The sequence below is a fragment of the Veillonella sp. 20925_1_51 genome (genome assembly GCF_041431445.1).
Taxonomy (GTDB): domain Bacteria; phylum Bacillota; class Negativicutes; order Veillonellales; family Veillonellaceae; genus Veillonella; species Veillonella nakazawae.
Map to the genome: position 1 here is coordinate 230686 of NZ_JAPVXT010000001.1, position 230686 is coordinate 461371.

The window sequence follows — 230686 nt, forward strand, 5'->3', positions numbered from 1 at the left end:
GCTTACCAACAATGCATTTAGAGGCCGTGTTATTCTCATCGGCAAAACCTATATCAATAGAAATGCTTGAAGAAGTATTTGAACTTTCAAAAGAGGAAGTACAAGATTATATAGATACATTACAACGGGAACTAGAAGAGAAAAATCGCGGCATCCGTTTGAGAGTATCTGGAGCAGGTATTGAGTTAGTTAGTGCCATGGAAAGTGCTGACTATGTAGGGCATATCCGTAAGAGAGAAGATAAATTATCTAATGCAGCGATGGAAACATTAGCTGTCATAGCCTATAAACAACCTATAACTAAAGCTGAAATTGAAGAAATCCGCGGTGTAAATAGTGATAAGATTATTAAACAATTACTCACTCGATCTCTTATTGCGGAACTAGGTCATAAAGATACTGTAGGAAGACCTATTCTTTACGGAACAACTGACGAGTTTTTAAGAAGTGCTGGCGTAGAATCTATTGAGGCTTTACATCAAGAAGTTTCAGAAACAGAAGGATAATATGGAACGATTACAAAAATTTATTGCTAGTTGTGGTGTAGCATCACGACGCAAGGCAGAAGAATTGATTACAGAAGGAAAAGTTCAGGTTAATGGTCGTAGAATCACTGAATTAGGTGTGAAAATTGATCCTCAAAAGGATAAAGTTAAGGTTAATGGTCAATTATTAGCCCAAGAGAAACCAGTTTATTACTTGTTAAATAAACCAAAGGGGGTTATTACATCTGTGTCTGACCCTCAAGGTCGTGAAACTGTTATAGATTATATTAAAAATGAATCAAAACGAATCTATCCAATAGGTCGCCTTGACTTATATACAGAAGGGTTATTGTTGTTGACTAATGATGGTGAGTTGGCTCAAAACTTAACTCATCCGTCTAAGGGCGTAGAAAAAACATATGAGGTGCGTATTAAGGGCCGTGTTCGTGATGAAGATTTACAGGTTATTGCCAATGGTGTAGCACTGGAAGATGGTATAACAGCTCCTGCAACAATTGTAGATCTCGGTTTTGATGATCATAATGGTGTTCATGAAGTAGAAATTACAATCCATGAAGGTCGTAATCGCCAAGTTCGTCGTATGTTTGAACACTTTGGGTACCGTATTCATAACTTAAAACGAATTGCCTATGCTGGGCTTACCTTAGGTGGTGTTAAACGTGGTGGTTCTCGTCAGCTTACAATTCGTGAAGTAAAAGCTCTAAAAGCGTTAGGAGCAGGTAAGGAATGAAACAAATTGTAGTCATTGGCGGTGGTGCAGCAGGTCTTATGGCAGCTGTTATAGCTGGTCGTGAAGGGGCACGTGTCATCTTACTAGAAAAAATGAATATGGTTGGTAAGAAGATGGGCATTACAGGTAAAGGTCGCTGTAATATTACAAATAGTGCAGATATGACCGAGTTCATTAAAAATACGCCTGGTAATGGTAAGTTCCTATATGGCGCTTATGAACGCTTTAGTAATGAAGACTTGCTTGAATTATTACATAGTTGGGGCTTAAAAACTAAGGTTGAACGAGGGGGACGTGTATTCCCAGAATCTGATTCTGCTTTAGAAGTACGCAATATATTCATGAAAATCCTTAAAAAGTATAAAGTACAAGTTCATTTAAATGAACCTGTTACATCAATTACTGTTGAGGATGGTCGTGTTGTAGGAGTTACAACAGATAAGGAACAATATGCTTGTGATGCCGCTATCATTTGTACCGGTGGTGCCTCTTATCCGTTAACTGGTTCTACTGGTGATGGATATGCTTTAGCTAAAAAAATTGGTCATACCGTTACAGATATAAGACCATCATTGGTACCAATTGTAACAGGGGAATCTTGGGTAAAAGATATTATGGGGCTTAGTCTTCGTAATGTTGAGGTATCCGTTATTTCGAAAAATAAGTTACAAGCAAAACAATTTGGGGAAATGATGTTCACTCATTTTGGCCTTACGGGTCCTACAATCTTGTCTTTAAGTCATACAGTAGGCAAATTGTTGCGTAAGAAAAATCCACAAATCACTATTGAAATAAATCTGAAGCCTGCATTAACTGCAGAAGTTTTAGACAAACGCTTACAGAAGGATTTTGATTTATATTCAAAAAAACAATTAGCTAATGGGATGAAAGATTTGTTACCTGTCAATCTGATTCCGATTGTGATAAACCTTGCTGAATTAGATCCAAGTAAACCCATTAATCAAATTACAAAAGAAGAACGTATGCGTTTATGTCATGTATTACAACATATGACATTAACTGTAAAGGAGTTACGCCCTGTAGCAGAAGCAATTGTTACAGCCGGTGGTATTTCGTTAAAAGAGTTTAGTCCCAAAACCATGGAATCTAAATTGGTGAAAGGCTTATATGGTGCTGGTGAGGTTCTAGATATTGATGCCTTTACGGGCGGCTATAATTTACAAGCTGCTTTTTCCACTGGTTATGTGGCGGCAATGCATGCTGTACATGGTGATGAAGAATAGAGGTTATTATGAATACTAAAAAAATTGCCATTGCTATTGATGGTCCTGCAGGGGCTGGTAAAAGTAGTATTTCAAAAGTAGTGGCCAATGAATTGGGTTATTTATATATTGATACAGGCGCTATGTATCGAGGTGTAACATGGGCGGTTCTCGATAGCCATGTTAATGTGAACAATCAAAAAGATGTAGAATCATTGCTCCCTTCATTAGATTTAACATTAGAGCCTACTGCAAATGCTTGTAAAGTATTTGTAAAAGGTCAAGACGTGACAGATCTAATTCGACAACAACAAATCAATGAGAATGTATCGACTATTGCTTCTTATAAAGGTGTTCGTGAATACTTAGTTGAACGCCAACAAGCTATGGCTGCTGTTGGTGGTGTTATTTTAGATGGTCGCGATATAGGTTCTGTTGTACTACCAAAGGCTGAGTTGAAGATATATTTAACAGCATCTGTAGATGCACGAGCAAAACGTAGATGGCTTGAAGTTCAAGGTACTTCTAATGAACAATCATTAGAAGACATTAAAAAGAATGTTGAAAGTCGCGATGAAATGGATAAAAATCGCGATGAATCTCCACTGGTGTGCGTTGAGGATGCTATTGTTGTGGATTCTAGTAACATGACGTTTGATGAAACAGTGGAACATATATTACATCTAGTACAGGAGCGAATCTAAGATGAATAAATTTTCTACATGGCTTTGGCGTACTGCCTTTTGGTTGCGCTATAAAGTCGGTTATGGACTAAAGGTATATGGGCGTGATAATTTTCCTATGGAAGGTCCCGTTATTGTTGTACCAAATCATTTGAGTAACAATGATCCGCCTATTTGTGGTTATGCATTACCTAGACATGTACATTTCATGGCGAAACAGGAATTATTTGTGAATCCCATTTCTCGATTTTTCTGTACATGGCTTGGTGCATTTCCACTAAATCGCGGTGCTATCGACAAGGTAGCTATACGTCATGCCTTAGGGTTATTGAAAGACAATAAGGTACTGGGGATATTTGCTGAAGGAAATCGTCAAAAGAGCGGTAAGCTTGGAAGATTTCATGATGGCGCAGCATCAATTGCATTGCGTACAGGCATTGGTATAACACCAGTTGCTATTATTGGATCTCATAATATGAAGAAAAATCAAGTAGCTTGTATTATTGGTAAACAAGTTCCTGTAAATAAAGCTAAACCAACACCTGAAGCAATCAAAGAGGTTAATGAGCGCGTTAAAGGTGAAATTCAACGCATGATAGATTCGTATCATGAAAATCGTATAGAGGAGACTTTATGGAAATAATTTTGGCTGAAAACCATGGCTTTTGTTATGGTGTTAAGCGAGCCGTTGAAATGGCTAATGAAGCTGCCGAGGGTAAGGGTAAAAGTTATACATTAGGTCCTATCATTCATAATCCTCAAGTTGTAGGTCGCCTTGAAAGTAAAGGTGTAAGTCCTATTCAAGAGGTAGCAGATATTGACGAAGGGACAATGATTATTCGATCTCATGGTGTAGGCCCTGCTATTTATGCAGAAGCTGAAGAAAAGGGATTACATATTTTAGATGCTACATGTCCTCATGTAAAAAAAGCGCAACAAGATGCTAAGTCTGTCATAGAAGATGGAATGACTTTGGTGATTTTGGGCGAAAAAAACCATCCTGAGGTAAAAAGTATCAATTTATGGGCAAATAACAAAGGAATAATCATCGAAGATGAAGAATCCGCAAAAAAACTACAAATTGTGGAAAAAATGGGTGTTGTTGTACAAACAACCTTTTCACAATTCAAATTTAACAGTATAATAGAGATATTAGAGAAAAAATCTAAGAATCTTAAGGTTTTCAAAACGATATGCAATGCAACGCAAGAACGACAGAACTCTGCCGTTGACTTAGCACGTAATGTAGATCTTATGATAGTGATAGGCGGTAAGAATAGCGGCAATACAAACCGATTGGCAGAGGTTTGTCGTGACGTTGGATGTACAACTTATCACATTGAAACTTCTACTGAATTACAACTGGAATGGTTTAACCGAGTACAGACGGTAGGAGTTACAGCAGGAGCATCGACTCCCGACTGGATTATTAAGGAGGTCATTGAGACAATGAAAGATTTTGCAGAATTATTAGCAGCAGAAGGTCAAGAAGAATTTAAGAAAGGGAACGTTGTAGAAGGTACAGTAGTTCAAGTTGAAGATGAACGCGCTTATGTATCTTTTGGCTACAAAACTGAAGCCATTTTGAACAGAACTGAAATTTCTTATCCAGCACCAGAATCTGCCAAAGATGTGTTGAAAAATGGTGATGAAATTAAAGCAGTTATCATGAACCACATCAAAGAAGATAATCCTATTTATCTTTCCATGACTCGCTTGGCTAAAGATGAAGATTGGCAATATGTTATCGAAGCACAAGAAAAAGATGAAGCTATCGTATGTAAAGGTATTGATGCTATCCCAGCAGGTTTGGTAGTAACAGTTAAATCCCTTCGTGGTTTCATTCCATTGTCCCAAGGTGATGTTCATTTCGTAAAATCCTTGGACAACTTGGTTGGTACAGAATTCGAAGCTAAAGTACTTGAAATCGACGAAAAGAAAAACCGTTTGGTTCTTTCCCGTCGTGCAGTATTGGAAGTAGAACGTCAAGCTAAATTAGCTGAAGCATTGAAAAACATCAACGTTGGCGACAACTATAAAGGTATTGTTCGTAAAATCATGCCTTATGGTGCTTTCGTAGATATCGGTGGTATTGAAGGTTTACTTCACATTTCCGACATTTCTTGGCAAAAAATCAAAAAAGTGGAAGATGTTCTTTCCGTTGGTCAAGAAATCGAAGTTAAATTACAATCCTTCGACGCTGAAAGCAACAAATTATCCTTGTCCTTAAAAGCTTTGACTAAGAGCCCATGGGACGTAGCTGAAGAAACATTGCATGTTGGCGATGTTATTAACGGCAAAGTTGTTCGTTTGGTAGCTTATGGTGCATTCGTAGCTGTTAACGACGACATTCAAGGTTTACTTCACATTTCTCAAATTACAAAACAACGTAATGCGAAAGTTGAAGACTACTTAAACCGCGGTCAAGAAGTAGAAGTTAAAATCATTTCTCTTAACAAAGACGAAAAGAAATTGGGTTTGGCTTTAACTGAATTGATGGAAGCAAAAGAAACTGCAGAAGACGCTGAATAATTCATTGTCTAATATAAGGCTAACCAAGGTTTCCTTGGTTAGCCTTTTTGCGTACTTTACGTAGAATATGATAAAATATAGTAATGTATTAGATTAGATAATGAGGTGAAACCATGGCAAAACCATTAGTGGCTGTTGTAGGTCGTCCAAATGTAGGGAAATCTACACTTTTTAATGCCATTGTTAATAAACGAATCTCTATTGTTGAAGATATTCCTGGTGTAACACGGGATCGTATTTACTTTGACGCAGAGTGGTTAAATCGTGAATTTACAATGATAGATACAGGTGGTATCGAATTCATAACAGATAATAGTCATGTTATTCCTAAGATGATGCGTTTACAAGCTGAATTAGCAATTGAAGAAGCGGATGTAATATTATTTGTTGTTGATGGTAAACAAGGGATTGTTCCTGCCGATGAAGAAGTTGCAAATATATTACGTGCTAGCGGCAAACCTGTAGTTTTAGTTGTTAATAAAATTGACAGTGTTAATCAAGAACCTAATATTTATGAATTCTATAATCTTGGCTTAGGTGATCCAATTGGTATTTCTGCTAAGAATTTAATGAACTTAGGTGACTTGCTTGACGATACGGTTAAACATTTCCCTCCAGTTGGTACAAATGTTGATGATGAAGATACTATTCACGTAGCAGTTATTGGCCGTCCTAATGTAGGTAAATCTTCTTTGACTAATGCATTATTAGGGCAAGACCGCGTAATCGTATCTGATGTAGCAGGGACAACACGTGATTCTATCGATACATATTGGACTCATGGAGATCAAAAATTTGTCCTTATCGATACTGCAGGCATGCGACGTAAATCTAAAATCGAAGAAGCTGTTGAACGATATAGTATTGTGCGTTCTTTACGCTCTGTAGACCGTTCGGATATTGTTGTTCTTGTGCTTGATGCTCAAGATGGTGTTACAGAACAAGATAAGAAAATTGCTGGTTATGCCTATGAAGCAGGCAAGGGTGTAATTATTGTTGTAAACAAATGGGATCTTGTTGAAAAAGATGATAAAACAACACTGCGCTTTACTGAAGATATTTATGATGAATTAGGGTTCTTACAATTTGCGCCGATTCTATTTGCATCTGCATTGACTAAGCAACGTATTCATCGCTTAGCTGATATGTTGAAATTCGTTTCTGAACAACAGTATCGCCGTGTATCTACAGGTACATTAAATCAATTATTGCAAGATGCTCAAACAGTAAATCCTGTACCATCTCGTAATGGCAGAATTCCAAAGATTTACTATATGACACAAGCAAGTGTTAAACCACCTACATTTATTTTGTTTGTAAATGAACCAGAGTTAATTCACTTCTCGTATATGCGTTTCTTGGAAAATAGATTACGTGAGTCCTTTGGCTTTGAAGGAACACCAATTCGTTTAGTGTTGCGTGGTAAGAAACGGGATGATGAAGACTAATGGATATTATGGTTATCGTATATGCTATATTGGCATATCTTATTGGTTCAATTCCTAGTGGTTTAATTATCGGTAAGACCTTCTTTAATACAGATGTCCGCCAATATGGTTCTAAAAATATAGGTGCCACTAACACATATCGCGTTATAGGTCTCAAAGCTGCATTACCTGTATTTCTCTGTGATGCCTTAAAAGGCGCGGCTGGGGTAGTATTATTATCCTCTTATGGACCTATGTATATGATCTTAGGTGGTATCCTTGCTATGATGGGCCATAACTGGTCTATATTCTTAGGCTTTAAAGGTGGTCGTGGCGTAGCTACAGGACTAGGTGTATTAATTGCTTTGTCACCATTAGTTGCTTTGATTGCCTTCTTGGTATGGGGCGTTATTGTCTATTTCACTAAGCTCGTATCACTAGGATCAATTATAGCTGCCGCTTTGGTACCAATCTTAATGTATTTTACAGGCGAATCTTATTGGTTCGTTGGCTTTGGCGCTTTGGCTGCTTTATTTGTCATTGTTCGCCATTGGGATAATATCAAACGTTTACTTGCAGGTAATGAGTTAAAAGTAGAACGTATCAAAAAGGATTAATATATGAATGTTGTTGTTGTCGGCTCTGGTAGCTGGGGAACTGCTCTTGCTATTAAATCCGTATTAGCTGGAAATACTACAACTTTATATTGTCGTCGCCCAGAATTTGCAGATCAATTAGCTAAAGATCTAGAGAATAAAGAGTATTTACCTGGCGTAACATTACCAAATGAATTAGTATATAGTTCAGATCTTGCTACCTGTATTAAAGGGGCCGATATCATTCTCATGGTTACGCCATCTGTACATGTACGTACTAGTTTAGAGTCTATTAGACCTTATGCTCATAAAGAACAATCGTATATACTTTGTTCAAAAGGTGTAGAGCGTACTACTGGCAAATTGCTGACTACAGTTATGAGAGAGGTTCTAGGAACAGTTGGATGTAATCTCGCTGTTTTATCTGGTCCAAACCATGCGGAAGAAATTGGACGAGATTTACCGGCTGCATCTGTTTTAAGTACAGAAGATCTTGATGTGGCCACGATGTTACAGAAAGCATTATGTAGTCAAAACTTTAGAATTTATGCAAATACCGATATTACTGGTGTTGAGTTAGCGGGGGCTACAAAGAATATTATTGCTCTCGCGGCTGGTATTGTAGACGGTCTAAAGTTAGGGGATAACTGTAAAGCATTACTCTTAACACGTGGGTTGCATGAGATGACCCGCTTTGGTGTAGCCTTAGGAGCACAAAAAGAAACCTATGCTGGCCTTGCTGGTATGGGAGATTTGATTGCCACATGTATGAGTCCCCATGGTCGCAACCGGGCTGCTGGACAACAATTAGCAGATGGAAAGACGATGGACTATATTATTAATCATACGAATATGGTTGTAGAAGGTTTCTTTGCTACTGACATTATTTATAAAATGGCTTGTGAACATCATATTGAAATGCCTATAACAAAGGCTTTATATGAAGTTTTATATGAAGAAAAATCTCCTGCTTTGGCATTAGCAGAATTGATGGGACGAGATATTAAAATTGAAGTATCATAAATAAAAGATACTTTTAATTTGGTTATTTATATACTATAATTAATGAGTATAATCTTGTGAGGGTTGTATGCGAATTATTGGCGGAACTGCAAAGGGACATACTATAAAAGCACCTAAAGGGGTAGATACTAGACCTACACTTGATCGTGTTCGTGAAAGTGTGTTTAATGTATTATCTAATAGAGGTATATTTGGTACTCATGTATTAGATATATTTTCAGGTACAGGTGCAGTAGCTATTGAAGCCTTAAGTCGTGGTGCAGCACATGCAGTAGCGGTAGACTTTAAAACAGGAAAATTGATTTTGGAGAATGCCAAACATTGTCATGTGGAAGATCGGTTAGAAATCATTCCGAGGAAACTTTCACAATTAAAAAATTATATAATGGGACGACAGTTCGATTATATTTTTTCTGATCCACCATATGAAAATGGATTTATACAAGAGACCATAGATATGGTTGTAGACTGTGATTTATTAAAGCCCGAAGGTGTTTTACTACTAGAGCACCATAAGGACGAGGCATTTACCTTGCCTGAATCATGGAAATGTATAAAAGAACAGAAATTTGGTTATACGATGGTTTCCTATTTTGTAAACACTGCTGAAAGGAGCTAAACCTGTGCGTATAGGTGTGTGTCCGGGTAGTTTTGACCCAGTAACAAATGGACATGTTGATATTTTTGAACGAGGCAGTCGATTAGTTGATAAATTAATCATTGCTGTCAGCTCTAACCCAAATAAAAATTCCTTATTTACCATGGAAGAACGGGTTGAGATGATTCAAAATTCTGTCAAACATATTCCTAATGTTGAAATTGATTGTACAGGTGGTCTACTTAACCAGTATGTTAAATCTAAGAATGCCACTATAATCATTCGAGGATTGCGAGCTTTAAGTGACTTTGAATATGAATTTCAACGTGCGTTGTTTGCAAAATATTTGGATGATGATATTGAAACTGTATTTATTATGACAAATAATAAATACTCTTTCGTCAGCTCCACAGGTATTCGTGAACTTGCAAAATTTGGCGGTAAGCTAGATGGTTTAGTTCCGGATGATGTTAAGGAAAAACTTGAAGAACGCTTTAATACGGTCCATAATAAATAGGGGTGAAATGTATGAAAACAGAAAAATTATTAGAAGATTTAGAGGTTCTTATTGAATCTAGCAGCCGTATTCCTATGACTACAAAACGTATGGTTGAGGAAGACGAAATTATGCGTATTATTGATTCTATTCAAGAGTCTTTACCATTGGAACTTGAAGAGTCTCGTCGTATTGTAGCAGATAAAGATAAAGTACTAGCTGATGCTCAACGTCAAGCTGAAACTTTGATTGATCAAGCTAAAGACTACATTGCTAAATTAACTGCTGAAAGTGAACTAGTTAAACAAGCTCAAGAACAAGCTAATCAAATTATCAATGCAGCTAACCAATCCTCTGAGGAATTGAAATCCAGCTCCATTCAATATGCTGGTGATGTTCTTAAATATGTGGAAAATAATTTAGAAAAAACATTGGAAAGCTTACGTCAAAATCGTGAAAGTTTGAAACAAACTGAACAACGTACAGAAGAAAACCAATAATATTATAAGAAAAGAAGCGAAGGATTTCCTTCGCTTCTTTTTTATTCATTATAATTATCAGGCTTTTTAGGCTCAACGATCATTGTTTGATGAGTGCTAAAAATAACAAAACCAAGTGGAGACCCAGGTGGCTTTTTGATATTTTTAATGTATGTATAATCTACAGGTACTTTGCTAGTTTCACGTGCCTTACTAAAGTAGGCTGCGTATTGAGCGACTTTAGATAGAATCATATCATCAGGCTCTACATTAAGTCTTAATATGAGATGGGAACCTTGAATATCTTGTGTATGGAACCAAATATCTGTTGGTTTGGCAAATCGATGAGTCAAATATTCATTTTGTTGATTGTTACGGCCAATAAATATTTCACCTTCATCGATGGTTAAATGAATGTAATTTGATTTACCTAATTTATATGATAATGGCTTCTTCGATTTTTTGATTATGCCTGCATCCATACATTCTTTACGAATTTCTTCTAAGCTTTCACGGGTAGTGGCTAATGAAATACTATATAAAATTGATTTGAGATATTCAAGTTTTGTAGTACTAGCATTAAGTTGATATTCACCACTGACCATACGATTTTTTAATTTAGTATAGAGCTTATAATACCATTGACCGTTTTCTACAATTGTAAGATTTGGCTTTAGAGGAATTGTTAATAATTCTCCATCTTCAGAAAGAAGATTTGGTAATTGGATAGAAGGTTCATATTGAACTTGTAAGTGAGCATTAATCATTAAGATATCACCATATAGTTTATATGTATCCATTTTATTGGTGTCATCTAATTCATCTTTAATCTTTTGATGACGAACTTCTTCTTTTTTTATGGCTGCTGTTAAGATCTTTTCTAGTTCTTTATCTGCAGTGTGAATGGATTTTGTATTATGAATTGATTCTTCTAAGGGTTCTGAAATCGTACTATATTCTTTAAGTACTTTATAATTTTGTAGGATAAAAGTAGCATGTGCTTTTTTATTATTATCATTAATTAAAGTAAGCAAACCATTACTTTCATTGAGCTTAATTTTTAACTCATATAACGCCTTAGCTAAGGCATCAACTTGCGTGGGAATTAAGTCGCTTATGATCTCATTACCGCTAAGATTTGAAGCCAATAATACTTCATCCAACAAAGGTTTACCAAAACCGTTAAAGATGGCACGTATAGATTGTTGTACAGTGCTATCACCGAAGGAGGTAAGTAAATTTTTGATTTCATCATAATCAAAATCCATTAAACTTACACGATTAGCATTAGGTGGTAATTCATAGTGTAGTTTAGGACTTATAGAACGTTCACGATTCATTAAAGGTGATACATGAATTAATGATTCTAGAATAACTCCATCTTGAACAAAGATACAGTTTGAATATTTGCCCATTAGTTCCACATATATAAATGTACTCGTAATAGAACCATCCATTTCAAGCTTATCCGTTTGGATACACATGATTCGGTCACCATTGATTTGTTCAACCTTTACAATACGGCTACCCTCAATATGTTTACGTAAGAACATACATAGTGAACTAGGTTCCTTTGGTAAATCTTGAAGAGGTTTGCTGAGATACATCGCAGGGGTTGCACCAACAGTGATGACTAGGCTTTGATCTTCGTTAAGTGCACGAATTTTAAATAGTAATGTAGTTTTATCTATTTGATATAATTTTTGTATTTGACCTGTTTGTAATCGCTCATTTAATTCTTTAGCGAGAACAGACATGGTAAGTCCGTCTAAATTCATGGTACTCCTTTCAATTCTATTTAGAAGTATAGTTTAGTATAACATAATGTACATATAATTCTTAGTATTTAAACACGGAATGTATAATTCGTGGTACAATAATAAAAACTGCTAAGGAGGATATCATATGAAAAGTATGACCGGTTTTGGTTCTGGTACGGCAACCAAAGATGGCATTACCTGTACGGTAGAAATTAAGACTGTAAATGCACGATTTTTGGATTTATTTATACGTAGTCCAAAGCAAATAAACCCTTTTGAAAGTATTATTCGCGGGTTAGTACAAGATCGGATTACTCGTGGTAAAGTTGAAGTATCTGTTTCTATTCAAGATGCAGGGGAAAGACCTAAAACTTTTACAATAAATAGTGTATTGAGGAAGCAGATACAAGAATTGCTTGTTCGAGAAGAGTTTTATGATGACCCTAAAAAGGTGCCTTTACAAGCGGTCAATTCCATTTCTAATGAATGGATACAACAACAAGATACTCCGATTGCAGAAGATGTGCTTTCAGAAATAGTACAAGAATCTACAAACCAAGCACTGGATGCCTTAATAACAATGCGTACAGTAGAAGGTAAACATATTGAACAAGATTTATTGTCTCGTATCACTACTTTAGAAAATATAATCAAGATTATTGATGAGAATAAAGCCGGCGCTGTAGATGCGTATCGTGAGCATATAAAGGGAAAAATTCAAGAATATTTAGTGTCTTTAGAGGCGAGTATAAGTGAAGATCGTTTTTTGCAGGAAATTGCTTTATTAGCTGATAAGACTGATATTACGGAAGAGATTGTCCGATTTACCTCACATGTGGTACAATTAAAAAACACACTTGCAGATGAGAATTCCATCGGTCGTAAGGTGGATTTTATTTTGCAAGAAATGAATCGTGAAGTGAATACAATTGGTTCCAAAGCTATGGATTCAAGTATTACAGAGTTTGTGGTTCAGCTAAAATGTGAGTTAGAGAAAATTAGAGAACAAGTACAGAATGTAGAGTAATAGGAGGTCCATAAATGAGTATTCAGTTATTGAATATAGGCTTTGGTAATATGGTATCTGCTAACCGTGTTATGGCTATTATTAGTCCCGAATCTGCACCGATAAAACGTATGGTTCAAGATGCGCGTGACAAGGGCCTACTCATTGATGCTACATATGGTCGTAAGACTCGTGCTGTATTAGTTATGGATAGTGGTCAAATTGTATTATCTGCAATTCAACCAGAAACCGTAGCACATCGACTTGTGCAATATGATGTAGACGAAGATACAGTAGAATCATAGGAGTACATATGTCAGACAGAGGATTATTAATCGTTATATCCGGGCCATCTGGCGCAGGTAAAGGTACGATTTGTGCGAATATTCGAAAAGAAATGCCTAATTTAGTATATTCCGTTTCAATGACCACACGGGCACCACGTGTTGGTGAAGTGGAAGGGGTTAATTACTTCTTTCGCTCGAAAGAAGAGTTTGAAACTCTATTAAGTGAAGATGCATTTTTAGAATATGCAAAGGTATATGATAATTACTACGGTACACCGAAGCAACATGTAATGGATTTATTGGATGATGGTAAAAGTGTACTGTTAGAAATTGATATTCAAGGTGCTATGCAAGTTAAAGAACGTTTTAGTGATGCTGTATTTATCTATATAGTACCACCGTCATTAACTGAGTTATCTGAGCGCTTACATAATCGCGGTACAGATGCGAAAGAAGTTATTGATAAACGGTTGTCATTAGCTTGTTCTGAATTGGCATTAGCCCATCGATATGACTATATAGTTGTAAATGATGATCTCGGAGAAGCATCTGAGAAGGTTGCATCTATCTTACGAGCTGAATCCTGTAAGATTAGTCGCAATAAAGAGCAAATTCAATTTATTTATAAACAGTATCAAGAGTCTAAGGAGAAGTGATAGTATGATGGTAAAACCTCCATTGAAAAAATTGGAAAATCAAGTAGATAGTAAATATACTTTGGTAACATTAGCAGCTAAACGTGCTCGTGAACTAACAGATGGCGAACCATGCTTAGCTGAATCTACACATGCAACTGACAAGCCTGTTTCCTTGGCATTTTATGAAATTGCCGAAGGTGAAGTGACTTATAAACGCACTAAAGAAGGCATTAAATAAGAACAACAATTCCTTGTATCGTTGATACAAGGAATTTTTAAAAGGAGAAGAAAATGCGAGGAAAACATATCATTGTCGCTGTATCTGCAGGTATTGCTGCGTATAAGGCAATTGAAGTAGTGAGCAGGCTTCGTAAAAAAGGTGCTGAAGTAAAGGTTGTTATGACTCAAAATTCCACTCATATAGCTTCACCTCTTACATTTGGTGAAATTAGTGGACATCCTGTAGCTATCGACATGTTTGAACAAGTACATCAATGGGATGTGGAGCATATTGCATTAGCTAAATGGGCAGATGCATATGTGGTTGTTCCAGCTACGGCAAATGTAATTGGTAAAATATATGCCGGTATTGCAGATGATATGCTAACAACAACAATAATGGCTACTAAGGCTCCAAAATATCTTTGTCCTGCTATGAATACAGAAATGTATAACAATCCGATTACTCAACGTAATTTGGAAGGTTTACGTTCTCTTGGCTACCATATTATGGAACCTGCGGAAGGATGGCTTGCTTGTGGGGTTACCGGTGTTGGGCGTTTACCAGAGCCTGAAGCTATTGTAGATTGGCTTGAATCACAGATGTGCAAATCTAATGAACTTGAAGGTATTACAGTGCTTGTTACAGCCGGTGGTACACAAGAGAATATCGATCCTGTTCGTTATATTGGTAATCGGTCTAGTGGAAAGATGGGGTATGCTATTGCTGAGCAAGCAGCCCGGATGGGGGCTAACGTTATTTTGATCAGTGCACCCACATCTTTAGCCGTACCTAGTGGAGTAGATTTTGTTCCTGTTGACTCTGCTTTATCTATGCAAAATGCTGTTGAATCTCGATATGGCGAGGTAGATGTGGTTATCATGGCGGCAGCAGTATCTGATTTTAGAGTCCTTCACAAGGCAGAACAAAAAATAAAGAAAATGGAGTCCATGACATTAGAACTTGTTAAAAATCCAGATATACTACAAGGTTTAGGTGCTAAAAAGAAACATCAAATTCTTGTAGGTTTTGCAGCGGAAACTGAGCATGTTATTAAATACGGTCAAGATAAAGTAATTAGAAAAAACTTAGATATGCTTGTAGCAAATGATGTTAGTAAATCTAATGCAGGTTTTAATGTAGATACGAATGAAGGATACTTCTTATATCCTCATAAAGATCCTAAAGAAATGCCGAATATGAAAAAATCTGAATTGGCCCATAATATTATGAAAGAAGTTGTGGAATTGGTAAAAAATAAATAACACGATACATGAGAGAATCTTATGTTTGTAGTTTGTAATTGATAGAAAGATATGTAATAATGACTTGCTTTATCAATGTAAATACACTATAATATTTCTGTAACTCATCAAGAGTAGTGGAGGGATAGGCCCTATGAAGCTACAGCAACCATTCCAAGAGGAAAAGGTGCTAATTCCTATGACAAATGTCGTTAGATGGGAGGGTCTCTCATGAGTACATGAGAGGCTTTTTTTCGTATTAGGAGGATAAAATGGCTGAAAAACATATGTTTTTTACTTCTGAATCTGTTACTGAAGGCCATCCAGATAAAATAGCTGACCAAATTTCTGACGCTGTTTTGGATGCGATTATTGAAAAGGATCCAACTGCTCGTGTAGCTTGTGAAACTTTAGTTACTACTGGTTTAGTTCATGTAGTAGGTGAAATTTCTACTAATACATATGTAGATATTCCTCGCATCGTACGTGATACAGTTCGTGAAATTGGTTATACACGTGCAAAATTTGGCTTTGACTGCGACACTTGCGGTGTACTTGTTTCTATTGATGAACAATCTGCTGATATTGCGATGGGCGTAGATGAAGCTCTTGAATCTAAAGATGGTAATGGTGAAGCACTAGATAAAATCGGTGCTGGTGACCAAGGTATGATGTTTGGTTATGCATCTAATGAAACACCTGAACTTATGCCTATGCCTATTTCTTTGGCTCATCGTTTATCTCGTCGTCTTACAGAAGTTCGTAAAGATGGCACTTTAACATATCTTCGTCCAGATGGTAAAACTCAAGTTACTGTTGAATATGTTGATGGTAAACCAAAACGTATTGATACAATTGTTATCTCTACACAACATAGCCCTGAAGTTACGCAAGAACAAATTAAAGCAGACTTGAAACGCTTTGTTATCGATGCAGCATTGCCTGCTGAATTTGTTGATGAAAATACAAAATATTTCATTAACCCAACTGGCCGTTTCGTAATCGGTGGTCCTCATGGTGATGCTGGCTTGACTGGCCGCAAAATTATCGTAGATACTTACGGCGGTATGGCTCGTCATGGTGGCGGTGCTTTCTCTGGTAAGGATCCATCTAAGGTTGACCGCTCTGCAGCATATGCAGCTCGTTATGTAGCTAAAAATGTTGTAGCAGCAGGCCTTGCTGATAAGTGTGAAGTACAAGTTGCTTACGCTATTGGTGTTGCACATCCTGTATCCGTTTTAGTTGATACTTTTGGTACAGGTCGCATTGAGGAAACTAAAATTCAAGAACTTATTAAGAAACATTTCGACCTTCGTCCAGCAGGTATTATTGAAATGCTTGATTTGTTAAAACCTCATTATCGCAAAACTGCAGCATATGGTCACTTTGGTAGAACTGATGTTGATTTACCTTGGGAGCGTACTGACAAAGCAGCAATTTTAAAAGCTGAAGCTGGCTTATAATACAAAAGGTCTTAGTAGAATTTCTACTGAGACCTTTTATAGTAAATGAAAGGATATAATGTATGCGTGTCGCACAAGTTATCATTAATAGACCGGCCAAACAACTTCATAAACCATTGAGCTATTTAATGCCTGAAAAGTTTGGTAATGTCTTACCTGGTACACGCGTACTCATTCCTTTAGGCAATAGTCGTGAAGAGGGAATTCTGATTGGTTATGAAGAATTATTAGAACCTCCTGAATTTAAATTGCGAAATATTGTTCAAGTATTAGACAATGAACCTTGGTTTACACCTGAAATGATGGATACGGCCCGTCGTTTAAATGAATATTATTTATTCTCTTATGGCGATGCATTGCGTTTATTTACAGTTAATAAAACTCTAAAATCTTATGAGGCGCCTAAGGAAGAATGGCTTGTGGTTACACCTGCTTTCACGGTAGAACAATTTAGTGAACGAAAAAAGAAACAACGGGAATTGGCCAAATATTTACTTGAAGTGGGTGGCGCATCAAAAGCTTTATTATTGGCTAAAGGTTTTTCTCGAATGGTCATTAAACAAGTGAGTGAAGCTAAGGGGATTACTATTGAATCTAGATTTAAAGCTACAAAAACCTCTTTTGATGAACTATTTACAGAAGAAGTAAATATTCCATTAACTGATGCACAACAAGCGGTATATGAGCCTATTCAAGAGGCGATGAATTCACATCAGCATAAAACCTTTTTGTTGCATGGCGTAACAGGCAGTGGAAAAACCCAATTGTATTTAAAAGCTACAGCAAAATGTATTAGCCAAGATAAAACTGCTATTATTTTAGTTCCAGAAATTATTTTGACAGATCAGATAGTGCGTCGTTTTGTAGAAACCTTTGGTGATGAAGTTGTAGTATTTCATAGTAAGTTAACAGTTCAACAACGCAATAATAACTGGGAGCGTTTACGTCGCAAGGATAGTCATATTATCATTGGTGCACGATCAGCAGTATTTGCTCCAGCTGAGGACATTGGACTTATCGTAGTAGATGAAGAGCATGATACTTCTTATAAGCAAGAGGATATGGTTCGTTACCATGCTAGAAATGTTGCATTATGGCGTGGGGAAGCACATAGTTGTCCTGTAATACTTGGTTCTGCAACACCATCTGTAACCTCCTATTACAAAGCTAAACAAGGGGAATATCAGTTGCTTGAGTTACCACATCGTATTTTTGAACAACCAATGCCAAAAGTAACTATTGTGGACATGAAGGAAGAAATTCTTCATGGCAACTATTCTGTTTTTTCTGATGCTATGAGTAGCTTGATTCAAAAAACATTGAATGAACATAACCAAATGATTATTCTTTTGAACAGACGTGGTTATAGTACCTTTGTAATGTGTCGCGATTGCGGAGAAACAATTATGTGTCCTCATTGTGATGTAGCTATGGTGTATCACCAAGCAGGTGAAGAATTACGGTGCCATTACTGTGAACATCATGAACCGATTCCTACGGTCTGTCCAAAGTGTAATAGTCAACGTATTAAATTCTTTGGATCAGGTACACAAAAGGTGGAGGAAGAGTTGCGACGTCATTTTAAGTCGGCTCGTATTGCCCGCCTTGATCAAGACGTAACTAAAAACAAACAATTAGCAGAAGATATTTTACATGATTTTGGGACTCATAAATATGACATCTTACTGGGAACACAAATGGTGTCAAAAGGTCATGACTTTAAAGATGTAACCGCTGTTGGTATTTTAACGGCTGATTCAGTTTTAAATATTCCTGTATATTCCGCATCTGAAAGAACTTTTGATTTACTTACACAGACATCTGGCAGGGCTGGTCGTGGTGATAAACCGGGCAGTGTAGTAATACAAACATATAATCCGTTAAATTATGCTATAATAAAGAGTAAGGCTCATGATTATGTAGGCTTTTACAATGAAGAAATTCAAAATCGTAAAGCATTAGGATATCCTCCGTTTAGAGAGATGATTCACATGGTAGTGCGTCATCAAAATATGGAGACCTTAGAGGCCATAGCTAATCGTATTGTAAGCGATTTAGAGGTCCATAAAGGTGATACCGATATTCTCATTAATGGACCTTATGAAGCAAGTATCAAAAAAGTACGGGATATGTATCGTTTAGCGATTATGATTCGAGGTACTGACTTATCAAATTTAAAAGAATATATATATAATTCATGGATCTTCACACAAGAAGGACTTTTGATTGATGTAGATCCTGTTTAGCATAGGAGTATAAATGGCAGTATTAGATGTTGTGAAAGCAGGTCACCCCGTTTTAAAACAAATTGCGGAACCTGTAGAACATGTTAATAAAAAACTTAGAGCCCTTATCGATGATATGTCGGAAACAATGTATGAGACTGATGGCGTTGGACTCGCTGCACCTCAAGTAGCGGTGTCAAAACGAATTATCGTCGTAGATGATCATGCCGGTAGTGGTCTCATTGCATTGATTAATCCTGAAATTACGCATGCTGAGGGATCTCAAGTGGGTCCAGAGGGTTGTTTAAGTGTACCAGGATATTTTGGCGATGTGGAAAGATTCGACAAAATTACCGTTAAAGGTATAGACCCTCATAATAAAAAGGTAACAATTAAAGCTGAAGGATTTTTAGCGCGTATTTTTCAACATGAGATTGATCATTTAGAAGGTCATTTGTTTATTGAAAAAGCAACTAACTTACGATTGATTACTGATCACCCAGAGGAGAAAGAAATTGTCTAATCAAAAACAATTGCGCGTCGTATTTATGGGGACGCCTGATTTTTCTGTTCCTACTTTGGAAGCATTAATAAAGGCTGGTCACTCTATTGTTGGTGTATACTGTCAGCCAGATAAACAAAAAGGTCGCGGTAAACAAGTTCAAATGCCACCTGTAAAAGTGGCAGCTTTAAATCATAATTTACCTGTATTCCAACCGGTAACATTACGTGATGAACGAGTACAAGCAGAACTAGAAGCTCTAAATCCCGACGTAGTAGTGGTTATTGCATACGGTAAAATTTTACCGCCATGGCTTATTCGTTTACCACAATATGGATGTATTAACGTACATGCATCTATTTTACCTAACTATAGAGGGGCTGCGCCGATTCACTATGCTATTTTAAATGGGGATACTAAAACAGGTGTTACCATTATGCATATGGATGATGGCCTTGATACTGGTGATATCATCGATATCGTAGAGACCGATATTTTACCTAGTGAAACGACAGGTCAATTATTTGAACGTATGGCGGTGCTTGGTGGCGAAACTATTGTTCCCGTATTAACTCGTTGGGTTAATGGGGAAATTAAGGCTACGCCACAAGATGATACAATGGCTACACATACTGCTAAGATTACAAAGGAAATGGGTCAGATTGACTGGTCTAAGCCTGCTAATGAAATTGTAAATCTTATTAGAGGTCTTAATCCAGCTCCTGGATGTTATACGTATCTCAATGGAAAACGTTTAAAAGTATGGTCAGCAGAAGTAGTTCCAAGTGATACGACTCACGGTTTGATAGATGTCCATGGTAAACATGTACCAATTGCAATATCAGCCACAACTGTGCCTGGTACAATCGTATCTAAAATAGCCGGTTTAGGTGTATTTTGTGGTGATGGAAATATAATTCTATTAACAGAAGTCCAACCAGAAAATAAAAAACGCATTTCTGCAATTGATTTTATTAATGGACATCAGATTAAGGAAGGTATCGTTTTTGGAGACTCAATATAAGCAGTACGAAACGTATCCGTTATACCTGATATTATCATCAATTACATGTACTTTAATTACAGCAATAATCGGATTTCTAATGTATGTGTTAGAACCGGGGCTTTCACAATTACATCCTATTGCACCCATAATAAGTACAGTCGTTTTTTCTGTATGCATTTGTGTTATATGGTTATTGTGCGCATCTTTGATTATTGCTAGTTTTGGTATATTACGGTTACATCCTATTATTTTAAGGATAGCTAATCGGTTTATATATGGATTATTTCCATTATCTTTATTGATTGGCAAAGTGAGAGGGGTTACTAAGGATCAATTGCGTCAGTCTATGATTGATTTGATTAATCATCTAGTGATGCTTGATATGTATACAGTTGATCCAGAACGTATATTGTTATTAACACCTCATTGTTTACAGGAAAGTTCATGTGTTCATAAGGTTACACATGATGTATACAATTGTAAACAATGTGGTAGATGCCAAGTTGGAAGTTTATTGCAAATTGCTAAAGAGTATGGCTGTCAATTTATAGTGGTAACAGGTGGTACATTAGCGCGAATGAAGGTAAAAGAAGCACGACCAAAGGCTATTGTAGCTATTGCTTGTGAACGTGATTTAGCAAGTGGTATGGCTGATGTATTTCCGATACCTGTCATTGGCGTTTTAAATGAAAGACCTAATGGACCTTGTTGCAATACTACAGTAGATCCTAAACGTGTTCAAGCCGCAGTTGAACAATTAATTGGTAGGAAAAACGATGACTGAAGTTAAAACGAATCAACAACTAAATATTCGATTGCTCGCCGTGAAAGCTTTGAGTGATATTAATCGTAATGGTGCTTATGCCAATATCAAGTTACAAGAGTATTTACAAAAATATCATTTATCCGATTTAGATCGAAGATTTTTCACGGAGTTGGTCTATGGTGTCATCCGTAGAAAAAATTATTTAGATGCCATTATTGTTCATTTTGCCAAAAGACCATTAAAGAAATTATCATCCATGGTTGTAGAAATTCTTAGACTTGGCATTTATCAAATTATCTATATGGATAAAGTCCCTGAAAGCGCAGCGGTCAATGAATCTGTAAAACTGGCAAAAAAGTTAACTAGAGGATTATCTGGCTTTGTAAATGCTGTATTACGTTCAGTATTACGTGAAAGTGATAGTATTTCTATTGGTGAACTTGCTAAGTCTGAGGCTGAAGAAATTTCTTTCATTTATAATCAACCTTTATGGTTAGTTAATTTATGGATAAATGAAATGGGGAAGGATAAGACTATAGATCTTTGTGCTTGGTTTAATGAACAACCTCGTTTGACAGCACGTATAAATACTGTAAAAGTATCTATTGAGGATTGTTTAAAAGAACTACGAGATTTAGGTTGGACTGTTGAACAGGACAATGAGATTCCAGAAGTAGTTTATATTGATGCACATCAAGGGCACTTGGAAAAAGCAAAACCTGTTATGGAAGGTCATATTACCTTTATGGATAAAGCCTCTATGTTAGTTGCTCATGTAGTTGATCCTCAGCCAGGAGAGCGCATATTAGATTGTTGTGCTGCACCAGGGGGTAAGTCTATGCATATGGCAAGTCTCATGAATAATACGGGTGCTATTATGAGTTGTGATATATACGATCACAAATTAGAGCTTATGAATCAAAATGCTGAACGACTTGGAGTATCCATAGTTTCAACTAAGCTACAAGACGGTCGTTATTTACCCGATAATTGGAAGGAACAATTCGATCGCGTCTTAGTAGATGCACCGTGTTCTGGACTTGGCATATTACAAAAGAAATTGGATATGCGTTGGCGTAAAACACAATCTTTACTTACTGACTTGCCTCCACTACAGCTTGAAATATTAGAAAAAGCTGCTGAAATGGTTAAAGTTGATGGATATTTAGTATACTCTACTTGTACTATCAATAGTGGAGAAAATGAGGATGTACTAGAAAAATTCCTAGCAACTCATAAGAACTTTATCATTGATCCTGTATCATTTGATGGGTTGCCACAAGCTGTAGAGGGTATGATTACAACATATCCTCCACGAGATCAGATGGATGGATTCTTTATGGCTCGTGTAAAACGCATATCATAATAATAGAAATGGAGTACCATGATAGAATTATTGGGTAAGTCTTTAGAAGAGTTACAATCTATCTTTAAGACCCATAATATACAAAAGTTTCGAGCGAAACAGTTAATAGACTATATTTATCATAGATATATATTTGATTTTGAAGAAATGACGCAGTTTCCTAAAGAGTTGCGTCAATGGTTAAGTGATAATTGTATTATCTCTTTGCCTACATTAATTACGGAGTCTGTATCTCCAGATGGGAAGACTCGTAAAATTCTTGTTGAAATGACAGATCAAAGCCGGGTAGAAGCCGTTTTAATGGAGCAACATTATGGATACTCTGTATGTGTTTCTTCTCAAGTTGGCTGTGCCATGGGCTGTGTGTTCTGCGCCTCTACGCAGGGTGGTTTATATCGTGATTTAACAGTGTCTGAAATCATTGGACAAGTCGTTATTTTCGGAGCTCTTACAAAAGAGCAAATCCACTCTGTTGTAGTTATGGGGGCAGGGGAACCATTACAAAACTATGATAATGTGTTACAAGCTTTGCAATTGTTACACGATCCGGTAATTTGTAATATTAGTTATCGTAAGATGACTATTTCCACTTGTGGTTGGGTTCCTAATATTTATAAATTAGCTGATGAAGGTTTGCCTATAACTTTGGCTCTTTCATTACATGCTACAAATAATGAAGTGCGTCGTAGTATTATGCCAGTTGGGGCTCGTTATGAATTGACGGAAGTCTTAGATGCGGTAAAATATTATTATGATACGACTCAACGTCGTATCACCTTTGAGTATATTCTTATAGATTCAGTAAATGCATCTATGGAGGAGGCTCATGCATTGGGGAAAATCTGTAAAGATTTCCCAAATTGCCATGTTAACTTAATACCTGTTAATGGCAATGAACATATAGAATTATATAAACCATCTATTACAAATATGAATACATTTAAAGACATCGTTGCTTCCTATGGCGTATCTGTAACGGTACGAAAAGAGATGGGCGATGCTATCCAAGCCGCATGTGGGCAATTAAAAGCAGCTCATGGTCGGGAAAAGGAGAATTATGAATAATTTTGTTGGTTTAAGTAAAATTGGACTTGTGCGTCAGCGCAATGAAGATCGATTTTTTATAGACGGTCCTATTTGTGCTGTCACTGATGGCATGGGTGGATATAGTGGCGGTGAAATCGCTAGTACCTATGCTGTTGATGAAATTAAAGAGTATTTGGCCTCCCTTAAAACAGTGGGGCAACAAGATTTATGTGATGCTATTATTCATGCCAATGAACGTATAGCCAATCGCGTAGCTCATGAAGAACGTCTTGCTGGTATGGGCACTACTGCTGTTGTTACGGCTGTTAATGGTGACCAATTATACTGGGCAAGTGTTGGTGATAGTCGTTTGTATGTATATAGAGATGGTCTTTTACGACAAATTACTACAGATCATTCTATGGTACAAGAATTATTAACTGCTGGAGAGATTACAAAGGATGAAATGCTAAATCACCCTCAACGAAACTTATTGACCCGTGCAGTTGGGGTTGATGATACTTTAGAGGTTGATAGTGGTGTAGAATCTATTCTTCCAGGTGATCGTATTTTACTTTGCACTGATGGACTATGTGGTTATGTATCAGATGATGTTATTGCTAGTGCATTACAATCTAATAATGATGATATGAAGGTTGTAGAATCATTGATGGAAGCCGTATATGATGTCGGAGCAGGAGATAATGTGACCATTGTGGTGGGAACAATCTAATCTAGAAATGGAGAAATAATGAGTACTATGAATATAAAAGGTATACTTCTAGATAACCGCTACCGAATTGTTGATAAAATTGGCGTTGGCGGAATGGCTGACGTATACCTTGGAGAAGATACCTTATTAGGTAGACAAGTAGCAATTAAAGTATTGCATGCTAACTTTGCTAATGATGATGAGTTTGTTACGCGTTTTAAACGAGAAGCACAAGCGGCGGGCAAACTAAATCATCCTAATATTGTAAATATGTATGATGTAGGGTTTGATCAAGATTTACACTATATCATTATGGAATATGTAGATGGTGAAACATTAAAAGAGTATATAACGCGACATGGAAGACTATCCATAGACGAGGCTGTAAAATTCACTATTGCTATCGCAGAGGGGTTAGAACATGCGCATACGATGGGAATAGTGCATTGTGATATTAAACCTCATAATGTCATAATTACTCGTACGGGGCGTGTAAAAGTAACTGACTTTGGTATTGCTCGAGCTATGAATGCTACTAATACAGTTATGTACACGAATTCGATTTTAGGCTCTGCTCACTATTTATCACCTGAACAAGCCAGTGGAAAACCAGTAGATGGTAATACTGATATCTACTCTTTAGGCGTAGTTTTATATGAAATGCTTACAGGTAAAGTTCCTTTTGAAGGGGAAACTCCAATTGCAGTAGCATTAAAACATGTACGTGAAAAAGTAGCTCCTCCAACTCGATATAATCCTTCAATCCCACCGCTTTTAGAAGCTGTCGTAATGAAGGCATTATCTAAAAACCCTGCAGATCGTTTTGATTCTATTTCTGACATGATAAGTGATTTACGATTGTCTCAAGGCTTTACAATGGGTAAAACTCAACGTCATGAACCATATGATTTTGCAACCCAAATGATACCAGCTGTTGATCCTGAAGCCCTTGAGGATTTCAGTGATATTCAAGAAGAGCAAAAAGATGAGGGTAAAAAGAAGAGTATGTTAAGTAAAATAGCATCTATCCCACAAAAATATATCGTCCTAGGGGCTGCCGTAATTTTTTTAGTAGCCTTCTTAGGTGCCTTCTTGAGTTATGGTAATTTCTGGAGTAACACAACTGTAGATGTACCTAATGTTGTGGGTAAACAAGTTTCTGTAGCTAAAAATATTTTAGAAGATAAACATTTGCGTGTTTCTACAAGCGAGGTTACTAATCCTGATGTACCAGCTGGTCAAGTTATTTCTCAAACACCAGGTGCAGGAGAGAAGGTTAAAGAACAACGTACAATTCACCTTGTTGTATCTAAAGGTGTTGGTGATATTACAGTACCGGATTTGTCTGGTTTAACAGTAGACCAAGCTCGACAACGACTTAAAGATGTTGGTTTAGTTGTTGGTAAAGTAACACAACAGTCTGTAGATAATAAACCTGATGGTGTTATCATAGCTCAAAGTCCATCTGGTGATTCTAAAGTTTCTAAAGGCACAACAATTGATCTCGTTGTTAATAAAGCAAAAGCTAAAAAGATTCAAATGCCAAATGTCATTGGTATGACTTTAAAAGATGCACGAGATACATTGAGTAATGCTCATCTTGGTGTTAATCAAGTCGCTGGTTCTGTAGAGGAAAAATCTATTGTAACAGAACAAAGCATAAAAGCTGGCGATGAAATTGATGAAGGTACTGCAGTAAATCTAACTACTGAATATAAAAATGACAAAAAGAAAGATGATAAAAAATCTGACAGTAGTAGTAATAAAACTACTGGTACGGTAGATATTACAGTTCCGGCAGGCTCTAAAAACCAAGAGCTAAAAATTGTCGTAAAAGATGATGACGGTTCTGCTGTTATCTACGATGATACAAATAAACCTGGTGATCGTATTGTTAAAAAAGTGTCTGGTGTAGGTAATGTTCGCATTGAGGTTTATCTCAATGGTGCATTAGTACAAGAAACAGCATTATAGGGGAATTATGATTACAGGTATTGTTGTCAAAAATATGAATGGTTACTTCTATGTACAAGACGATGCAAGTACTGTTCATGAATGTAAAGTTCGAGGTAGATTAAAGAAAGGTCGCTACAGTTTACTTGTCGGTGATCGTGTTACGATTTCTGAGGATGGATTCGTTGAGTCCATCCTCGATCGTCATAATTCCATGGTTAGACCTGCGGTAGCTAATATTGATCAAGTTGTATTGGTTGTAGCTGCTCATGAACCAGATATTAATGAGCTTTTACTAAATAAAATGCTTGTCATGATTGAACATGCAGATATCCCGATTGTATTATGTATTAACAAATGTGATTTGATGGATCCAGATACAGAAGTCATGGTAAAGCTTTATAAATCTATTGGTTATGAAGTATTGATGACATCTACATATAATATGACAGGTATTGATGAGTTACGTCATGTGTTAGAGCATAAGGTAACTGCCTTTGCAGGCCCTTCTGGTGTTGGTAAAAGTAGTCTATTAAATGCTGTTGATCCTAAGTTTGCATTCCAAACGGGTGAGGTTAGTGACAAAATAAAGCGCGGTAAACATACGACCCGTCATGCTTCTTTATATAGTTTGGATTCAGATTCTTTTATTATGGATACACCTGGATTTAGTGCGATTGAGTTTAACGATGTTTCATTAGAACGGTTACCTACGTTATTCCCTGAATTTAGTAATTATGTTGATACATGTAAATTTAATCCTTGTTATCATGAACATGAACCTATTTGTGGCATAAAAGATGCTTTAGATGCAGGCCATATTCATCAAGGACGATATGATGCATATATGTCTATACGTAATGACATAGAAAGTCAACGAAAGAGGTTTTAAAATGATTAAAATTGCACCATCTATGCTCTCTGCAAATTTTGCAACATTAAGCGAAGAAATAAAATCTATTGAATTAGCTGGAGCTGATTTATTGCATATTGATATTATGGATGGTCATTTTGTACCAAACCTAACATTTGGTGCACCTATCGTGAAAGCCATCCGTCCTTATACACAATTACCATTTGATGTTCACTTAATGGTTACAAATCCTGGTGACTATGTGGAAGAATTTGCAAAGATTGGTGTAGAGTATTTTACATTTCATCAAGAAACTGTGCCACATATGCATCGTTTAATCCAACATATTAAACAATGTGGCATGAAAGCAGGGGTTGCACTTAATCCAGGTACACCAGTGTCCTTGTTAGAGGATGTGGCTGCTGATCTAGACATGATTTTAATTATGTCTGTAAATCCTGGTTTTGGTGGGCAATCTTTTATTCCAAATGCTATTAAAAAAGTTAAGCAAGCTAAAATGCTACTAGAGGAAGTAGATAATACAACTGCAGTTATTGAAGTAGATGGTGGCATTAATGATATTACATGTGTCCCAATTAAAAGAGCAGGTGCTACTGTTTTAGTAGCAGGATCTGCTGTATTCGGCGCTGATGAGCGAGCACATATGATTGAATCTATTCGCAATAATTAATATTTATATCGTATCGGCGATATAGAATACAAGCTTTAATATAGTCTATTGACAATTAATTCATTAAATTAAAATAAGGAGTGATGGATTCTTAAAGAAATCCTCACTCCTTGCTTGCTTTTACAATAATTATTTGTTAAAATTATCAGGTATGAAAAATATGCACGTCGGTGGACTTCGGTACTGTGCCTAATTTTGGGTGACCCGAAGGATGAAGCGGCGGAGGTTAATTAACAGGAGGTGCCACAATGGCAGTAGTATCAATGAAACAATTATTAGAGGCTGGTGTACACTTTGGTCATCAGACTAGAAGATGGAACCCTAAAATGGCGAAATTCATCTTCACTGAACGCAATGGTATTTATATCATTGACTTGTCTAAAACAGTTAAAAAAGTAGAAGAAGCTTACTCTTTCTTACGCGAAGTTGCTTCCCAAGGCGAAGTAATCTTGTTCGTAGGTACTAAAAAACAAGCTCAAGAAGCTATTAAAGAAGAAGCTATCCGCGCTAACATGTTCTTCGTTAACGAACGTTGGTTGGGCGGTATGTTGACTAACTTCAAAACAATTGAAACTCGTATTAAACGTTTAAAACAATTGGAAGCTATGGCAGAAGATGGTACTTTCGAAGTATTGCCTAAAAAAGAAGTTATCGGTCTTCGTCATGAAATGGAAAAATTGGAAAAATACCTTGGCGGTATCAAAGATATGCCTAAAATGCCAGGTGCTCTTTTCGTAGTTGATCCTAAAAAAGAAAAAATCGCTATTGCAGAAGCTAAAAAATTGGGTATTCCAGTTGTTGCAACAGTTGACACTAACTGTGACCCTGATGAAGTAGAATTCCCAATCCCAGCAAATGATGACGCTATCCGCGCTGTAAAATTATTGGCTGGTAAAATGGCTGACGCTGTTCTTGAAGGTCGTCAAGGCGAATCCTTGGACGGTGCTGAAGCTGCGGAATAATTCTGCAAAGCTACTAAATCATTTCTGATTAGCATTTGAAAGATAAATCTATAACATATATAATTAGGGTAAGGACTATATCCTTACCTTAATTAATACTAGGAGGAACAAAATAATGGCAATTACTGCTGCTTTGGTAAAAGAATTGCGCGACATGACTGGCGCAGGTATGATGGACGCTAAAAAAGCATTGGTTGAAACTGATGGTAATATCGATAAAGCGGTTGACCTTCTTCGTGAAAAAGGTTTGGCTGCTGCTGCTAAAAAAGCAGGTCGTATCGCAGCTGAAGGTGTAGTACAATCCTACATCCATGCTGGTGGTCGTATTGGCGTATTGGTAGAAGTTAACTGCGAAACTGACTTCGTTGCTAAAACTGATGATTTCCAAAGCTTGGCACGCGATATCGCTATGCAAATTGCAGCTGTAAACCCTACATACTTGAACCGTGAAGAAGTTCCTGCTGAAGTAATCGAACACGAAAAACAAGTATTGTTGGAACAAGCTAAAGTAGAAGCTGAAGAAGACGTAAAAGCTGGCCGTAAACCAAAACCTGAAGCTGTTTTGGAAAAAATGGTTGCTGGTCGTATTGAAAAATTCTATAAAGAAAACTGCCTATTAGAACAAGTATTCATTAAAGATAGCGACAAAACAGTTACAGACATCATTAATGAGAATATTGCAAAAATCGGTGAAAACATCAACGTACGTCGTTTTGTTCGCTACGGTTTGGGCGAAGGCATTGAAAAACGCCAAGATGACTTCGTAGCTGAAGTAATGGCATCTGTTGGTAAATAATTAAGAAATAATAAGAGAACACCGTACAGTGTTCTCTTATTTTGCAATAGAGGAGTAAACACATGGCAAAGAGAAACTTTAGACGTATTGTTTTGAAGTTGAGTGGTGAAGCATTAGCGGGTGAACAAGGTTTTGGTATTAACCCTGATGTTGTTGAAGAATTTGCAAAAGAAATTGCTGCTTTAGCAAAATCCACTGATTTAGAAATCGCAATTGTTGTTGGTGGCGGTAACTTGTGGAGAGGGTTAGCTGGTAGTAACCAAGGTATGGATCGTGCTACAGCTGACTATATGGGTATGCTAGCAACAGTAATGAACTCCTTAGCATTGCAAGATGCATTAGAACAAGCAGGCGTAGATACTCGTGTTCAAACTGCTATTGAAATGCAAGAAATTGCAGAACCTTATATTCGTCGTCGTGCCATTCGTCACTTAGAGAAAAAACGTATCGTAATCTTCGGTGCTGGTCTTGGTAAACCATATTTCTCTACAGATACGACTGCTGCATTACGGGCTGCTGAAATTGAAGCAGATGCAATTCTGATGGCGAAGAAATTTGCTGACGGTGTATATGATTCCGATCCTAAAACGAATCCTAATGCCGTTAAATTTGATGAATTAACATATAATGATATCATTACAAAAGAATTAAAGGTTATGGATGCAACATCCACAACTTTATGTAAAGATAACAATATTCCTATTATCGTATTTAGCATGGACATTCCGGGTAACATTACAAAAGCCGCTAAAGGTGAAGAGATTGGTACCATTGTTCGAGGAGAATAATTCAAATGGAAATTAAAGAATTGTTACAACAAGCAGAAGAACGCATGAATAAGTCTATTGAGGCTTTAAAACATGAATTCGCATCTATTCGTACAGGCCGTGCTAGTGTAGCATTGCTTGATAAAGTAATGGTTGATTATTATGGTAGCCCTACTCCAATTAACCAAGTTGCGAATATCTCTGTACCTGAGCCTCGCATGATTGTAATTGCACCTTGGGATAAAACTATGATTGGTGCCATTGAAAAGGCAATTTTACAATCCGATCTTGGTTTAAACCCAGGTAATGATGGTGCTCAAATTCGTTTAACTATTCCTCAATTAACTGAGGAGCGCCGTAAAGAAATCGTTAAGGTTGTTCATAAAAAAGCTGAAGATGCTAAAGTTGCAGTACGTAACATTCGTCGTGATGTAAATGATGCATTGAAAAAAGAAGAAAAAGCTAAAACAATTACTGAAGATGATGCTAAAGACGGTTTAGATCAAATCCAAAAACTTACAGATGCTAAAATTAAGCAGATTGATGAGTTAAAAGCAGTAAAAGAAAAGGACGTATTAGAAGTATAATGTTAGATTCTAATAGCCTTATTGGAATGCCATGGCAGCTTGCAAAGTCTCGTTTGCAGGCTGCCCATATTCCTTTTAAGGTAATGATTGGGGGATCCTTTAATCGCTTTTTTGATATTGCCGATAAAGGACTTTATGTAGCACGTATTACCAAGGTTGATGAGTGCTTACATATACTAGTGTATAGACCAATGATTGCCAGCGACTTCGGAAATTCTATCGAGGTAGACTATGCTAAAGAAATTATTTAACCGTAAACCATCTGATACGCCTGCTATTGATAGTAATGCGATACCAAAACATGTTGCTATTATTATGGATGGCAATGGTCGTTGGGCTAAACGAAGAGGGATGCCACGATCTATGGGGCACCGTGCAGGAGCCGACGTATTAAAGCAGATTGTTATTGCTGCAGATGAGATTGGAATTAGAGCTCTTACGGTATATGGTTTCTCCACAGAGAACTGGAAGCGTCCTGAACAGGAAGTTTCTTTACTTATGGCTCTCATAAAAGAATACTTAAACAATAATGTTAAGTATATGCATGAACATAATGTACGCATTCGCTTTATTGGATATATTGGTGCTCTTTCAGAGGAGCTTCAAAAGATTATTCGCGATGCAGAATTATTAACTCAGAATAATACAGGCCTTACTTTACAGTTAGCTCTTAACTATGGTGGGCGTGATGAAATAGTTAGGACTATCCGCAACATCACCAATTCTGTTGTAGATGGATCTATTACTACAGACGATATTACAGAAGACTATGTTAGTTCTCAACTTTTCACTAAAGAGTTTAGTGACGTAGACTTATTAATTCGTCCAAGTAGTGATTTTAGAATTAGTAACTTTTTATTGTGGCAGCTAGCTTATGCTGAATTCTGGTTTACTGATTTACATTGGCCTGATTTCACTAAAGAAACTTTATTAGAGGCTGTTGCAGCATATCAAAAACGAGAACGCCGATTTGGTGGCTTACGTGATGAGGAATAAAAATGTTAAAAACACGTGTTATAACCGCTGTTATAGGTTTTATTATTGCTTTAGGGGCCATTACATTAGGCGGATTTGTGTATGATGTTCTTATTACATTATTAGCTCTATTGGGATGGCGTGAGTTTGTTTTACTAGGTAAAGCTAAACATGTGCGAATGTCCATTTTATGGGGTTATATTAGTATTTTATTATTGATGATTGCCTTTGCATGTCATCAGTATATTTTAGCAATTGCTATATTAGTATTGAGTTTATCAGCCAATTATATGTTATGTACATTTGGTGAAAATAAATACTCTTTAGCTAGCGTTTCTTTTAGTGTATTTGGTTTATTATATGTTGGTATTGGTATGATTTCTTTGCTCATGATTCGTCATGACTCTATTTACATGTCTTTATCAATGCCATTTGAACTACATAACTGGGGAACAATTACACTTTGGTTATTATTGTTTACTACGTGGGCTAGTGATACTTTTGCATATTTTGCAGGTCGTGCCTTTGGTAAACGTAAGATTGTACCATCCATTAGTCCTAATAAAACATTAGAAGGTTTTATTGGTGGCTTTATTGGCTGTATCATTACAGGCACAGTATTTTCGTATATCGTGGGTATTCCATGGTGGATGGGTATTCATGTTGGTATGATCAGTGGTATATTAGCACCATTAGGTGATTTATTTGAATCAAAGATTAAACGATTATGTAATGTGAAAGATTCTGGTACCTTATTACCAGGTCATGGCGGTGTATTGGATCGGTTTGATAGCTTATTATTTACTGCACCTATTACATTGATTTATATATTACTATTCTCGTTCTAATCTAATAGAGGTAAGCTTATGAAATACCTAAGTATTATTGGCAGTACTGGCTCAATCGGTACACAGACACTAGATGTGGTGTCTCAACATCCAGATCAATTCAAGGTGGTTGCCTTAGTGGCACATCATAATATTGACCTCTTAGAAAAACAAATTAAAGAATATGAGCCATTAATAGCCGGTCTAGTTGATGAAAGTGCTTTTAAAGAACTACAGGGACGCTATGCCGGTCCTACAAAACTTGTGGGCGGTAAGGAAGCACTCATAGCTGCTGCTACGATTCAAGAAGCAACTATGGTTGTAACTGCTATTGTTGGTGCTGCAGGTATTGAACCTACTGTAGAGGCTATAAAGAAACGTAAGACTATAGGTCTAGCTAATAAGGAAACATTGGTTGCTGGTGGACCATTGATTACATCTTTGGCTAAGGAGTATGGCGTACAAATTCTACCTATTGATAGTGAACATAGCGCAATATTCCAGTGTTTAGAAGGGCAAAATCGCGAGAATGTTGATTCCTTAATTGTTACCGCTTCTGGTGGCCCTTTACGCACTTGGGACTCTGATAAAATTCAAACTGCTACAGCTGCTGATTGCCTACGTCATCCAACTTGGAATATGGGCAACAAAATTACGATTGACTCTGCATCTCTATTTAATAAAGGGTTAGAAGTAATCGAAGCTCATTGGCTATTTGGTTTTGATTTTGATCATATTGATGTAGTGGTACATCCACAAAGCATTGTTCATTCAATGATACGAATGAAAGATGGGGCTATCTTAGCACAAATGGGTAATCCCGATATGAGGGAGCCTATTCAGTATGCTTTGACATATCCTAAACGTGAAACTTTACATATGAATCATCTTGATTTTTCCAAGGTTTTACAATTAGAATTCTTGCCACCTCGATATGATGATTTCCCGGCTCTTCGTCTTGCTTATGAAGTAGGCCGATCAAGCGGTTTTAAACCAGCTGTGTTTAATGCTGCAAATGAAACTGCAGTTTATGCATTTTTAGATGATAAAATCGCCTTTGGTGATATTTATAAAGTCGTCACATCAGTCCTTGAATCTATGGGACCTGAAGATGACTTTACATTAGACAATTTATTGGCCATTGATAGATGGGCTCGAGAAAAGGCCACATCATTGATGGTATAGGAGTATATATGACAACGGCATTAGCCACAATATTTGTATTTGGTTTAATCGTGTTTATTCATGAATTAGGCCATTTCATTACAGCAAAAATGTCAGGTATGCAAGTAGACGAATTTGCCATTGGTTTTGGACCTGCCATATTCAAGGTTCAAAGAGGGGAAACTTTATACTCGATTCGTATCATTCCTCTTGGTGGATTTAATCGTATTGCAGGTATGACACCTGACGAGCCTCTTAATGAGCGTTCATTTTATACTAAACCTGCATGGAAGAAATTTATTGTTATTTCTGCAGGTGCTGTATTTAACTTTTTATTGGCCATAGTTTTATTCTTTGGTCTCAATGCAACAGTAGGTAATCTCACGTATACAAATGATCCTGTTATTGGTAATATCATCCCAGGTAGCGCTGCTGAACAGGCACATTTACAATCTAACGATAGAATTCTTACCATCGATGGTAAAAAAATCTCTACATGGGATGAAATCCGTCCTAGCCTACAAGGTACTGCCAATCATGGTGTTACTGTTGTAGTAGATAGAGAAGGGGAAACTGTAGAAACTACAGTGATTCCAAAAATGGAACAGGATAGTCCTAAAATTGGTATTTATCCTAGTTATACTCGAGAAACTTATAGAATTGGAGAATCTTTTAGTTTAGCCGTTACTCGCACAGGTCAAACAATTGTTGCTATGTTAAGTGGCTTATATGATATGATTCGAGGCACACAGGCAGCAGAGCTATCTGGCCCTGTAGGGATTTCACAAATGGCTGGTACTATTGCACAATCTGGCTTTGCGCCACTATTAAGTTTTGCTGCATTTTTAAGTATTAACTTAGGGGTTATTAATCTTTTGCCATTACCTGTATTAGATGGTGGTCATTTAATTATTATTTTGGCTGAAGCCATCACAGGTCGTAAGTTACCTGCTAAGGCACTTATGTATATTCAAATGGTTGGTGTTGCTTTGATGGTAGCATTGTTCTTATATGTAACGACTCAGGATATTTTCCGATTACTATAAGACAGATGGGAGATTATAATGATTGTACGTAAACCAACAAATGGTATCTATGTAGGTACAGTTAAAATTGGTGATTATGCACCGGTAAGTATTCAATCAATGATTACTACAGATCCGGTACATACGGAAAAGGCGATTGCTGAAATTAACCATTTAGCAGAGGCTGGGTGTGAACTAGTTCGTGTCGCTGTTCCAACAATGGAGTCTGCAAAGGCTTTAAAAGCCGTTAGAGCTGGTATTTCTATTCCATTGATTGCGGACATACATTTTGATTATAGATTAGCGTTAGAGGCTATTGAAAATAATGTAGATGGCTTGCGCATTAATCCTGGTAATATTGGGGGCGAAGATAAGGTATTAGCTGTTATTGAAAAAGCTAAACCTAAACAAATTCCAATTCGTATAGGTGTCAATGCTGGTTCTTTACCAAAGCATATCCTCGATGCTCATGGTGGTCATCCTACAGCAGATGGTATGGTAGAGACTGCATTAGAACATGTGCGAATTCTTGAAAAGCTTGACTATCGCCAAATGAAATTATCCATTAAAGCAACGGAAGTTCCTTTAATGGTAGAAGCCTATCGTAAGTTATCCGATAAAATTCCTTATCCTTTGCATTTAGGTGTTACTGAGGCGGGGACGATAAAACAAGGTACCATTAAGTCTGCTATGGGTATTGGTGCTTTATTATTAGACGGCATTGGTGATACATTACGGGTATCTTTAACCGGTGACCCAATACATGAAATAGAAGTAGGCCGAAGTATTTTAAGTAACTTGGGATTACGCAACTTTGGTGCTACAATGATTTCCTGCCCTACATGTGGCCGATGCCAAGTCAATCTGTTTGACATGGCGGGAATTGTAGAGGAGCGCTTAGCATCTATTAAAGCACCGATTAAAGTTGCTGTTATGGGATGTGTTGTAAATGGGCCCGGTGAGGCTCGTGAAGCTGATTTTGGTATTGCTGGTGGTAATGGTCAAGGTATTGTTTTCCGAAAGGGTGAAGTTATCAAGACTGTACCAGAAGCTGAATTAGTAGATACATTATTTAGAGAAATTGATCAATATTTAGAAAGCTTAAATGAGGAGTCTTTATGTTAGCCACTAAATTATATGCACCTACATTGCGTGAGGTTCCATCTGATGCTGATGTAGTTAGCCAACAGCTTATGCTTCGCGCAGGTTTTATGCGCAAAACTGCAAATGGTTTATATAGCTTTTTGCCATTGGGGTGGAGAAGTATCAAAAAAATTGAAGCCATTGTACGTGAAGAAATGGATCGTGCTAGTGCTCAAGAAATCATGATGCCTATCTTACAACCTGCAGAAATTTGGAAAGAGTCTGGCCGTTGGAACGCATATGGCGCAGAAATGATGCGTATTAATGATCGTCATGATAATGAATTCTGCTTGGGGCCAACTCATGAAGAGATGATTACAACTCTTGTAAAAAATGAGATTAACTCCTATCGTCAATTACCAGTAAATTTATATCAAATCCAAAGTAAATTCCGTGATGAACGTCGTCCACGTTATGGTTTGATGCGTAGTCGCGAATTTATTATGAAAGATGCATATTCTTTTGATGTAGATGAAGCTGGTTTAGACGAATCTTATAAATCTATGTATGATGCATATACACGTATTTTTACGCGTTGTGGTCTTACATTCCGTCCTGTAGAAGCTGATAGTGGTGCCATCGGTGGTAGTGGAACACATGAATTTATGGCAATTGCTGAAGCTGGTGAAGCTGATATTGTATATTGCACTAAATGTGACTATGCTGCAAACATTGAAATTGGTAAACCTGGTATTATGAAACAGGAAGAAGAAGCACTGCAAGAGTTATCCGTTGTAGATACTCCTAATGCTAGTACTATCGAAGCTGTTGCGGAAATGTTAAACTTACCACTACATAAAACTATCAAAGCTGTAGTATTCTCCATTGATGGTAAAGTGGTATTAGCAATTGTTCGTGGTGATCATGAAGTTAATGAAGTGGCAGTACAACATGCAGTTTTGGGTTCTGTAGAACCTGAAATGGCTACACCTGAAGAATTAGAAAAAGTGGGCTTAACAGCTGGCTTCATCAGTCCAGTAGGATTAAAACAAACAGAGGAGTTTGCTATTGTTGTGGATGAATCTGTTATGGAATCTTACAATGTTTGTGGCGGTGCCAATAAAAAAGATGCGCACTATGTTAATATCAACCCTAAACGTGACTTTAATGTAGAAGATATTATTGTTGCACCAATTCGTTTAATTACAGATGACGATGTTTGCCCAACTTGTGGTGGTGCATTAGAACATGCCAAAGGTATTGAAGTTGGACAAGTATTTAAATTAGGCACAAAATATTCTGAAGCATTACAAGCTACATTCTTAGACCAAAATGGTCGTCCTAATCCAATGATTATGGGCTGTTATGGCATTGGTGTATCTCGTACATTAGCTGCAGCTATTGAACAATACCACGATGAAAATGGTATTATTTGGCCTCGTTCTATTGCACCATTTGAAGCTGTTATCGTACCGATTAATGCTAAAGACGAAGCGTTGATGTCTACAAGTCAAACCATTTATACTGCATTACAAACTGCAGGTGTAGATGTGTTACTTGATGACCGCAAAGATCGAGCTGGTGTAAAATTTAAGGATGCTGATTTAATTGGTTATCCACTTCGTATTACAGTAAGTAAAAATACACTTGAAAATAATGAAGTAGAAATTCAAATTCGTAAGTCTGGAGAGGCCATTACATGTGCCATTGATTCTGTAGCAACTAAGGTTACTGAATTGCTTCAAGATTTATAATTAAATTGCGATTCTAGTGAATACTCATTAGGGTCGCAATTTTTCTTTCTAAACTTGAATTAATAGACTAAATCAGTCATAATTAAAAGATAGGATATTTGTAATGGGAGGTGCTCTATGCTTGTAGATTTTCACATGCACTCTATCTATTCTGATGGAGTCAAAAGTCCAGAGGAATTATTACGTCATGCATTAGATTGTAATCTATCTATGATGGCTTTGACTGATCATGATGAAATCGATGGTATTAAAGCATTGCGTACCGCTCAGGAACAATTAGATCCAGAGAAAACCATTAAAATTATTAATGGTTGTGAGTTTAGTTCCGATTATAAAGATAAATCGATTCATATTTTGGGCTATCGTTTTGATGAAACTAATAAGGAATTAAGAGATTTTATTAAGTATTTTAAATCAAAACGAGAAGAACGAATCGATGAAATTATTAAACGTTGTAATAATGTTGGATATTTAATATCAAAAGATGACCTACTCAAAAAATTTCCTAAAACACAAGCTTATGGGCGTCCACATATTGGACAATTATTAATTGATGGTGGCTACGCCAAGGATATCAATGATGTATTTAAAGGTATTCTCCGAAAAGATAGTCCTTGCTATGTGCCTAAGGTTAAGGTTGAGGTTCCATATATTATTGATATTATTCATAAAGCTGGAGGCCTTGCCGTTATGGCTCATCCTAAATTAGTATCTAGTGATGAGTATGTAGTAGAAATGTTAGCTTATGATTTTGATGGTATGGAAGTTTACCATACTAAACATAACGCGGATGATGTGAAACGATATAAAGCATTAGCAACAAAACATAACTTGTTTATTACAGGTGGTTCTGATTATCATGGTATTCCAGGAAAAGCACCAGATAAATTTGGAGACTACTTGGTATCATCTGAGAATGTATCAGAATTTATTAGTTTGTTATAAATAATGAGGTTGACTATGGAAGTCATTGCATTTGTAGGTAGTAGTGGCACTGGTAAAAGCCATCGTGCGCTCGTAGTTGCTCATGAAAACAATATTGAATGTATTATCGATGATGGCATTTTAATTCACGATAATAAGATTGTAGCTGGTTTTTCTGCTAAGAAGGAATCTAGCCGATTAAAAGCTGTTCGTCGTGCCATTTTCCAAGATGAAGTGCAAGTAAAATCAGTACGTGAGCAATTAGATAAAATCAATCCTAATAAACTTATGATTATTGGTACATCCGATAATATGGTTAAGAAAATTACTAAAGCATTAGGCTTGCAAGATCCCGATCGGTATATTCGCATTGAGGACGTTGCTACACCTAAAGAAATTGAAAAGGCACAACATGCTCGTCTAAAAGAAGGTAAACATATTATTCCAGTTCCAACGATGGAATTGAAACCTCACTTTAGAGGGTACTTAATTGATCCAATCAAAACTATGTGGCGTCGACGTACATTAAAAAAACAAGACCAAGATACATTGGGGCAAATTGGGTCAGAAGGCTTTGAACGTTCTGTAGTACGCCCTGCTTTCAGCTATTATGGACGACTCACCTTTGATGATGATGTAATTATTAAATTGATTCGCAATGGCCTTAAAAAAGTAGCTGGTGTTGACGAGTCTAGTGTTATTTCTTTCAAAAAAGGTGATAAAGGCCAAAATGGTCTCGTTGTTGATATGGCTGTTGTTATTGAACATGGTTATCCTGTAAAAACATTGATGCAGCAAGTACAAAAATCTGTACGCAATGAGATTGAATACATTACAGGCATGTCTATTGAACGGATGTCCATAAAAGTTAAAAATATTATAGAAACAAAACGTAAGATTGTTAAAGTATAGGAGTTAGAATGAAGTCTTATTATATTTACACCTATGGTTGTCAAATGAATACTGCTGATTCTGAGCGCTTATCGCATCAGTTAGAATCTGTTGGCTATACACCTACAGAGGACGTAGAAACTGCAGATTTAATATTATTAAATACTTGTGCAGTACGTGAGAATGCAGAAACAAAAGTCTATGGCCGCATAGGTGAGCTAATGAGACTGAAGAGAAAAAATAAAAACTTAATTCTTGCTGTTACAGGATGCATGGCACAGAAGAATCAAGCAGAAATGTTTAAGCGCGCTCCACATATTGATATTGTCTTAGGTACTCATAATATTCAACATATTAATGAAATGATTGAAGAGGTACAACGAGGTCATACACACCAAATCAATGTAGATATGGATAATTCCGTGTTACCTGAATTGGAAGCAAAACCTAATGGTACTTTTTATGCATGGGTACCTATTATGAATGGGTGCAATAAGTTTTGTACGTACTGCATCGTTCCTCACGTTCGTGGTAGAGAAATTAGTCGTCCTGTAGAGGCCATCGTAAAAGAGGTAACCGAACTAGGGGCAAAAGGGTTTAAAGAGATTACTTTGTTGGGGCAAAATGTAAACTCTTATGGCTTAGATTTTAAAGATGGTACTGATTTTGGTACATTAGTGGACGCTCTTGATGGTATTCCAGGTATTGAACGTATTCGTTATATGACAAGTCATCCTCAAGATATGACTAAATCTATGATAGATGCCCTTGGTCGTTCTTCTAATATTGTTACTCATTTACATTTACCGATTCAATCTGGTTCGGACCGTATCTTGAAGAAGATGAACCGTCATTATACGGTGGAGCATTATAAAGAATTACTCTCTTACTGTCGTGAGAAAATTAAAGATGTAGTAGTTACTACAGATATTATCGTAGGTTTCCCGGGTGAAACAGAGGAAGATTTCCAAGCTACTTTACAACTCTTAAAAGATGTTCGTTATGATATGGCATATACGTTTATCTATTCTAAACGTTCTGGTACGCCAGCGGCAACTATGGATGATCAAGTTCCAGAAGAGGTTAAACGCGTGCGTTTACAAACATTGATGGATGTACAAAATGAAATCTCTTATGAACTAAATAAACCTATGGAAGGGCAAGTGTTCGATATTATTGTAGAGGGGCCAAGTCCTCGCGATGAAGATATGTGGTTTGGTCGTACATCGGGCAATAAAATGGTGTTATTCCCGAAAGACGATTCTTTATCAATTGGCGAAACTGTACCTGCCTATATTGATAAAGCACAAACTTGGGTTTGCTACGGTACAATACAAAAGGGGTAAGTATGGCAAAAAAGCAAACACCTATGATGGAGCAGTATTTAGATATTAAATCTAGATATTCTGAAGAATTACTGTTCTTTCGGTTAGGTGACTTTTATGAATTATTTAATGATGATGCATTAATTGCATCTCGTGAACTTAATATAACCTTAACCGGTCGCCCAACAGGAGATGAGGAACGCACACCAATGTGTGGCGTTCCTTTTCATGCTGCTGAAAGTTATATAGAAACATTGGTAAAAAAAGGTTATAAGGTTGCTATTTGTGAACAATTAGAAGATCCTAAAGCAGTTAAGGGTATCGTTAAGCGTGACGTTATTAAAGTTATTACACCGGGGACTGTAATGACTGAAAATGGTAATGATGCACGGTCAAATAATTTTTTATCATTATTTTATATGGTAAAAGATGCATGGATACTCGTATTTTCAGATGTATCTACTGGGGAAGTTATTTGGCATCGTATTACTGATTGTGAAAAACGAAGTGATATGTTTGATGCACTCAGTATGTATCGTCCAAGTGAAATTATATTGCCTGAAGGAACTGTATTACCGCAAGATATAAAAGACTTTATGGATAATCAATTCAGCAATATTGTATTATCCCCATTTAGTACATATCATACACAACGAGAGGTAGCGGAAAAAGCAGTTACTCACTTTGGCGATTTAGGTCTTATGGAAGAGGATGTATGGGAAGCATTAGGGTATATGCTTTTATATTTAGAGGATATTATTAAGTCTGAAATTTCCCATATTAACTATGTACATCAATTGAGTGTAGGTAATCGCCTAATCTTAGATACATCTTCCTTACGTCATCTTGAAATTACCCATAATTTACGTGATGGTGGTCAAAAAGGTACATTACTCGATGTACTTGATCGAACATTGACACCAATGGGGGCGCGCCTATTAAAACAATGGCTTGAAAGTCCGTTGACTGATGTAAATCAAATTCAGCGTAGACAAGCTGCCGTAGCAGAACTTATTACACGCGGTGCTGAACGGTCTCATATCCGTAGCTTATTAGATTGTATTTATGATTTTGAGCGCATCGTAGGTCGTGTAGAAACAGGTTCTGTGTCACCTAGAGATTTAACGGCTCTTCGTGAATCTTTAGCAGTATTGCCAGATATTAAAAATGTATTAGGTACATGCTCAAGTTTAGCATTAACATCCATTAATGACCGCATCCAAGATCATAAAGACATTTATGATTTATTATGTCGTGCTATTGCTGACCAACCAGCATTGACATTAAAAGAAGGCCGAGTTATTAAAGATGGTTTCAATCCAGATTTAGATGAACTACGTTCTTTAGCTACTAATAGTGAGCAATGGCTGGCTAAGATGGAAGCCGACATTAAAGAGGCTACTGGTTTATCTAAAATTAAAACTGGTTATAATAAGGTATTTGGATATTACTTTGAAGTATCTCATAGTAAATCTGAACAAGTACCTGATTACTTTATTCGAAAACAAACTTTAGCTAATGCAGAGCGTTATATTACGCCTGAGTTAAAGGAGTTTGAAATCAAAATTCTTAGCGCTAAAGACAAGATTATCGCTTTAGAGCATGAATTATATCAACAATTACGAAATGATATAAAACTTGTTATTAAAGATGTACAAGAAACAGCTCGTGCTCTTGCTGAGCTTGATGTATTGTGTTCTTTGGCACTAGTAGGTTACGAAGAGAATTATATTTGCCCTACCATTGTAATGAATGGCCAAATCAATATTCGAGATGGTCGTCATCCTGTTATTGAAAAATTCTTGAAACGTGAAGTTTTTGTACCAAATGATATCGTTCTAAATCATGATGATGAGGAATTCTTGCTCATTACAGGCCCTAATATGGCCGGTAAATCAACATATATGCGTCAAGCTGCTATTTTGATGATTATGGCTCAAATAGGCTCCTTTATTCCTGCCCGTGAAGCATCTATTTCTCCAGTGGATCGCATCTTTACACGTGTAGGTGCTAGTGATGATATTTCTACTGGTCAAAGTACGTTCATGGTAGAAATGAAAGAGGTAGCCTATATTTTAGAGAATGCTACACATAACAGCTTAATTATCTTAGATGAAATTGGTCGCGGTACGAGTACATTTGATGGTTTAAGTATCGCTCAAGCTGTAGTTGAGCATATTTGTAAGCATATTCACGGCAAGACATTATTTGCTACCCATTACCATGAGTTAATTAGTTTAGAAGAAAGCTATAGTAAATTAAAGAATTACACTGTAGCTGTAAAAGAAAAAGGTAAGGATGTTGCATTCTTGCGCCGCATCATCAGAGGTGGCGCAGACCGTAGCTATGGTATTCATGTAGCGAGATTGGCAGGATTACCAAATTCTGTATTAAAACGTGCAGAGGTAATTTTAGAATCATTGGAAGATCAAAGTCATGATGCTAGTGATTTAAATAACCGCGTAATTGGTGGACAATCTACTAATGTGGTTAAAACGACTACAAAACAAGTGAGTGATTCACCACTAGGCAATTTATTTACTCATTCTGTAGTCGATAGCTTGCTGGAAGTGGATGTAATGAGTATGACACCGATTGAAGCATTAAATAAATTATATGAACTACAAGAGGAGGCTCGTAAAGGAGGCGGGAAATAATGGCAACCATTCATGTATTGGATGAAACCACAATCAATAAAATAGCTGCTGGCGAAGTTGTGGAACGTCCCGCATCTGTTATTAAAGAACTCATTGAGAACTCCATTGACGCTTCTTCGACCAATATTGAGATAGAAATTGGAGATGGTGGTGTGGCATATATGCGCATTACCGATAATGGTATTGGCATGACTGAAGAGGATGCACGGTTAGCAATTCTACGTCATGCTACCTCTAAAATACAACAGGTAGAGGATTTATTTGATATAGCTTCTCTAGGCTTCCGTGGCGAGGCTTTGGCTAGTATTGCCTCAGTGTCTCATTTTTCTTTGACTACACGTAAAGCTGACTCTGATTTGGGTACTCGTATTACCGTAGATGGTGGTACGTTCACCGATTGTATTCCTTATGGTGCTGCACCGGGTACGACTATTGAAATAAGAGATTTGTTCTATAATACGCCAGCCCGTCGCAAATTCTTGAAATCAGAGCGTACAGAATCTTCTAAAATTCAAGATATTGTAGGCAAATTAGCTCTTAGTAACCCACATATTTCTTTTAAACTCATCGTAGATGATCGTGTGGCTATTATTACTCCTGGAAACGGCAATATTGGTGATACGGTAGCCGCATTATATGGCTATAAAACGAAAGATGATATTTTCACTGTTGCTTATGAAAGTGACTCTATTTATATCGATGGTGTAGTGAGTAAACCTACCCTTCTTAAAAGTACAAGAATTTGGCAAACTATTATCGTTAATAACCGTGTTATTTCCGATAAAACAATAATGAAGGCTATCGATAATGCTTACCATGCATTGTTACCTAAAAACGGTCATCCTTTAGTGGTACTTAATATTACTGTACCTGCTGGTATGGTTGATATTAACGTTCATCCACGAAAGAGTGAAGTAAAATTCTCAGATGATAAGATTATATTTAAAGCTGTTTATCATGGTATTTTAAACGCCTTAAATAATCCTCTACATGAGCGATACGAACGAGAATCATCTTCTTATATAAATGGCACAATTAATAATGGAGCTGATTTCCGTAATAATGAAACCAATTGTAATGACGTAAATACTAACAGTAATGATACAGTTACTAATTCTAGTTCTTATAGTAGTTTATCTCATCATGGCAATAGTACATATGATTCGTATAAAATACCTTCTGTTGTACAAGATGAGATGCAGTCTGCTGAGCATATAGCTACTGCGGTAGATTATGACAAAGTATTTGGTAGTCGCCGTACTAAAGGATACGAAGTCATGCGCGGTGAGACTACACAGTTTGTAGAGAGTCTTAAAACTAAGGGTTTTACACCACCTCCGCCAAAGGCTACTTATGAACAGTCGTCCTTTACAGACGAAAGCTTCGATGCTGTTCCTACTGAATATACTAGTTATACGAAGGAAGACGTTGATAAATTTAAGTCTTTAGCTCAGGATATTCGTAAAGAAAATACAGAGGAGCGTACTATTCAAAATTCTGGATTCTTACCTATGGGGCAAGTCGCTTCTTGTTATATTTTGGCTAAAAAGGGTGATGATCTCTACATAATAGACCAACACGCAGCTCATGAACGTGTACGATATGATAAGCTTTGTAAGTCTTCTGAATCCATTCCTATGCAATCTATCCTTGTGCCTCAATATAGTGAGGCTACAGATGATGAAATGAATTTGGTAGAGGAAGAGCGAGAAACCTTACTAGATCTTGGCTTTGATGTAGAGTTAGGTGGTCCTACGAAAATAAAATTAGTAGGGGCGCCTGTAGATTTAGTAGAGTCAAAGGCTTTTGAAATTCTCCAATATGTATTCTCTTACTTACACGAACATCAACAGCCTACTAAGGCTCAGTTACGTCATGAAATGCTAGCGTATGCATCTTGTAGAGGGGCCATTAAGGCAGGTCATAATTTAAATATGTATCAAATGACTACCTTAATTGAGGATCTCTTTAGTACTGAGAAACCGTACGTATGTCCTCATGGCCGTCCAACGATAATCAAGTTTACACCTGATGAATTAGGTAAATTATTCTTACGGTCTTAATATGAATATACTAACCACATCTCAAAAATCTAATGAGGTCATTCAGGAGGAAGCCAAAGCACTGGCTTCCTCTATGCATATGACATATATTAAACGAGGTAAAACATCGATACCAGCCTTATTCGGTAAGTATCAATGCGAATATATTGCGGTTCTTGCTGGTTCTGGATTAACTATTCATTTCCCAGAAAATCAACAACATACCTTTCATTTGTCTATGGCTCAATTACGTATATTACGTTTACAACGCGGTGAAGGCGATCATCTCGTTAATGCGGTACATGTCATATTAGATAAAAAAGGATTATCTAATAGAGATAAATTTACGTTTTTAGACTGTACAATTGGCCTTGGTAGTGACAGTATTGTAGTGAGTTATGGTTACCCACAGGCTCAAATAACTGGCCTAGAAGGGTCTTTACCTATATGGCTTGCCACTAGTCATGGTTTAGCTCATTATATTCATAGTGACGATAGTGTAACAAATGCATTGAGACGTATTAAAGTAAATTATGATACCTTTGAACACTATTTACCAAACTTACCTGACAATAGTATTGATATTATTTATTTTGATCCTATGTTTGAAGTTCCTGTAGAGGAAAGTCCTCAATTCAAACCTCTTCGGGGACATACTGTGGAAAGTCATATAGAGGATAAAATCATGGCACAGGCTATGCGTGTTGCCACGTATGGTGTTATTATTAAAGAACGACCATTTAGTTCGGTCTTTCAAAACTATCCACCGCATCAATGGGTGGGCGGAAAATATAGTCGTATAGGCTATGGAGTATATATGAAGGAGTTAATGTGAATCCCTTAATTACCATTGTTGGACCAACGGCGGTAGGAAAAACAGATCTTACCTTGGACTTAGCAGAACAGCTACATGCTGAGGTTATTTCTGGTGATGCTTACCAAGTATATAAACAACTCAATATTGGTACCGCCAAACCATCGGTGGATGAACTTAACCGGGTAAAACATCATCTTATCGATATATTAGAACCAAATGATTCATATTCAGTATCTATTTTCCAAAATCAAGCAAAAGAGATAATTGGTAGATTAAATGATAGGAATATTCTACCTATTCTGTCTGGTGGTACAGGGTTATATGTTCAATCATTATTAGAGAGCTATAACTTTAATGACGTTAAACCTGATGAAAGTTTACGATCAGAGCTAGATGGGCTATTTAATGCCAAAGGTATTGATGGTTTACGAGAATATGCTTTCACATTAGGAAAAGAACATAATATAGAAATTCAATATAGTGATAAGCATCGTTTGTATCGAGCTATTGAAATATTGCATCATGGTGATGTAGATTCGTTACGTAATCAGACTAAAGATGGTATATCTTATAAAGGGCCTGTTATTGGTCTTATGAGAGATCGTGATCAGTTATATGAGCGCATTAATTTACGCGTTGATATGATGTTTGATGCAGGTTTAATTGAAGAGGTTGAACAACTCATTAAGTCTGGAGTAAATCCAGATTGCCAAGCCTTTAAGGGGATTGGTTATAAAGAGGTTGTAGAATATATGAATGGTAGTATTAGCCTCGATGAATGCCGCGATTTAATTAAGAAAAATACTCGTCATTTTGCCAAGCGACAAATCACTTGGTATAAGCGCATGCCATATATTGAATGGATTCATATTGATAATAATACATCTAAAGATTTTATATTTAATAAAGCTATGGAATTAATTCGTAGAGAAGGATTAGCATGACATTAGAAGAAATACGTAGTAAAGCCCTTGAGATGGCTGAACCTGAATTTAAAAAGTTTGAACCTATTGCATTAGCCAATACAAAAAAGGTATTAGAAGCCTTTAAAGAGTGTCAAGTATCTGATTATCATTTTACAGGTACTACTGGTTATGGTTATAACGATGTGGGCCGTGAGAAGTTAGATGAAGTATTCGCCTATGTATTTAAAGGTGAAAAAGCCATTGTTCGTCCCCATTTTGTTTCTGGTACTCATGCACTAGCAACAACTTTGATTTCTTTAATGGGGAATGGTTCAAAAGGGACTGAATTTATCTATGCAGTTGGGGCTCCTTACGATACGATGCAATCTGTTATCGGTGCATCTCGTGAAGTGCGTGGATCTCTCGTAGAAAAGGGGTTTACCTATACTGAGGTACCGTTAAAGGACAATACCTATGATGTAGAAGCCATTGCTAATGCTGTTAATGATAATACGCGAGTAGTAGTGATTCAACGCTCTCGTGGTTATAGTACGCGTGAACCATTATCTATTGCAGATATTAAGATTATTGTAGATGCCGTAAAAGCTAAAAATTCGAATACTATTTGTTTTGTAGATAATTGTTATGGTGAGTTTACAGAACTGCAAGAACCTTTAGAAGCTGGTGTAGATATTATGGCTGGTTCGCTCATTAAAAATGCAGGGGGCGGCTTAGCACCAACAGGTGGCTACATCGTAGGTCGTGAAGACTTAGTTGAAGATGCAGCGTACCAACTGACTGCTCCAGGACTTGGTGATCATATGGGCTCTTATGCGCCGGGTTACCGTTTATTCTTCCAAGGGTTGTTTATGGCTCCTCATGTAGTATTACAAGCTCTTAAAGGGGCTGTATATACAGCTGCAGTAGGTGAATTATTAGGATATGATGTCTTCCCTAAGGTAAATGCTGATCGCTATGATTTAATCCAAGCTATCAATTTAAAAAATGGAGAAGAAATGGAGCACTTCTGTGTAGGTATGCAAGCATATTCCCCTGTAGATGCTCACGTACATCCTATTCCTGGTGATATGCCTGGGTACGAAGATAAAATCATCATGGCCGGTGGTACTTTTGTACAAGGCTCATCTATTGAATTAAGTGCAGATGGTCCTGTTCGTCCTCCATATACGATTTTCATGCAAGGTGGCTTAGTATTTGAGCATTCTATGCTCGGTATTCTAGGAGCCGCTGAAGAGCTTTTAAAACATAGATAATAATTAGAATCTCTTTCTTTTGATGAAGGGGATTCTTTTTATTTCAAATCTTTTCAATGTACCTAATTCTAGGCTATAATATAAGTTGCTATAATTTCATAGCAATACTACTCGGACTTTTACACCGAACTAGTGTTTTACACGTCAGGCTTTCACCCTGATTAGTTTTATGATCAAGAGATCATTAAAAGGAGAAAGTATGGAAAAAGTTATCGCTGTAGCTATGAGTGGCGGCGTAGATAGTTCTTTAACTGCTGCAATGCTACTAAAACAAGGCTATAAAGTATTTGGTATTACCCTATGGCTGTGGGTGAGTGGTACACCTTATGATTCAGTGCCTCTCGCTGTAACAGATGCTAAGAAGATGTGTGATTTTCTTGGTATTGAGCATCATGTTATTGATGCTCGTGATGTATTCTACGATAATGTAGTAGATTACTTCGTAAAAGAATATGCCTATGGTCGTACACCAAATCCTTGTGTATTCTGTAATAAAAATATCAAATTTGATTTGATGCTCAATCGAGCCCTTGAACTTGGTGCCACACATATGGTTACTGGCCATTATGCACAGGTTAATTATAATGAAGAAACTGGTTTATATGAATTACATAAAGGCGTTGATCCTACCAAAGATCAAAGCTATGTTATGTACAATATGAACCAACGCATTTTGAGTCACCTCATGTTCCCACTAGGTGGACAATGTAAGACTGAAACACGTAAATTAGCTGCTGAATATGATTTGCCAGTAGCTAAAAAACCAGATAGTGTAGATATTTGCTTCTTGCCTCATGGGAACTATCAAAAGCTTGTAGTAGAAGAAATGAAAGATAAACCAAAGTCTGGTAATATCGTTACTGAAGATGGTGAGGTATTAGGTAAGCATAATGGTTTATTTAACTACACTATAGGCCAACGTAAGGGCCTAGGGATTGCATATAAACATCCATTATATGTAATTGGCTTTAATGGTGAACGCAATGAAGTTATTGTAGGTCCTAATGATCGACTTTTTACGAATCGTATGATTTGTAAGTTCTATAATTTCTTGGATGATACAATTCATAAAGAATTAAAAGCAGAAGGTAAAATTCGCTATGCAGCAAATCCTTCACCTTGTACTGCACGTATCTTAGATGATGATACGATGGAAGTTATCTTCGAAGAACCACAACGGGCTATTACACCAGGTCAGTCCGTAGCCTTTTATAATGGCACTCAACTATTAGGAGGTGCTGTTATCGATCGCGTATGTTAGAAAGGAGAATACAAGTTCCTTGAACTTGTTTACATAGTATGTCAACGAAAAAGATTAGAAACTTCTGTATTATAGCTCATATTGACCATGGTAAATCTACCATCGCCGACAGATTAATTGAATATACTGGCACATTACAAAAACGAGAAATGGAGGCTCAAGTTCTAGATTCTATGGATTTAGAACGGGAGCGAGGTATTACTATTAAAGCGCAATCTGTTCGCATTTTGTATAAAGCACAAGATGGAGAAGAGTATACTTTGAACCTTATCGATACTCCTGGCCATGTGGATTTCAGCTATGAAGTATCTCGTTCTCTTGCTGCTTGTGAAGGTGCATTACTAGTAGTAGATGCTGCACAAGGTGTAGAGGCTCAAACGTTGGCTAATGTGTATCTCGCTTTAGAACATGATCTTGAAATTATTCCTGTTATCAACAAAATAGATTTGCCTTCTGCCGATCCTGAACGGGTTAAACATGAAATCGAAGATATCATTGGTTTAGATGCATCAGAAGCAGTATTATGTTCTGCTAAATCTGGCATTGGCATTCCAGATATTTTAGAAGCCATTGTAAATAAGGTGCCTGCACCACCAGATAAATCTGATGAACCAACAAGAGCATTGATTTTTGATAGCCGCTTTGATGCCTATAAAGGTGCTATTGCTTATGTGCGCGTAAAAGAAGGTACTATTAAAGCAAAAGATACGATTCGCATGATGCATGATAATAAGGATTTTGATGTAACTGAGCTCGGTATCTTTACTCCAAATCTTGTGCCTGTCCAGGAATTACCATGTGGTTCTGTAGGTTGTATTGCGGCAAGTATTAAGAATGTAGCAGACTGTCACGTAGGTGATACGGTAACATTAGCTGATAATCCTGCACCAGAACCATTACCAGGCTATCGTAAAGCCGTATCTATGGTATATTGTGGCTTGTATCCAACAGATTCTAAGGACTATGAAAATCTTCGTGATGCATTAGAAAAGTTACAGCTTAATGATGCTGCTTTAGAATATGAAGCTGAAACATCTTTAGCATTGGGTTTTGGTTTCCGCTGTGGCTTCCTTGGTCTGCTACATATGGATGTTATTCAAGAACGGTTAGAGCGTGAATATAACTTATCCCTTATTACAACAGCTCCATCTGTAAACTACAAGGTTTATAAGACGAATGGAGAAATGCTTGAAGTGGATAACCCTGCTAAATTACCACCTCCTACAGAAATCGACTACATTGAAGAACCATATGTAAAAGCTACTACAATTGTGCCTAAAGACTTTGTTGGTACTATTATGGAGTTATCTCAAGATAAACGTGGTGAATATCAATCCATGGAATATTTGGATGAAACACGTGTATCTGTTGTGTATCACTTGCCTTTGAGTGAAATTATTTACGACTACTTTGATAAATTGAAATCTGCTACCAAGGGTTATGCATCTCTTGACTATGAGTTGATTGGGTATAAACAATCTCCAATGGTTAAGATGGATATTCTGTTAAATGGTGATCCAGTAGATGCATTGTCTATTATCGTACATAAAGACCGTGCTGCTACACGTGGTCGTGCGTTAGCTGAAAAATTAAAAGAATTGATTCCTCGTCAAATGTTTGAAATTCCAATTCAAGCAGCGGTAGGCACGAAAATTGTGGCTCGTGAAACCGTAAAGGCTTGGCGTAAAGACGTTTTAGCAAAATGTTATGGTGGCGATATTTCTCGTAAACGTAAACTCTTAGAAAAACAAAAAGCCGGTAAGAAACGTATGAAGTCAGTGGGCTCTGTAGAGATTCCACAAGAAGCATTCATGGCTATTCTCAAGGTTGAGGACTAATATAATGAAAACAGATTCTAATACCCTGAATCTGTCTACACTTGGGGATATGGGCTTGTATGTCCATATCCCTTTTTGTAAACAGAAATGTATGTATTGTGATTTTCCTGCCTATCAAAATCTACAAGATTATTACGAAACCTATGTATATGCATTAGTACAAGAAATAGATCTATGGGTTACAGAACACCCAGAATCGAAATCTAGACCTATTGATACCATTTACTTTGGTGGTGGTACGCCTACTGAATTATCAATTCAACAACTAAAGATGATTCTTGATAAAATTAAAAGCACTTTTACAATTACTGATGATTGTCATATGACTATCGAATCTAATCCTGGGGAAGTAGATCTACAGTATCTAACTAAGTTAGTTAAACTAGGTTTTAATCGTATTAGTTTTGGCGTTCAAACCTTTGATGATAAGGCACTTACCATGTTGCATCGCAGTCATGATGGAGAAAAGGCAAAACAAGCCATATATGATGCTAAAGAGGCTGGCTTTACAGATATCAATATTGATTTGATCTATGGATTACCTAGACAGTCTTTAGAAGACATAAAGCGTAATTTAGAGATTGTAAAAGATTTGCCTATAAATCATATTTCTACTTATGGATTACAGGTGGAGGTAGGAACCTATTTATACCATCTAGTACAAAAGAATCTCATTTCTATTCCTAGTGAAAGTATTGATGAATCCATGTATGATACGATGATGGAAGGCTTAAAAGAACTAGGTTTTGAACGATATGAAATTTCCAATTTCGCTAAGGGTAATTCCTATAGTCGTCATAATTTAAAATATTGGCACTATGTAGACTACTTAGGATTTGGTGCTGGAGCTCATTCCTTCTATGATGGTATTCGCCGCAGTAACAATCGAAATGTAATGCCTTATATACAATCTGTTGATCGATACACTATGCCTACTATCGATACGGAGATGATTACTGTAGAGCGAGCGCAAGAGGACTTTTGCTTCTTAGCGCTTCGCACTAAGTGGGGCCTTGATGAGCAAAAATTTGAGGATAGATTTGGTGTATCTGTTCATAATTTATTTGGTAATATATTAGAAGATTTGGTTACTAAAGGCTTATTAGAGTATCAAAATGGTAGTTATCATTTGAGTTCTGAAGGGGCTAAGCATGGTAACTATGTATTTAGTCAATTTATTCGAGAGTAATTTCTCACAGTATCTCAAAATCTAATATGTTAGTATAAATAGGATGATGATGAATAAGCATGCTAGATTTGAGGAGGAACGATGAAGACATCTGTCATATTACACGGTTTACATAACGAATTTACTTTAGATCAAATGAAGGCATGCATAAAATTAGCTGAAAAATATGGAGGATCCTTCCGTCATGTTGTAACAGGTATACAAATTACAGGTATTGAAAAAGACGATAAGGAAAAACTTATCTCTGAATTACCAGAAGGTGTAACCACTGTTATTCATAGAGGTGTTAATTCCTTAATTGCTTGCGTAGGTAAAGGATACTGTAAAAATGGCCAAATGGAAACTAAAGAATTGGCTGATTATGTAGAGAGAAAACATTACGGCCGAAAAACATCTCACAAGTGCAAAATTGGAATTAGTGGCTGTGGTCGTAACTGCCCAGATGCAATGGTAAAAGATATTGCTTTTATTGGAACATCCCAAGGTTTCATGTTAGCTGTTGGTGGCAATACGGGAATGCGACCAGAGGCTGGTAAAATTTTGGCTAGAAAGCTTACTGTTGAGCAATCCAAAAAAGCTGTAGATATCTTAGTAGATTGGTATGCAGAACATGGCGAGCCCCGTGAGCGTATGGGAAAACTATTAGAACGCCTAGGTAATCCCTTAGAAGGTGTAGAACTATAAGTTGCTATATTTTTAGTGCAAATGGTTTTATAGTTCTTAATCTGTACGTTTATCTAGAGAGTGATTAGTTTTTCTCCGAATTTTAGTAACAATAAAATTATTACATATAAACACTTATACTATTTTATGGTTTTAATAATAAAAATTTTATTAGACCATCATATTCTACTTTTTAGATTTTAGAATATGACATAAATGTAGATAGTATAAGTGTTTTCTTATTATTACACTTTGATTTTTTGACTAATTAATTTAAAATATTCAATTGTCTTTTTGACTAAATAGATATTATTTGACTTTTTAAGGATTTTTTTGCTTGACAATTTTTTCCTATGTGATAATATTATACATGCGATTAGCACTCAAAGTTTATGAGTGCTAACAAGAGGTGTCATTATGGATGAAAGAAAACAGCGCATCTTGCGAGCCATAATTGAAGACTACGTTAAATCTGCTGAACCTGTAGGTTCCAGGACGATTGCAAAGAATTATAATCTTGGTATTAGTCCTGCAACAGTACGAAATGAAATGTCCGATTTAGAGGAGTTAGGCTATTTGGAGCAACCTCATACATCGGCGGGACGTATTCCTTCAGCTAAAGGCTATCGCTTATATGTTGATTCTATGTTGAGTCAACAACCTGTTCCATTACAGGATGCTGAGAAAATTGAAATGTTATGGAAACATTCTAATGGATCTACCAGTGAGCTCTTCTTAAATATGGCTAAATTATTATCACAAGTGAGCCATAGTATGAGTTTGTTCTTAGCTCCAGCCCATGATAGAGCATTAATCAAATACATTCATGTATTGCCCCTTGATTCACATCAAGCTGTCATGGTTGTTATTACAGAGACTGGTGCTCTTGATAATGAATTAATGTACTTTACTGAAGGCGTTTCGCCTGATGTATTACAAAGTTTAGCTATGCAATTTAGCAATGCTTTACAGAATATAAGTATTGGTCATGTAACGGCTGAAGCGTTAGGAACACTTTTGATTCATATGGAAGGTCCACAAGGGATTTTGATGATCCTTTCAGAAACATTATTACGAGCAATTAATAAACGTAAGTTGTTCTATTCTGTAGGTACCACAGAGTTATTAAATCAACCAGAGTTTAAGTCTGTTGAAAAGGTACAACCCTTACTTTCATTAGTGGAAGAACAAAATCAATTGGGGCAACTATTAAAGGATGATTCACCTACACCTGTAAAGGTAAAGATTGGCAATGAAAATGATACCGAAGCACTTCAATCGATGAGTGTAGTACAAGCTGATTTTACAAATCAAGATCAACCTATCGGTACTCTTGCTATTCTAGGACCGACACGAATGGAATATGGTCGTATCATTGGCATGTTGTCTCATATGAAACATATAATGGAATCTATGGTAAAAGAACAAAAATAGAAAGGGCATATAATGGCTGAAGAACAAGACATTAAACAAGAAACAGTTGACGAAACAGTGGAAACTACAAATGTAGAGACGCCAGCTGTTGAGGAAGCTGAAGAAGTTGTGGCGGACGCAGCTCAAGTATTAGAGGAGCTCAAAGCAGACTTTGATAATCGCTATAAGCGTTTACAAGCGGACTTCGACAACTTCAAACGTCGTACTAATCAAGAAAAAGAGCAACTTGCAGGATATGTTAAAGGGGATGTACTTACAGATCTACTTCCTGTATTAGATAACTTTGAACGAGCTGTTCAAAGCCCAGTGGAAGGTGATGCAAAGGTATTCCTTGATGGATTTATCATGATCCATCAAAATTTGATGGCTATGTTATCTAAACATGGTTTAGCCGTTATCGATGCGGTAGGTAAACCATTTGATCCAAATTTCCATCAAGCGATTATGCGAGTGCCGTCAGATGAATATGAATCTGATACGGTATGTGAAGTATTACAAACTGGCTATACTGTTGATGGTCGTTGTATTCGTCCAGCAATGGTAAAAGTTGTTGAATAGATTATAAAGGTTTTAGGAGGCATATATTATGGCAAAGGTAATTGGTATTGATTTAGGTACTACAAACTCTTGTGTTGCGGTTATGGAAGGCGGCGAACCTACGGTTATCACTAACCAAGAAGGCGCTCGTACTACTCCTTCCGTTGTTGGTTTTGCAAAAAATGGCGAACGTTTAGTAGGTCAATTGGCTAAACGTCAAGCAGTATCCAATCCAGAAAACACAATCATTTCTATTAAACGTCACATGGGTACTGACTACAAAGTAACTGTAGAAGGTAAATCTTATACTCCTCAAGAAATTTCTGCAATGATTCTTCAAAAAATCAAAGCTGATGCAGAAGCTTACTTGGGCGAGCCTGTTAAACAAGCTGTTATTACAGTTCCTGCTTACTTTACAGATGCTCAACGTCAAGCTACAAAAGACGCTGGTGCGATTGCAGGTCTTGAAGTACTTCGTATCATCAACGAACCTACAGCAGCTGCTCTTGCATATGGCGTAGATAAAGATGAAGATGGTAAAGTTCTTGTATTTGACCTTGGTGGTGGTACATTCGACGTATCTATCCTTGAACTTGGCGATGGCGTATTCGAAGTATTGGCAACATCTGGTAATAACCATCTTGGTGGCGATGACTTCGACCAACGCATTATGAACTACCTTATTGAAGAATTCAAAAAAGAAACTGGTATCGATTTATCCAATGATAAATTAGCTGATCAACGTTTAAAAGAAGCTGCTGAAAAAGCTAAAATTGAATTGTCTGGCGTAGCTAGCACAAATATCAATTTGCCATTCATCACAGCTGATGCTACAGGTCCTAAACACTTGGATGTAACATTGACTCGTGCTAAATTCGAAGAATTGACTGCTGATTTGGTACAAGCTACTATCGAACCTACTCGTAAAGCTATGAACGATGCTGGTTTATCTGCATCCGATATCGATAAAGTATTGTTAGTTGGTGGTTCTAGCCGTATTCCAGCTGTACAAGATGCTATTAAAAAAGTATTGGGTAAAGAACCAACTAAAAACGTTAACCCTGATGAATGTGTAGCTATTGGTGCTGCTATTCAAGGTGGTGTATTAGTAGGTGAAGTAAAAGACGTATTGTTGCTTGATGTAACTCCATTGTCTCTTGGTATTGAAACAATGGGTGGTGTATTCACACGTATTATCGATCGTAACACTACAATTCCTACATCTAAATCTCAAGTCTTCTCCACTGCAGCAGATAATCAACCATCTGTAGATATCCATGTATTACAAGGTGAACGTGAGTTCGCAGCAGATAATAAAACATTGGGTCGCTTTAACTTGGATGGTATTCCAGCAGCTCCTCGTGGGGTTCCTCAAATCGAAGTAACATTCGACATCGATGCTAATGGTATCGTACATGTAAAAGCAAAAGACTTGGGTACTCAAAAAGAACAAAAAATTACAATCACTTCTTCTAGCGGTTTAAAAGAAGACGAAATCGATCGCATGGTTAAAGAGGCTGAAGCACATGCAGCAGAAGATAAAGCTAGAAAAGAAGAATTAGATGTTAAAAACAATGCAGATTCCTTGGTATACCAAGCTGAAAAAGCATTGAAAGAACTTGATGGTAAAGGCGACACAGCTTTGTTGAAAGAAGTTGAAGAAGCAAAAGATAAATTGAAAAAATCTATCGAAGCAGGCAACATCGAAGATATCAAAAAAGACAGTGAAGCTTTGGAACAACCATTACATAAATTAGCTGAGCAAATGTATGCAGCAGCACAACAAGCTCAACAAGCAGCTGGTGGTGCAGAGCAAGGTCAACAACAAACAAAATCTGATGACAATGTAGTTGATGCTGATTACACAGTAGTGGATGACGATAAGAAATAAGAAGGGTTGGTAACTAATGGCACGTGATTATTATGACATCTTAGGGGTCAGTAAAAATGCCTCTCAAGATGAAATCAAAAAGGCCTTCCGTAAAAAGGCACGCCAATACCATCCAGATGTAAATAAAGATAATCCTAAGGAAGCGGAAGCAAAGTTTAAAGAAGCGAACGAAGCTTACGAAGTATTGTCTGACGAAACTAAAAAAGCTCAATATGACCAATTCGGCCACGACGCCTTCAAACAAGGAGGCGGCGCTGGCGCCGGTGGTTTCCAAGGAGGCTTTGGCGGTTTCGGTGGTCAAGCTGGCGGCTTTGGTGATATCTTTGGCGACATTTTTGGTGGCATGTTTGGCGGTGGTCGCCAACAACAAGGCCCTCAAAAAGGCAATGACTTGCGCGAAGATATTGATATTTCCTTTGAAGATGCAGCCTTTGGTAAATCTATGGAAATAGAAGTGCATCGTCATGAAGAATGTGATCACTGTCATGGTACTGGTGGTGAACCAGGATCTCGTGTCGATACTTGTCCAAACTGTCATGGTTCTGGTCAAGAAGCGGTTATTCAAAATACTCCATTTGGACGTATGCAATCCGTTCGCACTTGTTCTCGTTGTCATGGTACTGGTAAAAGCATTGAAAAACCTTGTTCTAAATGCCGTGGTACTGGTGAAATGCTTGCTAAGCGCAAGATTTCTATCAAGATTCCAGCTGGCGTAGACAGCGGTTCTCGCTTACGTGTAGCTAATGAAGGGGAACCAGGTATTTTGGGCGGTCCTAAGGGTGACCTTTACGTATATATCTTTGTTCGTCCTCATAAGGAATTTGAACGAAATGGTAATGACGTTATTAGCCGTGTAAATATTAGTTTTGCTCAAGCTGCATTAGGTGCTACTATACAAGTTAACACCTTAGATGGTAAAGTAGAGTTAAAGATCCCAGAAGGTACTCAAACGGGAACGGCATTCCGCGTAAAGGGCAAAGGTATTCCATATTTGCGTAACCCTAAGCAACGAGGGGACCAACATATTGTGGTAACTGTTCAAACGCCTAAGAAGTTGACAGATACTCAACGTGAGTTGTTATTACGCTTTGCAAACGAAAGTAACGAAGATGTAAATAATTTACAAGTGAGCAAAAGTCTTTTTGAAAAAATTAAGGACGTTTTGACTAAATGAACAGCTCATGTGAAGGAATGGTTTGTTCCGTCACATTCCCTATAAAGGAGCATATATGCAGTGGATAGAAGTATCCATTGTCTGTGAAAGAGTAGCCACCGATGAGGTGACTACTCTTTTTGACGATTATGCAGACAATGGAATTATAGAAGAAGATGTAGAAAATCAACCAAATTTGATTCAATTAACTATGTATGCAGATCCATCATTGGACTCTAATACAATTAAGTCAGACTTAGAAAAACGTCTTACAGAAGCAAATATTAGTGTCACATCCGTTGATACAAATATATTAGATGAATCTACATGGCTCAATTCTTGGCAGCAATATATTGAACCTACAGAAATTCTACCTAATTTAATTATTAAACCTGCTTGGCAAGAATATGATAACGTCCACAATAAAACAATTATAGAAATCGATTCCGATATTTCCTTTGGTACTGGCTCTCATGAGACAACACGTACATGTGCCGAACTATTGAAATCTTATTGTGAATCCATGGATCTTAATCAAGTTACTTGTTTAGATATTGGTACAGGAACGGGTATTCTCTTATTGGTAGCAGCACATTTAGGGATCAAGCATTTGGTTGGGATTGATATTGAGGAATATGCTGCCAATCAAGCTCGTATTAACTGTGAGAATAATCATGTATCTGCAGAGATTATTTGTGGTAATTTGGATAGTGATTTCAATGATACTGCCCAATTAATTTTAGCTAACTTAACAGTGGATCCACTTAAAATACTATTACCTCAAATTGGTAAAAAACTAGAGGATAAGGGTATCTTAATTATTAGTGGCATTATAGATGATCGGTATGATGAGATTATGCCATATATTAAGGCTGATTGGCATATTATTGAGGAGCGCATTGCAGGGCCTTGGCATACATTTGCGCTAGAAAAGCGATGAAAAAGATTTTTATTCCTACACCATTAGATGAAAGAATAGAATTACCGAAAGATGTGACACATCATGTGTTACATGTATTTCGTCATAATATTGAGAAACCTATCATTGTAACGGGTAGTGATAATCGTTGTGGTACATACCAAATTACAGAAGAAGTGGATGGCAAGGCTCAAGCAAAACTTATTGAATATGTAGCGTCTGATGTATCGTCGTATCGAACTATTCTAGTTCAATCCTTATTGAAAGGCGAAAAGTTAGAATGGGTATTACAAAAGGCGACGGAGTTAAATGTAGATACCATTTATCTTGTATCTACGGGAAACTGTGTAGCTAAATATGATGATAAGAAACTACAATCAAAAGTCAGTCGTTGGGAAAAAATTATGCTAGAAGCAGCCCAACAGTGTGGACGCAATCAACTGCCCACACTTGTAGTAGGTGAAACGCTTTTACAAGTATTAACAATCGAAGCTGACGCATTAAAATTAGTAGCTTATGAAAATGAAGATGGTCATACTATTAAGACTGCACTACAATCAGTACACACTAATCAAACTATAACTGATATTCTAATCTGTGTTGGTCCAGAGGGGGGCTATCAAGAGAAGGAAATCAATGCTATTATAGAGAGTGGTGGCAAATCAGTATCGCTGGGCAATACTATTTTACGAGCTGAAACAGCTGCCATTGGATCATTAGCAATGATTCAATATGAATTAGAACTATAAATTAAATAAGAATAGAGAGGTGCAATGAAAACCGTTGCTTTTACAACCTTGGGCTGTCGTGTCAATCAGTATGACACAGATGCTATGAAAGGTTTATTTTTACAAAATAATTACGAAGCAGTAGACTTCGATGAAAAAGCTGATATATATGTAATTAATACATGTTCTGTAACCAATATGGGGGAAAAGAAATCCCGTCAATTGATTCGGAAAGCAAAGCGTCAAAATGAAGATGCTTATGTAATCGTTACTGGTTGTTATGCTCAGCTTGATCCAGATGCGATTGCTGCTATTGACGGTGTTAACCTTGTTATTGGTACCAATAATAGATCTAAAATCGTTGAGCTAGTAGAGCAATTAGAATCTACAGAACGTCAAATCAATGCTGTTAGAGATATTATGAACGAGTCTAACTTTGAAGAAATGCCATTATATGGTAATGAATCTGATAAAGCTCGTGCTTTCATGAAAATTCAAGAAGGTTGTAATAACTACTGTGCCTTTTGTATCATTCCGTATACTCGAGGAAAATTAAAATCTCGTAAAGTAGATGATATTGTACAAGAAGCAAAACGTTTAGTAGACCATGGATTCCATGAAATTGTATTAACAGGTATACATTTGGGGAATTATGGTGTAGAATTGCCAGGTCGCCCTACATTAGCCGATGTAGTAAAAGCTTTATTAGAGATTCCTAATTTATATCGTATTCGTTTCGGGTCTATTGAGTCTGTAGAGGTTTCTGATGAGTTAGTAGAATTAATGGCTACTAATAAACGTGTTTGTCCACATTTACATTTACCACTACAAGCTGGTTCTGATCATGTATTAAAGTTGATGAAACGCCATTATACATTGCAAGAATATAAAGACTTGATTGCAAGTTTGCGTTCTCGTATTAAAGATTTATCTATTACGACTGATATAATTGCAGGTTTCCCGCAAGAAACAGATGAAGACTTTGAAGAAACATTAAATACAGTACGGGAAATTGGGTTTACCCATATTCATGCATTCCCATACTCTATTCGTGAGGGCACACCTGCAGCTACTATGCCGGATCAAGTACCTGAAGCTGTAAAGAAAACTCGTGTAGCGCTTTTAAATGGTCTTAGCCAATCTGGCTATGAAGCATACGCAAAATCTCGCATTGGTAAGCCTGGTGAGATTCTCATCGAAAAAGAAGAGAATGGATATTATATGGGCTTAACAAATGAGTATGTAAATGGTAAAGTAAAGTCTGATGGATTACATAAGATTGGTGATCTAATCGGAGGTACTGTTGTAGGTTTAGAAGATAATTATTTAATTATTGAATAAGGAGTTATCGTATGAGTGACTGCATTTTCTGTAAAATTATCAATGGTGAAATTCCATCTAAAAAAGTATTAGAAAACGATAAATTTTATGCATTCCATGATATTGAGCCAGTAAAAAAAGTACATGTTCTTATTGTGCCAAAAAATCACGTAGCTAACATTGCTCATCTTACTGAAAAAAATGAAGACTATGTAGAAGGTTTATTGCCATTTGTACGTGATGTAGCAAAAGAACTAGGTATTTCTAAAGATGGTTATCGTTTGATCTTTAATACTGGCGCAAAAGCAGGTCAAACTGTATTCCATATGCATGCACATCTATTAGGTGGCGAAGAAATGGGCTGGCCTGAAGCTTAAAATTGAGTATAATGTATTCTTTTTATAATACTTATTAAAATTCCTATAAAATATACCGGAAAATATTGACAACATCTATACCTATACATATAATATTATATGTGCGTATGTAAATTATCAGCACTTCCCGAGATTATTTTGGAGGGAGGGATATAGATGTCTGAAATCAAAGTCGGTAAAAACGAAACGCTTGAAAGTGCTCTTCGTCGATTCAAACGCTCCTGCCAAAAAGCGGGTGTTTTGTCTGAAGTAAGAAAACGCGAACACTACGAAAAACCAAGCGTAAAAAGAAAGAAAAAATCTGAAGCAGCAAGAAAACGCAAATTCAGAGCATAAGATGATTACCCTAATTCTGCCTTTTCATGGCTTCATGAAATCCAGAATTAGGGTTTCTTTATATATAAAATAGGAGGAACTATGAGCTTAAAAGATCAATTAAAAGAAGATATGAAAGCGGCTATGAAAGCGCGTGAAGAAGGTAAAACGGCTCTTTCTGTAATTCGAATGGTTAATAGTGCTATTAAAAATACAGAAATCAATGATAAAGTTGAGCTTGATGATAATGGTATTCTTGGTATTTTGGCAAAAGAAATGAAAACTCGCCAAGACTCTTTAACTGAGTTTGAAAAAGCTGGCCGTGAAGATTTGATCTCTCATGTAAAAGAAGAGATGGCTGTGCTTCAAAAATATTTACCAGCTCAAATGAGTGAAGATGAAATCCGCACTGTTGTAAAAGAAGCGATTGCAGCATGTGGCGATGCTGTAAATATGGGTAATGTTATGAAACATGTAATGCCTAAAACTAAAGGCCGTGCAGATGGTAAAGTAGTTAATAATATCGTTAAAGAGTTACTTGGATAATATATTGTAAAATAGCTAATTAAACAGTTGATATAGTTAGTATATTTAATTCATTAACATAGAACTCTTAAAACTATAGTTAAGAGAATTATGAAATTCTATAGAAAGTTATTGACATATATTTTCACTATATGATATTATGAGTTCAACAAAATAATTGGTCAACGAAGACTCCACTTTAGATATATGGAATATATATCTATTTGTTGGAGTCTTTTTATTTTTAGGAGGAACCATTATGACAAGTACTAAAGATTTATTGTATTACATTCCAGCAGGTCAATATGGTAAAGAAGGTGTTCTTGCTCTATTAGAACAACATCCAGAAATTAAATTTGTATCTCTTGTTGGTATTGATTTAGCTGGTAATGATACAGATGAAAAAATTCCTATGGCAGCATTCTTTGATGATTATGAAGCATTCTTCGAAGGTCGTGCCGTTCAAACAGATGGTTCTTCTGTAGTACTTACAAATATCGCCACATTGAATAATGCACGTGTAGATATGTGGGGCGACCCAAGTGTAAACTGGTTCGTTGATTATAACTATGAAAATATCGATGAAGCAACAGGTTTACCAACTGGTACACTTCGTATTCCTGCATTCTTGATGCATAACTACCGTTATGTTGACTCTCGTTCTATCTTAAAAAACAGCTGTGATTATGTTCGTGCAGAACTATTATCCTTGATCAAAGAACATGGTCTACCTGGTATGCCTCATGTGAAAGCTGATGACGTTGTAGACATTATCTTTACATCTGCTACAGAATTGGAATTCTGGGTAAAAACTCCATCTAGAACAGTTACCAAAAAAGAATTATCTGTATCTCAAAAATTACAAGAACAATACTGGCAACGTACACATGGTACAGTTCGTACTGCATTAGAACAAGCAGTTGAACGCTTAGACCAATACGGTATGGTTGCAGAAATGGGTCATAAAGAAGTAGGTGGCGTTAAAGCTAAACTTGATGAAGATGGTCATGAAGCAGTTGTACTAGAACAATTAGAAATCGACTGGAAATTCTCTAATAACCCATTACAAACAGCAGATAATGAATTACAAGCTCGTATTATTGTTCGTGAAGTGTTCCGTGAAAATGGTCTTGATGTAACATTCAATGCAAAACCTATTATTGGCGTAGCTGGTTCTGGTGAACATACACACTTTGGTGTTATGGCTAAATTAAAATCTGGTAAACTTGTAAACTTGTTTAGCCCAGAAGATATGCGTAAAGAATCTGCTAGCTCCTTGGGTATTGGTGCTATCATGGGATTATTGAAACACTATGAAGCAATCAATCCATTTATCAGTTCTACAACAGACTCCTTAAATCGTTTAAAACCTGGTTTCGAAGCTCCAGTATGTATCGTTACATCTTTAGGTACTGATCCTTCCGAACCAAGCCGTAACCGTACAATCCTTTGTGGTTTGATTCGTGATATCGATAATCCTATGGCTACACGTTATGAATTACGTTCTCCAAACCCTTACACAAATACATATACTGCATTAGCATTGATCTTCATCTCTGCATTTGATGGTATGAAATATGCTATTACATCTGGTAAAACACAAGCACAATTAGAAGCAGAGCTTTCCAAAGAAGTGGGTGAATCTGCTGATTATCTTGCTACAAATCGTGCATATCGTACAGAAAAAGACGTATTCGATGATTTCACTCAAGAAGAACGTAATCAAATGTTTGGTGTTGCACCAGCCACTGTATGGGAAAACATTAAAGGTTACCATAACAATCCTGAATTAGTTGAAACATTAGCTCAAGGCAATGCATTCGCAAAAGATTTGATGGATTCCTTTATCGCATCTATTTTGAAACGTTGGAAACTTGTATTGGCTCACCGCTTAATTCCGGATAATCTTGATACAGTTCGTAAGATGGTAGCTATTCATACTGATAGCCGTAATAGTGTAGATGATAAACGTTTTGCAGAAGTTAACGACTTACGTTTCTATCTTGCTAAAGATAGCGATGATCGTAAATCTTTATTCACTCGTTTAATCGATGCACTTAACTCTGGTGAATATGACTTAGCATCTCAATTGCAAATTGAAATGAACGATAAAATGGAAGAATTAGAAGCTAAATATGCTAACTATGCAAAAAACATCTTCTAATATCGGTTGATTCTATTACTCAAAAAGGGCTCCTACATTTGTAGGAGCCCTTTTATTCATATTAACTTTTTATAATTTAGTCGTTAAAGCTATTACTCGTTATGTCCTATAAACTTTTCTACTAGTACTAAGCTACATACAAGTACAAAAATTGCAACAGACCAGATTAAATTATCATATGACGATTCATGATCGATGATTAGCAGTCTAACAATTGCAGTTATGCCAATATATAAAAAGAAATTAAGCGGGAAGTGGAAGTTATTTTTAAAGTATTTTACGATGAGTGCAATAAACTCAAAGTATAAGAAGAAGGTAATTAATTCTTCAATTAATAAATAGTAAGTGCTATAACCTTGGATATTTGCCCACGTAATAAATCCTAGGCTAATTAAGGTATTAATGAGGGCAATACAAAGTGCAATACCTACACCAACAAGAGCTATATTTTTTATAGTTAATAATAATTTAGAAATACGTATCCACATATATAATTCACCTACAATAAATATCTAAATACTATACCACATAAAAAAGACCGTACACCTGAACTGCACCCCAAAAATTGGACACAATTTTTGGAGGTGCAGTTTTTTTATGTCAAAATATTCAAAAGAAGTAAAAGAAAAGGCTATTTATCTTTCTGAAAAAGGATGGAGTCGCTTTAGAATTGCTAAAGAACTTGAGGTTCCAGAAAGTACTGTAAGAAATTGGCTACACAAGTTTAAACTTAGTCATAATTTGACCCATAAAATTGGTAAACAAGTATTTTCAGCAGATTTTAAACGTAAAGTTCTTGAAACTAGGTGGAAGAATAAGTTATCCTTTAATGAAACAGCAGAATTATTTAATTTAGATAACCCTAGTCTAATTGCAGCATGGCAAAAGCGGTATTTAGACGAAGGAATTTTTGGGTTGTACCCCAAACCTAAAGGTAGATCATCTATGAAATCGAAAGAACTAATACCTCCCACAAAAGATCAAAGTATTAAATCAGACAAAGAACGGATTAAAGAACTAGAAGCTGAAATTGCTCGGTTGAAATATGAAATGTCTTTTTACGATGACTTTATGAAAGAAATGCGTGAAATTGCTAAACCTAATAGAGCTGTAAAAAAAAAGCACAAACAATTGCCATCGAAAGATTAAGAAAAATATACCCCCTTCATTTTATGCTCGAGTACTTTGGCATTAGTCGTAGTACATATTATGCACGTTTAGCTAGCATAAAAAAGGGAGAGAAATATGCAGAGGAACGAGAGGCTATTCGCACACTTGTGGCGATGAATAAAGGTCGTTATGGGTATCGTCGAATTACAATAGCATTGCATAAATTAGGCATTCATATAAACCATAAAGTTGTAATGCGAATTATGAAGGAAGAAAACTTAACATGTAAAGTTCGACTAAAGAAATACCGCTCATATAGAGGTACTGAAGGAAAAATCGCTCCTAATATTATTAACCGAAACTTTACTGCAACAAAGCCAGATCAAAAATGGACCACAGATATTACAGAATTCCACTTGTTTGGGCGTAAGGTTTACTTATCACCAATCTTAGATATGTATAATGGTGAAATTGTATCCTATGAAATATCAGAACGACCTGTATTAACACAGGTGTTATCTATGCTAGATAAAGCCTTCAAAAACAGGCCAGATAGCAAAGGTTGTATCTTACATTCAGATCAAGGCTGGCAGTACCAGCATAGTAGTTATCAAGAGACATTAAAAAATCACGCTATCATCCAAAGTATGTCTCGAAAAGGAAACTGTTTGGATAATAGCGTGATGGAAAATTTTTTTGGTTTATTAAAATCAGAGTTGTTATATTTGGAGAAATTTACTTCCTATGAAGATTTTATCAACAAATTAAGAGATTATATTGATTATTACAATACAAAACGCATTAAGCTCAAATTAAAAGGAATGAGTCCGGTAGAATACCGAACTCATTCCCAAAAAGTAGCTTAATTATATCTGTCCAAGAAAATGGGTGCAGATCAACCGTACGGTCTTTTTACGATTACACCACAGTATAATCAAGAGAATATCAAAGGATTAGATATCAGCTTTAATTGCTTCTAATGCAGCATCGAAGTTAACTGCTTGAGTTACTTCAGGAACGTATTCAACATAAGTTACTTTATTTTCTTTGTTGATTACTACTACGCCACGAGTTAAAAGACGAAGTTCTTCAATCAAGAAGCCATAGTTTTCACCGAAGGAAGCGTCTTTGTGGTCAGACAAAGTAATAACTTTATCTACGCCAGCAGCGCCACACCAACGTTTTTGAGCGAAAGGTAAGTCCATAGAGATTGTCAATACTACAACATCATCAGAAAGTGCTGTAGCATCTTGGTTGAACCAACGAGTTTGAGCGTCACAAACGCCTGTATCAAGGGAAGGAACAACGGAGATAACTTTTACTTTACCTTCGAAATCTTTTAATGTTTTAGGTTGTAAGTCGTTGCTTAAAACTGTGAAGTCAGGAGCTTGTTGACCTACTTTAACTTCTGGACCAACCAATGTGATAGGGCCACCTGCAAATGTTACTACGCCAGTACGTTTTTCCATGTTGTATTCCTCCTAAGAGTTTTAATTCTAATTTATGTAAGGATACGTTTTGTATCTATGCATAGTATAACACTTACATTACCATAAGTAAACTAAAAAATTCGATATAGTATTTTTTAGGGAATAAATAGTATATCATTGGCTTCACAATCAAGAAAATATCTTATAACTACATTATATACGTATAGGTGTATTAAGATATATGAAAAAATTGTGTATACTATAAGGAGTATATTTAAATAATGATAATCCTGTAATATAGAAATTTAACTGAGAGGTCCTATGAAACCTATAGAGCTATTTATGCAGTTTTTCCGCCGAGAAGGTTGGGTGTATGCCATCGGATTAACTATGCTAATTGCTATTGATATAGCATTTTTATTTGTTCCACAATTCATTGGTAATGCCATCGATACTCTAAGTCACAATAAAGAGGGCTTAGTCAATTATATTATTTACTTTATTTTATTATTTATTATTATAACGATTCTAAAAGTTATTTCGCGACGCACCTTACTTGGTTCCATCCGTCGTATGGAGTACCTTTTTCGTGAAATCTTGTGTAGAAAAGCATTACAAATAAAAACAACATATTATGAGGCAAATGGACCTGGTAAAGTTATGGCGTTGATGACAAATGATGTTACATCTCTTCGTGTAGCGTTAGGTTTAGGTGTAATGATCGTGGTGGATATTATATTTTATTCCATTGTAGGATCTATTATTTTAATACAAAAAATAGATGGTCTATTAGCTTTTAAAATCATGACACCTGTATTCTTCATCATTGTTGCAATATTTGTGTTGGGCAGAAAATTACGTGCTAAACAGCGTAGTGCTCAAGCTACTTATAGTGATATGACAGAGTTTGGGCAAGAATTATTCCAAGGTATAGATGTAATTAGAGCCTTTAATCGAGAACGTATTATTTCTGACTCGTTTGAAAAAATAAATAAATTGAACTATAAGAAAAATATGGAGGTTGCCTTATTAGATTCTGTACTAACACCGTTAACAAGAATTGCACCGTTTATTTGTATTAGTATCAGTATTTTCATATGTGGTCACCTAGCTGTAAATGGTCAAATGTCCATAGGTGAATTTGTAACTATCAATTCATTCATTATGCTAATCGTAGGACCTTTAATTGGCTTTGGGGGACTCATTTCGATTGTACAAAAAGGCTTGGCATCTTTAGATCGTATTACCGATTTCTTACGACTACCAATAGAGTCAATTGATGACTCAACTGAAGTATTACCACTTGAGGATATTAATATACGATATTTAGATTTTAATTATGAAAATTCTAAAGGTCATGCATTGTCTCAAGTATCTACAACTATTCGTAAAGGCTCTTTTATAGGCATTGTTGGTAAACCTGGATCTGGTAAAAGTACTCTCTTTAAATTACTCATTGGTTTGCAAGAGTGTCCGCCTAAGTCTATATATTTTGGAAATCAAGATATATCAGATATACCATTATCTAAGCTTAGAAACTCAATTGCTTATGTGCCAACTCAATCTTATTTATTGAGTACTACTATTGAAGATAATATTAAATTTGGTAAAGAATTACCTATGCATGAATCCGTAGAGGTGGCTGCAAAAAAAGCCGACCTATATAGAGATTTAGGTAATCTATTAGATAATGACTTACATACTCTTGCAGAAGAAGGACATGATTTATCTGGTGGTCAAAAGCAACGTATTAATATGGCTAGAGGTTTTTATAAAAATGCACCATATTTATTATTAGATGATTGTTTCTCAGCTTTAGATGCAGTAACAGTAAATACTATTTTAGAGACATTACATACGGTAAATGCACAAACTATATTGTGCATTTCACAGCGTTTAGAGGTTATAGAAAAAGCAGATAAAATCCTTGTATTTGATGAGGGCCGTATTGTAGAAGAAGGTACTCATGAAGAATTATTAGCTAAAAAAGGCTTATATCACACCTTATATGAAGCGCAGAAAGGAGGGGCTAGTAATGAAAAAGCGTAATTTTAAAAATGATTGGGCTTTGTTCTCCTATATAACTGCGTATATTAAGCCTTATTTGGGGATTTTATTATTAGCTACCATTGCGCTAGCTGGCAATTTAGTACTTTTACTTTTAAGACCTTATATAACTAAGCAAGTTATTGATCTCGGCTTTGCTACTAATGATATTAATGTTATCGAATATTATGCTGTAATATATGGTCTTACTATTATTGGTAGTGTGTTATGTATATTTGTAGAAAATTATTTTTTGAAAAGCTTTGGACAAAAAATTATTTATAATATACGTGCCATTGTATTTCAAAAGATACTTCATAAGTCCCATGATGAGTTTTATAAATTACCCATTGGTAATTGGGTAACTCGTATTACTAATGATGTAGAATCACTTCGTACCTTATATACAGACGTACTATTGAATTTAGCGAGTAGCGGCTTAATGATTATCGGTATTTTAGGATTCATGTATGCTATTAATGTACCGTTAGCAATTATCATGACGATTTTATTACCAATCATGGGCGTAATCATATGGGTATTCCAAAAGTTTTCTCGTAAAGCATTCCGTCAAGTTCGCCGTTCTGTAGCTGCCTCTAATGCGAGTATTAAAGAGCTATTAAACTACATAGTCATTGTCAAATCTTATAGCGGTGAAAAAGAAATTGAGGAGCGTTACAATACGGTTAATAAAGGTTTTTTAGAAGCCGGTCTTTTTGAAGTAACAACATTTTCTATTTTCAGACCTCTCGTTGATGGCTTGTTTTTTGTAGCTTTAATCGTCATATTTACTACTACTAATTTGGTAGATTCTGTAGCCGATGCAGGTACTGTATTTGCTTTCATTCAATATATGGATCGATTCTTTCAACCATTAAAGGACATTGCAGACAAATATAATTCCCTGCAAAGTTCATTAGCTGGTGCAGAACGGTTAGTTCCATTATTAGAGGAAAAAGAGCGAAATATGGTAGATGAAGTTCCAAAGGAACTGATTCCAGTAGAATCAATTGAATTTGATCATGTTTGGTTTTCCTATGAGAATAACGATGTCTATGCATTACAAGATTTCACCTTACATATTAAAGCTGGTGATTTTACTGGTATTGTAGGACCATCCGGTAGTGGTAAGTCCACATTATTGTCCTTACTAATGGGTATCTATAAACCTACAAAGGGTTCCATCTACATTAATGGTATTGATATTTCAAAATATGATAGTTCTGTACTTCGTCATTTAATGGGCTATGTATTCCAACAAGCTTACTTATTTAAAGGTTCTATTAAAGATAATCTTACACTTTTTGATAACTCTATATCTCATGATGAAATGGTAAAAGCTGCAAAACAAGTAAATTTAGATTCTATGATTGAACAATTACCTGAAGGCTATAATACACCTGTTGGGTACTTAGGTTCTTTATTATCAGATGGACAAAAGCAATTACTAGCCTTTGGTCGTACATTAATAAGAAATATACCTATTTTATTATTAGATGAAGCAACTGCTAATATTGATAGTCATACGGAAAAACAAATACAAGCAAGTATCGAAAATATCCGTGGCAGTAAAACAATCGTAAGTATTGCTCATCGGCTATCCACCGTACAAGACGCCAATGAAATTGTTTATATTGAATATGGTAAAATAAAAGAAAAAGGTTCTTTCAACGAATTGATTGAGTTAAAGGGCGCCTTTTATAATCTATGGATTCGTCAAAAAAGTGGGAGTTAGCATGGAATTTATCCAATCTAAAGATAATAAAACTATAAAGCATATAGTTTCTCTAGGGCAACGCAAAAATCGTAGTAAATATGGTGAATACATTGTAGAAGGGATTCGTTCCATTCGTGATATTTCAACTATGGGAGTAATAAAAGCAATTGTTATACGCGAATCTAAATGTAAAGATAAAAATATAGAGGCATTATTATCCTTAGAGTCGATGCAATCGATACCTACTTATATTGCTCAAGATCCAGTATTTGATAAAATTGATAACACCGTAAATGGACAAGGTATCGTTGCAATAGTATCTAAACCTAAACATAGTATGGAATCAATTTCTATTGAAGATGGTGTATATATTACATTAGATGGCGTACAAGACCCGGGTAATCTAGGTACGATTTTACGTACCGCTGTAGCGGCAGGTGTGAAGGGGATATTTTTAATGAAAGGTACTGTTGATCCATATAATGATAAGACTGTACGTAGTACAATGAGTGCATTACATAAAATACCAGTTTATGAAGATGTTACATTATCTATGCTTAATGATCTTATTGCAGAATCTAATATGTCTACCTATGTAACTGCCCTAGATAATTCAAAACCATACCATATGGTGGCCTATGATAAACGATGTATGTTGATTTTAGGCAATGAAGGGAATGGTGTAACACCAGAGGTTATGAATCTATGTAAACACCGTATTATGATTCCTATGTATGGAGATATAGAATCCTTAAATGTGAGTGTGGCAGCAGCTCTATGTATGTATAAAGCACAAGAACAATTGATGTGCTAATTAAAATATATTAGGGTTGAATTATGTATTTATGATAAAAATTTATAAGTATATCGAAAGTCCTCTACTAGTATACAAGTAGAGGGCTTTTGTATTGATTTTATAGCTCTGTATTTGGTACAATAACATATATCCTTTGTGGGAGAACAAAGTTCTCCCTTTTTTTTATGAAAAGGAAGTAAACTATGTCCAAATTAATAGTAAATGCAGATGACTTTGGTCTTCATAGTGCAGTTAATGCTGCCGTCATTGATGGTCATCGTACAGGTATCATTACGAGCACCTCTCTATTAGCGGGAGGCGAAGCTTTTTCAGAAGCCATAAGTATGGCAAAAAATAACCCTAAGTTGGGCATTGGTGTTCATATCGCCTTAGTAGGTGGACTTAAACCGGTATGTGATCCATCTGAAGTATCATCTCTGCTTACATCTGAAGGCGTATTTCCAGAAACATATATCGATTTTATGAAGCGAATTTATACTGGAAAGATTAATTATAGTGAATTGCGCAAAGAAATTCACGCTCAAATGGAACGTATTATGGAATCTGGTTTACATGTAACGCATATTGATGGTCATCAACATATGCATGTATTACCGACGGTACTACCAATCGTAATAGAGCAAGCTAAACAGTATGGTATTAATGCTATACGCATTCCAGATGAATCTTCTTTATTTGTCAATTATATGTACTCTCCGGTGCGATTGTTAGGTAAGGTGGGGTTATCTACTGTGGCTGCAAAAGCACGTCCTACAATACGTGATAACGGCATGTATTCCACACAATATTTTTGGGGTATGGTAAATGGGGGACACATTAATCAGAAAACGTTAATGGGTATATTAAAATCCGTATCTAAAAAATCGGGTACTCATGAATTGATGATTCATCCAGGTTTAAATAATACGCTTCTTGGAAATCAATATAAATGGGGCTATCATTGGGAAGATGAATTACAAGCTGTATGTTCCAACCATACGCATTTATATATTAGACAACATAATATTGAGCTAATTAATTATGGAGATTTGATATGAGTAAAATGATGAAGAGAGGCATTTTTATGTTTCTCTTACTATTGGCTGTGTCAATTGGTATCATTTACTACACTATTGATCTAGATGCATTAAAAACAATTTCATCATTTAATAGTATTTCTTTATTATTGGCTTTAGTGGCCTTAATAGTAGGCATGTATTTTGATGGTTTACGTTTACAAAGACTCGTAAAAATCGGAGGATATAAGTTATCTATAAAGGCTGTACTTCGTGTAATCTTTAGTAATTATTTCATGGCTATGTTAACCCCAGGTGCTAGTGGGGGTGCTGTTGCTCAAGTATTAGTATTACGGAGTTATGGTGTGCCAATATCTAAAGGGACTCCTATTGTGTTAATACGTACCGTATTTTCTATTATGTTCCTTGTTATTATGTTACCCTTCGTATTCTTAAGAGATGCTATTGAAATTCCATATATTTCAAGAGATATGCTATTGATTTTTGCAGTAGTATCTGTCATTGCAATGCTGGTAGGTACTTATATCTTACAAACTAAATATATGCGTCAATTCGTATATAACTTAGCGCAACGGTTTAAAGCACATAAAACGAAAGATTGGCTTTCTAAATTAGAAACATTGAATCAAGGTTTAGGATTACTATATAAACAACCAATTCAATCGTTTATTGTATTTATTGAATCTGGGTTGAGTCTATTATGCTTATACTGTATTGCGCCAGCATTAATGTATGCTTTTACACCAGATATTCCTATCATTGATATATTAGATCGAATGATTCTATTGAATCTTATTTTATATTTTGCACCAACACCAGGGGGAACAGGGATTGCAGAAGGACTATTTGTAGTATTGTTTAGTACCTTTGTCCCTAATGGAACGGTTGGTATTGTTGCTGTAGCATGGCGCGTTATGGCAGAGTATTTGCCATTTTTTGTCGGCATGTATGCGGTGTTAACATTATATGGGCGTCAATTTGTAGCCCAAGAAACTTCAACAGAACAATAAGGGAGTGTGTGTTCTATGACTAAACCAAAAAAAGATAAGTTTTATCTGGTGCAAGAAGATATTTTACCAGAAGCGATAAAAAAGACGATTAAGGTAAAAGAAATTTTGAAACTAGGTGAGGTTAAAACTATTAACGAAGCAGTGGAAAAGATGGATTTAAGTCGTTCTGCATACTATAAGTATAAAGACTATGTATTCCCATTTTTTGAAATTGCTCAAGGTAAAATTGTAAGCATTTATGTTTCAATGTCTAATGAATCAGGTATGTTATCTAGTGTGTTAAAAGCTATTGCAGAACGCAATGGTAGTATATTGACTATCAATCAAGACATTCCACTACAAGGTATAGCTAATAGCAGCATTTCCTTTGAAACTAAAGACTTACAAGGTTCATTAGAAGATTTATTATTAGATATTCGCTCTATGAAGGGCATTATTAAAGTAGAAATTTTAGGCCAAGCATAGGCTAATTAAGAGAGTAGGACAATTATGACCACTATAAAAATTGCGTTATTAGGTTTTGGTACTGTTGCACAAGGTACATTTAATTTATTGCAAGATAATGCTGAGTTAATTAGAAATCGTACAGATGTTAATGTTGAAATTTCTAAAATCTTTGTACGTAATCCTGATAAATATAGCCATATTACATTGCCTGAAACAGCTCAATATGTAACAGATATTGAGGAAGTACTAAAAGATGATTCCATTCAAATGGTTGTGGAATTAATGGGTGGTACAACCTTTGCTAAAGATTGTGTAGAAGGTGCTTTAAAGACTAAAAAAAATGTAGTAACTGCAAATAAAGATTTGTTAGCAGAATCTGGACCATATCTATTAGACTTAGCTAGCAAAAACGGCGTAGATTTACGCTTTGAAGCATCTGTATTAGGTGGGATTCCAATTATCCGTACATTATATGAGTCCTTAGCTGGCAACCGTATTACAGAGCTAATCGGTATTATGAATGGTACTACAAACTTTATTTTAACTAAAATGTCTGAAGAAGGTTTAAGCTATCAAGACGTACTAAAGGAAGCTCAAGACCTTGGTTATGCTGAGGCCGATCCTACAGCGGACGTTGAAGGTCTAGATGCGGCACGTAAACTTGCTATCCTTGCATCTATTAGTTTCAATCGTCGCATTTTCTTTGAAGATGTATCCGTAGAAGGTATTACTTGCATTGATACGGAAGATATTAAATTCGGTAAAGAATTTGGTTATAACATCAAGCTATTAGGTATTGCAAAAGAAACTAGTCAAGGTTTATCTCTAAATGTATACCCAGCATTTATTCCTACCACACATCCTTTAGCATCTGTTCGCGGTTCTTATAATGCGATTTATGTAAAAGGTAATGGTATTGATGATGTAATGCTATACGGTCGTGGTGCTGGTAGCTTACCTACAGGTAGCTCTGTAGTATCCGATATTATGGAAGTGGCTAAAAATGTTTCATACAACGAAACAGGTCGTTTGAAGCCATTCTATTATGATCAAAAAAATATTTACTCACCTGGTAAGATTCAATCTAGCTATTACTTACGTTTGGAAGTAGATAATAAAACAGGTGTATTAGCAAAAATTTCTGCCAAATTAGCAGAACAAAAGATTTCTGTTTTATCCATCGTTCAAAGAAATATGGATCCAGAAACTGCTGTATTAGCGATTGTAACATCTAAATGTCCTAGATCTTATATTTTAAATCTTATCGATTCCTTTAACAGCTTGCGTTCCGTTAAGTCTGTTAATAGTGTAATTCGTATTATGGAAGATTAAGCTATGAACACTGTTCGCGTACAAGTACCAGCCACTAGTGCTAACTGTGGACCTGGTTTTGATTGCTTAGGTTTGGCACTCAAATTATACAATATTTTTAGCTTTACACCTGATGTAAAAGCTACAGAATACACCTATACTTTTGAAGGTTTTGGCGCAGACATTTTACGTGCTGAAGATCCTAAAAACAATCTTATTGGCTTTGCAATGGATCAAGTTTTTGCTACTGTGCAAGAACCAATCCAATATGGACATATTATGTCTGAAACTTTAATTCCTCCATCTCGTGGGCTCGGTAGTAGTAGTACAGCAATTGTAGGCGGCTTATTATTGGCTAACGCGTTAGTTAATCATCCACTTTCAAAAGAGGAATTGTTAGTCATTGCAAACCGTATGGAAGGTCATCCAGATAATGTGGCACCTGCTATTTTCGGTAATTTATGCTGTGCTACAGGCTTAAAAACAAAGGTATTAAATACAGTTATCTCTATTCCATCTGAATTGCATTTTGCCGTAGTCGTACCTGAGGTCATGGTTTCTACAGAATACGCTCGTTCTGTGTTACCTAATCATGTACCATTTAAAGAGGCTGTACAAAATGTGAGCCATGCATCTTTATTTGTAACTAGTTTGATTACACATCAATTAAGCAATTTATCTGTTGCATTAGATGATAATTTGCATGTACCATATCGTAAAACATTAATACCACATTGTGATGTAGCCTTTGAAGCAGCTAAAGCTGCTGGCGCATATGGTGCAACTATTAGTGGATCTGGATCCACTCTAATTGCCTATGTAGATAAAGCCCACGTACAAGCTGTGGCAGATGCTATGGGTGCTGTATTTACATCTAATGGAATTGAAAATAGAACATATTGCTTAGAAGCCGATAGTAAAGGAGCATCAATTATTTAGTTTGTGGTATAATTATAGTGTTAGGCATAGTCCATAACTATAATTGGAGGAAACTATGAACAATATGAAAACAACGCTTTTATTAGCGACTTTGACGGCCATTTTAGTGGTCTTAGGTGATATGATTGGTGGTAGAAGTGGTATGATGATTATGTTCGTTATATCCATGGGCATGAATTTTATGTCCTATTGGTTTAGCGATAAAATTGTTTTAGCACAATATAACGCACAACAAGTTACTGCACAATCTAACCCTAAATTATATGGTATGGTAGAACGATTGGCTAAAAATGGTAAATTACCAATGCCAAAGGTATATATCATCCCTAGTGATGTACCTAATGCATTTGCTACAGGTAGAAATCCGAGTCATGCAGCAGTTGCTGTTACAGAAGGTATCCAGCGACTATTAACAGACGACGAGCTAGAAGGTGTTTTAGGACATGAATTAACCCATGTTAAGCATCGTGATACATTGATCAGTACTATTGCTGCTATGATGGCAGGCGCAATTTCCATGATTGCAAATGTACTTCAATTCTCAGCGATTTTTGGCCGTTCTGATGACCGAGAAGGCTCTAATCCTTTAGCATTAATAGGTGCCATAATTATTGCTCCTATCGCAGCAGGACTTATTCAGATGAGCATTTCTCGTGCCAGAGAATTCTTAGCTGATGAGGGGGGCGGAGAGATGTGCCGCAACCCTTTAGCTTTGGCATCTGCCCTTGCAAAAATTGACTACTATTCAAAACATGGTGCATTGCCAAATGCAAGTAATGCAACAGCCCATATGTTTATCATCAACCCTATGGTTGGTATTGGTGAAAGCTTGAGCAATCTTTTTAGTACACATCCTCGTACAGAGGAACGTATTGCAAAATTGAAACAACAAGCAATGAATCCTAAATATAAAGAGAAAGCATTATTTTAATTAATATCTACAGGAGGATATCATGCAAGAAACATTAGTTTTAATAAAACCAGATGCAGTTAAGCGTCAATTAAGTGGTGAAATTATTAGCCGTTATGAACGTAAAGGTCTTGTCATTAAAGCGTTAAAACTTATACAAGTGCCTCGTGAATTAGCGGAAGAGCATTATGCTGAACACAAAGAAAAACCATTCTTCAGTGAATTAGTTGACTTTATTACATCTGGTCCAGTTCTTGCTTTCGTATTGGCCGGAGACAATGCCATCGTATCTGTACGTGCTTTAAACGGTGCCACAAATCCTGTAGATGCTGCCCCTGGTAGTATTCGTGGTGACTATGCCTTAACAATGGACGCTAATGTAGTACATGCTTCTGATTCTCCAGAAGCTGCTGCTCGTGAAGTTAGCCTTTGGTTCCCAGAATACAAATAATCTCTAGGTTGAGATCATTTAGCTTTTATTTCTACATCCATGTATATCTATAGGAGGTAATAATATGGCAAGTAGTGTTTATACAAAAACAGGTGATGCTGGTACAACTGGTTTATACACAGGTGAACGTGTACAGAAGTCATCTTTACGCGTAGAAGCTTATGGTACAATCGATGAATTACAAGCTTTCTTAGGTTTGGCTCGCTCCTATGCTGAAAATCCTCGTGTTGCAGCGGAATTATATGATATTGAGCGCAATTTATGGACATTAATGGCCGATATTGCTAGTCTAAATGCGGCTCCCGTAATTACTGAGCAACATGTAAAACATTTGGAAAAAGTCATCGATCGCTTCGATGAAAAGCTAGAACCATTATCTAGTTTTGTGATTCCTGGTGAAAAACAATCTTCAGCTTATTTACACGTAGCGAGAACGATTACTCGACGTGCTGAACGTGATTTATGGCGTGTATTAGATGCTGGTGAAAGCATTCACGAATCTAATTTAAAATATTTAAACCGTCTATCCGACCTTTGCTTTATTATGTGTCGTGTAGAAGAGGAACTTGGAGCTGAATAAATAAAAAAAGCTATGTATTTTACATAGCTTTTTGCTCGTTATAGACCTTATTGTGAAATCGTTTGATTTAAAACATCGTGAGGACTTGGATAGTAGAAGAAAATATGAGGAATTTCATAACGGAATTTTTCTCTCAATAGATCAGAAAGTGTTGTTTCGAAGTTTATAATCTTATCAGCTTCGAAATCAAAATCTTCTACTAAAACCAATAACTGTGGTTCTACTTGAGGTGCATTTTCTGGTAACATTTCTGGTGGTAGTGGAACATTTACAACTACACGTGCAGTGCCAATATATTTACCTTGTCCATCGTCGATGGCAACACGATAGGTATTATCCCATAAAGTAGCCATCATTTTTAGTTTCATATTAATAATTTCCATAGTATCGCTCCTTTGTTATACTTATAATGATACTGAAATTATAAATTCTTGTATAGGTGCATTATGAAATCACAAATTATATTGTGTTCCGGTGGGGCACGAAGTGGAAAAAGTGAATTTGCAGAACGTTTAGCCCTTGCCACAGAAGGTCGAAAAGCTTATGTGGCAACAGGACAAGCTTTTGATGATGAAATGGTTGATCGTATAAAGAAACATCAAGAGCGACGTGGTAATATATGGACGAATTTTGAAATACCATTATATTTGGCCGAAGAGTGGCAACATATTAGTAGTGTAGCGGATGTAATACTCATAGACTGCTTAACCATGTTTACAACAAATCATATGATGGCTCATGGGTCAATACAAGGCCAACAAGATGCAAATCGGTTAGAAGATACTGTACTTTCAGAATTAGAAGCATTATTAAATCTAATTAAAGTAAGTGATGATAAAATAGTTATATTTGTAACTAATGAAATTGGTCTTGGTATTGTACCAGATAATAAGCTAGCAAGATATTTTAGAGATATTGCAGGCCGCGTCAATCGAACAGTAGCAACTGAGGCTGACAAATTATACTTAACGATTAGTGGCGTTACCATTGAATTAAAATCCCAGGAGGTTCATATAAATGGCTAAGAAAATTATGTTCCAAGGAACAAGTTCCAATGTAGGCAAAAGTATTTTATGTACTGCATTATGCCGTATCTTTTATAGAAGAGGTTTTAAAACTGTTCCCTTTAAAGCTCAAAATATGGCCCTCAATTCTTATGTGACAAAATGGGGCGATGAAATTGGCCGTGCTCAAGTAGCGCAAGCTGAGGCTGCTGGCATAGATCCAATTGTACAAATGAACCCTGTGTTATTAAAACCTACAGGTAATCAATCTTCTCAAGTTGTATTGATGGGTAAACCTGTGGGCGTTTATAGTGCTAAAGAATACCATACAAAATATTCCTTAACCGCTCTTGATAAGGTAAAAGAATCTATCGATTTCTTAGATTCCAATTTCGATATGATGGTTATTGAAGGTGCAGGTAGCCCTGCAGAAGTGAATCTCAAGGCTAATGATATCGTAAATATGCGCATTGCTAAGATGACGAAAGCACCTGTATATCTCATCGCTGATATCGATCGTGGTGGTGCTATTGCATCTATTGTGGGTACATTAGAATTGCTCGAACCAGAAGAACGAGATCTTATTAAAGGTATTGTTATCAATAAATTCCGTGGTGATATTAAACTATTAGAACCTGCCCTTACCTTCATTGAAGAAAAAACAGGAAAAAAGGTAGTTGGTGTCATTCCTGCCATTGAAAACCTTGATATTGATGAAGAAGACTCTGTTGCACTGGAAAACAAACGCAATAGTGGTGCTAAAGAAATTCAAGTAGTGGTTATGCAAACACCTAAAATTTCTAACTTTACTGACTTTGATGCATTAAATTATGAACCAGATGTATCTGTTCGATTCGTCGGCCCTGGCGATGTTATTGGCAATCCTGACTTAATCATTTTACCGGGCTCCAAAAATACACTAGCAGATCTTACATATCTTCGTAACTCTGGTTTTGCCGATGAAATAAAAAAACTTGCTGACCAAGGTACACCTGTTATTGGTGTATGTGGGGGCAATCAAATGTTGGGTAAAACGATTTATGATCCGCATCATATGGAAGGAGATATTGAAGAAATTGAAGGTCTTGGTTTAGTCGATTCTTCTACGACTATGAAGGATCAAAAAACAACACATCAAGTAGAATTCAATGTTTCAAATCTTCAATTTTTAAATGGTACATTTACAGGTGAAAAACTAGTAGGCTATGAAATCCATATGGGTGATACTACACCATTAGTAGATAGTGTGCGCCGTTGTTTCACCATTACAAGTCGCAGTGAAGAAGCCGTTAATGTAGTCGATGGTTTTATCGATGGTAATCACCAAGTAATGGGGACATATATTCATGGTGTGTTTGATAATGATGAATTTAGACGCTTTATTATCAATCAGTTGCGTGAACGTAAGGAGTTAGAACCATTAGATGTAGTATTCCATTATTTCGAACACAAGAATGCAGCTTATAATCGATTAGCTGATATTGTAGAGGAACACTTAGATATGGATTATATTATGTCTACCTTGGGGTAATAGGGGAGATATATGGAACATTTAACAATCTTGCATTGGTTTACAAAGTATAGCTTTGTATGTATACCAGTCTTAGCATTTTTATTAGATTTACTCATTGGAGATCCTAATAGTAAATACCATCCTGTAGCTATTATTGGTCGCATCATATCCTTTTTTGAGGCTGTTCTCTATAAAGATACTGATAACGATACTAAAAAATTATGGTACGGTGGTATTGCAGTTGGCTTAATCCTCGTTTCTGTATACATTATAGTGTCTTTAATACTATGGCTTGGTGGCGTAGTTGATGAATGGGTAGAATATGCTCTTGAAGTAATTATTTTATATATTGCTATATCTCCACGTTCACTAGCTGGTGCAGGCTTTACTATTAGCCAATTAATTAAACAAGATAATATTGTAGAGGCACGCAAACGATTATCTTGGATTGTAGGTCGCGATACAGAAGAATTAGATGAAAGTGAAATTACACGAGCTACAGTAGAAACCATTGCTGAAAACACAGTGGATGGAATTATTGCTCCGTTATTCTTCTTTATCCTTGGCGGTCCAATGGGTGCAATTCTATATAGAACTGCCAATACTATGGACTCTATGCTTGGGTATAAGAACCAAAAATATTTATACTTTGGACGAGTAGCAGCTCGCTTTGATGATCTGCTCAATTGGATTCCTGCACGCATTACCTTTATATTATTAATAATTTCTGCATTCTTTTTACGCTTTGATGCTAAAAAAGCCCTACAAATAGGCTTGCGTGATGCCCATAAGCATCCAAGTCCTAATGGCGGTTATGCAGAAGCACCAGTCGCAGGAGCCTTACATATCCGATTAGGTGGATACAACCAATATTTCAAAAAAATGACCTTCCGTGAATACATGGGAGATCCCATTGAAAAATTAAATCGTAACCACATTACACGTACAATTTATATGATGTATTTTACGACTATACTAATGATCATAATTAGTACAGCCATTACTTATGGGATGAATGTATAATGACACCTTTTTTCATAGCATTACAGTTTCTAACACGTTTAAAAATCGTTAATCAAACAGAATGGTCTGTAGAAGATTTTGGTAAATCCGTTGTAGCCTTTCCCTATGTAGGCTTAATTATTGGCCTTATTTTAGCATTATTGTATGGTATATTATCACCATTTATACCGTTAGTACCATTGATGTTAATCCTTGTTATAGCGGAATTCTTAATTACAGGTGGTCTCCATGCTGATGGCCTAATGGACACCAGTGACGGTTTATTTTCTGGACGTGAAAGGGACCGTAAGTTAGAAATTATGAAAGATAGCCGTATAGGTTCTTTTGGTGTTGTTGCTTTTGTATTTGTTACACTTTTAAAATGGCAATTATTAACAGCGATTCCAACAGCGGAATTTATTCCAATGGCACTGATTATGATGCCATTAATGAGTCGTTGGTCCCTTGTGTTGAGTATTCGATCCTATCCCTATGCACGAGAGCAGGGAATGGGGGCTGCATTCGCTAATTTAGCACCCAAACATGTTATTACATACAATACACTATCAACCTTCTTTATGCCTATTGTAATATTACTAATTGGTGTAATTTTATATACCCTTTTATATGGCGTATATTCCATTTTTTCTATAGCTGATGTAGGCTATGTTGTTGGATTAGGCGTATTGGTTTACGCTACATTAGGTATTTTTCAAATTAATATTGTAAGTATGATTATTACCTATATTATTAATCGTATACTCAACCATTATATTGTTAAGCAACTTGGTGGTACTACAGGTGATACTTACGGATTTGTTGTTGAAGTTACAGAGGTTTTACTACTTTTAATTTATATTATTATATTATCTGTATTATCTGCTTCTGTGGCTTCTAATACTACGATGTTTTAATAATTATTTATCCATTATTTTGTAAAAACAATTACTGTTTTTGTTTAATGCGAAAGGAGTTTAATGTGACCTATTATGTAAGAGCCCCAGGTACATGTGGGGAATTTCTACAAGGTTCTATTAATGGCCAGTCATTTTTAGTGACTTGTCCTATTAATCGTTACTCCTACGCATTAAGTAATGTAAAACATCCATTTTCACAACATTATTGTGCATTACAACCTAAGTCAGCTCTGGCAAGACAATTAGTACAACGATTATTAGAGATAAAAAATAAAGATCAAACTTGTCCACCTGTATATGTACGTTCTGACATTATACAAGGTAAAGGGATGGCTTCAAGTTCTGCGGATATTTCTGTAACGGCTATGGCTACTGCTTTAGCTATGGATTATAATTTATCACTAAAAGAACTAGAACAAATCTGTTTATCCGTAGAACCTACAGATGCTTCATTTTATCAAGGTGTTACGCAGTTTGATTATATTAAGGGTACCATTTCTCAACCACTAGGAATGTGTCCGCCATTGAAAATTCTTGTATTTGATGAAGGCGGTAGTATAGATACCATTACCTTTAATCAACAAGTAGATTTACAAGCTAAAATTTTAGAAAAAGAGTCTATTATACGTGAGTCATTAGATTTATTTAAACGAGGCTTACATACACATGATATCAATTTAATTGGTCAAGCTGCTACATTGAGTGCTTTTGGTAATCAACGCATTCTATATAAAGCAAATTTATATGATTTTCACGATATAGGTAATTACTATAACAGTGTTGGTACAATCATAGCTCATAGTGGTACTATTATGGGACTGCTATTTCCAGTAGATTACAGTCGCATTGATGATTGTAAGCAAGAAATCATACGTAAGTTACCTCACTTATCCTATGTGGATACAGTAGAAACCACAAATGAAGGATTAACCTATATTAAACGATAATATATTTAATAGAAAGAGAATTAAATGTCTAAGATACATGGGGGCAATATATTTCAGTTTGCCCATGAACAACGAATTGAACCATATGAGGTGGTCGACTTTAGCGCTAATATTAATCCCCTTGGACCTAGTCAACGTGGATTAGATGCATTAAATGCACAATTACGCTACATTTCTCATTACCCTGATGCTACCAATGATGATGTATTAAATGCTATTGCTGATACATATGAAATGGATAAACATCAAATTATAGTTGGTAATGGTGCAGCCGAGCTATTATATGCTATTTGCCGTTTACCTGGATATACAGGTGCTTTTGTACCAGCACCAGGATTTTCTGAGTATAAAGAGGCTCTTGAAGCAAGTAAGATTCCTGTACGTGATATTTTTTATCGACCTTGGGAAGATGATAATGGAAAACCTTATTTTGAGGTACCATATTTGGCATTAGAAACCTTTGCGGCTGAACTAAAAGGGCAAGATGGTCGCATCATTGTATTTTTAGGTAATCCTAATAATCCAGATGGTACATTACTTGATAAAGATCATATTCGCACTGTAGCGAGTATGTTGAAAGATGCAAATAGCTTACTCGTTATAGATGAATCATTTATCGATTTTGTTGGAAATGATCCATTACAAGATAATGAGCATTCTATGCGCTCTTTAGTAAATGAATTCGATAATATCATCGTAGTTCATTCCTTCACAAAATTCTATGCTGTACCTGGTTTACGCATTGGTGCCGCTTTTGCTAACGAAACATTAATTACTCAATTACAGCAATATATTCCTAGTTGGTCTGTAAACACATTAGCGCAAGCATATACAAAGGCTGCCTTGAATGATGTGGATTACATTAAGCGAACTAAACAAGAATTAAATGAAGAAAGAGCATTCATGTACAATGCATTAGATGATATAGAAGGAATTACTGTATATCCACCTTCAGCTAATTTTATTTTGTTCCAAGTTAATCAAGAAGGAATTACAGCAAACTATATTAATGAAGAGCTAAAAAAATATAATATGATTGTGCGCAATTGTGACTCCTATGTAGGTTTAACTAATCACTGGGTACGCATTGCTATTAAAGATCATGATACTAATATTAAACTGGTGGATAAACTGACAAATATTTTGAAAGTATAGGAAGATTATGAAGACATTATATATTGTGCGTCATGGTGAAACTGATTGGAATAAAATGGGGAAATATCAAGGTATTACAGATATTCCCCTCAATGAAAACGGTTTGAATCAAGCTAAAGCATGTGGTAATGCCCTTAAAGATGTTACCTTTGACCGTATCTTATCTAGTGATTTAAGTCGTGCCTTAGTTACAGCCGAAACGATTCGAGGTGACCGCACAACATCTATCACAGTAGATAAACGATTGCGAGAGCTTAATTTTGGTGACTGGGAAGCTATGCTATTTTCAGACATTGAAGCACGTTGGCCCGGCCTTATTGATGAGATGTATTTGCGGCCTCATCTTGTAAAAGTACCAAATGGCGAAAGCTTTAAAGATTTGCAAGATCGTGCCTGGGCTGGTCTGGAAGAATTCCTCAATGTTAATGATGAGGAAGAGACTCTTTTAATAGCATGTCATGGCGGAACAATTAGAACCTTATTATGTAAATTATTAGATATTTCTATTAGTCATTGTTGGAATTTTAGCCAAGGTAATACAGCTATTAACCGTATTTTCTATAATGGTATGGGCGAATACGATCATAATATTTTGAATTTGCTCAATGATACAGCTCATGTTGAATTACTCCAAGGACATGTATGATGCGACTCGATAAATTATTAGCTAATAAAGCTTATGGCAGTCGAAAAGAAGTTCATCAACTCTTAAAGGATCAAAGAGTTACTATTAATGGTGAAATAACAACAAAAAAAGATATCCACGTTGATATTGAATCTGATGTAATAATGGTTGATGGACAAGTTGTTAATACTAAGCAGCAGTATTATGTAAAATTTCATAAACCCAAAGGCTATGTTACAGCTGTGGAGGATGCAAAGCATCCAGTTGTAATGGATTTATTGCCACCTGAATATATTAAAATGGGCGTAGTTCCTGTGGGAAGATTAGACAAGGATACAGAAGGATTACTGTTGCTTACCAATGATGGTGTTTGGGGACACTCAATCATCAATGGTAATAAACATGTATCCAAGGTTTATTACGTAGAATATGATGGTGAGTTAACAGAAGAAGGAATTCAACGTATAAAAGAGGGGATTGTACTAGGTGACGGAACCCATTGCAAGCCTGCTTTAATTGATGTTGTATCTTCTCAATCTCTGCATATTACCATTGAAGAAGGCAAATATCATCAAGTAAAACGTATAATTGGTGCTGCAGGCGGTACTGTTACATATTTAAAACGGTTAACTATAGGCCATATAGATTTAACAGGCATAGAAGAGGTTGGTTCTATACAGGACTTAACCATTGGTGATATAGAGGCTTTCAAAAAATAGCATAAAATTCTATTCAATATAGGTATTTTATGGTAAGATTAATTGTACTTTATAGACTAGGAGCATGATTATGAATGGTTTAAATCTGCTACAACAGTATATTAAAGAGCAAGAATTAACAGGCGTCATTTTGATGAGCCCTATAAATTTACATTATTTTGCTGGTTTTACTGGTACTACAGGCTTTGCTATCATTACACAAGATAAAGCCTTTATGATTACTGATTTCAGATATACTGAGCAAGCTACAAAACAATGTGAAGGATATACAGTCATTCAATATGAATCCTCTGTTATGGATACTCTTGTAGATATATTCAATGAGCATCATATTCACGAAGGTTTATTCGGTATTGAAGGCAAGCAAATGCCGGTAGATACGTATGAAACTTTATGTGATACATTAGATGAACGCTTTAATTTTACATCTATCAATTTTGCTAAACTTCGAGCAGTTAAGCGAGAAGATGAATTAGAATTATTGCGAAAAGCTGCTAAAATTGGTGACGACGCCTTTGCTGCATTATTACCCCAATTAAAGGTAGGGATGACAGAAAACGAAGCGCGCATCATATTAGAAACAGAAATGTTAAAACGTGGATCAGAGGAGCCTTCCTTTGCAACCATCGTTGCTTCTGGTAACCGTTCTAGTATGCCTCATGGTGTAGCTAGTGATAAGGTCATCGAAGCAGGTGATTTTGTTACCTTCGACTTTGGTGCCGTATATAAGGGGTACCATTCCGATATGACTAGAACTATTGTAATGGGTCCTGCCTCTGAATTACAAAAAAAGCTGTATAGTATAGTTTTAGAAGCACAAAAACGCGGCGTAGCTGCTGTTCGGGCTGGTATTACCGGTAAAGAACTCGATGCAGTATGTCGTGATTATATCAAAGAACATGGATATACCAAGGAATTTAATCATGGTACTGGTCATGGCGTAGGTCTTGAGATTCACGAAGAACCAGTGGCTAATACAAAATCCGATACGGTATTTACAGAAAATATGATCATTACGGTAGAGCCTGGTATTTATATTACAGGTACTATCGGATTGAGAATAGAGGATAGTGTCATCGTCAAATCTGACGGCTATGAGGTGTTGACACATAGTCCAAAAGAGTTAATTGAAATAGGTATTTAGAAGGAGAAGAGTTAGATGATTTCCAGTAATGATTTTCGTCCAGGTGTAACCGTTGAAATCGACGGTAATGTATGGCAAGTAGTTGATTTCCAACACGTTAAACCAGGTAAAGGTGCTGCATTCGTACGTACTAAAATGAAAAATTTGCAAACTGGTTCTGTAGTAGAACGTACGTTCAATGCTGGTGAAAAAGTGCCTAAAGCACATGTTGACCGTCGTCGTATGCAATACTTATACGAATCTGATGGCGCTTACACATTCATGGATAACGAAACTTACGATCAAGTTGAACTTAACCTTGAACAACTAGGTGATGCTAAAAACTTCCTTCTTGAAAATATGGAAGTATCCATCATGTTCTTCCAAGGTATCGTAATCGGTATCGATTTACCTGTAGCTGTTGAACTTCGAGTAGTTGAAACAGACCCTGGTATCCGTGGTGATACTGCTACTGGTGGTAACAAACCAGCTGTATTGGAAACAGGCTACACTGTAAAAGTACCTCTCTTCATTGAAGTAGATGATGTACTTCGTATTGATACTCGTACAGGTCAATACATCGAACGTGCCTAATACTTATTGATATGTATTGGGGCTAGATCTTTTCATGGAATCTGATTCCCCATATATCTAACATTTGCACTGTAAGCACTTGTCGTCTATGTAATTATATATAGGGACAAGTGCTTTTTTTGAAAGAGGCCAGTATGACCAAGAAAAATACTGAACTAGAGTCGGGTAAAATTAAGATTAGTGAAGATGTATATGCTACGATTGTCACTATAGCAGCACTTGAAACAAAGGGTATACATCATATGAGCTCCACCTTTAATGATGGTGTTAATACCTTCTTTAGACGTAAATCTGATCATGAAGGTGTAAAGATATCATTTAATGATGAAGGGGCAATTTCTGTTACTTTATATGTTTGCATTCAATATGGGTACCGTATCCCTGATGTGGCCTTACGTTTACAAGAACGTATCAAAACAGCTTTAGTTTCTTATACAGAAATTGAGGTACAAACCATTGATGTAGTGGTACAAGACATTATTTTTGATGATTTAGTAACACCATCACAGCCTTAGGAGGGTATCTATATGAGTTCAGACAATCAATTAAACTATGGATTAGATATGGATACCATTGATATTGCAGATTCTGTCATCATCGATGTAGCTACTAAAACGTTAGCTACGATTCCAGGTATTCATTCTTTAAGCCCTCGCTTTTACGATGAATTAGTAGAGGGCATTACACATGCCTTTGGTCAACGTAGTTTACCAGGTATCAATGTTAAACATCGCAAAGGTTTTATTGAAATCAATATTTATATTAAAGCCTTGTATGGATACAATCTTATTGAATTATCCAAACAGTTGCAATTAGAAATCAAACAAACCTTAAAGAATATGCTTGATCTTGATCATGTTAAGGTTGATGTTCATATTGAAGGTATTGTAAAAGAAAAGGAGCCAACTCCACATGGTAATTAAGCGAAATCGACGTGAAGCACGTCAATACGCATTTCAAATGTTATATGCTAATGAATTTCATGCTGACCAAAGTGATGTTCAATTTCCAGAAGGACATATTCATAAATCTATGGATAAGGCCTATGCGAATAACATTATAAATGGTGTATTATCTGCTTCTGAAAGTATAGATGCAGTATTACAGCCATTTTGTAAATCACGTAAAGTTGAAAACTTAGACAAGGTTGATCGCGCTATTTTACGTATTGCTTTATGGGAAATGACAAATGAAGATGAACATTTAGAACCATCTATAGCTATTAATGAAGCTATTCAATTAGCTAAAGATTTTGGTTCTGATTCTTCCTATAAATTAATTAACGCAATTCTAGATGCATATAATAAGAGTAAATAATGAAACGATATTACTTAGGCATTGATACTAGTTGCTACACTACAAGTTGTGCCATTATAGATAGCGACTTTCAAATAGTTGGGGAAGCCCGCAAAATATTAGAGGTCAAACAGGGTGAGCGAGGACTACAACAATCAAATATGGTCTTTCAACATACAAAGGCATTGCCTAAGTTAATATCTGAATTGCCACAACTACCAATTAGTGGTATCGGTGTTAGTGGTTTTCCTAGACGTGAGGAAAATTCCTATATGCCAGCCTTTATGGTAGGGCTAGGGTATGGTCAATCTCTAAGTCATATGATGAATGTACCTTTACAAGTTTTTGCACATCAAGAAAATCATATTTTAGCTGCCCTTCGAGAATTAAAAACTATTCCTAAAGATCCATTTTTAGCACTTCATTTATCTGGTGGTACTACGGAGCTCGTATATTGTCATTATAAAGGAGAAGGCATATTTGAGTCTCACATTATTGGCGGCTCTAAGGATTTACAAGGCGGTCAATATGTAGATCGTATTGGTGTTGCAATGAGTTTGCCATTTCCTGCAGGTAAGCATCTAGAGGCATTAGCATTAGAAACTACAGAATATGAACCATTACCATCTTCTGTAAAAGAAGGTTGGATAAGCTTTGCTGGGCCATGTAGTGCGGCTATGCGACGCATTAGTGCTTCCATGAGTGATTTAGACAAGTCTAATTTGGCGAGAGCTGTATTCACCTCCATAGGAAATGCGTTAGAAAAAATGATTACCTATCATTTACAAAATAAACCTGTTCAAACATTAATTGCCGTTGGTGGCGTAATGAGTAATAGTATACTTCGTCATCGTATGAAGCATTATTGTATACGTAATCACCTTACATTACATGTGGCACAGCCACAATTTTCTGTAGATAATGCCACTGGCAATGCTTTTGGCGCTGCTTTTTTACAAGAAACTAGAGGATAATCGTGAATGTATTAACCATTACACAATTAAACAATCTTATAAAGCGCACCTTAGACCGTGAATATCTACTTAAGAATGTCTATGTTAGCGGTACTATTATTAACGCAAAGCGTCATAGTAGTGGTCACATGTATTTCTCGTTAAAAGACGAAGAATCTGCTATTGATGTTACCATGTGGTCTAGTACCGTTATGCAAAAGGGCCTTGCCAATGCCATTCAGAATGGTTTATTAGTGACTGTAAAAGCATCTGTTAATTTCTACAATAAAATGGGGCGTTTAAATCTTATTGCATCGGATATGCAAATAGGGTCTAAAAGCCCATTACAGCTCGAATTTGATGCGTTAAAACGAGAGTTAACGGCGCTAGGATACTTTGATGACAACCACAAACAAAGTCTTCCATACATGGCAAGTTGCATAGGTATTGTTACATCTCAATCTGGCGCTGTATTGCATGATATTTTACACGTTAGTGAGAGACGTAACCCATTAGTGCAATTTAAATTATTCTCCGTTCCTGTCCAAGGCAATACTGCAGGACCTGTTATTGCAAGAGGTATTGCTGCTGCCGATGCTAACCCAGAGGTAGACCTTATCATCGTTGGTCGTGGTGGTGGATCTATGGAGGATTTATGGTGCTTCAATGATAGAGCAGTTGTAGAGGCAATTTATACTGCTAATACACCAGTTATCTCAGCAGTAGGTCATGAAACAGATTATACTTTATGTGATTATGTAGCAGATGCTCGTGGTGCAACGCCAAGCCACGCTGCAGAAATGGCTGTACTACCTATTACTACACTACAAGATCAATTAACAGAAAAAGAAGAATACCTACACGAGTTTATACGTTATACATTACAGCAGAAACGTACAGATTTAACATTGCTCTTTAATCGTAGATTAGGTATTCCTGCTCTACAATTTTTACATAAACAAAAAACACATTTACAAGAGCTTTCACAATCATTAACTAATGCTACAAAAGAACGATGCAATACAGAGAAACATAGTTTAGCATTATTAGCTCAACAATTAGAATCTCTTAATCCATTACAAATGATGGTAAAAGGGTTTGCAAAGGTTGAACATAATGATAAACCTATAACGTCTGTTACTCAATTACATCCAAAGGATGATATACGAGTTACACTTGCTGATGGTTATGTGAATGCTACGGTAAAGGAGGCGCACAAAGATGGCCGCATCACTAAAAAGTTATGAAAAGAAATATAAAGCCTTAGAGGATATCGTGAAGCAATTAGACGATGGTGATATGACCATCTCTGAACTCTTAACTCAATATAAAAAGGGCTTAACATTAGTAAAAGAATGTGCAGAAATGCTCGATTCGGTTGAAGATGAAGTTCAACAAATTATCGAAGAAGTCCGCATCAGCGAATAAGGAGATTCTATGTTCAAAGATTATTTAGGGTCTAGCAAACAACATATTGAACAATGGTTAGGTGAGGTATTAAGTAGCCCAAATCAAGAATTTAAACCTCTTTATGAATCCATGAGTTATAGCTTAATGCAAGGTGGCAAGCGAATCCGACCAATCTTATCTAAAGCTGTGTTAGAAATGCTTCATAAAGATCCAGCTGATTATAAGGAATTTCTATGCGCCATGGAGTGTATCCATACATATTCCTTAGTACATGATGATTTACCAGCTATGGATAATGATGATTATCGCAGAGGTAATTTAACAAATCATAAAGTTTATGGTGAGGGTATGGCTATTCTAGCTGGTGATGGTTTATTAACTTATGCTTTTCAACTAATGACTGAGAATAAAACTGCTACGCCCCAGCAAAAAATAGATGCTATTAAATGCGTAGCTACTGCAGCAGGCCCGGAAGGTATGGTTGGTGGTCAAGCCTTCGATATGCTCAGTGAAGATAAGCATATCCCACTAGAAGAGTTAAAGGTTTTGCACAGTGGAAAAACGGGTGCATTATTTAATGCATCAGTAGAATTAGGTCTTATTTTAGGCAATGCAGATACGATTACTCGAAAAGCGCTTATGGAATATGCTAATTGTTTAGGATTGTTATTCCAAATTACTGATGATATTCTAGATGTAACTGGTACAATTGAAGAATTAGGAAAAACTCCTGGCAGTGATATTCGCCAACACAAATCTACCTATGTATCCTTACTAGGTTTAGAGGAGGCTAAAAATCAAGCTTCTTTAGTTGGAAAACAGGCTCATAATGCTTTAAACTCCGTTTCTTATGATACATCTATATTATCTGCTTTAATTGATTATCTTTTAGAACGAACTAATTAATTGGTATTACCTGAAGAAGGTATAAATAATGATTGATATATTACCACAAATAGCACACAACTACATAGCACAAGCTGCATTTTGGGGATGGTTTACTGCGCAGGCTATAAAATTTGTATGGCAACTAGTTCGGCATGGTAAATTTCGTCCAGAACGCCTTGTGGGCTCTGGGGGATTTCCCAGTTCCCATACATCCTTTGTAATCGCTACAACTACGGCTATTTACCTTAAAAATGGTGTATCAGATCTCTTTATCTTGTCTTTAGTATTCTCTATAGTCGTTATGTATGATGCATCCGGTGTTCGATTAGAGGCAGGAAAACAAGCTCAAATACTTAATCAAATTGTGGAATATTTTACGAAGAAAAATATTCCTGTTGCCATCACTCGTAAAGAGGCCTTAAAAGAATTATTAGGCCATACACCAATAGAGGTATTTGGGGGATTAATTCTTGGCATTCTTGTAGCATGTATTCAATTTTATTATATTTATAATGGTGTCATATGAGCAGTAAAGAACGTTTAGATATACTCCTTGTCAATCGAGGACTTTTTGAAAGTAGAGAAAAGGCAAAAGCGGCCATAATGGCAGGCCAAATCTTCATGGATACTACGCGTATTGATAAAGCAGGTACAAAAATTCCTGTAGATGCCAATATTGTTGTAAAGGGCAATACTTTGCCTTATGTTAGTCGCGGTGGATTAAAGTTAGAAAAAGCCATTCAAACGTATCCTATCAACTTACAGGATGCTGTTATGGTTGATATAGGTGCTAGTACAGGTGGTTTTACAGATTGCGCCCTACAAAATGGTGCATCTAAAGTCTTTGCCATTGACGTAGGCTATAATCAATTGGCTTGGAAATTGCGTCAAGATCCGCGTGTAATTAATATGGAAAAGCAAAATATCCGTACTGTTACACCTGAGCAGCTTGGTGAACTGGTGGACTTTATTTCTATTGATGTAGCATTTATTTCTTTGGATAAGGTTCTACCAGTTGCGACTACCTTATTAAAGGATACAGGAGCTCTTGTTGCTTTGATTAAGCCCCAATTTGAGGCGGGTAAAGAGAATGTAGGTAAAGGCGGTATTGTGCGGGATCCTCTAATCCATAAAGAAGTTTTACATCGTATCTTACACGTTGCTCATGATTGTGGATTATATATTCACGGCTTAACATTCTCACCAATTAAAGGCATGGAAGGTAATATTGAGTTTTTAGGTTATTTTAAAAAGTACGAAGAAGGGGCGTTAGCCATTGATGATGCTTTAATTGATTCAGTGGTTGCAGAAGCCCATTCATTATAGGAGATTACTATGCGTATCGGATTCTTCCCAAACATGGGGAAAAGCAATATTATGGCAGTTCTAAAAATGGCCGCACATATTTGTAAAGATGAAGGTATCGAAGTATTTTTGCCAGATGATCTCGAATCAGATGCACCTGCACGAGTACTTAAGATTCCTGAAACTCATATTTTAAGTCGTCCAGAAATCTTTAAACAAATTGATATTGCCTTTAGTTTTGGTGGTGATGGTACCATCATCCATTTGGCAAGACAAATTTACCCATATAATGTACCTGTTTGTGGTATTAACCTTGGTGAACTCGGCTTTTTAAACCAAATTGAAGTTCATCAAATGCAAAGTCATATTAAACGTATTGCAAATGGTGATTATAATATAGAAAAACGTGGACATTTATATGCATATATTGACCGAAATAATGGTAATGAAGAAGAATTAGTACCTATCATTAATGAAATCGTTATTACCCGTGCTGAACCAGCAAAAATGGCACGTATTAACATGTCCATCAATAATCAACATACACAAATGTATCCTTCAGATGGCTTGATTGTTTCCTCTGCAACCGGGTCTACGGGATATAATCTATCCGCAGGTGGCCCTATTATGAAGCCTGATAATAGATCCATTATTGTTACACCTGTTGCGCCACATCTGATTCAAGGTGTTTCACTTGTATTAGAAGAGCATGATACAATCCAAATCACAATGCCAGAACGTGAACCACAATTACATATCTGTATAGACGGTACATTTGACTATACATTTACCAATAAAGAAACACTACATATAAACTCTAATCCTGTATATTGTTTATTCGTACGTTTTAAAGATCAATGTTTCTTCGGTACATTATTTAAAAAACTAGCATCTCGTCGTGACGAGTTGTTGTAATACTAAAATCTCAAGTGAGGTGATTTTGTGATTAATATTAACAATGCTGTTCAGTTTCAACATTTAATCTGGGATCGAGTAATGAAACACGCTAATATAGTAGTAGATGCAACATGTGGTAATGGGCATGATTTACTATATTTAGCAGAACGAGCAAAAAAGGGCTGTCATCTATATGGCATCGATATTCAAATGAAAGCGATTAATAGCAGCCAAGAGTTATTGCAGTCAAATGACATAGCGCAAGATGTAAGTCTAACATTTATTCATGACTCCCATGATCGTGCATTAGCTAATCAATTAAAAGATGAAGTTATTGATTTAATGAGCTTTAACCTAGGCTATTTACCAGGTGGTGATCATCAAGTTATAACTAAACCGCATCAAACTATTGATGCCATAAATGAAGGCTTAGAAAAATTATCGAAGTCTGGAGTTATCACAATTGTTGCTTACCCTGGAACAACAGAAGGGTTTGAAGAAATGCAGATGCTTAAATCATATTTATCAGATTTAGAACAGAAATTGTATAATGTATGTCATTGGCATCCAATGAATCAAATCAATAATCCACCTGAGTTATTTATATTGCAAAAACGATAAAACGAAATATATCTTTATTCATTATGAATAAAACTCATAAGAAATATGTAAAAGCCCCTTTATAGGGGCTTTTATTTATACATGTATAATCTTCTAATTTTAAATTATTAATTTCATATAAATAGATGAAGCCTATAGGATATGTGTTTATACGCTATCAGTATATAGAAAGTTTACAATATTTTAAATATTAATATAATATGCATAACTAGTATGAGACATGCAATTTATACCATATATTAATTATGAATATATGGTATAATAATATCAGAAAAGATACTATTCTCTTTTATGTGCAAGTTTTAAAAAAGGGAGTTTAAAATGAAACGCTATCGCTATAACAAAATCAAAGAAATCGTGCAGTCCAAGGCGATTGAAACTCAGGAGGAATTAGCAGCGGCCTTATTAGAAGAAGGCATTGAAGTAACGCAAGCTACAGTTTCTCGTGATATTAAGGAATTGATGTTAATCAAAATTCCTACAGGCGATGGACACTATCGATATGCATTATCACCAGAAGAAAATGTAGTTCTATCTCGTAGTCGAATTAATCGATTATTCCAAGATTCTCTAATTAAGGTAGATCATAGCTTGAATCAAGTTGTATTACATACAATTCCTGGTTCAGCTCAATCCGTAGCATTTTCTATTGACCATGCAAAATGGTCTGAAATTATTGGTACATTAGCTGGTGATGATACAATTTTGTTAATTGCAAAATCTGAAGCTGAAGTTCCAGCAATTTTAGCTAAAATTCAAGATTTAATGAAGGACTAAATAGATGTTAACGCAAATGAGCATTCGCAACTTTGCGTTGATTGAGCAAATGAATATTTCATTTAATGATGGCATAACTATCTTTACCGGCGAAACTGGGGCAGGGAAATCCATATTAATGGATGCCTTTAGTATCCTTTTGGGAGAACGCGCAAGCAGCGAGTTCATTCGTCACGGTAAAGATAGTTTTGTTATAGATGGAATATTTGATATTGCCGATCACCAAAGTATACAAGAGCTATTAGAATCTAAAAATATTATGGTAGAAGAAGGGGAATTAATTCTCTCCCGTTCATTTAATCGCAATGGTAAATCTACTATCTTAGCTAATGATCAACCTATACCATTAAAAGCATTAAAAGAAATTGGTCAACATTTAGCAGATATTCATGGTCAATATAGCAATCAACGATTGTTAGATGCAGATACTCATCATGAATATTTGGATACGTATAATAAAGAAGGACAAGTAGCTTATAAGGCCTATTTAGATGCCTATAAAGTATATAAGCAAGCTAAACAAGATGTGGATCACTTACAAGAAAATATGGCTGAACGAGCACGCGAGCTCGATATGCTACGATACCAAATTGATGAAATTGAAGAAGCCGGTCTCACTATTGGTGAGGATGTCTCTATTGCAGAAGAATTAAAACGTCTTGATAGCTTTGAGCATATTGATAAGGTATTAGGTTCATGTTATGATGCCTTCTATAATGGACGCCAACCATTACTAGACACTATTAACTCTATCAAGGTAGAGGTTAATGATCTTGTAAAGTATGATAGTGAATTAAAGGAAGTATCTGAAATGGTTGACTCTGCTTATTTTCAATTAGAGGAAGCAGCCCAATCATTAGATCGCTACAGAGATACTATTAGCTATGATGAAGAGCGCTATAAGTATTGCCAAGATCGTGACACATTACTTTATGGGTTAAAGAAAAAATATGGTGAAACCATAGAAGAAATTCTAGCATACGAAGAAAAAGCACAAGCCCGTTTAGAGGAACTTGAAAGCCTTGTATTTGCACAAGATGAATTAGAGGCTCGTCTTCATAAGGCTCAAAAAGTGGCAGAAGAGGCTTTAACGGTTTTACATGACATTCGTCAAAAAAATGCAAAAGCTATAGCTAGTGCATTACATCAAGAATTAGTAGATTTAGGAATGCCAAAAGGTGATATTCAGTTCCATATAGAGGATGGCGAAGGATTATCTCCTTTAGGTGCTAAATCAATTGAACTACTATTTTCTGCCAATAAAGGGGAGCAATTATTACCGCTTCACAAGGTAGCCTCTGGTGGTGAATTAGCTCGTATTGCGCTAGCCTTCAAATCTGTATTCCGTACTGACACTTTCAAAACAATGGTATTTGATGAAATCGATGTTGGTATCAGTGGAGATATAGCGTTGAAAGTAGCTGAAAAGATTCTACATCTATCTAAAACTAATCAAGTATTCTGTATCACTCATTTACCTCAAACTGCGAGTATTGCTAAGCAACATTATCACTTGTCTAAAATAGAGCAAGATGACCGTACAGTTTCAACATTATCTGTACTTAATGAGGATGAACGCGTTACGCAAATCGCTTCCATGATGTCTGGTCGAGGTATGTCCTCAACAGCATTAGCAGCGGCAAAAGAACTAATTGCCCATTTTAATTGACTAAAATCGCATAATTACTTATACTAATAGTATTAAGTGAATATGTTGATAGAGGTGCGAGTATAAATAGTAATCATGAGGAGTAGGCATGCATTGATCCATGATAAAAGGGATGCTTGCCGAAGTTCGGTGATTGCGACTCATCGTTCTGGTTGTCTATTTAATAAATGGACGACTGTCATCAATTTGAATTGGTGGAGTGCTATCATTGAGCTTTTAGTAACAGTTATAAGCTATATAAACTTTAAGGCCAGTGGATGCATCCACTGGCTTTTTTGGAGGTATATATGATTCGAGTAATGGTAAATGGCGCTGGCGGTAAAATGGGCCGCGAAGTAGTCAAAGCAGTACATAATGATCCTGAGTTAACATTAGTAGGCGGTATCGATCCTACTAAGGCAGGTCAAGATGTAGGCTCCGTAGCGGGCATCGAACAATTAGGAATTACAATGAATGCCTCCATCGATGAGGTTCTAGATACTAATAAACCTGATGTAATTGTAGATTTTACAAATCCTGCTGTTATTTATGAAAATGCTAAAAAAATGTTATCTGCAGGTATTCATGTAGTTATTGGTACTACAGGTTTAACTGCGGAACAACGTGACGAATTAGATGCTATTGGTCGCCAAAATAATGCAAACTGCCTTGTAGCACCTAATTTCTCTCTTGGTGCAGTTATGATGATGAAGGTCTCTGCAGAATTAGCACCATATTTCCCTAATGTAGAGATTATTGAATTACATCATAACCATAAATACGATGCCCCATCTGGTACATCTATTTTAACAGCTAAATTAATTAACGAAGCTAAACAAGCGGCGAATGCAACGCCTGATGAGGATTTGACTCGTGAAAGTTTACCAGGTGCTCGTGGCGCTAAGGTTGATGACGTAACAATCCACAGCGTTCGTTTACCTGGTTACGTAGCTCACCAAGAAGTACTATTTGGTGGCTATGATGAAACGTTAACAATTCGTCACGATAGTTTAAGCCGACTTTCCTTTATGCCAGGTGTAGTATTAGCATGTAAAAAAATTAGTGCTAAAACTGGTTTAACTTACGGCTTAGAGCATTATTTATAATATTAGAGCAAGGAGATATAGTAATGAAAAAACCTAATGTTGCAATTCTTGGTGCTACTGGTGCAGTAGGTGCTGAATTTATTACACTTATTGAAGAGCGTAATTTCCCATATGAAAATTTAAAATTGTTGGCATCTGCTCGTTCTGCAGGTACTGAACTTACAGTGAATGGAAAAACATATGTAGTAGAGGAAGCAAAGCCAGAATCCTTTGAAAATATTGATATCGCATTATTTGCAGGTGGTTCTATTTCTAAAACATTAGCACCAGAAGCTGCTAAACGTGGTGCAATTGTTATCGATAACTCTAGTGCATTCCGTATGGATCCTGAAGTACCTCTTGTTGTACCAGAAGTAAATCCAGAAGATATCTTAAAACATAAAGGTATTATTGCTAACCCAAATTGCTCTACTATTATTATGAGCTTAGGTTTAAAACCACTACATGATATTTCTCCAATTAAACGCATCGTTGTAAGTACATATCAAGCAGTATCAGGTGCTGGTAAAGAGGGTATTGAAGAACTTGAAAACCAAGTAAAACAATATACTGCTGGCGAAGAAATGACTGCAAACTTATTGCCAACAGGATCTGCCCCTAAACATTATCCTGTAGCATTTAACTTATTGCCACAAATTGATGTGTTCTTGGACAATGATTACACAAAAGAAGAAATGAAAATGGTCAATGAAACACAAAAAATTCTTCATGACGACACAATTCAAGTAGTACCAACTACTGTACGTGTTCCAGTGTATCGTTCCCACTCTGAATCTGTTTTGGTAGAAACAGCTGAACCAGTTTCTGTAGAAGCTTTCAAAGCAGCATGTGAAAAATTCCCTGGTTTACAAGTAAAAGATAATCCTGCAGAACAAATTTATCCTATGCCATTATATACGTCTAATCAAAACGACTGTGAAATCGGCCGTATTCGTAAAGACTTATATAACGACAATGGTATGAATTTCTGGATTGTAGGGGACCAAATTCGTAAAGGTGCAGCACTTAATGCGTTGCAAATTGCTGAGTACTTGGTAGAAAAACAAGCATTTTAATCTATCAAGGGGAGGACAGATATGAAAACCTTTGGTCGAGTATTAACGGCTATGATTACATCATTTAATAATGATGGATCCCTTAACATAGAAAATAGTGTAGCTATTGCTCATCATTTATTAGATAATGGTTCTGATGGTCTTGTTGTATGTGGTACAACAGGAGAAAATCCAACTATGTCTAAAGAGGATAAATTAGCTTTATTTACGGCTATCGCTAAAGAATGTGGTCATAAAGGTACAATTATTGCCAATGTTGGTACTAATGATACAAAATCTTCCGTAAATTTTGTAAAAGAAGTATCTAAAATTGATGGAATCGATGGTTTATTAGTTGTAGTACCTTACTACAATAAGCCAAATCAACAAGGCCAATACTTACACTTTAAAGCTATTGCAGAGGCTACTACACTGCCAATCATGGTATATAATGTACCAAGCCGTGTAGGAACAGGCATTTTCCCAACAACACTAGCACAATTACATAGTGAGTATCCACATGTATGCGCGATTAAAGAGGCCAGTGGCAATCTTATGATTTCATCTGAAATTAAACGCTTAATGCCTGAGGATGACTTCATGGTATATAGCGGAGATGATGGTCTTACATTGCCAATGCTATCTGTAGGAGCATGCGGTGTTGTATCAGTAGTTTCTCATATAGCGGGCAAAGATATGAATGCTATGATTCAAGCTTATAAATCTGGTCATAATTACGAAGCACTTCGTATTCATCAAAGCTTAGCGGATATCATAAAAGCTATGTTTATTACTACAAATCCTATTCCTGTTAAATATGCAGTCCGTAAAATAGGTTTACCTGCTGGTGTATTTAATTTGCCAATGTGTGACCCTAGTGCCGAAGAAGCAGCATATATTGATAAAGCTTTAGCAGAATATTTACAATAATATATAAATAATCATAAAACCAGTAACTACTATGTAGCTACTGGTTTTGTTTTATATGTCTTATATTTGTTACTAATCTTTATAGTCTAATAACCAAAAATATAATGTGTAAACTTTTTATTATGATATAATTGCACTGGAGATAGTATTTTCAACTATACTCTAGTCTACTGTTAATTCATGATAAACAGAAATTTGTGATATTTCGAATCGACCATAAGGCGATTACATTAAAACACAAGGAGTTTAACATGGAACTAACAATGTTAAAAGGTAAAATTCACAGAGCTACTGTGACACAAGCAGAACTTGATTATGTGGGGAGCATTACTATAGATACAGATCTTTTGAGTGCATCTGGAATACGAGAATATGAGCAAGTTCAAATTGTAAATATTAATAATGGAGCACGATTTAGCACATATACTATAGCCGGAGAAGCCGGTAGTGGTGTTATATGTTTAAATGGAGCTGCTGCACGACATGTACAAGTACATGATAAAATTATTATCATGTGTTATGCACAGTTGAATGAAACTGAAGTTGAGAGCCATAAGCCTCTCGTTGTATTTGTAGATACAAACAACAAGATAAGTCATATAAAAAACTATGAGAAACATGGTTTATTAGTTGATCAAAATTAATTGTTATTGATCGAATTACAGTAGACTGTATAGGACTATCTTCGTATTTACAATAAACGGAGGAATTACTATGGAACATGTACTTACAATTGAAAATGTACGCAATACGATTAATAAATGGAAAAAAGAAGGCTATTCCATTGGTTACGTCCCAACTATGGGGTTTTTACACGATGGGCACGCATCATTAATAGATCAAGCAAGAAAAAATAATGATAAGGTAATTGTCTCTATTTTCGTTAATCCCATTCAATTTGGAGAAAATGAAGATTTAAGCACATATCCACGTGATATCAATAGCGATAAAAAGCTATGTGAATCACATGGTGTGGACCTCATATTTACACCTAGTCCAGAAGAAATGTATCAAGATAAAAAGGCTTTTGTAGATATTGTTGATTTATCTAGTACATTATGTGGCATTCGTAGACCAATTCACTTTAAAGGTGTATGTACTGTTGTAGCAAAATTCTTTAATATTATTCAGCCTACAAATGCATATTTTGGTGAGAAGGATGCACAGCAATTAGCCATTATCCGTAAAATGGTTTTTGATTTAAACTTTCCTGTAAATATTATTGGTGTTCCTATTGTGCGTGAACAAGATGGATTAGCAAAATCTTCTCGCAATACATATTTATCGACTGAAGAGCGTAAGGCAGCAACTATATTATATAAATCTATCCAAAAAGGTAAAGAATCAATTACACCAGGTTGTTCTGCGGATAGCATAATTAATACTATGACAGAAATAATACAGTCAGAGCCTCTTGCTAAAATTGACTATATTTCAGTTGTAGATGCTAATACTATGCAACCAGTTGAAGAGATTAATGCTCCTGTTCTAGTTGCCATGGCAGTATATATTGGTACTACACGTCTAATAGATAACTTCTCCTATGATCCAAATTAGGAGGGAGAGGTTATGAAGCAACTAGTAACACTAAATCAACTGATATCCAAATACTTAATGATACTAATCATAGGCTTTTCTTGTATTGCTTATATAGTGCCTTCATATTTTTCTTGGGCCATAGCGTATACACCATTTTTACTTGGCATCGCTATGTTTGGCATGGGACTAACTATTAAATTTGAAGATTTGTGTAGTATTCTCAGACATCCAAAGGATATTTGTATAGGTGTACTGGCTCAATATACAATAATGCCTTTATTAGCTTGGGGAATCTGTCATATTTTTACATTACCTCCAGATTTAGCAATTGGTGTCATATTAGTTGGCTGCTGTCCAGGTGGAACCGCCAGCAATGTCATCACCTATATTGCTAAAGGTGATGTTCCTTTATCTGTAGGAATGACGATTACTTCAACATTAATAGCACCAATTGTAACGCCTTTACTAATCCTATATTTGGGAGGTACATGGGTAAATGTAGCATTACTACCAATGATAATAACTATGGTAAAAGTAATTATAGTTCCTATATTATTAGGTGCAATCATCCAATATGTTTGTAAATCACGGATTAATACATTAACTAGCGTAAGTCCTATTGTTTCTATGATTGCTATCATATTATTAATAGCAGCCATTATAGCCATTAATAGAGATAAACTTTTAATTTCTGGCCTAGAAACACTAATAGTTGTTGGTATACATAATATACTAGGCATGCTGTTAGGCTTAGGTGTAGGATATATACTTAAATTAAGATATGATAAAACTACAGCGTTAGCGATTGAGGTAGGAATGCAAAATAGTGGTTTAGCAGTCACATTGGCGGCAACAAATTTTGCATTAAATCCTTTAGCAACGTTAGTAGGAGCTATCTTTAGTGTATGGCATAATATATCAGGTGCTATCTTTGCTATGTTACGTAGAGAAAATAGTTTACAAGATATTTGAATCTTATAAATGCAATAAAAAACGGCTACATTACGTAGCCGTTTTTATATTATATTCTATCTCGTACAAGACCGATAACAAGGCCTTCAATATGACAGTCATCTACAATAATAGGATCAAAATTATCATTTTCAGGTTGCAAACGAATATGTCCATTTTCTTTATAAAAACGTTTTACTGTAGCTTCGTCATCAATACGTGCTACAACAACATCACCATTATTAGCCGTATTTTGATGACGTACGATGAGCATATCACCTTCATACATACCAATATTCATCATGGATTCACCTTGAACGCGTAATAAGAAGCAGTCAGAATCACCAGTTAATTGAACAGGTAATGTAAGAGTAGATTCTAAATTTTCTACCGCTGTAATAGGCATACCAGCTTGTACAGTACCAATAAGAGGAACTTGTTTTAAACCAGCCCCTAAGAACTCAAAATTATCAGAACTTGATGTTTCATTACCATCTACAGAAATAGAAGGTTTTGTATCCTCTAGTACTGTAATAGCACGATTTTTATTAGGATCCCGTTTAATATAACCAAACTTTTCAAGAGCGTTCAAATGAGATTGCACAGTAGAAGTAGAACTAAGTCCTACATGGGTACAGATTTCTCGAACAGTAGGACAACGATATTCATTATGTAATGAGTCCTTAATAAAATCTAATATACGGCGCTGTTTAGTATTAATATCTGTAGCAGGGCGTCTCACGATGAACCTCCATAGTCAATATAATGTCAAAATACTATTAATATATATGCGGAAAAATTTACTCATTTAGTACTATATAATAAAAACATAAGATAATTACTTATCTTATATACCTATTATAGGCAATTTTAAAAGTTTTTGCAAACATTTGTTCTAAAACACTTGACCGAACATTCGTTCGTGTGCTAATATAAGCATGTAAACAAACAAATGTTCTCAGATATTATGTTCGATGTAAATGTGAGGTATGAGATGAAAAATATATTGATGATGGTAGGAATGTGCTTAACAATCTTGTTCGGCTATAATATGACAAATCCTGTAACAGCTACAAATACACATGCAGTACGTGAAGTAAAGGTACAAGCAGGCGATACTATGTGGGATATTGCAGCTCGTTCAGCTCATAAAGATATGGATGTTCGAGAAATGGTATATGCCATGAAAGAACTCAACAACATCAGTGATTCTGGTACACTTGTACCTGGTACAGTATTAAAGGTACCAGCACATAATTCTGATAGTCCAGTTAGAGCTTTGGACTATGTGGCTCAAAACTAAATATATATGGGTATAACCCACACGAAAAAGCAGCTACTCAATTGAGATAGCTGCTTTTTGTTATCTAATGCATGTTATTATACGATTTATAGATATTATCTTAATCAACTGATTTATAATTATCATCTAAATCGTTTTTCAAAAATTGTAGAAATAGGATTATCTACAAACTTATTGGCTTCATTAATATAACGACGAACCATGTTAACACTGTGATGACGTGTTTGTCTCATAATATTACGTTCTTCCACACCATAAGCTGCGGCAGTTGTTGCAAAGCCATGACGTAAACTATGAGCTCCATACATAGATGGATCAAGACCAATGAGAGAAATATATTTCTTCACAATTTCTGCAATCATTTTATCGGATATGCCTGTTTTACGAAGTGACATATTTTTAGTAAAACCTCTAAATATAGGACCTTCAGTAATACCAGAGGCACGTAACCATTGCTGTAAAGCACGTACCGCGTCTAGAGAAGAACCGGATAGATGAGGAATCGCTACAACAGCACCTTGACCTTCTTGGTCGGCTTTTGAGGATGGCACAAAGATTTCAACACCTTGTGGAGAAAACTGTAGATGTTCTACTGTAATAGCTGCAATTTCACTACGACGAAAAGCACCCATAAAACCAATTAAAAGAATGGCCTTATCTCGTAATAACTGTAATTCAGGTACATCTAGTTTAGTCATACAATCTAAAATATCTTCAATATCCTCTAATAGTACTGGTGTTTTACCTTGTTGAAATGTACCTTTTAAACGTCTAATCCCTCGTAACGCTTGTTTTACAATTGGTGCCATACATGGATTATCCCGATGTCCAGAGGCATTATAATTCTCTGAGATAGCGCTAATACGACGAGAGATTGTATTTGCCTTAGCATAATCAGCAAGATCATTTATATAATTCACAATTGTTTCTGGTGTAGCTGGAAAATAAGGTACCTTTTGATAAGTACACCAATCAACGAAATCATCCCAATCTGATTCGTAAGCATCCACAGTATTCTCAGCCTTAGATAACAATATACTTTGTTTAGCTTTCATAGACAACTTGGTACTATTCATAAGCGCATCATTATTACGCAAATAGAAATGTTTTTGTTGTTCCTTAGATTCTGACATAATTCACCCTTATCCCTAAAATTATCAATATAATTGTACCATAGATTAGACCGTAATATGCTATAATTAGAGAATATGATAACTAATTCGGGAGAGTTTATAAATAATGACGAAGAAATATATTTTAGTAGGAACTATGCTTGTCCTCTTGGGGACGAGCGGCTGTTCATACATTCCAACAGAAAATATTTCTTATGGTGTATATTACAATGATACAGATTTATCTAATACACCTAAGAATGAATTACAGGCTCGCTTACAAGAGTTAAATAGTAAAATTCCTCAAACTATATCTATTGATATGGGCAATAATAAAAAACAACAAGCTACCTATCATGATTTAGGGATCCAAATCGATACAGATGCTATGGTAAAAGCTATTTCTACATATGGCTATGAAGATGATATGTGGACACTACTTTCAAATAGATTTAATGCCTTATTCTACGGTCATCATTTTAAACCACAATATAAGCTTGATGAGGTAAAAGGTAAAACCTATCTAAGTGAATTGGCTAAAACAATTGATACGCCAGGACATGATGCATACCTTACCATTGAAAATGGACAAGTTGTATTACATCCTGCAAAAGAGGGTAAGCGTATCGATATTGATGCTACGCTTAAGAAATTAAAAGATGATTTACAGGCCGGTGATAGTATTAACTCCTTATCTATGGTATTTACTACACAAAATACTGTAAAAGTAAGTGATGCCGATTTAAAACCATTGAATACGGTATTAGCTTCTTACACTACAGAGTATGATCCTAGTAATGAAAGTAGAACCCATAATATTCAATTAGCATCTGATAAAATAAACGGTACCCTAATTAAATCGGGTGCACAGTTCTCCTTTAACGATGTTGTAGGTGAACGTACTGCAGAGGCTGGCTATGATGATGCACCTGTTATGATTGATGGTAAATTAGTTCCAGGTATTGGCGGTGGCATTTGCCAAGTAAGTTCTACCATATTTAATACAGCTTTACTATCCGGTATGAATATTATCGAGCGTACACCACACTTTGAGCCAGTAGGATATATTCAAGCTGGTCGTGATGCCACTGTAGCATGGGGCTATTTAGACTTTAAGTTTAGAAATCCTTACCAACAATCTATTTATATCCTTAGTGTTATGAACAACGGAACATTAACGATCTACATTATAGGTACGGCTCAAGATAAGCCTAAAAATGTTTCTATTTCTGTAGGAGACTATGGCGAAATTCCTAACAAGACTATCACTAAGGTAGATCCTTCATTAAAAGAAAAAGAAGTGCAGGAGGGGCATGTAGGTTTAACAATGAATACGTATAGAACCATTACATATGGTAACTGGGTTACGCAAACAGATTCCTTTGAATCCGTATATGATCCAGTAGATACGATTATAACAATGCCTCCAGAAGGTACTACTAAAAAAGCAGATAAAAAGAAACCATAATTAAAGATTTTATTAAATATAGCCTAAGCTATTGACCATGATGTATAAATAGTTTAGGCTATTATTTGGATGTAAATGAGAAAGTGATATATACATAGTATAAAGTATATAGAAATCCAATACAGAATATTGAGGATATAATCTACATTCATCCATTCTCAATAATTATCATTTAATAAAATAGAAGAGGAAGCTATGGACACAATCTTACAATTTGATCACTCTTTGATTTTCTATGTACATGATCACCTTGTATATAGTTTTTTAACACCTATTATGGCATTTATTTCAAAAATTACTGGCAGCGGTGCCTTATGGATTGTAATTGCCTTGTTATTGATGTTACAGAAAAAATATCGTGTATTAGGCGTAGCTATAATAATTGCATTAGGATTTGTATTCATCATCGGTGACCAAGGTTTAAAACCACATGTAGCTAGATTAAGACCATTTGTAGATTTTCCTAATGTAACGGTTCCATTAGAATCTGCATTACCAAAAGCAAATAGCTATTCATTCCCGTCAGGCCATAGTTTTGGTTCATTTGCGTCAGCCATGACTATTTACCTAGGCTTGAGTCAAATAGCGCCTCAGAAGCGATATTTGGGAATTATAGCATTACTGGGGTCATTAGTAGTAGCATTTTCGAGAGTATATCTATTTGTACATTATCCAACAGATGTATTAACAGGCTTAGTATTGGGAATCATCGTAGGCTTCATTGCTTGGAAGCTTGCAAGAATTGGTTGGAACTGGTGGACTAACCGCCATAATGATGTAGAATACGAACCATATACATTTAAACGTAAATAAGCTTAAATAGCTAAAAAACTAGATAACATAAGAGATTGGGCCATTTAGGCCCAATTTTCTTAATACAATTACTTCCGATAATATATCGTTATCGGAAGTAATATAAAAACAAAAGAAAAACTAGCTTATATTGCTATAAGCTAGTTTATGTAGATTAAATCAAATAATAAGTTAAAACTAATTATTTATCATAACGAGTCTATTCTTTTTATATATTTAGCGAGCTCAGGCTCATTGATAGTCACTTTATCAAATTTAGGTTCAATGATTATACGGCCCTTATAATCCATTAAACCATATTTACCATCAGACTTATAAACAAATAAATCTTTATAAAATGACGTTATGTCATCATCAAAATATGGTAATTTGAATAGTTTATAACCTAAATTAGTATCAATCACATATTTTGTTTTATCATAGGTTGCTGTAGTAACTTTATTTAATACATAAATAGGCTTAGTTGTATCTATACTATCATATACTTCATCAAATAAAACACCATATTCAGCATTAAATATATGACTCCCATTAGAATCCTTTAATACAAAACTACGATCACTTAATTGTTCATAAGAATCATAGTTCATGTGTACAACAATTTGATTTAAGGAGTTAATAATACCATACTTATTATTTTCATTAGATACAACAAAATAATTAAACTCATTACCTAAATGTTGTATAGATTTATAATTTGCAGGAATTACTATTTCATTCTCACCTATTCTCATTCCATACAAAGTATTACCTTTTTTATCTACTTGACTAAATAATTCATAGGTATCTGATGGTTTTCTACTATATAGACGTTCTTCTGAATATCCAGCTGTTCCCGCTCCATTTCCAATAAGTTCTTTATAGTCATCAGTATTAATAAGATGATTTGCTTCATTTTCGGTTAAAACAACTCCATCTTCTGTAACATATTTAGTATAACCATCAAAGGTATGGATTATAAATAGCAGTTTTTGATCTTTCTTAGATTCTAAGAAGTCAATATTCTTCCAACTATCTTTTATAGGATTAGTAAGAATTTGATTACCATTATTTTGGTTATACAAATACCAATAATCTCCTTTTCGTCCTAATATTAAATTTTTATTTACACTACTATATTGATTTACTACATCATTAATAGCATAGGTTCCATTTGAATTAACTAATTTAAATCCATCACCGGTTAATGCTTTTGCATAGTCATAAGAAAATGCATATTCATAGCCTGCAGGAAAATATGCTAATTCAACTAAATTTATATATCGCTTTTGACCATTTTCATAAAAGGATCCATATACGTAGTTATTGTTATATCCATCCATATACTCTACATGCAAATTATTATAAGGACCAAGTATCCAACTCCCATTTTCATCGACGATAGTATTACCAGCTGTGGATTCTAATGTAATATATTCTTTTGCAGATGTTATATTACATGCAGCCAATGCTATAGCTAATCCTAATATAAATTTTTTCATATATCTCTCCATAATATTACACAACACAATAATAATTAATTTCATAATAGCATATTCAACTCTTTTAATTAAATAATTCCTTTATATACGCTTACAAATTATAACTATCTAATAAAAACTTACTATTTTCCAAAATTATATATTGAAATTTTTAGAATTAAGTTGTAAAATAAGCATATAAATTATGTAATTTACTCATATTAACTCTCATGGAGGTATTATATGTGCTGGTGTGATATTGTAAGTAAAGCTAAAATTGGCAGTTTAAAACATTTAGGTAATGGTATGGAAGGTTCTTTAAGATTTTTAGCAGAAATCATTGTAGGTCTTAGTATCCTTCGTGTATTCGTAAACTGGATTTTTGGCATTTAGACCTTACAATTAAACAGGAATATATAAAAGACGCTTAGTAATCTAAGCGTCTTTTTTAGTATGTTATTAAGTTATCGATCTTTATATATCTATATAAATCGCTAGATTATATTATTGATATGCTTCGCTGCAATCAATATATTCCATAATCAATTGGCAGATTTGACCATCTTTATCAAATGCCCAGTATACAGGGTATAAACCATCACCAAAGCCAGATTGAATCATTGGCACAGTCAATTCGGTTTCAGGAATTGTAAAGTTAATCCAGTCCCCTTTAGAGCGTTGGTATTGAGGATATGCCATAGCATTTAATTGGAATAAATCGCTATAGTAATCATCGTAAATGTTCTTATCCGGATAGTTAGTATGCCATTGATCATAAAACTTTCTGTAGGTCTCAATTGTTTCAGCATCAACTACTGTAGCAAGACCAGAATCTACAGGGAATCCAATGTAGCTTTCACCATCATCAAGATCTGTTAAATCTTCTGTACCTTTTAATGCTAATTCATAATTCACAGGCTCATTACCACTAAAAACAACGCGGCTTGCTACATAACGGTATTCATTAGGTTCCATTTCAATAATTTTTGTTTCCAACAAGTACGTACCTGGTTCTACCGTTCTAATATATGTATCAGGTTTATTCGGCAATGTTACCAAAGGGTCACAGCATGTAATATGGCCTGTTGGAAATGTTACAGTCCACATTGGCAATGTATGCAACGGAAAGCCTTTTAGCTCTTTGCGATCAAATAAATCATGATATGGTACGGTAGGTTTTAATTTACCTTCAGAACCTAAACGGTTAAACGTTTGAATCCATTCACTTGTCAATTTAGATTGTTCCATATTACTCCTCTGCTTCGTGTTTACAATGTATATACTCGCCCTCTAACACTTCATATGCTGCTGTTTTGCGTATAATTTGTTTAACTAATGTATCTAATTTGGAACCATTTGTATAGTCTGCAGGTGCATAATAGCGTATGCGGTGATGACGCATCATCTTATACACCTTATCTTTATCCTTCTTTATAGGATCATAAACACCAATGGAATGCCCACCATTTGCATTAACCAGGCTCATACAAGGAATATCGGTATCACTATCCCCAATGTAAATCATATTACGGAATGGTACACGTTGATCCTCAGGTTTCACATAATCGTTAACGCCTGTATCATTAATATCTAGAATTCCTTTTTGAATACGGAATAAAAACTGAGTTTTATTCGTGTAGTTAATAGCTTGCGCAGGCCATACAGCTACACCTTTGTCATCAAACATAAATGCACTGGCATAGATTTTGGTGAAAGCTCCCTCTTTCGCCATTTCAGTACCTTCTATCATCTCTTTTAAACCAGAAGATATGATGTAATGTTCAATGCGTACACCGTGTTCTAAACCATATTCACGAATACGTTCAAACCAAGTGCGAACACCTTCATATAGTTCCACTTGATTGCCATATTCCATAAGCTTTTCTCGAGTTACATAAAAACGGCCCACTGCTTCTTGAATCATCTTGTACATATAAGCCAAATTATTATCCATATCATTTTTCTTAGCCAGTTGATTAGATTCTTGCCAGAACTGTTTGATTTGCTCTTCATCATAGCCAACAGATTGGATAAAGCCTTGTGCCTGCATATCATCAGGTGTTAAGGTCTTATCAAAATCATAACACATAGCTAGTACTGGCATAGACGATTCAGATGATTGTAATGATGCTTTACTGTCAGTCTTATAGGTGATCATACTCCACCTCCTTGTAATAATACATAAACAATTAAAAGTAGTTTAACTCTCTTATATTCTTGAGGTGACCCAACCCCTTTTGTCTATATTTTACACGATACGTCAACGCTATAGGCGTAAAAGCAGGTCATAATTCTCCTTAAAATAAAGAATCTTGTGTGTAATTTGTATCTACAATCCAGCTTTTTTCCGCACTTTCTTTAATAATTGCTGTTTTTGAAAGTTTTCCAATAAGTAAGCTAGAGTTCGGATCATGTAATAAGCAATTTTGGCGAACTGCAGCCTGATTTGTATTGGCATAACAATAGCGACAAAAATGGCTACAAGTATCATAGGCACCTATATCACCATGTAAATAACAATTACACTCTAGTCTAGCTGGTGTACGTTTCGGTGCTTTTAATTTTACGTTCCAAGCACGTTCATAACAGTCTAGCGTAAAACAGCCCTCTGTATTAACACCTAATTCTTTGAAAATGTCCCCTTCTCCACAGGTTTTAAGTATCATATGATGAGAATGAGCTATAGATACTAACTCTTTAATAATCTTTGTTTGAATATCTAAACTTGGTCTATAACCTTCGGGAAATTTCTGAGCTACCTTCTCAAAAATATCTAAGAAACTTACAACTACCGTATCTGTATATCCTTCGAGGGCTTTAGCCATTTTATAAAAGCTTTCAAAATGAAAATCAACTGTATAGTTGTGGGTTAAAATAATAGGATCATAACGCCACACCATGGACTGAGGATTACGTTTTGTAGATATGTGTTTAAATCCGTCTATTACTAAATCCACTTGTGGTACATTAGTCTCTATATCTGCTCCATATGGAGTTATAGTCATATGCCAATACTGTCTATAATCATTTATTTCATGTAAGAGCGGAATGAAAGGCAACGGATTCTTTGTACAAAACGCAATACCATCTACAACCTCATGATTGATAGGATATCGTGTTATCTGCATTGGATTATAGGGATTGCGTACATCTACAAATCCTTGGCGGACGCGATTAATTAACCATTGCCCATAAAAGGCAGGAATATCCGTACGCTGTCCCGTCTGTAAAATCATTGTCCTGCCCTTTCATAAAACAAAAATATAGATGTATTATATCATACTCAATATTAATTATTTATGGAGTAAGTGTGATATTTATAGTATGGTACATTCTCATTTTATGGTACTATTAAGTGTATTAAAAATGAGGAGAACTGAAAAATGAATGATATATTTGAAAAAAATCATCCTATGAAGGATGATAAAAAGTTTATTACCTCCTATTGGAGTGACCGAGCTCGTGATTTTGGCTCTTTACGAGCTAAAGAATTAGAAAGCCCTAAACTTAAGCTTTGGCGTGATGAGTTAATGAGTCATATTTTTGATTCTGACCGTTCTTTACGTATTTTAGATATTGGTTGTGGTGCAGGTTTTTTCAGTATTATTCTCTCTGAAATGGGTCATACAGTACATGGTATTGATATTACCCCAAATATGATTGATGAAGCTAACCAACTGGCCGAATCACTAAATTCTGATGCTACCTTCTCTGTTATGGATGCTGAAAATTTAAGTTTTGATACGAATACATTTGATATCGTTGTAGCTCGTAATGTAACATGGAATTTACCACATCCAGATAAAGCCTATGCTGAATGGTTACGTGTCATCCGTCCTGGTGGATTAATTCTAAACTATGATGCGGAACATGCACGCAATCATCATAATTTACCACAATCTGTACATCATGCCCATGAACATGTGAGCAATGACTTAAAAGAGCGGTGCCATACGATTTATCATATGCTTGAAATTTCATCCTTTACACGCCCTCAATGGGATAAAGAAGTGCTCACAAAATTAGGTGCTAGCTCCGTCACTATTGACTCCACAGTAGGTCCTCGTATTTACAACGAAGAAGATGAATTTTATATTCCTGTACCAATGTTCTTGGTGAAAGTAATAAAATAGCATTCAAAGTAAAACATTACAAAATAAACCCACTCCATGTGATATGTACCCCTTTTATTAGGTATCTAATAAAGGAATATATCATACTATGAGTGGGTTTTATTTTATTTATTATTTCCTATTGTCTTTAATGATAGAGTCATCAAAGTTATAGGTTGTTATAAACTTTGTTTTAGGATTTGCTGCATTGCCAATCTCTTCTAAATATTTATTAGAAGCTACTTGAAGATCTTTCTTATACGCATCGGCTAATGTTTGTAAATTGTTCGTTTCGTTTACTCGTTTAAAGGTTTGATCCATAAATTTAATAGTATCTGTTTTTGAATCATAAATAAGAGCAGTATTTGGTATGCCAGTAATATCCATCTTAATTGTATTAGAATTTGAGCTATCTGCATTACCTACTATATCGTTAGCACTCATTACAAGTGTAAGTGCCGTAATATAATTTAGACGAGTTTCCTTTATATCCCCTACCATTTGAGTAGATTCAATAACAGGTCTCTTTTCAGGCGTCGTATATTGATAGTTATAAGCTTTCATATCTGCTGTATAAATCGTCTTACTATCATTTCGAGCTGTAAGATTCATCGTAAAAATAGGCGTGTCAACAGCACTCACTACATTTTGAACGGTATAGCCTGAGTAAGCAATCCATTCCCCTTCAGGTCCTTTAGGCTGAGAAGACGCACTATTACTACTACAACCAGCTAATATCAACAAACTAACTAAGGCGATACAAAGTGAAAGGTATTGAAGTATTCTTTTTAGCATAGCAGTACCTCGCATACAAACTTATATTATATAAATACAAACCTAACTAGTACTAAACTAGACAAGAAAAAGCTAATCAATTACAGCTATAGTTTTTTTAATATATTAGTTACTGAAATACTCTTGAGCCTTAGTGATTTCTGCACGAAGTTTTTCTTCATCAATAGTAAGCAATTCTTTGTCTTTCATAAGAACTTTGCCACCTACAATTGTAGTATTTACATCAGAACTGTTAGCAGAGTATACAAGTGCCGCTAAATCGTTGTAACGAGGCATCCAGTGCATACCAGATACGTCATATAGCACGATATCTGCACGATAGCCTTTCGCTAATACACCAAGATCAGTATAACCAAGGGCTTTTGCGCCTTCTACAGTGCCCATATGCCAAGCTGCTTGTGCAGGAATGGCTTTAGGATCGTAGAGACGTGCTTTGTGTAAGGTAGCAGCAAGGCGTACTTCTTCGAGCATGTCCGCATTATTATTAGATGCAGAACCGTCTGTACCGAGACCAACTGTAATCCCTTTAGCAATCATTTCAGGCACTGGTGCAATACCACTTGCTAATTTAAGGTTAGATTGTGGATTATGAGCAACAGCTACATTATTTTCTGCCATAATAGCCATATCTTCATCTGTAACATGAACACAATGAGCAGCTAATGTGGTATTCCAAAAAAGGCCTAAGTCATGCATATGAGCTATTGGTGTCTTACCTGTAGCTTTTATAACATTCTCTACTTCCCCTTTAGTTTCAGATAAATGCATGTGAATACCACAATTTAGTTCATGAGATAAGGCAATAACCTTTTCCATATAGTCGTCTGGACAAGTATATGGTGCATGCGGTCCAAGTAATACCTTGATACGGTCATTATCAAAGCCATTCCATGTGCGGAATAAATCAGCATTTTCAACTAATGCTTGATCTGCTGTTGGGGATACACCTGCTAAACCACGAGATAGTACGGCGCGAATACCCGTTTCTTTTACTACCTCAGCAGTAGTATTCATAAAGAAATACATATCGCTAAATGTTGTAGTACCAGAACGCAGCATTTCAGCAATGCCAAGTTGTGTGCCATAACGTACATACTCGTCATTAAGCTTGGCCTCAGTTGGCCAAATAGCCGTTTCTAGCCAGTCCATGAGCTCAAGATCATCTGCATAGTTTCTAAATAAACCCATTGCAATGTGCGTATGTGTATTAATAAGACCTGGAGCAGCCAATTGGCCATTCCCATCTAATACATCCTTAGCAGACTCTTTAGCCTTTTCTACTTCACTATCCTTTACAATAGATGTAATAAAGCCATTTTCAATTTCAATGGCATGATTCTTGAGAACGCCCTCGTTAGTTAAGACGTCTACATTGGTAATCAATAAATCAGACATAAGCTTCCTCATAGGTATAACCGAGCTAAAATAGCTCGGTTATATTTGGTTAATTAATTTACTTTTGTTAGGTAATCGATTTGTTCTTGTGTTAAAGAATCTAAGTCATAACCCATGGAGTTCAATTTAAGTTTTGCAATTTCCGCATCTAATTCATGAGGCAATACATATACCTTAGGGTCCATATCTTTACCATTATGTAAAATATGTTCTGCTGCAAGGGCTTGCATAGCAAAAGATAAGTCCATAATTTCTGCAGGGTGACCATCACCAGCTGCAAGGTTAACAAGGCGACCTTCAGCTAATACGTAAAGCTTGCGACCATCTGCCATAGTATAGCCTTCGATGTTTTGACGAACACGTTCATGACTTACTGCAAGTTCTGTAAGATCAGCTACGTTAACTTCACAATCAAAGTGACCAGCATTACACAAAATAGCTTTATCTTTCATTACTTCGTAATGTTCTTTCACAATTACATCTTTACAACCTGTTACAGTACAGAAAATATCCCCTACTTTAGCAGCTTCAATCATAGGCAATACTTTGAAACCATCGAATACAGCTTCAATCGCTTTGATTGGATCTACTTCTGTTACATATACATGAGCACCAAGGCCTTTTGCACGCATAGCAACGCCTTTACCACACCAACCATAACCAGCAACAACCACGTTTTTACCTGTTACTGTTAAGTTTGTAGTACGCATAATACCATCCCAAACGGATTGGCCTGTACCATAACGGTTATCAAAGAGATATTTACAGTAGGAATCGTTTACTGCAATCATAGGGAATGTCAATTGTTTAGCATTCTCTAATGCATATAGACGATGTACACCTGTTGTAGTTTCTTCACTACCACCTAACAAACGTTCTTTTGCATCTTGGCGTGTTGTGTGCAACAAGTTTACCAAGTCACCACCATCATCGATAATAATGTGTGGTTTATGATCAAGAGCCTTGTTAAGGAAGTTGAAATATTCTTCCTCAGTACAATCATACCAAGCATATACAGTTAGGCCCATATCAACGAGACCAGCCGCAACATCGTCTTGCGTAGATAATGGATTGGAACCAGTTACGATAACATCAGCACCACCGCGTTTTAATACAGTAGCTAAATATGCTGTTTTAGCTTCCAAGTGAACACTTACAACAATAGTTTGACCTTTGAAAGTTTGTTCTGCTTCAAAACGATCGCCCAATGTATTCAATGTAGGCATAAAGTTAGAAACCCAATCAATTTTTTTACGGCCTTCTGCAGCTAAATTAATATCTTTAATTAAAGATTGCATAATAACTCCTTTTACTAATATGAGTTGATATAGTTAAAATAAAGATTTGATAGTAAACCCAATTGGATTTGTTTGTTATTTAGATTCTACAATTTGACGTAGCTTATCAATAGACTCTTCATAATTTGGTTTTAAAACACCTTCTTCAGTAATGATAGCAGTCACTAGCTCATGTGGTGTAACATCGAAGGCTGGATTTAGTACATCAATACCATTAGGTGCTATTTGAACACCATGTAACGATGTCACTTCATAATCATCGCGCATCTCAATAGGAATATCGCTACCATTTTCTAAGGTAAAGTCAAATGTACTATACGGTGCCGCCACATAGAATGGAATGTTATGGAATTTAGCTAACACAGCCACACCATAAGTACCGATTTTATTAGCTACATCACCTTTAGTAGTGATGCGGTCTGCGCCTACGATAACTGCATCAATAAGGCCATGTTGCATCGCATAAGCAGCCATATTGTCTGTTTCTAATGTTACAGGAATACCATCCTCATGTAGCTCAAATGCAGTAAGTCTAGCACCTTGTAATAATGGTCGTGTTTCATCCGCATATACTCGTTCCAATTGACCATTTTCATGAAGCTTACGAACAACACCCAGTGCTGTACCTAGACCACCTGTAGCTAATGCACCAGCATTGCAATGGGTTAGAATACGAATATTCTTTTGACCTTCAAATAAAGTTGCCCCTGCTTCTGCCATACGACGATTCAAAGATACGTCTTCTTCATGAATAATAATAGCTTCCTTAGTAATGAGATCTACCACATCACTCATAGAGGATATGCTTTCAACTTGGTCTTTTACTAAAGAAATCACCCGATCTACGGCCCAAGCTAAGTTAATTGCTGTAGGACGAGTTTCTTTTAAAGTCTCGCTAAATTCATATAAGCTTTTAAGTTGTTCACTAAATGGAGCCTCTAAACGACCTGCTTCCATAGCAGCTAAAATTAAACCATAACTAGCAGCTACACCAATGGCAGGTGCCCCACGAACGCGAAGCATTTTAATAGCCTCAGCCACTTGACGCCAATCCGTGCAGTGAACATAAGTAATTTCAGTAGGTAATTTAGTTTGATCTAATAGCACTAGCGTATCTTTACGCCATTCAATATTAATCATACATTCTCCTTCGATGAACTATTGCGTATCGTTATGAATGGATTATAGTTTAAAGCCACCATATTCATGCATGCGATTATGCGCATCATAACGAGCATCTACATCGATTACATCAATAGCACCTAAAATGAGAGCTTTAAGCTGAGCTGCCATGTCGCCCATCATTTCTACCACTTCGCTATGTGTTAGAGCAGATTCAGAAATACCTGCTGCATAGTTTGTAATCATAGAAATCGTAGCATATGCCATTTCAGCTTCATTAGCTAAATTTACTTCAGGTACATTTGTCATACCTACTGTATCCCCACCAAGCATGTGGAACATTTTAATTTCTGCTGGTGTTTCAAAGCGCGGGCCTTCTGTACATACATAAGTACCACCATTATGAACAGACAAACCTTGTTCAGTACCAACCTTTTGAAGGATATCACGTAGTTCTGGACAATACGGATTTGTTACATCCAAGTGTGCTACTGGACGGTCACCACCTTCATAGAATGTAGTGATGCGGTTTTTAGTAAAATCTAAGAACTGATCGGTCAAAACGAAATGACCTGGTTTAAAGTTTTCATTTAAAGAGCCTACAGCTGTTGTAGAGATAATAAATGTAACGCCTAATTTTTTGAGGCCCCAAATATTAGCACGATAGTTAATTTTGTGTGGAGGAATTGTATGATCTTTGCCGTGACGAGCAACAAAGATTACTGTTTTCCCATGGTATGTACCTTGTACATAATCTATTTCACCATATGGTGTCATTAAGGATTCTTCATGAATATTTTCAAAGATGGACGGATCATAAACACCAGTACCACCAATTACGCCAATTGCACTCATTGTGACCTCCTAATATTAATAACTCTTATCTTTTATTTTCTCATAGAATACAAAAACAGGCTATAGGAAAAACCATATAGCCTGTAATTTTTATAAAGGTTATTTAATTCTTAATAGTAATTATTGTAAAGGACCTTTTGGTTCGAACATATCTTGAAGTTCTTCACGACTAAAATGATACTTTTCATTACAGTAATGGCATACAAGTTCTGTTACTTCATCTTCCAAAATAGCCTGTTTATCTTCTTCTCTTAATGTCATAAGTACGGCACCAAAGCGATCCCGTCCACAACGACATTGGAAGTGAATTGGTTCATTATATACTTCATTTACAGTCAAGCCATCAAGAACGCGTTCCATAAGTCCCTTACCATCTGGATGAGCTTTTAAATATTCTGTAATAGGACCAAGTTCGTTAATATTCTTTTCTACTTGTGCTAATGCTTCGTCTGTAGCATCTGGTAAAGCTTGTACGATAAAGCCACCAGCTACAACAGTATGATAATCTGGATCCACCAATACACCTAAGCTAATAGTAGAAGGTACTTGTTCAGAAGCATATAAATAGTAAGCCAAATCCTCTGCTACTTCACCACTTTGAATTGGACTTGTAGAGGTATAATCTTGTGCTAATTGTGTAAAACGGGTAACTTGCACTTCACCATTATGTCCAACAGCAGCACCTACATCAAGCTTACCAGCTCGTTTTAAAGGTACATCTACATGGGGCTCATCCACATAGCCACGAACCGTATTATCTGCAAAAGCATCTACATGAACTACGCCTAGAGGTCCATCACCTTTAATACGCAAACTTACATTTTCATGATTTTTAAAATCACCAGCTAATAAAATAGCTCCAGTCATAGCGCGACCTAAAGCAGCTGTTGCTACAGGCCACAAATCGTGACGTACGCGAGCTGTTTCAACAGTATCTGTTGTTACCGCTAAAGACATACGGACCCCTTCGCGGGTCGTAAAACGTTTTATATAATCCATTCTATCATTCCTTATTTCTAATTAATACATCATATGCACTTAATAGTGCTTATATAGTATATCATGTCATAGATTTACTTTTCAATAATAGAGAATATATGTTCGTCTAACCTGTTTTCAAGATAAAGGAACATATTTTCGATAATATAAAAACACTCAGCATCATAAGACACTGAGTGTTTACTATGTAATTATTAGAATTGATCGATAAGGTTAACCATTTCAATAGCGCCCATAGCACAATCGTAACCCTTATTGCCAGCCTTAGTACCAGCACGTTCAATAGCTTGTTCAATATTTTCAGTAGTTACTACACCGAACATAACAGGAACACCAGTTTCTAAGGAAACATGAGCAATACCTTTAGCTACTTCATTACATACATAGTCATAATGAGTTGTAGCACCACGAATAACAGCACCAACGCAGATAACCGCATCGAAGCGACCAGATGAAGCAGCTTTTTTTGCAATCAATGGGATTTCATAAGCACCTGGTACCCAGATAACAGTGATATCCTCTTCTTTTACATCGTGACGCAATAAGCAATCTTCAGCACCACCAATTAATTTGGACGTAATGAACTCATTAAAACGAGAACCGATAATGGCAAATTTTTTACCGCTACCTAATAAATTACCTTCTTGAACCTTCATTATGTTGACCTCCTATATTCCTTAAAGGAAATTCTTATGTGACGAGCAAGTTGTTAAATAGAACTAAATGATTAGTCTTCTAACATATGACCCATTTTTTCTTCTTTTGTCTTTAAGTACCCTGCATTAAATTTATTGGCTGCAATAATGAGCGGTACACGGCTAGTTACATCAATCCCCCAATGCTCTAAGCCATGACGTTTTTCTGGATTGTTTGTCAACAATCGAATACTCTTAATACCTAAGAAACGAATAATTTGAGCTGCTAAGGAATATTCGCGCATATCTGCAGGGAAACCTAATTGTTCATTAGCCTCTACAGTATCTAAACCTTGCTCTTGTAAAGCATAGGCTTTAATTTTATTAGTTAAACCAATGCCACGGCCTTCTTGGCGCATATAGACTACAACGCCTTTGCCTTCTTTTTCGATGGCACGTAACGCATGATCTAATTGTTCGCCACAGTCACAACGTTTAGAACCAAATACATCACCTGTTAAACATTCGGAGTGAATACGTACAAGAACATCGTCACAGTTTTGTACATCACCTTTAACAATAGCTAAATGTTCTTTATGATCTAAATCATTTTTGAATACAAAGATATTAAAGTCACCAAATTTAGTAGGTAGTTTAGAACAAGCACCGAGTTCTACCATATCTTCATGTTGTTTACGATACTCAATAAGTTCTGCTACAGATGCAATTTTAAGATTATGTTCTTTAGCAAATTGTAATAGATCTGGCAAACGAGCCATATCGCCATCGTCTTTTGTGATTTCACAAATAACAGCTGCTTCTTGTAAGCCTGCTAAGCGACAAAGGTCGATAGATGCTTCTGTATGGCCTTGGCGAACTAATACGCCACCCTCTTTATATACTAGAGGGAATACGTGACCAGGACGACGGAAGTCTTCTGGTTTAGCATTAGGATCTAATAATTTTTGAATTGTATAAGCACGTTCTGCTGGAGATACACCTGTTGTAGTATCTACATGGTCAACAGTAACGGTGAAGGCAGTTTCATGGTTATCTGTATTTTTGGCAACCATTGCAGGAATGCCAAGCTTTTCTAAGGCTTCACGACGCATAGGTGTACATACGATACCACGTGCGTATTTAACCATAAAGTTAATATTTTCTTGTGTAGCAGACTCTGCAGCGATGATAAGATCGCCTTCGTTTTCACGGCTTTCATCATCAACAATAATAACAGGTTTACCAGCTTTAAGATCTTGTAAGACCTCTTCAATTGAATGTAATTGTTCGCTCATAGGAACGCTCCTTACTTTTATATAAATCCATTCTCTACTAAGAGGGATTGCATAGATTTCTTAGGTTTATCTTCGGTAGGTTCACTACCGAGATTCATAAAATGACGAATATATCGACCAGCGATATCCGTTTCTAAATTAACCTCTGTACCAATATGGGCAGAGCCTAAAATAGTTTCGCCTAACGTATGAGGAATGATAGATACGGAAAAACTGCTGTCCGTTCGTCGCATGATGGTGAGGCTAATACCATCGATGGTAATAGAGCCCTTATAGATGACGTAATCCATTACGGATTTAGGGGCCTCTACGGTAAAGATAATGGCATTATCCGTTTGTTCACGATTAATGATGCGGCCCGTCCCATCTACGTGACCTGCCACAATGTGACCACCAAATCTACCGTTAGCGAGCATAGCCCGTTCTAAGTTGACTTGTTGATGGACTTTTAAATTTGTGAAAGTAGTCATCTTAATCGATTCTGGCATTACATCTGCGGTAAATACGCTATTCCCAATCGTTGTAGCCGTCAAACATACACCGTTAACAGCTACGGAGTCACCTATTTTTAAATCACTAAATATTTTATTACCCCGAATTGTAATAGCCAAGGATTTAGGGCCCTTTTTAATGCTTTCTACACGGCCGATTTCTTCAACGATTCCCGTGAACATAAGCGCCCCTCCTTCCTTCACGATACGCTTCGATGCGAATGTTATTATCTAATACTTTAGTTTTTGTAAAAGTTAACTGTGGAGAAGATTCTAAACTTTCAAAGCCACGACCACCTACAGCAGGTGTAGCCTCTGCTCCACCGATTATTGTATTACCAATATAAGTAACTACCTTATCAAAGTTCAATGTTTCTACAAATGAACTTATAATGGCAGAGCCACCTTCAACTAATAATGAAGTATAACCAAAATCGCCCAACTTCGTAAGAATATCATCAATAGATAGTTTTTTAATATCTATTACGATATCTGTACTTTTACTTTTACGAGTAGATACTGATTCAACAACAGTAACAAGAGCCCCTACTTGTTCCAGCGCCTGTATTCGTTCTTTAGGACAACCTTTCGATACAAATATATGCACCTTGCGAGTGCCTATTTCAAATATACGACTTGTTGTTGGTGTTCTACCTAGACTATCTAAGATGATTACATCAGGCTGATGAACATGAATCGGTTCATCAAGTATGCTTGTATCTAATAAAGTCTCTGATAATTCAGTATCAGTTAAACGACAGTTTAATTGAGGATTATCGGCCAAAATTGTACCGATACCAACGAGCATGGCATCATGAGTAGCACGTAGTATATGTCCATCTCGTCGGGAGGACTCATTCGTAATCCATTGGGATTGACCAGTAAAAGTGGCAATCTTACCATCAAGGGACATAGCACTTTTAATAGTTACAAAAGGTTTACCTGTCTGTATATATGTAAAGAAATGCTCATTTAGTTCAGCACATTCCTCACTACATACGGGGCAAACAACCTCTATGCCTGCTTCACGGAGTAAATCCATACCCTTTCCCGATACTAGTGGATTAGGATCTGTACTACCTACAACGACCTTAGCTATGCCAGCCTCGATAATACGCAGCGCACAAGGTGGAGTTTTACCATAATGAGAGCATGGCTCTAAGGTTACATATAAAGTAGCACCTTTAGCATTATCACCAGCTTGGTTTAAGGCATGAACCTCAGCATGAGCTGTACCAGCCTTATGATGATAACCTTCACCGATTATTGTATTGTCTTTAACCACTACGGCACCCACCAAAGGATTTGGCGAGGTGTGACCTGTGGCTAATTTTGCCAGTGCAATGGCGCGTTTCATATATGCTACGTCATCCACCATATCACCTCAATAAAAAAAGGACTATATACATAGTCCTTGGGTAATCATAAATACGCACGTCAAATGTGCTTCGTCTTTTCTCATCCAGACTGTACTGTCGGTATCGGAATTGCACCGATTCATACCTAAAAGGTTCGCGGACTATACCGCCGGTAAGGAATTTCACCTATCCCCAAAGACTCATCTATTTTGTTTCTGAATTAATAGTAACACTTTTATTAGGGTTATGCAACAATAAGAGTTTTGTATTGAGAAAAGATATTAAATATATAACCTGGAATAAAATAACTATTATTATATTTCTATTTTTATTAGATTGAAAATATATTATAATAACTATATAAACATATATAAACTATGTATACATTAAATAGTAACTTTTATCACATAATTACACTACAAAGAGGTCTAATATAATAATATATGGTTTTATAACAATATTTAATTGATATTATTTATTAAATATAGGTGATAATATGGCAAAAAAACGAATTTCTGATGTACTTATAGATGTCTTAGCCAATGCGGGCATCGAACGCATTTATGGTATCACTGGTGATAGTTTAAACTCTGTAAACGACAGTTTACGTCGCAATGGTAAGATTGCTTTTGAACATGTTAGACATGAAGAAACAGCAGCCTTTGCTGCAGGTGCAGAAGCTTCTTTAACAGGAAAACTTACAGTTTGTGCAGGTAGTTCTGGTCCTGGTAATTTACATTTGATCAACGGTCTCTTCGATTGTCATCGCAATCGTGTTCCAGTATTGGCTATTGCGTCTCATATTCCACAATCTGAAGTAGGCTTAAATTACTTCCAAGAAACACATCCAGAAAACTTATTCAAAGAATGTTCTTGTTTCTGTGAACTCGTTTCTAATCCAAAACAAATGCCGGAAATTCTTTTCCGTGCTATGAATGCAGCAGTCGGTAATCAAGATGTTGCCGTTATAGTCCTTCCTGGCGATGTAGCAGTAATGGAAACGGAAATTGATGAATTACCAGTATGGCATCACCCTCGCTTACCTCATATCGTTCCACAACGTGAAGATATCGAAGAAATGTACGCTCATTTAGAAAAAGGTGAACGCATTACCCTCTTCTGTGGTGCAGGTTGTGAAGGTGCGCATGACGAAGTAGTAGAATTAGCAAAACGTTTACAAGCACCTGTCGTACATGCTTTTAGAGGTAAAGAATGGGTTGAATGGGATAACCCATATGATGTTGGTATGACAGGCCTATTAGGCTATACATCTGGTTATCGTGCTATAGAACAATGCGATACACTCGTTATGCTTGGTACAGACTTCCCTTACCGTCCATTCTATCCAGAAAATGCTAAGGTAATCCAAGTGGATAGAGATCCTAGTGCGTTAGGTCGCCGTGTACCTCTTACACAAGGGATTATTGGTACAGTAAAAGATACATTGAATGAGTTATTACCTCTCGTAGGTCAACGTGAAAATACTGAATTTATTGATACAATACGTAAGGAATATACAAAATTCAGAGAGAATTTGGATAGCTATGCTGCGGCTGAACCAGATGGTGTGGCAATTCATCCACAATATTTCGTTAATCGTTTGAATAAGCTAGCAAGTGAAGATGCCATCTTCACTTTTGACGTAGGTACTCCAGTTATCTGGACTGCTCGTCACTTAAAAACAAATGGTAAACGCCGCATCTTAGGTTCCTATAACCATGGTTCCATGGCCAATGCTATGATGCATGCCATCGGCGCTCAAAATGCATGTCCAAACCGTCAAGTCATTTCCCTCTCCGGTGATGGTGGTTTCACAATGATGATGGGCGAAATGCTAACGTTAAAACAATTAAATCTACCAATTAAAATCTTCGTATTTAATAATGAAGAACTTAGCTTCATCGCTATGGAAATGAAAGCTTCTGGTTACTTAGACTATGCTACAGACTTTGTAAATCCAGACTTCGGTAAACTTGCAGAAGCGGCTGGTATTAAAGGTGTAAGTATTCAAAATTCTAGTGAAGTAGACGAAAAAATTATGGAGGCTCTTAACCATAATGGTCCTGTTATCGTCAATGTTCGCGTAGATAAACAAGAACTTGCTATGCCTCCAAAAATTGCTTACCAACAAGCTAAAGGCTTCAGTAAATACTTGATCAATGCAATCCTTGATGGCCGTGGTACAGAACTTAAAGAAATGGCCAAAACAAATTGGATGAAATATAAATCTCTGTACTAAAATCTACCAAATATTCAAATTCTATCAAAATAAATATACTGCAAAACTTTCAAAAAAAGAGGTGTCATCAAATGATGATACCTCTTTTTCTTAATTTAATCATATATTGTTATAAAACCTTCAGTCCATCCCCTTAAATTAAGAGTGATAGTAGCTATTCCTAAACACTCTATGCCATGTACTTTAAATATATCCCAGGTTTTATACCACTCTATTGCTTTCTCTGCATATTTTAAAGTACTAAATAAACCTATGTATCCTGAACATGTATAATAATCATCTATATCATAATCATACCAAACACCATAAATTTTGTTGTTTATGATTTCATAACCAACATCATCACCTATATGCGCACAATCATTTAAATAATGAGTTGTTATCGAAAATGAATCATCAGCCAAATCAGAAAAACCTATCAAATTTTTTGACTCAGTTAATGCCTTTTCTGCTAATGATAATTTAGAAAAAAAGCCTAGGCCAAAATACTCTGTATAAGGTAACTCATTATTCTTTTTATAGTGAGCTACAGCTTCATATATCGGAACTCTCATAATTAACCAACTCGTTACAAAATAAAAACAATATAAATATGACACTCTAATAATTTCTATCTATAATAATCGTCCTCGTAATCGTCTTTATACCGTATTGCATCCACCTCTGATGGGGATAGCACATTCCCTTCTTCATCAACATATTCTCGGAATTCGTTAAAGTATACACCTGGAATATCTGATTCTTCTAACTCAGGAACATCCTCCGCCTCAATGTCCCAAAATTCAATCTCTATAGGTTGATTTTGTCGTTCCTTAGTAATATTAGATCCAGTTCCATTTTCTTCTGATTTCATTTTCGGTTCTTTAGTAATATTACTATCTGATGAATTAATTCCTAGAAATTTCAATAATTTTCTTATCATTACACAACACTCCCTTGTACCAATGATATATCAATTGTATTGTATCAAAATATATAAAAATAAGCACTATATCCTATTTTGGATATAGTGCTTACTTTGTATTTAAGTATAACTAGTATTTTATTATGCTCCAAAGAGTGACATTTGTTCGTCTTCAGGTAGTTCACCACAGCATTTGAGTTCTTTCATAAGATCAATGATGGTGTTAGATACTTTACAACGACGTTGCAAGTCTTTTAGAGATGTAAACGGACGTTCTTCTCGTTCAGCTACGATAGCATCAGCTACTGTTTCACCTAAGGAGTCAATAGCTAAGAATGGTGGTAATAGAGCACCATCTTTAATGCTAAAGCGTCTAGCTTCAGAGTGTTGAATATCTACATTAACAAAACGATAACCCCGTTGATACATTTCCATAGATACTTCTAAGGCACTCATAAGGTCCTTATCTTTAGGACTGGCACCACGATCAAGAGCTTTAATACGATTGAACTCAGTCATTTGCGTTTTAAGGTCACCCGTCATAATGCGCAAATCAAAGGCCTTGGCACGAATGGAGAAGTAGGCTGCATAGAAAGCCAATGGATGGTACACCTTAAACCATGCGATACGGAAGGCCATCATTACATAAGCTACAGCATGGGCCCGTGGGAATAGATAGGAAATCTTTTTACAAGATTCAATGAACCATTCAGGAATATTATTTTCCCGCATTTCAGCTTCAAATTCCGTAGTAGCTTGACCTTGTTTATTCCGTTTTTCTATGCCCTTCCCTTTACGTACGTTTTCCATAACGAAGAAGCTATGCTTTCTATCCATACCGCGATGGATTAAGAAGTTCATTACATCGTCACGGGTAGAAATGGCTTCGTTCAATTTACAAGTACCATTTTTAATGAGGTCTTGCGCATTGTCGAGCCATACGTTTGTACCATGAGAGAAACCAGAGATACGAACCAAGTCAGAGAATGTTTGAGGACGAGAGTCTTCCAGCATGCCCCGTACGAACTTCGTACCACATTCTGGCACAGCCAAACTGGCTACTTGGTCACCTTGTAATTGCTCAGGTGTTAAACCAATCCCCTCTGTAGAAGAGAATAAGCTCAATGTCTTTGGATCATCAAATGGGATTGTCTTAGCATCTATACCGGTCAAATCCTCTAGCATACGAATGATAGTCGGATCATCATGCCCCAAGATATCAAGCTTAGTCATACGGCCTTCGATAGAGTGATAGTCAAAGTGTGTTGTTAATACACCACTTTCCTTCTTATTCGCTGGATGTTGTATAGGTGTAAAGTGATGCACATCCATATCGCGAGGACATACCATGATACCGCCAGGATGTTGTCCAGTAGTATTCTTAACATTGGTAAAGCCTTTTGCTAAATGTTCAAAGAAACCACTACGAGCTTGTATATCTCGAACTTCAGCGTATTTTTTAACATAACCAAATGCTGTTTTATCCGCAATAGTACCGATTGTACCGGCTTTAAATACATTGTCACGTCCAAATAATTCTTCTGTATACTTGTGTGCCTTTGCTTGGTAGTCACCGGAGAAGTTAAGATCAATATCTGGAACCTTATCACCTTCAAAACCAAGGAAGATGGCAAACGGAATATCATGGCCATTTGTTTGTAGCGCATGACCGCACTCAGGACAATCTTTACGTGGTAAGTCAAAGCCACCTGCGTATTCGCCCTTTTCAAAGAATTCAGAATGCTTACAATTAGGGCATACATAATGTGGCGGTAATGGATTTACCTCTGTAATTTCAGACATGGTTGCTGCAAAGGAAGAACCTACAGAACCACGGGAACCTACAAGATACCCATCATCAAGAGATTTTTTTACTAGCTTATGAGCGATGTAATACAATACGCCGTAACCATTGGAGATAATACAATCTAGTTCATAATCAAGTCGCTCTTGTACTACGCGAGGCAATGGATCACCATAAATGGCTTTCGCATTTCTATAACACATTTCTGTGAAAGCTTCATCAGCACCTTCAATCTTTGGAGAATATGTGCCATCTGGAACTGGTTTAATATCTTCAATGCTATCATTAATTGCACGAGTATTAGTAACAACTACTTCATAGGCCTTTTCTTCACTTAAGTAAGGGAAGGATGCCAACATTTCATCGGTGGTACGTAAATGTAAATCTGGTTGTTCATCTGCATCTGGATAACCACAGGCAGTCAACATGATTTCACGGTAGATTTTTTCTTCTGGTGTTAAATAATGAACGTCACAGGTTGCACAAACAGGCTTATTTAATGCTTCCCCTAATTCAATAACCGTTTTGTTCATATCGATAAGGGCTTGCTCATCTGGCATAAGTCCTTTACGAACCAAGAACATATTATTTGTATGTGGCTGAATTTCAAGATAGTCATAGAAAGATGCAACCTCTAATAGTTCTTCCTTTGTAGCGCCGCGAACAATGGATTGCATAAGTTCACCAGCTTCACAAGCAGAACCGATAATAATGCCTTCACGATGTTCTTCAATAACAGAACGAGGCAAACGAGGACGTACCTTATAGTGTTCAAGGTGAGAAATAGATATCATCTTGTACAGATTGCGCAAACCTACCATATTTTTAGCTAATAAGATAATATGGTAACGTTTATCTTTTTCTTTTTTCTTCTTCTTATCTACTACAGGCTCTTCATCACGAGCAACAATTTCATCATCAATGAGATAACCTTCTACACCGTAGATAACCTTAACGCCCAACTCTTTACCAAGAGCTTGAGCTTCTGGAAAGGCTTGTACAACACCGTGATCTGTAATAGCTACCGCAGGATGACCCCATTTTTTTACTGTTTTAAATAGGTCTTTAACAGATACAAGGGCATCCTTATCACTCATCTTAGTATGCAAGTGAAGCTCTACACGGGAGTCTGGACGGTTTTCAGTGCGCTCCACGCTATTAGTTTCCATAGCTTCAATGCTTCGAATAGATAAGATATAATCCTTATCAAATCGATCATCAAAGCTGACGCTACCTTGTACGCGTACACGTTGTAAACCTTTTAATTGTTTAAGTAGCGCATCCCCTTCTTCAGGGCTGTTCGTAAACTTGATAAATTTGATACTATTCGTATCGTCTACGATGCTACCGTTAACGATACTTTTACCAGTCTTAGTATCACGTTTATCTAGACCAACAAATACACCTTCAAAAATAACACTAGGCGTATCCAAAGTGCCCATAATTTTAGAGGTAACTCCCTCAATTTTAGGTCCTAAAATCATGCCTTCATCAGTAGGAGCATCCTTCGGGGCACGACGAGGGTATTTACTATCCCCTTCACTACCTTTAGCAGTAGATTTTGTAGTACTTTTATGTGCAAAACCTTTGCTTGCTTTAGGTGTACTGCTCACAGATGCGACAGTATCACTATTGCTAGATGCTGCAGCCGTTTGATTAGAACGAGATACAACAACAGGACTATTATTAAAGTAGCCCAGCTCAACAGCCTCTACAAATGGAGCGAAATCATCTTCATCAACATCATCATATTCATCTTCTTGGTCATAACCAGCAAAAGACTTGCCTCTAGGCACTTTGTTTTTAGCCTCTTCAGCTTCACGTTGCGCTTCTGCCGCTTCAATCCATTCACCAGCACCACAGCCACCACCATAATAATAGGTATCTAAGCCTTCCCCTGTTTCAGTATCTACCTTCCAGGCGAAACAACAAGCTGTATCTGTATTCGTTGGAATATTATCAAAAGAAATATTTTTTTCCTTATACCATGCAGATAATCTTTCACGCAAACTAAGCAATGTAGAAAACGCAGAATCTGCAGCTTGTATCGTCATATGTTGGCTATGACAGTTTACATAGAAGGATGATTTCTTATTCTGTTTTGGTACAACACGATAACGTACTTTCATTTTTATCCTTTATACCCACAATAGGTAATACATAAATCTCTAAATCGCCAAATATCGCCCTTACTGCTACGACTATCTAAAATAATCTCATAGAGCCCTTTTAATAAAGCTCGTAAGGCCTTAACTGAAATTCTAGAACTTGCTTCGTAAGCCAACTTAATCGGATATGGTTTAAATGACGAATCATGATCCTTACATAAGTTTTGTATGGCTTGAACAGACATTCCCGCTTGACGACATTCGCTAACCAGTAGCTGTAAACGTAACTGCCCCTCAATATAGCTCATAGCACGATCTAATTCTTTATAGCCGAACATAAACGGAAATAATTCAAGCAATGTATCTATATCTCGTTTCAACAAAGCCTCTTTAAAGGTGAAAATATTTTTAGCACCATAGTCACTACCATTCTCTTCAAGGAATTCTTTCGTAATGACTTTATCACCTGTTGTCTGTAAAAAATAACGATCAAATTCGGTTTTCATAAATGAAACCGGTACATCTTGCCACAAATCGATGAGATGAGCTACATATTCTTGTGCATCAGGAGTCATTTTAAAACCATTAGATGTACAATATTGACGTATCCACATCACTAGGTCTGCCCCTTCAAGGCGCTTACATTGATGATTTGGTATTTTATCTAAAATCTCTTTATTCTGCTTGATGCGTTTATCAATCATATCATGATAAATCAAAACGATGGGATTATCCCCATTATATTCCATGAGGAGTTCATACAATGGAATCCAAGCATCACTATTTTTACCGCTTTTACGAATAATAGGTAAATTCACTAAGCAAAATACCTTTTGATCACCAAAAAGAGAGTCTTCACATAGTTTTTCACTTATCTTCTGTGGCCCAGCTTCATCATCTAATACTGTTACTGGAAGGTCAGGATAGGCACTTAAAAATTTACGTTTTTCTTCTTCAATTAATTGTGGCTCATCGCCATAAATGAGTTTAATTTCAGCCATACATCCTCCTTTCACAGATACATATCCTCAATAAAACTGTACCCCATAATATACATATATTCTGATGATGGGTCCACATCGCGTAAAGCCCCATGTGGACTGCCAAATAGAACTATATTATGCGGCAGTAATCTGCCAATTTCATTCATTGAACTAGATCGACTCGTAATAAATAATGTATTAATCTTATCATTTAATTTTAGATTTTTTTCTCCTCTTTGTCCATTATATACATCGATTTCTTTCATACTATTTTTATATATTGTTTTTGCAGATCCGTTACTATGAAAATAGTCTACCTTTACAACTTTTGGATTCACACCATATGCCCTTATAGCTTGATTGACAAGCCTTTCATTAGGCGTCGTTTTAATATGATCTGGCGCATCAATTAATAAATGAGCCCCTTCATGATTAGGTTCTATGCAAAGCAATACATTGCATTGCTTCATTGGAATATAATGAACTAATGTTTCCTGATGATGATGCGTAACATAATGGGAAGCACCAAAGGTTAAGATCATTAAAAATAATGATACTACGACATGTACAGTATATCTTTTTCTATGCGTCAAAAAGTACGTAAATAAACCTAATAGCACATAATATATATAAGCACAATAAGGATGCATCATACCAAGCCATAGTAGACTGCCACTACGCCCTAACACATGATTTAAATATAAGGATATTCGCAATAGTACATCTACTAAAGACCACATTAATGATATAGGGAGTACGTAACTGACTAAAGTACTTACAAATATTAAAACTATGGATATATCTAATAGGGGCGCTACTATACAGGCCGCTAACAAACTAGCAATGCTAATATAGTGAAAGTAATAGAGCTGTAACGGTAAAATTAACAACTGGACCGACACACATAATACGAGCGGCATTTTTAACCATCTAGGTAGCCATTGTATTCGTTCATATAATATCGTTCCCCATATGAGCAATCCATAGGTCGCCCCAAAGGATAGCTGAAAACTCACATCAAATATAGAAAAAGGATCATATACTAGACATAGTATGGCACATATACATAACGCCTGCTTAGCTTGATATAGTCGCCCTTTTACATAGGCGATACACATGAGTATGCTCATCATCGTAGCACGTAGAACAGGTGCATCACCGCCTACAATACTACAATATATACAAGCAACTATAATACCAAGGATTAAACATGTACGCTTTCTTAATTTAATAAGTCGTCCAAGTCCGTACACAAGTGCTAACAGTAAAGCAATATGTGATCCTGATATGGATAAAATATGGATAAGGCCTGTATAAGAGAAAGCCTTCATTTGGTCTTCTCCAAGTTCACTATAATGACCACCTAAAGCTAACGCTTGAGCTAATACTTTTTGCGGTCCCTCTAGATTGTGACCAATATTTTTATCTATAGATTCGTGTAATACACCATCAATTAATAAGCCTTTCCTAAATAATTTGTCAAAAAATGTATCTTTATAGTAAAACCTTTGTAAATCTTTGTTGCTAGCAGTGCGATATACACCATCATAGATACGACCTCTAGTATTCGAGCTCATATATCGGCCTCTTAGATTAATACGACCTTCCTCTTCAATGAGAAATAAGGGCTTTGGTGTACCTTCAATAATTGCATATTCTCCTAGTCGTATGGGATAGTTCGTAGCAGATTCCTTTGAGTATACTTGTAAACGCCCCTGTGCTTTAATATAGTCATTTTTTGCAGTATTTTTATAGGGGTGTAAGGCATGGACTTCAATAGTATATTTGTAATACTCCTGTCCATTCAAACTTATCCTTTCAGGCGTAGTTACAACCGTACAAAGATATTCGCCTTCTTGCTGTAAATAATATGATGTATAACTATTAAAATGTATAATCCGTAAATCTGTTTGATAATAAGATAAACCAACTAAAACAAAGACTAAAGCGATTAACTTAGTAAGTAAATGCCATCTATTAGACGATTGAAATGCTTTAAAAATACCTACAACTATAATAGCTAATCCAATAGCAAAGATGTATCGCATCTGATTAAGTACTGGATAATACTGACCATAGCCTAATATTGTACCCATAATTATAGAACCTAATATAATATGCGCCCATTGGCTATGGGTTAAAACCTTACTGTTCCCATTAACATCATTTACATCATGGAAGAGCCCATCATTGTTGCTATCTCGATGACTAAATTGTAATTTTATCTTTAATTTTCTTAAATACTCCGTCACCAATTCCCTTCACCCCCTTGATACCTTCAACAGATGTAAAGGGGCCTTTTTGTGAGCGATATTCCTCAATTCTTTTAGCCATAGCAGGTCCTATTCCTGGTAGAGCATCTAATTCCTTTGCCGTTGCAGTATTGATATTTATCTTATTACCACGCAATAACACTTCAGGATTTCCGTGAAAGTTAAAAACTACGTGGATATGATCTCCTCCAGTCACAGGTTTAGCCATATTAATAGACTCTACATCTGCATATGGTAACAGCCCTCCTGCTAGCTTGATAACATCGCCTACTGTTGCAGAGTTTTCAAGCTCATATAGACCAGGTGAAACTACGGCACCTGTAATATAAGCAATCGGTTTATTAGATATTTCTGCTACATTTGATATAGAAGAATTCCCATCTACTCCCTCTTCAACAAGGACAGAATCGCTTTCATCTGTTATAATAGGCCATAGGAAATAAATTCCTACTAAAATACATAGGATTAATATAATTATCATATACGGCTTCAATTTATATTTCATAGTGCACCTCCTACTGAAGGATTTCCCTATGAAAAATAAAACTCCTACCCATGACTCTATTAGTCACACTAGCAGGAGTTTAACAATTGATGTCGAATAAAAGGAGAATTTATGAATCAAGATACATTAAAAAAATACGCCCATACATTACTAAAGTACGGTGTAAATTTACAACAAGACCAAACATTAGTTATTTCTGTTGATGTAGAAAATAAAGATTTTGCAGTAATCGTTACTGAAGAAGCCTATGAGCTAGGCGCAAAAGAGGTTGTTCTTAACTGGAGATGTTCCCCTATTGCACGTCAACGTTTATTACATGCTAGCGAATCTGTTTTAGAAAAACCAGCTAACTGGATTCCTGAATTTTACAAACAGTATATCGATGATAAGGCAGCCTTCTTATCTTTAATTAGTGCTAATCCAAAAGCCTTAGAAGGTATCCCAACAGATCGTATTTCCTTACAATCTCGTAACTTAAACAAAGCATTATCCTTCTATCATACAGCTATCATGAACTCTTCTGTTACATGGTGCGTTGCATCTGTACCAACGGTTCTATGGGCAGATTTACTTGGCTATGAAGGTAGTGATGAAGAAAAAATCGATCAATTGTGGGCAACATTATTAAAACTTTGTCGCATTGAAGGTATCGAAGCGAAAGATACATATCGTCATCACATGGCAAAATTGCGTCATCGCTGTGAAGCATTAAATAAATTAGACTTAAAATCATTGCGTTACACTTGTGAAAACGGCACCGACCTTTTATTAGAATTGCCCGAAGACCATATCTGGCTAGGTGGTGAAGAATCCTCTAAAGATGGTACTATTTTCAATGCTAATATTCCTACAGAGGAAGTTTTCTCTGCTCCTCAATACAATGGTGTAAATGGCGTTGTGCACAGCACAAAACCATTAATTTACCATGGCAATACAATTTCTGATTTCTCCTTCACCTTTAAAGAAGGTAAAATCGTAGAATACACTGCCAAAGAAGGTTATGAAGTTCTAAAAGAATTAGTAGAAACTGATGAAGGCTCCCACTACCTTGGCGAAGTAGCATTAGTGGATCACTTCAGCCCAATTAGCCAATCCAACCAAATCTTCTACGAAACATTATTTGATGAAAATGCATCCTGCCATTTAGCAATTGGCGCATCCTATCCTACATGCCTTAAAAATAGTGATGGTTTATCTGAAGAGGAATTAAAGGAACGCGGCCTTAACCACTCCTTAACACATGTGGACTTTATGATTGGTCATGAACACATGAATATTAAGGGATATACTCGTGATGGTCAAGCTGTTGATATCATGATTGACGGTCGTTTACAAGTATAATTTAGGTATACAATCTAACATAGTAAAAATATAGAAAAAGCTCTTATCCATTAATTAATAGATAAGAGCTTTTCTTGTAATATTAATGTTTTATACTTTATCATACGGTAATATGTAAAGTCCGTCCCGTAGGTTTATATTCAATAATTTCTACGCCTGCTGTTTTTAGCATCCGTTTAGATGCTTTTACTTCTTTTGTATCTTTGTAAAGATCATCACGGTAGATAACAGCTTTGATGCCACTTTGAATGATGGCTTTTGCACATTCATTACAAGGGAATAGTGTTACATATATTTTAGAACCTTCTAAAGAACCGCCCCGATAATTAAGTATGGCATTGAGTTCGCTATGTACAGTATAAAAGTATTTATTATCATCTGCTGTATCGCGTTCCCACGTAAAGTCATCATCACTACAGTTTAAAGGCATACCATTATAACCAATGGATAAGATTTTATTGTCATTGCTTACGATACAGGCACCTACTTGTGTATTAGGATCTTTAGAACGTTGTGCTGCCAAAATGGCAACGCCCATGAAGTATTCATCCCAGGAAATATAATCGCTACGTTTTGCCATAATTACCTCACTATAAAATAAGCCCCCTTCTACCTATGTAGTTGGGGGCTTACATTATTAAACGAATAGGATATCGTTATTTAACAACGATATTTACAAGTTTACCAGGTACATAAATAACTTTTACAATATTTTTACCTTCTGTAAACTCTTGAACACGGCTAGATTCTTTAGCCAATGTTTCTAATTCTTCTTTCGTAATATTTACGGAAACAGTAAGTTTATCACGAACTTTACCATTTACTTGTAATACTACTTCTACTTCATCTACAACAAGAGCTGCCTCTTCATATACAGGCCAATTTTCAGTGTGGATGGATGTAGTTTCACCCAATTCATGCCACAACTCTTCTGTCATATGAGGAACGAATGGTGCTAAAAGAAGTAATAAGGAATGAGTCAATTCATTAGCCAAAGAGCTATTGATTGTTTCAGCTTTATCCTTATGAGCATACATAGCATTTACAAGTTCCATGATGGCAGAAATGGCTGTATTGAAGTTGAAGTTGTTATCTAGATCTTCTGTTACCTTTTTGATAACGCGGTGTAACTCACGACGCAATGCAAATTCGTCTTTTGTAAGTTCACCTGTTACATTGTTCTTAGCTTCTTCGTTATATGCATCAACGATACGCCATACACGACCTAAGAAACGGTAAGAACCTTCAACGCCTTGGTCAGACCAATCAAGGTCACGATCTACAGGCGCTGCAAATAGAATGAACAAACGTGCAGTATCTGCACCATAGGTATTGATAATTTCTTCAGGAGAAACTACATTACCTTTGGATTTAGACATCTTGCTGCCTTCTTTAAGTACCATACCTTGTGTTAACAAGCCACGGAATGGTTCGTTAGCTTCGATAAGGCCTAAATCATGAATAACTTTCACAAAGAATCGAGAGTACAACAAGTGCAAGATAGCATGTTCAATACCACCGATATATTGGTCAACGTTCATCCAGTAATTAGCGATTTTTTTATCGAATGGAGCTTGGTCATTTTTAGCATCTGTATAGCGCAAGAAGTACCAAGAGGAATCGATAAATGTGTCCATTGTATCTGTCTCACGACGTGCAGGACCACCACATTTAGGACATGTAGTATTTAAGAAGCTTTCAGATGTAGCCAATGGAGATACGGCACCAGATTCAAATTTAACATCCTCTGGCAAGCGTACTGGTAACTCTTCTTCAGGAACGAGTTGTTCACCACATTTTTCACAATATACTACAGGAATTGGCACGCCCCAGTAACGTTGACGAGAAATCAACCAGTCACGAAGGCGGAAGTTTACCTTACCTTCACCAATACCGCGTTCATTAAGAGCAGCTGTAATATTTTTACGAGCCTCTTCAGATGTTTGGCCGTTATAATCGCCAGAGTTAACTAGAATGCCATCTTCATGGTACCATTCTTGCCATTTTTCAAGGCTATATTCTTCGCCTTCCCGAGCTACAACTTGTTTAATTGGCAAATCGTATTTATGAGCAAATTCCCAGTCACGTTCATCATGTGCAGGGGAACCCATTACAGCGCCAGTACCATAGTCTACTAATACATAGTTTGCAATCCAAACTGGAACTTGTTCGCCAGACATCGGGTTTACTGCATAGGAACCAGTGAACATACCTTCTTTTGGTGCATCTGTAGATGTACGGTCGATATCGCTCATATTGCGCATACGCGTAATGAAAGCTTCCAATTCAGCTTTATTAGGAGCATTTTCAATAAGGCGTTCTACATATGGATGTTCAGGAGCCAATACTACATAGCTTACGCCATAAATAGTATCAACTCGTGTAGTATACACAGATACGCGTTCATTAATGGATGGAACTTCGAAGGAGAACTCTGTACCTTCAGAGCGGCCAATCCAGTTCTTTTGCATCAATTTAACGCGTTGTGGCCAGTGATCAAGAGTGTCTAAATCAGTTAACAAGCGATCAGCATATTCTGTAATACGCAAGAACCATTGAGACAAATCTTTTTTCTCAACTGGGTTATCACAGCGCCAGCAAGCACCGTCGATAACTTGTTCGTTCGCCAATACAGTATGGCACGTTTCACACCAGTTTACTTTAGCTTCTTTTTTGTATGCTAAGCCTTTTTTATAGAATTGTTGGAAGAACCATTGGGTCCATTTGTAATAATCTTCTTTACATGTTGCAACTTCACGGTCCCAATCATAGGACAAGCCAAGTGCTTTTTGTTGCAATTTCATGTTCTCGATGTTGTCTAGTGTCCATGTTTTAGGTGCAATACCATGTTTGATAGCCGCATTTTCTGCAGGCATACCAAAGGAGTCCCAGCCCATTGGATGTAATACGTTAAAGCCCTTCATTTTTTTGAAACGAGCTACTACGTCACCAATGGAATAGTTACGCACGTGACCCATATGTAAGTTACCAGATGGGTACGGGAACATTTCTAATACATAGTATTTTTCTTTAGATTCATCATATTCTGTTTTAAATGTATGGTTATCGTCCCAATACTTTTGCCACTTTTTCTCAATATCTTGGGCTACATATTTTTCATTCATGTAGGGGCCTCCTCATATAGTCAACCTCATTAGTTGCCGTTTTATAATCAATATTTTTATTTTACTACTTACTATGAAAGCAGTCAAACTCTAACGTTTTACTACTTGTACAGATTTTGTTAATTCGTTTTTAGTACTTGTATTTTGAACAGAACCATGACTCTTATAAGAAGCAATTCTATCCTTTGCCTCTTGTGCATCACGCTCCTTTTGTGCTTTAGCCTCTTCTTCTAAACGTTTTTTCTCTGCCTTGGCTTCCTCAGCTTGACGTTTTTTCTCAGCTTTAGCTTGCTGCGCTTCTTCTTTAGCTTTTCGTTTAGCTAATTCTTTTTCCTCTTTAGCCTTGCGTTTCGCTTCTGCCTTAGCGGCTTTTGCCTTTTCTTTTTCTTCTAAGCGCAATTTGTATTGTTCTAGCTTAGTTAATGGTTTTGTTTCTTCTACTACAGGTTCAGGAGCAACCGCTGTAGGAGATTTAGGGATGCCACGACCTAAGTCTTTACCTTGAATCATAGCGATAGTACTTTCATCTTCAAAGCCTTTACGCCATGCAGCAAAACCACCAAGCTGTAATTCTTTTACAAGATCTAGTTTCAAACCTAAAGACGTATTATCTTCAAACCAGATACGATCAGAACCAGAACTAGTTGGGATAGATAAATAATATAGTTTTAATCGATCATCCCAAGTCATTTTATCTTTGTAATTTGCAAAATAGCTACCTGTGTTTTTCATAGCTAAAGTTTCACCTTTTGCATAGCCATTAGTATCATGCCATAAGCGCATATAGAATGGTATACCTAGTACTAGTTTTTGAGATGGTACTTCAGAAAGCATTTTTTCTGTATGATTGCGAACCCATGGATAACTTGCTACAGGACCTGCTGTTGTACTTTTAGCCCATGTTTCGTCATACGCCATGAGAACTACATAGTCTACGGAATTAGCAAAGGCACTGCGGTTATATACTAAGGACCATTCTGGGCTATCAGAATAACCAGTTACATCGATGGATGTTTTAATATTGTATTGATGTAAATGATTCGATAAATATGCCACAAATGCTGTTAAACGATCACGGTCGGCATAATCAATATTTTCAAAGTCAAAGTTATAGCCATCAAATCCGTAAATATAGGCATATTGCACAAGATTATGAGCATATTTTTTCCATACAGATTGATCTGCTAAGATGCCACTTGTAAAGCCAGGATCAAAACGATTCGTAATCAAAGGCCATACGTGGTAACCTTTACTCTTATAATCGTTAACATAATCAATACTTACATTAGGACTTGCTTCAAGGCCAAGGCTATGCAATTTAAACCAACTTGGAGAAATGATATTATCACCACTGGAATTCAGCTTTGCTTGATATGGAGTCCCCTGTGTTGGCCATGGATCAAAGGCCCAAGACAATGGTGTTTGCATTGTATAAGGAGCTTTTACTGTAGAGGCTTGCGGTGCAGGACCTAATGTTAATTGACCATTGACCTTTGTATAGCTCACACCGAGCATAGCTGGATCAGACTCAATATCGACATAGGTAATGCCATTTTTACTTGTAGTTGGCAATTTTACAGGTTCACCAACGGCAGCAGGATTTAAAACAATAGCATTTCCTTGTAACTCTGTTTGAGGTACATACACCGTATAGGATGTTTTATATTGATTTGCTTCGTAATGACGTGTTGTATTTGCTAAGAATTGGTCAACGGGAACCAATACCTCAGCTTGTACTGCAGTCGTAGATAATGCGGACATTACTAAAGCTGTTAAGGATTTTAAAATAGTAGATTTGCGAATCATGAACTCTCCTAACTCTAGCCCTCTAAAGGGGATACAATTTTAATCTCTATATTATACCATATTATATAGAATTCCTCTCAGTTGTTGCATGAAGGGTACATGTAATTTATAATTTACTTTATATAATAAAAGTTATCACATAAGGAGTTTAATATGCATCAATATCTATTCTTTATTGGGGACTTCCCTATCAGGGCTTATGGTGCCATGTTAGCATTAGCTATCATCTGTGGTGCCTCGGTTGCCTATGTTTTATTAAAAAAAGATGGTCGTGGTTGGCATGAACATATCATCGACTTTTCCATTACTGTTGCCGTAGCAGGTCTCATTGGTGCCAGATTATGGGATGTATTCTTCTTTGATTGGCACTATTATGGCAATCATTTACTAGAAATCCCCTTTGTATGGCAAGGTGGCATGGCCATTCAAGGCGGTGTCGTTCTTGGCACCATTGCAGGCTATTGGTACTTACGTAAAAATAATATCGACTTTTGGGCTTTTGCCGATTTATTCGCACCAGCATTGATTTTGGCACAATCAGTAGGCCGTATGGCAAATCTCTTAAATGGCGATGCCTTTGGTCATCCTACAGGTGGTAATTTTGGTATTCTTTACCCTGAAAGCACGTTGGCTCATCGCACCTACGGCAATCAACCATTATGGCCAGCCGAAATCTGGGAAGGTCAAATCGATATCCTTATCTTTGTAGCCCTCCTATTATTTAGCTCCATTAAACATGCTAAAGGTCAAGTATTCGTGCTTTATGCGATTCTCTATTCTACGGCTAGATTCTTCCTTGAATTTTTGCGCGGTGACTATGTAAACTTAACATTAGGCTTAAAATCTGCTCAAATGACTAGCTTGATTGTCATCATCATTGGTATCTGTGTATTTATCTATCTAGGCTATCTAGAAAAGAAAAATCAAAAAGTAATTGTTGCTACAGAGCCTACAGTTAAAACTAAAAAACGTAAATAAAACAGTAAATAATAAAAAATCCTTCATTCTTAGGTATGTGAATGAAGGATTTTCTTATGTAAGTCATAATTTACGATTGATCTAACAAGCTAAATCAATACGTAAATAAATTATCCTATAAATTTTCCTTAGCTTTTAATGCATCCAGTTCTTCTAATGCTCGATTAGCAATGAGTGCATTTTTCTCTTTTTTCTTACGTATTTTTTGAGGCCATGGATCCATGATGCCAAAGTTAACATTCATTGGTTGGAAGTTAGACCCTTCGTAGTTAGAAATATAGTGGCTGAGAGAGCCGATTGCCGTAGTTTTAGGGAAATCAATAAATGAGCGTTCCTCTAAATAACGTTCTACTTGAAGACCTACCATGAGACCACTCGCAGCAGATTCTAAATACCCTTCTACGCCTGTCATTTGACCAGCGAAGAATAGGCGTGGTTCCTTTTTAAGTTGGAATGCATGATTCAATAACTCAGGAGAGTTAATATATGTATTGCGGTGCATGACGCCATAACGGATAAATTCAGCATTTTCAAGACCTGGAATCATACCAAATACACGCTTTTGTTCGCCCCACTTTAAATGAGTTTGGAAGCCTACCAAGTTAAACATGGTGCCTTCTTTATTCTCCTTACGCAATTGTACTACTGCATAAGATTCCTCATTAGTCCGTTTATCTACTAAACCAACTGGTTTAAGTGGACCATAGCGCAATGTGTCTTCCCCACGGCTAGCCATAATTTCTACAGGCATACAACCTTCAAAGTAGATTTCCTTTTCAAAATCCTTTGGTTGCACAGCTTCAGCTGTAGTGAGTTCATGCCAGAAGGCTTTATATTCCTCTTCTGTCATAGGACAGTTAAGGTAATCTGCATCGCCCTTGTCGTAACGAGAAGCGGCAAATACTTTGTCGTAATTTAAAGATTCTGCCGTAACAATAGGAGCTGCTGCATCGTAGAAATAAAAACCTGTTTCACCTGTTAGGGATTTAATCTTATCGCCTAATGCTTCAGACGTAAGTGGACCAGAAGCAAAGATAACAGTTCCTTCAGCAGGAATCTCAGTTACATCTTCATTGTGAACTGTAATATTAGGATGTCCCTTTACCTTCTTCGTCACCATTTCACTAAACAAATGGCGATCAACGGCCAAGGCACCGCCGGCAGGTACAGCAGTCGCATCAGCACATTCCATAATCAGGGAACCTAAACGACGCATTTCTTCTTTTAAAAGACCTACTGCATTTTCAATATTGCCAGCTCGCAAGGAGTTACTACATACGAGCTCTGCAAATTGATCTGTTTGATGCGCAGGAGAGCTCTTAACGGGGCGCATTTCATATAAGTCTACATGAATGCCACGATTAGCGAGTTGCCAAGCCGCCTCAGAACCGGCTAGGCCGGCACCAATAACAATAACATTTTTATTATTCAACAGTTGTTTCCTCTTTTTTAGCTTTGCTAGACTTTTTAGATTCTTTAGATTTTTTAGATTCTTTAGACTCTTTTACAGTTTCTTCACTAGCTTCGCTTTTTTTCTTTCTTGTTTTCTTTGGTGGTCTAGTTGGACATGTTTCATTGGAACAGAACTTTTTAGTTGTACCATTTTTATATGTCTTTTCAACCATAATAGAGCCACATGTTTCACAGAAATCATGGGTTGGTTTATCCCATAATGTAAAGTCACATTGTGGATATCGATTACAGCCATAGAATAAACGACCACGACGAGACTTACGCTCTACGATTTCCCCTTCCTTACATTTAGGGCAAGTTACACCTGTCCCTACCGTAATAGGTTTAGTATTTTTACATTCTGGGAAATTAGAACATGCAAGGAACTTACCATAGCGACCAAATTTATATACCATTGGGCTATTGCAAAGTTCACAGGTTTCATCACTTTCCATAGATGCAATTTCAATGCGATCTACATCACTCGCATCTTCTAGCTCTTTAGCGAATACTTCGTAGAAATCAGACAATACCTTTAGATATGTATCCTTACCGGATGCAATAGCGTCAAGCTCTTCTTCAAGGTCTCGTGTAAAGCCAGTATTGATGATTTTTTCAAAGTACGCTATCAAGAAGTCTACCACTACAAAGCCTAACTCTGTAGGAACAAATTGTTTATTTGTATTCTCTACATAGTTACGACTTACGATTGTATCAAGAATTGGAGCATATGTACTTGGACGACCAATACCGAGCTCTTCCAATGTTTTGATGAGGCTCGCCTCAGAATAACGTGGAGGTGGTTGCGTGAAATGTTGTTCAGGCAATACCTCTACTGTATGGGCTGCATCATTCTTTTTAAGAGCTGGCAATTGAGGAACATCCTCTTTTTTCGCATCTTCATAAACAGCACTAAAACCTGGGAAGATTACGCGGGAGCCTGTCGCTTTAAATGTGTAATCATCATGAACGGTCAATTCAATAGTTGTAGATTCGTTTTGTTGTGGTGCCATTTGACTTGCCATAAAACGATTCCAAATCAATGTATATAATTTAAGCTCATCACGACTCAAGAAGGGCTCTACCATTTTAGGTGTTAACTCTAAAGATGTAGGGCGAATTGCTTCATGGGCATCTTGAGCAGAACCTTTTGCACCATACATATTAGGTTTAGAAGGATAATAATCTTCACCATAGTTACGAATAATATAATCCTTAGCCATAACCTGCATCTCTTTAGAGATACGCGTAGAGTCTGTACGCATGTACGTAATCAAACCTACGTGACCATAGGAACCGATTTCAAGACCTTCGTAAAGATGTTGAGCAATCATCATGGTACGCTTTGCACCAAAGTTCAATTTACGCACACCATCTTGTTGCAACGTAGACGTTGTAAAGGGAGGTGCCGCTTTACGAGAACGTTTGCGCTTTTCAATATTTGTCACTACTGCATCGGCTCCACCAATAGCATCTACTACGGCTTGCGCTTCACTTTCAGTAGTAATATCGATTTTTTCACCTTTAATATGAGTCAATTCTGCTGTGAAAGCCTCTTTTTTAGGCGTTTCAAAATTGCCTTCAATAGTCCAATATTCTTGTGGCACGAAAGCTTGAATTTCTCGCTCTCTTTCACAGATAAGTCGAACTGCAACGGATTGCACACGACCTGCACTGAGGCCTTTACAAACCTTTTTCCATAATAAAGGACTCAATTTATAGCCTACGATACGGTCTAATACACGGCGTGCTTGTTGAGCATCTACCATGTTCATATCGATGGTACGTGGAGATTCTAAGGCCTCTGCAACGGCATTCTTAGTAATCTCGTTAAAGGTAATACGGCATGTAGACGTAGGATCTACATTAAGAATGTACGCCAAATGCCATGAAATAGCTTCCCCTTCGCGGTCAGGGTCAGTTGCGAGCAATACGGCACTACTTTCATCGGCATAGGAAACTAGTTCATCAATAACCTTTTTACGAGTTACTAGATTGCTATAGCGCGGTGTAAAGCCATGCTCAATATCGATACCCATTTGAGATTTAGGCAAATCTCGTAAGTGGCCCATACTTGCTTTTACCACATAGTTTGGACCTAAGAATTTTTCAATTGTTTTAGATTTAGCAGGAGATTCTACGATAACCAATACTTTGCCATCTGGATTATATACGCGAGGTTCACGTTGCTCAGGTGGCACAGAGGTTTGTAACACAGACTTGTCACGTACAATTCCCATAGGAGTAAGAGCCTCTTTGGCAACCTTACGTTTTATCGTAGTACTCTCTTTTGTAGTACTTTTCTTTTTTGTTTCTTTACTAGTACTAGCTGCTTTTGGCTCGCCAATAACGATAGATCGTTTAATGGACAAGTATATCACTCCTAGTCATATTAATATAGCCTCTCGGCGGTTGATGCTCTATAGCCCCTTCTAGCTCTAACTCTAGTAATAAGGGCTGCAATTGTTGCAATGGAATGTGAGTTACTTTCAAAATATCACTAACAGTAATACATCGATCATGAGGTATTTCACTTAAGATTAAACTCTTATCCAAACTAAAGCTTAACATAGACGACCCATGACTATCAACACCCTTACATGTATTACTCCATAAATCCCCCTCTTTTACATGACTATGTGCCTCTTTCTTTGACGATGAAAGTTCCTTTTTTGCCGGTGAAAGTTTCTCTTCTGTTGCGAAAAAATCCCGCAATATTAAATGATATTGTTCCACTATATCCTCATATCCAGTCAATACATAAGCACCGTTACGCATAAGGAACTTATTACCATCCGCTGTGTGGTCTAATAGGTTACATGGTACTACAAATACATCGCGCCCTTCACTGACCGCCATATCCGCCGTAATTAAAGAGCCACTACTAGACTTGGCCTCTACTACGATTACACCTCGACTAAGTCCACTAATAATACGGTTGCGTGCAGGGAAATGCTTTGCCGATGGCGGTGTTCCTGGAGGATATTCAGATAGGAGTAACCCATTATTTGCCAGTACTCTATCAAATAATTTTGAATTTTCTCTTGGATATACAATATCTAAACCACATCCCATAACGACAATACCGTAACCTTGACTTGCTAGTAGTCCTTCATGACCATGCGAATCGATGCCACGAGCACCGCCACTCACGATTATAGTACTGTATTTGCCCAATTCTTTTCCTAACATTCTCGCCACATTCCGCCCATATAATGAACACCGTCGAGCTCCTACAATAGCAATACGGTTCAGTCTTTTATCTAATAAGGCTCGATTGCCTCTCATAAATAATATAGCTGGTGGATTATAGATTTGGTTTAACATAGATGGAAAATCTTTATCTAGAAAGGTAGTAACATCCATCTTATATTCATCTAATTTTTGAATTATATAATCTAGTTTTTCATCCTTAGCCGATGCTGCAATAGCACGTTTATCTCCTACGGAAATATGATAATAAGATTTCAAATTTTCAACCTTCTTAACAGCTTGCCAAGCTTCATAGGGTCCTCCAAAATCATCAATAAAACTCCGTACATGTGCTGCGCCCACATTATATAAACTTTGTAGACCTGCAATATAAATGTTGTCGTCATATCTTGTCATAATATCACCTATTTATCTGTTCTAAATAGCATAGCTTCGGAAATATGATGTGGTTCCACTTGTGGATTTCCCTCAAGGTCTGCTATGGTACGACCGACCTTTAATATGCGATCAAAAGCACGTCCACTTAAATGGAAATGGTCAAATATATTACCGAGTACACTCCAAGCCTTATCGGTAATATGGCAAAGCTCATTTATGGCCTTATGCGGTATGGCTCCATTAGAGCTAAAATCTTGGCCTTCATACCGTTTCTGTTGCATGGATGTCGCTATAACAACTTGTTCTCTCATACTTTCACTGGTCATCGTTGAAGACGAAGTATCTAATAATTGCTCTAATGTCGGCCTTTCAACAGGTATGTGTAAATCGATGCGATCCATAATAGGTCCAGATAATCGTTGCTGATAATTTTTAACCATTGTTTCCGTACATACACACTCTTTATACGGATCATGATAATAGCCACAAGGACATGGATTAGCCGCTAAGATACAAATAAAATCGGCAGGATATATGTAATTACCTTGAGAGCGATTGATGGTAATTGTACGTGATTCTAAAGGTTGCCTAAGCGCATCGATAACTTGACGTTGAAATTCAGGGGCTTCATCCATAAATAGAACACCTCCGTGAGCAAGGGTTACCTCACCTGGTCGACCTTGAATACCGCCACCTACCATACTCGCTAAAGTTGCAGTATGATGGGGATGTCTAAAAGGACGAGTTGTAACCAATCCTGTATCTCCTAATAATCCTATTACATCTTGTATACGACTCACTTCAATGATTTCATTCCATGTCATAGGTGGTAATATGGTTGGCAATCTCTCGGCCATCATCGTTTTACCACCACCTGGTGGACCTATCATAATACAATGATGATGACCTGCTGCACTGATGAGCATAGCCCTTTTTCCAAGCTCTTGCCCCTGTACATCACTAAAATCGACTGTATATATTTGATTGGAGCCTGTATCTACACAATTATGTTCATTCATATAATCTACAGGTTCATATGACTCTAACAATTCCACTGATTGATTATAATTTTGATTTCCCGAACTTGTAGATTGGCTAATAGTCCCTTTATTTCCTTTACCGATCTTTGATTTAGCTAGTTTCTCTAAAATAGAAATAATATGTAGTAATGAAGATTCCCCATAAATGGTAAGCTTTGGTATGGCCTTTAAGTTATGACCATTTTCAACACTTGTAAATATAGTGGAATAATTAGAATCTAAGCCTGCAAGGGACATAGCCAAGGTTCCAAAGGTTGGTAATAGTGATCCATCTAAAGCCAGCTCTCCCATAAATAGACTTTTACGTAATAAAGCAGAAATATTAGCTTTACGTCCCTTTATCTGCCCCGATGCAACGAGAACCCCCAATGCAATCGCTAAATCGAGTCCTGCACTACTTTTACGAATTGTAGCAGGTGCTAGATTGACTACGATACGCCTCATAGGGAAGTCATAGCCACTATTTTTGATAGCCGCCCTCACACGTTCCCGAGCTTCCTTTACGGACTGATTAGGCAGTCCTACGATATCAAATACAGGTAAACCTTGAGATATGTCGACCTCTACCGTAATAATGCATCCATCTATGCCATGTAAGGTGGCTCCATAAAGTTTTGCATACATAGGTAACCTCTCTAAAAGCACTGCGGCAAATAATGAATGGAACTTTGAAAGTCTTCATGCAAATACACTTCGATTACATCAAAGGATAACTCTTTCCAGCGCCGTCTTTTTTGATGTAGATCATACAAAAATAACATAGCTGCCCGTTTAATATGCTTTTGTTTCTTCTTTGTCACCGCTTCACGAGCCAATCCATGCTGCATTCCACGGCGAGCTTTAATTTCAATAAAATGATAGATTAAATCTTTTTTAGCAATGATATCAATTTCTCCTAATCTAGTTCGATAATTCGTATCTACTACTGTAAGGCCGATCTTTTCAATATATTTAATGGCCACCCGTTCGCCCCATTTTCCAAGTTCCTTGGAATCAAGTTCATTAAATGCTTTACCTGTACTAATCGTTTTCATATATACCTCCTATATACGTGTAGTAACTACAATAACTTATAGAATATTTATCACTCAATCTAGATCTAAACTTTCAACAGGTAACTCTTACTTGTAGCGTAGAGTATGGAGACTATAAAAGTAAATACAAAAGAGGTTCCTAATAGTCACATCGGTGACCAATAGGAACCTCTTTACGGTTATGAACTATATGCGATTTATAATGATACAACTAATACAATTAATACAAATATAAAACTTAACTTAATAGTCGAATCATAGAATAAATTCATTACGAATTACTCTGGCTTAACCCAACGAACGATAGATTTAATAGGTTCAAAGCTCTTGCGATGTAGTGGTGTTACACCTTGTTGTTCAACAGCTTCTTTATGTAACTCCGTATAATAGCCTTTATGAATACCAAATCCATAACCAGGGTATTCGTTATCAAGGCTCTTCATATATCGATCTCGCGTAACCTTAGCAATGATGGATGCAGCCGCAATATTAGCGCTTTTACTATCACCCTTAATTATGGACTCCACAGGAATCGTCAAATCAGGCAATTTCATAGCATCGGCTACTACTGCTTCAGCGGGTACGCTGAGCGTCCGAATCGCCTCATACATAGCTTGACGTGTTGCTTCGTAGATATTGAGTTCATCAATCTTTTCTGGGCCGTAAGAAATACAGCTTACTGCTACCGCTTCTTTCATGATGATATCGTAGAGGGTTTCACGCTTTTCTTCGGTTAACTTTTTAGAGTCATTTAAACCAGGAATTAATGTCATAGGTGGCAATATAACAGCAGCTACCGTTACAGGGCCTGCAATAGGGCCTCGACCTACCTCATCGACACCAGCTACATGATACATACCTTGATCGTAGAACATACCTTCATAGTCATACATACTCATGAGGCGTTGTTGTTCTTTTAACTCTTTTTCTTGGCGCTTAATGTAAGAAGCAGCCAGTTTTTGTACAGAACTACGATCGTCCTCTTGGGCTAAAGGCAAAATCTCTAAGGCTTGTTCAGTTTCAAAAAGAGCTTTTATATCTGCCACTTTTAATTTACTAAATGTATCCTTATCCATTTTGCGTGTCCTCACCGTTTTCAGGATAGTATGGTTCTTCATCAACTTTATCGAGAGTAATTGTACCTAGTTTAGTATTGCGGTAGTCTTGCAAGATAATGCGGCGTGCTTTATCAAAGTCTACTACGCCACCACTAACGAGACAACCACGACGACGACCGATGCTTTCAAGAATAGTATCCACATCTGTCATCTCTTCTTCTTTTAATTTATAACGTTCTACCAAAATATTTGGTGTATTCGTCAATAAATGATTTAATAGCTGTTTCATTACATGCTCTAAGTCGTACACATCATCAGAAACAGCACCCGTCATAGCAAGGCGAGCCGCTGCGCGTTGGTCCTCTAATTTAGGCCATAAAACGCCTGGTGTATCAAGCAATTCAAGATTTTTACCGATCTTAACCCATTGTTGACCACGGGTATGACCAGCTTTGTTAGCTGTACGCGTAGCTGCAGAGCCAGCTAAGGAGTTGATTAATGTAGATTTACCGACGTTAGGAATACCTAAAATAATAGTACGTACAGAACGACTACGAATGCCTTTAGCTACCCAGCGATCGATGATAGGCTTGCTTAAACGCTCTACCGTAGATATTAACTTCTTATTACCCTTGCCAGACTTAGAATCGATAGCCAATACTGTGATACCTTGTTTAGTAAAGAATTCGGTCCATTCCTTTGTAGCTTTAGGATCTGCTAAATCTACTTTATTTAACAATACGATATGAGGTTTCTGACCAACGAGTTCTGTGATTACAGGGTTCGCACTAGAGCGAGGAATACGCGCATCTAGTAACTCAATAACTACATCTACCTTTTTTATATACTCCGTAATCATACGTGTGGCTTTTGCCATATGACCAGGGAACCAATGTACGATAGGTGAATCTGCCATAGTATTTCCTTTCATATCTAAATTTTAGCAAAAATAAAAGGCTGCCAACGGCAGCCTTTTATGAACATTAGCGTTTTTCGCGAATACGAGCAGCTTTACCAGTAAGGTTACGTAAGTAGTACAATTTAGCACGACGAACAACACCACGGCGCATAACTTCGATTTTAGCTAAGCGTGGGCTGTGAAGTGGGAATGTACGTTCTACACCTACACCGGATGCAATACGACGAACTGTGAAAGTTTCACGTACGCCACCGTTTTGACGTTTAATTACCAAACCTTCGAATACTTGGATACGTTCACGAGAACCTTCCACTACTTTTACGTGTACGCGAACTGTGTCACCAGCGCGGAAAGTAGGGATGTCTGTACGAAGTTGTTCTTGTTCAAGTACGTTAATAATGTTCATTGTTTCCTCCTGTTTGCAGACATTCAATACCTACACCTTATAGGCAGCGGACTGTCTCAAATTAACAGCAATATAGTATCATAAATCACGTACTGTTCGCAAGTATTTTCTATATAATTTTGAGAAACTAATTATTTACTTAAGATTGGACGCTTTAACTTACCTAACAAGCGATATAAATCGTCTTTTTCATCATCAGAAAAATCAGAAAATAGTACATTAAGAAATTGATCATACGAATGTAGTAATGACTTACCTAATCGCTTGCCCTCTTCCGTAAGGCCTACTACAGAAATTCGTTTATCCATATAATCAATATGCTTTGTGACATACCCTAATTCAATAAGTATATCCGTCTGCTCAGATACTGTAGCAGGACGCATATTAAGAGCATCTACTAATTGTTTTTGAGATGCTCCTTCAGATCGCATATATAATTCTATAATTATTTTATCACGAGACTTTTCTTTACCATTTGGCACCTTACATAAGGCTTTATATAATTCATCATGATTCATGACAGTTATCTCCTCATACAACTTTGTATATTATAAGATATTCGCCATGGTCTCAAAAAATCCTGCATAAAATTTGTATATTCTTCGTAAAAGCAAAAAGAGGTACCAAATGGTACCTCTTCTTTCATATATTACTGTAAAAGTATTATCTATCTTTTACCCAATATATTATTTTAATGCACTAATATCGCCGATAATAGCCATTACACTATAAGCTAAACGAACAAGTTGTAAACGGTTAGCTTTAATAGCTTCATCTTTATCCATAACCATTACATCTTCAAAAAATTTGTTAATGGATGGAACCAAAGTAGCTGGAACTGCTACAACAGCAGCGTAATCATTTGCTTCCCATGCAGCAAGGCTAGCTTCGGATGCTTTAGAAGCAGCTTCGAATAATGCTTTTTCAGCATCTTCTTTTAACAAGTCGCTATTAACGCCTGTATATTCCACATCTTTTACAAGATTGTACATACGAGTATAAGCTTGAACAAGCTCAACATTTTCATCGATGCGATTTGCTAACAATGCGTTTACAAGACCTTCTGCATCAGCAACAGACAATTCATTGTTGGACAACAACAAGTCGATCACATGATGAGGCACTTCGCGATCAAGGAAAATATTTTTCAAACGAAGTGTGAAGAATTCTTCAACTTGGTTAAGCAATTCCTCTTGTTTATCAGCAGCTACATTCAATAACTCCATAGATGCTTTGAAGATTGGACGCAAGCTGATATTCCAGTCGCTACCAAGCAAGATGTTCAAAATACCAATTGTTTGGCGGCGCAATGCATATGGATCTTGAGAGCCTGTAGGAATTAAACCACGGCTGAAAGTAGCCACGATATTATCTACTTTATCGATGATGGACAATACTTTACCTGCTTCTGTTTGAGGCAATACATCGCCTGCAAAGCGTGGTAAATATTGTTCAAAAATAGCTTCTGCTACCTCAGGAGATTCACCATCAAGTAAAGCGTACTCTTTACCCATTACACCTTGTAATTCAGTGAACTCTGTAACCATACCTGTTGTAAGGTCAGTTTTAGCAAGCTCTGTAGCACGTTCTAATACAACAGCTGCATCTTCGTGTAAGCCACATTCTTCACCAAATACACGGCCCAATTTAAGCAAACGTTCAGTTTTATCTGCTAAGTTACCAAGACCTTCTTGGAATACGATTTTAGTCAACCCATCTTGACGGTCGATAAGAGGTTTCTTGCGGTCTTCGTTGAAGAAGAATTTAGCATCATCAAGACGAGCGCGCAATACGCGTTCATTACCAGCTTGAACTACTTCGATGGAATGATCGGAGCCGTTACGAACTGTTAAGAACATTGGTAACAATTTGCCGTTTTGGTCAACCAATGGGAAGTAACGTTGATGATCTTTCATAGGTGTAATGATAGCTGCATCAGGAAGTGCCAAGTAGGACTCTTCAAAGCCACCGCACAATGCTGTAGGCCATTCAACAAGATAGTTGATTTCTTCTAACAAATCATCATCCCAAACAATGGATGCATTTTTAGAAGCTGCTATATCATGTAATTGTTTGGAAATCAACTCACGACGTGCGTCTTGATCAACCATAACAAAGTTTTCTTTTAATGTGTCTACATAAGATGCTGCATTTTTAATAGTAATTTCATCAGCACCTAAGAAGCGATGACCACGTGTTACATTACCAGATTTTACAGTAGCAAATTCTACAGGAATTACTTCTTCATCAAGTAATGCTACAAGCCAACGTACAGGACGTACGAATTTAGCATCTAAATTGCCCCAATGCATGGATTTAGGGAAATTAAGACCTGTAATCAATTGTGGCAACATTTCACTTACGATATCTTTTGCAGGTACGCCGGCAGTTTTAGTTTCAGCGTAAATATAGCCGTCTTCTACAACGAGATCAGCTACATCAAGACCTTTACCACGAGCAAAGCCGATAGCTGCTTTTGTTGCATTGCCGTCAGCATCATAGGCGATAGATGCAGATGGACCTTTATGACGTTCGCTGATTTCAGCGGATGTGTCAGCAAGACCTTTCACGATAAGAGCCAAACGACGTGGTGTACCGTAGGTTGCGATGCTTTCAAAAGGAAGATGGGCATCATTTAATTTTGTTTCAGCCAATTGTTTCAATTGACCTAAGATATTAGGCATAAAGCCGGCAGGAATTTCTTCTGCACCGATTTCAAATAATAAATCCTTTGCCATCTTATTTATCTCCTTTCAAAAGTGGGAAACCTAATTCTTCGCGTTTAGCAAGGTATTGTTGTGCACAAATACGAGCTAATGCACGTACGCGGCCGATGAAAGCAGTACGTTCGCTGATAGAAATAGCGCCACGGGAATCAAGCAAGTTGAATGTGTGGGAACATTTCAATACATAGTCGTAAGCTGGTAATACATAGCCGGCTTCGCAAACACGTTTTGCTTCTGCTTCGTACATATCAAATAATTTGAAAAGCATATCTGTATCTGCTAATTCAAAGTTATATACGGATTGTTCAACTTCGTTAGCATGCCAAACATCACCGTATGTAACATTTTCATTCCATTTAAGGTCATATACGTTTTCTACGCCTTGAATGTACATAGCCAAACGTTCTAAACCGTATGTAATTTCTACGGAAACTGGTTTACAGTCGATGGAACCAACTTGTTGGAAATATGTAAACTGAGTTACTTCCATACCGTCGAGCCATACTTCCCAACCAAGGCCCCAAGCGCCCAATGTTGGAGATTCCCAGTTATCCTCTACGAAACGGATATCGTGATCTTCCGCATGAATACCAAGAGTTGCCAAGGATTGTAAGTACAATTCTTGGATATTATCTGGAGATGGTTTCACAATAACTTGGAATTGATGATGTTGGAACAAACGGTTAGGGTTATCACCATAGCGACCGTCTGCTGGACGACGAGAAGGTTCTACATAACATACAGCCCATGGTTCAGGACCAATAGCATGCAAGAATGTTGCAGGATTCATTGTGCCTGCGCCCTTTTCGATGTCATATGGATTTTGAACGATACAACCTTGATCGCTCCAGAATTTTTGTAGATTTAAAATAATCTCTTGAAATGTCATTGCTGCCTCCACTTTACACAACCGACATAAAATCAACCATTTCGTTACAAACAAAAAAGTCCCTGTAACGAAAAACGTTACAGGGACGAGTATACCCGCGGTTCCACCCTATTTGGCTTGCGCCCTCTTTTTTCTATGTTGGCCTTTACTAACAGATACCTGCGTTCCTGCCAATGCTCTACAGCGCCTTCAACCAAATGTGAGCTTACACCATCCTCACTCGCTAGAGAGGTTTACTACTCTGCTTCATCGCATATATTATACACAATATTGTAGCAATATAGAGGGAAGAATGTCAAACTATTATTTTATACGCGTAAAGCTAGTTTCAGCACAATAAAAAATATTGAGAAACAAACAAAAGAAGTTAAGTAAAAATCATAATGGATCGGACTACCTGTTAAAATATCATCTACTATTCCATATAAGATATTAAGTATAGCTAATACTGCAAATCCATATACTATTAATCGTCGCATTATGTTATTCCCTTTACTTATCAATTAAATTACGTGAATTGTAATCTCTATATTACTTATAAAAACTATATTTAATATAACTCTAATAGATTTATACTCTTAATACTAGCTTTAAGATACCAAAGAAAACTAACCAACAAATAAAAAACGCACCATAAAAATCATAATGAATTTCAGCACCAATCATAAAATCATAAACAATTGAATAAATTATAGAAATTAATACAAACAATGCAAATGCATAGAAAAAAAATCGTTTCATACTATTATCTCCTTTTAATTTTTAAATTGTACAGTAATGCTCCCACCAGCACCAACACCATCTACTATATCAAATTTAATTTTACCTTTTCCTTTTTCTCTGTCAATACCTCCTTCAAAGGATGCACCAAGTCCACCGCCATATACATTTCCTTCAGCAACAATAAGAAAATTACCAAAATCTAATGAATAACTTGCATTACCATGAGCTAGTGCGGCCAAAGCACCTGCTTTGACATATATATTACCTTGACCAAGTTTTCCATCTACATCACCAGCCAAATAGAATATGTCACCATTTAATTCAATTTTAGCAGCATTTTTTTCAACCTCATGATGTACCCTAAAAACACTTATTTCACCATTAGCTCCGGCATTTATACCATTAGTAAAGGTTAAGTGTCCCTTATCACCTTTAGCATGAAAACCAGTGATATTAGATGTATCGTCACCAACTAGCCTAAAGTTACTACGTTTATCAGAATTTTGGATACCATTTTGGTATGGCATTATATAACTGTCATTGTTATTAGTAGTTTGAACAGAATTTAAAGATTCTCCCCAATTAGAGTTTGATACCGGATTCCAAATAGTTGGAGAATTAAGTTTGTATTTATTATTAGATTCACGAGATCGTATTATTTTCTCACTAGCCTCTTGCTTATAAATGTAAAATGAATCTTCCAATCCATTTAATGTAACATATTTATATACTAAATTGTTCATAACATCCTGAAATGATCCAGAGCCAATTATATCAGAACTTAGATAACCATATAACTCCTTAGAAATCTCGTTATTTGTATTATATATGTTTAAATGATTGTATTCATACCACATTAAAGTATCATAATAAGCTAGTTTTCTAACCCATTCATCCAGACTAATTACTCCATCTTTATAATTTTTATAATCATTTTTTAAACTCATTTGATCATGATGTGTAAGCCAATTATTCTCAATTGCTGAATTTACTAAAGCTGGAGATATATTTTCACTATTAATACTTTTAGCAATAACTATACTAATAATTTTTTGAAGGTCAGGATTCCCAACTTTTTCTAAAATGGGTTGACTAGCTTCATTAATCGCACTCGTTTTAAATCCTTTTAATCCATTATAACCGGATAAATCTGAAATAACAGCTCCAAATGCTCCATGTAAGGCTACTTTATAAATACCACCCTCACCCCACATCTGAGCCTTCTTACGTAGTTTTGCTACTTCTTCTTTATCACCTATTTCTTCAGCATGTTCAATTTTCTTAATTAGCACATTTTGCTCATGAAGCGCAATATCACCAATTAATTTATATCCATGATCAGAAATTTTTGTTAATAGAATTTCTTTTTCTTCTACTGTTTTCTTATCAAAAATTGGTGCGAGTTTATTAAGAGCCTGTTCCGTATCATGATTAATCTTTTCTAAGGATTCTTTCTCAGCAATTTCAATGATACCTTCACTGATAGCAGAATGAGTAGTTGATTTAGAATTCCCCTTCACAGGAATACCCATTTTAGGGCTACCAGTAATACCTATCGGATTATTTTTAGAGCGTTTAGTTGTAGATAAACTATATCCAGAAGTCTTTGCTGAATAGGATGTTTCATTTTGAATATCATTCATTGTTAAAGAATTAGAGGATAATTTATTCTTAGATTTATCTGTACTACCCTTGATTATACCACCTGTAAGTGTAGTTGCATTATTTACCTGTACATTATATCCACCATCACCTGCATATATACCAGCCTGGTTTGTAACACTTGCATAGTGACTATCTGTAGTGCCTCTCGAATTATCAAACCCAACTCTTGCAGGTCCACTCATACCATAAGATACAGATATACCTTTATTTTTACTTATTTTATGGTAGTCATTCGTATCTTGTAAACTTTCAATTTTCAAATCATGTCCAACTTTTGTAGTCACACTCTCACCGATGACCTTAGAACCTATAATTTCTGTATCATTTCCAGAGACAGTATTGACTTGTTTACCACGAATAATGGTTCCAGTATGTGTCTTAGTTGTCTCTAATGCATTTTCTTTACCTTTATACACATTAGCATCTAAACCAATAACACCATTACCGTGAGGACTAACTGTAGCACCAACAGACCATCCTGAACTTGTATATGTATCACGTTGTACCGAAGAGTTTGTTCCTGCATCTAAACTTAGGTTATTTGTTGCATTTAAATTAACCTCTGGAGCCTCTATTACACTACCTGTAATATGAATATTGCCTTTATCACTATTATCACTATCTGCAGTAATACTTACCTTATTTTTGCTACCTATAGAACTACCTATATAATTCTCTTGATTAAGTTCACTAACCTGTTTAAATTTGCTCGAACCAACACCAACATGTATATTGAGTAAACGATCTTTTTTAGCCCTATTATTTATATTATTGATCGCAGTTTTAACATCTGGATGCATAGCATTTTTCTCTTCAGGATGTTCTGCCTGATGTGCTGTATTGAGTTCATCCGCCTTTGCCAGTATAGCTTTTTCTTTTTCTACAAGTTTTTCTATCTTAGCATTATTATAAGTAGCCCCATCATTATAAGCATGTTTTAAAGTATTGGCAGCTTCAAGATACTCTAATGTAGATAAGTTGCTATTTTTTCTAGTGTTAGCCCGTTTACCCAGTTGCTGAATATTATTTAATTCATTAACAATCTGACCACCAACACTTACAGTAAGACCGGAACGCTTCTCCTCGTGACTTTGCACTACATGTGCAGTATTATGCTTCCCATCAACAATCACATTTTGAGCAGAAAGGTCTGCAGGTTGATTACTAAAATAGTTTGTCGTAGTACTATGAATGACATTACCAGCCTTAACATTAATCGCTCCATCTGAGGAAGAAATGTTACTTGCAACTTGAGTTTTATATCTGCCATCTGTTGTATCAGTCACTTTTTTACTACCAATAGTAAAGCCTATACCTGCTCCCATTAGACCAGACTTTTTACTATATTGATATACATCATCACGTTGAGTTTCTTCACCAGAATCTGTACGCACGTCATTACCTGCAGATACGGATACATCTTTTGTTCCTAAAATGTTAGAACCTGTTACAGAAACATTGCGATTAGCTTTCACATTAATCGTATCGCCACCAATTGTTGAAGATAAAACACCTGTGTGCTCATGATCTGTACGTATGATATTAGTTGTACGAGATAGTAAACTCTTTTCTTTGTATTTTAGCCCATATTCATCACGGCTATAACTATTCCCCTTAGTAATATTAACGTCATTTCCGGCTTCAACAGATGTGACACCATGTTCACTATTAACAATACCATTACGGATATTTACATCATTTCCTGCACGTAAATTAACATGACTATCACTTAAAATAGCTGTACCTAATTCTGTACGGCGATCAGTACGATTATAGTTATCACTATTAACAGTCATATCCTTTTTAGAAGATAATGCTTCTGTTGTTAAGTTAATATTCTGCCCAGCCTCAATCGTTGCTTTAGAATTATCTCCAGTATGAACAATAGCACCTTTAAGGTTAACATCTCGTTTCGCAGATAAAACTAAATCACCATCTTTTGCTACACCAATAGTTCCTTGACGACTAACAATATCGTGATGTTCTAATCTATCTACATGAGCACCTACATTAATATCACGACCAGCATTAATAGTAACCTGTTTATCACCATGAATATTACCTGTATTTATTACATCTTGTGACGCTTTAATATTCACTTGACGTCCATCGATACGGCCTGTATTTTGTACATCATGAGCGCCTAATACAATTGTATCTGCAGTCATAATGCCTTGATTTAGAATATCTGCATTAGTATTGCTAACAATAGCTTTACCACTTATGATTCCACCCATTGCATCAACAGATTTTGCAGGTTGTTTCGCTAAATATACTTTAGGATATAGAACTTGTTGAGCTTTTCCATCTACTACAACTGTTTTAGTTTCTAACCACACCATATCAGTTGTTATAGCTTCCATTTGTTCTTTAGATAAAGCAATTCCTGGAGCTAGTTTAAATGCTTTACCAAAGGCTATACCAGCCTCTAACAACGCTTTATATTCAGCTTCATTATCTGTATACCCTTCTAAATATTGTTTGCCTGTAGCGGATACGATTTGATCATTAATAAGCTGCTGCTCATAGAATCCATCACCTAAACGTTTTAATCTTCGTTCAGGATCATTTGCTAAGGCATCAAGCATATATTGAGAAGATAAAAAATTCTTACGATTTGTAAAAGCGGAGTCTGTTTCTATCAAAGCATTAGCTGTAATATCTGGATGAATTTGATATAGTGCTTCTGTTGGTAAGGATAAACCATCTATAGTATGACTTTCTTTACCTTTTCCACCACCTAAACCATAGGGATCCAAACTATCATTGACTTTTGCAATAGTAGCTTTAGACAATGTATCTTCCGCATGCTCTTTAACTGTACCAATTGGCTTTACATTAGTTTCAGTAATGGTTGGGGTCATATAGACTTCTTGATCCCAAACTCTGCGACGTTTATGTCTTACACCATGACTTTTCCGTTTTCTTATTGTTTTACTCTCTTGAGTGGTTCCAGTAATAAAGCTTTTATCACTCATCGAATCAGATATATTTTCTATTCGCCCCTTAGTTTGAATCGTCCCTCCAGAAATCACTTTACTATTATCATTATGGAGAATACCTGTTGTTACAACATCACCGCCACTACTAATAACACCTGGATCATCATTAGTCACTTCTTTATGAGTATGCTCTGTTTCAGATCGAATAATCGTAAATTTATGAACTCGATTTTCATCTTTATCCATCTCTTTGTTATAAGCTTCATCTTCAGCAGTCTTAACAGGTTTTACATGAGGTGTACCATAGCCACTTTTGTAATCAGCATAAGGGAATTCTGACTTATCAAAGACTTGGCCCTCTAACTTATGGTGTGGGTCAGTAACTTTTAACTTATCAGGATTTTTAGTAATACCATCTGAAACACGCTTTACACCTAATGCAAGATTTTTATTATTTACTACAGGTGTATCTAGTTCAATAGAATTTACGGCTTTAATAGTTGATCCCGTATTATTGATACCTTCTTTAGCTGTTAGGTCCATAGTGCCACCACTATAGATGAATCCCTTACCCGTATTATTTATGGTATCTGAAGTTATATCAACGTGATTACGCCCTGCAATGACACCAGACTTATGCGTATCTAATTCTTTTTTTATAGTAGTAACATTCTCTTGTGCCTCATCATAAGCATTCGTTAACTCTTTAATGCGTTGACGATGTGCTTCTAACTCTGTTTTAGTTTTATATTTTGTGATATCAGCGTTCCATTCAGCATCTAGATCATTTTTAGCCTTTTCTAAAGCCTTACCAGCCTTATGGTAGCGTTGTTCTATTTCAGAATTTGTATGGTTTTTAACTGTATTTGCATCAATAGCTACAGTATCACCGTAAATACGTCCACCTTCATTGTTATCTACGGATTTAGCTTTTATGTCCGTAGTTTTTCCTGAGTTAATAAGACCACTATTATTTACTGCTTCTTTACTATTTACCGTCGTAGATACATCACCTTGAACCACACCACTATTGTGAATAGCAATGCTTTGACCAGCTAACGTAGTATTTCCATTACTCGTAACACCACCATCAACTATGATTTTACCATCACTAGTAATACTAGATGCTTGTGTAGAACTTACTACGCCTTTCACATTTACACCAAGACCAGTATTAGTACCTTTCATAGTGATAGAATTTGCATACATACCACCAATAGCAGAGACATCTAAGCCAACATTGCTAGAATCACCAATTTTTTGAGTGTTTAATGTATTAGCATCTATTGTATTTTTGCCAGTACGTGTTTCAATTGTATTAGCCCATACTCCAGCATTTACATTTGTTGCTTCTGTTAAAATTTGTAGAGCATTAGCATCTTTAGCATTAAGACCATTTCCGTTAATAGAAATACGCCCTTGCTCTACACGATAGGCGTTTAAATTTCCCTTTGAATCATATTCTATTTTACCTGTAGTTAATACTGCTCGATCTGTATTGATAAAGCCACCACCATCTACAGTAATACCATTTGGATTAGCTACAACTACTGAAGCTTTACGACCTGCTACCTCAATAAACCCTTTCATATCAGTTGGATTATGGGATGTAACCTCGTTAACAATAACATTAGCAGAACCTCGCATCATATTGGCATTACCAGGTACATAGCCACCTAATTTTGTATTAGACATTTGGTAAGAGTTATTTAGAATTACACCATTTTGCGGTACATTAAAGTTAGTGTAATCATTTCTAGATACGCCACTAGCACTAGGTCCTGCAATATTTACTAATGTAATACCATTACCAGCTTGACCAACCGTAGCTTGTCTTTCATGTGGTGCATTTGTGTCAACTTCGATAGGGTTTGCTGCATAGGCAAATGGTACAACTAATGGGTCTACAATCATTAAGCCCATTGTAAGCCAAACGGCAATTTTATATTGTAATCGTTTTTGTTTCATAATTACTCTCTCTATTAATACATATACTCAAACTATTTAGAATCGTATACCAGCTTGGAAACCTGTAGTTACAGAGTCTGTTCTATAACCTCTTGGTTTATATAAAGGGGCACCGACAAACACATCGTAAAACAATCCAGATTTAAACTGCCCTTTCATCCCTAAACTAGTACCAGCAATAAATTTACCTGTTAATATATCTGTACTCGGACCATATACAGCGCCAAAATCTACGTTAGCATAAATACTTGATTTCCATTTAGGAATATAGCTAGCAACTTCATTACGCATATACCAACCGCTTTCAGCCATTAATGTATTCTCACCATCAAACCCTTGTACTGTATATCGATTACCAAGGCTAATCATATCTCTAGAGAATAAACGTTTATCCCCTAATGTCCATTGTCCATGGAATGATGTAGTAATACTTGCTGGTCTATGCCCCCATGTACGAGGTATTTGATAATCCACATCTACTAAAAGTTGTGTAAATCTAGTACTAGGTGCTCCATTACCATATTCAGGTTGTGAACCAAACCAGCCAACACCTTGTTTAATAGCCGCTCTAGAATATAACGTATTTTGCTTAATATATCTTCGTTCTGATATACCAAATTCTACAGAAGCTGTATTGGCACGTTGTACAGCAACCTCTACATCATTAATATAATTTTTGGCATTACGTTTGCTAATAATAATGTCCCAACTACGTTTAGTCGTTCGATCTCGATGGAATACATGATTCCATGAACCTCTAACCGTCTTGGCATGGCTAGAACTAATAAATGGTGTAGCCATAGAATTAATCGTTTGGTGATATTTCATATCACTATAGGAAATACTAAAGGTATCCTTTCCTCTAGGTATGGAATAAGAAATACTATGATTTCTGGTACCTTTATGTTCACCGTCTTGAGCTGCATCTCGATTAACACTTAAATTCAAAGAATCGTTGGCATTAAAGACACGATCAATACCAATAGCCGCAGTCCACTGAAGCTTTCCCGTTTCTTTTAATCCAGAATCATCTATGGACACCATCCCATGGATAGGCGGCTTTTTAGTCGTTTCAAGCACAATATTGGTAGCCAATGGTTTTGAACCAGGTTCAAGCTCAATAGACACATTTTGAGAGCCTAGACGCTTCATTTGCTCTATACCTTGTTCTATATTCCGAATATTTAAGATATCTCCTTTACGAATCGGAAATGCATTTTCCCATGGTAATGGCTGTACGTAAGGTTTATATAATATAGCTTCTACTCGACCTAGTTGTAAATTGAATTGTAAATTACCTGAAGCTAAGGATTGAGGTGGAATACCAATTCTAGAAGTAACATAACCATGCTCAATTAGTGCATTATTTAGTCTATTAGATAAAATGTTTATATCTTCAAGTGTAAGTTTACGATTCAAAAATGGTTTAATTGTTTTTCGTAAAAAACCAAATTCTCTAGGTACATCTAATTGAAGTTTCTTTTTTTGAGCTTCATAATACAATGGACCTTTAATCAATCGTGCACTTGCTACAGAGCTATTATCTACAAACGTAGTCTGATCCATAGTTGAATTTGTCATATCATTATATGTTAATTGTGCAGATTGACTAATAGGCTCTTCAACAATACGTATTTGAGATACAAAAAAAGATGGTCCTACATGTGCTGGCTGTTGTGCCGGTACTGTATAACCATCTTGTGATGATAAAGATCCAGATGTACTATCTAATCCACCTGTTTGTACTGTAATTCGTCCCTCTCCAAGCCGCGCCTCTCTCGCTAATTGCTGTTCTCTCGCTCTATCTAGTTGTGCTTGTGTATCAATCGGTCTCGCTCCATAAATATGTAATGGTAGCATACAAGCAAAACTAAGACAGAAAAGTAAATCTCTCTTTTTTCATATACTTCCTCTAATAGTAAAAAATAAACTCATTTGTTATATTTTATTATGTTTATTTTTCGAAAGTCAATAGACAGTTTAAATTAAAAACCACCTACCAAAGATAATCAATTCATCTTCGATAGGTGGTTTATTTTATTCACCCTTAGCAATGCGATCTAAGAGTTCAATATAAGTTTCTTTGTTTAATGCTGGCGTAAAGTTGTCTAATACATCCTTAGCGCCTGCTGCGTCATCGTATAGTAAGTCTACGATTGTCATAGCCAAGGCTTGTGCTGTTTTAATGTACGCTACATCAGGGACAGAGATTTCGTATTCTGCACTGTGTAGTACACCACTAATACAGCCAACCCATGGATGGATAACCGGCATCAAGTGAGATACGTCCCCCATGTCTGTACTAGCTGTAATATGTGGGCCTTGGTATACATTGGCTTCACCAAAGATAGGATTTGAATTTTCTCGTAATAGAGCATTCATACGTTCATCATTACGCATCGGTAAATAACCAGGGAGGTCCTTGATAACACATGTGGCCCCTACTGCATCACCACCGGCTTTTAAGGCACGATTGACACGATGGTTACCATCTACAATAGCTTGAATATTTGAGGCACGCACATAGCTTTCAACTTGAACATAATCAGGCACACAGTTTACCAATGTACCGCCTTGATTAATGATTGGGTGGAATCTGAAATAATCGCTTTCTTTGAAAGTTTCACGAATGGAGTTAACCCCCATAACACCCATTAAAGCAGCATTAAGAGCATTGATCCCTTCATGAGGTGCTTGAGCCGCATGAGCTACCTTGCCGTGATACTCAATCAGTTTAGATACAAAACCATTGGAGGTACTACCAAGCCCCATTTCACCAGCTGGAGTTTTGGCAGTCTCCACATGCATTTGCATAGCCGTATCGATATCATCGAAAGCACCTTCATAGATAAGCTGTTGCTTACCGCCCATATACTTGAGTTTTCCTTGCTCACGCAATTTGTTGCGGTAATCAATTTCAATCATTTCCTCTGCAGGGACAGCAAATAGTACAACATCACCAGCTAGCTCATCCATCACTGCTTGTAAGCCTATAGCTACGGCAAACATATTCGTAATTTGTACATTATGACCACAGCAATGAGCAGCCCCTGTTAAATCATCAGCGCGAGGATGGCGAGGACAGAGAATGGCATCTAATTCCCCCACCATTGCAACCGTATATTTACTATCTCGGCCTTTCATTCTACCTTTTACACCTGTCAATGCATGACCTGTAGTATAAGAAATGCCCAGTTCATCAAACATAGCTTGAACCTTTTTAGAGGTTTTTACCTCTTTAAAACCTAGTTCAGGTTCAGCCATAATAGATTCAGCCAATTCTCGTAAACGCGGTTGTGCATCAACAATAGCTTTACAAACACGTTGTTTTACTTCTTCCTTTGTCATACGGCTCATACTATCTCCTTTATAAAATCGACCGTATAAAATACGGTCGATCATGTCATCATGATATATAGATATCTTCTAAAATATAAATCTATAATTATATCTTAACATAATTTAAACATCTAACATTATGATTTAGTATTAAATTAAACCTTCTAAATGAAGTACTAATTGGGCTAATGCTGTCGCACAGATGAAAGTACCTGCAGTTACAGCTAGTGCAACAGGAATAATGCGCCAAGATAAGCGACGGAATGCACCAAGGTCTTTCCCTAAGGATAAACCTGCATAAGCAAGTACTGGTGTTGTAGTAGCAAGGAATGTAACTTGGCTAGTTTTTGCTATAATCCATTCTTGGCCAGGCATTCCTGGTAAGGATGCAACAACACCGACTAAGGAAACCCAGAATACCATAGGTAATTTATTAGCATACGGCAAATTAGAGAGCAATGCACCAATTGTAGCAAGGACTGCTAAGATAGCTACGCCAACTAAACTATCGCTAAATAGATGTTTACCATCCATTACATTACCTACTGCAGTGATGATAGCAGCAATACAAATAACGATGACAAACTGTGTTAATTTTTCACTTTTACTCATGATTTGCTGCCTCCTCTGCTAAATCCTGTTCACGGGTACGACCTGTAAAGAAGTTGTATGTTTTTTCCATAACTGGTAAAGAAACAAATAGGCCAAAGTATACGCCTAGAACGGTAGTCAACAAGTTTGCAGCCCCTGCAAGAGCCATAATTTGTTGTTCGTAATCTGGATATACTGCAATGATTGGAGCCGTAGCGGCAGCCATCATACTAGCACTACCTACGCCAGCGCCCATAGCTAATGCCAATGGATGGAACCATCCAGATTGTGCCAACATACCAGCCAATACGGAGGACCACATAGCACCGATAAGAACGCCACAGATGTACATGCCCATAACACCACGGCCCTCAGGAGAGCTAAAGCCAAATTTGTCGATAATAATTGCTACGTTCGGCTCACGGTCTACGGAGTAACAAGCACCTACTGCTTCTCGACGCATACCTACTAATAAAGCTACTGGTAAACCGAATACAATCGTACCAAAGAAATGCCCAAGCTCTTGTAGTAATAATGCCCAGCCTGCACTTGTAAGAATACCAAGATTTGGACCGATACCTAAACCTACTTTTACCATCAAGATCATAACGGCAATACCGATATAATCTGCAGATTTTTCCATCTGTTTAATAGTAAGAATTTTAAACTTAGGAATAGAAATTAATAAACCTAGAACCAATGTGTACAATAATGGCAATAATACAACGGGACCTAGTTTTTTTATGCCTATAAATTCAGCGACTACAGTTAGTACGAGCGCTAGAAAATGTATTTTGAGATTTCCCAAAAGCTGCATAATGACCTCCTATAAAAACATATAATATAATATTGTTATATTATAAATAATTGTTATCAAAAGTGTCAACTACAGATGCACAATTGTCTATCAGTATTATATTTTTTCATACGTATCTTGAGATACAGAAAATATATACTAGTTATGCTTACTGGAAAATGATATATCCATTCAACATCTCATAACATATAAAAAAGCAGTTTGATTTCTCAAACTGCCTTTTACTATCATTAAATTATGGAATTTAAAAACTTAACGCTTTGTAAGGGTTTACCGATTTCTTGCTCACAGTATGCAAATAGTAGTTTTTCTAGTTCCTTCCATATTGTTTTGGGAAGTTCTATAGGCGTGTCTTCACCCCACTGGTAAGCGAGAATTTGAGGTAATCCAGCTTTCACAGAACGCGAAATGCTAAAGTTCGTTGTTTCTTTCACCTGTATCCAGAATGGATCGATACCATCTTGATGTGAAAAAGTATTAGCACTAGGCACAACCCCTGCGAGGGATAGTAATTGCCAACCAAGCATTATCGTTCCTAGCTGTACATTGCGGCGACGAATTTGCTTGGAATAGTTTACAACGGTATCAAACACCTTGCGATCTACATCATACATTGCAAATAGTTCTTGAATGAGCTCACTGGCCACTGCAGCATAAGCAATATTATCTAAATTCACATCTAATGATTCTACCACATAGGAACCATCAATTTGTGTAACATTTACATATTCACCATCAGGTACCACTGTGATATACATGGCACTAAAGGGACGTAAATAGGAACTGTTACGCATGGTCATCATACGCTTATGCGGGATGGATGCACGAATGAGTCCTAAGCTAGGTGTAATAAAAGTAAATACAGAGTATAGCTTATGTTTTTTTCGACTAATGACGATGGCAGGTGTGTTAAAACCACCATTAAGCTTCTTCATGTTCTTCTTCCGTTGTTTCCTCTTCAGGTAAAGGTGTTACTTTAATACGGGATACGCGATAACCTTGCATTTGTGTTACTTCAAAGGTATATCCCAATGCATCCACAGTATCACCAACGATTGGTGTCCGTTCTAAGAGACCAAATACATAGCCCCCAATTGTATCAGAGTCAGAATCGTCGATTTCAACGTCCATCATTTCCTCTACTTCATCTACAAGAACTTTGCCATCAAATTCGAAAGAACCATCTGCATAAGCAATTTTAGCTGGTAAGTGTGGTTCATGTTCGTCTTGAATATCCCCAACGAGCTCTTCGATAATATCTTCAAGGCCTACGAGACCAACCATGCCACCGTACTCATCTACAACAATAGCTTGATAGATACGACGAGTTCTCATGTATTGTAGCAGTGTGGATAACTTCATTACCTCTGGCACAGTTAAGATATCTCGTTTTACATTACGCAAATCCTTACGTGCTTGATTAGGACGCTCCATGAGGTCCTTAATGTGAACTAGACCAATGATATGATCCTTATCCTCCACACATAGAGGGTAACGCGTATGAGCTTTAGAGCGAATAAATTTCATCGCTTCATCGTAACCATCTTCAACGAAAATGCAGTCCACATCTTGACGCGGTACCATAACCTCTTTAGCTCTACGGTCTACGAAGTTAAAAACATTGTCAATCAACTCTGATTCCACTTGGTCTAGTTGACCTTCTTCATGGCTTCGAGAGATCATCATGCGAATCTCTTCTTCAGAGTACACAAGGTCTAGTTCTGTTAAATATTTTGTTTTGTAAAAGCCCAAAATAACAGTGGATATTTTGCTAGCAATCCAAATGAACGGATATACCAAACGACCAGCAGCTACTACGATACGGCTATAGGTATTTACATACTTTGTTGGGAACGATAAGCCCAATGCTTTAGGTACGATTTCACCAAAGATTAAAACAATTAAGCTAATTAATAACAATAAAAGTATATCTAGTACGAAGTGCATCCATGTACTATGAACATTAAATACCGCTACAAGTTGATCTACGGTATTATCAAATACATAGGTGCCTGTACCAGCAAGAGCCAAAATAAAGAATAAAATCAAAAACTGCGTCGTATTTAAAAAATACTCAGGGTTTTGATAGAGTTTTAATAAAAACTCTCTATCCTTCTCTAAAAGGATATCCATATCCTCAACATGCTCTTTACGAAGACGAGCAAAGGAGAACTTTGCGACCACAAAAAAGTTAATTAAAAATATACATACAAGACCAAACCCTATGGGTAACAGGCCATCTACACTATCCATCTTAATTCCTTTCATACAATAGGGAAAACGAGTTAGTTTTTATTATAGCAAAAATTATTTTCTATAACCAAGTTCAGATAACATGCCGGATTTATTGCGCCAATCCTTTTTAACCTTAACCCAAAGGTCTAGGTACACCTTTGTAGCCAATAGTTTTTGAATATCTACACGGGCTTCAGCACCAAGTTGTTTCAACAAGGCACCTTTCTTACCGATGATAATGCCCTTTTGAGAGTCTCGTTCACAGTAAATAGTAGCACGGATATAGGTTGTACCATCATCACGTGTTTTCATTTCATCTACGTCTACAGCGATAGCATGAGGGATTTCATCACGTGTAGCCAATAGGATTTTTTCACGAACAATATCAGAAATGATAAGACGTTCTGGTTGGTCCGTAATCATATCCTCTGGGAAGTATTGTGGACCTTCCGGTAATGTTTCTTCTAATACATTTAGAACTTCATTTAGGTTCTCTTTATCCTTTGCAGAAATAGGAATAACCCCTGCAAATGGATATGCATCTTGATAAGACACGATGGCTTCTAAAAGCTCCTCTTTTTTTAGAGTATCAATCTTGTTAACGACTAAGAAAACAGGAACCTTTACACGTTTCAATTGTTCAATAATGAAGTTGTCCCCAGGTCCTCGCTTTTCATTGCCTGCTACTACAAATAAAACAGCTTCCGTTTCTTTCAAGGACTCAATGGCAGCATCTACCATGAATTCACCTAATTTATGTTTTGGCTTATGTACACCTGGTGTATCCATGAAAACGATTTGTTTTGCTTCATCTGTATATACACAGATAATACGGTTACGCGTTGTTTGAGCCTTATCGGATACGATAGCGATTTTGTCGCCAATAAGGGCATTAATTAAGGTAGATTTACCAACATTAGGGCGTCCTACAACGGCAACAAAGCCAGATTTAAAATGTTCGTTCTTATTCATTATATGGTGCATCCTCCCGCACATAACCGAGATTACCTAAGATAAATTCTTCTTCAGTGCGCATCTCTTTTTTATCTTCGTCGTTCATATGGTCATAGCCTAAGATATGTAAGCAACTGTGAGTCGTTAAATACGCTAATTCTCGTTCAAAGCTATGTCCATATTCAATAGCTTGTTCACGAGTGCGCTCTAAGGAAATAATCATATCACCAAGTAAGTGATGTTCCTCTTCACTGCCTTCGTAGTCATCCCCTTCATTAAGGGCAAAGGACAATACATCGGTAGGTCTATCGATGCCGCGATATTCTTTATTGAGCTCGTGAATCTTAGCATTATCGCAGAGTAAAATACTCATTTCATCTTCTTCAAGACCATATACGCGACTCACTTCATCACAGACCTTGCGTATAACAGCCTCAATATTGGAATCCTCTTGAATTCCTTCATCATAGCTAATATGTATATACATGCTTATCCTTTCGCTACATGCTCTTTAGATGCTGCGTTAGTTTCCGCAGTCTCACCAGCTAATTTACGTTCATGATACTGATCGTAAGCTTTTACAATTCGGCCTACTAAATCGTGACGAACAACGTCTTGATCGCTAAAGTAAACCATATTAATACCAGATACATGACGCAATACCTTTTCAGCCTCGCCAAGACCAGATACAACACGTGGTGGCAAGTCAATTTGTGTCTTATCACCGTTGACTACCATTTTAGAGTTGTTACCTAAACGTGTTAAGAACATCTTCATCTGCTCAGCTGTCGTATTTTGAGCTTCGTCTAGAATAACGAAGGCATTTTCTAAGGTACGACCACGCATATATGCTAATGGTGCTACCTCGATAGTACCACGTTCCATAAAGCGTTGTACTTGCTCGATGCCAAACATTTCATGTAATGCATCATAAAGAGGTCGCAAATAAGGATCTACCTTGTCTTGTAATTCACCAGGTAGGAAGCCTAATCGTTCACCAGCCTCTACAGCAGGACGAGTCAAAATAATTTTATCTACATTGCGATTTTTTAAATAGAATGCGGCTAACGCTACGGCTAGGAATGTTTTACCTGTACCGGCAGGGCCTATACCAAAGGTAATAGTGTTTTTACGGATGCTATCAACATAGTATTTCTGACCTTCCGTTTTAGGCGTAATATTTTTACCGCGCATATTAACGGATAAGGTATCTTCAAACATAGTATGTACAGCATCAGCTTTACCGTTCGCTACAAGTTTCGCCGCAATACGAACTTGGGACTCAGTAATGGTACTGCCTTCACGATATAAGAATACCAGTTCCTCTAACGTACGATACAGAGCCTCTACTTGCTTTTCATCGCCCTTGATAACAACAGTATCCCCGCGTGCCACTACATCTACAGAGATGACTTCAAGCATCATATGCAAATATCGATTATGTTGACCTAGTATGGATTGTGCTAGGTCATATGTAGGAAATGTAAATACTTGTTCGCTCATACAACCTCCTAATCTATAAACTTACGAACGGCTTTGCCGTTTAAATAATCACATAAATCACCTTGATGGGCATCCAGTTCGTCTAACTTATCATCAATTAAGTCTTGTACGCGCCACCAACCCATAGACCAATTTGTAAAGAGTGTATTATCTTCAGGCGCTCGCCCAACAAGACGCTGCAGTACAATGTCAGGGTGTAAATGACGGATAAAGTTGACTACACGGTCAGCATATTCTTCTGCACTGATTAAGGTGAACTGACCTTCTTGGTACCACCTAGCCATCAATGTATTTTTCACAATATATAAGGCATGTAATTTAACTTGATCCACACCGAGGGCTGATAAGATACGGGCCCCTTCGATTGTATCCTTCATGGTGTCCCATGGTAAATTTACTATCATATGGGTTGTTACATTAAATCCATATCTCTTAATGCGTAGTACAGCATCAATAAATTGAGCTAAATCATGACCCCGATTAATTTTCTCTAATGTATCATAATTGACCGTTTGCAATCCTAATTCAATATAGATATCCTTTTGAAAGCGATCTCTAATATCAGCCAATATGTCTAAGTATTCATCGGCAATACAATCTGGTCTAGTTGCAATGGCGATACCTACGGCTTCATCGATGCAGCCTTGCTCCATATAGCTTTTAAAATCATCAAGTCCCAAATATGTATTGCTAAAGTTTTGATAATAAGGTATAAATTTTTTCGCCTTATATTTAGGACCTATGTGAGCAATGTTTTCTTCTAATTGCATGCGCACTGTCATCCATGCAGGACGATTTTCATAGCCCGCACCGATTTCACCACAGAAGGTACAGCCCCCTACGCCGGCCGAACCATCTCGATTTGGACAGGTCAGCGGTAAGGCAACAGGCAATTTATAAACCTTTTCCCCATAGGTTTCTTTATAATATTTAGATACCATGCGGTATCGTTTTGGTCTCGTTGTATCGGTCATAACACTCCTATTTAACTAACCAATCATCGCTTGTGAAATTTAACAAGCCTCTATTTCAGGACGTATAAACGGTTTTACCTCTTTATTGACGTCGATAATTACTGTAAATGGTGTATTAGGTACATTCTCTATGCCTAATACATGTGCCGTATCTTCAGACATTGGCATTTCCACGTATTGTTGGCGAATTTTGCGCCATTCTTTGAAGGTATAGTTTGGAATATACTGAGATGCAATCTCTTCGTTGCGCCAGAATGATTCCCCTTCTTGTAAAAGTTCCTTTGTTTGCTTCGGCAAACCAATGGCTTCGCTACGAACCTTGCCACGATAACTTACAAGGGTATCGTATTGTAGTAATTCAGCGGCCACATTGTCCCCCTTAGACAAGAAGAAATTATATAAGAACTCGATTTGGTCGATATCTTTCAAATTAACCTTATGATTTCCAGCATCGAGCCAAGCCTGTGTCATTTCACAGAAATAGGTGAAAGCATCTTTTTTAGACTCCACTTTAGAAGGATCATACTTTTTCATAGGTGGTACATGATTTGTTACTGTATCCTCACCAGTTATAGATGTATCAGTATGTTCCTTAATAAGCTTGCTACCAATATAGCCAAAGACGGTTCTAAAACGCTCACTATTATAGAAGCGCTCAAATACATCTTCAAAATGCTTTAAGAAGCGTACATCTTTATAAGGTAATACATGAGTGGTTAATACCTCATATGGCGCTAACGGATCACTAATATATTGGTATTCCTCCATGCGGCGTACACCAGATCCTTTTAGTAATTTCAAGAATCCTATTTGTAGCGCATGAGGTTGTAGACTGAAAAGATCATTAAAGGATAATCCAAATCGCGCTTTATTTTCGTAAGGTAAACCTACAATTAAATCCATATGCACATGGGTACGACCAGCCTCAATAATAGGACGGATAGCCTTTTGAATGTACGGCCAATCGTTATATCGGTTAATGGCATCTAAGGTTTTCTTATGTGTACTTTGTACGCCCACTTCGATTTGAATACGCCCTGGTGGTGTTTCACAGAGAATATTTGTTTCCCATTCCGTCATGAGCTCAGGCTCCATTTCTAAATGGAAGTTCGTCTCTGTATTGGCATCTCGCATAAATTCCATCAATGGACGATGATGATGTGGTGCACAGTTAAATGTTCTATCTACAAACTTAACTTGCTTTACCTTATGGTCGATAAACCATTGTAATTCTTTAAAAGTTCGCTCTTGTGGGAAGAATCGCACTGTATTCTTATTGCCAGATAAGCAATACTGACAAGAGAATGGACATCCGCGAGAGGATTCATAATAGATGATTTTATGTTCTAAATCCTCCATATCCTCTTCTACATATGGGAATGGAATGGTACTAAGATCTTTAACCTCTACGGCCTCAGTGGATCCCATAAGTTGACCTGTAATATGGCGGCCCCGTACACCAGGGATTTCTTCTCCTAATCCATCCTTACCATTTTGTAATGCACTAATGAGTTGGTAGAAAGCTTCTTCCCCTTCACCTTGTACAACATAGTCTACAGCATGGCAACGATTTAGAATTTCATCGGCAGTGAAAGATACCTCCGGACCACCTAAGATAATTTTAATATCTGGTCGAACTGCTTTCACCATGTCCACCACATGTAAGGTCATTTCAATGTTCCAAATATAGCAAGCAAAGCCCAATACATCTATATTGCGCTCTGTAATATCGCTAAGAATATGTAAAACAGGCATATTAATAGTATATTCTACTATATCATATGCCTGTCCGTGAGCATGCCCGTAGGCTTTGAGATACCGCAAAGCCAGGGAGGAATGTATAAATTTTGAGTTTAATGTGGATAAAACTACGTTCATAGGTCCCCTTTATATCATCGAATGGCTCAGCCACCGTCTAGTCATAATACACATATTATACCATTAAAAGAGCCCAAAGATAAAGGAAACAATAGCACCCACTAAAATGACAACCCCTACTACAGAGAGGATAATGCCACCGAAGAATACAACAGCTGCTAAAACAACAGCTAATATGATAATCAAAATGATGCGACTAAGCCAGCTTGTACTATTAAAGCTATACACCTTAACATGAGGGCCATATTGATTGTACTCTTCACTGCGTTGATACTCTTCATTCATATTACTAGGTGTAGAGTCCACATGAACAGAGTCTCCTACCTCTTCAATAGTTACACCATCAAAGTCACGGCGTTCATCATCAGATAATACTCGTGTATTTGGCTCTCCGAAGTGAGCATTACTACCAAAGCTATCGCTACGTTCATTATTTCTATATATATTTTGATTGTTATTTGTATTGTGTTGATCATTCATTGTTAAGTCCTTTATATGACCAAAAGAATAATTAATTTTATACAACTTATTATATCATATTTTTCTGATAAAAATGCAAATAAATATCCCCTATAGATATAAATTCATATATCTATAGGGGATATTTTTGTTTGTATTACTTTATGTGACTATAGGCTAACGGGCAAATTAGTCTTTCAAGTATTTTTGAAGCAATTGATTTACCATACCTGGGTTAGCACGGCCTTTAGATTCTTTCATAACTTGACCTACTAAGAAACCAATAGCCTTACCATTGCCACCTTTGAAATCTGCCACTGGTTGTGGATTATTAGCAATAACTTGCTTAACGATTTCTTCAATAGCACCAGTATCTGTGATTTGAACAAGACCTTCTTCTTTTACGATAGTATCAGCATCCTTGCCGGATTCCCACATAGATACGATAACTTTTTTCGCAATTTTACCAGAGATTGTACCTTTATCGATAAGAGCAATCATACCAGCCAAGTTTTCTGGGCTTACTTTAGATTCAGCGAATGTTAAACCACTTTCATTAATCATCTTGGACAAGTCACCAAGCATCCAGTTAGCCACAGTCTTAGCATCTGCACCTGCTTTTACAGTAGCATCTAAGAAATCTGCAGTTTTACGAGATACAGTAAGGATTGTTGCGTCTTCACGAGACAAACCATATTCAGATACAAAGCGTTCAATCTTAGCATCTTGCAATTCAGGTAACGCACGACGTACTTCTTCGATTTTTTCGTCCGTAATTACAATTGGTACCAAGTCTGGTTCAGGGAAGTAACGGTAATCGTTTTCTTCATCTTTCTTACGCATACCAATCGTAATGCCTTGAGCATCATCCCAAGTACGTGTTTCTTGATCTACTTTACCGCCAGCTTCGATCAACTTAGCTTGACGCAAGGCTTCATATTCAACAACCTTTTGAATAGCTGTTAAGGAGTTAACATTCTTAGTTTCTGTACGTGTACCAAACTCTTTAGTACCACGCAAACGTACGGATACGTTACAATCACCACGCAAGGAGCCTTCTTCCATACGACCGTCAGATACTTCTAAGTATTGCAAGATGGAACGTAGTTTTTCAACATATGCTCTTGCTTCTGCACCAGAACGAATATCTGGTTCAGATACGATTTCAAGAAGAGGAACACCTGTACGGTTGTAGTCAACGTTAGAAGATTTAGAATCGGAAATAGTGTTACCACTGTGAACGAGTTTACCTGCATCTTCTTCCATGTGAATACGCGTAATACCTATGCGTTTAGTTTCACCATTTACTTCAATGTCCAAATGACCATTTAAGCAAATTGGCAAATCATATTGAGATGTTTGATAGTTTTTAGGCAAATCAGGATAGTAGTAGTTTTTGCGGTCAAATTTATTAAAGTTTAGAATTTCACAATTCAATGCTAAACCAACTTTGATGGCAAATTCTACTACTTGTTTATTTAACACAGGCATAGCACCAGGCAAGCCAAGGCATACTGGGCATACGTGTGTATTTTGATCGCCGCCGAATTCAGTGGTACAACCACAGAAGATTTTAGACTTAGTCTTAAGCTCTGTATGAACCTCTAAACCAACGACTGTTTCGTATTTACTACTCATAGAGAAACCTCCCCAGTTGGTGCTACTAATTGACAGTCCGGACGTGCTTGTTCAAATGTGAAAGCAGCACGTAATAATGTTTCTTCACCCATAGCAGGGCCAAGTAATTGTAATCCAATTGGCAAATTATTGCTACTCATACCTGCTGGGATGCTAATACCTGGAATACCTGCAAGATTTGCTGGTACTGTACAGATATCTTCTAAGTACATTGCTAATGGATCATTAGCTTTTTCACCAAATTTGTAGGATGTATTAGGTGCAGTTGGTGTCAAAATCAAATCCACCTTGGAGAATGCTTCGTCAAATTCGTTTTTAATAAGGCGACGAACTTTCAAGGCTTTCAAATAATAAGCATCATAGTAACCAGCACTCAATACATAGGTACCTAACAAGATACGGCGTTGCACTTCAGGACCAAAGCCTTCTGTGCGAGTTTTAGTAGACATATCTACTAAGTTATCTGCAGGTACCCGCATACCATAACTTACACCGTCATAACGAGCCAAATTGGAGCTAGCTTCTGCCAATGCAATGATATAGTAAGCAGACAATGCATATTTAGAATTAGGCAAGGAAACCTCAACGATTTCAGCACCTAATTTTTTGTATGTTTCGATAGCTTCTTCAATAGCTTTACGAACTTCGCTATTGAGACCTTCACCAAAGAATTCTTTTGGTACACCAATTTTTAGATTTTTTACATCATTTACAAGTGCTGTAGTGTAGTCTACACGAGTGCCTGGAATGGACGTTGAATCTTTAGCATCGTGACCAGAGATGGCATTTAATACTAAAGCAGCATCTGTTACATCACGAGTAATAGGTCCAATTTGGTCCAAAGAGGATGCGAAGGCGATTAAACCATAACGAGATACATTACCGTATGTTGGTTTTAAGCCTACAACGCCACAGAAGGACGCTGGTTGACGAATAGACCCACCAGTATCGGAGCCAAGAGCCCAAATAGCAGACCCGCTGGATACAGCTGCTGCACTACCGCCAGAAGAACCACCTGGTACGCAATCAGCATTCCAAGGATTAGATGTTTTAGCTAATGCAGAGTTCTCTGTAGAGCCACCCATAGCAAATTCATCCATATTAAGTTTACCAAGGCTAATATAATGATTGTTTTGTAAACGTTCAATAACTGACGCATTGTATGGAGGCACAAAATTTTCCAACATTTTAGATGCACATGTTGCAGGTTCATCTTTAATACAAATATTATCTTTAATTGCACCAGGAATACCTGCCAATGGGGAAATAGCATCACCTTTAGCAATTGCTTCATCTACAAGCTTAGCTGTAGCCAAAGCACGATCATGAGAATCGGATAAGTACGCATGTACAGTCGGTTCCACTTTCGCTTTATGTGCAATAACAGCATTCGTCAATTCAACAGCGCTGATTTCTTTATTCACTAGTTTCTTGTGTAATTCATGAATTGTTGCCACAGCGAAACCTCCTATTCTTGTACAACGCGAGGTACTTTAAAGTACCCATCCTCTGCTTCTGGAGCATTGGATAAAGCTAAATCATGATCAAGGGATGGTTTTGTTTCATCCTCTCTAAATACATTGTGCAATGGTACTGCATGAGCCATAGGCTCCACACCATCAAGTTCTAATGCATCTAGTTCAGCAACATAAGTCAAGATGTCGGACAACTCTTTTTCTACATGTGCCATATGTTCTTCCTTAACTTCCAAGCGTGAAAGTAAGGCGATTTTTTTAATTTCCTCTTGGCTGATTTTCATCGAGACACATCCTTTCATAATTATTTATTATAAAGCAAATAATATATATTTTCAAAATATTGTAGAATGTATGATTATTGGATTTCTCCCAGTTCGCGTAGGAGTTCTACAAACTCTTCTTCATTCATAACACGAATACCCAATTCATTTGCTTTAGTAAGTTTACTACCACTGTCTTCGCCAGCAATAACAAGGGTTGTTTTCTTAGAAACAGAACCTGTAACCTTAGCCCCATGAGCTTCAAGAATCTTACCAGCTTCACTGCGACCCATAATTTCAAGTTTACCTGTGAGAACGACGATTTCGCCTTCCATTTGGTTGCCTGCTGCTTCAACAACATCTACAGTCATCTTAAGTCCAGCTTCTGTTAAGCCTTCAATGATTTCTACATGAGCAGGATCTTGACGGTATTCAACAATACTATCTGCCATTGTAGGACCAATCTCTTCTACTGCAACGAGTTCTTCCTTAGTAATAGTCATGAATCGTTCCATAGATTTTACAACACTTGCAATTGTTCCGGCTGCCTTAGATCCAATTAGTCGAATACCAAGACCATATAGTACACGATCTAATCCGCGAGATTTAGAATCTGCGATAGCTTTTACCAAATTCTCAGCAGACTTCTTACCCATTCGGTCCATGGTAACTAGTTGTTCGACCGTTAAATGATATAAATCAACAACATTGGTGATTAATTTGTTATTGATTAGGTTTTCTACAATACTAGGCCCGAGACCATCAATATTCATAGCATCGCGAGATGCAAAATGGATAATTTGTTCCTTTTCAATGGCAGGACAATGTTTATTGGTACAACGAACAGCGGCTTCACCTTCACGTCGGACTGCAGGAAATTCGCATACAGGACATGTATTAGGAATTGTAAAAGGCACTTCAGAACCAGTTCGTTTTTCAGGAACTACGCGAATAACCTCTGGAATGATCTCGGCTGCCTTGTGAATGATGACATGGTCACCAATGCGAATATCTTTTTCATTGATGAAGTCTTGATTATGTAATGTAACACGACTTACATTTGTACCGGATACGAATACAGATTCCAATTCACCAGTTGGAGTAAGAACACCTGTACGTCCTACATTGATAGTAATATCCTTAAGAACGGTTTCTACCTCTTCTGGTGGATATTTGTAAGCTGTAGCCCACTTAGGATCCTTCGCAGTACTGCCAAGTACCTCTTGGTCATCGAAACTATTAACCTTAATTACCATACCGTCTGTATCGTATGGCAACTCATGGCGCTTTTCACCCCAATAATTAATAGCCTCTATGACTTCGTCAATTGTTTTGCATACGCGGTAATGAGGATTTACAGAAAACTTGAACGTTTCTAGACTTTGGAGCAATTCCTCTTGGCTATGAATATTAGCTCCCACTTCAGAACCGATTGCATAGGCAAAGAATGCTAAATTACGACTAGCCGTAATGGCAGGATCTTGTTGACGCAAAGAACCAGCTGCTGCATTACGAGGATTTACGAAGGTAGGTAAGCCCTCTTCATCACGTTCTTCATTTATACGTTTAAATTCACTATGAGGCATATATGCTTCACCGCGAACCTCGATAAATTCTGGCGCATCCTCTAGATATAAAGGAATGGATTTAATAGTACGCACATTAGCAGTTACGTCTTCACCAACGCGACCATCACCACGTGTTACGGCACGTACAAACATGCCGTTCTCATAGTGCAAATTAACAGCTAAACCATCGATTTTAAGTTCTACCACATAAGCAGAAGGCTTATGACCTAATTCCTTCTCTACACGACTAGCAAATGCACGTACTTCATCAGCACTAAATACATTAGATAAGCTCAACATAGGGCGGCCATGGACGACCTTTTCAAAGGAACCTTCTACCTTCATGCCTACCCGTTGTGTTGGCGATGATGGCACAATATATTCAGGATGAGCTGTTTCCAAATCAACAAGCTCACGATATTTTTTATCATATTCAAAGTCACTCATTGTAGGAGCATCTTTTACGTAGTATAAATACTGCGCATGAGTTAGCTCTTGTTGTAACTCTTTAATTCTATCTTTCGGATTCATATTACATCCCTTTTACAGTGCAGTAACACTCTATACGTTCCTTACAAGTAAGGTAAAGAGGTTAACTGCCATACACAAATTTTATCCCTTCTTAACAGGTGCAAATTTTGCCATTACTACACGTACACCTTGTGTGGGGAATTCAATAGTTAGCTTCATACCAGCCCCTTCACCGGCAACGTTGATAACCTTACCATTGCCCCATTTACTATGAATGGCTGTATCACCTACTTTCCAATCAGCAATCACTTCATTGCGAACAATTGGTTTTGTTACAGGGCGACTGGTAACACTCATATGTTGCGGTACATGGCGCTTAATATCATCAGGTACTTTACGCTTAGCACGCAAACCATCTACTAACTCTTCTGGAATTTCATCGATAAAACGAGATGGTAAATAGCTACTAGTGCGTCCAAATACGGTACGCGTAGTGGCATTAGAAATATATAATTCCTTTTCAGCACGAGTAATACCTACATAAGCAAGGCGGCGTTCCTCTTCAATTTCCTCAGGGTTCATCAAGGTGCGGCTATGTGGGAATAAGCCTTCCTCCAAGCCTCCTAAGAATACGATTGGGAACTCCAGACCTTTCGCAGCATGTAATGTCATCAATGTAACTTTAGACTCTTCTTGCTCGAAAGAATCAACATCATTTACGAGTGCTACTTGTTCCAAGAAGTCTTCCACTGTACCATTTGGATTTGTATCTTGGAAGTCTTTAGCTACAGATAAAAGTTCACCGATATTCTCAGCGCGAGCCTGATCTTGTGGATCTGTACTCTCTTCTAATTGTGCCAAGTATCCGGTTCTATCAAGAATAGATTCTAAGATATCAAGTACAGTTTTATCTTCCATTTCAGCTACGAGAGTAAAGATAAGGATACCAAATTCCTCTAACTTTTCCTTTGTCTTACCTTTAATCGTATCTACTAGATGCAGCTGTGTTAATGTCATAAACAAGGACGTGCCATTTGCACGAGCATAATCTTGTAGTTTTGCCACTGTAGTAGCACCAATACTACGCTTAGGTACATTGATGATACGTAATAAGCTCAAATCATCGAATGGATTATATAACACGCGTAAGTAAGCTAAAACGTCCTTAATTTCTTTACGATCATAGAACTTCGTGCCCCCTACCATCGTATATGGCAGAGCCCGTTTAATCAGTGCTTCTTCAAGTACACGAGATTGAGCATTTGTACGGTACAAAATAGCCATATCACCATAAGGCACACCATGAATATCGTGCTTTTTAGCAATTGTATCGCCAATAAAAGCAGCTTCTTCATGTTCAGACTGAGCCGTAAAATGCTGAATTTTAGCCCCTTCTGTCTTATCGGTCCATAAATTTTTCTTAGGACGACCTTCATTATTTTCAATTACCGCATTCGCTGCATCAAGAATAATCTTTGTAGAACGATAGTTTTGTTCCAACTTGATGGATGTACAGTTCGGATAATCCTTTTCAAAGTCCAAAATATTTTGAATATCTGCGCCACGCCATGCGTAAATACTTTGATCAGCATCACCTACAACGGCAATATTTTTCCAATGAGAGGCTAATAATTTAGCCAATAAATATTGAGCATGGTTCGTATCTTGATATTCGTCGATCATAACATAACGAAAACGCTTGCTATATTTATCTAACACAGCCTCATTGGACTGCAATAATTTAACAGCTACCAATAAAAGATCATCAAAATCTAGAGCATTATTCTTACGCAATTCCCGTTCATAATACTCATATACATCAGCAACCTTTTGTTGGTAAAAGTCTCTCGCTTGCTTTCTAAAATCTGAGGCAAATAACAATTTATTTTTTGCATCGGATATGGCACCAATCATAGCACCTACAGGATAGTATTTATCGTCAAGGTTTAATGCTTTTAAAGCAGCCTTAATAACAGCTTGCGAGTCAGATGTATCGTAGATTGTAAAATTACTGTTATAACCTAAGAAGTTATCTAATTCAAAACGCAAGAATTTCGCACAGAAGCTATGAAATGTGCTGAGCCAAATTCGAGTAGCTACATCACCTACTAAACCTTCTACACGACTTTTCATTTCTTTTGCCGCTTTATTGGTAAACGTAATAGCTAAGATTTCATAAGGATTAACACCTTGAGCCAATAAATGTGCAATGCGAACGGTTAACACCTTTGTTTTACCAGATCCAGCACCGGCTAAAATCAATAAAGGGCCTTCCGTATGTTGAACGGCTTGTTGTTGCTCTTTATTTAAACCTGTTAATAATGAATTCATCGGAACACCCCTATCGCCCTTACATATACTATAGTTTCATAATCATATAAATAGAGAAGAAGAACGTTGCAAGCAACGTTCTTTTCCCTTTGTATACTACTATACTATTTCATAGCACCAAGAATTGGTGGTACGATTTGTTTTTTACGAGACATAGTATTTGGCAAGAATACGCCATTGTCTTTAACTTCTTTTTCAAATGCTTTTGTTACTACTGCTTCCACATCACCACTGAATAACAATGTAGTGCTTTCATCAAGAATATTTGTAATCATGATGTAAGATGCATCGTAGTTGTTAGCACTGCGAAGAGCTTCTAACGCTTGTACTAATTCACCTTGTTTAGCCAATACCTCTGTTGTATCCATAACGGAAATTTGACCGATAGAAATCGTTTTACCAGCTTCGGAGAATTCTTTCATATCTGTACGAACGATATCATCATTAGTCAAATCAGAAATATCAGCACCAGCTTTTAACATATCAAGGCCATAAGATTCGATGTCAACGCCAGCGATTTCAGCCAATTTATGTGCCATTTCTTTATCTGTTTCTGTGCATGTTGGAGAACGGAATAAAACAGTATCAGAAATGATAGCGGACAACATCAAGCCTGCAATAGCTTTAGGAATTTCTTGATTGTTTTCCATGTATAATTTAGTAATGATTGTATTGGAGCAACCTACTGGTTCTAAACGCATGAATACAGGACCATCAGTTTCGAAATCACCAATGCGGTGATGATCCACAACGCCGCACATATTCATAGACTTGTAACCGTCAATGATTTGTTTAGATTCATTGTGGTCTGTTAAATATAAGTTACCACCTTCTGGAGCAAATTCTTCCCAATTCTTAACAATTTGAGGGTGTTCAAAACCAAAATGATTCAATACGTATGTTGTTTCCTTATTTGCTTCACCTGCACATACTGGAGTAGCTGGTGTGCCCATTTGTGTTAAGAAATTAGCAAAGGAAATAGCAGAACAAATAGAATCAGTATCAGGGCTTTTATGACCTGCTACATAAGTTTTTACGTCACTCATAATATACCTCTTTTATTTTTAGTTTCACATTTTATATTGACCTAGGTCAATCCGATTTTTAACTATACTATTATATCATAAATTATATAAAAAAACACGCCACTACTAAGTAGTGACGTGTTTTTATCATTCTAAAAAATTATCTAATATAAATGATTAGTGGTGATTTTTTTTGCGGTTTGTAAACAAACCAGGTCCAAGTGTTTCAATGATGATGAACAGCATTGGAATGATAAAGATACCAAACAATGTAGCTGTGGTCATCCCTGCTACTACAGTAATACCCATGGATGTACGAGCACCAGAACCAGCACCAGTAGATACTGCCAATGGCAATACACCAAGGATGAACGCAAAGGATGTCATCAAAATTGGACGTAAACGAATTTTTGCAGCTTCAATAGCGGCATCAACAACGTTCATACCACGTTCGTCAACACGGATCTTAGCGTACTCGATGATTAAGATCGCATTTTTTGCAGCCAAACCAACAAGTGTTAAGAGACCGATCTGCATGTAAATATCATTAGCTAAGGAATATCTGCCTGTGAAGTTCAACAAGAATGGAACTAAAGAAGCACCAATCATACCAGATGGTACGGAGAACAATACGGCAAATGGTACCTTCCAAGATTCATACAAGGCAGCCAAAATTAAGAATACAAATACTAGACCTAAACCAAGAATCATGATGGTTTGAGAACCAGCTTTCAACTCTTCACGAGATTGACCTGCCCAGTCATATGTATAACCGGCTGGTAATGTTTTAGCTGCCGCCTCTTTCAATGCATTAATAGCATCACCAGAGGAATAACCATTCGCTTGAGAGCCACCGATTTGTACAGCCATCGCATTATCGAAACGAGTAATACTAGATGGTGTACCAGTTTGTTCCTTCGTAATATAGTTAGATACTGGAACCATAAGGCCCTTGCTATTACGAACAGCCAGCATATTAAGCTGTTCTGCATTTTGACGGTAAGCGTCTTCAGCTTGAACTACTACTTTATAGTTTTTACCATATGTTGTGAAGTCATTGACTTGAATACTACCATAGAAACCTTGCAATGTAGTAAAGATATCAGCTAATGCCACACCATCTTGAGCCGCTTTTTCACGATTCACATCAAATTGTAAGGATGGTGTAGATGTATCAAAGGTAGTGTAAATAGATTGAATTGCTGGACTCTTACGAGCTTCTGCTAAGAATTCATTAGCACGTTCCGCCATAACTTGAGGGCTGTCACCAGCTTTATTGATGATATACATGCTGAAACCACCAGTAGTACCAAGACCTGGAATAGATGGTGGATTCATGGCAATAACTGTTGCTTCTGGTACGCCTTGTGCAGCAAAGCCAAATGTTTGACCAACCATGGCGTTGATAGATGTAGCTTGTGTTGTACGATACTTCCAGTCGGACATAGTAGCGAAGATTACACCTGCACTAGATTTTTGGCCGCCCCCTAAGAGGTCAAAGCCTGCTACAGTAAATACCTCTTGGAATAATTGCTCATCTTTAGGCTTTTCAGGATCATTCTTCCCTTCTAAGAAAGATGCAATTTTTTCAAGGGTTGCCATAGTACGTTCAGATGTAGCACCAGGTGGCTCATTAACGGCAATCATGTAGTAACCACTATCCTCTGCAGGTACAAAGGATGTTGGTAAGAAGTGGAATACTAAACCTGTACCACCAGCAAAAATTAATAATGCAATAACAGTTAAGCTCAAACGATGGCTTAAACGAGCCAATTGGATACCATACCAATTGCTGAAACGTTCTAGGCCTGCATTGAATTTGTTTAACTGACGATGTACCCAGTCTTCGCGTTCTTTTGACGTGTGAGGTTTTAACATCGTAGCACATAGTGCTGGTGTTAATACAAGGGCGATAATCGCAGAAATAACAACAGATACAGCGATTGTTAATGCAAACTGTTTGTAAAGAATACCTGTCATACCACCCATGAAGGCAACTGGTACGAATACAGCTACCAATACAAAGGCGATACCAATTACAGGGCCTTGTACATTTTCCATTGCTTTAATAGCCGCCTCTTTTGGAGGTAAGCCATTATATTTTAATTCATACTCTACCGCTTCTACTACAACGATAGCATCGTCAACAACGAGGCCGATAGCCAATACCATGGCGAATAATGTTAACGTATTGATAGAGAAATCAAGTAATACGAAAGCCCCAAATGTACCAAGCAAGGATACTGGTACGGCAATCATAGGAATGATCGTAGATCTCCAAGATTGTAGGAACACATATACTACGATAAGAACGAGTAACAATGCTTCTACAAATGTATGCTCTACCTCATTAATGGAAGCACTTACGAATTTAGTATTATCTACAACCACGTTATATTGCATATCTGGTGGGAAAGATTTAGATTGTTCATCTAGTACCTTCTTAACATTCGCAATAGTTTCTAATGCATTCGCATCATTTTGTAAGGAAATAGCAAAACCTGCTACCTCTTTATGCGCGGACTTAGCAATAAAGTCATATCCTTTAGCACCAATTTGAATACGAGCAACATCTTTTAGATGCAATACCTTACCATTAGAGCTTTTAATAGCAATGTTACCAAATTGTTCAGGTGTCACAAGACGACCTTCAATTTTGATAGGATATTGAAATGCTTGTTCCCCATTAGTAGGATTTTGACCAACTGTACCTGCCGCAGCCTGTAAGTTTTGTCCCTTAATAGCTGCTGTTACTTCAGAAATGGTAACACCAAGATTTTGCATCTTCGCTGGATCCAACCAAATGCGCATAGCATAATCAGAACCGAACTCTTGTACAGAACCGACACCCTTAATGGCTTTAATAGCATCCATCATATAGTTGGTAGCATAGTTCTTTAAGAATGTAGAATCATAAGTACCATCAGGTGAGTTCAAGGAGAATACCATAGCCATATCACCAGAAGATTTAGTAGTTGTAACACCAACTGCTTGTACCTCTGCAGGCAATTGAGCAAGTGCTGCTTGTACACGGTTTTGTGTATTAACCGTATCCATATCCGCATCTGTGCCTTGATTGAACTGAACAGTCAAAGAGTAACTACCATTACTAGAGCTACTAGATGTCATATAGTCCATATCTTGTACGCCTACGATTTGTGTTTCAATAACACTGGCTACCGTATCATTAACAACTTGAGCCGTTGCACCTGTATAGGCAGTGTTTACACGAACTGTAGGTGGAGAAATTTGTGGATATCGAGCTATCGGAAGGTTCATCATAGAAATGAGACCTACCAAGGTAATAACAATGGCTATTACAATGGCAAAGATAGGTCGATTAATAAAGAATTTCGACACGATCTAGCCCCCTTCTATTTTGTAGCTTTTAATTGTTCTTTTGAAAGCAATTTAGCATTAACCTTCACACCGTTTTTAACCTTAGTTAAGCCATCAACGATGATTGTGTCTCCAGGTGCTAAACCGGCTTTAATAATTGTATCGCTACCACTTGTACCGCCAACTTCAACACTTTTTTGTTCTACTACACCATCAGCATTTACAACATAGATAAAGTTTTTATCCATGATTTGAAGAATGGCACGACTAGGAACAAGAATAGCATCTTTGAGTTTTTGACCAGGAGAAATCACTGTAGCAAACATATTTGGCAATAACAAATGATCAGGATTTGGGAAGGAAGCTTTCAACAAAAGCTTACCAGTAGATTGGTCAAGACTTTTTGCTGCTTGAACAATAGTACCAAATTGGTTATAAGTATCACCATCAGCGAGTTTTAACTGAATATTTGGACCATTAGAATCATCGCCAGTTGGATTTTTCATGAAGTCAAGATATTCTTCTTCAGTCATGCTAAATTCAACAAAAATAGGATCAATGGAGTCAATTGTAACTAAAGTTGTAGAACCAGCTTGTACAAATGCGCCCATATCAATATCGTCCATACGTAATGTACCGGAATATGGTGCATATACTATTGTGTCACCCAAGTTATCTTGAGCAATTTTTACAGATGCTTGATATGCTTCATATGCTGCCTTAGCTTGTTCTGTAGTACTGCGTTGTGTATCTACACGTTGTTGCGCAATCGCGTCTTGTTGCGCCAATGTTTCATAACGATTAAGATCTACTTCAGCATTTTTGTAAGTCGCATTAGCTTGAGCAGCTTGCGCTTCTGCATTAGCAAGACTAGCTTCGTACTGACGAGAATCGATACGATATAATGGTTGACCAGCTACAACTTGCGCGCCACCTTTAACATATTTTTCAACAACGTAACCAGTTACACGAGCATGTACAGCTACAGAGTTTTCTGCAACTACAGTACCAGCATAGGTTTGATTTACCTGTGCATCACTTGCAGTAATTTTGTATGCATTGACACTCACGTCGCCTGCTTGCTGTTGATTGCTGCCACATCCAGCAACCATTACAGCGGATACAACGAGAGCCGCTAACATACGGGAATAACGGAACTTCATTATCTGTACTCCTTTACACGAAACTAATCATCTATGTGTCATAATTACATAAATATCTATATATATTTTACAGGATTCTATAGGCAAAGTCAATTTTTTCGATACCCTACTACCTTTATAAAACATAGATAAAATCTGATTAAATGATAAAATCTGATTAAATTCATATTCATTGTGCACAATCAAAGCGATAAAAATTATTGACTTTTATATTTTTTTGTGTACAAAAAAATGCTAGAAGCATAGAACCATTATTTAGCATTCTATACTACTAGCATATATATTCAATATGGTGGAGATGAGGGGAGTCGAACCCCTGTCCAGAAGTGTTGCCATATAGACTTCTCCGAGCACAGTCTATGATTTAGATCTCAGGTTGCTACCGCTCACAGACAAGCTACACAACCCCAGTTCATGTTGTCTCGCCTAATTCATATGAACAACTGAATTAAGCCAGCCTACGGTTTGACGTCCATTCACACTTGGTAGGCACAAGTATGAGGGACGTAGCTTATGCAGCTAATGCAAAATTTTCTTCTGCGTTTAAATGTTTTCCCACCGTTTAACGGCCTCATGGAACGCCGACTCGCTATCTATACCACACGCACCCCTGTCGAAACCTTTACATCCCCGTGTGTCGGTCTCATAATTATAAGCCTATTTAGTATTACTGTCAATTATATGAAACCTTCACCAATTCGGTATATTCACTACTCTTAACCTTCTCAACTTATCTAAATTTGACAATTTTACCAATCCAAGGATTCTTTTATCCCTGTCTTCAGAGGATATATTATCTATTATCATGATTATAACTGTTTCATAGCATTTTGCAGTGATTGGCACACATAATCTATTTGTTCTTTATTATGCGCAGCAGTCACCGTTAGTCTAATTCTGCTTTCACCAATAGGTACTGTAGGCGGACGAATAGCGGTGCCTATAATGCCATCCTCATATAGATAATCAGATACGGCAAGTGTATCTTCATTACGCCCTATTAGTATTGGGAAAATTGGCGTTTCATTAGTAGCATCAATTCCCATAGAAATCAATTGATCTGCCATATAGTTTACATTTTCATGTAAACGCGCTAAAACAGATGCATCTGTCTCAAGAACCTGTAATGCAGCTAAGGCCGCCCCTATATCAGCAGGAGATAATGCGGTAGAGAATATAAAACTGCGGCTCGTATTAACGAGATAATCTATGATAGTACTATTTGCAGCTACATAACCACCAACAGAGCCTAGAGATTTACTCAATGTACCAAGTTGTATGTCTACTTCTTTTTCAAGTCCAAAATAGGCCGCTGTACCATGACCATTACCAATAGTTCCCGTTGCATGGGCATCGTCAACCATGAGCAATGCATTGTAATCACGGCTTAATTCATACAGTTTATCTAGTGGTGCAATATCCCCATCCATACTAAATACGCCATCTGTAACTATAAGCTTTCGAGTGTTTCGATCTACCTGTTTTAACAGATATTTTAACTCGTCTATATCACAGTGGCTATATGTTTTTACAGTACCTCGACTTAATCTACAACCATCAATAATACTAGCATGATTAAGAGCATCACTAAAAATAATAGTATTCTTATCAGCTACGGCAGAAATAGTTCCTACATTGGCCATATAACCGGTATTAAATACAAGGGCTTTTTCAGTATTCTTAAATTTAGCTAATGACCTTTCGAGCTCTGTAAATAATGGAAATGTACCAGATACAAGGCGCGATCCACCAGATCCTGTTCCATATTGTTGAGCTCCTTTCAGGGCCCCTTCTATGACACGAGTATCAAAAGTTAAGCCCAAATAATTATTTGAAGCCATCATTAAATATTCTTTATCATCTCGTTTTACTCGCACTGCATCTAGAGGACAGTATTCTCTTAAGGTTCGTAAATTATGGTTCTCTATCTTAGAATCTAATTGTTCTTTAAAAAATTTGTACATTCTATCTCCGTTGAACAAGTACTGGAGTACGCTCCAAATACTCAATTACACTTCCACTATCTATATCAGACCGTACAAAGAAAACGCGGCCCCCTATATCTGATCCAAATTCTTTCATATTAGGAAGGCGATGGTATACACCATTACAAGCAACATAACCTACTGTATAGTCTGGATCATCAGACCAACATAATTCGCCCACAATACCATCTGCTGATTGAACCTTTGAAGCTAATACTAAGGCCTCTCTCATATGTTCATTATCACCTAATGCATGAGAGTCAAAGGAGTCCATATGACTAACACGTACTCCGCGGTCACCTGTATCTAAGCGCTCGCCAGTAATGGCATCCACTAACATAGCGCCGCGCATAGATTTATCTAAACTTTTTAACAAAGATATAGCTTTAAGAACAGCTGCCTCACTAATATGAGGACCTTGTAAAATCTCAGTCGCCAATTGATGGGATTCAGGAATGCTACCAGTTTTATGTTCCTCTACCTTTAGACAGTCAATATATCTAATCTTCTCCGGTGAGATTAAATCTACAGTAATATTGATAAAATCAGCTGTTCCTTTACTGTGATGCAGTGCGCGATCAGCTAAGGATTGAGCTATAGTCCCTACTTCTTCTAACTTCACAATCCGCTCTGCACCAGAAATATGGTGGCCCCCTTTTTCATGGGGACCACCTTGAGCAGCACGCATGCGTACACTATATAATTCAGCCATTATGACACCTTCCCTTTAACAAGATCATTTTGAGGTACTTGGCTGTGAATTTTACGGAATACTTTCACAAATACTGGTGCCATAATAACAGTAAAAATCATGCCAGGCACTGCTAATGCAACCATAGGTAATGCAGCCTTACCGATATATACAGACAAGGTCAATCGCGCTAATGCAGATGCAATCGGGCCAGAAATCATAATACCTATCATATGATTGTGGCATATCCAAAGAATTAGCCCTACGATAAGTCTAAATTGCATAGCAATCATAACATTCAAAATAGTTTGGGTACCTAGCGCTAAACCGATTAAACTAGATAGACAACCACTAATAATATATTTTTTAAATCCGAATACGGCACATATGGCTACCGCCAATGGAGCCGACAGTTGAAACTCTATACCTGGAATGACATTAGGTATTTTAATAGCACCTAATACCGTAATCATAGCCGTTAAAATAGCAACCTCTGTAATGTACCGAATATTCTGATTCATGATGTTTCTCCTCTACTTAGAAAATGTCAACCACAATCACAACTCTTTGTTTACATTATAATTTCAATATGCATATTTATCAACTAAAAACACAAGATAAGTTAACAAATATCACAAAAAAATCGAGCCATTATGACTCGATCTTTTTACCTTAATATTTTTGTTGCTCTTTGAGACGCTTTGCAATATCTCGCTTAGCATCGCGTTCCGCCATATCTTGACGCTTATCGTATAACTTTTTACCAGTTACAAGACCCACAGTTACCTTTACATAACCATGGCTAAAATGGAAGTTAAGCGGCACTAAAGAGAATCCTTTCTCCTTAACCTGTGCATGTAATTTATTGATTTCAGATTTATGCATCAACAATTTACGGGTCCGTTCAGGTTCATGATTAAAACGATTGCCCTGTTCGTATGGGCTGATATGAACACCATACAACAAAAGCTCGCCTTTATCAATCCGACAAAAGCTATCCTTTAAGTTCAATTTGCCTTGACGTATGGATTTAATTTCTGTACCTGTCAACGCAATACCAGCTTCATAGGTTTCATGAATATTAAAATCATGACGGGCCTTACGATTATCAGCAATAAGAGATGGACTAGATTGTTTTGCCATATGTACCTCTATCGTTTACGTTTACTTTTAGATTTCTTAGATTGACTGCGCTTAGTCGTTTTATTAGACTTCTTACGACTTGATTTGCCTTTACTAGTTTTTTTACTGAAAGCATCGTACTTAGAATGACTAGATTTATTACTATCGCGTCGTGAAGATTTTTTACTGGATTTTCCTAAAGATTTACGACCTTTTCGACTACCATAGCCATCTCGACTACTTGCATAGTCAGAGCCATTTTGCAATTGTTCTTGTATAGCCATTAGGTTATTGACTTCACCAAGTACAAAGTCGATCTGTTTCTTTTCTACATCGGCTTTTACTAATGTAACAGTTACCTTTTCACCTAAGTGATAGGTTTTACCTGTTCTTTTGCCTACAAGTACAAAATGTTCTTCATCAAAGAAATAGTAATCATCATTCATCATGCTCATATGCACAAGGCCATCGATACCGTTTTCTAATTCTACAAACATCCCAAAGGATGTAATGCTAGAAATAGTTCCTTCAAAGACTTCCCCTACAAATGGAACCATGTATTGAGTCTTTTTAAGATCTACTGTATCTCGTTCAGCCTCAGTAGCTACTTGCTCCTGTATAGAAGAATGTTCAACAGCTCCAGCTAAGAACGCTTCGTCTACATCCCGTTTAGAATAACCATTTTTCCAATGCATATCCGCTTTTAAAAGGCGATGAACCATTAAGTCTGGATATCGTCTAATAGGAGATGTAAAATGCGTATAACATGTAGATGCTAATCCAAAGTGTCCTACATTGTTAATACTATATTTAGCTTGTTGCATAGAACGCAAGGTCATAATTTGAGCTACTTGCTCAATATCTTGACCCTTTACTACATCTAAGATTTTTTGAAAATCTCTTGGTGTTACACCATCAGTACTAAGGACGAGATTTTGCCCCAAGTAATTTAATACCTTTTGGAATAAATCTAACTTTTCTTCACTTGGGTTCTCGTGAATACGATATACCGATGTACGATGCGTATTCTTTAAGTGTGTAGCCACTGTTTCATTGGCAATGAGCATACATTCTTCGATAAGTCGTTCCGCCATGGTACGATCTCGTTTTACAATACGTAATGGTGTACCATCATGATCGAGTAATACTTTATATTCAGGGAAATCAAAATCTAAAGCACCTCTACGACGACGCATTCGATTCAAAATCTTAGAGATTTCTGCCAAATCATGCAGCATAGGCATAAAGTCTTGTAAGTCATGAGGAATAATATTTTCCTCTAATGCTTTATAGACCTCTTTATAGCTACAACGACGTCCTACATGGATAATAGATGGACGAATACGATAATTTACAACCTTACCATCTTTATCTATTTCCATCATACACGTCATAGCATAACGGTCTTCATGAGCATTTAAACTACAAATACCGTTAGATAGGACCTCAGGTAACATCGGTACTACACGATCTACTAAATACACAGATGTACCGCGTTTATAGGCCTCATTATCAATGGCCTGTCCGGATACTACATAATGACTCACATCTGCAATATGTACACCTAACTCATAATTACCATTTGGTAATTTTCGGCCACTCACAGCATCATCTAAATCTTTTGCATCTTCTCCATCGATAGTGACCATTTGTAAGTCACGAAGATCCCAACGGGCAGGGTCTTCATGAATAAGGGTATCAATTTTCTTGCTCGCTTTGATAACATCATCGGGGAAATTAAATGGAATCTTATGATTAGCCATGATACAGTTAATATCAAGACCTACATCGCCCTTATAACCAAGAATTTCAGTAATAACACCTTCTGGCTTTTTATCACCTTCCGGCCATTTTGTAATTTTGACTAGTACCTTTGCGCCACTACGAGCATCTAATGTATTTTTTAAATCTACAAAGATATCTGTCCCTATACGCTCATCATCAGGGATAACAAAGCCAAAGTGTTGTTGTCGGTCATAGGTACCCACTACTGTTTCATTAGCTCTTTCAACAATATCAACGATAATGCCTTCTCGTTTATGCTTTGTATAATTAGAAGGTACGACGCGAACACGAACCTTGTCATTATGCATAGCAGTACCTTTATTTTGTTCTGCTACATATATATCTTCATCATCAGGCATAATCACAAAGCCAAAAGACTTGCGATAGCCCTTATAAATACCTTCATATTCTTCATGTTGTTGTTCTGCATATTGATATACATCAGGTCGAGAAGATGTTAATATCCCTTCTCGAGCAAGCATTTTTGCGGAACGAATAAACATCTCAAGGTCCTTACCGCCTCGAATGTGATTATCCATGGCAGCATCTTCAATATGATATGCATGTGGTTGTATAGCTTTATAAAAGTCTAATACTTTCTTCTTCAAATTTTCACCTCCTCATATGGTAAAAAGAAAAAGCCTGCAAAGCAGGCTTACATCATTAGAATTGATTAATCATTGCCCCTAACACCAAGCTCAACACAGCAAAGATAATCCCCAATATAATCGTACATTTAGATAAGAAAGCGTCTAAACCACGTTGCTTACCACCAAAAGAAGAGTCTGCCGCACCAGATACAGCACCGCCCATGCCTGCGTTTTTGCTATTCTGTGCAACAACTACTACGATTAATAAGATAGATACGATAACTTCTACAATCATTAAAAAATTTGTCACGACTGTCATCCTTCCTGTGTGGCTCTGGGAGAATCCAAAACCCGATTTTCTAAATACTTCTCTAATTTACGTTTAACCCTTTGTAACGCATTGTCTATAGATTTGACACTGCGATCTGTGACCTCAGCCATTTCTTGGTAAGAACGTCCATCTAGGTATCCTTCCAAGACCTCCCACTCGAGTTCACTTAAAATATGACCAATATTGCGCTCAATATCATCCAATTCCTCTTGGCTGATAATAAGATCCTCAGGATTGGTAACCTTTGCTGAAGATAGCATCTCGATCAACGTACGCTCCGATTCCTCTGTATATACTGGTTTATTTAAAGATACATAAGAATTTAAAGGTGCGTGTTTTTGTCTAGTAGCCGACTTAATAGCCGTAATAATCTGTCTAGTTATACAAAGCTCCGCAAAAGCTCTAAAGGACGCTAATTTATCATGTTTAAAATCTCGCGTAGCCTTATAAAGACCAATCATCCCTTCTTGAATGATATCTTCACGATCTGCGCCTACTAAAAAGTAAGAACGCGCCTTTGCACGAACAAAGTTTTTATATTTATTAACAATATAATCGATTGCAAACTCATTTTGCTCTTCTTGAGCTATGACCACAACTTGCTCATCGGTCATTTCTTTGAAATTGTAATCGGGCTTGCGTGTATGAATTGTGTTCATATGCTCCTCCTTACAATTGAGCAGAAAAACCAATATATTCATTATACTGGAACTATATGTGATTTTCAACTATCAATGGCCACGCCGTAATTTCTCTAGCTTTTCAGCTACTTCAGGAGATAATAACCCTCCTACTTCATTACGTCGCAAGCTAAATTGATCTCGTCTATGTTCATGAGCGTATTGTAATCGTTCCTCTTCCTTAGCTATGCGAATCATATTTTGCAATTCTCGAGCTGGAATACGTAAGCCCCCAGATCCAAGAATTTGATTTTGTTCAGCTCCATCAGAGGTCACAACATATACATTCGTGTATTTGCCTTTCCGCAAAAATACTTCTCGTTCAATAAAGGAATCCGCCGTTTCCCCATCCTCAGTATACACTTCTAGAAATCCACTCGTAATAGCCTCAACAGAGCCACCAGATTTTGTATATTTACCATCAAATACAAGGATAACTTCATAGCCCTTGAATTTTCCGTAATTCAACAATCTATCTCGAAGCTCCATACGTGCATGTTCTAATGATTCATGAGCCAATTTCTTTAGATGAGTCCAGGCGAATATCACATTATATCCATCTACAATTAAAATATCTTTTAGCATAGTTACTTCTCTTGTCGTTGACGCACAGCCTCATACATAAGAACTGCAGCCGCCACAGATGCATTCAAAGAATTTAAATTTCCATACATAGGAATGGTAACGAGGAAATCACATGCCTCTTTGACAACGCGGCTAATGCCCTTTCCTTCGTTACCAATGACGATAACTGTAGGAATTGTCATATCCGCCTCGTATAAGGTACGATCACCTTCCATATGAGCGCCCATAACCCAAAAACCTTGTTTTTGAAGTTGTTTAATAGTTTGAGCTACATTCCCAACCTGTACAAGTGGAATTTGTTCAATAGCACCTGCCGATGTTTTAGCTACAGTAGCATTAATAGGAGCATTGTGACGCTTAGGAATGAGTACGGCCGTAGCCCCTACACATTCCGCAGTACGGATAATTGCGCCCATGTTATGTGGATCCTCAACACCATCTGTTAGGATAAGCAAAGGGACATCATGATTCGTCTCTTGTAGTACTTCACCAAGTTCCTTAAATTGAACAGCAGAAACAAGAGCAATAACACCTTGGTGTGGTACCTCTAAATCATATTTATTCATTTGTTTGATAGGTGTTGGACGCACTTCAATGCCTTGAGATTTAGCAAGGCCAACAATATCAGCTAGACCTGTTTTAACCTTATCTTCACTGACCATAATGCGCTGGATGGAACGACCACTTTTAAGGGCCTCTTTAACCGCATTGCGACCTACAATATAATTATCCATACTACATACCTCGTAGAGTTATTGAAAAGGCTTGCTTCATAACATCTTGTAAGCGCTCATCTTGACGCGTTTCATAAAGAAATCCAAGTACGGCTTCAAAGGCTGTACTACTACGATACTCTTGAACAGAACTACTTTTTGGCACATTTACATTACTATTTCTAGCTCGTCGTGCAATAGCTTGTTCTTGTTCTGTGAAAGCATCCTCTATTTCAAGCAATACCTTCGCTTGTGACTTAGCACAAATAAACTCAGTAACAATGGTGTGCAACACTTGTACCTTAGATATATTCATTTGTACCACTCGTTCACGGACATACATGGAGTATACGGCATCGCCAATATAGGCAAGCATAACTGCATCTGCACTGAGACACTCCTCTATAGTTCGTTTACGCAAACGAAGCGGCTCTTGTTCAAGAGCCGTCAACTTTTTTATTGCTTCATTCTTTAAGAATTGAAATTGTTTAAACTTCACGTTTTTTCCACCGTGCACCTTGAGGGGAATCCTCAATAGTAATACCGATTTCAGCCAAACGATCGCGGATACAATCAGCTAATGCCCATTGTTTTTGATCGCGACATGCTTGACGTACAGACAAGATTACTTGCATTAATTCTTCATATTCAGCAGCGTTAGCACCTGTGTTGCCTTCCCATGCTTTTTCAAGAATACCAATTACTTCTGTCATGAACTTGAAGATACGTTTTACTTCAGCAATAGCTTCTTGGCAAACAACACCTTCACGACCTGTTACAGTTTGATAGTAAATGTTGATCTCTTTAGCAAGACCAAACATGCTAGATGTAGCTAACGCAGTATTGAAGTCATCGCTCATAGCTGCTTCGAATTCTTCTTCATACTCTTTAGCTTTTTCTAATAAGTGTTGCGCTTCATCACATGGACCTGGTTCACATTTTTCAAGGTACAATAGATTTTCAATAGCAGTGCTTAAACGTTCTAAGGATTTATTTGCTTCCTCTAAACGTTCATCAGAGAAATCTAATGGACTACGATAATGAGTGCTCAACAAGAAGTAGCGCAATGCGTCTGGGCTATATTGTTCCAAAATATCTTTTACCAAGAAGAAGTTATTCAAGGATTTAGACATTTTTTCAGAATTAATGGTAATGAAACCATTGTGTAACCAATAGCGTACAGATGGATGTTGACCAGAACAACCTTCAGATTGGGCAATTTCGTTTTCATGATGAGGGAAGATCAAATCACTACCACCACCATGGAAGTCAAATTCTGTACCTAAATATTTTTGGCTCATAGCAGAACATTCAATGTGCCAACCTGGACGGCCATTCCCCCAAGGGCTTTCCCAATATGGTTCACCTGGTTTTGCAGCTTTCCATAACGCAAAGTCCATAGGATTTTTCTTACGGCCATCAACTTCGATACGAGCACCCGCTTCCATATCATCTAATGTACGGCCAGATAACTCACCATAATGTTCAAATTTATCAACGCTATAATATACATCGCCATCGAGTTCATAAGCATAGCCTTTTTCAATCAATGTAGAGATCATAGCAATAATATCTTCGATATGTGTAGAAACACGTGGATAAATATCAGCACGTTGTACACCAAGGGCATCCATTACTTCGAAATAGCTGTCGATATAACGGTTTGCAATAGTATCCCAAGATACGCCTTCACCATTGGATGTATTGATGATTTTGTCATCTACATCAGTAAAGTTTTGTACATATGTTACTTTATAGCCTACATGTTTCATATAGCGACGAATTACGTCCCAAGTTACGAATGGACGTGCATTGCCAATGTGAGGATGGTTATATGGTGTAACACCACATACGTACATCTTTGCCTCACCTGGTGTTACAGGATTGAACACCTCTTTTTGGCGCGTCATAGTATTATAAACTGTAATTTCTCTCATCGTTACCGATGCCTCCATTTTCGTAAAATAAAAAAGACCCCTCATCTCATACAGAGACGATGGTCCGCGGTTCCACTCTGTTAGGTACCAGCAGTGGCACCCACTCATCGCATAACGGCGCGTCACCGGACAAACCTACCTATAATCGGAATGTCAGCTCGTGAATGCATTTCGTCTACCTATACTTGAACCCTCCCACCATCGGTTCTCGCTAAAAAGTTAGTTGTAGAGTACTTCTTTCAGTCTCAGCTTTTACTATTAAATCTATATTCAGATATAGAAATATTATATCAATTATCCTATAGAATGTCAATGAAAACAAGAAAACCCTCATCTTTCAACATAGCCAAACAATGTATTAAACATGCATATTTCGGATATAAATTTGAAAGATGAGGATGATGAATTAACTATTAAGCATTTTCCAACTTCTCTTGATCGTCATGTTTACGGCAAATACCTGCGAAGATAGAGCCTGTAAAGTTATGAATGATAGAGAATACTGCACCTGCTACTGCCGCTTGAGGAGTAAAATGTTTAAGCGCTAAAGATACGGATAATGCAGAGTTTTGCATTGCCACTTCAATTTGCATTGCACGACGAGAGGAAACATCAATACTAAGAGCCTTACATATAAAGTACGTTACTACATAACCACTCACATTTTGTACTAAGCAAGCTACGAAGATGATGAAACCAGTTTCAGCAATTTGTTTTTGGTTCACTGCAGTAACAGCAGCCAAGATTAATAATACTGCAATAGCCGCAATTGTAGGACATACAGATTTAACAGGTTCGATCTTAGAGCCGATGAAGTAATTCAATACGATACCCAAGATGATCGGTACCAATACGATTTTTACGATAGAAATAAACATCGGCATAAATTGGATTTCAATGGAAGATGTAGCACCTGCATACAATACAACGAATAAAGGTGTCAAAATTGGAGCCAATAATGTAGAAACAGTCGTTGCAGATACAGATAACGGAACATTACCATTCGCAAGGAATGTCATTACATTAGAGGCAGTACCACCAGGACATGCACCTAACAAGATGAATCCGATACCAATTTCTGGAGGGAAATTGAAAATAAGGGCTACCAAGAAACCTGCTAATGGCATCCACAAGAATTGAATTACAGATACAAGGATAACTTTCATCGGTTGCTTAAATACATCAAGGAACACTTGAGCTGTTAATGTTAAACCCATGGCAAACATTACAAATTGAAGCATGTACGCAATGTACGGCGTCATCCAAGAAAATACAGTTGGTAATACATACGCTAACACTGCCATCAATAGCACGACCCAGGAAAGATAGCTATTGAATAAGTGGTTAAGAGAACGAATAATACTCATAAATGCACTCACTTTCATAATAAATAAAAATAAAAGACGCCGATTATTATAGCATTTCTATAGGATAATCTCAATATACATAAAAAGCTCTCATAACAATAGCTATGAGAGCTTTTTTCTTAGATTGTATTACTATTTTGTTAAAGCGCTAATATTGTCTAAGCGATGCAAGCATTTTTCTTTACCAAGCAATGTAACAATATTATTCAAATCTGGACCATGCATTTGACCAGTTAAAGCTACGCGAATTGGCATGAATACGAATTTACCTTTCAAAGCAGTTTCTTTCATAACTGCTTTAATAGTTGCTTTTACAACATCAGGCGTAATTTCATCAAGTTCAGCCAATGCACTGCGGAATGCACCTAGAACTGTTGGTGCTGTTTCTTCATTCAATACAGCACGCAATTCCTCTTCGTGACCTTCTTCAAGGAATACAGTTTCACCCATAAACATGCCTACATGATCTTTAATTTGCGCCCCATAGCTAATATGGTCGCGGAATGTAGAGCATAATAATGTCAACCAATCAATATCCGCTTGATTTAAGCTATCTGGAGCCAAGCCAACTTCTTTCAAATGTGGCAAACAAAGATGGAATAAATCTTCGTCGCTCAAATTTTTCATATAGTGGAAGTTGATATGGTTTAATTTATCAATATCAAATACTGCTGGGTTCTTCGCTACGCGATCCATGGAGAAAGCTTGAATCAATTCATCTTGTGTGAAGAACTCTTCTTCCCCTTCTGGAGCCCAACCAAGAAGAGCCAAGAAGTTTACTAGTGCTTCTGGTAAATAGCCCAATTGTTTGTATTGTTCAACAGATGTAGCACCATGGCGTTTGGACATTTTTTTGTAATCTTTGCCAAGAATCAAGGAAATGTGACCAAATTTTGGCACTTCCCAGCCTAGTGCTTCATAAATAGCCATTTGACGTGGAGTATTAGATAAATGTTCTTCTGCACGAATAACGTGAGTAATCCCCATCATATGATCATCCATTACTACTGCAAAGTTATATACAGGAATACCATCAGATTTTACGATTACAAAGTCACCTACACCATTGGATTCAAAGGATACATGACCACGTACCATATCATCGAAAGCATATGTTTTATTCAAGGGAACGCGCAAGCGAATGGTTGGTTTACGACCTTCTGCAATATATTTAGCCTTTGTTTCTTCATCTAAATGTTGGCAATGGCCATTATATTTAGGTGTTTCACCACGATCCATTTGTTCTTGGCGAACAGCATCTAATTCTTCAGGTGTGCAATAGCACTCATACGCTTTGCCTTCATCCAACAAACGTTGTGTTACTTCTTTATATAAGTCAAGACGTTCTGTTTGACGGTAAGGACCATTATCGCCACCTACATCAATGCCTTCATCCCAGTTCATGCCAAGCCATTGCAAGGAAGCTTTGATATTTTCTTCACTTTCACGAGTAGAGCGAGCCAGATCTGTATCTTCAATACGCAATACAAATGTGCCTTTTTCTTTACGTGCTAACAACCAGTTAAACAAAGCAGAACGAGCACCACCAATGTGGAATGGACCCGTAGGGCTTGGAGCAAAACGAACTTTCATGGAACTCATGATTATACCTCTCCTTCATATACAGAAACGACAGCTTGTGCAGCAATGCCTTCACGGCGCCCGATGGCCCCAAGCATTTCATTTGTTGTCGCTTTAATACTAATACGTTCTAATGGTATTTCTAAAACAGATTGTAAGTTAGCCTTCATCGTATCGATGTGTGGCTTTAACTTAGGTGTCTCTGAAATAACCATAATATCTATATTATAGGCTTGTAACCCACGTTCTTTCAATAAGGAATTAACCTTTTCTAGTAAAAGCATGCTAGAAATCCCTTTATACTGGTCATCTTCAGGTGGGAAATAATATCCAATATCTCGTAGACCTGCAGCACCTAGCATAGCATCCATCAATGCATGAATAAGAACATCCGCATCGGAATGCCCATCAGGGCCGAGTTCAGATTCGATATGAACACCGCCAAGAATACATGGGCGACCTGCTTTTAATTGATGAATATCATAACCAAATCCAACGCGCATACGTGTATCCTCAATTTCTAAATATCGCTTAGCTACTGCAATATCATTTGGTGTTGTCACTTTAATATTACAATAATCCCCTTCAACTATATGTACAGGTTTACCTACATACTCAACTAGTGATACATCATCAGTACCAAGATACTTAGTTTCATATGCCGCTTGATGAGCCTCTACAAATAATTCTTTTTGAAAGCCTTGTGGCGTTTGAATTTGGTATAGCTCACTACGCTGTAATGTTTCTAGAACATTATGGTCTGTATCAACTCGTTTAATGGTATCTGTAGCCGGAACACCTACTGTAGCAGCACCATAGGTATTAGCCGAGTCAGCAACATTATTAAACATTTCTGTAGAGGCTAATGGTCGCGCTCCATCATGAACAAGGACAATATTGGTTTCTTCTGATACAGTTTTAAGGCCACATGCTACAGAGTCTTGACGCTCTTTTCCACCCAGCACTATATGAACTGGAACAGACAAATCCAACTCTTGAATATGTTTTGTCATATATTCTTGTTCGCCTTCGGCTACAACAAGAATAATCTCTTTCAAACCTTCAATATTTGCCACATTTTGCAATGTACGCTGAATGATAGAGAATCGTCCTAAAGGGATAAATATCTTATTTTCTTTATACCCCATGCGGCGCCCCGCACCAGCGGCGAGAACAATACAACTAATTACCTTGTCCATTTTGTCCTCCATCTACACGAGCAAAGATCATGCGACCTGCACTAGTTTGTAATATGGATGTAACCATTACCTCTACAGTTTGCCCCACATAAGGTTTACCATCTTCAACAACAATCATGGTACCATCATCGAGATAAGCAACACCTTGGTGTACTTCCTTGCCTTCTTTCATAATTTGCACGCGAATCCATTCGCCTGCAATGAGGGCCGGTTTCAGTACATTGGCTAGTTCATTCAGATTAAGCACCTCAATGCCTTGCACTCGAGCCACCTTATTTAAGTTGAAGTCATTAGTCATCAACTTCCACTGCTTATCCAAAGCAAGACGCATTAATTTAGAATCTACTTCTGTAAGATCATCATAATCATCTTCTATCACTTCAATGGCTACCTTGTTAGCATCTTGCATCTCTTTCAAAATATCGAGGCCACGACGACCGCGATTTCTCTTTGTAGCATCAGCAGAGTCAGAAATAATTTGTAACTCATTCAATACAAAGAGGGGAACCATTAGAGGGCCTTCAATAAATCCTGTATTACATAGTTCCTTAATACGTCCATCAATAATAACAGATGTATCTAGTAGTTTTGGTGTGCTCGTAGTTTTATCAGATTTATGAGTAGAGAACATTTTAAAACGACTTGTTTTTTTAGGGCCTTCTCCACTCCATTGTTGTACATAGTTATTGTACATTTCAGGGCCTTTACGAGCCATAATTTTAAGGCCACTATATCCAAAGATAGCACTCAATATAATAGGAATATAAGGTCCTATAATAGGTACTTGATTGAATGCAACACCAATTAAATTTGCAATAATAAGACCGAATAATAAACCGATGGTGCCTGCAATCAATTCTTGATTTGGAATATGAGTAAGAATGCGTTCTAAACGTTTAGCAATGACTAAGCCTTGCTTTAAAATAAATGAAGAAATTAAATACCCAATAATAACGCCTAATAGAGTACCAAAAATCAATACTGAAATACGTGCAATGGTTAATGACATATCCCCAAAGGACTCAAATTGAGATACCAAATATGGGTCGATAATAGGTGCTAAGCTATCCATTCCAACATAGGCCGCTGTGCCCACAAGAATAGCTATTACATAGCGCAATATCCGATAAATCATTACATCACCTCCTAATTAAGAAAATACCAACTGCATTGCCTCTTGAATAGATTTAACGCCTCTAATCTTGATAGAACTATCATTATCCTTGATTTGTTTATAATTGCCTTCAGGAATAATAAACTTTTTAAAGCCTAATTTCTTAGCTTCATTGATACGCTGTTCAATACGTGGAATGCTACGAACATTACCAGTGAGCCCTACTTCACCTAAAATGACCATATCGGTAGGAACAATACGATTTTTTAAATTAGATACAATAGCAACGGCCATAGACAAGTCACAAGCCGGTTCATTAACCTTGAGACCACCAATAACGTTAACGTACACATCCTTATTACCTAACGTAAAACCACAACGTTTTTCTAATACTGCCAAAAGTACTATTAAACGATTAAGGTCATAACCGATTGCAGTTCTTCTAGGCATACCAAAAGCAGTCGTAACAACAAGGCTTTGTACCTCTACAAGGATAGGCCTAACCCCTTCAAGATAAATCATAACGGCGCTGCCGCTTTCCTCATCAGATCGTTCTGCCAATAAGGAAGCTGATGGATTAGATAACTCTTGTAACCCTTCCTCAACCATGGCAAAAATACCTGTTTCAGATGTAGATCCAAAACGATTCTTAATTGAGCGCAAAATACGGAATTGGTAAGACCGTTCACCTTCAAAGTAAAGTACTACATCCACCATATGTTCTAACATACGGGGCCCTGCAATATTACCTTCCTTAGTAACATGTCCAATAATTACCGTAGGAATATTGCGTTCTTTACAAAATCGAAGGAGTCGAGATGTACATTCTCGAACTTGACTAACACTGCCTGGAGCAGCATCAATATCACCAGTATACATAGTTTGAATAGAATCAATGACAAGTAAGGATGGCATCATTGTATCAGCTTGCTCAAGTATATGATCTAAATCTGTATCTGCAATAACTTGTAATCGTTCACTATTGATATGTAATCGTTCTGCCCTAAGCTTAAGTTGTAACTGAGACTCTTCCCCTGATGCATAGAGAACTGTCCCTACAGTATCGGCCACCTTTTGAGATACTTGAAGAAGTAGTGTAGACTTGCCTATACCAGGATCACCACCTAAGAGCATAAGAGCCCCAGGAACAATCCCACCACCTAATACGCGGTCGATTTCACCAAAGGTTGTAGATACACGAGCGAGAGATGAAATTTCAATATCTGGTAAAGCTGTTGGTTTTGTTGTTTGATTTCCCACACCTCGGGAAGGTGTACGGCTATGTTTAGTTTCTTTAATAATTTCTTCAACTAATGTATTCCATTCGCCACATTGTGGGCATCGGCCCATCCACTTAGAAGACTCAGCCCCACAATTTTGACAGAAGAATACTGATTTTGCTTTTCCCATAATGCCTCAAAATATTTTAATAAGAAAAGAAAGGTCATGAATGATAACCATTCATGACCTTTTATGCATAATTTTACTACATGGTTAACTATCATCATTCTATAGTATACCATTTAACCCATATTTTTTATATGAAAGTTATTAACTGTATATTTTATATTTTTTATACGCTGACAACAATCTCGTTATCCTTGACATCTACTTTTATAGTTTTTCCTTCTGTAACATCTCCTTTCAAAATAAGGTCTGATACAGGGTCCTCAATTAATCGTTGAATAGCTCGTTTTAGTGGTCGAGCCCCCATTGTAAAATCAGAACCTTCCTTAACGAGTAATTGCATCGCCTCAGATGTGATTTCTAATTGAAGCTCACGCTCTTTAAGGCGTTTTGTAACATCACTCATCAAGATAGAGACAATGTGTTTTAAGTCCTCTTCAGTTAATGGCCGGAATACAATCATTTCATCAATACGATTTAAAAACTCAGGTCTGAAATGACGTTTTACAGCATCCATAACAGATTTCTTAGCTTCTTTAAAATCTATACTATTAGATTGATTTGTAGAAGATTCAGATTTTTTAGGAGCTAAGAATCCAAGCTCTGAAGAGTTCTTATGTAAAGCTTTAGCACCTAAGTTACTCGTCATGATGATAACTGTATTTCTAAAATCTACAGTTCTACCTTGACTATCAGTAAGGCGACCATCATCAAGAACTTGTAACAAGATATTAAAGAAATCTGCATGTGCTTTCTCTACTTCATCGAGAAGAATAACACTATATGGTTTACGACGCACCGCATCTGTTAGTTGACCGCCTTCTTCATAGCCCACATAGCCTGGAGGGGCACCAACTAAGCGTGATACAGTATGCTTTTCCATATATTCTGACATATCAAGTCGAATCATAGCAGATTCATCGCCGAACAAGGAGGACGCAAGTGCTCTTGCTAGTTCAGTTTTACCTACCCCTGTGGGACCTAAGAATAAGAATGAACCAATAGGACGTTTCGGATCCTTTAATCCAGCCCTTGCACGGCGCACAGCTTTAGCTACAGCAGTAACAGCATCATCTTGACCTACTACACGTTTATGAAGCTCTTCTTCCAAATGGAGTAAAGTTTGGGATTCTTCGTCTGCTATTTTAGCCACTGGAATTCCCGTCCATTGTGCCACGACTGCTGCTATATCGTCTTCCGTAACTACTAACTTTTGCTCACTTTCTTCTTTTGCTACAGATTTTTTATCATCAATTTCTTTAACTAAAGATTGCTCCTCGTCACGAAGTTTAGCAGCCTTCTCAAAATCTTGTGATGTAACAGCAGCTTCTTTTTCTTTCTTTACTGTATTGAGTCGGTCTTCTAAGGCCTTAACATCTGGTGCTGCAGAAAATACTTTCATGCGGACCTTAGATGCAGCCTCATCAACCACATCGATAGCCTTATCAGGCAAGAAACGATCTGTAATATATCTACTGGATAAGGTAACAGCTGCTTTTAAAGCTTCATCCGTTATTTTAGCCTTATGGAACGCTTCATAGCGATCTCGTAAGCCTTTTAGAATTTCAAGAGCATCCTCTTCGTTAGGTTCTCCTACTTGAACAGGTTGGAAACGACGCTCTAAAGCGGCATCCTTTTCAATATGCTTTTTATATTCATCAAGGGTTGTAGCACCAATAACTTGGAATTCACCGCGTGCCAAAGCTGGTTTCAAGATGTTCGCTGCATCCATGGCCCCTTCAGTGGCACCGGCACCAACTAAAGTATGGATTTCATCAATAAAGATAATCATGTCATCATGTTGTTGTACTTCATCAATCGCTTTTTTTAATCGTTCTTCAAATTCGCCACGGTATTTTGCACCAGCAAGCATAGAACCAATGCTAAGGGAAATAATTCTCTTATTCCGTAAAATCTCCGGTACATTACCAGTAACAATACGCTGAGCCAAACCTTCGGCAATGGCTGTTTTACCTACACCAGGTTCACCAATGAGAACTGGATTATTTTTAGTTCTACGGCTAAGAATTTGAATAACTCGTTGAATTTCTGTATCGCGACCAATAACAGGATCAATTTTACCTTGTTTCGCAGATTCATTTAAATCTGTAGCAAAATCGGTTAAGTCACCTAAATCGCCATTGTTATTCGCTCCTTCTTGTCTACCATCATCACCATTACTACTAGAGCCCAGAATATGACGAATCGCTTCTACTATATCGTCGGTACGAATATTCATAGCCCGTAAAATTCCAACTGCAACACCACCGCCATCGCTGAGTAAACCGAGTAGAATATGCTCAGTACCAACGTAGTTATGATTCATGCGGTTAGCTACTTGAACAGCTAACTCAAGTACATGTTTAACACGTGGCGTCATATATATAGATGTTGCTTTTTTATTACCGCGCCCCACTTGCTCTTCTACAGCTTCAAAAATATCTTCTGTAACTATACCAAGCTCTTCTAAGGCCTTAGCCGCAACACCATTTTTAACCTTTGTCAGCCCGATGAGTACATGTTCAGTGCCTACATAGTCATGTCCCAACTCCAATGCAGCTTCTTGAGCAAAAGAAAGGACACGCTGTGCATCATCTGTAAATCGTTGCATCATAATATCACCTCTTCTATCTATGTAAATTGTAATTGTATCTCTTCAAATATATGTGAACAATGGTGGGAAACACCATTGGAATATCAATTGAGTATTTGTGAAATATATACTATTTTGAAAGTTTTTGACGTATTACTTTAGCTCGATAGCTATCACGCTCGATATCTGTTAGATTATCATTTCCTGCATACTTTGAAAGGAAATTAGGTCTAGTTATAGCAATCAGCTCATTAAAGGAATCCTTACCCCATTGAGGTAAAATATTTAAGTCAACGCCTAACTGGATATCACTAAGCTTTGTTAAAGCCTCTTTACCATTTACACGGCGTGCATTCTGTAGAACTCCATAGGAGCGCCATAACACATCTTCTAAACCTTCTTTATCATTATGTAATAATAACTGACGAGATTTACGCTCTTCCGCAATTATTCCTTCTACAATCTTGCTTAATTGCTCAATCGTTGCTTCTTCACTTATCCCCATCGTACGTTGATTGGAAATTTGGTATATAGCGCCTAAAGCCTCTGAGCCTTCGCCGTACAGACCTCGTACAGAGTATCCTAATTGAATGATGCTGCGAATGAGTCGTGTAATTCGACCAGACATAGTTAATGCAGGCAAATGTAGCATGACAGATGCTCTTAATCCGGTTCCTACATTTGTAGGGCATGCCGTCAAATAGCCAAAGCGTTCATCAAAAGCATAGGGATGCTTTGCCTCGATAGCCTTATCAATTTGCACTGCATGGTCATAGGCCTGTTGCAATTGAAGTCCAGAAGCCATAGATTGAATTCGCAAATGATCTTCTTCATTTACCATAATCACAATTGATGCATCGTCAGAAACCACTAAGTTGCGGTACGGTAGTTTTTCCTCTAAAGCAGGGCTCATCAAATGTTTTTCCACTAATATAGCCCGATCACGTTCACTTAATTGCTCTAGGTTAATATTAGAATATTGATGTCCATCTACGTCTTTTAGGGGTTTAAGCAAACTTCTAGAAAAAGAATTTACTTTTTCTAATGACGACATATCATTTCGATTTGTAAAAAGCACACCATCAAAGTTTCTTGCTAATCGAATCCGACTAGAAATCACAATATGATCCGTTGCGTCCGTATCGAGTTGTAGCCATGAACTTAAAGGAGAGTCTAATATAGTATCTAACATAATAAGAACCTCCTATTCTTTATTGCCACCAATGATGGCTTCTAATTCTTTTATTTTATCTCTTAAGATAGCTGCATCTTCAAATTTCTCTGCTTGAATTGCCATCTCTAATTGATTACGCAATTGTTTAACTTCATACTTAGCTTTAAACACATTATTACCATGACTAGGAACTGACCCTTCATATTCAGAACTACCTTGCAAACGTTGTAATAACGGTTTTATTTCACTAGCAAAAGTTTCATAGCATGTATCACAACCAAACTTGCCTACCCGATTAAACTCATCATAGGTAATACCACATTGAGGACACCGTTTAGATTGATGAGATTTTAATAAATTATCAGGATAGACCATATTTTTAAAGAAATCATTGGTAAAAAAGCTATCATCCCACATATCATTCATAAAGGAACTATAGGGAGATAATTTTCCCTCTTGTTGTAGTGCTGTAGCACAAGTATTGCACAAATGTTGTTCCGTTTTCTGATTATTTACAATATTTGTCATATGGATAGTAGCTTCATTTTTATGGCAATGATCACATATCACTGATCATCACTCCTTCCGTAGTGTATCCACCATTGTTGCGTATAGCTCACGAATTGCATTATTTCGATGTTCAATATCCGTATTTTCAATCAATGTAGCAAAAGAATTATGCATCAATTGAGCCTCACGACGAGTAATTTTTTCTGCTTGTAGTAATTGAAATAATGATTGGTCTACATCTTTTATATCAATTAAACGATCTACTGTATTTTGACCTTCATAAATACGATAGGTTGTTACAGCTGGTAGAGAATCAGAACTTTCTGGATTTAATTTTGTGATTCGAATATATCCACCTAATCCACGTCTTGATTCAACATCAAACCCACGCTCATTGGAAAATCGCGTACTTAGAACATAACTAATTTGCGAAGGTGCACAATCTAACTCATCGGCTAATTCGTTACGCTTTAAAATTAATTTCTCTTGTTCTTCACGCATACGATCCAATATAAACTTTTCTATTTTATCAGCTATCATACTCATAAAAAACACCTCTTTAACATTTTATTTAATATATATTTTGACTATTTGCTTTTTACATACATCTATTATATTTGACTTTTTGACTTTAGTCAATATAAAGGTCAAATTTCTATACTATACATTTGACCTTTTAATACATCCCCCTATAATTGGACTTAATCTTAAATTATAGGTATAATAAATGAGATATATTTTTATGAAAGAAGGTGTTGTTATGGCAGAAGCATTAGGACAAGAACTGTTAATTGATTTATATTCCTGCGATGAAGATGCAATCTCATCCGCTACAGCTGTACAAGAAAGTGTAGCAACCGCATTTGATTTAGCTGACCTTGATGTTGATGAAATCAGTTGTCAAGTTATGGACGAGGAGATCGCCCTCCTATCTGTTGCACCAGGCTTTCACTTTACATTGCACACGTATCCTGCTCTAGGCTATGTGGCTGTTGATTTGTATTCTTTTGAGCAATCCTTACCGCTCACATTAATTATGAAAGCGTTGCGTAAATCTTTCAGAGCAGAAAAGGTAAAAGCAACAAGTGTACAACGTGGCGACTTTGGTAACGAGCGCGATATGAAGCCACGTCGCAAAACAAAGATTACTACACTTGGTCGTGTTTCTCGTACACGTATTCAACTCAAACAAACAGGCGGCAAATTGAAAAAACAAAGTGCTAAGGTTATCAAAACATTAGCTAAAAAAAGCGGCCTAAAAAAATAACACAAAAGGACTAACCTATTGGTTAGTCCTTTTTAGATGGATGCCAAAGGGCTAGAGGAAATTCCTCTAGCCCTTTTAAGGTTGATATTTTATTTAAAATAGCTTATCTACGAACCATCATTTCTTCAAGGTCCAGAACATCAGCAATTTCATCAACGTCATCACAGATGTACTCTGCATCGGCTTCTTTTAGTTCAGCTTCTGTACCATAACCATAGGTAACACCAATAGAGATACATCCAAGTTCATTAGCTGCCTCTACATCATACTTACGATCACCTACCATAAAGGCCAAACGACGACCATTGTCATCAGTTAAAGGATTGCCACAAAGTTTAAGAGCTTTTTCAAGTATCTCTTTCTTATGTAATAAACCAGATTCATAATTTGCACCAACAATGACATCAAAATATGGTGTCAATTCAAAATGGTCTAAAATATCCTTAGCATAATGTTCTGGTTTAGCTGTAGCAACAGCTATGGTGTATTGTTCAGTTTTGCATTTAGCCAATAAGTCTACAATATTCGGATATACTTGATTTTCAAATTTACCGATTGTACCATACCGTTCACGGAATTTAAAGTATGTTTCTTCCGATTGCTCAAAGGTCATACCACAATGTTCTTGGAACGCATCTACCAATGGTGGTCCTAAGAATAATTGTAGTGTTTCTTCATCAGGTACATCATAACCAAAATGTTCCAATGCAAATTTAATGCTTTTAAGAATACCTTCTTGAGAATCAGTTAAAGTTCCATCTAAATCAAATAATATCGTTTTCTTCATATTATTTCTTTAAAGCCTCTTTCAATGTATGCCATGCAAGAACTGCACATTTAACACGTGCTGGCATGTTAGAAATATTTTGTAGTGCCATAGCATCTTCTAATTCTTCTAACTCATTTTCATCGGTAATCTCTTTTTTGATCATACCTAAGAAAACTTCTACCAAACGAAGAGCTTCCTCAACGGATTTGCCCTTGATGATATCAATCATCATAGATGCAGATGCTTGACTGATAGCACAACCAGAGCCTGTGTATGCAGCATCTTTAATAATGCCATTTTCCACATTGAGTTGCAATGTTAGGTCATCACCACAACTTGGGTTATGGCCATGCTCAGAATTTGTAAAATGAGCTAATTCATGTTTATTACGCTTATCTTGGTTATGTTCCAAAATAAGTTCCGTATATAATTGATCCATTTCCATTGATGGTAAATCTCCTAATCTTTAAAACCCATTACTGAACGAACTGTCTTTAATACTTCAAGGAATGCATCTAGATCTTCCTTACGAGTATATAAGTACATACTTAGACGAGTGGATGCAGATACGTTGTAGAATGCACCTAATGGTTGTGCACAGTGGTGACCGGAACGAACACAAATGCCCTTAGAATCCAAAATTGTAGCTACATCATGAGGATGTACATCATCTACTGTAAATGCAATTACGCCGTGTTTTTCCTTAGGATTTTGAGAGCCAATTACGTGAACATGTGGCAATGCAACAATCTTAGGAAGAATATATGCTACAAGTTCCTCTTCATAAGCTTCAATAGCATCCATGCCAAAGGATTCTAAATAATCAATAGCTGCATGCAAGGAAACGGCACCATCAGCATTTGGAGTACCAGCTTCGAATTTATATGGAAGCTCATTGAATGTAGCAGTTTGTTCTTTTACATATTCAATCATGTCCCCACCCAATAGGAATGGTGGCATAGCTTCTAATAACTCACGTTTACCATAGAGTACACCAATACCTTGAGATGCACACATTTTATGGCCAGAGAATACGAAGAAATCACAATCTAATTCTTGGACATCAATTTTTTTATGAGGTGTAGATTGAGCACCATCGAGGACTACTACAGCACCTACAGAATGCGCTTTTTCAGTTAATTCTTTTACAGGGAATTCCATACCAAGCACATTGCTAACATGAGCAAAGGCAACAATTTTAGTGTTTTCATCAATTTTATTGATTTCACCATCTTTTAAATGCCCATGTTCATCAAGGTACATATATTCTAAAGTTGCCCCTGTTTGTTCTGTCACATATTGCCATGTTACAAGATTGGCATGATGTTCCGCAACAGTAATGACAATCTTGTCACCTTTTTTCACATTATGAAGACCATAGCTATGAGCAATCAAGTTCATAGATTCTGTACTATTACGTGTGAATACAACTTCTTCACGTTCACGAGCATTGATAAATTCAACTACGCGATCACGAGCATTTTCATAGTCTTCAGATGCTTCAATAGCTAAAATATGAGAGCCACGATGTGGATTACCATTACGTTGTGTCATATGTTCCACAACACGATCAATTACGGACTGTGGAATTTGTGCAGTAGCACCGCTATCTAAATAGATAACGCGGTGCCCATTATGCTCTTTATGTAGTATAGGAAAGTCTTTGTATGCTTCTGCAATTGGTCTCATAAAAACGCCTCTTTAAATTTTATTACGTACAGCTGCTAACGCTGCTTCTTCAATCGTTTCATCACCAATGCGATCAATAATAGGTCGAATCATAGATTCTACAATGATATGTTTTGCTTCTACTTCACTAAAGCCACGGCTCATGATATAGAACAATTTATTATGATCAATTTGGCCTGCACTCGCTGCATGATTACCAACTACATTATCTTCTTTACACAATAATAGAGGTAAAGAAACAGATTTTACAGTTGGATCTAACAATAAGCAAGTATCTTCTTCCGCACCTTCAGAAGCTGTTGCACCATGAAGGAAATCAAGAGTACCACGGAAAGATTTTTTAGAATTGCCACTAAGAGCACCTAATGTATGAATATCACTGAAAGATTTTTTACCACCATGACTCATAACCATGGAGATATCAAATTTTTGCTCTTCGTTGCCAAGATAAGCAATATCATGAACCATACGAGATTCTTGACCTACTAAATCATGATAGTAGTTCAAAATATTTTCGCTACCACCAAGTTCAATATTAATGTATTCTACATCTGCTTTATCTTCCAATTTTGTATAACGATGTTCGATATGTTGTACATGTTCAGGTAAAAGATTTACCTTTTTCACTACAACTTTACCGCCTTCTTTTACATCGTATTCATTTAGATAACTAATATTTGTTAAAGCTTCACCAGTGCCAGTTACATAGAATTGTACCTCTAGTTCTGCCCCTTCACCAACGATGAATTGGAAACGGTTAGCTACACGTGCATTAGCATCAATGCGGATGCCTACAACTTCTTTTGTCTTAGCAGAAACATTGATAACATAACCTTCTGCATTATCCACCAATGCTTGAATAGCATCCTTATTAGCACCTTCATATTTAGCATTTAACAGTGCTGTTCCTGTAGGCAATGGTGAAAGTATATTTTGATTCGCTTCTACCGCGATGGATTGTACAGATGTATCTTCTCCAGCTAGAGAGCTTACAGTATGGTTAACACGCAACCATCTGAATGTCGGTCTAGGGAGTTCATTAAATAGTAATTCGCTCATAATTCCTCCTTAACCGATAGAACCTTCTAATTCAAGATTGATTAGATTGTTCATTTCTACAGCATACTCAAGTGGTAATTCTTTGGAGATTGGCTCAACGAAACCACGAACGAGCATTGCACGAGCTTCTTCTTCGCTAATACCACGTGTCATGAGATAGAAAATCGCTTCGTCGGAAATACGACCGATTTTAGCTTCATGACCTAAATCCACATTATCGTTTTCTACGATAATAGCTGGGATTGTATCAGATTGAGACTCTGCATCAAGCATCAAGGATTCACAAGATACAGTCGCTTTGGAATGTTCTGCTTTAGGGCCAATTTTCAAAAGGCCACGGTAAATAGCAGCACCACCGGATTTGGAAATAGATTTAGAGTTTACATTACTAGTTGTGTAAGGAGCATTATGAACTACCTTACAACCAGTATCAAGGAATTGTCCTTCGCCAGCAAATGTTACACCTGTGAATTCAGCATGTGCACCTTCACCATTAAGGATACTCATTGGATACAAGCAAGATACTTTGGAACCGAAGGAACCAGATACCCACTCAATAGTACCACCTTTACCAACTACACAACGTTTTGTGTTAAGGTTGTACATGTTTTTGGACCAGTTTTCAATTGTAGAATAACGCAATGTAGCATTATCCTTTACAAACAATTCAACGGCACCGGCATGAAGGTTAGATACGTCGTATTTAGGAGCAGAACAACCTTCGATGAAGTGTAATTTAGCCCCTTCTTCTACGATGATCATAGTATGCTCAAACTGACCAGCACCTGGTGCATTCAAGCGGAAATAGGATTGCAATGGAATCTCTACTTGTACACCTGCGGGAACATATACGAAGGAACCACCAGACCAAACGGCACCATGAAGAGCAGCCCATTTATGATCTGTAGGTGGAATCAATGTCATCCAGTATTTTTTTACGATTTCTTCATGCTCATGAAGCGCAGTTTCGATATCAGTATAGATAACGCCTTGTTTAACAAGATCTTCTTGGATACTGTGGTATACAACTTCAGAGTCATATTGAGCACCAACACCTGCAAGAGATGTTTTTTCCGCTTCTGGAATACCTAAGCGATCAAAAGTGCTTTTAATTTCTTCTGGAACTTCGTCCCAATTTTCTTTCATATCTACTTTTGGCTTAACATAAGTATGGATATTTGCCATATCTAAGCCAGAAATATCGGGAATCCAATTTGGAATACCCATGCGATTGTAGATTTCTAAAGATTTCAAACGGAAGTCAAGCATCCATTCAGGTTCATTTTTATTAGACCAAATTTCACGGATAATATCTTCTGTTAAACCAGCATCAGAAATATAAGAATATTCAAAGTCATTCTTAATATCGTAGACACCACGGTCCATATCCGCGACTTGGGTTTTCTTTCTTTCTTCCATTGTGCCTCCTATGCTAATGCTTTGTATGCGTCGTAACCTTTTTCTTCGATTTCACGTACAAGAGAAGCATCACCAGTTTTAACGATCTTACCATTGATCAATACATGAACAAAATCAGGTTTTAATTTTTGCAAGATTTGGTTATGGTGAGTGATGATCAATACAGCATTTTCTTCGTTGTGGAAACGTTGTACACCTTCAGATACGATACGAACCGCATCTACGTCAAGGCCGGAGTCTGTTTCATCAAGAATAGCCAATTTAGGATTTAAAATGGACATTTGAAGAATTTCATTTTTCTTGCGTTCACCACCGGAGAACCCTTCATTTACATAACGTTGTGCATAAGATACATCGAAGGATAATTCATCCATTTTTTCTTTCAATTCTTTTTTGAAAGATAAAGCGCGTACATTTTCACCAGTAATTGTAGATTTCGCAGTACGGATGAAGTTTTCTACTGTAATGCCAGGAATAGAAATTGGATTTTGGAAGGACATAAAGATACCTGCTTTCGCACGATCATTTACTGCATCTTCCGTAATATCTTTACCATCAAAAACAATAGATCCGCTATCTACAGTATATGTAGTGTTACCCATAATAGCATTGGCAAGTGTAGATTTACCTGCACCATTTGTACCCATAACAACATGGATTTCACCTTTATTAATTGTTAAGTTGATACCTTTTAAGATTTGTTTACCTTCAACGGATACCTTTAAATCTTTTATCTGAAGTAATTCAGCCAAAATGTTCACTCCTTCTCATAATGTATGTATTAATAAGAAACATACAAGCATTATATGTAAAACGTATATATTGACACATATAAAAAGGCGGTACGCACTAACGTGAATACCGCCGTAATTCTCGCCAACTTAGCAAGTATGTGCATAACAATCTATAATCATTATACATTCTTATCTAAATGATAGCAAGATATTCCTACTAAAATATACAGGAATTAAAAGAATATCATATATTACATATATTGATAGGTTTTTATTAATATTCATTCTCATCCTATTCGATTCTCAATATTAAATTATAGGTTAGAGAAATCGAGGGTGCCAAACAAATCATCATATGTTTCAGCACGACGAATTTGTGTAACAGAACCGTCTTTATGCAATAACAACTCAGCAGAGCGCAATTTACCATTATAGTTGAATCCCATGGAGTGACCATGCGCACCAGCATCATGAATGATAATACGATCGCCAATATCGATTTTTGGCAACTCACGTTGAATAGCAAATTTATCATTGTTTTCACATAAAGAACCAGTTACATCGTACACGTGGTCCTTAGGTGCATTTTCTTTACCCATTACAGTAATATGGTGGTAAGAACCATATAAAGCTGGACGCATAAGGTTTGCCATACAGGAATCTAAACCGATGTAGTGACGATAAATATCCTTTTTGTGAATTGCTGTAGAAACTAAGTAACCAAATGGACCTGTAACCATACGGCCACATTCATAAGCCAATGCTACATCACCAAGGCCATTAGCTACTAGAATTCTATTATAGGCCTCTTCTACACCTTTACTAAGTGCATTGAAATCTACTGGTGTTTGTTCTGGTTTATAAGCAACACCTACACCACCGCCAAGATCGATAAACTCAACATTGATGCCTAGTTCATTTTTAATATCTACTGCTAGATTGAAGCAAAGTTCAGCAGTGCCAACTAAGCCATCAATATCAAGCTCGTTAGATACAACCATTGTATGGATACCAAAGTGTTTTACACCTTTAGCTTGCAACTGTTTATAAGCTTCAAGAATCTGTTCACGTGTCATACCATATTTAGCTTCTTCAGGAAGGCCGATAATTGTATTGCCGCCTTCTTTTAAGGAGCCTGGGTTATAACGTACGCAGAATGTATCAGGCAAAGAACCATGATTTTTTTCCAAATATTCAATATGAGTAATATCATCAAGATTGATGATAGCACCTAATTCAAGTGCTTTTTTATATTCCACATATGGTGTGTCATTAGATGTGAACATAATATCATGACCTGTAATACCCACTTTTTCACATAGCATTAACTCTGCTAAGGAAGAACAATCTGCACCAACGCCAAGTTTTTGCAATACACGCATAATATATGGATTTGGTGTCGCTTTTACAGCAAAATATTGTTTGAACCCTTTATTCCAAGAAAATGCATCGATGAAAGATTTCATATTTTCAATGATACCTTCTTCATCATAAATATGAAATGGTGTTGGATATTTGGCAATAATATTTTCTAATTGTTCGGCTGTAAACGGAACTGTTTTTGTATTCATAATAACCTCGCTACACAAATAAAAGACCCATCAAACGATGAGTCTATTATCCTAATTATTATTTAAATAAAGCTTTATCAAGACTATAGCGGCCTGCGCCAGCGAAGAACAACATAAGAGCACCAAAGCCCATTTGAGATGGGTAATCCCAACTAAAGAAACTACCGTTAATACTCAATGTTGTTGCCATAGCTAATGTACCGATGAGCATAAGAGATCCAATTCTAGTGAATAGACCTAAAACAATAAGAATACCACCAATCATCTCAGCACAAGATGCCATAGTACCTAATATTTCATACCCACCAGGTACGCCTAATGGAGCCAACATAGATCCAACTTTATAAAGGCCTTCAGGACCACTTAACCATTTTAGATAACCATGATAAAACATGGAAATACCAAGTGCCAAACGGTAAATTAAGAGGCCAAAATTAACATAATTAGGTTTACTTTTAAAAATAAAGCTTAACATAGTAATCCTTCTTTCAAATCAAAATAAAAATCGAAATAATTCGATATCGTTATTATAGTGGAGAAAAACTACCATGTCAAACTAGACTCAATATTAAATTCTATAGAATTATAACATATGTGGTATACAAAATCAATTTTATCGATTTGATAAACCTCATATGTTAGTCTAATTCAAATCATAAGCATAAAGAAAAATCGTCTGCTATTTATACGATTTATACTATTTGTACTGTCTATATCATATGTATTGTAAAATACCATTGCTAATTTAGATAAATACAAAATAATCCTAATGAAAAAGTGAACATATAGTTCCTAATTCATTAGGATTATTCTAAATTTTATAGATTATGCTCTAAGCAGTTGATTACATCATACCGCCCATGCCACCCATTGGAGGCATTGCAGGTGCTGCAGCATTTTCTTCTACTTTATCAGCTACGATTGTTTCAGTAGTCAATACAAGAGATGCAATGGATGCAGCATTTTGAAGTGCAGAACGTGTTACTTTAGCAGGGTCCACGATACCAGCTTTAACCATGTCGATATATTCTTCAGTCAATGCGTTGAAACCAACACCAGCTTCTGTATTTTTAACTTTTTCTACTACAACGGAACCTTCAAGACCAGCATTGTAAGCGATTTGACGAAGAGGTTCTTCTACTGCACGTTTAACAAGGTTAATACCAGTTTGAACGTCGCCAGTTTCTTCCAATGTGTTCAATGCAGGGATGATATCGATGAATGTAGTACCACCACCAGCTACGATACCTTCTTCAACAGCTGCACGAGTTGCGTTCAATGCGTCTTCGATACGAAGTTTTTTATCTTTCATTTCAACTTCTGTAGCAGCACCTACTTCGATAACTGCAACACCACCGGATAATTTTGCAAGACGTTCTTGTAATTTTTCACGGTCGAATTCGGAAGTTGTTTCTTCTACTTGTGCACGGATTTGGCTTACACGTTTAGCGATTACGTCTTTATCGCCTACACCATCGATGATTGTAGTTTCATCTTTAGTGATACGAACTTGACGAGCTGTACCAAGATCAGTAAGTTCTACAGAATCAAGTTTGCGGCCCATATCTTCAGTAATTACAGTACCACCAGTCAAAATAGCAATATCTTCAAGCATAGCTTTACGACGGTCACCGAAGCCAGGAGCTTTTACAGCTACTGCTTTGAAAGTACCACGCAAGCGGTTTACTACCAATGTAGCCAATGCTTCACCTTCTACATCTTCAGCGATGATAAGAAGTTCTTTACCTACTTTTACCACTTTTTCAAGTGTTGGCAACATATCAGCAATAGCACTGATTTTACGGTCAGTAATCAAGATATATGGGTTATCCATTACAGCTTCCATACGGTCAGGATCAGTTACCATGTATGGGGAAATGTAACCACGGTCAAATTGCATACCTTCTACTACGTTTAATGCAGTTTGCAAGCCTTTGGATTCTTCTACAGTGATAACGCCGTCGTTACCTACTTTTTCCATAGCTTCAGCAATTAAGCCACCGATTTCTTCGTCCGCTGCGGATACACTTGCAACTTGAGCGATTTCAGCTTTACCAGAAACTTTAATGGAACGTTTTTTAATTTCTTCAACCAAAGTTTTAACTGCTGTTTCAATACCTTTTTTCAAGATCATTGGGTTAGCACCAGCTGCTACGTTGCGCATACCTTCTTGGATCATAGCTTGTGCCAATACTGTTGCAGTAGTAGTACCATCACCTGCTACGTCATTAGTTTTAGTAGCAACTTCTTTAACTAATTGAGCGCCCATGTTTTCAAATGGATCTGGAAGTTCGATATCACGAGCAATAGTTACACCATCATTTGTGATTGTTGGGGAACCGAATTTTTTATCCAATACAACATTACGACCTTTTGGTCCCAATGTAACTTTTACAGCGTTTGCCAATTGATCAACGCCACGACCTAAAGCGCGACGAGCTTCTTCATTAAACAAGATTTCTTTTGCCATATGTATTACCTCCTAGATAATAACAGTATCTAATGTAAGGGAATGTATATGCCCGTAGGCAATATAGAATGTATCAATAGTAGGTTTAGCTCTATACAGCTATAAATTAGCTATTATAGTACTGCTAAGATATCGCGTTCGCTAATGATCAAATGAGTAGCGCCATCGATTTCTAATTCGCTACCAGCGTATTTTGCGAACATAACAGTATCGCCAACTTTAACTTCTGGAGCTACACGTTGACCATTGTCATAAACTTTACCAGCACCTACAGCTACTACTACACCTTCTTGAGGTTTTTCTTTTGCTGTATCAGGAAGGAAAATACCACTTTTAGTTTTTTCTTCTTTTGCTTCTAAACGGATAAGAACGCGGTCAGCTAATGGTTTTAACATATGATGTCACTCCTTATTTACTAGTTATTATTTACAATTTATTAGCACTCTAAGTTACCGAGTGCTAATCACATGTATTATTATAACCTATGTCAAAATAAATGCAAGCAGAAATTTTGATTTTTTGACTTTTTAGCTTTTATTTGATATTAGACACAAAAGACTAGTATAAGTTTTGATTCTTATACTAGTCTTTGTATCTATTTTGAAACTTGATTAATTAATGCTTTACAGATATTAACAATACTATCTCGTTTCTTCATACTTAGGGCGCGAATACGATTATAGGCTTCCTCTTCTGATATAGAGTATAGCTCCATCAATATACCGGTTCCTTTTTGAATGATTTTACGATCCTCTAATGATTGTTCTAATTCAGCCATTTTTTCGCGTAGCTCAGCATCACTATGATAACGCCCTAATGCCATTTCTAAGGTTGGAACCAATTGTTCTTCACGAACAGGCTTAATTAAATATCCATATACGCCAGATTCTCTAGCCTTATTTATTAAATCCTGTTGACTATAACTTGTTAATAGAACTACAGGTGCTTCATGGTGAAAGCCAATTTGTCGTGCTGCTTCGATGCCATCTAATTCTGGCATTTTTACATCCATTAGAACAATATCAGGTTTATATTCTTTGCAAAGCTTGATGGCTTCAACACCATTAGTCCCTTCTGCCACAACTTCATGACCAGAGGATTCAATAATATCGCGTAGATCCATACGTATAAGGGATTCATCATCCACTATTAAAACGCGCATTTACTTCTCCTTCTTCATATGTATTGTCACTAGAACACCGGCATCAGTATTTTTAACAGATAGACGCCCTTTTAACTCATGGGTAACTAAATTATTAATGATAGTTAATCCTAAACGCTTATTCGAGTTAATAGAGAAATCTTGAGGTAATCCTTTTCCCGTATCAGAAAAATCTAATACAATATATTCCTCTAATTCCGAAACAGCTAGACGAATCTCCCCTGCTTTACCATCTAAACCATGTTCAAGGCTATTAGTAATTAATTCATTAGTTATGAGGGATACATAACTTGCCATATGAGAGGAAATCAATATATCTTCTCCACTATAGGTAAAGGTAACCTCTTGGTCTTGTCTGATCATACTCATGCGCAACAAACGACATAACTCGTCATAGATTGATCGGATACCAATATAATCCTCATCATAATGGGACACAATATCGTGAACCAAAGCCATACTTTCAATACGATTGATTCCCTCTTGTAAGGCTTGTTTAACTTCTGGCAGACTAGAACGTCTTGCTTCCATACGTAGTAATCCCGCTACAGTTTGTAAATTGTTTTTTACACGGTGATGAACCTCTTTGATAATAGAATTCTTTACCAGCAATTCTTGTTGCTGCTTACTTTCACGGGTACAATCGTGAAGCACGAGGAAACAACGTGTTTCATTGCGTCCCATAGCAATAGGAATCATATGCTGACGAATTACCATATCTTGATAGATTTCTTCACTAGTGTATATCGTTCTATCATCCAACACTTGTTGGATGGCTGAAATTTTTAAGGTACTGCTATAAATTGATGACCCTACTAGTCGTCGATCAAATCCAAGCAAATCTACTAATTGTATAGCCGACTCATTACCATAGAGAATTCTATGAGAATCATCGAAGATGATTAAACCATCGAAATAAGAAATTGGCTCATACGATTGTATTTGCTCATCTGTAGCAGTTAACATGAGACGTTGCATCGTATCAGATAAGATATATTCTTGTTCGTATTGATTTTTTTTAATAGACGGAGATACTGTAAAAACTATCCCCCCAATAATACGACCACCATTGTCGACAACAGGAAAAACATGTTGTCGTTGATCATGCTCTACCCCAATAAGAGGTTGACCATTTCCCATCATAGAATGCCACGTATTATTTCCTTTTATTTGTCGAGTAATAACACCTTGCTCGCTCCGTTCAATGCATAGCATATCTGCACGTTGCTGCATATCACCTTGTGATTTTTCTAGAAGAGGCGTAAAAATCTGTATCCTTTGACGGGTCAATGACTCGCCAAAGGATATAAGTTTACTAATATGCTCAAGTAGTGAGGTTTGTAATGGTCCTAATGGTGTTGTATTTAAAATATCTTGACCGATATCCACAATTAATCCTCTTTCCAAGATACATGACCAATTTCAACACTTGGCTTTGCATTCAATGTTAAATCGCCAAATTTACCAGCTTGAGCCATATAATAGGCACGACAACCAATCATAGCAGCATTATCGGTGGACAGAATTTTATGAGGCTTGTAATAGGTAAAGCCTTCTTTCTTACACATAACCTCTAAGGCTTGTTGTAAGCCTTTATTAGCAGATACGCCTCCCGCAATGGTAATACGCGTTTCACCTAATGTATGAGCTGCATCTTTCGTTTTCTCAACTAATACATCAACAATAGCCTTTTGAAAGGACGCGGCAACATCGGCTTGGTTAATAGGTTCATTCTTTTGTTGCTTGCTATTTAAATAGTTTAATACAGCAGACTTTAAACCACTAAAACTAAATTCAAAATTACCAGGCTCACTTAAAGCCTTTGGAAATTCAATCGCATCTGGATTACCTTCAAGGGCAAGTGCATCAATATGAGGGCCACCTGGGTAAGGGAAGCCCATAACACGAGCAATTTTATCAAAGGCTTCACCCGCTGCATCATCACGAGTCTGACCAAGAATATCAAACTCTTCGTACCCTTTTACATGAACTAGCATAGTATGACCACCAGATACAACGAGGCTCAAAAATGGAGGTTCTAATTCTGGATTAGCTAAGAAATTAGCAAAAATATGACCTTCCATATGGTGAACTGGTACCAAAGGAATGCCTGTAGCAAAGGATAATCCCTTTGCAGCAGCTACACCTACCAATAATGCCCCTACGAGACCAGGACCATAGGTAACACCAATGTGGTCAATATCTTGTAACGTTACATTCGCATCGCGTAGCGCTTGATCTATAACAGGTATAACTTGTTCTATATGGTGACGCGATGCGATTTCTGGCACAACGCCACCAAATTTTCTATGAATCGGCACTTGGCTAGAAATAACATTAGATAAAACAGTGCGTCCATCCTTTAAGACAGAGGCTGATGTTTCATCACAGCTACTTTCCAAGGCTAATGTGTAAATACTCATTCTATTTCCTCTGAAACGAGAGACATAATATAAGCATCCTCTTTTGGCTCTGAATAATAATCTTTACGAATCCCTTTAACAGAAAACCCAAGATTTCTATACATTGCTAAGGCAGGCAAATTAGATATGCGTACCTCCAAGAAGATTTCGTGCATACCTCTCTTGAAACATTCATCTATTAATTGTTTAGTAAGTTCTGAGCCATATCCCTTACCACGAGCAGAAGGAATAATGGCAATATTTGTTATTTGTCCTTCATCATATACGAGCCAAGCACCAGCATAACCAACAATATGATTGTCTTCGCAAATAACCATATATAATTTATTATCTGCCCCTTCAAGTTCAGCAAGTACAGATTCCAAACTCCATGGAACAGAAAAGGACTGCTGTTCTATATCATAAATAGCTTGAGCATCATCGATAGTCGCTAATCGAATCTCCATTACTCTGCTCCTGCCGCTTCAGTCACTATCACAGTAGGATTTTGATTTAACATTTCAGGATTATTCTTATGTCGTTCTTCCCACAATACCTCAGCCTCAGAGCGACGAATATAGTAAGGAACCATATCCATTGGATTGCATATCTCTTCACGTTCTACCAATTCACGACCTGCTAATAGTAAAGAGCTTGCCTTCGGAATACGTTGTGAAATATCTAGGACAGTCAAATTAGTATCCCTTTCCTCTAAAAGCTTTTCAATTCGCTTAATACCATCCCCTAAGAATAGGACCTCTTCCTTTGTTTCTCTAAATTTATCTAATAAATCACTAGCAGCAATAACAAATGGCTCCTCTTTACATACCAGTTTGTTATTTTCATATCTATATAAACCAGCATATACATGCTTTTTCTGTGCATCGATAACAGTACAAATTGTACGATTTGTATATGAAACATTACGAGCTAAGCTGTCCATTGTCATCACACCATACAATGGAATTTGTAAGGCATAAGCCATTGCTTTTGCAGTTCCCATGCCAATACGCAATCCAGTGAAAGAACCAGGCCCGATACTAACGATAATACCTTTTAACTCATTCTTTTTTACTTGAGAGGCACGCAATAACATATCAATGTGAGGTATTAGTTGCTCAGAATGAGTTAATCCAGCTTGGATAGTCAACTCACCAATAAGGTTATGTTCATCCATTAAAGCCACACTCGAAACGAGTGAGCTTGTCTCAATTCCTAACCACATATGGGCCTCCTATTTCTACTAAATCACCCTCTGAAAGGTAATCACTACCTAATGTAATAGATCGACTTGTATCATCAATGCGCGTCAAATAAATCCATAATGTTTCATCTGGTAATTCATCTGGGAATTTATCGGCCCATTCCACAATGGATACGCAATCCTCTGTATATTCGTAGAAGCCAATATTTTCAAGCTCGCTTATATCATCCAAACGATATACATCAAAATGATATAAATGTGTTCTATCCACATCATAAGTATTCATGATTGCAAAGGTAGGACTTGTAATCTCCTCTGTAACTCCAAAGCCTTTCGCAATGCCTTGGGATAGGTGCGTTTTTCCTGTCCCCAAATCACCAATTAAAGCAATACACAAAGGTTCTCCGCTTTGTTTGACCCATCTGCCTAATAACTGTCCAAATCGTTGTGTATCTTCTACTGTATGAGTTTCTAATTGAACATATGCCTTATGATTCATGAAAATGATTATATCCTTTCGCTTCTATGGTCTTAATCGTTTTATCCGGTGTTACCATCTGAACATGACATGGTCCAGATATAACTTCACCGATTATAGTAATGCCAGATAAATTCTCTAATTTAGGAATCAATGCTTTAGGAGCCGTGAATACTAGTTGAAAATCCTCACCACCATATAATGCATAATCCACTGGATTAGTCTGTAAATACTTAGCTAATTCATATGTTTCTTCATGAAGTGGAATAGCTTTTTCCTCTATAACAATGGATACGTTACTAGCCGATGCAATTTCATTTAATTCACTACCAAGACCATCACTAATATCATTCATACTATGAACTCCCAGTTGTCTCAATTGTTGACCTAATTCAACTTGTGGATCAGGTCGTTGATGACCAACCTTCGTCATAGTATAGCCATCTAAATTATAGGATAACGCACCTAAACCTGTGGAAGCATAACCTACATAATTTGTAATACCCACAATATCGCCAACTTGCGCACCACTACGCATAATAGCAGTGCCAGTAGGAACCTCTCCTATGATGGTAACAGTCCACACCATAGGTCCTTCCGTACGCACCGTATCTCCACCAAGTATATTGAGATGATATCTAGCACATTGATCTTTAATACCTCTATAAATTTCATCTAAAATAGCAGTATCAACATATTCAGGTGCCGCCACAGATAACACTATTTGTCGAGGATCCCCTCCCATAGCAGCAATATCACTTAAATTAGCTGTCATGAGACGATAGCCTACATCATAAGGTTTCATATAGCGAAAGCTAAAATGAACACCTTCCACCATCGTATCTGTACTAATTAGCTGATCTGTTTCATCTGTAGCACGATACACTGCGCAATCATCACCAATCCCTGTAATTACAGTGCTCGGATCATATATTGTATCATTTTGAATGTGGCTTATGAAATTAAATTCCCCTACCTCTTTTAATTGCATCTCATCACCTGGCTTCCGATTAGTATACATATTGTATTGTAACATATATAAAAGACAACAAAAATAGCAGATAGTTGATATATCAACTATCTGCTATCAATGAGCCTAATATAATTATTTTTTAATTAGGTATGTCATCCGTTTAACAGGATCTTTCGTATCAAAGGAACCTACAGTAAGAACCTTTTTACCATTATTAACGAAGAGAACACCATTAATATTATCAAAAGATGTCAATGTATTTACAATGGCAGCCATTTGTAATTTAACAGTTAAATCCCCACCATTACCTTTTACGAAAGCGTCATTCACTTCTACAGAAGCAATGCCGTCCTTTACAGTAACAGATGTGATTTCAATATCCTTAGAGAATACTGGATATTTTTGTGCTCTATCAGCTTTTAACATCGCTAGAAGAGCGGCTTTAGGCGTTACTTTATCCGCCTCCATCTCAACGGTTGATTGTGTTACCCCTGAGCCATCCTCTGTTGGAACAAAGAAGGCCATCTTAACCTTTTCTTGAGATACTTTCGTTGTTTCTGCATCCTTATTGACTTTCGTCTCTTGCACAGGTTCACTTTTACCTGTTGTAGGAGCTTGATTAGGTGTACAACCTGCTACAAATGCAAGCAAGCCTACACAGAGGATCGACAGAACTTGTTTACGTAATTTCATCGATTAACCTCCAAAGTAACTAGCAATACCATTGGCAATGCGATTAGCAAAGTCTTCTTGTGTTTGAGGAGATTGCAATGCACGTTCCTCATTAGGATTGGAAATAAATCCAAGCTCTACAAGAATGGCAGGCATATTAGTATGTCTTAATACATACAAGTTGCCTTCTTGAATGCCACGGTCACCATTGAATCCTGGTACACTAGCAATTTGAGATTGTACCTTTTGTGCTAAACGAGCATCATTACCTGTTTTAGCATAGTAGTATGTTGCAATACCACCAACACTTGGATTGTTAAATGCGTTAATATGCACGCTGATGAGCGCATCAGAATTGCTACGGTTCGCTACATTAACACGAGCGCCTAATTCATCAACACCGCTTGCATTAGGACCATATACGTCTACGTCTGTAGTACGAGTCATAAGCACTTTAGCGCCACGATTTTCTAAGGCTTTTTTCAAGTACATAGAAATCGGTAGTGTAATATTTTTCTCTTGTACACCATGAGGTCCAACGGCACCAGAGTCACTACCACCATGACCTGGATCAATAGTAATTGTCTTGCCAGATAAACCACCGCTAATAGAATACTTACCAGATCCTGTGGGCATATTTTTCGCAGGATGTGCAGAAGGAGATGGACGTTTACCATAGTAAGCAGGTTTAGCTACCACACCTTTTTTCTGTACATCTACAACGATGCGATACGGTTTCTTATTAACCGTATCTTTCTTTAGGGAAAATACCTTTACATCACTCGTATCGATAGATGAAGGTGTCTTGATTGTTACCTTCACATCTCTGCCATCCTCTGTAAGTCTAGCAGAACTAGCTATGCTAGAGTCCATATTAATATTCGCTTTAGCAGTTTTTAGCTTTGTGTTATTTAAGGTAACAGTCGTCGTTTTCCCATCTTTGCTAATCGATGCAGATGCTTTCACAGGTGCTGATAAATCCATTACCATACGAACATATGGTACAGGTGCATCAGTTCGTGTCACCCATCGAGCATCTTCAAGATTAGCTGCCTTTGCTTGAGTCAAGAATAGAGGTAAAGCCATCAAGACAGCAAGGCACATAAAAAATAGTTTACGCAATACATTCACTCCAATCTAACTGACATACGTAGTGTCCAAACCATAGAGATGAGTCGATGATATCTTTGTGAATCAAAGTCTCATCGTTCCAATCTATCCATAAACTAATGTTAGATTATAAATAGATTATTTCATACAAACATGAAGATTAGTATGCCGATTATACATATTACTATATAAAGTCTTTATACAGTAAACACAAAAATCAGTTGCTTAAAATTATTTTTTGTGCTATATAATCGATACTAACGTTCAGTTGTAATTTGCCATTCATTCCCATCCGTACTAATGTGAATACGTCCCATCGTATCTGTACGGTAAATGGCAATATTGTTCTCCTGCAAACGACGCAATGTTATATCGTGAGGATGACCATAACTATTATACATGCCATTTGAAATTAATGCACTTTCTGGTTTAATAGATTTCAAAAAATCTTCAGAGCTACTTGTGCGAGAACCGTGATGTCCTACCTTAAGAACCCGAGAAAACAGTCTAGAGTTCTGCTCTTTTATGAGTTTTTTCTCTTCTTGTAATTCTGCATCACCAGTAAAGAGCATAGAGAATTTACCAAAAATTAATTTACCTACGATAGAGTTATTATTAAGATCTGGCGCCCCTTTTTTATCTGTTAAAGGTTCCGCCCATGGTGCATATACTACAAATATAGCACCGTGACCAAAATCAACTACATCTCCACTACGCAATGTGGAGCGTTGAATTTTATTTTTATCAATCCATTTCTCATAGGTTTTATACATATTATTATCAACAGAAATGCCATCATCATACACATGTTCAACGGGCATAGCTTTCGCAATAGCATAGAAGCCACCCATATGATCAGCATGTGGATGTGTAATGATAATATTTTTTAACTTCGTAACACCCATAGATTTTAGCTGAGCTACAATATTTTCACGATGCTCTATGTCACCTGTATCAACCATACTATATTCATCGCCAACCTTAAGCAGTATAGCATCCCCTTGACCGATATCTAACATATATACGTCTAGATGGCCTTCAGGGTTCGTTTGCTTAGTATCGATAGAATAGCCTTCATTTGTACTAGAACTAGTCTGAGATGCTGCATTAGCTACATCTTTATTTGTACATCCTGCAATAGCAAAAATTGGAATACATAGCACTAATAAAAAGGCTATAAAGCGTTGTATTTTATTTGTCATTCTTATTCTCCCAATAATTCACTAATGACACAGCCTATAGAAGTACTTACATCACTAGGTGTATATCCCCAAGTTTTCGTATCACTTAGTATATCTGCACTGCGGCTATGTACATAGACCCCTAAAATGGCACTATCCTGTAAGGAATAGCCTTGGCTGATAAAGCCTGCAATGACTCCGGTTAATACATCCCCCATACCGCCAGTTCCCATACCAGCGTTTCCGATAGTATTAACATATACTGTACCATCTGGTAGCGCCACAACAGAAGGAATTCCTTTTAGAACAAG

At 36.8% G+C, this 230686-nt stretch carries 216 protein-coding genes, 1 other RNA gene, 3 riboswitches and 1 other annotated feature (2 of these 221 running past the window's edge); of the genes, 113 read left to right on the forward strand and 104 right to left on the reverse strand.

The annotated features are described in order from the left end of the window. The 12 genes from scpB to O3607_RS01145 form a co-directional block, all read left to right on the forward strand. Positions 1–506, forward strand: the 3' portion of a protein-coding gene (scpB, locus tag O3607_RS01090) for an SMC-Scp complex subunit ScpB (RefSeq protein WP_024065983.1). The gene continues 4 nt to the left of window position 1, outside the view; 506 of the gene's 510 nt are visible here — the last part of the coding sequence; its start codon lies beyond the left edge, outside the window; it ends in the stop codon at positions 504–506. 1 nt (position 507) lies between these two features. Further along, positions 508–1236, forward strand: coding sequence for a pseudouridine synthase (locus O3607_RS01095; protein WP_024065982.1), 729 nt, complete (start codon positions 508–510; stop codon positions 1234–1236). Next, positions 1233–2480, forward strand: coding sequence for an NAD(P)/FAD-dependent oxidoreductase (locus O3607_RS01100; RefSeq protein WP_024065981.1), 1248 nt, complete (start codon positions 1233–1235; stop codon positions 2478–2480). The genes O3607_RS01095 and O3607_RS01100 overlap by 4 nt, the downstream gene beginning before the upstream one ends. Before the next feature lie 8 nt (positions 2481–2488). Beyond that, entirely contained in the window at positions 2489–3163 is a 675-nt protein-coding gene (gene cmk, locus O3607_RS01105; protein ID WP_024065980.1) for a (d)CMP kinase, read from the forward strand. Between the two features lies 1 nt (position 3164). Next, entirely contained in the window at positions 3165–3785 is a 621-nt protein-coding gene (locus O3607_RS01110) for a 1-acyl-sn-glycerol-3-phosphate acyltransferase (RefSeq protein WP_024065979.1), read from the forward strand. Further along, the gene (locus O3607_RS01115) at positions 3776–5674 is read left to right on the forward strand and encodes a bifunctional 4-hydroxy-3-methylbut-2-enyl diphosphate reductase/30S ribosomal protein S1 (RefSeq protein ID WP_060924660.1); all 1899 of its coding nucleotides are present in this window, start codon (positions 3776–3778) and stop codon (positions 5672–5674) included. The genes O3607_RS01110 and O3607_RS01115 overlap by 10 nt, the downstream gene beginning before the upstream one ends. Positions 5675–5787: 113 nt before the next feature. Next, positions 5788–7122, forward strand: coding sequence for a ribosome biogenesis GTPase Der (der, locus tag O3607_RS01120; protein WP_060924659.1), 1335 nt, complete (start codon positions 5788–5790; stop codon positions 7120–7122). Further along, a complete protein-coding gene (gene plsY, locus O3607_RS01125; protein ID WP_024066174.1) occupies positions 7122–7718 on the forward strand; it encodes a glycerol-3-phosphate 1-O-acyltransferase PlsY in 597 nt (198 codons plus the stop codon). The genes der and plsY overlap by 1 nt, the downstream gene beginning before the upstream one ends. Before the next feature lie 3 nt (positions 7719–7721). Continuing rightward, positions 7722–8720, forward strand: a complete 999-nt coding sequence (locus tag O3607_RS01130) for an NAD(P)H-dependent glycerol-3-phosphate dehydrogenase (protein ID WP_227283002.1) — start codon at positions 7722–7724, stop codon at positions 8718–8720. A gap of 67 nt (positions 8721–8787) precedes the next feature. Next, on the forward strand, positions 8788–9339 hold the full coding sequence (gene rsmD / locus O3607_RS01135) for a 16S rRNA (guanine(966)-N(2))-methyltransferase RsmD (protein WP_060924657.1): 552 nt from the start codon (positions 8788–8790) through the stop codon (positions 9337–9339). 4 nt (positions 9340–9343) lie between these two features. Then, positions 9344–9835, forward strand: coding sequence for a pantetheine-phosphate adenylyltransferase (coaD, locus tag O3607_RS01140; RefSeq protein WP_024066177.1), 492 nt, complete (start codon positions 9344–9346; stop codon positions 9833–9835). 11 nt (positions 9836–9846) lie between these two features. Continuing rightward, positions 9847–10314, forward strand: a complete 468-nt coding sequence (locus O3607_RS01145; protein WP_005386756.1) for a hypothetical protein — start codon at positions 9847–9849, stop codon at positions 10312–10314. 41 nt (positions 10315–10355) lie between these two features. Here the strand turns inward: O3607_RS01145 and O3607_RS01150 are convergent, their stop codons facing one another. After that, positions 10356–12071, reverse strand: a complete 1716-nt coding sequence (locus O3607_RS01150) for an NFACT family protein (protein WP_227720949.1) — start codon at positions 12069–12071, stop codon at positions 10356–10358. Between the two features lie 127 nt (positions 12072–12198). Between O3607_RS01150 and O3607_RS01155 the strand changes: the two genes are divergently transcribed. From O3607_RS01155 to O3607_RS01400, 50 genes are all read left to right on the forward strand, one after another. Beyond that, complete coding sequence (locus O3607_RS01155) at positions 12199–13080, forward strand: YicC/YloC family endoribonuclease (protein ID WP_227720948.1); 882 nt, start codon at positions 12199–12201, stop codon at positions 13078–13080. 14 nt (positions 13081–13094) lie between these two features. Next, entirely contained in the window at positions 13095–13364 is a 270-nt protein-coding gene (gene remA / locus O3607_RS01160) for an extracellular matrix/biofilm regulator RemA (protein WP_005386753.1), read from the forward strand. Between the two features lie 8 nt (positions 13365–13372). Next, positions 13373–14002 carry a guanylate kinase gene (gene gmk / locus O3607_RS01165; RefSeq protein ID WP_119206419.1) on the forward strand — a complete coding sequence of 210 codons (630 nt, stop codon included), beginning with the start codon at positions 13373–13375 and terminating at the stop codon, positions 14000–14002. Positions 14003–14006: 4 nt separating this feature from the next. Then, a complete protein-coding gene (gene rpoZ, locus O3607_RS01170; protein WP_060924653.1) occupies positions 14007–14222 on the forward strand; it encodes a DNA-directed RNA polymerase subunit omega in 216 nt (71 codons plus the stop codon). Between the two features lie 53 nt (positions 14223–14275). Then, positions 14276–15469, forward strand: coding sequence for a bifunctional phosphopantothenoylcysteine decarboxylase/phosphopantothenate--cysteine ligase CoaBC (gene coaBC / locus O3607_RS01175; protein WP_227720947.1), 1194 nt, complete (start codon positions 14276–14278; stop codon positions 15467–15469). A 101-nt stretch (positions 15470–15570) separates the two neighbouring features. Then, a riboswitch (SAM riboswitch) is annotated at positions 15571–15671 on the forward strand. 49 nt (positions 15672–15720) lie between these two features. Then, entirely contained in the window at positions 15721–16911 is a 1191-nt protein-coding gene (gene metK / locus O3607_RS01180) for a methionine adenosyltransferase (RefSeq protein WP_060924651.1), read from the forward strand. 62 nt (positions 16912–16973) lie between these two features. Beyond that, the gene (gene priA / locus O3607_RS01185) at positions 16974–19157 is read left to right on the forward strand and encodes a primosomal protein N' (RefSeq protein WP_371443195.1); all 2184 of its coding nucleotides are present in this window, start codon (positions 16974–16976) and stop codon (positions 19155–19157) included. Between the two features lie 13 nt (positions 19158–19170). After that, a complete protein-coding gene (def, locus tag O3607_RS01190; protein ID WP_227282996.1) occupies positions 19171–19659 on the forward strand; it encodes a peptide deformylase in 489 nt (162 codons plus the stop codon). Beyond that, positions 19652–20662, forward strand: a complete 1011-nt coding sequence (fmt, locus tag O3607_RS01195; protein WP_371443196.1) for a methionyl-tRNA formyltransferase — start codon at positions 19652–19654, stop codon at positions 20660–20662. Before def ends, fmt begins: the two co-directional genes overlap by 8 nt. After that, positions 20646–21428 carry a DUF116 domain-containing protein gene (locus O3607_RS01200; RefSeq protein ID WP_353799075.1) on the forward strand — a complete coding sequence of 261 codons (783 nt, stop codon included), beginning with the start codon at positions 20646–20648 and terminating at the stop codon, positions 21426–21428. Before fmt ends, O3607_RS01200 begins: the two co-directional genes overlap by 17 nt. Then, positions 21421–22776, forward strand: a complete 1356-nt coding sequence (gene rsmB / locus O3607_RS01205; RefSeq protein WP_129822981.1) for a 16S rRNA (cytosine(967)-C(5))-methyltransferase RsmB — start codon at positions 21421–21423, stop codon at positions 22774–22776. Before O3607_RS01200 ends, rsmB begins: the two co-directional genes overlap by 8 nt. Before the next feature lie 18 nt (positions 22777–22794). Continuing rightward, the gene (gene rlmN / locus O3607_RS01210; protein ID WP_371443197.1) at positions 22795–23841 is read left to right on the forward strand and encodes a 23S rRNA (adenine(2503)-C(2))-methyltransferase RlmN; all 1047 of its coding nucleotides are present in this window, start codon (positions 22795–22797) and stop codon (positions 23839–23841) included. Next, complete coding sequence (locus O3607_RS01215) at positions 23834–24535, forward strand: Stp1/IreP family PP2C-type Ser/Thr phosphatase (RefSeq protein WP_129822983.1); 702 nt, start codon at positions 23834–23836, stop codon at positions 24533–24535. The genes rlmN and O3607_RS01215 overlap by 8 nt, the downstream gene beginning before the upstream one ends. Before the next feature lie 27 nt (positions 24536–24562). Continuing rightward, a complete protein-coding gene (pknB, locus tag O3607_RS01220; RefSeq protein ID WP_060924725.1) occupies positions 24563–26488 on the forward strand; it encodes a Stk1 family PASTA domain-containing Ser/Thr kinase in 1926 nt (641 codons plus the stop codon). Positions 26489–26495: 7 nt separating this feature from the next. Then, entirely contained in the window at positions 26496–27359 is an 864-nt protein-coding gene (gene rsgA / locus O3607_RS01225) for a ribosome small subunit-dependent GTPase A (RefSeq protein WP_129822984.1), read from the forward strand. Between the two features lies 1 nt (position 27360). After that, entirely contained in the window at positions 27361–28011 is a 651-nt protein-coding gene (gene rpe, locus O3607_RS01230) for a ribulose-phosphate 3-epimerase (RefSeq protein WP_024065693.1), read from the forward strand. Between the two features lie 248 nt (positions 28012–28259). After that, positions 28260–28973, forward strand: a complete 714-nt coding sequence (gene rpsB / locus O3607_RS01235) for a 30S ribosomal protein S2 (protein WP_060924643.1) — start codon at positions 28260–28262, stop codon at positions 28971–28973. A gap of 115 nt (positions 28974–29088) precedes the next feature. Then, the gene (tsf, locus tag O3607_RS01240) at positions 29089–29769 is read left to right on the forward strand and encodes a translation elongation factor Ts (protein WP_060924642.1); all 681 of its coding nucleotides are present in this window, start codon (positions 29089–29091) and stop codon (positions 29767–29769) included. 62 nt (positions 29770–29831) lie between these two features. After that, entirely contained in the window at positions 29832–30557 is a 726-nt protein-coding gene (pyrH, locus tag O3607_RS01245) for a UMP kinase (protein ID WP_024066541.1), read from the forward strand. A gap of 5 nt (positions 30558–30562) precedes the next feature. Further along, on the forward strand, positions 30563–31123 hold the full coding sequence (frr, locus tag O3607_RS01250) for a ribosome recycling factor (RefSeq protein WP_024066542.1): 561 nt from the start codon (positions 30563–30565) through the stop codon (positions 31121–31123). Beyond that, complete coding sequence (locus O3607_RS01255) at positions 31123–31374, forward strand: hypothetical protein (protein ID WP_105085568.1); 252 nt, start codon at positions 31123–31125, stop codon at positions 31372–31374. The genes frr and O3607_RS01255 overlap by 1 nt, the downstream gene beginning before the upstream one ends. After that, on the forward strand, positions 31355–32119 hold the full coding sequence (locus O3607_RS01260) for an isoprenyl transferase (protein WP_287513953.1): 765 nt from the start codon (positions 31355–31357) through the stop codon (positions 32117–32119). The genes O3607_RS01255 and O3607_RS01260 overlap by 20 nt, the downstream gene beginning before the upstream one ends. Positions 32120–32121: 2 nt before the next feature. Beyond that, entirely contained in the window at positions 32122–32946 is an 825-nt protein-coding gene (locus tag O3607_RS01265) for a phosphatidate cytidylyltransferase (protein ID WP_024066545.1), read from the forward strand. Between the two features lie 18 nt (positions 32947–32964). Further along, complete coding sequence (locus tag O3607_RS01270; protein ID WP_287513955.1) at positions 32965–34110, forward strand: 1-deoxy-D-xylulose-5-phosphate reductoisomerase; 1146 nt, start codon at positions 32965–32967, stop codon at positions 34108–34110. 8 nt (positions 34111–34118) lie between these two features. Beyond that, on the forward strand, positions 34119–35135 hold the full coding sequence (rseP, locus tag O3607_RS01275; RefSeq protein ID WP_178885033.1) for an RIP metalloprotease RseP: 1017 nt from the start codon (positions 34119–34121) through the stop codon (positions 35133–35135). A gap of 18 nt (positions 35136–35153) precedes the next feature. Then, positions 35154–36239 carry a flavodoxin-dependent (E)-4-hydroxy-3-methylbut-2-enyl-diphosphate synthase gene (gene ispG / locus O3607_RS01280; protein WP_178885031.1) on the forward strand — a complete coding sequence of 362 codons (1086 nt, stop codon included), beginning with the start codon at positions 35154–35156 and terminating at the stop codon, positions 36237–36239. After that, positions 36233–37951 carry a proline--tRNA ligase gene (locus O3607_RS01285; protein WP_105094336.1) on the forward strand — a complete coding sequence of 573 codons (1719 nt, stop codon included), beginning with the start codon at positions 36233–36235 and terminating at the stop codon, positions 37949–37951. Before ispG ends, O3607_RS01285 begins: the two co-directional genes overlap by 7 nt. Positions 37952–38068: 117 nt before the next feature. After that, a complete protein-coding gene (locus O3607_RS01290; protein WP_371443198.1) occupies positions 38069–38896 on the forward strand; it encodes a PHP domain-containing protein in 828 nt (275 codons plus the stop codon). A 15-nt stretch (positions 38897–38911) separates the two neighbouring features. Next, complete coding sequence (locus O3607_RS01295; RefSeq protein WP_060924637.1) at positions 38912–39787, forward strand: Asp23/Gls24 family envelope stress response protein; 876 nt, start codon at positions 38912–38914, stop codon at positions 39785–39787. A gap of 8 nt (positions 39788–39795) precedes the next feature. Then, positions 39796–41112 carry a tRNA (N6-isopentenyl adenosine(37)-C2)-methylthiotransferase MiaB gene (gene miaB / locus O3607_RS01300; RefSeq protein WP_060924636.1) on the forward strand — a complete coding sequence of 439 codons (1317 nt, stop codon included), beginning with the start codon at positions 39796–39798 and terminating at the stop codon, positions 41110–41112. Between the two features lie 2 nt (positions 41113–41114). Further along, positions 41115–43748 (forward strand): DNA mismatch repair protein MutS, encoded by a 2634-nt coding sequence (gene mutS, locus O3607_RS01305; RefSeq protein WP_371443199.1) that lies wholly within the window; start codon positions 41115–41117, stop codon positions 43746–43748. After that, positions 43748–45811, forward strand: coding sequence for a DNA mismatch repair endonuclease MutL (gene mutL / locus O3607_RS01310; protein WP_371443200.1), 2064 nt, complete (start codon positions 43748–43750; stop codon positions 45809–45811). The genes mutS and mutL overlap by 1 nt, the downstream gene beginning before the upstream one ends. Position 45812: 1 nt before the next feature. Continuing rightward, complete coding sequence (locus O3607_RS01315) at positions 45813–46625, forward strand: class I SAM-dependent methyltransferase (RefSeq protein ID WP_371443201.1); 813 nt, start codon at positions 45813–45815, stop codon at positions 46623–46625. Then, a complete protein-coding gene (miaA, locus tag O3607_RS01320) occupies positions 46622–47551 on the forward strand; it encodes a tRNA (adenosine(37)-N6)-dimethylallyltransferase MiaA (protein WP_371443202.1) in 930 nt (309 codons plus the stop codon). The genes O3607_RS01315 and miaA overlap by 4 nt, the downstream gene beginning before the upstream one ends. Continuing rightward, positions 47548–48786, forward strand: coding sequence for an aminotransferase class I/II-fold pyridoxal phosphate-dependent enzyme (locus O3607_RS01325; protein ID WP_371443203.1), 1239 nt, complete (start codon positions 47548–47550; stop codon positions 48784–48786). Before miaA ends, O3607_RS01325 begins: the two co-directional genes overlap by 4 nt. 199 nt (positions 48787–48985) lie before the next feature. Next, positions 48986–50047: a tRNA 2-thiouridine(34) synthase MnmA gene (gene mnmA, locus O3607_RS01330; protein ID WP_119206401.1), complete on the forward strand. Its 1062-nt coding sequence runs from the start codon at positions 48986–48988 to the stop codon at positions 50045–50047. 38 nt (positions 50048–50085) lie between these two features. Next, complete coding sequence (lepA, locus tag O3607_RS01335; RefSeq protein WP_287533952.1) at positions 50086–51885, forward strand: translation elongation factor 4; 1800 nt, start codon at positions 50086–50088, stop codon at positions 51883–51885. A 4-nt stretch (positions 51886–51889) separates the two neighbouring features. Further along, complete coding sequence (gene hemW, locus O3607_RS01340) at positions 51890–53074, forward strand: radical SAM family heme chaperone HemW (RefSeq protein WP_371443204.1); 1185 nt, start codon at positions 51890–51892, stop codon at positions 53072–53074. Between the two features lie 81 nt (positions 53075–53155). Beyond that, positions 53156–53758 carry a nitrite/sulfite reductase gene (locus tag O3607_RS01345; RefSeq protein WP_371443205.1) on the forward strand — a complete coding sequence of 201 codons (603 nt, stop codon included), beginning with the start codon at positions 53156–53158 and terminating at the stop codon, positions 53756–53758. Positions 53759–54154: 396 nt separating this feature from the next. After that, the gene (gene hrcA, locus O3607_RS01350) at positions 54155–55171 is read left to right on the forward strand and encodes a heat-inducible transcriptional repressor HrcA (RefSeq protein WP_303938220.1); all 1017 of its coding nucleotides are present in this window, start codon (positions 54155–54157) and stop codon (positions 55169–55171) included. 12 nt (positions 55172–55183) lie between these two features. Beyond that, positions 55184–55729 carry a nucleotide exchange factor GrpE gene (grpE, locus tag O3607_RS01355; protein WP_105089164.1) on the forward strand — a complete coding sequence of 182 codons (546 nt, stop codon included), beginning with the start codon at positions 55184–55186 and terminating at the stop codon, positions 55727–55729. A 28-nt stretch (positions 55730–55757) separates the two neighbouring features. Then, positions 55758–57599 carry a molecular chaperone DnaK gene (gene dnaK / locus O3607_RS01360; RefSeq protein ID WP_227720930.1) on the forward strand — a complete coding sequence of 614 codons (1842 nt, stop codon included), beginning with the start codon at positions 55758–55760 and terminating at the stop codon, positions 57597–57599. 16 nt (positions 57600–57615) lie between these two features. Then, a complete protein-coding gene (dnaJ, locus tag O3607_RS01365) occupies positions 57616–58773 on the forward strand; it encodes a molecular chaperone DnaJ (protein WP_105085588.1) in 1158 nt (385 codons plus the stop codon). A gap of 55 nt (positions 58774–58828) precedes the next feature. Continuing rightward, positions 58829–59692 carry a 50S ribosomal protein L11 methyltransferase gene (locus O3607_RS01370; protein ID WP_371443206.1) on the forward strand — a complete coding sequence of 288 codons (864 nt, stop codon included), beginning with the start codon at positions 58829–58831 and terminating at the stop codon, positions 59690–59692. Beyond that, on the forward strand, positions 59689–60420 hold the full coding sequence (locus O3607_RS01375; RefSeq protein WP_371443207.1) for a 16S rRNA (uracil(1498)-N(3))-methyltransferase: 732 nt from the start codon (positions 59689–59691) through the stop codon (positions 60418–60420). The genes O3607_RS01370 and O3607_RS01375 overlap by 4 nt, the downstream gene beginning before the upstream one ends. Before the next feature lie 24 nt (positions 60421–60444). Beyond that, positions 60445–61740: a tRNA (N(6)-L-threonylcarbamoyladenosine(37)-C(2))-methylthiotransferase MtaB gene (gene mtaB, locus O3607_RS01380; protein ID WP_105085591.1), complete on the forward strand. Its 1296-nt coding sequence runs from the start codon at positions 60445–60447 to the stop codon at positions 61738–61740. Positions 61741–61751: 11 nt separating this feature from the next. Next, a complete protein-coding gene (locus O3607_RS01385) occupies positions 61752–62096 on the forward strand; it encodes a histidine triad nucleotide-binding protein (protein WP_024063776.1) in 345 nt (114 codons plus the stop codon). 156 nt (positions 62097–62252) lie between these two features. Then, on the forward strand, positions 62253–62432 hold the full coding sequence (gene rpsU / locus O3607_RS01390; RefSeq protein ID WP_004695751.1) for a 30S ribosomal protein S21: 180 nt from the start codon (positions 62253–62255) through the stop codon (positions 62430–62432). Between the two features lie 81 nt (positions 62433–62513). After that, positions 62514–62957 (forward strand): GatB/YqeY domain-containing protein, encoded by a 444-nt coding sequence (locus tag O3607_RS01395; RefSeq protein ID WP_060924619.1) that lies wholly within the window; start codon positions 62514–62516, stop codon positions 62955–62957. A gap of 238 nt (positions 62958–63195) precedes the next feature. Next, positions 63196–65100 (forward strand): glutamine synthetase, encoded by a 1905-nt coding sequence (locus tag O3607_RS01400; RefSeq protein WP_060924618.1) that lies wholly within the window; start codon positions 63196–63198, stop codon positions 65098–65100. A 92-nt stretch (positions 65101–65192) separates the two neighbouring features. On the opposite strand, the gene O3607_RS01405 is transcribed toward O3607_RS01400, so the two are convergent. Next, entirely contained in the window at positions 65193–65588 is a 396-nt protein-coding gene (locus O3607_RS01405) for a phosphate-starvation-inducible protein PsiE (RefSeq protein WP_024066740.1), read from the reverse strand. A 109-nt stretch (positions 65589–65697) separates the two neighbouring features. Here O3607_RS01405 and O3607_RS01410 point away from each other — a divergent pair, with 109 nt between their 5' ends. Then, positions 65698–66249, forward strand: a complete 552-nt coding sequence (locus tag O3607_RS01410; protein WP_371443208.1) for a helix-turn-helix domain-containing protein — start codon at positions 65698–65700, stop codon at positions 66247–66249. 23 nt (positions 66250–66272) lie between these two features. Further along, positions 66273–67076: an IS3 family transposase gene (locus tag O3607_RS01415; protein WP_371443210.1), complete on the forward strand. Its 804-nt coding sequence runs from the start codon at positions 66273–66275 to the stop codon at positions 67074–67076. Between the two features lie 87 nt (positions 67077–67163). Here the strand turns inward: O3607_RS01415 and tpx are convergent, their stop codons facing one another. Then, complete coding sequence (gene tpx, locus O3607_RS01420; RefSeq protein WP_024064190.1) at positions 67164–67679, reverse strand: thiol peroxidase; 516 nt, start codon at positions 67677–67679, stop codon at positions 67164–67166. Positions 67680–67961: 282 nt separating this feature from the next. On the opposite strand from tpx, the gene O3607_RS01425 reads away from it, so the two are divergent. The 11 genes from O3607_RS01425 (at position 67962) to O3607_RS01475 (ending at position 78884) form a co-directional block, all read left to right on the forward strand. Continuing rightward, positions 67962–69689 (forward strand): ABC transporter ATP-binding protein, encoded by a 1728-nt coding sequence (locus tag O3607_RS01425; RefSeq protein WP_213467823.1) that lies wholly within the window; start codon positions 67962–67964, stop codon positions 69687–69689. Beyond that, entirely contained in the window at positions 69676–71421 is a 1746-nt protein-coding gene (locus O3607_RS01430; protein ID WP_213467824.1) for an ABC transporter ATP-binding protein, read from the forward strand. The genes O3607_RS01425 and O3607_RS01430 overlap by 14 nt, the downstream gene beginning before the upstream one ends. A 1-nt stretch (position 71422) precedes the next feature. After that, positions 71423–72217 carry an RNA methyltransferase gene (locus O3607_RS01435; RefSeq protein WP_105085595.1) on the forward strand — a complete coding sequence of 265 codons (795 nt, stop codon included), beginning with the start codon at positions 71423–71425 and terminating at the stop codon, positions 72215–72217. 185 nt (positions 72218–72402) lie between these two features. Continuing rightward, positions 72403–73257, forward strand: coding sequence for a ChbG/HpnK family deacetylase (locus O3607_RS01440; protein WP_285364136.1), 855 nt, complete (start codon positions 72403–72405; stop codon positions 73255–73257). Next, positions 73254–74246, forward strand: coding sequence for a lysylphosphatidylglycerol synthase transmembrane domain-containing protein (locus O3607_RS01445; protein WP_295215431.1), 993 nt, complete (start codon positions 73254–73256; stop codon positions 74244–74246). The genes O3607_RS01440 and O3607_RS01445 overlap by 4 nt, the downstream gene beginning before the upstream one ends. A 15-nt stretch (positions 74247–74261) precedes the next feature. Continuing rightward, positions 74262–74711, forward strand: a complete 450-nt coding sequence (locus O3607_RS01450) for an ACT domain-containing protein (protein WP_005386672.1) — start codon at positions 74262–74264, stop codon at positions 74709–74711. Positions 74712–74735: 24 nt separating this feature from the next. Beyond that, entirely contained in the window at positions 74736–76025 is a 1290-nt protein-coding gene (locus O3607_RS01455) for a homoserine dehydrogenase (protein ID WP_371443211.1), read from the forward strand. Positions 76026–76028: 3 nt separating this feature from the next. After that, positions 76029–76943: a homoserine kinase gene (gene thrB / locus O3607_RS01460; RefSeq protein WP_302857775.1), complete on the forward strand. Its 915-nt coding sequence runs from the start codon at positions 76029–76031 to the stop codon at positions 76941–76943. A gap of 55 nt (positions 76944–76998) precedes the next feature. Further along, positions 76999–77874, forward strand: a complete 876-nt coding sequence (htpX, locus tag O3607_RS01465; protein WP_129823013.1) for a zinc metalloprotease HtpX — start codon at positions 76999–77001, stop codon at positions 77872–77874. A gap of 22 nt (positions 77875–77896) precedes the next feature. Then, positions 77897–78304, forward strand: coding sequence for a nucleoside-diphosphate kinase (ndk, locus tag O3607_RS01470; protein ID WP_119208694.1), 408 nt, complete (start codon positions 77897–77899; stop codon positions 78302–78304). A 64-nt stretch (positions 78305–78368) separates the two neighbouring features. Then, a complete protein-coding gene (locus O3607_RS01475) occupies positions 78369–78884 on the forward strand; it encodes a cob(I)yrinic acid a,c-diamide adenosyltransferase (protein WP_316119547.1) in 516 nt (171 codons plus the stop codon). 47 nt (positions 78885–78931) lie between these two features. Here O3607_RS01475 and O3607_RS01480 read toward each other — a convergent pair whose 3' ends face one another. Next, complete coding sequence (locus O3607_RS01480; protein WP_316119546.1) at positions 78932–79267, reverse strand: hypothetical protein; 336 nt, start codon at positions 79265–79267, stop codon at positions 78932–78934. A gap of 63 nt (positions 79268–79330) precedes the next feature. On the opposite strand from O3607_RS01480, the gene cobU reads away from it, so the two are divergent. The 29 genes from cobU to O3607_RS01625 all read left to right on the forward strand — a co-directional run bounded on the left by cobU (position 79331) and on the right by O3607_RS01625 (position 103859). After that, entirely contained in the window at positions 79331–79909 is a 579-nt protein-coding gene (cobU, locus tag O3607_RS01485; protein ID WP_024066073.1) for a bifunctional adenosylcobinamide kinase/adenosylcobinamide-phosphate guanylyltransferase, read from the forward strand. Then, a complete protein-coding gene (locus tag O3607_RS01490; protein ID WP_287513991.1) occupies positions 79902–81419 on the forward strand; it encodes a cobyric acid synthase in 1518 nt (505 codons plus the stop codon). The genes cobU and O3607_RS01490 overlap by 8 nt, the downstream gene beginning before the upstream one ends. 12 nt (positions 81420–81431) lie before the next feature. Further along, positions 81432–82424, forward strand: coding sequence for an adenosylcobinamide-phosphate synthase CbiB (gene cbiB / locus O3607_RS01495; RefSeq protein WP_119208702.1), 993 nt, complete (start codon positions 81432–81434; stop codon positions 82422–82424). Further along, positions 82424–83317 (forward strand): adenosylcobinamide-GDP ribazoletransferase, encoded by an 894-nt coding sequence (gene cobS / locus O3607_RS01500; RefSeq protein WP_024066070.1) that lies wholly within the window; start codon positions 82424–82426, stop codon positions 83315–83317. The genes cbiB and cobS overlap by 1 nt, the downstream gene beginning before the upstream one ends. A gap of 65 nt (positions 83318–83382) precedes the next feature. After that, the gene (locus O3607_RS01505) at positions 83383–84267 is read left to right on the forward strand and encodes a GHMP kinase (RefSeq protein ID WP_287499883.1); all 885 of its coding nucleotides are present in this window, start codon (positions 83383–83385) and stop codon (positions 84265–84267) included. A gap of 24 nt (positions 84268–84291) precedes the next feature. Beyond that, positions 84292–85422: a pyridoxal phosphate-dependent class II aminotransferase gene (locus O3607_RS01510; protein ID WP_287513995.1), complete on the forward strand. Its 1131-nt coding sequence runs from the start codon at positions 84292–84294 to the stop codon at positions 85420–85422. Positions 85423–85429: 7 nt separating this feature from the next. Beyond that, on the forward strand, positions 85430–86068 hold the full coding sequence (locus tag O3607_RS01515) for a histidine phosphatase family protein (protein WP_024066067.1): 639 nt from the start codon (positions 85430–85432) through the stop codon (positions 86066–86068). Beyond that, entirely contained in the window at positions 86068–86766 is a 699-nt protein-coding gene (locus tag O3607_RS01520; protein ID WP_316119603.1) for a pseudouridine synthase, read from the forward strand. The genes O3607_RS01515 and O3607_RS01520 overlap by 1 nt, the downstream gene beginning before the upstream one ends. 70 nt (positions 86767–86836) lie before the next feature. Next, positions 86837–87910 (forward strand): Xaa-Pro peptidase family protein, encoded by a 1074-nt coding sequence (locus O3607_RS01525; RefSeq protein ID WP_295199087.1) that lies wholly within the window; start codon positions 86837–86839, stop codon positions 87908–87910. Between the two features lie 15 nt (positions 87911–87925). Next, positions 87926–88483 carry an elongation factor P gene (gene efp, locus O3607_RS01530; RefSeq protein ID WP_060924599.1) on the forward strand — a complete coding sequence of 186 codons (558 nt, stop codon included), beginning with the start codon at positions 87926–87928 and terminating at the stop codon, positions 88481–88483. Positions 88484–88617: 134 nt separating this feature from the next. Continuing rightward, positions 88618–88998: an Asp23/Gls24 family envelope stress response protein gene (locus O3607_RS01535; RefSeq protein WP_060924598.1), complete on the forward strand. Its 381-nt coding sequence runs from the start codon at positions 88618–88620 to the stop codon at positions 88996–88998. A gap of 12 nt (positions 88999–89010) precedes the next feature. After that, on the forward strand, positions 89011–89406 hold the full coding sequence (locus O3607_RS01540; protein WP_129823021.1) for an Asp23/Gls24 family envelope stress response protein: 396 nt from the start codon (positions 89011–89013) through the stop codon (positions 89404–89406). Beyond that, positions 89396–89800: a transcription antitermination factor NusB gene (gene nusB / locus O3607_RS01545; protein ID WP_349224336.1), complete on the forward strand. Its 405-nt coding sequence runs from the start codon at positions 89396–89398 to the stop codon at positions 89798–89800. Before O3607_RS01540 ends, nusB begins: the two co-directional genes overlap by 11 nt. Further along, the gene (locus O3607_RS01550; protein ID WP_314363426.1) at positions 89800–90753 is read left to right on the forward strand and encodes a metallohydrolase; all 954 of its coding nucleotides are present in this window, start codon (positions 89800–89802) and stop codon (positions 90751–90753) included. Before nusB ends, O3607_RS01550 begins: the two co-directional genes overlap by 1 nt. A 2-nt stretch (positions 90754–90755) precedes the next feature. Next, the gene (gene xseA / locus O3607_RS01555) at positions 90756–91979 is read left to right on the forward strand and encodes an exodeoxyribonuclease VII large subunit (protein WP_349224337.1); all 1224 of its coding nucleotides are present in this window, start codon (positions 90756–90758) and stop codon (positions 91977–91979) included. Beyond that, complete coding sequence (xseB, locus tag O3607_RS01560; protein ID WP_005386632.1) at positions 91954–92160, forward strand: exodeoxyribonuclease VII small subunit; 207 nt, start codon at positions 91954–91956, stop codon at positions 92158–92160. Before xseA ends, xseB begins: the two co-directional genes overlap by 26 nt. Positions 92161–92169: 9 nt before the next feature. Then, the gene (locus tag O3607_RS01565; protein WP_371443212.1) at positions 92170–93048 is read left to right on the forward strand and encodes a polyprenyl synthetase family protein; all 879 of its coding nucleotides are present in this window, start codon (positions 92170–92172) and stop codon (positions 93046–93048) included. Positions 93049–93076: 28 nt separating this feature from the next. Continuing rightward, entirely contained in the window at positions 93077–93556 is a 480-nt protein-coding gene (locus O3607_RS01570; RefSeq protein WP_287514006.1) for a divergent PAP2 family protein, read from the forward strand. Further along, entirely contained in the window at positions 93553–94356 is an 804-nt protein-coding gene (locus tag O3607_RS01575) for a TlyA family RNA methyltransferase (RefSeq protein WP_302207692.1), read from the forward strand. The genes O3607_RS01570 and O3607_RS01575 overlap by 4 nt, the downstream gene beginning before the upstream one ends. A gap of 9 nt (positions 94357–94365) precedes the next feature. Beyond that, a complete protein-coding gene (locus O3607_RS01580; protein ID WP_287514008.1) occupies positions 94366–95250 on the forward strand; it encodes an NAD(+)/NADH kinase in 885 nt (294 codons plus the stop codon). 81 nt (positions 95251–95331) lie between these two features. Further along, on the forward strand, positions 95332–95853 hold the full coding sequence (locus O3607_RS01585) for a class I SAM-dependent methyltransferase (protein WP_287514010.1): 522 nt from the start codon (positions 95332–95334) through the stop codon (positions 95851–95853). Between the two features lie 321 nt (positions 95854–96174). Then, positions 96175–96630, forward strand: a complete 456-nt coding sequence (gene argR / locus O3607_RS01590; RefSeq protein ID WP_024065706.1) for an arginine repressor — start codon at positions 96175–96177, stop codon at positions 96628–96630. Positions 96631–96634: 4 nt separating this feature from the next. Then, complete coding sequence (gene recN / locus O3607_RS01595) at positions 96635–98299, forward strand: DNA repair protein RecN (RefSeq protein ID WP_314363415.1); 1665 nt, start codon at positions 96635–96637, stop codon at positions 98297–98299. 41 nt (positions 98300–98340) lie between these two features. Continuing rightward, a riboswitch (Lysine riboswitch) is annotated at positions 98341–98512 on the forward strand. 74 nt (positions 98513–98586) lie between these two features. Then, on the forward strand, positions 98587–99384 hold the full coding sequence (gene dapB, locus O3607_RS01600) for a 4-hydroxy-tetrahydrodipicolinate reductase (protein ID WP_105094374.1): 798 nt from the start codon (positions 98587–98589) through the stop codon (positions 99382–99384). 23 nt (positions 99385–99407) lie between these two features. Beyond that, entirely contained in the window at positions 99408–100439 is a 1032-nt protein-coding gene (locus O3607_RS01605; protein ID WP_024065703.1) for an aspartate-semialdehyde dehydrogenase, read from the forward strand. Between the two features lie 21 nt (positions 100440–100460). Next, positions 100461–101348, forward strand: coding sequence for a 4-hydroxy-tetrahydrodipicolinate synthase (dapA, locus tag O3607_RS01610; protein WP_371443214.1), 888 nt, complete (start codon positions 100461–100463; stop codon positions 101346–101348). Between the two features lie 251 nt (positions 101349–101599). After that, complete coding sequence (panD, locus tag O3607_RS01615; RefSeq protein ID WP_024065701.1) at positions 101600–101992, forward strand: aspartate 1-decarboxylase; 393 nt, start codon at positions 101600–101602, stop codon at positions 101990–101992. 70 nt (positions 101993–102062) lie between these two features. After that, entirely contained in the window at positions 102063–102905 is an 843-nt protein-coding gene (gene panC, locus O3607_RS01620; protein WP_024065700.1) for a pantoate--beta-alanine ligase, read from the forward strand. A gap of 12 nt (positions 102906–102917) precedes the next feature. Further along, positions 102918–103859 carry a bile acid:sodium symporter family protein gene (locus O3607_RS01625; RefSeq protein ID WP_024065699.1) on the forward strand — a complete coding sequence of 314 codons (942 nt, stop codon included), beginning with the start codon at positions 102918–102920 and terminating at the stop codon, positions 103857–103859. A 49-nt stretch (positions 103860–103908) separates the two neighbouring features. Here O3607_RS01625 and lexA read toward each other — a convergent pair whose 3' ends face one another. Next, on the reverse strand, positions 103909–104580 hold the full coding sequence (gene lexA, locus O3607_RS01630) for a transcriptional repressor LexA (RefSeq protein ID WP_024065698.1): 672 nt from the start codon (positions 104578–104580) through the stop codon (positions 103909–103911). Positions 104581–104832: 252 nt separating this feature from the next. Here lexA and O3607_RS01635 point away from each other — a divergent pair, with 252 nt between their 5' ends. After that, the gene (locus O3607_RS01635; protein ID WP_060924585.1) at positions 104833–105141 is read left to right on the forward strand and encodes a LysM domain-containing protein; all 309 of its coding nucleotides are present in this window, start codon (positions 104833–104835) and stop codon (positions 105139–105141) included. A 122-nt stretch (positions 105142–105263) separates the two neighbouring features. Here the strand turns inward: O3607_RS01635 and O3607_RS01640 are convergent, their stop codons facing one another. Then, entirely contained in the window at positions 105264–106274 is a 1011-nt protein-coding gene (locus tag O3607_RS01640; protein WP_287539673.1) for a site-specific integrase, read from the reverse strand. A gap of 106 nt (positions 106275–106380) precedes the next feature. Between O3607_RS01640 and O3607_RS01645 the strand changes: the two genes are divergently transcribed. Together O3607_RS01645 and O3607_RS01650 are read left to right on the forward strand one after the other, a co-directional pair. After that, positions 106381–107721, forward strand: a complete 1341-nt coding sequence (locus O3607_RS01645; RefSeq protein ID WP_129823028.1) for a VanW family protein — start codon at positions 106381–106383, stop codon at positions 107719–107721. 195 nt (positions 107722–107916) lie between these two features. Then, a complete protein-coding gene (locus O3607_RS01650) occupies positions 107917–108534 on the forward strand; it encodes a phosphatase PAP2 family protein (protein WP_005386609.1) in 618 nt (205 codons plus the stop codon). Positions 108535–108722: 188 nt separating this feature from the next. Here the strand turns inward: O3607_RS01650 and O3607_RS01655 are convergent, their stop codons facing one another. Beyond that, a complete protein-coding gene (locus tag O3607_RS01655; RefSeq protein WP_285363994.1) occupies positions 108723–110015 on the reverse strand; it encodes a WG repeat-containing protein in 1293 nt (430 codons plus the stop codon). Positions 110016–110237: 222 nt separating this feature from the next. Between O3607_RS01655 and O3607_RS01660 the strand changes: the two genes are divergently transcribed. Then, positions 110238–110387: a hypothetical protein gene (locus O3607_RS01660; RefSeq protein WP_024066213.1), complete on the forward strand. Its 150-nt coding sequence runs from the start codon at positions 110238–110240 to the stop codon at positions 110385–110387. A gap of 111 nt (positions 110388–110498) precedes the next feature. Here the strand turns inward: O3607_RS01660 and O3607_RS01665 are convergent, their stop codons facing one another. The 3 genes from O3607_RS01665 to O3607_RS01675 form a co-directional block, all read right to left on the reverse strand. Further along, entirely contained in the window at positions 110499–111242 is a 744-nt protein-coding gene (locus O3607_RS01665) for a DUF4241 domain-containing protein (RefSeq protein WP_349224343.1), read from the reverse strand. A 1-nt stretch (position 111243) separates the two neighbouring features. After that, entirely contained in the window at positions 111244–112152 is a 909-nt protein-coding gene (locus O3607_RS01670) for an HAD family hydrolase (protein WP_349224344.1), read from the reverse strand. A gap of 139 nt (positions 112153–112291) precedes the next feature. Beyond that, positions 112292–113230: a DUF1848 domain-containing protein gene (locus O3607_RS01675; RefSeq protein ID WP_349224345.1), complete on the reverse strand. Its 939-nt coding sequence runs from the start codon at positions 113228–113230 to the stop codon at positions 112292–112294. Between the two features lie 147 nt (positions 113231–113377). Here O3607_RS01675 and O3607_RS01680 point away from each other — a divergent pair, with 147 nt between their 5' ends. Next, positions 113378–114127 (forward strand): class I SAM-dependent methyltransferase, encoded by a 750-nt coding sequence (locus O3607_RS01680; RefSeq protein ID WP_349224346.1) that lies wholly within the window; start codon positions 113378–113380, stop codon positions 114125–114127. A 111-nt stretch (positions 114128–114238) separates the two neighbouring features. Here O3607_RS01680 and O3607_RS01685 read toward each other — a convergent pair whose 3' ends face one another. The 10 genes from O3607_RS01685 to ribD form a co-directional block, all read right to left on the reverse strand. Then, a complete protein-coding gene (locus O3607_RS01685; protein ID WP_302857772.1) occupies positions 114239–114901 on the reverse strand; it encodes a hypothetical protein in 663 nt (220 codons plus the stop codon). 105 nt (positions 114902–115006) lie between these two features. Continuing rightward, a complete protein-coding gene (locus O3607_RS01690) occupies positions 115007–116296 on the reverse strand; it encodes an amidohydrolase (RefSeq protein ID WP_024066207.1) in 1290 nt (429 codons plus the stop codon). A 53-nt stretch (positions 116297–116349) separates the two neighbouring features. Beyond that, positions 116350–117594 carry an adenosylhomocysteinase gene (locus O3607_RS01695; protein ID WP_024066206.1) on the reverse strand — a complete coding sequence of 415 codons (1245 nt, stop codon included), beginning with the start codon at positions 117592–117594 and terminating at the stop codon, positions 116350–116352. 75 nt (positions 117595–117669) lie between these two features. Continuing rightward, positions 117670–118734 (reverse strand): S-methyl-5-thioribose-1-phosphate isomerase, encoded by a 1065-nt coding sequence (mtnA, locus tag O3607_RS01700; protein ID WP_024066205.1) that lies wholly within the window; start codon positions 118732–118734, stop codon positions 117670–117672. A 42-nt stretch (positions 118735–118776) separates the two neighbouring features. Continuing rightward, positions 118777–119571: an S-methyl-5'-thioadenosine phosphorylase gene (gene mtnP, locus O3607_RS01705; RefSeq protein WP_129823037.1), complete on the reverse strand. Its 795-nt coding sequence runs from the start codon at positions 119569–119571 to the stop codon at positions 118777–118779. 120 nt (positions 119572–119691) lie between these two features. Then, positions 119692–120570 (reverse strand): Hsp33 family molecular chaperone HslO, encoded by an 879-nt coding sequence (gene hslO, locus O3607_RS01710; RefSeq protein WP_024066203.1) that lies wholly within the window; start codon positions 120568–120570, stop codon positions 119692–119694. Between the two features lie 194 nt (positions 120571–120764). Further along, positions 120765–121226 (reverse strand): 6,7-dimethyl-8-ribityllumazine synthase, encoded by a 462-nt coding sequence (gene ribE / locus O3607_RS01715; protein WP_024066202.1) that lies wholly within the window; start codon positions 121224–121226, stop codon positions 120765–120767. Between the two features lie 71 nt (positions 121227–121297). Beyond that, positions 121298–122500 carry a bifunctional 3,4-dihydroxy-2-butanone-4-phosphate synthase/GTP cyclohydrolase II gene (locus tag O3607_RS01720; RefSeq protein ID WP_316065653.1) on the reverse strand — a complete coding sequence of 401 codons (1203 nt, stop codon included), beginning with the start codon at positions 122498–122500 and terminating at the stop codon, positions 121298–121300. 17 nt (positions 122501–122517) lie between these two features. Further along, positions 122518–123174 (reverse strand): riboflavin synthase, encoded by a 657-nt coding sequence (locus tag O3607_RS01725; protein ID WP_316065654.1) that lies wholly within the window; start codon positions 123172–123174, stop codon positions 122518–122520. Further along, the gene (ribD, locus tag O3607_RS01730; RefSeq protein WP_316109688.1) at positions 123155–124369 is read right to left on the reverse strand and encodes a bifunctional diaminohydroxyphosphoribosylaminopyrimidine deaminase/5-amino-6-(5-phosphoribosylamino)uracil reductase RibD; all 1215 of its coding nucleotides are present in this window, start codon (positions 124367–124369) and stop codon (positions 123155–123157) included. Before ribD ends, O3607_RS01725 begins: the two co-directional genes overlap by 20 nt. A 68-nt stretch (positions 124370–124437) precedes the next feature. Beyond that, positions 124438–124553, reverse strand: a riboswitch (FMN riboswitch). Between the two features lie 292 nt (positions 124554–124845). On the opposite strand from ribD, the gene poxB reads away from it, so the two are divergent. Then, entirely contained in the window at positions 124846–126588 is a 1743-nt protein-coding gene (gene poxB / locus O3607_RS01735) for a ubiquinone-dependent pyruvate dehydrogenase (RefSeq protein WP_316109687.1), read from the forward strand. 95 nt (positions 126589–126683) lie between these two features. On the opposite strand, the gene O3607_RS01740 is transcribed toward poxB, so the two are convergent. From O3607_RS01740 to O3607_RS01765, 6 genes are all read right to left on the reverse strand, one after another. Further along, on the reverse strand, positions 126684–127142 hold the full coding sequence (locus tag O3607_RS01740) for a hypothetical protein (RefSeq protein ID WP_024066196.1): 459 nt from the start codon (positions 127140–127142) through the stop codon (positions 126684–126686). Between the two features lie 56 nt (positions 127143–127198). After that, on the reverse strand, positions 127199–127441 hold the full coding sequence (locus tag O3607_RS01745) for a hypothetical protein (RefSeq protein ID WP_155086993.1): 243 nt from the start codon (positions 127439–127441) through the stop codon (positions 127199–127201). 192 nt (positions 127442–127633) lie between these two features. Further along, positions 127634–131425 carry a PolC-type DNA polymerase III gene (locus tag O3607_RS01750; protein ID WP_349224347.1) on the reverse strand — a complete coding sequence of 1264 codons (3792 nt, stop codon included), beginning with the start codon at positions 131423–131425 and terminating at the stop codon, positions 127634–127636. A gap of 2 nt (positions 131426–131427) precedes the next feature. Further along, complete coding sequence (holA, locus tag O3607_RS01755; protein WP_349224348.1) at positions 131428–132405, reverse strand: DNA polymerase III subunit delta; 978 nt, start codon at positions 132403–132405, stop codon at positions 131428–131430. Positions 132406–132416: 11 nt separating this feature from the next. Then, positions 132417–134639: a ComEC/Rec2 family competence protein gene (locus tag O3607_RS01760; RefSeq protein WP_349224460.1), complete on the reverse strand. Its 2223-nt coding sequence runs from the start codon at positions 134637–134639 to the stop codon at positions 132417–132419. Beyond that, positions 134596–135165 carry a helix-hairpin-helix domain-containing protein gene (locus tag O3607_RS01765; RefSeq protein WP_024066252.1) on the reverse strand — a complete coding sequence of 190 codons (570 nt, stop codon included), beginning with the start codon at positions 135163–135165 and terminating at the stop codon, positions 134596–134598. Before O3607_RS01765 ends, O3607_RS01760 begins: the two co-directional genes overlap by 44 nt. 111 nt (positions 135166–135276) lie before the next feature. Here O3607_RS01765 and O3607_RS01770 point away from each other — a divergent pair, with 111 nt between their 5' ends. Further along, complete coding sequence (locus O3607_RS01770; RefSeq protein ID WP_024066251.1) at positions 135277–136506, forward strand: aminopeptidase; 1230 nt, start codon at positions 135277–135279, stop codon at positions 136504–136506. A gap of 100 nt (positions 136507–136606) precedes the next feature. Here O3607_RS01770 and O3607_RS01775 read toward each other — a convergent pair whose 3' ends face one another. The 3 genes from O3607_RS01775 to O3607_RS01785 all read right to left on the reverse strand — a co-directional run bounded on the left by O3607_RS01775 (position 136607) and on the right by O3607_RS01785 (position 141437). Next, entirely contained in the window at positions 136607–137086 is a 480-nt protein-coding gene (locus O3607_RS01775) for a dCMP deaminase family protein (protein ID WP_009352594.1), read from the reverse strand. Between the two features lie 76 nt (positions 137087–137162). Continuing rightward, positions 137163–139631 carry a leucine--tRNA ligase gene (gene leuS, locus O3607_RS01780; RefSeq protein ID WP_155086999.1) on the reverse strand — a complete coding sequence of 823 codons (2469 nt, stop codon included), beginning with the start codon at positions 139629–139631 and terminating at the stop codon, positions 137163–137165. A gap of 90 nt (positions 139632–139721) precedes the next feature. Next, positions 139722–141437 carry a glycosyl hydrolase family 18 protein gene (locus O3607_RS01785; protein WP_060924319.1) on the reverse strand — a complete coding sequence of 572 codons (1716 nt, stop codon included), beginning with the start codon at positions 141435–141437 and terminating at the stop codon, positions 139722–139724. A 153-nt stretch (positions 141438–141590) separates the two neighbouring features. On the opposite strand from O3607_RS01785, the gene lgt reads away from it, so the two are divergent. Then, complete coding sequence (gene lgt / locus O3607_RS01790; protein ID WP_060924318.1) at positions 141591–142415, forward strand: prolipoprotein diacylglyceryl transferase; 825 nt, start codon at positions 141591–141593, stop codon at positions 142413–142415. A 115-nt stretch (positions 142416–142530) separates the two neighbouring features. Here the strand turns inward: lgt and trmFO are convergent, their stop codons facing one another. The 54 genes from trmFO to O3607_RS02060 all read right to left on the reverse strand — a co-directional run bounded on the left by trmFO (position 142531) and on the right by O3607_RS02060 (position 210761). Next, the gene (gene trmFO / locus O3607_RS01795; RefSeq protein WP_371443215.1) at positions 142531–143847 is read right to left on the reverse strand and encodes a methylenetetrahydrofolate--tRNA-(uracil(54)-C(5))-methyltransferase (FADH(2)-oxidizing) TrmFO; all 1317 of its coding nucleotides are present in this window, start codon (positions 143845–143847) and stop codon (positions 142531–142533) included. Next, complete coding sequence (gene topA / locus O3607_RS01800) at positions 143840–146239, reverse strand: type I DNA topoisomerase (RefSeq protein WP_371443216.1); 2400 nt, start codon at positions 146237–146239, stop codon at positions 143840–143842. Before topA ends, trmFO begins: the two co-directional genes overlap by 8 nt. Then, the gene (gene dprA / locus O3607_RS01805) at positions 146229–147476 is read right to left on the reverse strand and encodes a DNA-processing protein DprA (RefSeq protein ID WP_371443217.1); all 1248 of its coding nucleotides are present in this window, start codon (positions 147474–147476) and stop codon (positions 146229–146231) included. Before dprA ends, topA begins: the two co-directional genes overlap by 11 nt. Positions 147477–147484: 8 nt before the next feature. Beyond that, entirely contained in the window at positions 147485–149122 is a 1638-nt protein-coding gene (locus O3607_RS01810) for a YifB family Mg chelatase-like AAA ATPase (RefSeq protein ID WP_371443218.1), read from the reverse strand. Positions 149123–149133: 11 nt separating this feature from the next. Continuing rightward, complete coding sequence (locus O3607_RS01815; protein ID WP_024066404.1) at positions 149134–149532, reverse strand: YraN family protein; 399 nt, start codon at positions 149530–149532, stop codon at positions 149134–149136. 278 nt (positions 149533–149810) lie between these two features. Beyond that, positions 149811–150608, reverse strand: coding sequence for a ribonuclease HII (locus tag O3607_RS01820; protein WP_287500137.1), 798 nt, complete (start codon positions 150606–150608; stop codon positions 149811–149813). Then, complete coding sequence (gene ylqF, locus O3607_RS01825) at positions 150601–151506, reverse strand: ribosome biogenesis GTPase YlqF (RefSeq protein ID WP_009372039.1); 906 nt, start codon at positions 151504–151506, stop codon at positions 150601–150603. The genes O3607_RS01820 and ylqF overlap by 8 nt, the downstream gene beginning before the upstream one ends. Before the next feature lie 67 nt (positions 151507–151573). Then, on the reverse strand, positions 151574–151915 hold the full coding sequence (gene rplS, locus O3607_RS01830) for a 50S ribosomal protein L19 (protein ID WP_005377523.1): 342 nt from the start codon (positions 151913–151915) through the stop codon (positions 151574–151576). Positions 151916–152046: 131 nt separating this feature from the next. Further along, a complete protein-coding gene (locus O3607_RS01835) occupies positions 152047–152433 on the reverse strand; it encodes a MarR family winged helix-turn-helix transcriptional regulator (protein WP_005386549.1) in 387 nt (128 codons plus the stop codon). 168 nt (positions 152434–152601) lie between these two features. Then, positions 152602–154653, reverse strand: a complete 2052-nt coding sequence (glyS, locus tag O3607_RS01840; RefSeq protein WP_371443219.1) for a glycine--tRNA ligase subunit beta — start codon at positions 154651–154653, stop codon at positions 152602–152604. Between the two features lies 1 nt (position 154654). Further along, positions 154655–155530, reverse strand: coding sequence for a glycine--tRNA ligase subunit alpha (gene glyQ / locus O3607_RS01845; RefSeq protein ID WP_039969172.1), 876 nt, complete (start codon positions 155528–155530; stop codon positions 154655–154657). 570 nt (positions 155531–156100) lie between these two features. Continuing rightward, positions 156101–156271: a hypothetical protein gene (locus O3607_RS01850; protein WP_173017614.1), complete on the reverse strand. Its 171-nt coding sequence runs from the start codon at positions 156269–156271 to the stop codon at positions 156101–156103. 14 nt (positions 156272–156285) lie between these two features. Next, complete coding sequence (locus tag O3607_RS01855) at positions 156286–162828, reverse strand: hemagglutinin repeat-containing protein (RefSeq protein WP_371443220.1); 6543 nt, start codon at positions 162826–162828, stop codon at positions 156286–156288. A 36-nt stretch (positions 162829–162864) separates the two neighbouring features. Next, positions 162865–164688 (reverse strand): ShlB/FhaC/HecB family hemolysin secretion/activation protein, encoded by a 1824-nt coding sequence (locus tag O3607_RS01860; protein WP_371443221.1) that lies wholly within the window; start codon positions 164686–164688, stop codon positions 162865–162867. Positions 164689–164865: 177 nt separating this feature from the next. Then, the gene (locus O3607_RS01865) at positions 164866–166185 is read right to left on the reverse strand and encodes an amidohydrolase (protein ID WP_371443222.1); all 1320 of its coding nucleotides are present in this window, start codon (positions 166183–166185) and stop codon (positions 164866–164868) included. A 132-nt stretch (positions 166186–166317) separates the two neighbouring features. Continuing rightward, positions 166318–166779: a hypothetical protein gene (locus tag O3607_RS01870; RefSeq protein ID WP_005386525.1), complete on the reverse strand. Its 462-nt coding sequence runs from the start codon at positions 166777–166779 to the stop codon at positions 166318–166320. After that, positions 166772–167575: a DUF3100 domain-containing protein gene (locus O3607_RS01875; protein WP_119206430.1), complete on the reverse strand. Its 804-nt coding sequence runs from the start codon at positions 167573–167575 to the stop codon at positions 166772–166774. The genes O3607_RS01870 and O3607_RS01875 overlap by 8 nt, the downstream gene beginning before the upstream one ends. Positions 167576–167805: 230 nt before the next feature. Beyond that, positions 167806–168510: a DNA repair protein RecO gene (locus tag O3607_RS01880; protein WP_371443223.1), complete on the reverse strand. Its 705-nt coding sequence runs from the start codon at positions 168508–168510 to the stop codon at positions 167806–167808. Continuing rightward, the gene (locus O3607_RS01885; RefSeq protein WP_060924302.1) at positions 168497–169828 is read right to left on the reverse strand and encodes a hemolysin family protein; all 1332 of its coding nucleotides are present in this window, start codon (positions 169826–169828) and stop codon (positions 168497–168499) included. The genes O3607_RS01880 and O3607_RS01885 overlap by 14 nt, the downstream gene beginning before the upstream one ends. Before the next feature lie 54 nt (positions 169829–169882). Further along, positions 169883–170782 (reverse strand): GTPase Era, encoded by a 900-nt coding sequence (gene era / locus O3607_RS01890; protein WP_005386518.1) that lies wholly within the window; start codon positions 170780–170782, stop codon positions 169883–169885. After that, the gene (ybeY, locus tag O3607_RS01895; RefSeq protein WP_005386517.1) at positions 170775–171251 is read right to left on the reverse strand and encodes an rRNA maturation RNase YbeY; all 477 of its coding nucleotides are present in this window, start codon (positions 171249–171251) and stop codon (positions 170775–170777) included. Before ybeY ends, era begins: the two co-directional genes overlap by 8 nt. A gap of 2 nt (positions 171252–171253) precedes the next feature. Then, on the reverse strand, positions 171254–172267 hold the full coding sequence (locus O3607_RS01900; RefSeq protein ID WP_308518834.1) for a PhoH family protein: 1014 nt from the start codon (positions 172265–172267) through the stop codon (positions 171254–171256). Positions 172268–172275: 8 nt separating this feature from the next. Then, the gene (locus tag O3607_RS01905) at positions 172276–173241 is read right to left on the reverse strand and encodes a TIGR01212 family radical SAM protein (protein ID WP_308518835.1); all 966 of its coding nucleotides are present in this window, start codon (positions 173239–173241) and stop codon (positions 172276–172278) included. Between the two features lie 39 nt (positions 173242–173280). Next, positions 173281–175119, reverse strand: a complete 1839-nt coding sequence (locus tag O3607_RS01910; RefSeq protein ID WP_371443224.1) for a DUF4080 domain-containing protein — start codon at positions 175117–175119, stop codon at positions 173281–173283. A 63-nt stretch (positions 175120–175182) separates the two neighbouring features. Further along, the gene (locus O3607_RS01915; protein ID WP_371443225.1) at positions 175183–175599 is read right to left on the reverse strand and encodes a DUF4229 domain-containing protein; all 417 of its coding nucleotides are present in this window, start codon (positions 175597–175599) and stop codon (positions 175183–175185) included. A gap of 168 nt (positions 175600–175767) precedes the next feature. Further along, positions 175768–177216: an Asp-tRNA(Asn)/Glu-tRNA(Gln) amidotransferase subunit GatB gene (gene gatB, locus O3607_RS01920; RefSeq protein WP_008714014.1), complete on the reverse strand. Its 1449-nt coding sequence runs from the start codon at positions 177214–177216 to the stop codon at positions 175768–175770. Then, positions 177213–178673, reverse strand: coding sequence for an Asp-tRNA(Asn)/Glu-tRNA(Gln) amidotransferase subunit GatA (gene gatA / locus O3607_RS01925; RefSeq protein WP_120054819.1), 1461 nt, complete (start codon positions 178671–178673; stop codon positions 177213–177215). Before gatA ends, gatB begins: the two co-directional genes overlap by 4 nt. A gap of 11 nt (positions 178674–178684) precedes the next feature. Beyond that, positions 178685–178975, reverse strand: a complete 291-nt coding sequence (gene gatC, locus O3607_RS01930; RefSeq protein WP_004696952.1) for an Asp-tRNA(Asn)/Glu-tRNA(Gln) amidotransferase subunit GatC — start codon at positions 178973–178975, stop codon at positions 178685–178687. A gap of 74 nt (positions 178976–179049) precedes the next feature. Continuing rightward, positions 179050–181053 carry an NAD-dependent DNA ligase LigA gene (gene ligA / locus O3607_RS01935; RefSeq protein WP_077708461.1) on the reverse strand — a complete coding sequence of 668 codons (2004 nt, stop codon included), beginning with the start codon at positions 181051–181053 and terminating at the stop codon, positions 179050–179052. An 81-nt stretch (positions 181054–181134) separates the two neighbouring features. After that, the gene (gene pcrA, locus O3607_RS01940; protein ID WP_008714018.1) at positions 181135–183324 is read right to left on the reverse strand and encodes a DNA helicase PcrA; all 2190 of its coding nucleotides are present in this window, start codon (positions 183322–183324) and stop codon (positions 181135–181137) included. Positions 183325–183428: 104 nt separating this feature from the next. Next, a complete protein-coding gene (locus O3607_RS01945; RefSeq protein ID WP_371443226.1) occupies positions 183429–184370 on the reverse strand; it encodes a manganese-dependent inorganic pyrophosphatase in 942 nt (313 codons plus the stop codon). 156 nt (positions 184371–184526) lie between these two features. Next, positions 184527–187709 carry an efflux RND transporter permease subunit gene (locus O3607_RS01950; protein ID WP_119208048.1) on the reverse strand — a complete coding sequence of 1061 codons (3183 nt, stop codon included), beginning with the start codon at positions 187707–187709 and terminating at the stop codon, positions 184527–184529. 14 nt (positions 187710–187723) lie between these two features. Beyond that, complete coding sequence (locus O3607_RS01955; protein WP_024065996.1) at positions 187724–188851, reverse strand: efflux RND transporter periplasmic adaptor subunit; 1128 nt, start codon at positions 188849–188851, stop codon at positions 187724–187726. Between the two features lie 290 nt (positions 188852–189141). Continuing rightward, positions 189142–189483, reverse strand: a transfer-messenger RNA (tmRNA) gene (gene ssrA, locus O3607_RS01960). 177 nt (positions 189484–189660) lie between these two features. After that, positions 189661–190815 carry an 8-amino-7-oxononanoate synthase gene (gene bioF / locus O3607_RS01965; RefSeq protein WP_004697385.1) on the reverse strand — a complete coding sequence of 385 codons (1155 nt, stop codon included), beginning with the start codon at positions 190813–190815 and terminating at the stop codon, positions 189661–189663. A gap of 1 nt (position 190816) precedes the next feature. Further along, positions 190817–191548 carry a 6-carboxyhexanoate--CoA ligase gene (locus O3607_RS01970; RefSeq protein ID WP_371443227.1) on the reverse strand — a complete coding sequence of 244 codons (732 nt, stop codon included), beginning with the start codon at positions 191546–191548 and terminating at the stop codon, positions 190817–190819. Continuing rightward, entirely contained in the window at positions 191548–192048 is a 501-nt protein-coding gene (locus O3607_RS01975) for a hypothetical protein (protein WP_316596193.1), read from the reverse strand. Before O3607_RS01975 ends, O3607_RS01970 begins: the two co-directional genes overlap by 1 nt. 151 nt (positions 192049–192199) lie before the next feature. Continuing rightward, positions 192200–192670 (reverse strand): SsrA-binding protein SmpB, encoded by a 471-nt coding sequence (smpB, locus tag O3607_RS01980; protein WP_004697155.1) that lies wholly within the window; start codon positions 192668–192670, stop codon positions 192200–192202. A gap of 8 nt (positions 192671–192678) precedes the next feature. Then, the gene (gene rnr, locus O3607_RS01985; RefSeq protein ID WP_371443228.1) at positions 192679–195042 is read right to left on the reverse strand and encodes a ribonuclease R; all 2364 of its coding nucleotides are present in this window, start codon (positions 195040–195042) and stop codon (positions 192679–192681) included. A 55-nt stretch (positions 195043–195097) separates the two neighbouring features. Continuing rightward, positions 195098–195334: a preprotein translocase subunit SecG gene (secG, locus tag O3607_RS01990; RefSeq protein WP_004695991.1), complete on the reverse strand. Its 237-nt coding sequence runs from the start codon at positions 195332–195334 to the stop codon at positions 195098–195100. 5 nt (positions 195335–195339) lie between these two features. Further along, positions 195340–196014, reverse strand: a complete 675-nt coding sequence (sigH, locus tag O3607_RS01995) for an RNA polymerase sporulation sigma factor SigH (protein ID WP_287534087.1) — start codon at positions 196012–196014, stop codon at positions 195340–195342. 72 nt (positions 196015–196086) lie between these two features. Further along, positions 196087–196620 (reverse strand): NYN domain-containing protein, encoded by a 534-nt coding sequence (locus O3607_RS02000; RefSeq protein ID WP_004697429.1) that lies wholly within the window; start codon positions 196618–196620, stop codon positions 196087–196089. Between the two features lie 2 nt (positions 196621–196622). Continuing rightward, complete coding sequence (gene rlmB, locus O3607_RS02005) at positions 196623–197354, reverse strand: 23S rRNA (guanosine(2251)-2'-O)-methyltransferase RlmB (protein ID WP_371443229.1); 732 nt, start codon at positions 197352–197354, stop codon at positions 196623–196625. 1 nt (position 197355) lies between these two features. Next, the gene (locus O3607_RS02010; protein WP_004697373.1) at positions 197356–197832 is read right to left on the reverse strand and encodes a Mini-ribonuclease 3; all 477 of its coding nucleotides are present in this window, start codon (positions 197830–197832) and stop codon (positions 197356–197358) included. Next, positions 197822–199270, reverse strand: a complete 1449-nt coding sequence (cysS, locus tag O3607_RS02015; RefSeq protein ID WP_004697420.1) for a cysteine--tRNA ligase — start codon at positions 199268–199270, stop codon at positions 197822–197824. The genes O3607_RS02010 and cysS overlap by 11 nt, the downstream gene beginning before the upstream one ends. A gap of 49 nt (positions 199271–199319) precedes the next feature. Next, positions 199320–199526: a binding site (T-box leader), on the reverse strand. Between the two features lie 157 nt (positions 199527–199683). Then, a complete protein-coding gene (locus O3607_RS02020) occupies positions 199684–200637 on the reverse strand; it encodes a bile acid:sodium symporter family protein (protein ID WP_004697231.1) in 954 nt (317 codons plus the stop codon). Positions 200638–200769: 132 nt separating this feature from the next. After that, positions 200770–202239 carry a glutamate--tRNA ligase gene (gene gltX / locus O3607_RS02025; RefSeq protein WP_371443230.1) on the reverse strand — a complete coding sequence of 490 codons (1470 nt, stop codon included), beginning with the start codon at positions 202237–202239 and terminating at the stop codon, positions 200770–200772. 2 nt (positions 202240–202241) lie between these two features. Further along, a complete protein-coding gene (ispD, locus tag O3607_RS02030; protein WP_039969150.1) occupies positions 202242–203417 on the reverse strand; it encodes a 2-C-methyl-D-erythritol 4-phosphate cytidylyltransferase in 1176 nt (391 codons plus the stop codon). After that, positions 203401–204552, reverse strand: coding sequence for a PIN/TRAM domain-containing protein (locus O3607_RS02035; RefSeq protein WP_005386389.1), 1152 nt, complete (start codon positions 204550–204552; stop codon positions 203401–203403). Before O3607_RS02035 ends, ispD begins: the two co-directional genes overlap by 17 nt. 15 nt (positions 204553–204567) lie before the next feature. Beyond that, positions 204568–205941, reverse strand: a complete 1374-nt coding sequence (gene radA, locus O3607_RS02040) for a DNA repair protein RadA (RefSeq protein WP_005386387.1) — start codon at positions 205939–205941, stop codon at positions 204568–204570. Between the two features lie 163 nt (positions 205942–206104). Continuing rightward, complete coding sequence (locus O3607_RS02045; protein ID WP_005386386.1) at positions 206105–208552, reverse strand: ATP-dependent Clp protease ATP-binding subunit; 2448 nt, start codon at positions 208550–208552, stop codon at positions 206105–206107. 109 nt (positions 208553–208661) lie between these two features. Continuing rightward, positions 208662–209723 carry a protein arginine kinase gene (locus O3607_RS02050; RefSeq protein ID WP_371443231.1) on the reverse strand — a complete coding sequence of 354 codons (1062 nt, stop codon included), beginning with the start codon at positions 209721–209723 and terminating at the stop codon, positions 208662–208664. Between the two features lie 12 nt (positions 209724–209735). Further along, positions 209736–210233, reverse strand: coding sequence for a UvrB/UvrC motif-containing protein (locus O3607_RS02055; RefSeq protein WP_241567122.1), 498 nt, complete (start codon positions 210231–210233; stop codon positions 209736–209738). A gap of 48 nt (positions 210234–210281) precedes the next feature. Continuing rightward, positions 210282–210761, reverse strand: coding sequence for a CtsR family transcriptional regulator (locus O3607_RS02060; RefSeq protein WP_024065767.1), 480 nt, complete (start codon positions 210759–210761; stop codon positions 210282–210284). Positions 210762–210975: 214 nt separating this feature from the next. Between O3607_RS02060 and O3607_RS02065 the strand changes: the two genes are divergently transcribed. Next, the gene (locus O3607_RS02065; protein ID WP_005386379.1) at positions 210976–211482 is read left to right on the forward strand and encodes an S-adenosylmethionine decarboxylase family protein; all 507 of its coding nucleotides are present in this window, start codon (positions 210976–210978) and stop codon (positions 211480–211482) included. Between the two features lie 103 nt (positions 211483–211585). On the opposite strand, the gene O3607_RS02070 is transcribed toward O3607_RS02065, so the two are convergent. The 21 genes from O3607_RS02070 to O3607_RS02170 all read right to left on the reverse strand — a co-directional run. Continuing rightward, positions 211586–212269: an HAD hydrolase-like protein gene (locus tag O3607_RS02070; RefSeq protein WP_308518847.1), complete on the reverse strand. Its 684-nt coding sequence runs from the start codon at positions 212267–212269 to the stop codon at positions 211586–211588. A 1-nt stretch (position 212270) separates the two neighbouring features. After that, positions 212271–212696 (reverse strand): Fe-S cluster assembly sulfur transfer protein SufU, encoded by a 426-nt coding sequence (gene sufU, locus O3607_RS02075; RefSeq protein ID WP_005386377.1) that lies wholly within the window; start codon positions 212694–212696, stop codon positions 212271–212273. A gap of 14 nt (positions 212697–212710) precedes the next feature. Beyond that, positions 212711–213940, reverse strand: coding sequence for a SufS family cysteine desulfurase (locus tag O3607_RS02080; RefSeq protein WP_005386375.1), 1230 nt, complete (start codon positions 213938–213940; stop codon positions 212711–212713). 12 nt (positions 213941–213952) lie between these two features. Continuing rightward, on the reverse strand, positions 213953–214999 hold the full coding sequence (locus tag O3607_RS02085) for a SufD family Fe-S cluster assembly protein (protein WP_371443232.1): 1047 nt from the start codon (positions 214997–214999) through the stop codon (positions 213953–213955). Positions 215000–215008: 9 nt separating this feature from the next. After that, positions 215009–216418, reverse strand: a complete 1410-nt coding sequence (gene sufB, locus O3607_RS02090) for a Fe-S cluster assembly protein SufB (RefSeq protein WP_060924274.1) — start codon at positions 216416–216418, stop codon at positions 215009–215011. Positions 216419–216426: 8 nt separating this feature from the next. Continuing rightward, on the reverse strand, positions 216427–217170 hold the full coding sequence (gene sufC, locus O3607_RS02095; protein WP_105093857.1) for a Fe-S cluster assembly ATPase SufC: 744 nt from the start codon (positions 217168–217170) through the stop codon (positions 216427–216429). A 296-nt stretch (positions 217171–217466) separates the two neighbouring features. Further along, complete coding sequence (locus O3607_RS02100; protein WP_371443233.1) at positions 217467–218723, reverse strand: diaminopimelate decarboxylase; 1257 nt, start codon at positions 218721–218723, stop codon at positions 217467–217469. Between the two features lie 58 nt (positions 218724–218781). Next, the gene (locus O3607_RS02105; RefSeq protein ID WP_024066583.1) at positions 218782–219198 is read right to left on the reverse strand and encodes a DoxX family protein; all 417 of its coding nucleotides are present in this window, start codon (positions 219196–219198) and stop codon (positions 218782–218784) included. A 369-nt stretch (positions 219199–219567) separates the two neighbouring features. Then, a complete protein-coding gene (gene groL, locus O3607_RS02110; RefSeq protein WP_024066582.1) occupies positions 219568–221193 on the reverse strand; it encodes a chaperonin GroEL in 1626 nt (541 codons plus the stop codon). 113 nt (positions 221194–221306) lie between these two features. Then, complete coding sequence (groES, locus tag O3607_RS02115) at positions 221307–221588, reverse strand: co-chaperone GroES (protein WP_004696047.1); 282 nt, start codon at positions 221586–221588, stop codon at positions 221307–221309. Between the two features lie 200 nt (positions 221589–221788). Beyond that, a complete protein-coding gene (locus O3607_RS02120; protein ID WP_119208027.1) occupies positions 221789–222355 on the reverse strand; it encodes an ANTAR domain-containing response regulator in 567 nt (188 codons plus the stop codon). Next, the gene (locus O3607_RS02125; protein WP_257846472.1) at positions 222356–223744 is read right to left on the reverse strand and encodes a sensor histidine kinase; all 1389 of its coding nucleotides are present in this window, start codon (positions 223742–223744) and stop codon (positions 222356–222358) included. Positions 223745–223746: 2 nt separating this feature from the next. Then, positions 223747–224778, reverse strand: coding sequence for a tRNA (adenosine(37)-N6)-threonylcarbamoyltransferase complex transferase subunit TsaD (gene tsaD, locus O3607_RS02130; protein ID WP_119206225.1), 1032 nt, complete (start codon positions 224776–224778; stop codon positions 223747–223749). After that, positions 224775–225224: a ribosomal protein S18-alanine N-acetyltransferase gene (rimI, locus tag O3607_RS02135; RefSeq protein WP_285365675.1), complete on the reverse strand. Its 450-nt coding sequence runs from the start codon at positions 225222–225224 to the stop codon at positions 224775–224777. Before rimI ends, tsaD begins: the two co-directional genes overlap by 4 nt. Further along, positions 225224–225982: a tRNA (adenosine(37)-N6)-threonylcarbamoyltransferase complex dimerization subunit type 1 TsaB gene (tsaB, locus tag O3607_RS02140; RefSeq protein ID WP_316119479.1), complete on the reverse strand. Its 759-nt coding sequence runs from the start codon at positions 225980–225982 to the stop codon at positions 225224–225226. Before tsaB ends, rimI begins: the two co-directional genes overlap by 1 nt. Next, positions 225966–226460 carry a tRNA (adenosine(37)-N6)-threonylcarbamoyltransferase complex ATPase subunit type 1 TsaE gene (gene tsaE / locus O3607_RS02145; protein WP_285365673.1) on the reverse strand — a complete coding sequence of 165 codons (495 nt, stop codon included), beginning with the start codon at positions 226458–226460 and terminating at the stop codon, positions 225966–225968. The genes tsaB and tsaE overlap by 17 nt, the downstream gene beginning before the upstream one ends. Then, positions 226450–227430, reverse strand: coding sequence for a thiamine-phosphate kinase (thiL, locus tag O3607_RS02150; RefSeq protein ID WP_371443234.1), 981 nt, complete (start codon positions 227428–227430; stop codon positions 226450–226452). The genes tsaE and thiL overlap by 11 nt, the downstream gene beginning before the upstream one ends. Positions 227431–227544: 114 nt before the next feature. Continuing rightward, positions 227545–228105 carry a GerMN domain-containing protein gene (locus O3607_RS02155; protein WP_371443235.1) on the reverse strand — a complete coding sequence of 187 codons (561 nt, stop codon included), beginning with the start codon at positions 228103–228105 and terminating at the stop codon, positions 227545–227547. A gap of 3 nt (positions 228106–228108) precedes the next feature. Continuing rightward, a complete protein-coding gene (locus O3607_RS02160; RefSeq protein ID WP_119206219.1) occupies positions 228109–229206 on the reverse strand; it encodes an N-acetylmuramoyl-L-alanine amidase in 1098 nt (365 codons plus the stop codon). 245 nt (positions 229207–229451) lie between these two features. Next, positions 229452–230396: a ComEC/Rec2 family competence protein gene (locus tag O3607_RS02165; RefSeq protein ID WP_371443236.1), complete on the reverse strand. Its 945-nt coding sequence runs from the start codon at positions 230394–230396 to the stop codon at positions 229452–229454. Positions 230397–230398: 2 nt separating this feature from the next. Next, positions 230399–230686: the 3' portion of an NAD(P)H-hydrate dehydratase gene (locus O3607_RS02170; protein WP_371443237.1), read on the reverse strand. It continues 1284 nt past the right edge of the window; 288 of the gene's 1572 nt are visible here — the last part of the coding sequence; the start codon falls outside the window, past its right edge; it ends in the stop codon at positions 230399–230401.

Coding starts and splice junctions, on each gene's coding strand:
- O3607_RS01095 (WP_024065982.1), top strand. CDS start 508: ATGGAACGATTACAAAAATTTATTGCTAGTTGTGGTGTAGCATCACGA.
- O3607_RS01100 (WP_024065981.1), top strand. CDS start 1,233: ATGAAACAAATTGTAGTCATTGGCGGTGGTGCAGCAGGTCTTATGGCA.
- cmk (WP_024065980.1), top strand. CDS start 2,489: ATGAATACTAAAAAAATTGCCATTGCTATTGATGGTCCTGCAGGGGCT.
- O3607_RS01110 (WP_024065979.1), top strand. CDS start 3,165: ATGAATAAATTTTCTACATGGCTTTGGCGTACTGCCTTTTGGTTGCGC.
- O3607_RS01115 (WP_060924660.1), top strand. CDS start 3,776: ATGGAAATAATTTTGGCTGAAAACCATGGCTTTTGTTATGGTGTTAAG.
- der (WP_060924659.1), top strand. CDS start 5,788: ATGGCAAAACCATTAGTGGCTGTTGTAGGTCGTCCAAATGTAGGGAAA.
- plsY (WP_024066174.1), top strand. CDS start 7,122: ATGGATATTATGGTTATCGTATATGCTATATTGGCATATCTTATTGGT.
- O3607_RS01130 (WP_227283002.1), top strand. CDS start 7,722: ATGAATGTTGTTGTTGTCGGCTCTGGTAGCTGGGGAACTGCTCTTGCT.
- rsmD (WP_060924657.1), top strand. CDS start 8,788: ATGCGAATTATTGGCGGAACTGCAAAGGGACATACTATAAAAGCACCT.
- O3607_RS01145 (WP_005386756.1), top strand. CDS start 9,847: ATGAAAACAGAAAAATTATTAGAAGATTTAGAGGTTCTTATTGAATCT.
- O3607_RS01150 (WP_227720949.1), bottom strand. CDS start 12,071: ATGAATTTAGACGGACTTACCATGTCTGTTCTCGCTAAAGAATTAAAT.
- O3607_RS01155 (WP_227720948.1), top strand. CDS start 12,199: ATGAAAAGTATGACCGGTTTTGGTTCTGGTACGGCAACCAAAGATGGC.
- remA (WP_005386753.1), top strand. CDS start 13,095: ATGAGTATTCAGTTATTGAATATAGGCTTTGGTAATATGGTATCTGCT.
- gmk (WP_119206419.1), top strand. CDS start 13,373: ATGTCAGACAGAGGATTATTAATCGTTATATCCGGGCCATCTGGCGCA.
- rpoZ (WP_060924653.1), top strand. CDS start 14,007: ATGATGGTAAAACCTCCATTGAAAAAATTGGAAAATCAAGTAGATAGT.
- coaBC (WP_227720947.1), top strand. CDS start 14,276: ATGCGAGGAAAACATATCATTGTCGCTGTATCTGCAGGTATTGCTGCG.
- metK (WP_060924651.1), top strand. CDS start 15,721: ATGGCTGAAAAACATATGTTTTTTACTTCTGAATCTGTTACTGAAGGC.
- priA (WP_371443195.1), top strand. CDS start 16,974: ATGCGTGTCGCACAAGTTATCATTAATAGACCGGCCAAACAACTTCAT.
- def (WP_227282996.1), top strand. CDS start 19,171: ATGGCAGTATTAGATGTTGTGAAAGCAGGTCACCCCGTTTTAAAACAA.
- rsmB (WP_129822981.1), top strand. CDS start 21,421: ATGACTGAAGTTAAAACGAATCAACAACTAAATATTCGATTGCTCGCC.
- rlmN (WP_371443197.1), top strand. CDS start 22,795: ATGATAGAATTATTGGGTAAGTCTTTAGAAGAGTTACAATCTATCTTT.
- O3607_RS01215 (WP_129822983.1), top strand. CDS start 23,834: ATGAATAATTTTGTTGGTTTAAGTAAAATTGGACTTGTGCGTCAGCGC.
- pknB (WP_060924725.1), top strand. CDS start 24,563: ATGAATATAAAAGGTATACTTCTAGATAACCGCTACCGAATTGTTGAT.
- rsgA (WP_129822984.1), top strand. CDS start 26,496: ATGATTACAGGTATTGTTGTCAAAAATATGAATGGTTACTTCTATGTA.
- rpe (WP_024065693.1), top strand. CDS start 27,361: ATGATTAAAATTGCACCATCTATGCTCTCTGCAAATTTTGCAACATTA.
- rpsB (WP_060924643.1), top strand. CDS start 28,260: ATGGCAGTAGTATCAATGAAACAATTATTAGAGGCTGGTGTACACTTT.
- tsf (WP_060924642.1), top strand. CDS start 29,089: ATGGCAATTACTGCTGCTTTGGTAAAAGAATTGCGCGACATGACTGGC.
- pyrH (WP_024066541.1), top strand. CDS start 29,832: ATGGCAAAGAGAAACTTTAGACGTATTGTTTTGAAGTTGAGTGGTGAA.
- frr (WP_024066542.1), top strand. CDS start 30,563: ATGGAAATTAAAGAATTGTTACAACAAGCAGAAGAACGCATGAATAAG.
- O3607_RS01255 (WP_105085568.1), top strand. CDS start 31,123: ATGTTAGATTCTAATAGCCTTATTGGAATGCCATGGCAGCTTGCAAAG.
- O3607_RS01260 (WP_287513953.1), top strand. CDS start 31,355: ATGCTAAAGAAATTATTTAACCGTAAACCATCTGATACGCCTGCTATT.
- O3607_RS01265 (WP_024066545.1), top strand. CDS start 32,122: ATGTTAAAAACACGTGTTATAACCGCTGTTATAGGTTTTATTATTGCT.
- O3607_RS01270 (WP_287513955.1), top strand. CDS start 32,965: ATGAAATACCTAAGTATTATTGGCAGTACTGGCTCAATCGGTACACAG.
- rseP (WP_178885033.1), top strand. CDS start 34,119: ATGACAACGGCATTAGCCACAATATTTGTATTTGGTTTAATCGTGTTT.
- ispG (WP_178885031.1), top strand. CDS start 35,154: ATGATTGTACGTAAACCAACAAATGGTATCTATGTAGGTACAGTTAAA.
- O3607_RS01285 (WP_105094336.1), top strand. CDS start 36,233: ATGTTAGCCACTAAATTATATGCACCTACATTGCGTGAGGTTCCATCT.
- O3607_RS01290 (WP_371443198.1), top strand. CDS start 38,069: ATGCTTGTAGATTTTCACATGCACTCTATCTATTCTGATGGAGTCAAA.
- O3607_RS01295 (WP_060924637.1), top strand. CDS start 38,912: ATGGAAGTCATTGCATTTGTAGGTAGTAGTGGCACTGGTAAAAGCCAT.
- miaB (WP_060924636.1), top strand. CDS start 39,796: ATGAAGTCTTATTATATTTACACCTATGGTTGTCAAATGAATACTGCT.
- mutS (WP_371443199.1), top strand. CDS start 41,115: ATGGCAAAAAAGCAAACACCTATGATGGAGCAGTATTTAGATATTAAA.
- mutL (WP_371443200.1), top strand. CDS start 43,748: ATGGCAACCATTCATGTATTGGATGAAACCACAATCAATAAAATAGCT.
- O3607_RS01315 (WP_371443201.1), top strand. CDS start 45,813: ATGAATATACTAACCACATCTCAAAAATCTAATGAGGTCATTCAGGAG.
- O3607_RS01325 (WP_371443203.1), top strand. CDS start 47,548: ATGACATTAGAAGAAATACGTAGTAAAGCCCTTGAGATGGCTGAACCT.
- mnmA (WP_119206401.1), top strand. CDS start 48,986: ATGGAAAAAGTTATCGCTGTAGCTATGAGTGGCGGCGTAGATAGTTCT.
- lepA (WP_287533952.1), top strand. CDS start 50,086: ATGTCAACGAAAAAGATTAGAAACTTCTGTATTATAGCTCATATTGAC.
- hemW (WP_371443204.1), top strand. CDS start 51,890: ATGAAAACAGATTCTAATACCCTGAATCTGTCTACACTTGGGGATATG.
- O3607_RS01345 (WP_371443205.1), top strand. CDS start 53,156: ATGAAGACATCTGTCATATTACACGGTTTACATAACGAATTTACTTTA.
- hrcA (WP_303938220.1), top strand. CDS start 54,155: ATGGATGAAAGAAAACAGCGCATCTTGCGAGCCATAATTGAAGACTAC.
- grpE (WP_105089164.1), top strand. CDS start 55,184: ATGGCTGAAGAACAAGACATTAAACAAGAAACAGTTGACGAAACAGTG.
- dnaK (WP_227720930.1), top strand. CDS start 55,758: ATGGCAAAGGTAATTGGTATTGATTTAGGTACTACAAACTCTTGTGTT.
- dnaJ (WP_105085588.1), top strand. CDS start 57,616: ATGGCACGTGATTATTATGACATCTTAGGGGTCAGTAAAAATGCCTCT.
- O3607_RS01370 (WP_371443206.1), top strand. CDS start 58,829: ATGCAGTGGATAGAAGTATCCATTGTCTGTGAAAGAGTAGCCACCGAT.
- O3607_RS01375 (WP_371443207.1), top strand. CDS start 59,689: ATGAAAAAGATTTTTATTCCTACACCATTAGATGAAAGAATAGAATTA.
- mtaB (WP_105085591.1), top strand. CDS start 60,445: ATGAAAACCGTTGCTTTTACAACCTTGGGCTGTCGTGTCAATCAGTAT.
- O3607_RS01385 (WP_024063776.1), top strand. CDS start 61,752: ATGAGTGACTGCATTTTCTGTAAAATTATCAATGGTGAAATTCCATCT.
- rpsU (WP_004695751.1), top strand. CDS start 62,253: ATGTCTGAAATCAAAGTCGGTAAAAACGAAACGCTTGAAAGTGCTCTT.
- O3607_RS01395 (WP_060924619.1), top strand. CDS start 62,514: ATGAGCTTAAAAGATCAATTAAAAGAAGATATGAAAGCGGCTATGAAA.
- O3607_RS01400 (WP_060924618.1), top strand. CDS start 63,196: ATGACAAGTACTAAAGATTTATTGTATTACATTCCAGCAGGTCAATAT.
- O3607_RS01405 (WP_024066740.1), bottom strand. CDS start 65,588: ATGTGGATACGTATTTCTAAATTATTATTAACTATAAAAAATATAGCT.
- O3607_RS01410 (WP_371443208.1), top strand. CDS start 65,698: ATGTCAAAATATTCAAAAGAAGTAAAAGAAAAGGCTATTTATCTTTCT.
- O3607_RS01415 (WP_371443210.1), top strand. CDS start 66,273: ATGCTCGAGTACTTTGGCATTAGTCGTAGTACATATTATGCACGTTTA.
- tpx (WP_024064190.1), bottom strand. CDS start 67,679: ATGGAAAAACGTACTGGCGTAGTAACATTTGCAGGTGGCCCTATCACA.
- O3607_RS01425 (WP_213467823.1), top strand. CDS start 67,962: ATGAAACCTATAGAGCTATTTATGCAGTTTTTCCGCCGAGAAGGTTGG.
- O3607_RS01430 (WP_213467824.1), top strand. CDS start 69,676: ATGAAAAAGCGTAATTTTAAAAATGATTGGGCTTTGTTCTCCTATATA.
- O3607_RS01435 (WP_105085595.1), top strand. CDS start 71,423: ATGGAATTTATCCAATCTAAAGATAATAAAACTATAAAGCATATAGTT.
- O3607_RS01440 (WP_285364136.1), top strand. CDS start 72,403: ATGTCCAAATTAATAGTAAATGCAGATGACTTTGGTCTTCATAGTGCA.
- O3607_RS01445 (WP_295215431.1), top strand. CDS start 73,254: ATGAGTAAAATGATGAAGAGAGGCATTTTTATGTTTCTCTTACTATTG.
- O3607_RS01450 (WP_005386672.1), top strand. CDS start 74,262: ATGACTAAACCAAAAAAAGATAAGTTTTATCTGGTGCAAGAAGATATT.
- O3607_RS01455 (WP_371443211.1), top strand. CDS start 74,736: ATGACCACTATAAAAATTGCGTTATTAGGTTTTGGTACTGTTGCACAA.
- thrB (WP_302857775.1), top strand. CDS start 76,029: ATGAACACTGTTCGCGTACAAGTACCAGCCACTAGTGCTAACTGTGGA.
- htpX (WP_129823013.1), top strand. CDS start 76,999: ATGAACAATATGAAAACAACGCTTTTATTAGCGACTTTGACGGCCATT.
- ndk (WP_119208694.1), top strand. CDS start 77,897: ATGCAAGAAACATTAGTTTTAATAAAACCAGATGCAGTTAAGCGTCAA.
- O3607_RS01475 (WP_316119547.1), top strand. CDS start 78,369: ATGGCAAGTAGTGTTTATACAAAAACAGGTGATGCTGGTACAACTGGT.
- O3607_RS01480 (WP_316119546.1), bottom strand. CDS start 79,267: ATGGAAATTATTAATATGAAACTAAAAATGATGGCTACTTTATGGGAT.
- cobU (WP_024066073.1), top strand. CDS start 79,331: ATGAAATCACAAATTATATTGTGTTCCGGTGGGGCACGAAGTGGAAAA.
- O3607_RS01490 (WP_287513991.1), top strand. CDS start 79,902: ATGGCTAAGAAAATTATGTTCCAAGGAACAAGTTCCAATGTAGGCAAA.
- cbiB (WP_119208702.1), top strand. CDS start 81,432: ATGGAACATTTAACAATCTTGCATTGGTTTACAAAGTATAGCTTTGTA.
- cobS (WP_024066070.1), top strand. CDS start 82,424: ATGACACCTTTTTTCATAGCATTACAGTTTCTAACACGTTTAAAAATC.
- O3607_RS01510 (WP_287513995.1), top strand. CDS start 84,292: ATGTCTAAGATACATGGGGGCAATATATTTCAGTTTGCCCATGAACAA.
- O3607_RS01515 (WP_024066067.1), top strand. CDS start 85,430: ATGAAGACATTATATATTGTGCGTCATGGTGAAACTGATTGGAATAAA.
- O3607_RS01520 (WP_316119603.1), top strand. CDS start 86,068: ATGCGACTCGATAAATTATTAGCTAATAAAGCTTATGGCAGTCGAAAA.
- O3607_RS01525 (WP_295199087.1), top strand. CDS start 86,837: ATGAATGGTTTAAATCTGCTACAACAGTATATTAAAGAGCAAGAATTA.
- efp (WP_060924599.1), top strand. CDS start 87,926: ATGATTTCCAGTAATGATTTTCGTCCAGGTGTAACCGTTGAAATCGAC.
- O3607_RS01535 (WP_060924598.1), top strand. CDS start 88,618: ATGACCAAGAAAAATACTGAACTAGAGTCGGGTAAAATTAAGATTAGT.
- O3607_RS01540 (WP_129823021.1), top strand. CDS start 89,011: ATGAGTTCAGACAATCAATTAAACTATGGATTAGATATGGATACCATT.
- nusB (WP_349224336.1), top strand. CDS start 89,396: ATGGTAATTAAGCGAAATCGACGTGAAGCACGTCAATACGCATTTCAA.
- O3607_RS01550 (WP_314363426.1), top strand. CDS start 89,800: ATGAAACGATATTACTTAGGCATTGATACTAGTTGCTACACTACAAGT.
- xseB (WP_005386632.1), top strand. CDS start 91,954: ATGGCCGCATCACTAAAAAGTTATGAAAAGAAATATAAAGCCTTAGAG.
- O3607_RS01565 (WP_371443212.1), top strand. CDS start 92,170: ATGTTCAAAGATTATTTAGGGTCTAGCAAACAACATATTGAACAATGG.
- O3607_RS01570 (WP_287514006.1), top strand. CDS start 93,077: ATGATTGATATATTACCACAAATAGCACACAACTACATAGCACAAGCT.
- O3607_RS01575 (WP_302207692.1), top strand. CDS start 93,553: ATGAGCAGTAAAGAACGTTTAGATATACTCCTTGTCAATCGAGGACTT.
- O3607_RS01580 (WP_287514008.1), top strand. CDS start 94,366: ATGCGTATCGGATTCTTCCCAAACATGGGGAAAAGCAATATTATGGCA.
- O3607_RS01585 (WP_287514010.1), top strand. CDS start 95,332: ATGAAACACGCTAATATAGTAGTAGATGCAACATGTGGTAATGGGCAT.
- argR (WP_024065706.1), top strand. CDS start 96,175: ATGAAACGCTATCGCTATAACAAAATCAAAGAAATCGTGCAGTCCAAG.
- recN (WP_314363415.1), top strand. CDS start 96,635: ATGTTAACGCAAATGAGCATTCGCAACTTTGCGTTGATTGAGCAAATG.
- dapB (WP_105094374.1), top strand. CDS start 98,587: ATGATTCGAGTAATGGTAAATGGCGCTGGCGGTAAAATGGGCCGCGAA.
- O3607_RS01605 (WP_024065703.1), top strand. CDS start 99,408: ATGAAAAAACCTAATGTTGCAATTCTTGGTGCTACTGGTGCAGTAGGT.
- dapA (WP_371443214.1), top strand. CDS start 100,461: ATGAAAACCTTTGGTCGAGTATTAACGGCTATGATTACATCATTTAAT.
- panD (WP_024065701.1), top strand. CDS start 101,600: ATGGAACTAACAATGTTAAAAGGTAAAATTCACAGAGCTACTGTGACA.
- panC (WP_024065700.1), top strand. CDS start 102,063: ATGGAACATGTACTTACAATTGAAAATGTACGCAATACGATTAATAAA.
- O3607_RS01625 (WP_024065699.1), top strand. CDS start 102,918: ATGAAGCAACTAGTAACACTAAATCAACTGATATCCAAATACTTAATG.
- O3607_RS01635 (WP_060924585.1), top strand. CDS start 104,833: ATGAAAAATATATTGATGATGGTAGGAATGTGCTTAACAATCTTGTTC.
- O3607_RS01640 (WP_287539673.1), bottom strand. CDS start 106,274: ATGTCAGAATCTAAGGAACAACAAAAACATTTCTATTTGCGTAATAAT.
- O3607_RS01645 (WP_129823028.1), top strand. CDS start 106,381: ATGACGAAGAAATATATTTTAGTAGGAACTATGCTTGTCCTCTTGGGG.
- O3607_RS01650 (WP_005386609.1), top strand. CDS start 107,917: ATGGACACAATCTTACAATTTGATCACTCTTTGATTTTCTATGTACAT.
- O3607_RS01655 (WP_285363994.1), bottom strand. CDS start 110,015: ATGAAAAAATTTATATTAGGATTAGCTATAGCATTGGCTGCATGTAAT.
- O3607_RS01660 (WP_024066213.1), top strand. CDS start 110,238: ATGTGCTGGTGTGATATTGTAAGTAAAGCTAAAATTGGCAGTTTAAAA.
- O3607_RS01665 (WP_349224343.1), bottom strand. CDS start 111,242: ATGGAACAATCTAAATTGACAAGTGAATGGATTCAAACGTTTAACCGT.
- O3607_RS01670 (WP_349224344.1), bottom strand. CDS start 112,152: ATGATCACCTATAAGACTGACAGTAAAGCATCATTACAATCATCTGAA.
- O3607_RS01675 (WP_349224345.1), bottom strand. CDS start 113,230: ATGATTTTACAGACGGGACAGCGTACGGATATTCCTGCCTTTTATGGG.
- O3607_RS01680 (WP_349224346.1), top strand. CDS start 113,378: ATGAATGATATATTTGAAAAAAATCATCCTATGAAGGATGATAAAAAG.
- O3607_RS01685 (WP_302857772.1), bottom strand. CDS start 114,901: ATGCTAAAAAGAATACTTCAATACCTTTCACTTTGTATCGCCTTAGTT.
- O3607_RS01690 (WP_024066207.1), bottom strand. CDS start 116,296: ATGTCTGATTTATTGATTACCAATGTAGACGTCTTAACTAACGAGGGC.
- O3607_RS01695 (WP_024066206.1), bottom strand. CDS start 117,594: ATGCAATCTTTAATTAAAGATATTAATTTAGCTGCAGAAGGCCGTAAA.
- mtnA (WP_024066205.1), bottom strand. CDS start 118,734: ATGATTAATATTGAATGGCGTAAAGATACGCTAGTGCTATTAGATCAA.
- mtnP (WP_129823037.1), bottom strand. CDS start 119,571: ATGAGTGCAATTGGCGTAATTGGTGGTACTGGTGTTTATGATCCGTCC.
- hslO (WP_024066203.1), bottom strand. CDS start 120,570: ATGGATTATATAAAACGTTTTACGACCCGCGAAGGGGTCCGTATGTCT.
- ribE (WP_024066202.1), bottom strand. CDS start 121,226: ATGAAGGTTCAAGAAGGTAATTTATTAGGTAGCGGTAAAAAATTTGCC.
- O3607_RS01720 (WP_316065653.1), bottom strand. CDS start 122,500: ATGAGCGAACAATTACATTCAATTGAAGAGGTCTTACAAGATCTTAAA.
- O3607_RS01725 (WP_316065654.1), bottom strand. CDS start 123,174: ATGTTCACGGGAATCGTTGAAGAAATCGGCCGTGTAGAAAGCATTAAA.
- ribD (WP_316109688.1), bottom strand. CDS start 124,369: ATGGTGGATGACGTAGCATATATGAAACGCGCCATTGCACTGGCAAAA.
- poxB (WP_316109687.1), top strand. CDS start 124,846: ATGGCAAAAAAACGAATTTCTGATGTACTTATAGATGTCTTAGCCAAT.
- O3607_RS01740 (WP_024066196.1), bottom strand. CDS start 127,142: ATGAGAGTTCCGATATATGAAGCTGTAGCTCACTATAAAAAGAATAAT.
- O3607_RS01745 (WP_155086993.1), bottom strand. CDS start 127,441: ATGAAATCAGAAGAAAATGGAACTGGATCTAATATTACTAAGGAACGA.
- O3607_RS01750 (WP_349224347.1), bottom strand. CDS start 131,425: ATGAAAGTACGTTATCGTGTTGTACCAAAACAGAATAAGAAATCATCC.
- holA (WP_349224348.1), bottom strand. CDS start 132,405: ATGGCTGAAATTAAACTCATTTATGGCGATGAGCCACAATTAATTGAA.
- O3607_RS01765 (WP_024066252.1), bottom strand. CDS start 135,165: ATGAAATATAAATTGAAGCCGTATATGATAATTATATTAATCCTATGT.
- O3607_RS01770 (WP_024066251.1), top strand. CDS start 135,277: ATGAATCAAGATACATTAAAAAAATACGCCCATACATTACTAAAGTAC.
- O3607_RS01775 (WP_009352594.1), bottom strand. CDS start 137,086: ATGGCAAAACGTAGCGATTATATTTCCTGGGATGAATACTTCATGGGC.
- leuS (WP_155086999.1), bottom strand. CDS start 139,631: ATGAATGAAAAATATGTAGCCCAAGATATTGAGAAAAAGTGGCAAAAG.
- O3607_RS01785 (WP_060924319.1), bottom strand. CDS start 141,437: ATGATTCGCAAATCTACTATTTTAAAATCCTTAACAGCTTTAGTAATG.
- lgt (WP_060924318.1), top strand. CDS start 141,591: ATGCATCAATATCTATTCTTTATTGGGGACTTCCCTATCAGGGCTTAT.
- dprA (WP_371443217.1), bottom strand. CDS start 147,476: ATGACAAGATATGACGACAACATTTATATTGCAGGTCTACAAAGTTTA.
- O3607_RS01810 (WP_371443218.1), bottom strand. CDS start 149,122: ATGTATGCAAAACTTTATGGAGCCACCTTACATGGCATAGATGGATGC.
- O3607_RS01815 (WP_024066404.1), bottom strand. CDS start 149,532: ATGAAAACGATTAGTACAGGTAAAGCATTTAATGAACTTGATTCCAAG.
- O3607_RS01820 (WP_287500137.1), bottom strand. CDS start 150,608: ATGGATAAGGATACATTTAGTAAATTAAAAGTGGCAGATATAAAAGCT.
- ylqF (WP_009372039.1), bottom strand. CDS start 151,506: ATGGCAGATTCACCTATCGTACATTGGTTCCCTGGTCATATGGCAAAA.
- rplS (WP_005377523.1), bottom strand. CDS start 151,915: ATGAACATTATTAACGTACTTGAACAAGAACAACTTCGTACAGACATC.
- O3607_RS01835 (WP_005386549.1), bottom strand. CDS start 152,433: ATGAATCATGATGAATTATATAAAGCCTTATGTAAGGTGCCAAATGGT.
- glyS (WP_371443219.1), bottom strand. CDS start 154,653: ATGGCAAAGGATTTATTATTTGAAATCGGTGCAGAAGAAATTCCTGCC.
- glyQ (WP_039969172.1), bottom strand. CDS start 155,530: ATGACATTTCAAGAGATTATTTTAAATCTACAAAAATTCTGGAGCGAT.
- O3607_RS01850 (WP_173017614.1), bottom strand. CDS start 156,271: ATGAAACGATTTTTTTTCTATGCATTTGCATTGTTTGTATTAATTTCT.
- O3607_RS01855 (WP_371443220.1), bottom strand. CDS start 162,828: ATGAAACAAAAACGATTACAATATAAAATTGCCGTTTGGCTTACAATG.
- O3607_RS01860 (WP_371443221.1), bottom strand. CDS start 164,688: ATGCTACCATTACATATTTATGGAGCGAGACCGATTGATACACAAGCA.
- O3607_RS01865 (WP_371443222.1), bottom strand. CDS start 166,185: ATGAGCCGTATGACAAAGGAAGAAGTAAAACAACGTGTTTGTAAAGCT.
- O3607_RS01870 (WP_005386525.1), bottom strand. CDS start 166,779: ATGAGTAAAAGTGAAAAATTAACACAGTTTGTCATCGTTATTTGTATT.
- O3607_RS01875 (WP_119206430.1), bottom strand. CDS start 167,575: ATGCAGCTTTTGGGAAATCTCAAAATACATTTTCTAGCGCTCGTACTA.
- O3607_RS01880 (WP_371443223.1), bottom strand. CDS start 168,510: ATGAAGAAGCTTAATGGTGGTTTTAACACACCTGCCATCGTCATTAGT.
- O3607_RS01885 (WP_060924302.1), bottom strand. CDS start 169,828: ATGGATAGTGTAGATGGCCTGTTACCCATAGGGTTTGGTCTTGTATGT.
- era (WP_005386518.1), bottom strand. CDS start 170,782: ATGAATAAGAACGAACATTTTAAATCTGGCTTTGTTGCCGTTGTAGGA.
- ybeY (WP_005386517.1), bottom strand. CDS start 171,251: ATGTATATACATATTAGCTATGATGAAGGAATTCAAGAGGATTCCAAT.
- O3607_RS01900 (WP_308518834.1), bottom strand. CDS start 172,267: ATGAGCGAACAAGTATTTACATTTCCTACATATGACCTAGCACAATCC.
- O3607_RS01905 (WP_308518835.1), bottom strand. CDS start 173,241: ATGACCGATACAACGAGACCAAAACGATACCGCATGGTATCTAAATAT.
- O3607_RS01910 (WP_371443224.1), bottom strand. CDS start 175,119: ATGAACGTAGTTTTATCCACATTAAACTCAAAATTTATACATTCCTCC.
- O3607_RS01915 (WP_371443225.1), bottom strand. CDS start 175,599: ATGAATGATCAACACAATACAAATAACAATCAAAATATATATAGAAAT.
- gatB (WP_008714014.1), bottom strand. CDS start 177,216: ATGAGTAGTAAATACGAAACAGTCGTTGGTTTAGAGGTTCATACAGAG.
- gatC (WP_004696952.1), bottom strand. CDS start 178,975: ATGAAAATCAGCCAAGAGGAAATTAAAAAAATCGCCTTACTTTCACGC.
- ligA (WP_077708461.1), bottom strand. CDS start 181,053: ATGAATCCGAAAGATAGAATTAAAGAGTTACAACAAGAGCTAACTCAT.
- pcrA (WP_008714018.1), bottom strand. CDS start 183,324: ATGAATTCATTATTAACAGGTTTAAATAAAGAGCAACAACAAGCCGTT.
- O3607_RS01945 (WP_371443226.1), bottom strand. CDS start 184,370: ATGAGTGACGTAAAAACTTATGTAGCAGGTCATAAAAGCCCTGATACT.
- O3607_RS01955 (WP_024065996.1), bottom strand. CDS start 188,851: ATGAAGTTCCGTTATTCCCGTATGTTAGCGGCTCTCGTTGTATCCGCT.
- bioF (WP_004697385.1), bottom strand. CDS start 190,815: ATGTACAAATTTTTTAAAGAACAATTAGATTCTAAGATAGAGAACCAT.
- O3607_RS01970 (WP_371443227.1), bottom strand. CDS start 191,548: ATGGCTGAATTATATAGTGTACGCATGCGTGCTGCTCAAGGTGGTCCC.
- O3607_RS01975 (WP_316596193.1), bottom strand. CDS start 192,048: ATGAATCAGAATATTCGGTACATTACAGAGGTTGCTATTTTAACGGCT.
- smpB (WP_004697155.1), bottom strand. CDS start 192,670: ATGGCAAAACAATCTAGTCCATCTCTTATTGCTGATAATCGTAAGGCC.
- sigH (WP_287534087.1), bottom strand. CDS start 196,014: ATGAACACAATTCATACACGCAAGCCCGATTACAATTTCAAAGAAATG.
- O3607_RS02000 (WP_004697429.1), bottom strand. CDS start 196,620: ATGCTAAAAGATATTTTAATTGTAGATGGATATAATGTGATATTCGCC.
- rlmB (WP_371443229.1), bottom strand. CDS start 197,354: ATGGATAATTATATTGTAGGTCGCAATGCGGTTAAAGAGGCCCTTAAA.
- cysS (WP_004697420.1), bottom strand. CDS start 199,270: ATGAGAGAAATTACAGTTTATAATACTATGACGCGCCAAAAAGAGGTG.
- O3607_RS02020 (WP_004697231.1), bottom strand. CDS start 200,637: ATGAGTATTATTCGTTCTCTTAACCACTTATTCAATAGCTATCTTTCC.
- gltX (WP_371443230.1), bottom strand. CDS start 202,239: ATGAGTTCCATGAAAGTTCGTTTTGCTCCAAGCCCTACGGGTCCATTC.
- ispD (WP_039969150.1), bottom strand. CDS start 203,417: ATGGACAAGGTAATTAGTTGTATTGTTCTCGCCGCTGGTGCGGGGCGC.
- O3607_RS02035 (WP_005386389.1), bottom strand. CDS start 204,552: ATGATTTATCGGATATTGCGCTATGTAATAGCTATTCTTGTGGGCACA.
- radA (WP_005386387.1), bottom strand. CDS start 205,941: ATGGGAAAAGCAAAATCAGTATTCTTCTGTCAAAATTGTGGGGCTGAG.
- O3607_RS02045 (WP_005386386.1), bottom strand. CDS start 208,552: ATGATGCAACGATTTACAGATGATGCACAGCGTGTCCTTTCTTTTGCT.
- O3607_RS02050 (WP_371443231.1), bottom strand. CDS start 209,723: ATGTTAGATACTATATTAGACTCTCCTTTAAGTTCATGGCTACAACTC.
- O3607_RS02055 (WP_241567122.1), bottom strand. CDS start 210,233: ATGACAAATATTGTAAATAATCAGAAAACGGAACAACATTTGTGCAAT.
- O3607_RS02060 (WP_024065767.1), bottom strand. CDS start 210,761: ATGAGTATGATAGCTGATAAAATAGAAAAGTTTATATTGGATCGTATG.
- O3607_RS02065 (WP_005386379.1), top strand. CDS start 210,976: ATGGCAGAAGCATTAGGACAAGAACTGTTAATTGATTTATATTCCTGC.
- O3607_RS02070 (WP_308518847.1), bottom strand. CDS start 212,269: ATGAAGAAAACGATATTATTTGATTTAGATGGAACTTTAACTGATTCT.
- sufU (WP_005386377.1), bottom strand. CDS start 212,696: ATGGAAATGGATCAATTATATACGGAACTTATTTTGGAACATAACCAA.
- O3607_RS02080 (WP_005386375.1), bottom strand. CDS start 213,940: ATGAGACCAATTGCAGAAGCATACAAAGACTTTCCTATACTACATAAA.
- O3607_RS02085 (WP_371443232.1), bottom strand. CDS start 214,999: ATGAGCGAATTACTATTTAATGAACTCCCTAGACCGACATTCAGATGG.
- sufB (WP_060924274.1), bottom strand. CDS start 216,418: ATGGAAGAAAGAAAGAAAACCCAAGTCGCGGATATGGACCGTGGTGTC.
- O3607_RS02100 (WP_371443233.1), bottom strand. CDS start 218,723: ATGAATACAAAAACAGTTCCGTTTACAGCCGAACAATTAGAAAATATT.
- O3607_RS02105 (WP_024066583.1), bottom strand. CDS start 219,198: ATGTTAAGCTTTATTTTTAAAAGTAAACCTAATTATGTTAATTTTGGC.
- groL (WP_024066582.1), bottom strand. CDS start 221,193: ATGGCAAAAGAAATCTTGTTTAATGAAGAAGCTCGTCGCGCTTTAGGT.
- groES (WP_004696047.1), bottom strand. CDS start 221,588: ATGTTAAAACCATTAGCTGACCGCGTTCTTATCCGTTTAGAAGCAAAA.
- O3607_RS02120 (WP_119208027.1), bottom strand. CDS start 222,355: ATGCGCGTTTTAATAGTGGATGATGAATCCCTTATACGTATGGATCTA.
- tsaD (WP_119206225.1), bottom strand. CDS start 224,778: ATGAGTATTTACACATTAGCCTTGGAAAGTAGCTGTGATGAAACATCA.
- rimI (WP_285365675.1), bottom strand. CDS start 225,224: ATGGAGATTCGATTAGCGACTATCGATGATGCTCAAGCTATTTATGAT.
- tsaB (WP_316119479.1), bottom strand. CDS start 225,982: ATGTGGTTAGGAATTGAGACAAGCTCACTCGTTTCGAGTGTGGCTTTA.
- tsaE (WP_285365673.1), bottom strand. CDS start 226,460: ATGAATCATAAGGCATATGTTCAATTAGAAACTCATACAGTAGAAGAT.
- thiL (WP_371443234.1), bottom strand. CDS start 227,430: ATGCAATTAAAAGAGGTAGGGGAATTTAATTTCATAAGCCACATTCAA.
- O3607_RS02155 (WP_371443235.1), bottom strand. CDS start 228,105: ATGAAATTACGTAAACAAGTTCTGTCGATCCTCTGTGTAGGCTTGCTT.
- O3607_RS02165 (WP_371443236.1), bottom strand. CDS start 230,396: ATGACAAATAAAATACAACGCTTTATAGCCTTTTTATTAGTGCTATGT.